The following is a 224,461-nucleotide window of genomic DNA, read 5'->3' as shown; positions in this document are numbered from 1 at the left end:
GCTGGACTTCCCCAGCCCGCTGGGCCTCGCCGCCGGGTTCGACAAGGACGCCGTCGCCTACGAGGCGCTCGGCGCGTTCGGGTTCGGCCACGTCGAGATCGGCACGGTGACGGGACGTCCGCAGCCGGGCAATCCGCAGCCGCGGCTGTTCCGGCTCGTCCCCGACCGGGCGGTCATCAACCGGATGGGCTTCAACAACGAGGGTTCGGAGGCCGCGGCGCGGCGGCTGCGCGGCCGGGGCGGCGGGACGATCGTCGGGGTCAACATCGGCAAGACGAAGGTCGTCCCGGAGGCCTCGGCGGCCGCCGACTATGTGGCGAGCGCCGAGCGGCTCGCACCGTACGCGGACTACCTCGTCGTCAACGTCAGCTCCCCCAACACCCCCGGCCTGCGGAACCTGCAGGCCGTGGAGCACCTGCGCCCGCTCCTGGCGGCGGTGCGCGAGGCCGCGGACCGCGCGTCCGCCCGCCGCGTCCCGCTGCTGGTCAAGATCGCCCCCGATCTGGCGGACGACGACATCGACGCGGTCGCCGGCCTCGCCCTAGACCTCGGCCTGGACGGCATCATCGCGACCAACACCACCGTCGGCCGGGACGCCCTGCTCAGCCCGCCCGCCGTGGTGAAGGAGACAGGCGGGCTGTCCGGCGCGCCGCTGAAGGAGCGTTCGCTGGACGTGCTGCACCGGCTGCGGTCCCGTACCGGCGGCCGGGTCGCGCTGATCTCGGTCGGCGGCGTGGAGACCGCCGACGACGTGTGGGAGCGCATCCGGGCGGGCGCCACCCTCGTCCAGGGCTACACCGGCATGATCTACGGCGGCCCCCTGTGGGCGCACCGCGTCAACCGCGCCCTGTCCCGCCGCCTCCGCGAAAGCACCTTCAGCACCCTCGACGAAGCCCGCCGCTGATCCCGCCTCGCGTTGACTTCCGGCGAATGCGCGGTCGCGTCACTGTAGGCCCCCGCCTGCGGTGATGAGGTTTACGCGTCCGTGCTTGCACGCCGATCAACCTCACGACGCGCGCGCAGCACGGTCGCCGGCCGCTCACCATTTCGCACCGCGACCGGCTATTCGCTCTGTGGGAAGTGCACGACGGTCGCCGCTGGCTGGCCGAACCACTCCTTTGCTGTCCGGGTCATCAGCAGTACCAGGATCAGAATCCCGCTCGGAAAACTCAGGACACCCAAGATCACCGCCAATGTCCTGGAACCTCGATAGCCCCGCCAAAGCCCCTGCGCCAACATTCCTGGGAGCAGCGCCGGCACGAGCAGCGCCAAGGCGATCCCCACCAGGTCCACCTGACGATCGATGATCGCGAAGACCACCATCCCGACCGCTCCGGCGATGAAGAGCACGGCGGGAATCGAGAAGATCACCACGACGGCTATCACGCTTGGCGGCGGCCTGCGCTTCCTGTCCGACGACATTGCGGCATAGTAACGTCGCGCCAGTGGGACCCCTCCCGGAACGAATAATGTAAGGCCGAACCGGCCGTTCAATGCCGGGCCGTTCCACCGGACTTGGCCGGCCGCAGCAACGCCGACCGCGCCGCCCCACGATTACGTCCGAAAATGCTCGGGCGATATCCGGTCTCTCGGATACCGACCCGGCAGAGTATCGATTCACCGCGGCATGTCGACCCGATGGCGGCGGCGTCAGGGCGACGCGCCGCAAGTCAACGAGGGTGGCGCAGGAAGAAGCCGTCGGCGATCAAGTCCGGTAGGACCCTGTCCGCTTGCGCGCGGGTCTCGGCGGGGTCCGTGCCGGTGAGTTGGGCGATCGCGTCCAGCAGCGGGTCGAGGGGCAGGGTGCCGTCGCAGACGCCCGCGAGGGCGGCCTCGACCGTCCCGACGCCGGCCGCGCGGCGGAGCCGGCCGGTCTGGCGCAGCACGATCCGCTCCGGGTCCTCGGCGCCGGGCGCACCGATCTGTTCCTGGACGAGACCGGGCGCGACCCCCAGAGTCTGTCCACAGGCTGTGGAAAACTCTGCGGCGTTGGCGAGGCCGTCCAGGACGTCGTCCACGTAGGCGCCGACGGGCTGCTCGACGGCGTGCCGCAGTTCCTCGATCCGGACGGCCGGCCGCTCGCCGCGCCGCAGTGTGATCCACCCGAATCCGATGCCGGTGACGCCCAGCCGCTCGAAGTGATCGAGCCACGCCTCGTACCGGGCCCGGTACTCCGGCGTCCCGGCCTCGCAGGAATCCCGCAGCCACAGCTCGGCGTACTCCGCCGGGTCCTGGACGTCCCGCTGGACGATCCACGCGTCGCACCCGTCCACCCATGAGCCGACGCGCTCCTCCCACGGGACACCGTCGATATGCAGCCAATTCGCCAGGAGCTGGCAGTACCCGCCGTCGTTCAGGTGCCGCGGAGCGTCCTCGACGAGACGCCGGCAGAAGTCGTCGCCCGGCAGGCCGGACTCCCGGTAGGTGAAGCGCCGGCCGCCGGACGGCGCGACGACGAACGGGGGATTGGACACGATCAGATCGAACCGGCGTCCCCGGACGGGCTCCAGCAGCGACCCCCGGAGAAGTTCGGCGCCGTTCAGGCCCGACAGCGCGAAGCTCATCTCGGCCAGTTCGAGGGCCCGCGGATTGACGTCCGTCGCGGTGATCCGCGCGGCGGGGGAACGCCCCGCCAGATGCACCGCCTGAACACCGCAGCCCGTTCCGAGATCGAGCACGTTGTCCACAGGCCTGTGGACAACCAGCCGGGCCAGGGCACCGGACGCGCCGCCCGCGCCCACCACGTGATCGGCCGCCGGGATAGGCCGAGCTGGGCTCGTCCGTCGAATGGCGGTGGGTGGGGGCTGGAGGACGGTGCCCCCCGACCCGGGCCGCACCGTGAGATCGGACACGACATATCCGGCAAGGCCTGGGCCCCGAGCAAGCCCGTCGCCGCTCACCGCCTCCAGCGGCTCGACGCGCAGCCGGGCCCGAAGCTCCCCGCCCGACACCTCGGCGAGGCCGGCGGCCACCAGATCGTCCGCCTTGATCGCCGCCGCGTCCACGGGCACCTGCAGCCAGAACAGCCGTGTCAGGATCTCCAGCGGGGACCCGCCGCCGGTCGCCCGCAGCGCCGGGGTGATCTCGTCCCGCGCCAGCGCCCCGCCCGCGACCGGCCCGAGCAGCTCCCGCACCCCGGCGACGGTGTAATCCGCCCCCAGCAGGACGTCACGGACACGAAGAAGTGGCCCCCGGAGATCAGACACTCCCCCATCCTGCCCCCGACGGGGGTGGGAAGGGCGCCCGCCCGGCAAGCCCGCGGCTATTTCAGGCCCGTGGTCACTTCAGGCCCGTGGTCACTTCAGGTACGTCTTGAGGCCCTCGGTCAGAGACTCCGCTATGCGCTGGCGGAAGGACGCGCTGGCGAGCTTGGCCGCGTCGTTCTTGTTCCGCATGTTGCCGCACTCGACGAAGACCTTGGGGACGCTCGACAGGTTCAGGCCCCCGAGGTCATTGCGCCGGTCACGGCCCTCCTCACCGAGATAGTTGGAGTAGGCCATGCCGGTGCCCTGGTGGTAGGCGTCGCGGAGGGCCTCGCCCAGCTTGCGGGAGCCGGGCACCATCCCGGCGTTCCCGCCGACCGCGATCGGCTCGATGATGTGGAAGCCATGCGCGGACGCGCGCGCGCCGTCGGCGTGGATCGACACGGCGGCGTCCGCCTTCAGCCGGTTGCCGACTTCGGCGCGTTCGGTGATGCACGGGCCGACGCCCTTGTCGTTCTTGCGCGTCAGCGTCACCTCGGCGCCCTCGGCCTGCAGGAGCTTCGCGAGCCGCTTGGAGACGTCCCAGGTGAACGCGTGCTCGGGGTAGCCGTCGTTGGACTCGGTGCCGGTCGTGTCGCACGCCTTGCTGCCGTTGCCGATCTTGACCTGCTTGTTGATCTCGTCCGGGTGGTCGGCGTTCCCGCCGTTGTGCCCGGGATCGATGACGATCACCTTGCCGTCCAGCGCGGACGCGTCGCCCTTGGCCGCAGCGGGCGACTTGCCCACCGCGGAGGGCCCGCCCGCCCTCGGCGGGATCGCGGTCTCGCCGCCGGCGGGCGTACCGGAGGATCCTCCGCACGCGGTGAGGGCGCCGAGGCACAGCGCGATACCGGCGGCCAGCGGGCCGCCTCGTTGGATTCGCACTGACCGATTCCTCCGTGATGAGTTCGTTACGACCCACACAGTCTGCACATCGATGGGGGTTCGTCAAACGAAGTCCGGGAAACCGGTCCCGCGTTCCGGGCCCGGAGGGGGCGGATCAGCCGAGCGGGTCCTCCTTGCCCAGCAACGCGGCGAGGGCGCGCGCCTCCTCCGCGTCCAGGCCCAGGACCACGCGGGGACGGCCCCACGGGTGGTCGATCGAATGGGCGACGTAGCTGGCGACGGACTCGGAGACCTCCTCGGCCAGGCCGCGCGCGTGCCGCCACTCCGTCCACGCGCGTTCCAATTCGCTTGCCGCGCGCTGCGCGCACGACACCAGTTCCGGATCACGCACGAGATCAACCCCCCTGATGGACATGACCCTTTCCCCGTGCCGCACGGCGGTGTCCCCGTCCGGGCGGCCTCCCCCGAGGCCGCCCGGACCCAGCCGCCGAACGGTGAGTCCCATTAACCCGCCGGAGAGGGGTCACGGGCTGGCGAATGCGGCAGGCTTGGCCAGCCCCTTACCCGGTGCACACCGGTTCGAGGAACGATCGACCGTCTCCGTACCCCGGACATAACCGGGCCCGGCGGGAAAAGCGAGATTGGTGGGAGCGATGAGAGGCGGGGGGACGTGGACGCGGCGGGCGGCTCAGGCGGCGGGGGCGGGACCCGTCGTCGAGCGGACCACCAGATGCGGGACGACCAGGTTCTGCCTGGCCGCACGGGACGGGTCGCCGATGCGCGCGGTCAGCAGTTCGGCGGCCACCCGGCCCATGTCCCGGCGCGGCTGGTCGACGCTGGTCAGCGAGATGTGCCGGATGGCGGCGAGATGCGTGTTGTCGTAGCCGACGATCGACAGCTCGTCCGGCACGCGCATCCCCAGCTCGTCGGCCGCCGACAGCGCACCGGTCGCGACGAGGTCGTTCGGTGCGAAGATCGCGGTGGGCCGGGGTTCGCGGCGCAGCAGCGCGTGGGCGGCCCGGTAGCCGCCGTCCTCGGTGAAGTCGCCCGGCTCGACGACGATCTCGCCGGGCAGCCCGTGCCGGCGCATCGCCCGCTCGTAACCGGCGCGGCGGTAGCGCGCGGTCGTCGAGCGCGCCCCCTCGATGTGGGCGATCCGGCGGTGGCCCAGCCCGACGAGGTGGTCGACGGCGAGGCTGGCGCCGAGTTCGTCGTCGTCGACCACGATGTCGACGCCGACGACGTCGCGTTCACCGACCACGACCACCGGGACGCTCGCCGCGGCCTCCTTGAGGGACTCGGGGACGACGCTGAGCAGCACGAGCCCGTCCACCCGCATCTCCAGGAACGCCTCCACGGCCTCGGCCTCGAACAGCGGGTCCCAGCGGCCGCTGCCGACGAGCATCCGCAGGCCGGCGCCGTGCAGGCTCTCCTGCAGCCCGTCGAGGAACTCGGCGAAGAAGGGATTGTGCAGGTCGGCGACGATGGCGCCGATCAGCCTGGTGCGTCCCTCGACCAGGCTTCTGGCCACGGCGTTCGGCCGGTAGCCGAGTTCGCGGGCGGCCTGCAGGACGGCCTGCCTGCGGCGCTCGCTCACATGCGGTGACCCCCGCATCACCAGGGAGACGAGCGATTTGGAGACGCCGGCGCGCTCGGCGACGTTGCGGATCGTCGGTTTCGGCGAGGGGACGGACCTCCCCTCGCCGCGCGCGGCGGGAGAGGGCTCGGTGCGCGGCCGGGGGACCGCACCCTCCTCCCGCCTGTTGTGCGGGGGATTTGCTTGCTCAGCTGACATGGCACTCCGTCCAGGGGGACCTGCAGGACCTGCCGCGGCGGCGCACCGCTGGGGGGTTCGGCGCGCCGGCCTCCGCTCGGGAGGAGATGCCATGATGCCGCGCCTTCCCCCTAAACCGCCGCAACAGTGAGTAACGGGCATCCGACAATGGTGGTTCGGGCCTGTGGTGTTCCGGATCACAGCCGTGTCGGAGGATGATCACGACCCGGTGAAAGCCCGGTTCATCCGCCGCCGGCGCGGCCTGCCGCCGCCCGGGCTCGGATACGCTGCCCAGGTGGTGGATCGTGCGGTGGCCGGTGGCAAGGCGCGGAGCCGGCAGGATGGCGGGCAGGGCGGCGGGCGAGGCCGTCGCAGGCTCAGCGTCGACGAACGGCGGGAGGAACTGATCGCGGCGGCGCTTCAGCTGTTCAGCACGCGCTCGCCGGAGGACATCTCGATCGACGATGTCGCCGCCGCCGCCGGAGCCTCACGCGCGCTCGTCTACCACTACTTCGGCGGCAAGTACGAGCTGTACATCGCCGCGCTCGGCAGCGCCGCCAAGCAGCTGTCGGTGCTGCTCGAACCGCCCACCGAGGGCAAGCCGCTGGAACGCCTGCGGATCTCGCTGCGGCGCTACTTCGACTTCGTGGAACGCCACGCGGCGGGCTACACGGCCCTGCTGCGCGGCGGGCCCGCCGACCGCTCGGGCGAGGTCGGCGAGATCGTCGACGGCATCCGCCGACTGCTGCTGGACCGGATCCTGCATTCCCTGGACGTCGAGACGCCGCAACCCATCCTGCGCATCACGCTGCGCTCCTGGATGGCGGCCGTGGAGACCGCCGGCCTGGACTGGCTGGAGAACCGCGACGTGACCCGTGCCGGGCTGGAAAGCCTGCTGGTCGACCACCTGGTCGTGATGCTCCACGCGGCCGGGCGCCACGACCCGGGCACCGCCAACCTCTTCGACCGCCTCTCCCAGGAGGAGATGAGCTCGTAGGCCCCGGACGTGTCATCGCGACGCGTCATCGCGGGAGGCGTGCCCTTGGACGCCCACTGGACGCTTTGTCCAAACGTGAACTAATTGTCCCCTTGCGCGGGCTGTGTCCTCATGTGGACAGAAGGTCTCATGTGTCCCAAATTACGCGCACGTCAGGACGGTGCCGTGCGTTGCCCTCGACATCGGGCGGCTCGGCACCCGGCGCCGAGGGCAACGCAGCGAACACGGTTATTCCGACCGCTGCTGCGGGATGCCCGCGAGCAGCGCCCGCACCTCCGCCTCGCGGTAGCGGCGGTGCCCCCCCAGTGTCCGGATGGACGTGAGCTTTCCCGCTTTCGCCCACCGTGTGACGGTCTTGGGGTCGACGCGGAACATCGTCGCCACCTCCGCCGGCGTCAGCAGGGGCTCGGCCTCTGGCGTACGTGCTGACATGTTTGCGGCCTCTCCTCCGTGGACCGATGACAGCGATCCTGCGATTGATCCTCGCGCGGTCACTGATGTCCCCTATGGCCCGAAAGAGCCACTATGACATCACAACGTGTAACCTTGCCACCACTCAGCGCAACAAGCAAGTTCCTGGCGGTAGTTGCGTGCAAACATCCCCGCGGATGCGGGGTGCCGTGCCTGTACGGTGGCGACTGAGTCACGCTGCGTGATTCTAGCGACACGTATAGTCGTATCGCGCGCGGATTCGGGAAATTTGTTTTAGTTCGCCGTCTCGAGGGCCCGGACGGGCCGCCATCGGGCGAGCAGCCGCTTGTACATCGCCACGGTCAACTCGACCTCCCCCCGCTCCATCCCGGTGAGGGCCACGGCCATCTCGGCCACCGACTCGTCCGCACGGAGCGTCCGGTCGTCCAGCAGATGGACGAGCCCTCCGTAGTCGAGTTCCACAAGCGCGCGCGGGTGGAAGCCGCCCAGCCATCGGCCGAGCGTCTCCAGCCGTCCCGCCGACAGGAGATAGACGTCGCCCGTCCCGTCGCCGAGATTCTCGCGCACCACGGGGAGCGCCGCCGACACCCGCTGGCGCGCCTCTCCCATGGAGGTGACGTAGACGAGGGTACGCGCGGGCGCGGCCGTCGCCGGGCCATGACCTCCGTGTTCCTCGGACGTGTCGTCCGGCTGGCGGTACCCCGTCCCCGGTGTGCCCAGCATCAGGCACCGCTCGCCCCGCGCGAACGGCACGAACCAGTCCAGCGGGACATGCCAGGTGCTCGTCAGGATGTGGGGACGCAGCGGCCGCCCCCCGCGCTTCCACTGCTCGAAGTCGCCCATCACCCGTTCCGACAGCGGCGGCGGGACGAACGCGGCCGCGACACCGGCGGCGTGCTCGTTCCTGAAGCGCTCGAAGGCCAGCCATGAGCGCAGCCGCGTCTCCCACGGGCACACGTAGATCATGTTCTCCACGCGCCGGACGTAGGCGTCCCTGCTCTCCTGCTCCGGCACGACGTCCGGCGGCGAGCCGGTCATCCTCAGCGTGGCGTCGCGGTGCTCGACCCCGAGCGCGTGGATCCGCCGAGGGCGCCGCCTGGAATCGGCGTAGACCGTCCACAGGGTCCGCGCGGGCTCCGGAAAGGCGGTCACCGGTTCATAAACCCGTAGGTACGCGGCGTACGGAAGCACGACCGCATCGTTACACGAGATTCGGCCGCGCGTGGCGGCATCCCGCGTCCTACGCTGATCTTAGAGACAGAGAGGAGGGCACTACCGTGCCTAATGTCTTCGGGGCGCCCCACAAGGGCACCGAACCCCGACACGAGCAGGTCGTCTTCTGCCAGGACGAGGCGAGCGGCCTGCGCGCCATCATCGCGATCTACTCGACCGCGCTCGGCCCGTCCCTGGGAGGTACACGCTTCTATCCCTACGGGTCCGAGGAGGACGCGCTCGCCGACGTGCTCAACCTGTCCCGGGGCATGGCGTACAAGAACGCCTTGGCCGGGCTGGACCTCGGCGGCGGCAAGGCCGTCATCATCGGCGACCCGTCCACCGACAAGTCCGAGGCGATGCTGAGGGCCTACGGACGGTTCGTCCAGTCACTGAACGGCCGCTACTACACGGCGTGCGACGTCGGCACGTACAGCGAGGACATGGACGTCGTGGCGCGCGAGTGCCGGTACGTCACCGGACGGACGGTCGCGCACGGCGGAGCCGGCGACTCGTCCATCCTCACGGCGTTCGGCGTGTTCCAGGGCATGCGCGCCGCGGCCGAGACCATGTGGGGCTCTCCCACGCTGAGGGGCAGGCGAGTCGGAGTCGAGGGCGTCGGAAAGGTCGGCCACCGCCTCGTGGAGCACCTGCGCGAGGACGGCGCCGACGTCCTGATCTGTGATGTGAACGAGGCCGCCATCGACCGGGTCCGGTCAAGGCACCCGGAGGTCGAGGTCCTCCCGGACGCCGACGCCATGGTCCGCATCCCCCTGGACGTGTACGCGCCGTGCGCACTCGGCGGATCCCTCACCGACGACACCGTGACCGTCCTGGAGGCGAAGGTGGTCTGCGGGGCCGCCAACAACCAGCTCTCCCACACCGGTGTCGAAAAACGCCTCGCCGACCGCGGTGTGCTGTACGCACCGGACTATGTCGTCAACTCCGGTGGCGTGATCCAGGTCGCGGACGAGATCGAAGGCTTCAACTTCGACCGCGCGAAAGCCCGCGCCACCGGCATCTACGACACCACCCGCAAGATCTTCGCGCTGGCCGCCGACGAGGGCGTCCCGCCTGCGGTCGCCGCCGACCGGCTCGCGGAGCGCCGGATGTCCGAAATCGGAAGACTGCGCGGAATCCTGCTCTGAGCCGGCCGCACCGGAACGGTCCGCCGTGCTGATTAGACCGTTGCCGGAGCCGCCGCGGGACACCGCTCGACCGTCCCACGGCGGCTTTGGCGCGTACCCGTGACCACGGGATACACTGTTGTCAGCAGCAACAGGGGCGCCGCCACGTACCGTCGATGTACCGAGCCGGGCGCAAAACGGGTACGGTTGTACCCGTGACTGACGCATGGCTCATCAGGCACCGGTTCGTGTGGTACACGCGCGCGTTGATGGGCCCACGAAAGCCCTGACCATCGAGGGGGTCGAGCCAATGGGTCGCGGCCGAGCCAAGGCCAAGCAGGTAAAGGTTGCCCGACAGCTCAAGTACAACAGCGGCAACACGGACCTCGACCGCCTGAAGAGCGAACTGGGAGTCGATGACTCCGGCGAGGACTCCTACGACGAGCTCGCCGAGAAGTACGCCGACTATGCCGATGATTACGGCACCGAGGACCGTAAGGACGGCACCTCCGGTTGATCGGCCGACAGGACGCCACCGCCCGCAGCACAGGGCGGTGGCGTTTGTCGTGACTTCTTGATGTTCGCCCTAGGTGCACGTCGTGGGGTGTGGTTCGTCATGGTCTCCGAAGGCCGTCGAGATTGCCCGCAGGGCACGTTCGGCGGCGCACGCTTCCCATGTGGCTCGTGAGGGCTGAGAGACGCTCAGCGTTCCTCTCAGCCCTCACCGGCGACGTTCGCGCCGCGTTCCGCGCGCGGGGCTTCTGAAACCGACCGCCGTCCCTCACGCAAGGGTCGCGGCACCGGTGCCTTCGGTGATCTCGCCCAGGTGCCAGGACGGCACGCCCCGGGAGGTCAGGAGGCGGAGGGCCTCATCAGCGCAGTCCGGGCTGACGACGGCCGCCATCCCGACGCCGAGGTTGAACGTCTTGTCCATCTCGCCCTGCGGAACGTCCCCGTGCGCCTGCAGGACACGGAACACCGCCGGTGTTTCCCAGGACGAGCGGTGCAGCACGGCGTCCGCCGTCGGAGGCAGCGAGCGAGCCAGGTTGGCGGGCAGCCCGCCCCCCGTTATGTGAGCGAAAGCACGTACCCCGCCGGCCTGCAACAGGGCCAGGCAGTGCTTGGCGTAGATGCGCGTCGGTGTGAGGAGTTCCTCACCCAGTGGACGGCCGAGTTCCGATGGCTGGGATTCGAGGGTCAGGTCCGTTGTGGCCAGGATGTGGCGGACGAGCGAGTACCCGTTCGAGTGGATACCGGACGACGCCATGGCGATGACGGCGTCCCCCGGGCGGACACGGTCGGGGCCGAGGACCTCGTCGGCCTCGACTACGCCCGTCCCCGCGCCGGCGAGGTCGAACTCGTCGGCTTCGAGGAGACCGGGGTGCTCGGCCGTCTCACCGCCGACGAGGGCGCAGCCGGCCAGAGCGCAGGCGTCCGCGATGCCGCCGACGATGTCGGCGATCCGCTCCGGGACGACCTTGCCGCAGGCGATGTAGTCCGTCATGAACAGCGGCTCGGCACCGCACACGGCCAGATCGTCGATGACCATGCCGACCAGGTCGTGACCGACCGTGTCGTAGACGCCGAGACGGCGCGCCAGATCGACCTTGGTACCGACACCGTCCGTGGACGTGGCGAGCAAGGGGCGCTTGTAGCGCAGGAGCGCCGAAGCGTCGAAAAGACCCGCGAACCCGCTGACGTCGTCGACCACTTCCGGACGCCGCGCCCGGGCCACCCGGGACTTCATCAGCTCGACGGCACGCTCACCCGCCGCGATGTCGACCCCGGCGGCCTCGTACGAGGCGCCCGACGGGACGGCCGACGAGGCGCCCGTGGGGCGTCCCGCCATCAGGTGACCTCCAGCAGGTGCTTGCCGCGGGCGCCCTCGTCCACCGGGATGGGGTAGACGCCGTCGAAGCACGCCCGGCACAGTTTGTCCTTGGCGATCTGGGAAGCGGAGATCAGTTCGTCCAGGGAGATGAAGCCCAGCGAGTCGGCGCCGATCGAGTCGCGGATCCCCTCGACCGACAGGTTCCCCGCGATCAGCTCGGCGCGGGTCGCGAAGTCGATGCCGTAGAAGCACGGCCAGGACACGGGCGGGCTGGAGATCCGCACGTGCACCTCGGCGGCGCCCGCGTCCCGCAGCATCCCCACGATGGCGCGCTGGGTGTTGCCGCGCACGATCGAGTCGTCCACCACGACCAGCCGCTTGCCCTCGATCGCCTCCCGCAGCGGGTTGAGCTTGAGCCGGATGCCGAGCTGGCGGATGGTCTGGGACGGCTGGATGAACGTCCGGCCGACGTAGGAGTTCTTCACCAGGCCCTGGCCGTACGGGATGCCGGACGCCTCGGCGTAGCCGATCGCGGCCGGGGTGCCCGACTCGGGGGTCGGGATGACCATGTCGGCCTCGACGGGATGCTCGCGGGCCAGCCGGCGCCCGACCTCGACGCGGGTGGCCTGGACGCTGCGTCCGGCGATCGAGGTGTCGGGCCGCGCCAGGTAGACGTACTCGAACAGGCAGCCCTTCGGACGCGCCTCGGCGAACCGCTCCGACCGGACGCCGTCGCCGTCGATCGCGACCAGTTCTCCCGGTTCGATCTCCCGGACGAAGCGGGCGCCGACGATGTCGAGGCCGGCGGACTCGGACGCCACCACCCAGCCGCGGTCCTCCAGGGCACCGAGGACGAGCGGCCGGACGCCCTCCGGGTCGCGGGCGGCGTACAGCGTCCCCTCGTCCATGAAGACCAGGGAGTACGCGCCGCGGGTGGCGGGCAGGATCTCCCGCGCCGCCGCCATCGGGCCGTCGCCGTGGGTGGCCAGCAAGGCCGTCAGCACCTCGGTGTCGGTCGTGGCCGTCAGCACGCCGGGAGCCAGCCGCGCGGCCAGCTCCGGCGTGTTGATCAGGTTGCCGTTGTGGGTGAGCGCCAGCCCGCCCGCGTCGCTGGACCGGAACGTGGGCTGCGCGTTCTCCCACGTGGGCGAGCCGGTCGTCGAGTAACGGCAGTGACCGACGGCGATGTGGCCGCGGAGGGTGTTCAACACCGACTCGTCGAAGACCTGGGCGACGAGGCCCATGTCCTTGAACACGACGATGCGTGATCCGTCGCTGACGGCGATGCCCGCCGACTCCTGCCCGCGGTGCTGGAGCGCGTACAGGCCGTAGTAGGTGAGCTTGCTCACTTCCGCCCTCGACGCCTGGTCCGCGGGGACCCAGACGCCGAAGACCCCGCAGGCATCCTGCGGGGGGCGGTCAGAGGAGTCGATGTCGTGGCTCAGACGTCCGTCACCGAGAGGCACATTGCCAGTCTAGATGCCCGATTCAGCTGCTCCGATCGGTGGCATGTACTTAACGGACCTTTACTCACCCGAACCACAGGCATCACTTACCTCGGGGGAGTCTGGTGACCGACACGTGGAGGAACGCATGACGCTGCCCGGGTACCAGACGTATGCGCCGCCCTCGCCGCCGAAGCGGAGCACCCTGGCGAGGGCCTCCCAGGTGCTCGGAATCGCCGGCCTGGTGGGCCTTGTGCTCTGTCTGGCGGGGATGATCCCGGCACTTGCCGGGCTGGTCCTGGGGGCGGTGTCCCTCGTGCGGCGCGACGCCGACCGGCGGCCCGCCGTCGTGGGCGTCGTCTGCTCGGCCCTCGCCCTCATCATCGGCGCCGGGATGCTTTTCTGGCTGCTGAGCAAGGCGGCCGAGTGCGGGGACGAGTCGCGGTACCCGGACGACTCGTCGCGGCGGGGCTGCGTCGAACGCGAGTTCCCCTTCGCCAAGGCCGGCACCACTCCCTAGGAGCCCTGCGCCGCTCTTCAAGGGCCCTGCCCACTGCTCGGGCTCTGCGCCAGTCTCTAAGGGCTCTGGTAGTCGGCGAGGGAGCGGACGGCCTCCTCGTCGAGCGCGGAGGCGTAGACGCGAAAATCGTCCATGAGCCCGCCGAATCCAGGCTTGGTGGGTTCGCTACCCAGGTAGATGGATCCGGCCGGTGTGACGACGGCGTGTTCCAGAGGGACGGTGACGTCCAGCCTGCCGTTGACGTATAGGGACATCCCGCCGGTGTCCACGACGAACGCGATGTGCGCCCACTCACCCACGGTCAGCCTGGCGCGGCTGTCGGCGTAGTCCGGCCCCTTGACGGTGAAGAGCTGGACCCGCAGCCGCATCGCGTCCGGGTACAACCACAGCCCGAGGCCCCGCGCGTCGTTCTCGGCGACCGGCTTGTAGACGAGACTGCGCCATTCTCCGGTCGGTTCCTCCGTGACTTGGACGAAGAACGTCACGCTGAACCCGAACACCTGGCTCAGGACGAGCTGAGGTGTGGCGGGAATCACGGCCCGGCCGCTCCCGTCGAGCGCCAGCGCCTCCCCGTCCCTGCCCGGGACGATCTCGGCGGTCTCGTTCAGCTCGGCGGCGGGTGCGGCACCGGCCGCGTCAGCCACCCGGCGGCCGTCCACGGTGTGGACGTCGAACGTCCAGTGTGCGATCAGCACGGGTTCACCTCCAGCATGGCGACGCATGCGAACCGGCCCTGCTCGCCACGGGTGCGCATGCCACGCCGCCTTCCAGGCCGTGCCCCGAACGGACGGTGGTGACCACGCTGGCAGCGCCCGGCGTTCTGGGCAAGACCCGAACTGGACGATCGGCCAGTAGCCCGGCTCAGCCGGGCTCCCGGACACTACTCGTCAGCAGGGTTCCGAACTCTCCTGGTCGACGGGCAGGCCGATGGGCAGTGGAAGATGACCGGACAGATCCGCGCGCGGGCCGCTGGCGCGGACCCGTCCGTCCGCGACGGCGTCGGCCCAGGCCAACCGGCCTGTGGCCAAGGCGACCCAGGCGGTGGCGTCCATCTCCACCACATTCGGTGGTGTACCCCGGGTATGGTGCGGGCCGTCGATGCACTGAACGGCGGCGTAAGGAGGGACGCGAACCTCCACAGAACGGCCGGGCGCCAGCTCGGCGAGCCGGTCGAGCAGGAACCGCACCGCTCCTTTGACGACCGGCCGGGACGGTTCGGCGTTCCCTGTCTCGATGCAGGCGAGGACGGTGTCCAGGGCCGCGCGACGAAGCGCGGCCGGTTCGTCCGCGCCGGTGTACGCCGGCAGGCCGAGCGCGGTGCGCTGCTCGTTCAGGACAGCGAGGGAAAGCGGTTGTCGCGGCATCGCCACCGACGTTACCGGGTCGTGGCCCACGGCCATTAGCCCTGCGGTGGCACCCGCGACACCGCGCAGACGGTAAAAAGGACCCGCCAGGCATGGGGGTGTGAAGGGAAGCGGGGAGACCAGGGACACGGTCCCCCCGAGGACACGGAGGTTCGTCAGATGCCCGAGGCGCTGCCCCTGCAGCCGGGTGACCCGCGAAGACTCGGCTCGTACGAGATCACGGGACGGCTCGGCGTCGGCGAGCAGGGCGCCGTCTTCGTCGGCAGGGACCCTGCGGGCGACCAGGTCGCCGTGAAGCTCCTTCATGTGCGGCTGAGCGGCGAGCCCGTCGCCAGGACGCGGTTCGCCGGCGCGTTCACCGCCGCGCGGAGGGTGTCCGGCTTCTGCACGGCGGCGATCCTGGACGCCGATGTGGAGGGCGACCGTCCCTTCGTGGTGAGCGAATGGGTGGACGGGCCGTCCCTCCAGCAGCTCGTCGACGAGGAGGGAGTGCGCGGCGGCGCGGTCGTCGAGCGTCTGGCGGTCGGTATGGCGATCGCCGTCGCGGCCGTCCACCGGGCGGGTGCCCTTCATCACAATCTGAAGCCGGGGAACGTCCTCCTGGGACGGGACGGCCCGAGGCTGAGCGACTTCGGTATCGCCCGCGCCCTGGAGGCGGTGAACGTGGTCTTCTCCGGGCACATCACCGAGGATCCCTCCTACAAGGCCCCGGAGCAGCTCAGCGGCAGGGGCATCGGGCCCGCCGCGGACGTGTTCGCCTGGGCGTCGACGATCCTGTTCGCCGCGACGGGCCGGGAGCCCTTCGGATCCGGTTCGCCGTCCGAGGTGATGCAGCGGATCGTCTACGACGAGGTCGACCTGACCGGGGTCCCCGACTCGCTGAGCGAAGTGATGGCGGACGCCTTCGTCAAGGACCCCGCCGACCGTCCGACGGCCAGGGAACTCCTCCAGCGGCTCCTGGACGGGACGAGCCCGCTGGCCGGCCGCATGCCGTCCTCGATGGTCGAGGAGGGCCGCGCTCTCGCCTCGGGTTCGGCCGCGCAGCCGCCCGAGCCCCGGGCCGTGCCACCGCCGCCGATGCCCCCCACGGGCGCGCAGCCGGGCCCCATGGCCTCCGACCCCGGCGTGGCGCCCCCGTTCACACCCGGTATGCCGGGCCCCGGCCCGAACGCTCCTGCCGGGCCTCCGCCGGGCGTCCCGTCGTCTCCCGCCGCGGAAACCGCTCCGTCGCCGTCTCTGCCCTTGCTGGGCAAGCTCGCGCGCGCACGCAGGCCGGAGCCCGAACCCGCGCCGCCCGCCGCCGACCTCGACCCGGCCGCCTTCGAAGAGACCACGACCTTCAACGCGTTCGAGCCGCGGCGCCCCGACCGGACGGAGCAGACCGCGAGGTTCGACGCGGTCGGCCCCGACCCGACCGCCACGTTCGACGCGATCGACCTGGAGCACCCGAACACCACGGAACCGTCCCCGCTCATCCCCGGCCTGGGAGATGGCCGCGACGGCGGCGGACGGGGTTCCTCGCCGCTGGCGTCCCTCGCCAAGATGCGGCGCCCCAGCAACCACGTGCTCGGGGTGGCGCTCTCTCTGTTCATAGGGGTCGGCGTGGGGATCGCCATCATCGCGCTGGTCCTGTGGCCCCAGCTCAAGGCCGACGAAGGGCCACCGCCCGACAGCGCGAACGCGTCGAACAACCGTCCGGTGACGACGATCCCGTCATCGTTCGGGGGGACGTGGACGGGGACGCTGGTCAACACCAACCGCAACGTGTCGTTCCCGGTGGAGGTCACGTTCGAGGTGGGCGGCACGACCGGACAGGCGATCTACCCGAGGGAGAAGTGCACCGGCACTCTCAGGCTGACGAGGGGAACGGAAAGCGCGCTGAAGATGTCCCTGGCCATCGGGAAGCCGTGCACGTCCGGGGTCGTTCAGATCACCCGGCAGCCGGACGGGACGCTGCAGTACACCTGGACCAGGCCCGGGACGAACCTCGCCTACGGAGGCAAGCTGAGCCGCAGCTGACCGGCGGAAACATCGGATCAGCACCCTAAATCCGATTAGGTCCGCTATGGTTTCCCGCGATCGAGATACCGATCATGTGGTCGGGTCGGCGGCCTGACCACACGGAAGACGGCGACGTGCCAGCAAGTGCAGACAATGAACCGACGACGACTCCACCCCGTACTCTGGAGTGCTCACGGCAGCAGGCGAACCGGCTTGTCCACAACGCCGAGCCGTAAGCCGTGTCCCGTAAGATGGCTCGGCTTCCGGCAACGGAACCGGCATCTCGCGCTTCGCGCCGTCTCACCCGCCTCAGGGGTTTAGCCTTGGCGAGGCGCAGACGGTTCTTTAATGTTCATTGACCTACGGCCGTGACGAGAGGAGAACACGTGGAGACCCCCGCCTCCACACGCAGGCGTAGTGGACGGCGTGCCGCCGTGGCTCTCGTGGTGTTCGCCACCGCGCTGCCTCTGCTCGGTACCGCCACACCGTCCGCCGGCGCCGCGGCACCCGCGTCCGTCCCGTACGACCCGGGCGACAGCGCCAAGTTCCGCAAGCTGAACCGGCAGATCGACCAGCTCGAGAAGGAGTACGGCGGCGACCTGGCCAAGCTCAAGGACGCCCAGTACGCCGCGAAGAAGGCGCACGACAAGTCGAAGGTCCTGGAGAAGGACCTCGTCGAGGCCCGCGGCGTCGTCGCCCAGCTCGCCGCGACCCAGTACATGATGAACGGCGAGGACCCCACGGTCACGTTCCTGGCCGCCGCGGACCCGAGCGAACTCCTCAGCAACGCCAGCCTGGTAAGCCACATCGCGCAGAACAAGGCCGCGAAGGTCGAGCAGATCCAGAAGCTCGTCAACGACCAGGTCAAGGCCCGCAAGAAGGCCGAAGAGAAGATGACGCAGCTCAAGGCGGAGATCAAGGATCTGAAGAGCCGCCAGGCCAAGATCAAGGCCCTGGTCAAGAGGTACAAGCCCGAGTCGCCGAGCATCGGCATGGGCGGCGTCACCCCCCGCATGCTCAAGGTCAAGAACACCATCGACCTGGAGTTCGGCCCGTTCCCCACCATCGGCTGCGTCCGCAGCACCGGCGACCCCCAGGACCACGGCACCGGCCACGCCTGCGACTTCATGGTGACGACCGGCGGCGTGATGGCCAGCGGCAGCGCGAGAGCCCAGGGCGACCAGGCCGCCCAGTACGCCATCTCCCACGCGAGCGCCCTGGGCATCAAGTACGTGATCTGGCGGCAGCGCATCTACGACATGCGCAGCCCCGGCTGGCGCATGATGTCGAACCGAGGCGGCAACACCGCAAACCACTACGACCACGTCCACATCTCGGTCTTCTAGCCGCATCCTGCTGACCAGGGCCGCAGCTCACGAAACCTCCCGAGAGGGCACATCCAGGGCACTCGTGCCCGGAATCGTTCCCCCAGGTGTCATCGATCGCCTTGCGTATCCGTTCCCGGCTGGACGGCATGAGATGGGTGTAGGTGCGGAGCGTGAAACAACGGCCGCGCCGGGCCGCGCGTCGTGCCACCGTCGCCCCGTCCGCCAGCCGCCGGCGGTCACGGGTCGCGCCGCCACCCGTCCTCAGGTTGTACGCGGCCGAGGTCCTCATTGCCTCCGGCGAGGGCCTCTGACTCTGGGAAGCCCTGACCGTACCCGTGACGGTCGCCGAGGGTTGATGGAGAAAGCCTGGTCCTCCCGGCAGGGTGGTTACTGCGGGAACCCTGCAAAGCCTGAACCCGGCGCGGCACACTCGCGGAACGGATGGCCCCGGTTGTGCAGGTGGGGCCGTCCGTTCGCAGGTCAGGGGGTAACCGGCGACCCCGAGCACCATGAGGGTCCCGTGCCACCAGGCATGTCGTGTCCCAGCATGAAGGGCGCCCCGCGTTGTGCTGGGCGCCCTTCGGTTGGACGGTCGTCAGTCGGCGTAGCTGGGGAGGGTGCGTTCGTGGGACTCGCGGAGTTCGTACAGCGGGATGCTGAACAGCTCCTGCTGGTCGCCCTCGGGGCCGCGGCCCGTCACGCTCAGGGAGTCGCCGCCCGCCACGCCGATCTGCGTGACGGGGACGCCCGCCGACTCGCACAGGGCCGCCAGGCGCGCCTCGGCGCCCGGCCGGACGGCGACCATGGCGCGGGCCACCGACTCGCTGAACAGTGACACGAACGGGTCGCCCGGCAGCGTGATCCGGGCACCGAGGCCGCCGCGCAGGCACGACTCCACCAGCGTCTGGGACAGGCCGCCGTCCGACAGGTCGTGGACGACGGTCACCAGCCCGTCGCGGACGGCGCTGACCAGCACGGACGCCAGTGCCGCCTCGGCCTTCAGGTCCACCAGCGGAGGCAGGCCGCCCAGGTGGCCGTAGACCACGTGGGCCCATTCCGAGCCGCCGAACTCCTCGCGGGTCTCCCCCAGCAGCGCGATCGTGGCGCCGTCGGTGGTGAGCGACATGTTCACGCGGCGGCGCACGTCGTCGTGGACGCCGAGGACGCCGATGACCGGGGTCGGGTTGATCGGCGTGGCGCCGGTCTGGTTGTAGAAGCTCACGTTGCCGCCCGTCACGGGGACGCCGAGGTACTGGCAGCCGTCCGCCAGGCCCTCGACCGCGCGGGCGAACTGCCACATGACGCCCGGATCCTCCGGGGAGCCGAAGTTGAGGCAGTTCGTGACGGCCAGCGGCCGCGCACCAGTGGCGGCGACGTTGCGGTACGCCTCCGACAGTGCGAGCTGCGCGCCCGCGTACGGGTCCAGACGGGTGTAACGGCCGTTCCCGTCGAGCGACAGGGCGATGCCCAGCCCGGACTCGTCGTCGATGCGCACCACGCCCGCGTTCTCCGGCATGGCCATGACGGTGTTGCCGAGGACGTAGCGGTCGTACTGGGAGGTCACCCACGTCTTGCCGGCGAGGTTCGGTGACCCGGCCAGCCACAGGACGGTACGGCGCAGTTCCTCGCCGTTGGACGGGCGGGTGAGGCGTCCCGGCGTGTCGGACTGCAGCGCCCCGAGGTCGTGCGGGGGCTGCAGCGGACGTTCGTACACCGGGCCCTCGTCGGCGGCGGTGACCGGGGGGAGGTCGACGATCGTCTCGCCCCGCCATGTCATGACCAGCCGGCGCGTGTCGGTGACCGTCCCGATGACGGTCGCCGGGATCTCCCAGCGGCCGCAGATCTCCATGAAGCGGTCGACCTTGTCGGGCGCCACCACCGCCATCATGCGCTCCTGCGACTCGCTCATGAGGATCTCCTCAGGGCTGAGCGTCTCGTCGCGGAGCGGGACGGCGTCGAGGTCGACGTGCATGCCGCCGGTGCCGGCGGCGGCCAGCTCCGTCGTCGCGCAGGACACGCCGGCGGCGCCGAGGTCCTGGATGCCGACCACGAGGTCCTCGTTGAACAGCTCCAGGCAGCACTCGATGAGCAGCTTCTCCATGAACGGGTCGCCCACCTGGACGGACGGCCGCTTCTGGTGCGACTCCTCGTCGAACGTCGCCGAGGCGAGGACGGACGCGCCGCCGATGCCGTCCGGCCCCGTCAGGGCGCCGAACAGGATCACCTTGTTGCCGGGGCCGGGGGCGACGGCGCGCTTGATGTCCTCGTGCTTCAGCACGCCGACGCACAGCGCGTTCACGAGCGGGTTCTGCTCGTAGCAGGCGTCGAAGACGGTCTCGCCGCCGATGTTGGGCAGGCCGAGCGAGTTGGCGTAGCCGCCCACGCCGGCCACCACGCCGGGCAGGACGCGCTGGGTGTCGGGGGCGTCGGCCGGGCCGAACCGGAGTGAGTCCATGACGGCGATCGGGCGGGCGCCCATCGACATGATGTCGCGGACGATGCCGCCGACACCGGTCGCGGCGCCCTGGTACGGCTCGACGTAGGACGGGTGGTTGTGCGACTCCACCTTGAAGGTGACCGCCCAGCCCTGGCCGACGTCCACGACACCGGCGTTCTCGCCCATGCCGACGAGCAGCTTGTCGGTCTTCGGGGCCTTCTCACCGAACTGGCGCAGGTGCACCTTGGAGCTCTTGTACGAGCAGTGCTCGCTCCACATCACCGAGTAGATCGCCAGCTCGGCCGAGGTGGGACGGCGGCCGAGGATGTCGCGGACGCGCCGGTACTCCTCGTCGTTCATCCCCAGTTCGGCGTACGGCTGCGGACGCTCGGGGGACGCGGCGGCGATCGCCACCGTGTCCGTACCGGGATAGACCGGGACGGGCGTCTCGATGGCGGGCTGCAGGCCCGTCGCGAGGCGCAGCGCGGGCTGGGGCCCGGTGCCCGGGCCGACGGCCGGTTGCGGCCCGGTTCGGGGGCCGACGGCGGGCTGCGGGCCGGTGCCGCGTCGCTCGCCGGGGGCGGGCGGCTGCGCGCCCGTGTTGAGGCCGATCATGGGCTGCGGCCCCGTCCCGGGGCCGACGGCGGGCAGGGGGCCCGTTCCCGGGCCGCCGATCGCAGGCTGCGGGCCCGTCCCGGGAGCGACCCTGGGCTGCGGGCCGGTGCCGGGGCCTACAGCGGGTTGCGGGCCGGTCGCGGGGCCCACGGCGGGTTGCGGACCGGTAGCGGGGCCTACAGCGGGCTGGGGGCCCGTTCCGGGGCGCACGGGCTGCTGTGGGCCGGTGTTCGGGCCGGGCGGAGGCTGTGAACCGGCGCCCGGCGTCGGCTGGGGCCCATGCCCGACCGCAGGCTGCGGGCCCGTACCGGGGCCCACCGCCGGCTGCGGGCCCGTTCCGGGGCCCACTGCAGGCTGGGGGCCTGTGCCCGGGCCGGGCGGAAACGAAGGGCCGAAGGGCGGCTGAGCGTCCACCGCAGGCTGCGGACCCGTACCCGAACCCACCGCAGGCTGCGGACCCGTACCCGAACCCACCGCAGGCTGCGGACCCGTACCCGAACCCACCGCAGGCTGCGGACCCGTACCGGGGCCTACCGCCGGCAGGGGGCCAGTGCCGGGGTTCGACGGCGGGGGCGGGGCGGTGTAGCCGTTCAGGTCGGGCGTGGTGAGCGTCGGGTCCGCCAGGGTGGACGCGGGGTCGCCGGCGGCGCGCTCCTCGGCCAGGGCGCGGGCGAACTCCTGGTCCGGCCCTTCGAAGGCCTCGACTTCCAGCGGTGCGCCCGGCTGAGCCGTCCTGAGCATGGCCCGGACGGTCGGGTCGACCTGGATGACCGGCTGCGGCTGGGCGGCCGATTCGGGCCCGGCGGCGGGCTTGGCCTTGTCGAGCATGGCCTCGAAGGCCTGCGTGACCGACGGGTCGACCGGCTGGAGCTCGGGGTCGTCGGCGTCGGACTTGAGCTCGCCGAGCCACTCCATCGAAGGCTCGTCCGAGGATTCCCGGGTGGCGCGCCCGGAGGCGTGTGGCGGTTGCTCGCTCATGCGTTGACCAGTCTCTTGACGATCGATGTGAAGAAGCCGAGCCCGTCGGTGGACGGGCCGGTCAGTGACTCCACGGCGTGCTCGGGGTGCGGCATGAGCCCGACCACGTTGCCGGCCTCGTTGCAGATCCCGGCGATGTCATCGAGGGAGCCGTTGGGATTCAGGTCGAGGTAGCGGGCGACGATCCGGCCGGTGTCGGCCAGTTCGATCAGCGTCTCCCGGTCGGCGGTGTACCGGCCGTCCCGGTTCTTGATCGGGATCACCAGTTCCTGGCCCTCCCGGTACTCGGTGGTCCAGGCGGTGTCGGCGTTCTCCACCAGCAGCCGCTGGTCACGGCAGACGAAGTGCAGGCCGGCGTTCGGCAGCAGCGCGCCCGGCAGCAGGTGCGACTCGCACAGCACCTGGAAGCCGTTGCAGATGCCGAGAACCGGCAGGCCCGCCTCGGCGGCGGCCACCAGTTCCGTCATCAGCGGCGCGAACCGGGCGATCGCCCCGGCACGCAGATAGTCCCCGTACGAGAACCCGCCGGGCAGGACGACGGCGTCGACCCCCCGCAGGTCGTGGTCGCCGTGCCAGAGGGCGACCGGCTCCGCGCCGGCCAGCCGCACGGCACGTGCGGCGTCCTTGTCGTCGAGAGAACCGGGGAAGGTGATGACCCCGACCCGGGCAGCATCCATCTCTTCTGTTCCTCCGAAATGTGGGGCGGCCGGGACGGGCGGTATCTCCTCCGCCGATCACCCCGCTGCGCGTCGTTTTCCCCCGCGCGCGCCTACCAATCTACCCGGCGCTGTGCATGAGTTTGCGGTCGAGGCGCCGGACGAGTGCCTCGTCCCGCCAGCTCAGCCGCTTCCGCAGGTGAACGATGGTGCCCCTGTCGGGCGAGGTGTCGATGTCCAGGTCGTCCACCAGTGCCCGCATGATCTTAATCCCGCGGCCGGACTCGCTCAAAACCCCCCGGTCCTCGGGGGCCGGGCGGGGCCCGCGGCCCCGGTCCATGATTTTGAGCACACAGACGGCCTCGTCCACGTGGCCTGTGACCTGGTACTCACCGGATGCGCGGGCGTGCTGGACGACGTTCGTGCACGCCTCGGAGGTGGCGACCAGCACGTCGTCGACGCAGTCCTCGGAAACGCCCAGCCCCCGGAGCGCGTCCCCGACCACCCGCCGGATCACCGGGATGCTGAGCGCCTCGCGCGGGAGCGAGAGCGAGAACCTCATATCCACCCGGACACCTCGTCCATGCCCCGGGCTTCCTGGCCGTTCCCCCGGTCCCCGGAGCGTGCTCGACGACTCGACGCAGCTAACACTTCCCCGGCGGAATCTTCCGTAATCGCTATACTCACGGGTCGTTCCGGGAAATCTCGTTCGGCGTCGTCAAAGGCTCAAGGCCCGTGGAATGCGCGCCACGACACGGGAACGCGCCAACTCCATCCAGCACCAGAACGGCATTCCATGCCATTCCCGGCTAGAGAACGCGGACCTCGTAGTTCTCGATTACGGGGTTGGCCAGCAGCGTCTCGGCGATCTTGCCGACCTGCTCCAGGGCGGCCTCGTCGGCCTCCCCCTCGATCTCCACCTCGAACCGTTTGCCCTGCCGGACGGCCACCACCCCGTCGTAGCCCATCTGCGGCAGCTTTCGGGCGATCGCCTGCCCTTGCGGGTCGAGGATCTCCGGCTTGAGCATGACGTCGACGACGACACGCGCCACGACCGCCCCCCTCACTGGTCTGCGCTTTTCCTTACGATCCTGAAGCGTACGGCACCATTGTCCATCACGGACCACCCGCACCCCCGGAGCCGCCGATGAACATCGAGGACCTCACTCCCGCGGAACGCCGCCTTTGGGAGGCCTTCCCGAAGGGCGAATCCATCGACCTGTCGTCCGGCGACCCCGCGTACGACGACATCGGGCAGGCCGACCGCTGGGGTCGCGAGCGGACGGTCCGCGCCGAGGTCCTCGTCGCGCTCCTCGTCGGCGCGGTGGAGCGCCGGCCGGGGCAGGTCGCCGCCGTCCGGCTCGCCGGCGCCCGCATCACCGGCTCGCTGAACCTCGGGCACGCGGAGGTCGGCGTCCCGCTGGCGCTCACGGCGTGCTCGTTCGACGAGGCGCCGCACCTGTACTGGGCGAGCATGAACAGCGTCCACCTGATGCGCTGCCGCCTGCCCGGCCTCATCGCGTCCGGTACCCGCGTCGACGGGCATCTGTGGCTGGAGGGCAGCCGCATCTCCGGGGGCCTGTGGCTGGACGGCGCGAACATCACCGGCATCCTCAACATGTCGGGCGTGCAGCTGACCAACCCGGGCGGGGACGCGCTGCTCGCCGACCGCCTCACCGTCGAGGCGAACGTCTACTGCGACCAGGGCTTCGCGGCCAACGGGGAGGTCCGGCTGCCCGGTGCCCGCGTCGGCGGCCAGCTGATCTTCCGGGGTGCGCGGCTGCACAACCCGACCGGCGCCGCCCTGTACGCCAGCCGCCTGGACGTGGCCGCGAACGTGTTCTGCGACGGCGGGTTCACCGCGGAGGGCGAGATCCGGCTCCGCGGCGCCCGCGTCGGCGGCTACCTGTCCTTCGTGGGCGCGCGGCTGTCGGCCCCTCAGCGCACCGCCCTGAACGCCGACGACCTGGGCGTGGAGACCGACGTCTACTGCTCGGACGGCTTCAGCGCCGTGGGCACCGTCAGCTTCGCCGGCGCCCGCATCACCGGCCAGCTCAGCCTGCGCGACGCCCATCTGCGGAACGAGGAGGGGACGGCGCTCAGCGTGCAGCGCATCCAGGCCGAGGAACTCCTCCTGCGCACCGCCGAGCCGATCAAGGGCACCGCCGACCTGTCCTACGCCCGCGTCAACCTGCTGCGCGACGACGCCGCGTCCTGGCCGGAGCGCCTCCAGCTGGACGGGCTGCAGTACGAGACGCTCGAACCGCCCCTCACGGCACGCGAGCGTCTCGACTGGCTGCACCGCGACACCGACGGCTACGCCCCGCAGCCCTACGAGCGCCTCGCCCAGACCTACCGGACCCTCGGCCTGGACTCCGACGGGCGTTCGGTCCTGCTCGCCAAGGCCCGGGACCGCCGCAAGACCCAGGGCGTCCCCCGCAAGATCGTCGGCTGGCTGCAGGACGGGCTGGTCGGCTACGGCTACCGCCCGTTCCGTGCGGCGAGCTGGCTGATCGGCCTCCTCGCCTTCGGGACGATCGTCTTCTCCCTCCACAAGCCCGCCATCCTGAACAGCGACGACCACCCCCATTTCAACGCGTTCTTCTACACGCTCGACCTGATCCTGCCCATCGGCACCCTCGGCCAGGAATCGGTGTTCGCCCCCGAAGGCATCTATCAGTGGATCGCCAACTTCATCGTCGCCGCAGGCCTGCTCCTCGGGCTGACGGTCGCCGCCGGAGCCACCCGGGCCCTCTCCCGCGAATGATCGGGTTCCGGCCGCCCCGTCGCGGAACGCGGAACGCGGTGGCGTGTATCACGTTTGGGTCAGGGGATGTGGCTTGGGGTAGGGACCTCGGTGGCGGACTTGCATCGCAAGGTGTGATGTCTGCCACGATGGCATAAGCGGCTTTTGTCCCTTACCGGGGCCCGAGGCCGTTGACATCGGCCGGATGCGCGGCGATCCCGCGCGGCGGCCCCGAACGAGGAGTGTCATCGATGACGATCGACTCCGTGCGCGGCGCCCCCGACACCCCCGACCTCGCCGGGCCAGAGCTCGTCCAGCTGCTCACCCCCGAGGGCGAGCGGGTCGAGCATCCCGACTACCCCCTGGACCTCAGCGCCGAGGAAGTACGCGATCTGTACCGCGATCTCGTGATCGTGCGCCGGATCGACCTGGAGGCCGTGGCGCTCACCCGGCAGGGCGAGCTCGGCATCTGGGCGTCGCTGCTGGGGCAGGAGGCGGCGCAGATCGGGTCAGGACGAGCGCTGTCCGAGCACGACATGGTCTTCCCGACGTACCGGGAGCACGGCGTGGCGTGGTGCCGGGAGGTGGAGCCGCTGAAGCTGCTCGGCCTGTTCCGGGGCGTCAGCCACGGCGGGTGGGATCCCGCCGAGCATGGTTTCCACCTCTACACCATCGTGATCGGCAGCCAGACGCTGCACGCGACCGGGTACGCGATGGGCATCCAGCGGGACGGCGTGCTGGGCACGTCGTCGGCGGGCGCGACGATCGCGTACTTCGGGGACGGGGCGACATCGCAGGGCGACGTGAACGAGTCGTTCGTTTTCGCCTCGGTGTTCAACGCACCCGTCGTGTTCTTCTGCCAGAACAACCAGTGGGCGATCTCGGAACCGCTTGAACGGCAGTCCAGGATCCCGCTCTACAAGAGGGCACAGGGATACGGGTTCCCGGGCATGCGGGTGGACGGCAACGACGTCTTCGCCTGCCTGGCCGTGACCAGGAAGGCCCTGGAGAACGCCAGGACGGGACAGGGCCCGACCCTCATCGAGGCGTACACGTACCGGATGGGCGCCCACACGACGACGGACGACCCCACGCGCTACCGGCTCAAGGCCGAAGAAGAGGCGTGGAAGCTCAAGGACCCGATCGAGCGCGTCAAGGCGTACCTGGTCCGGGGCGACCTGGCGGACGCGGGGTTCTTCGAGAAGGTCGACGACGAGGCCAAGCAGATGGCCAGGGAACTGCGGGAGGCGTGCCTGGCCCTGCCGGACCCGGAGCCCCTGTCGATGTTCGACCACGTGTACGCGGACCGGCATCCGATGATGACCGAGGAGCAGGAGCAGTTCGCCGCCTACCTGGCCTCGTTCGAGGAGGAGGCGAAGTGACCACCCTGACCCTCGGCAAAGCGATGAACGAGGGCCTGCGCAAGGCCATGGAGGACGACCCGAAGGTCCTCATGATGGGCGAGGACGTCGGCAAGCTCGGCGGGGTCTTCCGGATCACCGACGGGCTGCAGAAGGACTTCGGCGAGGAGCGGGTCATCGACACGCCGCTCGCCGAGTCGGGCATCGTCGGGACGGCGATCGGGCTGGCGCTGCGGGGCTACCGGCCCGTGTGCGAGATCCAGTTCGACGGGTTCGTGTTCCCGGCGGCCGACCAGATCATCACGCAGCTCGCGAAGATGCGGATGCGGTCGCTCGGCACGCTGTCGCTGCCCGTCGTCATCAGGATCCCGTGCGGCGGCGGCATCGGGGCGGTGGAGCACCACTCGGAGTCGCCCGAGGCGTACTTCACGCACACGGCCGGCCTGCGCGTGGTGGCCTGCTCGAACCCCGTGGACGCGTACTCGATGATCCAGCAGTCCATCGCGTCCCCCGACCCGGTGATCTTCTTCGAGCCGAAGCGGCGGTACTGGGAGAAGGCCGAGGTCGACACCGAGTCGACGGACTGGACGCCGCTGCACCGGGCGCAGGTCGTCCAGCCGGGCGAGCATGTGACCGTGCTGGCCTACGGGCCGTCGGTGAAGACGTGCCTGGAGGCGGCCGCCGCGGCCGCCGAGGAGGGACGGACGCTGGAGGTCATCGACCTGCGGTCGCTCAACCCGCTCGACATCGACACCGTCGTGGAGTCGGTCGACCGGACGGGACGCTGCGTCGTCGTCCACGAGGCGCCGGTGTTCAACGGGTTCGGCGCCGAACTGGCCGCGCGGATCACCGAGAAGTGCTTCTACCGGCTGGAGTCGCCGGTGCTGCGGGTCGGCGGGTTCTCCACGCCGTACCCGCCGTCCCGCATCGAGGACCACTACCTGCCCGACCTCGATCGCATCCTGGACGCGGTCGACCGGACCTTTGCGTGGTGACGCGGTGAGCCAGCCGAAGATCTTCAAGCTGCCGGACGTGGGCGAGGGCCTGACCGAGGCCGAGATCGTCAAGTGGCACGTCCAGCCCGGTGACACGGTCGAGATCAACCAGACCATCGTCGAGATCGAGACCGCGAAGGCGATCGTGGAGCTGCCCTGCCCGTTCGAGGGCGTGGTGACCGAACTGCTGGTCACCGAGGGCGAGACCGTCGACGTCGGCAAGCCGATCATCTCCGTGGACGCCGACGGTGAGGGCGGTGTGGCCACGCCGGTGTCCGAGCCCCCCGCGCAGGCGGCGGCGATCAAGGAGGAGGGCGTGCCGCGCGTCGAGGAGCCGGGCATGGTGTCCCCGGAGGAGCCTCCGAAGCGCCAGCCCGTCCTCGTCGGGTACGGGGTCAAGGAGGGCACGACCAAGCGCCGTCCGCGCAAGGAGACCAACGGGACGCCGCCCCCGGCGCCGCCCGCCCCCGCGCCGCCCGCCGCCCCCGCGCCGCGGCAGGCCCCGCCCCCTGGTCCACAGCCTGTGGACAACGGACTGCCGCTGGCCAAGCCGCCCGTCCGGAAGATGGCCAAGGACCTCGGCGTCGACCTCGCCACCGTCACCGGGTCGGGCCCGCAGGGGTCGATCACGCGCGACGACGTCCTCGCCGCCCAGTCCGCGACGCAGGCGCCGCAGGTGCCCGCCCAGGCGGGGCCGCGGGAGGAGCGGATGCCGGTCAAGGGCGTCCGCAAGGCGACGGCCGCCGCGATGTCCGGTTCGGCGTTCACCGCACCCCACGTCACCGAGTTCCTGCAGGTGGACGTGACACAGACGATGGACACCGTCAAGCGGCTCCGCGAACTGCCCGAGTTCGCCGACGTGAAGGTGTCGCCGCTGCTGCTGGTGGCGCGGGCGCTGCTCACGGCCGTGGCGCGGAACCCCGAGGTGAACTCCACGTGGGTGGACGGGCCGTCCGGCGCGGAGATCGTCGTCAAGCGGTACGTGAACCTCGGGATCGCGGCGGCCACCGACCGGGGCCTGATCGTCCCGAAGGTGAAGGAGGCGCAGGACCTCGACCTGCCCGGCCTGGCCCGCGCGATCAACGCCCTGACGGAGAAGGCGCGGGCGGGCAAGGCGTCCCCGGCCGACCTGTCCGACGGAACGATCACGATCACGAACGTGGGCGTGTTCGGGGTGGACACCGGGACCCCGATCCTCACGCCCGGTGAGGCCGCGATCCTCGCGTTCGGCCAGATCCGGGACATGCCGTGGGTGCACGAGGGCGAGCTGGCGATCAGGAAGGTCACCACGCTATCGCTGTCGTTCGACCACCGGATCGTGGACGGCGAACTGGGGTCGCGGGTGCTCCGTGACGTCGGCGACATGCTGGAGGACCCGATCCGCATGCTCGCCTGGACGTAGCTCAAAGAGCGACGGTCTCGTGGGGCCGGTGCCGTGCAGACGGCATCGGCCTCACGTGTCCTTCCTGGACGTTCAGGGGGCGGGCGGGTTGTTCTCTCCGTCGTAGGTCCGCTCGTCCCGCCTCTGCTGGAACCGCGGGCCGCGCGGCTGTGCACCGGTACGCGACATCATCAGCAGCTGGAGCGCGAACGACACGCCGCCGACGATGATCAGAATCACGCCGATGACGTGAATGTCCACCGGGTCCGTCATCGCGTCCGGGCTGATCGCGAACTTGAGGATCAGTCCGAGCGTGATCGTGAAAACACTGACGCCGACACCCATGCGATGACCTCCGCCAGACGATCCGTAGCCGTGCTCTTTAACTATCCGTTCGGATCGCCGGTCACACGTCGAACGGGCGGCAGGTCACCGGGACAGGCCGTCCCCGCCCGGGACGGGGTCGTCCCCGTCACCGGCCCGGCGGGCGTTCCAGGACGTGATCAGGCCGGCGAGCAGGCCCAGCGCGCCCCCGGCGATGAGGATCACGCCGAAGATATGCAGCATCCACGCGTCGGAGTTGGTCTCGGCGTCGACCGTGAACGTGAGGAGCGACCCGAACAGGAGGCAGAAGAGGGCGAGGAGAATGCTGGGAGCGGCACGCATGTGGTGGATCTCCTGCACTACGAGACTGGGACCTTGCCGACCTTTCCGAAAGGGCCACCGTCAAAGACGACGGACGTGATGTCGCCCGGTGGCGCTGGTACATAGACGAAGCCGCGGACCGGCTGGTTCACCCCTGTCCGGAAAACGGCGCGTCCCGGGTCGACGTAGGCGCCGGCGGAACCCGGCGTCCCGGGGCCGATCCGGACGGCGCGGTAGACGGTCTTGTCCCCCGGGACCTGGATGGAGAACGAGGTGAACACGCCTCCCGGGTAGTCCTTGTGCCCGTAGGAGGCGTCGGGCGGGGTCGTGCCGGGCCCTTCGTTCACGATGTCGAACACGGCGACGATGTAGGCGCCGTCCCGGTAGAACGGTTTGACGTCCAGGCGCCGTTTCGCCTCACCGAAGCGGCCGTAGCGGCTGGCGACCTTTTCGCCGTCGCCCTGGCGGAATCCGGCGGGCTCGGCAACGGTGCCACGGCCCGGGCTCACGGACGGGCTCGCTGAGCCCGGCGACGACTGCTTCACCTGGTAGGAGATTTCGACGCGGCGGTTGCGGGCACGTGCCTTGGCGTCGTCGGCACCGCCCTCCTTGGCGACCGGCTCCGCCTCGCCCTTCCCGCTCGCCGTGTAGGTGAAGCCGTCCCCCAGCCGGGCCTTCATCTCCTTCAGCACGGCCTCGGCGCGTTCCTTGGACAGCTTCAGGTTGTCGTCGTCGCCGCCTTTGCTATCGGTGTGCCCCTCGAACGTCAGCGGGCGCATGGCCTTCGCCTTGATCTCCTCCGCGGCCTCGTCCAGGACGGTCTTGGCCCGTCCGGACAGTTCGGCGGAGCCGGTGGCGAACAGCACGTCGGTGTGCAGGTTGACCGTCACCCGCGAGCCGCTGGACGCGACGTCCTTGATCTCGCCCTCGGTGATGTCGTACAGGTCGGCGGGGTTGCCGCGCCGCCGGGCCGCGGACGCGGCGGACGCGTCGCCGGCGCCGGTCACGGGAACGCCGGTGAACTCCCCGGCCGTCCCCGGCGTGATCACGGTGACCTTCTCGACGTCCTGCGCGACGGCCGGGTACTCGGCGGCCATCTCGCGGGTGGCGCCGGGCGCGAAGCCGTCTCCGCTCGTGGACCCGGTGGGCGTGTAGAGCAGGCGCCCGACCGGGTCGAGCAGAGTGATGGCGAACGTGACTGACTTCGTGGACGAGTCCAGAGACGTCACGCTGTAGCGCAGAACCGACTTGGTGCCCTGCCGCTCGACACCCTTGATCTCGACACGGGCGTGCAGCCCGTCCGCCCCACCGAACCAGCCCTCCTTGGCGAACGCACCCCCGGCATTCGCGGGCCGGGCGGCCCCGCCGGCCGCCGCCGTCGGCGGATCGACCGTCTCCGCCCCACCACCGCCACCGCAGCCGGTAAGGAGCAGCAACCCCGAAAGCGAGACGGCGAGGGGCAGGGCACGGCGCATCGATCATCCGTCGGGGGGAGAGACGGGCGGGGGACGGGGGCCAGAGTAGTCACCGCCGACGCACCCCGCCATATGCCCAGCAAAGGGCACCGGCGGTGCGTTGATCCGTCAGCGGACCCCGCCTGCGCGTCGGGTGCATCCGTTGGCAGCACAAGGGAATGCAGATCACCGGCGACTCCGCCGAGGTCCTCGCCCGGGACGCGGTCTGCCTGCTGGACGTCCCCACCCCAGCAGGCCTGACACCCCGCCAGATCGGAGCGCCACCCAGTGCAACCCTCCAACCGATCCCCTCGGTGAAGACAGCCGGGACGGAGCGAATCTGAAGATCTTGATTCCGTATAGGCTGCCGCGAACGCGGCATCCACCGCGCCCCACGCCAGCCGGGACCCTTGCCATGAACGACGACCATCGCGGCCTCGCGCCAACTCCTGAACGCGCAGCCGCGCTCATGCACGCCTCCCTGGCGGGCTTGTCGGTCGGTGACGCGTTCGGTGACCAGTTCTTCCTGCATGCCAACCGGCATCTCACCGCCGCGGACCTCCCTTCACCGCCGTGGGAGTGGAGCGACGACACCGAGATGGCCTGCTCAGTCGTCGCTTGCCTGCGCCGACACGGACGCATCGACCAGGACGTTCTTGCCGCCTCCTTCGCCGCACGCATGGACACCGGCCGCCGCTACGGCGCCGGGGCCCTGGAACTCCTCGAACGCATCCGTGACGGACACCCGTGGCGGGCCGCCTCGGTCGAGTCCTTCGGCGGCAATGGCTCCTTCGGCAACGGCGCCGCCATGCGTGTCACTCCCCTGGGCGCCTTCTACATCGGCGACCCAGCGCGCGCCGCCGCGGAGGCCACCCTCCAAGCCGAGATCACCCACGCCCATGCTGAAGGGATCGCGGGCGCGGTCGCTGTCGCCGTCGCCGCCTCCCTCGCCGCCACCGACACCGCCGAGAACCTGATCGAGGCAGCACTCGATCACGTCTCCGGAACCTACGTCCGACGAGGCCTGCAACGCGCCCGCAGCCTCAAGGAGGCGACACCCGAACAAGCGGCACAGGCCCTGGGCAACGGATCACGCATCACCGCCCAAGACACCGTGCCATTCGCGCTCTGGACAGCCACCCGTCACCTAGACGACTACCCGGTCGGCGTTCGGGCCTGTGTCGCGGCCGGCGGCGACATGGACACCACTGCCGCGATCGTCGGCGGCATCATCGCCGCCAACACCGGGATCGACGGCATCCCATCAGCGTGGCTTGACTCCCGCGAACCCCTCCCCGGATGGCTGGAGAACAGCCCCACAGCTTGACACCCCGGCTCAGATTCCACATACGCCGTGGCAGACGGTGTACTGGAAGTTCATCCGCTGTGGGGTGCCGTACGATGACCGACATGACGCGGACCGAGGTTCTGCGTGATCTGCTGGACAACGGCCGGGACTACGACACCCGGCGGCTGGAGGCGATCGCCGCCGAGCTCGGCCTGCCCGTGGCTGACGTGCTCGTGGTCGCGGGCCATCCGGTGCCGGGCCGCCTGCTGCCGCCGGACCGCGACAAGGACGTCATGCGCGCGTTCGCCTACCGCGTGACGTACTGCAACCACCCTCAACTGGCAGCCCTGCGCGAGTTCCTGCTCGCGATGCCGAATGAGGGCGCGGCACCCGAGCCTCGGCCGGCTCACGATCCGACGGACCCGGACCAGTTCCCGGCCGTTCTGCACGGTCTTATGCGTAACCGCGGCTTCGGGGTGCGGGAGTTCCCGTTCGTCGGTCTGTCGGTGAGCACTATCAGGGGCATGCTGGGCGGGAAATGGCACCGGCTCTCGCAACTGCAGGCGGTGGCCGGGCCGCTGAACTGGAGCACGGAGGATCTGGCCGCGCTCGCGGGCGAGCCGCTGCGACCGCTCGACTACGGTCGGATGTTCTGTCACCACGTCGGCGCGGTTTTCCTGGCCGCCGTCCCTCGCACAACCGAACAACTGGTGCGCGCCGCCCGTAAGGCGGACCGGTTGAGCGCACGCGAGGACCACGGTGCCTGGCAACCGGTCTCCGAAGGTATCAACGACTACCCGGACGCGTAGGCGTGCCCTTCTCAAACACGCGGTGAGCACCTCTGCAAAGCGCCGGAAGTCGCCGCGACTCACGTAGACCTTGAAACCATCCTGCTCCTTGTCCACCACTGCGGCTGCCGTACGCCACGACGCCACGTGCGAAATCTAGCTAAGACCCAGCTCGTCGTAAACACGGGTCCCAAAAGGTTACAAGCTCTTGAGAACGCTGGCGAAGTGCCGAAATTCCTCGCGACCGATGAGGAGCTTGGGGCCGTCGCGACCATTGCTATCACGGATAGCAATGGTCCTCTGAGTAGCCGCCAACTCGACGCAGGCATCACTTTGTTCACTATTGCGAGCTGACTTACGCCACCCTTCCGTGCTCGGATTCGTGTTGACCCTGCTCAGCACCAGCGTGGGAGGAGAACTCAGAGGCTCTTGAGGACGCTGGCGAAGTTTTGAAAATCACTGTGGTCGATGATCAGCTTAGCGCCATTAGGGTCCTTGCTGTCACGTATGGCCACCGCCTTAAAAAGCTCGGCGATTTCGACGCAGTTATCTCCTGACTCATTACTGCGGGACGATTTCCGCCAGTCTGCCTTGCTCAGCTCCATCTTTCTTCAATCACCCTTCTTATCAACGCTCGCGTGTCTCTAACGTTCAGCGCTTCGGCCTGCAGTGTGGCCATGGCTTCGTTGGCCAATGCCACGTGCGGCGGACTACTTGATGTCTCACCGCCGTACGCCTTGGCCGTGTACACCACTTGACGCTGATCCGGCAGTGTTGCGATGGTGAATGTTGCCCAGACGTTTCGAATGTAGCGGACTGGCGCCACCTGTAGATTAATATTGCCCATTTCAGACAGCTCAAGAAGGCGTTCGAGCTGCTCTATCATGACTGTCTTGCCGCCGACCTCCCGGTAGAGAACCGTCTCGTCCATAACCGCGGTGACACTAGGAGCGGGTGCCCGGTCCAGAATCTCCTGCCGTCTCATCCTGTTCTTGACGGCATCATCGTCGTTCAGAAGGACGCGAGCATAGCTCTCGTTCTGGAACAGTCCATATACCACCCTGTCCTCGTAGGAGCGGAGCATGCTGGCCGACTGCTCTGCCTTCGGGAAGTTGGCGAAGAATTCGGGGTACTTGTCGGACTTGATCGATTCTAGTAGCTCATCCCACGCTTCGACGAGAGTCGTGCCGGACTTGAGTGCCCGGTCGAGCCGCAGAGCCGTCTCCCGGCGGCAACGCGTCCGGCCGGCCTCGATCTGCGTGATGTAGCTGCGCGTCACGTTCACTAGGTCAGCGAGTCGCTGCTGGTTGAGTCCTGCGGCCTTGCGGAGACGCCGAACCTCGGCGCCGAAGCTCTGGAACTCAGGCTTGATCCTCTGCATCGACACGACACCTCCGGTCCGCGGTACTCCGTGCGGCACCATTTGTGAGTCTTTTGATACTCCTCGACTGCTGCCCCGGAATCCTACGCCGTCCTGTGACTTCATGGTGGTCGTCCGATAACACAGGGTGATAGCAGCGGGTTCTTCCGGTTTGGCGGGTTGGCCCGGTTCGCGATCAGCCTCCGTCCAGGCTGGAGGGGTTCACCGATGCCAGCGGTCATGCTCGCGCCTGAGGCGCCACCGCTCGTCCTCGATCCGTCCGACGAGGCGCCCGCGAAAGCGCGCCGCTACCTCACCGACCGTTTCCGCGAGCTCGGGCACGCCGACGACTTCATCGGCCGGCTCCTGGTTACCGAACTGGTTACCAACAGCTCCAAGCACGTCGGGGTCGGACACATCATCGTCCGCATCTTCCCGGACGCGCGCGAACCGCTCACCGTCATCGAAGTCTGGGACGAGAGCAGCACCCTCCCCATCGTCCAGAGCGAGGACGACGACGCCGAGAGCGGGCGCGGACTGCTGCTGATGGCGCAACTCGTCCACGACTGGGGCGTCCGGCCGCTCAACGAGGAAGGAAAGGTCGTTTGGGCACGATGCGCCCACTGAACGTCCAGGCGGGGCTCCACCTGCTGCGATGGCGCACCCGCCTGGGGCGCAGCACGGCGATCCGGAACCTCGACCTGCTCGCCGTCGCCGTCCAGGCCAGGAGCTATCGCTACGTGAAGCTCTACCAGGCCGACGAGTTTCCCACTCGTCCACCACTGCTCTGGGTGTTCGCATTCAGCCCTGACGACCACGTCCGCGTCGCGGTGAGCGTCCACGCCACACCTGGAGGCGGCTGGGCCTACTACGAGGCCGGACGCGGGAGGGGCCGCTACCTCTCCCCCTGCGGCGACAGCAAGCAGGCCGCCGACCAGGTCGACGCGCTTCTAAAGCACCGCATGTTCCCCTCCACCTGGTAACCCGTCACCAGAGAGCCATCACGATGCCCCACCCACCTGAGCCCTGGCACGCCCGACCGCCCGCCAGGCACTCCACGCCCACATCACCATCGGCCCCAAGTCCAATTACCCCACTGGAGCTGGACCTCGACATCGACCAGGCCCTGGACCAGCTACGCCGATCCTTCCCAAGGCTGTGCATCTGGCACGGCAAATGGAGCGGATCTTTCTGGGCGCTCCTGCCGAACCGTCTGGTCGAGGCCAAGTCCTCCGCCGACCTCGCCCGGCAACTCCGCGCCGCCGCCGACCTCCCGCTCGGGCGCCGCCCCGGCCCGTCCACTCGCAGCCCGGACGGCGCTTGGACCGCCCCAAGCGCACCCGCGCCACGCCACAGACGTCCCATCAAGACGGGTCACCGCCACCAGCGACGGCCTATCCGTCTTCTGGCCGCCTGCCGCCGCTTGACCAGAGTGTCCGCACGGCCGACCAGATCCGCTTGGTGAAGCAGAACCACCGACTAGGGGTTGAGGCCACCCCAGAGGGCGAGCTCTCAGTTGGGGAACGCGGTCGAGCCGTCATCGACGATCATGTTGCGGTGGTGGACATCGCGTGGCACAGGTGAAGGGACGGGGGGTGAGGCGGCGCCCCCGGAACCGAAACATCGCAGGTCGCCCCCGATACCGGGGGCGGAACCGGTTTCAGGGACAGGGAAAACCGACTGGTTTGGGCATTGACCGCCAACTGCCATCGGCACAGGGTTGTAATGAGCAAGTCCCAGCAAGCGCCTAGGTGGAGGGAAGGCCATGCGGCTACGGTTCCTCGGGACGGACTCCGACCAGGGAGGCTGCCCGGCGATGTACGCCACCGACCACGGCACCTACGTGGTTCAGGGGAAGGTCGTCACCGACCCGGCAGCCATCGGCGATGTCCGCGACCTCGCCGACGACGAGACGATCGTCGAGATCGAACCAGCGCTCGTCCGGCACCTGATCGAGCACTACAACGTCCATCACGCGGAGGGGTGACCGTGGCCGACCTGCTGACCGGCGACCAGTTCGGCGCGATGTTCCACACCGTCCGCCGTTCGGCGTTCCGGCTGGAGACCCGCGACCGCTACAACGTCCCCGCCGAGCAGCAGCGCATCCGGCGGTTCCTGGCCGGAGAACCGGACGAGGACTATCTCCTCGCCGCGCACCCGTGGGGACAGATGACGCGCGCAGCAGCCGCAGCGGGGTGCCCGTTCTCCCGGGTCCGCGTCGTGTCAGTGCCGCTCGGGGACTACTCCCGATACGCCCTGTGGTCCGCGCAGGGCAACCTACGGGCCGACGAGGAGATCCGGTACCTCGCCCGCGACCAGGCCGCCGCCCTCGACCTGCCGGTCCGGCCGCCGCATGACGCCTGGCTGCTCGACGACGACCGGGTCGCCGTCCTGCACTTCGATGACGAGGACCAGCTCCTCGGCGCCGAACTGCTCGACGACACGGCCACCGTCGAGGAACACCGGCGGTGGCGGGATACCGCATGGAAGGCATCGGCCAGCCGAGACGAGTTCCTGCGAAGCATCTGACCGCGTCCCATGTCCACGTCTCACCAGCAGGCACGCGAGGCGCTCGGCCTGCGGCTGCGCGAGCTGCGGAAGGACTCCCGCCTCGCGCAGCGCCGCCTCGCCGAACTGGCGAGCTGGCACGAGAGCAAGGTCTCGAAGATCGAGCACGGCAAGCAGACGCCCAGTGAGGACGACGTCCGGACGTGGTGCCGACTGGTCGGCGCGGAGGGCCACGTCCCGGACCTGATCGCGACCGTCCGCAACATCTCCAGCGCGTACATGGAGTGGCGGCGCGAGTGGCGGGCCGGCGCGGGGCGGCGACAGCAGACCATCGCCGCGCAGGAGGCCGAGACGACGCTGTTCCGGGTGTTCGAGCCGTTCGTCATTCCCGGCCTGCTCCAGACACGCGAGTACGCCGCGCAGCGGTTCCGCGACAACGTCGCCTTCCACGGCACCGGCGGCGACGTCGACACAGCCGTTCAGGCCCGCATGGACCGGCAGGACGTACTACGCCGCGGGGACCGTGACCGCCGCTTCCACATGGTGATGTGCGAGGTTGCGCTGACCGTCGGCCTCGCCGAGGACGGGATCATGATCGAGCAGCTTGAACGGCTCCTCACCCTGTCGATCCTGCCGAGGTTGAGCCTCGGCATCATCCCGACGCGGGCCCGGCACCGGCGCGCACCCCATCACGGGTTCTGGGTGTTCGATGACCGACTCGTCCTTGTCGACACGGCGGCGGCCGAGCTGACGATCACGCAGCCGCGGGAGATCGCGGTGTACGTCCAGGAGTTCGAGGTGCTGGCGGGATCGGCGGTCTACGGGCCGGCCGCGCGTGAGCTGATCTCGAACGCAATACGGACAGTACGAGCAAGCTAAAGCAAGTTCCTGGCCAAATCGACGTTCCCGCACTCAGTCTGGGGCTGCCACGAAAGTAGTTCGGCCCCCGGCCGGTGCGCGAACACCTGGCATCCGGGGCCTCACCGGAAAGCAGGGCGGCCCCGGATCAGCTGGCGCGCTTCCGGGGCCGCGTCGCCCATGAGGCGCGCCGCTGGAGGTGTCAGATGACCATCACCACCGACCGGGCAACCTGGGTCACCAAGAACCCGCGTGACCTCGTTCCGCTCGAGGTGTTCGGCCTCCTCGTCGAGGACGTCCGCCGCTACCACCACGTCACCCGCGGCTACGCCGAGCGGATGGTCGGGCAGGCCCTGGTGTTCCTGAAGGCGCAGGCGAACATCGTCCGCGCCCGCGCGGAGGGACGCCCCTGGGTGCGGATCGTCCCCACCGTCCCCGTCGACCCGGCGTGGCACGCGTTCATGCTCCGCTCCCAGGCGTACATCTCGTTCTGCGACGAGCACGCCGGCCGGTACATCCACCACGTGCCGTTCCAGGACGAGGCGATCCTGTCGGGCGACACGCTCGAAGTGACCATCCCGCAACTCCAGGCCACCGGGTACGAGGTCGACCTAGAGTTCTGGCACGGCGAGCGCAAGCCCTGCTGCCCGCCGGAGTGCGCCCCGCCGGAGGCCACCTGATGCCTCACCTGATCGCGCCCGACACGACCAGACGGCCTGGCCAGCCGGCACCCACGCCCACGCATTACCACGGCTACCAGTGGTCTGGCTCCGGGCAGGAGTGGGAGCGGCTCGGGAAGGTCGATTCCCTCGATCTGAACTCGCCGGACCGGCCACCGGACCGCACGGTGGAGTGGCTGGGCAAGTCGCCGGGGCTCCTGCAGTCCGTCCACACCGACCCAGCCGTCGCGTGTGACTGGCTGATCGGCCAATGGGAGAAGGCGTGCGAGAGGCCCATGTACCCGGTCCCGGACTGGGTGCGGGATGACGACCGCGCTGAGCGTGCGTTGGAGGGGATCGTCACGGGCCACTGGCCGTCGTACAGCCAGTGGGTCGCCGGCGGCATGAAGGTCTGCATGGCCATCGTCGGGACGGCTGACCGCTGCCACTGAGCACAACAAAGAACGCCGCCGCACCTCCCAGAACGGGAGAGCGAGGGCGTTCTGACGGGCCGTCAATCGGCCACAGCGTGGCCTGGATGCTTCCGGTCAGCGGGGACGGAGAGCTTTTTCGACGGTTCGGGTGTCGATGGGGGCGGAGAGGCTCCAGTGGTGGCGCGCGGCGTTGAGTTTGGCGGTCATCGTGGCGATGAGCTGGCGTTCGGGGTAGGGGTAAGGGCCGCCCTGGGCGAAGAGCTGGGAATAGCGGACTGCGTCCACGACCGCGGACTTGATGCGTTCGTGAGTGCGGTAGGCGGCGAGGTCCTCCTTCCAGCCGGCGACGTGCTCCGGAGGCATGGCGGTAGTCCATCGCGCGGTGAGGGCGGCCTCCTCGTCCGGGAGGTAGCCCATTTTGTGGAGGTGGACGGCCAGGTCGTAGACGGGGTCGCCCCAGAGGGCGAGTTCCCAGTCGAGGAACGTGGTCGAGCCGTCACCGACGATCATGTTGCGGCGGTGGACGTCGGCATGGACGCAGGTGAAGGGGCGAGGGGTGAGGCGGCGCCACAGGTCGTCCACGGGTGCGAGCGGGTCGGTGGGGATCGCCAGGGCGGAGAAGAGGTCGGCGTACTCGTCACGGAAGGTCTCGTAGACGCCCTGTGTCAGGTCGGACAGGCATCGCGCGAAGGCGGTCGTGTCCTCGTCGGCCGGCCAGGCGGCGGGAATGTCCGGGAGCCGTGGGACGTGGGTGAGCCGGACGAATAGTTGGACGACGTCGTCGATGACGTGAGCGGGGACGGGGACGCCGCGCGGCGCGACGTCATTGAGGACGTCGCCGGTGATGTACTCGTGCACCTGGAACGGCGGGTCGGCGGAGGTGTGGAGCAGCCGCGGGGCGTGGCGGACGTGCGGGGCGATGGCGGCGAGGACGAGGTCTTCACGCCATGGCCGCAGGTCCATCATGTCGGCGCCATGGATCGGTATGCGGACGATCACGGGGCCGTCGGCGGTGTCCACGCGGATGTTGTCGTTGTAGTAGCCGGCGGCGGTCTCGTCGTGGGCTCGTGCCCGCTCGTACAAGTCCCGCCAGTTCACGCGCCCTCCAGCATGGCCGACACGAGGTCGTTCGCCCGGATCTCCAAGGATGGCAGCAGCTGCGATGGACGGATCTGGGCGCGAGCCCGCTCGGTCACCTCGGTGAGGTGCCCGTCCGAGGCGCCGAGAGAGTCCAGGAGGAGACCTGCGACCATGATCAGAGTGGGGTAGACCTCGGCGCCGACGAGTTCGGCGATGGCCCATCGGGCCGATGCCGCCGCGCTTCCGGTGTCGCCGGTCCGGGCGTGCAGGAAGGCGCGGAACAGTTCGGCGCGGGCTCGTCCCGACCGGTAGCGCGCCCGTTCCAGGGCTTCGGCGGCGGTCTGGAACGATGTCGCGGCCGGGGCGTGCTGCCCGAGCCGGAGCTGGGCGATGGCGAGCGCGGTGAAGGCTTTACCGATCTCGTGGTGGGCACCCAACTCGGTCTGTGCCTCGATGGCCTCGGCGGCGCGTTCGAGGGCGCGCGTGGGGTCGGTCCAGGCCAGCTGTTCCGCCCGGTTGGTCTTGATGTTGGCCTGCTCGATGACGGCACCCGCTCGTTCATAGAGTTCGGACGCGGTTTCGAGGGCGAGGCCGGATGCGTCGAGGTCGAACGCGAATCGGTGTCCGAGGTGCTGGAGCCGAGCGACGTCGCCGCGCAGCACGAGGTCGTCGCCCGGGGCTTCGGCGAGGATCTGCTCGGCCGTGGACAGCGCGTCGTCGAAGCGGCCTTGGCACATGTCCAGGTCGGCCATGCAGAACCCGGCGCGGAGCCGTGCGGGCCCGGAATGCTGGTGCCAGATCCGGCTGAAGATGTGCTGGGCTTCGCTGGTGGCTCCGGCGATGCGGCGGCCGTGCGCGCCCGCCAGGGCCAAGCGTGCACCGGGTGCCTCGTGCAAAGACCAGTCGATGGACGGGGTGAGTCTGGTGGCGGCCTCCGCGTCACCGAGGAGGATGGCCGATTCGGCTTCCAGGCAACGGGCGGTCTGGGTGAGGTCGGCGTCCCCGGGACGTGTCTCCAGGTAGTTGCGCAGGTCTTGGGCGACGCCGTCGACGCCTTGCTTGCCGCCGTGCATCATGGCCCGGTCCGCGTAGGCCAGAACGTCCTCGCCGTGGAGGGTTCCGGTGCGCAGCCCGCAGAACGCCGCCTCCCGGACCGCGCGAACCCTGGTCGCGATGCCGTTCTCGGCTGACTCGTCTCGTGCGGCGCGGGCGTCCCAGACGTTCCGGAGCAGTGCCTGGACGTCCCGGACGATGTACTGCGACAGCCGCTGATGCAGTGCGGACCGCATGAGCTGGTGAAGGCGCCTGCCGTTGGCTCCGGCCGGGTAGACGAAGGAGTACGCGGTCAGTGACTCCCATGCCATCCGGTGCCGTGGGAGGTCGAACGCGTCCGCCACCGCCTGGAAGATCTCGAAGTCGAAGATCCGGGCGATGCTCAGCAGTTCGAGGGTGCGGATCTCGTCGGCGGCGACATGGGTCAGGAAACGCTGCAGGATCTCCTCGGACGAGACAGCCGCGGTCTCCCGCGCGGTCGTACGGGTGTCGACGGCCAGGTGAAGGTAGAAGGGGAGCCCTTGGCTGGCGACGGCGATCGCGTGCCGCACCCCGTCGTCGGTGATGCCGCCGCCGGCGAGGAGTTCCAGCCGGGCCTCCATCGGCAGCCCGTCCACGGGCTGGTGGCGGATCACGTCGCTCCAGCCGGGGTCGTACGATGCCCAGCCGAGGGGCTCACGGCTCCCGACCACGACCAAACCGTGGTCGAGCTGTGCGATCAGATCCCGGAGCCAGACATCCTGCGACGCCGCTCGTCCCGGCCGAGCGCCTGTCGGCACGAGCGCCTCGTAGGCGTCCACGAAGATGACGTGGGGACGGTCGGAGCCGTCGCGGAGATCCTCCGCGAACAGGTAGGTCACCGCGTCCGCCAGCTCGGCGTTGGTCAGGTCGTCCAGCTGGCTCAGAGTCTCATCGGCCTTGATCCGGTGCCGCTGCCTCCGCCCGGCCGTCGCCTTGCCGAGGAGGCGCAGCAACCCTACGCCGGTGCCGAACACCGGTACGCCCGCCGCACCGTCGACGATCTGCGAGAGGGCCTCGCTCTCGTCCACGAACGGCAGTTCCTTCGGCGACAGCCGCAGGTGCGGGTGCAGCCGCTGCCACAGCACGGCATAGGCGATGTCGAAGCGGTCGAACCGCACGCCCTGTCGTCCGAGTTCCACCCGCAAGACCGCGAGAGCGTCCTCCTGCTGCCGCATCGCCGGCACCTGAAGGTCGAGCGTCGCGGTTCGGTGCGTCCGGTCGCTGAGCCGCCCGAGTTCCTGTAAGAGCCTTGATTTGCCGATACCGCCGACCCCGACCACGTTGAACACGATAGGAGAGCCTCCTGGCGCCGCCAGCGTCTCGCCGAACGCGGCCATCAGTTGCTCACGGTCAACGAACGGCCGGTGCAGCGCGGCCACCCGCCGGAAACGAGGTTCGAGGGGCATGAGGCATCTCCCGAGAGCCGAGGGTGCTTCTCTCCGCCCGGCGGGGATCGGACGGCACCATGTTCCGAGGCGACGATAACGGCTCCCGGGACACAGTGGCCCCGACCAACGCCGCCGATCCCTACCGCGCTGAAGGCGGCGCCCACTGAAGCAGGTCTCGCCACCCGTGAGAACGGCAGCGGCCCCCGCCGGGTGGGTTGGCGGGGGCCGGGGGTGCCGGGTTAGGGCGGGGTCAGAATGCGTCTTCGGGGAGGTCCATCAGGTCCAGGGTGGTGGATTCGGTGATGGCGCGGTCGGCGGTCAGGCGGGGCAGGACGGTCTGGCAGAAGAACTGCGCGGCCGCGATCTTGCCGTTGTAGAACGCCTTGTCGGAGCCGGACACGTCGCCGCCGCCGAGCGCGGTGAGGGCGACCTCGGCCTGGCGTGCCAGCAGCCAGCCGACGATGAGGTCGCCGAGCGCCATCAGCAGGCGGGACGAGCTGAGCCCGATCTTGTAGAGCTCCTTGGGGTTCTCCATCGAGCCGAGCGCCCACCCGACCATCGGGTCGATGATGCCCTGAACGTCGTCCAGGGCCCGGCCGAGCAGCGCCCGCTCGTTCTTCAGCCGGCCGTTGCCGGCCTCGGACTCGGCGAACGCCCTGATCTCGCCGGTGAGCACCTTCAGCGCCTCGCCGTTGTCCCGGAGGATCTTGCGGAAGAACAGGTCCTGGCCCTGGATGGCGGTGGTGCCCTCGTACAGGGTGTCGATCTTGGAGTCGCGGATGTACTGCTCGATCGGGTAGTCCTGCAGGAAGCCGGACCCGCCGAGGGTCTGCAGCGACTCGGCCCCGAGCAGCGCGTACGCGCGTTCCGAGCCGAAGCCCTTCACGATCGGCAGGAGCAGGTCGTTGATCTTCTCGGCCTGCTCGTCCTTGCGGCCCTCGTGCTCGGCGATCTGCACGGCGTCCTGATAGGACGAGGTGAGCAGCACCAGCGCCCGCATGCCCTCGGCGTACGCCTTCTGCGTCATGAGGCTGCGCCGGACGTCCGGGTGGTGGGTGATCGTCACACGCGGGGCGGACTTGTCCGTCATCTGCGTCATGTCGGCACCCTGCACGCGCTCCTTGGCGTACTCCAGCGCGTTGAGGTAGCCGGTGGACAGGGTGGCGATGGCCTTGGTGCCGACCATCATCCGGGCGTACTCGATGACGAGGAACATCTGCCTGATGCCCTGGTGCACGTCGCCGACCAGGTAGCCGACCGCCGGGTGCTTCTCGCCGAAGGTCAGCTCGCAGGTCGTGGAGACCTTGAGGCCCATCTTCTTCTCGACGTTGGTCACGTACGCGCCGTTGCGCTCGCCCAGCTCGCCGCTGTCCAGGTCCACCATGTACTTGGGGACGAGGAACATCGACAGGCCCTTGGTGCCGGGACCGGCGCCCTCGGGGCGGGCCAGCACCAGGTGGAAGATGTTCTCCGACATGTCGTGCTCGGCCGAGGTGATGAAGCGCTTGACGCCCTCGATGTGCCAGGTGCCGTCCGGCTGCTGGACGGCCTTGGCGCGGCCGGCGCCGACGTCGGAGCCGGCGTCCGGCTCGGTCAGCACCATCGTGGCGCCCCACTGCCGCTCAAGGGCCAGCTCGGCGAACTTCTTCTGCTCCGGCGTGCCGATGTGCCAGAGGATCTGGGCGAAACCGGGGCCGGACGCGAACATGTAGACGGCAGGGTTCGCACCGAGGACCTGCTCGGCGACGGCCCAGGTCAGGGAGCGCGGTGCGCCGGTGCCGCCGAAGTTGGGGCCGAGGTCGAGGCGGTACCACTCGGCGTCCATCCACGCCTTGTAGGACTTCTTGAAGCTCTCCGGCATGGTCACGGCGCCGGTGGCCGGGTCGTACTCGGGCGGGTTGCGGTCGGCGTCCTCGAAGGACTCGGCCAGCGGGCCCTCGGCCAGCCGGTTCACCTCGTCCAGGACGCTGCGCGCGGTGTCTTCGTCCAGTTCGGCGTACGGGCCGCTGCCGAGGAGGTCCTGGCGCCTGAACACCTCGAAGAGGTTGAACTCCAGGTCCCGGAGGTTGCTCTTGTAGTGCCCCATTCGAGACTCCGTTTAGTCCTGCGGCGCCAGGCCGGCCCCGCGCGTCTACTGGCTGGTTTTACTGGCTAGTAACTCAACATCATGCTACCCGCTGGTAACCAGTGAGAACCACCCCAATCGGGAGAGGGAGGCCATATCGATACCACGGCCGGTCGTCCCGCGTGACTCCGCTCACACGGCGGCGAGGCGTTCGGGGGCCTCGCCTGGGCGCCCGTCCGGCACGGCACCCGCCGACGGGCGGCGGACCGCCGGTGGGAAGATCGGGCGAGCGAGAACACCGCTAGGCAAGGGAGGTGCGCATGAAACAGGGGGATGCCGAGGCCCCGAGACTGACCGTCATCGGCACCGGCTATCTCGGCGCCACGCACGCCATCTGCATGGCCGTGCTCGGCTTCGAGGTCCTCGGTGTCGACACCGACCCGGACAAGATCGCCCGGCTGGCGGCCGGCGAGGTCCCGATCTTCGAACCCGGCCTGCCGGAACTGCTCACCAAGGCCCTCGACTCCGGCCGCCTGCGCTTCACGACCTCCTACGCGGAGGCCGGCGAGTTCGGAGACGTCCACTTCCTGTGCGTCGGGACGCCGCAGCTCCCCGACTCCGACGCCGCCGACCTGTCCTACGTCGACGCCGCCGTCCGCTCCCTCGCCCCGCACCTGCGCCGCCGCGCCCTCGTCGTCGGCAAGTCCACCGTGCCCGTCGGGACGGCGCAGCGCCTCACCGGCGTCCTCCAGGAACTGGCCCCCGCAGGCACCGGCGCCGAACTGGCGTGGAACCCCGAGTTCCTCCGCGAGGGCTACGCCGTCGACGACACCATGCGTCCCAACCGGCTCGTGTTCGGTGTCGCCTCCGACTGGGCGGACGAGCGGCTGCGCGCCGCGTTCAAACCCGCCCTCGACATCGGCACCCCGGTGATCCGGACCGACCTCGCCACCGCCGAACTGGTCAAGGTCGCCGCCAACTCCTTCCTCGCCACCAAGATCTCCTACATCAACGCCATGGCCGAGGTCTGCGAGGCCGTCGGCGCCGACATCAAGGACCTCGCCGACTCCCTCGCCCTCGACGACCGGATCGGCGGCAAGTTCCTGCGCCCCGGCCTCGGCTTCGGCGGCGGCTGCCTCCCCAAGGACATCCGCGCGTTCGCGCACCGCGCCGAGGAGATCGGCGTCGGCCAGGCCGTGTCGTTCCTGCGCGAGGTGGACGACATCAACCGGCGCCGGCGCGCCCGCACCGTCGACCTCGTCCGCGAGGTGCTCGGCGGGACCGTCGCCGGCAAGCGGATCGCCGCGTGGGGCGCCGCGTTCAAGCCGAACTCCGACGACATCCGCGACGCCCCCGCGCTGGACGTGGCGCACACCCTGCACGGCCTCGGCGGGGACGTCCGCGTCCACGATCCGGCGGCGCTCGGCAACGCCCGCCGCGCCTTCCCCGAGCTGCGGTACGGCGACAGCGCGTTCGACGTGGCCGAGGACGCCGACGTCATCGTCCTGCTGACCGAATGGTCGGTCTTCCGGGAGGTGGAGCCGGAAGCGCTGGCCGAGGTCGTCCGCCACAAGCGCATCGTGGACGGCCGCCACGCCCTCGACGCGGCGCACTGGCGCTCGGCGGGCTGGGAGTACCGCGCGCTGGGACGCTCCTAGACGTTGCCTCATCGGGTGAGGCGGCGGCAGCCCCCGGCCGCCGCCTCACACGCTCAGGGGCAGGATGAGGGGGCGGGTTCTCCGGCGAATCGGGCGGCGGTCCAGGTGAGGATGTCGGGCATTGCTCCGTCGTCGATGCCGACGACCTGTCCGGGGTAGGTGTCGTGTCCCAGGCCGGGGTAGGTGCGGTAGTCCACGTGTGAGCCTGTCGTGCACATGTCGGCTGCCAGGCGGTCGGTGAGCCGGGTGGGGAGGACGACGTCGGCCTCGCCCTGGAGCAGCAGTACCGGCCCGCCGACCGGCCTGTGCCCGACGGAGTTGGCCGCGAGGTGGCGGGCGAAGCGCGGCTGGCGCAGGGCGCCGGGCTTGAGCAGTTCGTCGCCTCCCAGGCCGCCGTAGACGGTGCTGACGACGGGCAGGCAGTCGGTCCTGGTGAAGTTCAGGCGTGCGAGCGCCGGCGCCGCGAGAATTCTGCCGAGCGGCAGGCCCCGTTCGGACACCTTCGCGCCCGCGGCGACGAGCGCGATGAACCCGCCCAGGCCCGGCGCGGTGGTCATGTGCTGCAGCGCCGCCGGGAGGTCGGCGCCCGGGGAGGTGACCACCGAGCCCAGGTAGCCGGGCTCGGCGCGGACGCGGTGGCGTTCGGCGACGGCGAGCGCGGCGTGGCCGCCTTGGGAATGGCCCCATACCACCCAGCGTGGGGACAGTCCCGGTATGGCCTGGTGCGCCGACCGCATGGCGTTGATCACGTCGTTGGCCGCGGCGGTTCTGTTGAGGAACTCGTGGCGGCCGGTGGCGCCCAGCCCGGCGTAGTCGGGGGCCACCACGGCCCATCCCCGCTCCAGGAAGCGGGACATCTGATCGCCGTGGTAGAGGTCGCGCATCAGCGACGGGGCGCAGCTTGGTCCCGCTCCGCTGGTGCCGTGCGCGTCCACGACCACCGGCCAGCCGCCCTGGGGAGGCGTGCCGGGCGGGACGAGCACCACTCCCGAGGCCGCCACGTCACGTCCGCGGGAGGTGCGGGAGTGGTAGAGGATCCGCGTGGCGGGCAGCGGGCGGCCTTCGACGACGTAGTCGTCGGCGGGTTCGGTGCGGATCGGTGTCCCGGCCGGCCGGTGCGGCAGCGGGTCGGGCGCGTCGTAGAAACCGGTTCTGGGAAGCGCGTTGCGCGCCTCCAGCTTTCTGGCCTCCTGGCACGCCCGATCGCAGGACGCGGGCGCCGCGGCCGCCGGTACCGCGGCCGCCGGTACCGCGGTGGCCAGCAGCGCCGTGCCGAGGGCGGCGGCGGTGAGGGCCGCATGACGGGTCTTCATGATGGTCGCTCCTGACTGCCCGGCTCCCCGGGGGGTGGCCGGCCGCATGGCCGGCCGGTGTTCCAGGTGATCTCGGTGGTGCGGTCGCCGGCCCTGCCCGGACGCACGGATGCGGCCCAGGCGTCCCGGGACGCGGTCTCAGCCGGCGCCGCCGGTACCGAGCGTCGCGGCCACCTGCGTGATGCGCCGGGCCTGGTAGCGGGCGCCTGCCAGGACCTGTTCGCCGGGAGGGCCCTCGTCACCGAGGTGGGTCGTGCCGTAGGGGGTTCCGAGCTCGTGCTGGATGCCGTCGGTGTAACCGGGCGGGACGATCACTCCGCCCCAGTGGTAGAAGACGTTGTGCAGGGACAGCAGAGTGCTCTCGTGGCCGCCGTGGCGGGTGCCCGCCGAGCCGAACGCCCCGTAGACCTTGTCGGCCAGCAGACCCTTGTACCAAGCGCCGCCCGTGGAGTCGATGAACTGCTTGAGCTGACTGGCCATCGCGCCGTACCGGGTCGGGGTCCCCAGCAGCACCGCGTCCGCCCAGATCAGGTCGTCCACCATGGCTTCCTGGATGTCCTTGGTGCGCTCGGCGTGCTCGGCCCAGTCGGGATTGGCGGCGATGGCCGCGGCAGGGGCGAGCTCAGCGGCCCTGCGCAGCCGCACCTCCGCCCCGGCCTTCTGCGCACCCTCAGCCGCCGCAACGGCCAGGGAGTGCACATTCCCGGTAGCGCTGTAGTAAATGACCGCGACATTGGTCATGGGATGAGTTCCTTTCGTTGTGGTTGCACGATGGAGGTTGCGGGCTCTTTGGGAGCCCGGCACGGGGGCGCACCTTTGGTCAGTCGCCGCCGTGTCCGGGTGTGTCCAGTTGTGGTGTGCGGATGAGTGCGAGGACGCTGAGTGCCGCCAGAACGGCGGCCATGCCGATCGCCAGCCGCATCCCGGTGACGGTGTAGCCGGGCAGCGCCCAGAGCGTCGTCGCCAGCGCCGGGCCGAAGGCGATGCCGATCTGGCGGACCAAACTGGTCGATGCCCCGGTGGTGCCCAGCAGGTGCCGCGGCGAATTGTTCATGGCCATGGTCTGGTTCGGCCCGGCGAGCAGGCCGGCGCCCACCCCGATGACGGCCAGCCGCCAGATCAGGTCGGCCATGCCCCATGTCTGCGCCAGCGGGACCATCAGGAGCACCCCGAGCGTGACCAGCACGGCGCCCGCGCCGGTCACCCGGCGCGGGGTGTACCGGTCCGCGAGGGCGCCGCCGATCAGGCCGAAGGTCATCGTGGCGAGCGGGAACGCCAGCATGGTCAGTCCCACTTCGGCGGGCGTCGCACCGGCGGTGCGCTGAAGGTGGAACGGGACCAGGAACGCGATGGTCATGACCGCGGTCATCTCGGTCAGGAGCACCAGATGCGGGCCCCGCATGCCCGGTGCCCTCAGCAACTCCCGGACCGCGCCGCTGCTGGGGTGCCGATACCACAGCAGGGCGAACGGGAGGGCCAGCGGCGCCAGCGTCAGCCAGCCGGGTCCGTACTCGGCGGTGAAGGTCAGCGACAGCATCAATGCGATCGCGGTCATCGCCAGCAGTGCGATCTCCACCAGGAAACCCCGGCCCGGCACGCGCAGCGCCGAGCCGGACGGCAGCCGCGTGAGACCGATCGCGATCACGATCAGGCCGACGGGCACGTTCAGGTAGAAGATCCACTGCCAGCCTGCGTGCTCGACGAGCAGCCCGCCCAGGACCGGCCCGCTCACACCGCCCAGCGGCCCGAGCGTCATCACGATCCCCATGGCGCGCCCGCGCTGATCCGGCCGGGACGCCACCGTGGTCAGCACCGGGATCAGCGCGAACAGCACCGCGGCGAAGGCGCCTTGGAGCACCCGTGCCGCGATCAGCCAGCCGATGCTCGGCGCCAGCCCCACGGCCATGCTGGTGAGGACGAACCCGGACACGGCGAAGAGCAGCGCGTTCCGCTGGCCCACCCCGTCCAGCCACCGCCCGCTCGGCAGCGACAGTGCGATCATCGGAAGGACGTAGCCCAGGACGATCCACTGCGTCAGGCTGGTGCCGATGCCGAATTCGTTCTCGACCGTCGGCAGCGCGATGTTGACCGCGGTGGTGTCCACCTGTGCCATGAACACCGCGATGCCGGTGGCCGCGATGACGAGCCAGTCGGTTCGCTGCGGCACTCGTGCACCAGGTGACGGAGAGTGAGTCGTCGTCACGGCGTCGCGTCCGCGGTCGCCGTTCCGCCCAACTCCGTGGCGAACCCCGTGCGCCACGACGCATAGCGCAGCTCCCAGTCGAGAGCTTTCTTGGCGCGTGTGTTGTCCGCTCCGCGCAACTGCGACATGAACGCCACACCCCACGAACCGACCGCGAGCCTGGCGAGGACGGCGGGCGCGGTCTTGGGGCGGGGGGCGTCCATCATGTTGGCCAGGAACGGGAGCCACTCACTCATCTGGGCCGGTTCATCGTCGACCACATTCAGCACACCGGTCTCGTCACCGTCCAGGGCCGCGACGACGGCCGCCGCGACGTCGTAGGTGTGCGAGAACGAGAACGTCGCGGAGCCACCGCCCACCAGCGGCAGCTTCCCCGCTTTCACCTGACGGACGAAGGACCCGTCCGGCGCATAGATGGTCCCCGGGCCGTACAAATGGCCCAGCCTCAGGACCAGCCCGCCGACGTCCCGAGTGGACCGCTCAAGCTCCCGAAGGGCCGCAAGGACGGGGGCGAACGGTTTCGGCGGCCGGCGCCACAACGGCGCGTCCTCCACCGCGGGGCCGTCCCCATGGGGGTCGTAGGCGTAGGCGAGCCCTTGTGCGATCACCCGCTTGACGCCGCCGGCCGCGGCGAGCAGGTTTCGTGTGCCCTCGGTGCGGAGCCGGTTGGTCAGCGCGAACTGCTCGGCGAGCCGCTTCGGATCGATCTCAGCCGGGATCGCGGTCAGCATGTTCACCACCGCGTCCGGGGCCGCCTCGTCGACCGCCCGTTCCATCGATGCGCGGTCCAAGGCGTCACCGACGACGATCCGAGCACCCGCCAGATCGACACCGGCACCGGGAGCGTTCCTCGCCAAACCGGTGACGTCATGCCCGGCGGCGACCAGGGCAGGGAGGAGTTGGCTGCCTATCACCCCGGTGGCCCCCGCTACCAGAACGCGCATCATTGCTCCCAGCGATCAGCGGATTGGATTCGCCGTTAACGCTCGCAGCGCAGGCCGGCCGCCACCAGTGCCCGGCGCACCGACCGACCCGCCAGATGCACCGGCCCGCTATGCAGTCTGCACATGCGCGGCGCACCGCCGAGGGTGCGGGATCCTCCACCGGCACCGAACCCGGTGGCACGACCGGACCCCCGGGAAGCGCGGCCCCTTCGCTCGCGGCGGCATCGAGGACGCGGCGAACTTCGTCCGCGCCCGCCGGCGGCGATGCGGCGGCAGCGTTGTCCGCATTCGGCGGCGTGGCCGGTCACGGCCTTATAGTGAGCCGTGGGCGGCGCGCGTCGCCACAGAGGTCGCCTCACGCCGGCGCGGCGCGACGGCGGAGCAGCCGGAATCAGCGGTGAGCCGGAGCGGGGGGACACATGGTGATACTCCAACCGCGGTTCGCCGGGCTGGTCGCGTTCGGGGTCGTCTTCCTGCTGTTCGCGACCCGGACCGTCTATCACCTGGCAGCGCTCGATTTTCACGCGAAATGGTCTGCCGGCCTGGCGGCGTTCTGTGTCGCGACGATCGTCGTTCTGGCCACCACCCTGGTGCTGCTCATCGTGCGGCGCGGGAACGTGGCGTTGCTGCTGGGCATCCAGGCGGCGGCGGTGTTCACGCCCTACCTGGTGGTCGGCCAGGGCTGGGGCCGGGCCGGCACGGTGCTGTGTGCGAGCATCCTGCTGACAGCGCCACGGCGCGCCTCCTGGGTGCCGTTCACGGTGGTCGCCGTCGCTGACGCCGGACTCGCCGGGTACTTCCACCCGTCCCCCCTGATATTTGCGTCGTTCGTGTTCATCAACGTGGCCGGTGGATTCGCGATCTTCGCGGTGGTCCGGCTGGCTCATCTTGTGCAGCAGACGCATGAGGACGGGCAGCGCCTGGCCGACATCGAGGTCGAGGCAGAGCGGTTGCGTGCGGCCGACCGTCTCCGCGCCGACGTCGGCGCCCGGCTGTCGACCCTCATCGGTCAGACCCGCGAAGCGCTCGCGTCGCCCGCGCTCGACCATCGCCGCCTGACCCTCCTGGGTGGGCTCGCCCATCAGGCGGCCACCGATGCCCGGATGATCGCCGACATCCACCGCAAACTGGGCCTGGTCGGCTCAACGCCCACGCGACAGCCACCCGTCGGCGTCGAGCTTCGGTTCGCCAGGTGGGCGCATCTGCTGATCGTGGCCCGCTTCCTCGCCACCTCCCTCGTCAACCTGTTCTGGAACTGGCGCGTTCCCGAACACGCGGCCGTGGGGATCGCCGTCGTCCTCGCGGTGGTGGTACTGCAGCTCTATCTGGGCTCCCCCCGGGTGGGCTGCGGAGTGCCTCGCTGGTGGCCGATCGCCCTGGCGGCCCAGGTCGGCCTGCTCGTCGGCATCGCGCTGCTGGCCCCCGACACCGGGCGCGCAATCTCGATCTTCCTGCTACTCGCCAGCGGCACCATGCTCATCCGGATGCGAGCACCGTGGTCGTGGGCGGCGCTCGCGGTGACCGCCGTCGCCGGCTTCGCAATCATGCTGGACGCCGAAGGGGTCTGGGGCGCGGTGTACATGGCGATGGGCGTTCCGTACTGGGCCGCCATCATCTACGCGTTGCACAACCTGCCCGAGATCACCCGTCGTCTCCACGCCACACGCGACGAACTGACTCGAGTCGCCGTCATCACCGAGCGGCTCCGGCTCGCTCGTGACATCCACGACCTGCTCGGCTTCCATCTGTCCGTCATCAAGCTCAAGATCGAGCTCGCCCTCCGGACCGGGGAGGCCGCTCCGGCCGAGGCTCGCGGCCACCTCATCCAGGTGCAGCGCAGCGCCGAACAGGCGCTCGCCGAACTCCGCACAGTCGCCACCGCACTGGGCAACGTCACCTGCCGCGACGAACTCTCCGCCGCACGCGCCATCCTCGAAGCCGGTGGTGCCTCCGTCACCGTCAGGTACGACGCCGGCCGGCTCCCTCGCGACGTGGACAACCTGTTGGGCATCATCGTCCGTGAAGCGGCGACCAACATCATCCGGCACGCCAGGCCAGAGATCTGCACGTTCGAGATCACGGCTGCCGAGGGGGAAGTACGGGCGCGGATCACCAATGACGGCGCGGACCGCCCGCACCCGCAGACAGACCACCGCCCGGCCACCGGCCTGGCCAACCTCCGCGCGCGGACCGAAGCCCTCGGTGGACGTCTCACAGCCGTCACCGATCACGGCACGTTCACCCTCATCGCGTCGCTCACCATCGATGCCGCCCCGGTGCCGCCGACGGCGCCACCTGGAAATGCAAAGTGCACGGCCAACGATGCAGCGGTCACTGTGCGCGCGGCTGGTCGACTGCCAACGTAGGGAATGAGCAGTCAGCGGCCCATGCGGGCCGATTCAGCGAAAGCAGGGGGGACCACCATGGTCTTCGAACCCACCGCGATCCAGAAACTCAGCGTCCAAGACGTGCCCGAGTGGATGCAGGTCGGCGACCATCAGGCGTATGTCGGCTACATCGCGGATGAAGATGAGGGTTCCAACCTCGGGTTGGCCTATATCCGCTTCCGCAAAGGAGTGCGGTTCGACTTCCTGTGGGCGTACGACGAGATCGCCGTAGTGACCAGGGGAAGTCTGACGGTACGCGTGGGAGGCGAAGTCAAGACGGCGGGAGTCGGAGAGTCGCTCTATATGCCGGCCGGTGTGCGCGGTGCCTTCGACATCCGCGAGGACGTGGAGGCGTTCTGCGTGCACTATCCGACCGACGGCCTGGCCGGTCGCGAGTGGCTGGGGCCGGAACGTCTGCCCGCGGAGGAAGAGATCCGCGCCGTCTCCATCGACGAAGTCTGGGTCTGATGGCCATGCATGAGCGGGGTAAGCCCATCGCCGTGATGGTGGTGGTGGCGCTGCTGGGGATGTTGTTCGCGGGGTCGTTCCTGGGGGCCCTGCACAGCCCGGAGCCGCACGGGGTGCCCGTCGCGGTGGTCGGTCCGGAGAACGCGGTGGACCGGCTGGGCGCGATGATGGACGAGCGCAGGGACGGCGCGTTCGACCTCACCGCGTACGGCAGCGAGCAGGACGCGCGGGCGGCGCTGCTGGACCGGGACGTGGACGCGGTCTTCGTGCCCGGCCGGGGCGGGGCCTCCCTGGTCATCGCGGGCGCGAACGGGAAGATCGAGAACGCGGTGCTGACTCAGGCGTTCCAGGGGGTCGGGCAGGCCACCGGGCAGCCGGTCGCCGTCGAGGACGTGGTGCCGCTGCCGGCCGACGACGGCAACGGGGTGTCGTCGATCTTCTTCGTGATCACGACGGTCATCCCCGCGGTGATACTGGCGGTCATGCTCGCGTTCGCGGTGCCGGCGGCGGGCGCGGGGCAGCGGATCGGGCTGCTGGCCGCGGGGTCGGTCGTGCTGGGCGGAGTCAACGCCTGGGTCGCGGCGGGGCTGACCGGCGCGCTGGTCGGGGCGCCCTGGGCGCTGTGGGGCCTGGGCAGCCTGCTGGTGTTCGCGGTGAGCGCGTTCACGGCCGGGGCGCTGCGCGTGGGGGGCCCGCCCGCGGCGGGGCTGACCGTGCTGCTGTTGGTGCCGATCGGCGTCCCCGCCAGCGGCGGGCCGATCGGGCCGCTGTTCATCCCCGAGTGGTACGCGGCGCTGGGTGAGTGGCTGCCGGTGTCGGCCGCGATCAACGCGGTGCGCAATACCGTCTACTTCGACGGCAGCGCACTCGGCGGACCGCTGCTGGTCCTGTCGCTGTGGGTCGCGGCCGGGCTCGCGCTGGTCCTGGTGCCCAAGCGGACCCGCGCGGCCGCGGCGGAACCGGCCGCCCCGTGAACAACCGGCCGGGACGGGTCCACCGGGACGTCCGGTGGGCCCGTCGTGCACTCTTCTCCCATGAGACGAGGAGGTAAACGGTGTCGATGAAGTCGGGGGGCCCGGTGCGCCGGCGTCCGCAAGCTCCACGGCGGCCGGCTTGTCGCCTTCGAGTCCGCCTACGGTTTCCGCGGTTCCCCGGTGACGAGCGGGATGCGCAAGGCGTCCCACCACCTTCTCGACGCCGCCGACCTCCTCGCCGACGGCCACGACGTCACCTCCACCGCCCTCGAAGCCTTCAACGCCGCCCTCATCAGGTCCAGCCCGCTTCTTTCGCGATCCGGATGGCGTCCACCCGATTCCGCGCGCCGAGCTTGGTCACGGCCGTGGCCAGGTAGTTCCGCACCGTGCCGTATCCGAGGTGGAGCCGCACCGCGATCTCACGCGGATTCGAGCCTTCCGAGGTCAGCCTGAGCACATCGGCTTCGCGTTCGGTCAGCGGGTTGTCGGAGACGGCCAATGCGGCATACGCGAGCTGCGGGTCGATCACCCGGCCACCGGCCGCCACCGTCCGGATCGCCGCCACCAGATCCTGCGGCCGGGAGTCCTTCAATATGAAGCCCGCGACGTCCGCCCCGGCACTGCGACGCAAGTTCCCGGGCCGGCCGATTCCGGTGAGAATCAGCGTCCGGCACTCTGGGAGCAGGTCGCGCAGTTCGGCCGCGGCGTCCAGGCCGTCGCGCTCGGGCAGCTCGATGTCGATCACGGCGACATCGGGACGTTCCCGCAGGGCCGCCGGCACGATGGCATCGCCCGTCCCGACCGCTACGACCACCTCGATGTCGTCCTCATAGCCGATCAAGTCGATCAAGTCGATCAAGGCCTCACGGAGGATGCGGACGTCTTCGGCTATGAGGACCCGAATCACAGCATGCCCCCAGCGTCACCCAACCAAGTCTTTCCAGGTCACCCTATGACAAGGTAAGTTCGCGCGTAACGCTGGAGCCTTCCGGTACTTGCAGCGCGCGATTTCGTGTACTGGCTGGACTCGGGGCTGGAGCTGCTGGGCAGTCAGAGCGTCCAGGCCGTGACACTCGACCGGCTCGACGCTGAGCTGGAACAGGGGACCTTGTGACGCGGCGATCAGGGTTCGCCTGGCAGGAGGCGCTCGGGGCCGTCTGCCTGGTGTTCGTAGCGCGGATCATTTACTACCTGCAATCGCTCGACTACTATGCGAGGCTCTCTCGACCTGGCCGTCATCGGTGTCCTAGCGACCGTCGTCCTCGTCATCGCCTTGGCGTTCCTCATCATGCGGCGCGGGCACCCGGCCTTGCTCTTGTGCGTCCAGGCGACCGCGGTGTTCGCGCCCTACCTGGTGATCGGGCAGGGCTGGGGCATGGCCGGCATATTCCTCTGCGCCGGGATACTCCTGGTCCTGCCGCGACGCCTCGCGGGGGTGCTGTTCGCAGTCGTCGCCGTCGGGGACGCCGCCCTCTGCGGGTACTTCTCTGCGTCGGCCCTGATGTTCGTGTATGCCGTGTCCGTCAATGTGGCCAACGGATTCGCGATCTTCGCGATCGTCCGGCTGGCCCAGCTCGTACGGCAGACCCGCGAGGACGGACGGCGGCTCGCCGACGTCGAAGTCGAGGCAGAGCGGTTGCGCGCGGCCGACCGGCTCAGCATTGATGTCGGCAGCCGGTTGTCAGCCATCATCAGGCAATCACGCCAGGCGCTCACGGAGTCGACCTTCAGCCACGCCCACCTCACCGTCATCGGTGGATTGGCCTCCCAGGCAGCCAAAGACGCCCGGACCATCGCCCACATCCACCGCAACATCAGCCTGGACGGCTCGGTACCCACACGTCAGGCACCCGCCGGCGTTGGAGTTCGCTTTGCCGCGTGGGCGCATCTCCTGATCGTGGCCGACTTCGTCGCCACTTCAGCGGTCAACATGTTTTCGGACGAGCGCGTCCCGGAGCACCTGATCGTGGGGATCCTTGTCGTCCTCGCGGTAGCGGCGCTCCAGCTTCATCTCGGATCCCCCCGGCCGAGTGGCACCGCGGTTCGGTGGTGGCCGGTCATCCTCGCCGCCCAGATCAGTCTGATCGTCGGTGCCACGCTGATGTTCTTCCCGGACCGCTCGGTCTGGATATTCATTGCTCTGGCCGGAGGCGCCGCGTTCGTCCGGATGCCCGCACTGTGGTCGTGGTTCGCGGTGGCAGCCAACAGCGTCACCACTTTCGCGCTCTTCTCCTATTACGAGGGGCCCTGGACCGGGATCTACCTCGCTTCCGGCGTTCTGTACTGGGCTGCCATCATGTACGCGTTGCACAACCTGCCCGAGGTCACCCCCGAGACGAACTGACTCGAGTGGCCGTCGTCACCGAGCGGCTCCGGCTCGCTCGGGACATCCATGACCTGCTCGGCTTCCACCTGTCCGTCATCAAGCTCAAGATCGAGCTCGCCATCCGAACCAGCGCGGCCGATCCCGCCCAGGCCCACGATCACCTCATCCAGGCGCAGCACAGCGCCGAGCAGGCGCTCACCGAGGTCCGCACTTTCGCCACCGCACCGGACAACGTCACATGCCGCGACGAACTCTTCGCCGCCCGCGCCATCCTCGAGGCCGGCGGGGCCACCGTCACCGTCAGACACAACGCCGGCGACATCCCTCGCAGCGTGGACAGCCTGGTAGGGATCATCGTGCGGGAGGCGGCGACCAATATCATCCGGCATGCCAGGGCGGAGACCTGCACGTTCGACATCGCCGTCGTCCACGGTGAAGTGCGGGTGCGGATCACCAATGACGGCGCAGAGCGGCGGCCAAACCGGCCAGCAGATCAGTGTCCTCCCGCCGGCCTGGCCAACCTCCATGCCCGGATCGAGGCCCTCGGCGGGAGTCTCACGGCCGTCGCCGACCACGGCACGTTCACCCTCATGTCGTTGTTCACCGTCGACCCCACCGTGTCAGGTAACGGCGATGAGGTGAAAGTGCCGGCGGGCTCGAACCGGAATTCGTCTCGCAACTCGAAACGCCGTGCGCCCTGGCCGGCCTTGCGGAGGTGAGGAACACCCGGGGCGCCGGGGGCGTTCACGGTGGCGAGGGCCTGTGGTCCTCCCGGACGAGGTGCGCCGTACCCGGCAGGCGAAGACGACGCGTGAAGTAGCCGCCTCGCCTACCGGGAGCAGAACCATGGCCTGGATCCTCGTCATCATCGCCGGCCTCTTCGAAGTCGCGATGGCCCTGTGCCTGAAGGCCAGCAAGGGCTTCACCGAGCCGCTGCAGTCCGCCGGATTCCTCGTCTTCGCCGTGACCAGTTTCGGCCTGCTCAGCCTGGCCCTGAAGAACCTCGACGTCGGCACCGCCTACGCGGTCTGGGTCGGCATCGGGGCCGTCGGAACCGCCGCCCTGGGCATGCTGCTCATGGGCGACCAGGTCTCCGTCGCCAAGATCACCGCACTGGCTTTCATCATCATCGGGGTCATCGGCCTCAACCTGGCGGGCGCCGGCGGCCACTGAAACCGACGAATCCGGCGATTCGCAGGTCACGAACACGTTCGAGGAACGTAACCTCCCCTCACAGCGTCTATGGGGCGAGAGTGCCCGGACGCAATGGGACGAGAGCGCCCGGGAGTGCTCGAACACGGGAGGACGGACCTTGGTCTTCAAGAAGCTGCGGCAGGCGGTCGGCATCGGCGGCCCGTCGATCGAGACGATCCTGCACAACCCGGAAACCGCGCCGGGCGGCACCATCACGGGCGAAGTCACCATCATCGGCGGCCAGTACAACTCCGAGATCAAGTCGGTGAACCTCGCCCTGCGCACCCGGGTCGAGGTCGAGTCCGGCGACAACGAATACCTCTCCAACTTGGAGTACGCGAAGATGCCGGTCGCCGGCGGCTTCACCCTCCAGGAGGGCGCCCGGCACAGCGTCCCCTTCCAGTTCCCCATCCCATGGGAGGCGCCCCTCACCCACATGTACGGGCAGCCACTGCGCGGCACCACGGTGGGTGTCGCCACCGAACTGGAGGTCGCGGGGGCCATCGACCCGGGCGACCTCGACCCGATCGCCGTGCACCCGCTGCCCGCGCAGGAGCGCATCCTCTCGGCGTTCTCCAACCTCGGCTTCCAGTTCCGCAACGCCGACTGCGAGAAGGGCCGCATCTGGGGCGTGCACCAGGAGCTGCCGTTCTACCAGGAGATCGAGTTCTACCCTCCGGGGCAGTTCGCGCGCGGCATCAAGCAGCTTGAGGTGACGTTCGTGGCGTACCCGCAGTCCATGGAGGTCGTGCTGGAGCTCGACAAGCGCGGCGGCGCGTTCACCGAGGGGCGCGACGCGTTCAGCCGGTTCACCGTCGACTACGCGACCGTCGGCAACACCGACTGGGAGCAGCAGCTCGGCGGGTTCCTCCAGGACGCCGGGCGCCGCAGGGGCATCTTCTAGGCCTCTGCGAGACCGGCGGACGACCCGATCCCCTCCGCGATGTTGATCGCGGAGGGGATCTGCGCGTAGAAAGAGTTCCCGTGCCCCAGCCCCCCGGACTGAACGACGCGGAACGACGCCTCTGGGCCGCGTTCCCCACCGGCGACACCGTCGTGCTCGGCGACGACCGTCCCGCCGGCCCCCTGCCCGACCGGATCGTCCGCGCCGAGACCATCACCCGTCTGCTGCTCGGCGCGCAGGACCCGCGTCCCGGAGCCGTCGCGGCGGTGCGGCTGCGCGGCGCCTACATCATGGGGCAGATGGACATCTCGGGCGGCTCCGTCGAGTACGAGCTCCGGCTGGAGGACTGCCGCATCGTCGAGGAGCCCGACTTCTCCAACGCCGGGACGCGGGAGCTGCGGTTCGCCAGGTGCTGGATGCCGGGCTTCGACGGCGGCGGCCTGCGCGCGGACGGCTACCTCAGCCTGTCGGGGTCGCAGATCGACGGCGAGGTGCGGCTTCCGCGGGCGCAGCTCGCCGGGGGCCTGCGGATGAACGGGACGACGATCACCGCGTCCGACCCGGAGAAGTGGGCGCTGTTCAGCGGCGGCCTCGTCGTCGAGGTCGGCACCTTCATCCGGGACGCGCAGATCACCGGCGGGGTCCGCTTCGTCGGGGCCCGGATGAACGGCGGGCTGTTCATGGAGGGCACGACCCTCACCAATCCCGGCCGCCTCGCGCTCGACGCGATGAACATGGTCGTCGAGGACGCCGCCGAGTTCAGCCGCGGATTCACCGCGCTCGGCACCATCCGGCTGCGCAGCGGGCGCTTCAACGGCATCCTCTCCTTCTCCCGCGCGAGGCTCGACTCCGGCGACCCCGCACGGATGGCGCTGCACGCCAGCCACATCCAGGCGGACGAGCTGCTCCTGTGGCCCGAGGAGCGGATCAAGGGCCGGGTGTCGCTGTCGTACTCCCGGATCGACCTGCTCATGGACCATCCGTCCGTCTGGCCGGACGAGCTGTACCTGAACGGCATGACGTACGAGACGCTGCGCGGCGCCGAGTTCAAGGACCGCCTCAGCTGGGTGTCCCGCGACAAGGAGTTCCATCTCCAGCCGTACGAGCAGCTCGCCGCCTGGTACCACGGGATCGGCCACGACGACCTCGCCCGCAAGGTGCAGCTCGCCAAGCTCCGCGCGCGCCGCCGCAGGCTGAACCCGATCGGCAAGGCGTGGAACCACCTCCTGGACTGGACGGTCGGTTTCGGCTACCGGCCCTGGCTGGCGTTCGCGTGGTTCGCGTCGCTGCTCGCCATCGGGACGACGGTGTTCTCGATCGAGCATCCGCGTCCCGTCAAGCCGCGCGACGAGCTACCGGCGTTCCACGCGCTGATCTACACCCTGGACCTGCTGATCCCGCTCGACACGTTCGGGCAGCAGCTGTCCTACGACGCCGTGAACTGGTCCCGCTGGGTGGCGTACGGGCTCGTCACGACGGGCTGGGTGCTCGCCACCGCGCTCATCGCCGGGACGGCGCGGGTCCTGCGTCCCAGCACGGGCGCGCGTTGACCCTCCCGGCCCCCGACCCCTGAAACGCACCCCGAACACGAACCCCGAACCAACGGGCCGCCCCGGGCGTCCACCGAAGTAGGGGATCAACGAGAATGGAACCTCATGGGCACGTATCTGATCACGGGGGCGACCGGCGGCATCGGCACCGCGGTCGCCGAACTGCTGCGCGAGCGCGGGCACGACCTCGTCCTCGCCGGCCGCTCGCCCGACCGCCTCGACGGGCTGGCCAAGTCCCTGCGCGGCGGCGCGAACGCCGCCACCCAGGTCATCAACCCGGGCGCGGTCCCCTCACCGCCGCGGAGCGCGTCCATCAGCACGATCCCGCTGGACCTGACGGAGCCGCGGCGCATCGAGGCGTCCCTCGCGCCGGCCGGGGTCCCCGCGCGGCTGGACGGCGTCGTCCACGCCGCGGGCATGGTGCACCTGGCGCGGGTGGCGGACACGGAAGCGGACGAGTGGATCGAGCACCTGTCGGTCAACCTGGTGTCCGCGGCGGAGCTGACCCGGCTGCTTCTGCCCGCGCTGCGCGCCGCCAAGGGCCACGTCGTCTTCGTCAACTCGACGGCCGGTCTGCGCGCGAACCCGGAGTGGTCGGCGTACGCGGCGAGCAAGTTCGGCCTGCGTGCCCTGGCCGACTCCCTGCGCGCCGAAGAGCCGTCCTTGCGCGTCACGACCGTCTACCCGGGGCGGACGGCCACGGAGATGCAGCGGAGGGTGCGCGCCCAGGAAGGCCACCCCTACGCCGAGGACGACTTCGCGGCGCCCGCGACTGTGGCGCGGGTACTCGTGTCGGCACTGGAGACGTCCCGCGACGCGGTCGTCTCCGACGTCACCGTCCGGCCGAGCTGATTCAGCTCCGGCGCAGGAACCAGGCGCCCAGCACACCGCCGATCAGCCCGAACAGGTGGCCCTGCCACGAGATGCCGGGGTCGCCGGGGATGACGCCGAGCAGCATCGTCCCGTAGACGGCCACGACGGCGACGGCGATCCCGATGTCGATCAGCCGCCGCTCGAAGATCCCGCGTCCGACCAGGTAGCCGAAGAAGCCGAAGATCAGGATGCTGGATCCGAGCGTGTTGGCGGAACTGGTGAACCACACGCCGAGCCCGCCGACCACGATGATGATCAGGCTGACGGCCAGGAACTTGGCGATCCCCCGCGCCGCCGCGATGAATCCGAGGATCAGGAACGGGACGGTGTTCGCCATCAGGTGCCCGAACCCGCCGTGCATGAACGGCGCGGTGAAGATGTCCGGCAGGTCGTTCACGTCCCGCGGCTGGATGCCGAACCGGTCGAGCCATCCGCCCGCCGTGTAGTCGAACGCCTCCAGCACCCACATCACCGCGGTCACGGACCCGATCAGAACCGCCGAGGACAGCGCACGAGCGCCGAGCTTGGCGAGCCCGTCGGAGCGTTGCTGCTCGGGGACATAGCTCATGTGACTTCTCCCCTCCCTGAAGGGAGTGGCTTCATTCCCTCGCGAGTTTGAGTTTCCTGTTTCATCGGGCCGTGCCTCCCCGGAGTCCTCCGGGGCCGGTCTTACCGGCCCTCCGCAAGCGTTTCACCTGTCCGCCAGCCCGGCGGCCAGAATGTTCTTCGCCGCATTCACGTCCCGGTCGTGCAGAGTGCCGCATCGCGGGCACCTCCACGACCGCACGTTCAGCGGCACCATGTCGTTCATATGGCCACACCCCGGCGCAGAGCACAACTTCGAGGACGGAAACCATCGGTCCACCAGCAGCAGTTCCCGCCCGTACCAGCCGGACTTGTACTCCAGCATGCTCCGCAACTGCGACCACGACGCATCGCCGATCGCCCGCGCCAGGCAATGGTTGCCGAGCATGTTGCGCACACTCAGGTCCTCGATGGCCAGCGCTTGGTTCTCGCGTACCAGCCTCGTGGACAGCTTGTGCAGGTGATCGCGGCGCCGGTCGGCGATCCGGGCATGGATCCGCGCCACCCGCGCCCGGGCCTTGTCCCGATTCGCCGACCCCCTCACCTTGCGGGACACGTCCTTCTGGGCCTTGGCCAGCTTGCGCCGGTCGGCCCGTTCGTGCCGGGGGTTGGCCACCTTCTCCCCGGTGGACAACGTCACCAGATGGGTCAGCCCCGCATCGATCCCCACCACGGCCTCCGTGCCCGGCAACGCCGCGACCGTCTCCTCGACCAGCAGGGACACGAACCAGCGGCCCGCACCGTCCTGCGACACCGTCACCGTGGACGGCTCCGCGCCGGGTGGCAACGGACGGTGCCACACGACGCTCAGCGGTTCCGCAGTCTTGGCCAGCTTCAACGCCCCATCGCGGAAGGTGAAGGCGTTGTTCTGGAACGTCGCCGACCTGCGCGACTTGCGCTTGGACTTGAAGCGGGGATACCCGGCGCGCTTGGCGAAGAAGTTGGTGAAGGCGTTCTGCTGCGCGCGCAGGCACTGCTGGAGCGGGACGTTGGACACCTCGCACAGGAACGCCAACTCGGGATCCCGCTTCCAGGCGGTGAGCCACTTGGCCGTGTCCACGTACGAGGTGCTCTTTCCCTCGTCGGTGTACCGGCGGGTCCGCTCGGCCAGGGCCTTGTTCCAGACCAGGCGGACGCACCCGAACGTGCGGTTCAGCAGATCCGCCTGCTCGGTGGTCGGGTAGAAGCGGTACTTGTACGCCCGCCTGATCACCTGGGCCACGCTTAACACGATACTGCAAGATCGTGTTAAAAGTGCCGGTAATTGTCGGCCTACGCGCGCCCTGAAAGTCCGGGTTTGCGGCCTTAATAATCACGATCAGCCACCGTAAGTGTCGACGACCCTGCACAGTCAACGCGTGGGACGTCCGGAAGGTGCCCCTGGTCCCGGTTCCCGGCGTGGCCTCCGGCATATTGGACGGATGCGCGCTGCGATCTGTGAGGAACTCGGCTCCATCGCCGTCAGGGAGACCGAACCGCCCGTCCCGGGGCCCGGCCAGGTCCTCGTCACCGTGGAGGCCGCCGGGGTCAACTACGTGGACGCCCTCTTCGTCCAGGGGCGGTATCAGATCAAGCCGCCGCTGCCGTTCGTCCCGGGCAGTGAGGTCGCGGGGACTCTGCCGTCCGGTGAGCGCGTCCTCGCCATGTGCGGGCTGGGCGGGTTCGCGACGCACGTGGCCGTGCCCGCCGCCTCGGCCGTCCCGATCCCGGACGAGCTGGACTTTCCGCGCGCCGCGACGTTCACCCAGAGCTACAGCACGGCCCTGTTCGCCCTCCGCGACCGCGCCGCCCTTCAGCCGGGCGAGACGGTGCTCGTCCTCGGCGCCGGCGGCGGTGTGGGGCTGGCGGCGATCCAGGTCGCCACGGCTCTCGGCGCACGGGTCCTCGCGGCCGCCTCCACACCGGCCAAGCAGGAGGCGGCCCGCTCCGCCGGCGCCGAGTCCACGGTGAGCAGTGCCGAAGACGTCAAGTCGGCCGCCCGCGCCTGGTCGGACGGCGGAGTGGACGTGATCTACGATCCGGTCGGCGGCCCCCTGGCCGAACCCGCCCTGCGCGCACTTCGCGAACGGGGCCGCTACGTCGTGATCGGTTTCGCTTCGGGGGACATCCCGTCCCTCCCCCTGAACCAGGTGCTCCTGCGCAACCGCACGATCGTCGGTGTCGACTGGGGCGCCTGGTCGATGACCCACCCTCAAGAACAGCGCCGGCTGCTGGACGAGCTTCTCAGCATGGTCGCCAAGGGCGACCTCGCCCCCGTGGCTCCCCGTACCGAACCTCTGGCGTCGACGGCCCAGGTCGTGGACGACCTGCTGAACCGCCGCGTGGTGGGCAAGGTGGCCCTCCTCCCTTAGGCGGCGGACGCGTGCTCCGACTCGGACGCGTCCCCACGGACGACGATGATCGGCAGGGGGCGCCGCATGGGGGCATCGGCCGTCCGGCGCAGGTAGCGGCGCTCCTCCGGTGTCGTGCCGCCCCAGATGCCGTCGGGTTCGCCGACCCGCAGCGCCCACGCTAGGCATTCGGCCTTCACGGGGCAGTTCGCGCAGATCGCCTTGGCCGCGTCCTCCTGCGCCTGAAGCACCGGTGCCGAGTAGCCGATCGGGAAGAACAGGTCCGGGTCGGCACCGCGGCAGATGGCGTGGTCGCTCCAGTGTTCCTCGTGCTCGTTGTTGTGCATTGGCTTCTCCCTGCGCGGCGACGAGACCACCGGCAGACCGGCTCGGGGTGGTCTCCACTCAGCGTAGTACTACAACTCGTAGTACTACAAGACATTCGTGAACGTTGCAAATTACCGTCCGGCTAACCTGTGAGGTGTGCAGCGTGATCAAGAAGTGACCTTCCGCGAGGCGACGGTGGCCGATCTGCCCCAGATCGTCCGGCTACTCGCCGACGATCCCCTGGGAGCCACCCGCGAAACACCCGGGGACGAGATACCGGAGGCGTACTTCACGGCCTTCACCGCGATCGAGAAGGACCCCAACAACAGCCTGATCGTCGCGGAGGTCGGCGGCGAGATCGCCGGAACGCTGCAACTGACCTTCATCCCCGGCCTCACCTACACCGGCGCCGAACGCGCCCAGATCGAAGGCGTCCGCGTGGCCGCCGAGCAACGCGGCCTCGGCGTCGGCCAGGACTTGATCAACTGGGCCATCGACCAGGCCCGCACCCGGGGCTGCCGCGTCGTCCAGCTCACCACCGACCGCCAGCGCCCCGACGCCATCCGCTTCTACCAGAAGATCGGCTTCCGCCCCTCCCACATGGGCATGAAGTACCACCTCACCGGCTCCTGACGGCGCCCGTCTCGGCGGGGCGGTGACGCTCGGAAGGCCGCGGCGTCGGCACTGCCGCTTGACCGCCACCTGCCCGGCTGCGGCCGGTGGTCAGGCTTGGAGGATCGCCTGGACGACCCTCGGTGTGTCGGTGAGGTCGGGGAGGACGACTTCGGCGCCGGAGAGGCGCAGGTCCGGGGCGGAGGTCGCGCCGGTCGCCACGGCGACCACGTGTGCGCCGCCCTCGTGGCCCGCGCGTACGTCGTGGGGAGTGTCGCCGATCAGGACGGTGTTGGACGCGCCGAACTCCTCGCCGTACCGGCGGGCCGCGCGTTGCCGGGCGAGCTTCACCAGGGGCGGGCGCTCGATGCCGTCCATGCGTAGGCGCCCGCTTCCAGGTCGAAGAAGTCGATGAGGGCGAAAGCGGTGAGTTTGCAGACGGCGATCTGCTTCATGTTGCCCGTCAGGGCCGATTGGATCACGTCGGGACGGTCGGCCAGGGCTTTCAGTGCGGGGTTGGCACCCGGCAGCACGTAGCCTCTGTCGGTGAATTCGTCCTGGCGGGCGGCGAAGGATTCGGCGAGGGCCGATGTGAAGGCCGCCATCAGGTCGGGGGCGGGGTCGATGCCGTGGTGCCGGAGCGTGTCGATGGTGATGGCGCGGTCGGTGCGTCCGGCCATGGGGGCGATCTTCTCGGGTGGGTGCCCGATGAGACGGTGGAACACCATGGCGTAGATTTCGGCGCTCAGCCCGCCCGCGTTGATGAGGGTGTGGTCGATGTCCCAGAGCACCAGTGTTCGCACACGCGCATGCTAGGCGCAAAGGCTTGACCACAAGGTTTCTGTCGTTGTTCACCTGGGCGTGAAATGCTTGTCACCTGGGTGTGCGTCATTGCCGGGTCGTCTTGGAGGAGCAGAGCGTGGCCGAAAGGCATCTCGAGATCGAGCAGAAGTACGATGCCGCCGCCGACTTCGTCCTGCCGGAGCTGGACGGGTTGCCGGGCGTGGTGTCGGCGGGTGAGCCCGAGGTCCACGAGCTGCACGCCAGCTACTTCGATACCGCCGACCTGCGGCTGGCGGCGAACGGGATCACGCTGCGGCGCCGGCGGGGCGGACCGGACGCGGGGTGGCATCTGAAGATGCCGGCCGGGCCGGACAGCAGGCAGGAGCTGCGGGCTCCGCTGGGGCGCCCGCTGGTCGTGCCCGCGCGGCTGGCGGGGCTCGTCGCGGCGTACACGCGGGGGGAGGAGCTGCGTCCCGTCGCGACGCTGGAGACCCGCAGGACGGTGGTCCGGCTCCTCGGGGAGGACGGCGCCGAGCTGGTGGAGGTCGCCGACGACCTGGTGACGGGCCGGGGCGGCGGGGACGGCGCGGAACCCGAGCGGTGGCGGGAGATCGAGGTCGAGCTGAGGGACGGCACGGCCGAGCTGCTGAAGGCGGCGGGCAAGCGGCTGCGGAAGAGCGGTGCGCGGAAGGCGCAGTCGTCGTCCAAGCTGGGACGGCTGCTCGGCGAGGCGGTCCTGCCGTCGGAGGCCGCGGCGACGCGGACGGCGGCGAGGTCGCGGATCGCGGCGGCGACGTCCAACGGGAAGGGGCCGTCCATCACTACCGGGGAGGTCGTCCTGGCCTACCTCGCCGAGCAGGTCGAGGCCGTGGTGGCGTTCGATCCGAAGGCGCGGCTGGGCGAGGAGGACGCGGTCCACCGGATGCGGGTGGCGACGCGGCGGATGAGGAGCGCCCTGCGCAGCTACCGCACCGTCCTGGACGCGGAGCGGACCGCGCCGCTGGGGCCGGAGCTGCGGTGGCTGGCCGCCGTCCTCGGCGAGGTGCGCGACCTCGAGGTGCTGCGGATGCGTTTCGTCGAGGCGCCCGCGTTCCTGCTGGAGGACCTGGAGAGGCGGGAGCAGACCGCGTACCGGCGGATGAACGCGTCCCTCAAGGAGCCGAGGTACTTCGCGCTGCTCGACGAGCTCGACAGGCTGATCGCCGAACCGCCGCTGGCGGAGGGGGCGGACAAGAAGGCCCGCAAGGAGCTGCCCGGTTTCGTCACGCGGGCGTGGGACCGCATGGCCAAGGACTACGCGTCGATCAAGGGCGCGAAGGATCCCGATGTGGCGCGGCACGAGACCCGCAAGTCGGCCAAGCGGGCGCGGTACGCGGCCGAGCTTGCGGTGCCGGTGCTGGGTGTGGGCGCGAAGCGGGTGGTGAAGGACGCCAAGCGCATCCAGGAGGTCCTCGGCGGCTACCAGGACGGCGTGATCGCCATGGAGCATCTGGGTGCGGCCGCCAAGCGCACCAGGGTTCCGGAGGAGGCGTTCACCCTGGGCGTCCTGTACGGGCATGAACGGTGCCAGGCCGAGGGCGCGCGAGACCGCCTGTCGACTACCTGGTCGCAGACCCTCGGGCCGTCGTTCTAGCGGTGTGGCGTTCCAGGGCGGGCATCGAGCCGCCGGCGAGGTGCGCCACCCAGAACTCCGACTTGCGCAGGGTCGGGTCGTCGGGGACCTTCTCCCCCGTTTCCCTGCACAGGCCGGTGACGAGTTCGGAGACGACCTCGCCGTGGGTGCACACGATGGCCGGCGCGCCGTCCGCGACCAGGGACAGCAGCCTGTCCGTCGCCGTGCCCGGGCGGGTGTCGCCGACCGTGAACGCCGCGTCGGTGACGATGGACGTGCCGGTGAGACGCGCGTAGGGCAGGACGGTCTCCAGGCAGCGGGCCGTCGCGGAGCTGACCAGCCGTGCGGGGCCGTAGGCGTGCAGCAGGTCCGCGAGGCGTGCCGCCTCGGCGCGGCCCGCGGCGTCCAGCGGCCGCAGTTCGTCGGCGTCGCGCCAGTCGCGCTTCTCCCCGGCGGACGCGTGCCGCAGGATCACCAGCGGCGAGGTGTGCGGGGGGCCGCGCAGGAACTCGCGGAGCAGGTCGATGTCGTGCCGGTAGCTGAGCCTGGCCTCGGCTTCGGCGGCCGGCAGCCAGACCAGCTCGTCCACCTCGTCGTTGGGGGTAAACACGGCCGGGGCGGTGGGGCGGGCGGCCCAGTAGTCGACCCGCTTGGTGCGGTCGCCGACCGCATAGGTGCTGGTGGGCAGGCGGCGGCCGAGGCGGGGGACGATGCCGGTCTCCTCCTCGATCTCGCGGACGGCGGCCCGCAGCACGTGCTCGCCCTTGTCGACCTTGCCCTTGGGGAACGACCAGTCGTCGTAGCGGGGACGGTGGATCACCGCGAACTCGGGGCCGTCCCGCCACAGCAGCGCACCGGCGGCCCACACGACCTCGGTCTCCGGTGGGGTGACGGGTTCAGCCATCGACGGTCCTCCACCGACGGCTCCTGACCAGATGGGTCTGGATGTCCTGGAGCGTCTCGCCGGGATGAGGAGTGAGCCGCGTCCAGGTGCCGTCGCCGGCGAGCTCCCACGCGTCGGTGCCGCCGTCCATGGCCCGGTCGATGAGGGACAGCAGTTCGTCCCGCTGTGCCCGGTCGGTGACGGTGACGAGCGCCTCGACGCGGCGGTCGAGGTTGCGGTGCATGAGGTCGGCGCTGCCGATCCACACCTCGGGTTCGCCGCCGTTCTCGAACGCGAACACCCGGGAGTGCTCCAGGAACCGGCCGAGGACGCTGCGCACCCGGATCATGTCCGATAGTCCGGGCACGCCGGGACGCACCGCGCAGATGCCCCGGACCCAGACGTCCACCGGGACCCCGGCCTGCGACGCCCGGTACAGCGCGTCGATGATCACCTCGTCCACGAGGGAGTTGCACTTGATCCGGATCCGGGCGGCGTGCCCGGCCCGCCGGTTGTCGATCTCGTGCTCGATCCGCTGGACGAGCCCGGACCGCAGGCTGTTCGGCGCGACGAGCAGCCGGTGGTAGGAGTTCTGCCGCGAGTAGCCGGTGAGGTGGTTGAACAGGGCGCTGACGTCCTCGCCGACCTCGGGGTCGGCGGTGAGGAGCCCGAAGTCCTCGTAGAGGCGGGCGGTCTTCGGGTGGTAGTTGCCGGTGCCGATGTGGCAGTAGCGGCGCAGCTGTCCCTCGGCGTCCTGCCGGACGATCAGCGCGAGCTTGCAGTGGGTCTTCAGCCCGACGAACCCGTAGACGACGTGGCAGCCGGCCGTCTCCAGCTTGCGGGCCCAGGCGATGTTGGCGCGCTCGTCGAAGCGGGCCTTCAGCTCGACGACGACCACGACCTGCTTGCCGGCCTCGGCGGCGTTCATCAGCGCGTCCACGATCGGGGAGTCGCCGCTGGTCCGGTAGAGCGTCTGCTTGATCGCCAGGACGCGCGGGTCGGTCGCGGCGTCCTCGATCAGCCGCTGGACGGTCGTGGTGAACGAGTCGTAGGGGTGGTGGACGAGCACGTCCCGTTCACGGATGGCGCTGAAGATGCTCGCGTCCTCGGGCAGCGCCTCCTTGGACGGGACGAAAGGGGGGTACTTCAGGTCCGGGCGGTCGAGGTCGGCGATCGACGCGAGGCCGCCGAGGTCGAGGGGACCGACGACGCGGTAGATCTGGCCCTCGTCCACGGCCAGCTCGGAGGTCAGCAGGTCCAGGACCCCCTCGGAGATCGACTCCTCGACCTCCAGCCGGACGACCGGGCCGAACCGGCGGCGCAGCAGTTCGCGTTCGAGGGCCTGCAGGAGCCCCTCGCTGATGTCGTCGTCAATCTCCAGGTCCTGGTTGCGGGTGACGCGGAACGCGTGGTGCTCGACGACCTCCATCCCGCTGAACAGCTGGCCGAGGTGCGCGGCGATGACGTCCTCCAGCGGCGTGAACCGGTCGGAGGACGCCTCGATGAAGCGCGGCAGCAGCGGCGGGACCTTGACGCGGGCGAACAGCGTGGCGTCGGTCTCAGGGTCGCGGACGATCACCGCGAGGTTGAGCGACAGGCCCGAGATGTAGGGGAACGGGTGCGCGGAGTCGACGACGAGCGGGGTGAGGACGGGGTAGATCCGGTCGCGGAACAGCCGCCGCAGCCGCTCCCGCTCGGTCTCGGCCAGCTCGTCCCAGCGCAGGATGTCGATGCCCTCGTCGCCGAGCGCGGGGCGGATCCCGTCGCGGAAGCAGGCGGCGTGCCGCCGCATCAGCCCGTGCGCGACCTCGCCGGTGCGTTCGAGGACCTCGCGGGGCTGCCGGCCGCTGGCGGACTGGACGGCGAGCCCGGTCGCCATCCGGCGGGCGAGGCCGGCGACGCGGACCATGAAGAACTCGTCCAGGTTGCTGGAGAAGATCGACAGGAACCGGACCCGTTCGAGCAGCGGCAGGCCGGGGTCCTCGGCGAGTTCCAGGACACGCTGGTTGAATCTGAGCCAGCTCTCCTCCCGGTCGAGGAAGCGGTCGTCCGGGAGCGCTTCGGCGCGATGATGGGGGAGTTGTCCTGGATTGACGGTCATACCGGTTATTTTCCCTGAGCAAGATGAACGGGAGTCGAACTCGGACGTTTAGCCGAAGTATCAGACACTTCGATCATGCCCTGGGTTCCCGCTGATCACACTTTGTTCGCCCAGGGGAGCGCCCCCCTGAACCTGTGGCCTCGGCTGAGGTTCCGTCCGGGTGGGCGGGCGTGACTCGTCCAGGCTACGGGCCGGATTCGCCTGTTATCAGCCGGTGGCCGAGGCGGCGGGCCAGCTCGTCCACGAACGTCCCCGCCAGCGGCGGCCAGTTCCAGAACCGCAGGCCCAGCTCCGCGAACGCGCACGGCACCGGCCAGATCCACCCGTTGAGGCCCGTCCACGCCCCGCAGCGGGCACAGGCCAGCGAGCCGGGGCCGCCCTCCAGCCACTCCTCCACCTCCGGAAGGACGGCCTCGAACGGCAGCCACGCGCCGCAGTGCGGGCAGGTCACGCGGTCGTCCTCGCCGACCCTCCCGTAGAAGGCGCTCCGGCCGACATCGACCTCCAGGCCGTTCGGCCACACGTCCGGGAAAGCGCCGGGATCGCCCGCCACGATCGTCTGGGCGGACGGGCCGGGCGCGTACCCGCCGGGGACGTCGCCGAGCACGCAGTCGGTCCGCTCCGCGACCACGACCCCGGCGCCGACGAGCCAGCCGAGAACATCGCGGGCGAGGTCGGGTGCGTCTCCGGGGTGGGCGTCGACGTCCGCGACCCACCGGCTCCGCTCCCCCACAAACCCTCACACTACGCCGCACGGGGTGACCGCGGGGGAGCGAACCCGGGTGTCCGCACAAGGTGGCCGCAGGGGAGTACCGACCTGTCGGTCAGGAGAGACTTACGGCGACCGCAGGCGTGGGTACAACGATGACCGTGACCCCTCAGGAACCGTCCCCCACCACGGTGGTCTGGCCGCGATGCTCAGCCGTCAAGGAATGTACGGGACGTGCCGTCGCGCCATCGGGCGGCTGCCCCGCTCACCTGGGTCCACGCGAGTTCGAACGATTCCTGGGTTCGCTCCGGCCCGGCACCGAGGTCGACCTGCGCGGCGTCACCATCCCCTCCTGGCTGCTGGAGGCCGTCCTGGACGCCGTCACCGGCCCCGACGGGCGACCCCACCTCGGACGTACGCGCTTCGACGGGGCGGTGCTGCCGTCCGACGCGGCGCTGCGGGCCTTCTGCGTCGAACAGGACAGCTCGTTCGACGGTGCGTGCTTCCTCGGGGCCGCGTCCTTCTACGGCGCGCGGTTCTTCGGCAACACCTCGTTCCGTGACGTGCGGTTCGGACGCGACGTCTCCTTCCACCAAGCGCGTTTCCACCAGCACACCTCGTTCGAGGAGGCCGTCTTCGCGGGGGACGCGCTGTTCGGCGACGCGAACTGGCACGTCGACGCCTCGTTCAGGCGCGCGGTGTTCATGGGCGCGGCCTGCTTCGACGGCGCCAGGTTCGGCCGGGACGCGGCGATGCAGGCGGCGCGGTTCGGCGGGGCCGCGTCGTTCGAACGCGTCCAGGTGACGCGGCACACCAGGTTCGAACGGGCGAGGTTCCGCCACGGGATGCGGCTCGGGCCGCTCGTGGCGGGCGGCAGGATCGTCCTCGCGGACGCCACCGTGCACGGCGGGCTGCGCGTCCACGCGGCGGCGCGGCAGGTCACGGCCCAGGGCGCGACCGTCCACGGGGAGGCCGACTTCCGGCTGCGCCACGCCGAGCTGGACTTGGCGGACGCCCTCTTCGCGGGGACGGCGTCCGTGCGTTCGCTGCACCACCCCATCCAGGGGCTCACCGAGCCGCTGTGGACGGGCCCGGCGGGCGTACGGATCACGTCCCTGCGAGAGACCGACGCGGAACTCCTGCAGCTCACCGACGTCGACCTCAGCGAATGCGACTTCCCGGTGCCGCGCCGGCCGGAGTCCCTGCGCATCACCGGCGACCGCCCGCCCGCGACCGCCTCCGGCGAGCCGGGCCGGCGCCGCGGCACCGGACGGACGGTACGCGTCGTGGCCTGGCTCGCGGTCATCGCGGCGCTGCTGTTCTGCGGCGCGTCATTCCTGCGCTACGACCACGGCCGAGACGACCGTCCCGACAACCACTCCGACAACACGCAGACCGCGCACACGGGCGGCCCGAACACATAACCGGGATCACGCCAAAAGGGCAGCGCCCTTGTTTTGTCAGACCCTTGCGTAATGATTCCAGTTATGAGCAGAGACACCCACCCGGGGGTGCAGTGCCCGCACTGCCAATCGCATCTCGCGCTCGTCCCCGTGCCTGGAAACTCCGCCCCGACCACAGTCCCCGTCCTGCCCGTCGTACCCCTCGTCCTGAAGGAGGAATGGCAGCCGCCGCCCGTCGCGGAGGTCCTCGCGGTTTACGCCGGCCGCGCCAAGGACACCGTGACCGCGGCGCGCGGCGCCGCCAAGGTCAGGGAAAGCCTCAACCGCGCCAGGGCGACCGCCGCGCAGCGCAGGGCCGCCCAGAAAACCGCCCGCCGGACCCCCAAAAGCGCCTGATCACATCCCGGCCACTAACGCTCCCGCGGCCACCCGAAAGGGACGGCACCGGGTGGGCGCCGTCCCTTCCCATAAACGGGTCAGCGTGGGGCCGAGTCCGTCCATTCCGCGCTGACCGCGGTCGTGGAGCCGAGTTTCCATCCGGCGGGCGTCTCCGCCCCGGCCGCGGGCTCGAGCATGATGATCTCGTCGGCCAGCGCCGTACCGGTGGACAGGTCGATGATCGTCTGATGCCGTATCACGCCGCCGGGCGTCTTCTCGTCGACGGCGATGGCGTTCCCCGTCCCGCCCAGCGGGTCCGTGACCTCGCCGATGGACTTCACCGACGGGAGCCCGGCCAGCATCCGGAACCCGGCCGCCCGCACCTCCGGACGCACCGGCATGACCATCACCAGGCCGCCGGCCACCGGTAGAGCCACGCGTCGCCGACCATCGGCCGGTCCGACTAGGTGTCGCGCCCCTCGTACCACCGCATCAGCCGGGCCTTGAGCCGCTCCGGGTCGGACGGCAGCGACCGCAGGTCCTCGACGGTCACGTTCCGGCCGAGCCAGAACACCTCGCCGCCGTCCACCGGCGGTGAACTCTTGATCTCGACCGGACCGGGCTCGACCTCCGCCGTGAGTGGCTTGGTGATCGTGCTGCCCGGGGAGATCGGGACCCGGACCTCGAATCAGCCGGGCGATACCGCGCGCCGCCATACCTCCCGCCGTCCGCCGCACCGGCCGGAACTTAACTGATCTTGTACCATCATGTGAGGCATGGCGCGCACCGTGAAGCGGGCGTTCAAGTACCGCTTCTATCCCACCGGCGAGCAGGCAGCGGAGCTGTCTCGCACGTTCGGCTGCACGCGCCTGGCGTACAACCGGGCGCTGGCCGAACGCACCCGCGCCTGGTACACCGAACAGCGCCGCATGTCGTATGTCGACACCTCGGCGGCGCTGACCCAATGGAAGAAGACCGACGACCTGGCGTTCCTGAACGAGGTGTCGTCGGTCCCGCTGCAGCAGGCGCTGCGGCACCTGCAGGCCGCGTTCGCGGCGTTCTTCGACAAACGCGCCCGGTATCCGCGTTTCAAGTCGCGCAAGAAGTCGCGCGCCTGTGCCGAGTACACCCGGTCGGCGTTCACCTGGCGCGACGGTGAGCTGTACTTGGCGAAGATGAGCGGCCCGCTGGACATCGTGTGGTCGCGGCCCCTGCCCGAGGCCGCGGAGCCGTCCACCGTGACGGTGTCGCGCGACAGCGCCGGCCGGTGGTTCGTGTCGATCCTGTGCACCGACACCATCGCCCGCCTGGACCCCGTCGACAAGGCCGTCGGCGTCGACGTCGGAGTCACCTCGCTGGTGACCCTGTCGGCCGGTGAGAAGGTCGCCAACCCCCGGCACGAGCGCCGCGACCGGGAACGCCTCGCCCGCGCGCAGAAGGAGCTGGCCCGCAAGACCAAGGGGTCGGCCAACCGGGACAAGGCCAAACGGAAGGTCGCCCGGATCCACGCCCGGATCACCGACCGGCGCCGGGACTTCCTGCACAAACTCTCGACTCGGCTCGTCCACGAGAACCAAGTGGTCGTGATCGAGGATCTCAACGTCGCGGGCATGGTCGCCAACCACAATCTCGCCCGGGCGATTTCGGACGCGGCGTGGCGGCAACTGCGGACGATGCTGGAGTACAAGACCGACTGGTACGGCCGCGAACTCGTGGTGATCGACCGGTGGTTCCCCTCCTCCAGGACCTGCTCGCAGTGCGGGACCCTCGCCGGGAAGATGCCCCTCAACGTGAGGGAATGGGAATGCGGCGGGTGCGATGCCCGGCACGACCGGGACGTCAACGCCGCACGCAACATTGTGGCCGCCGGGCTGGCGGTGTCGGCCTGTGGAGCCGGTGTAAGACCTCAACGGGAGTCCTCCCAGACGGGGCAGTCGGTGACGAAGCAGGAAAACCAACCGGCGACGGTTGGAATCCCTCGCCTTTAGGGCGGGGGAGGAGGTCAAGACATCTCCTCACCGGAGGAAGGGGAGGAAGTCCGCGATGAGGGGGGCGATCTCGGGGAGCCGGTCCTCCAGGGCGAAGTGGCCGGTGTCGAGGACGTGGAGGTCGGCGTCCGGGAGGTCGCGCAGGTAGGCGCGGGCGCCTGGTTCGGGGAAGAACATGTCGTTCCGTCCCCACACGATGAGGGTGGGCGGGGTGTGCTCGCGCAGCCACGCCTGCCATTCCGGATAGCGCTCGACGTTCGAGTGGTAGTCGAAGGCGAGGTCGATCTGGGGTCTGGTCCGGCCCGGCAGGTCGAGGAAGTGCTGGTCGAGCGTCCAGCCGTCGGGGGCGACGAGTTCGGGGTCGCTCGTCCCGCCCTCGTACTGGCCGCGCGTGGACGGCAGTGTGAGCAGGTCACGGACCGTCTTCTCCGCGCCCTCCATCTCCGGGCGCAACGCGATGAACTCGCGGGCGCCTTCCGAGAGCCCCTCCTCGTAGGCGTTGCCGTTCTGGACGACCAGGCCCGCGATCCACTCCGGGTGCCGCAGGGCCAGCCGGAATCCCACCGGAGCTCCGAAGTCGAAGACGTACATGGCGAAGCGGCCGAGCCCGAGCCGCTGGACGAACCCCTCCATGACGTCGGCGAGCCCGTCGAAGGTGTAGGCGAACGCCCCGCCGGTGGACGCCGGTTCCGGGACGTCGCTGTGCCCGAATCCGGGGTAGTCGGGGGCGATCAGCCGGTAGCGGGTCCCGAGCACGTCGATCAGGCGCCGGAACTGGTGCGAGGCGGACGGGAAGCCGTGCAGGAGGAGCAGCACGGGAGCGTTGGGGGCGTCGGGCAGCGACTCGCGGTAGAAGACGCGGATCCCGTTGACGTCGATGTGGCGGTGAGCGGTGCGGGCGAGGACGGGGAACGTCATGTCACATGCCTCCATGGCAAGAAGATGCATTAGTCCTAACCCGTGGACACCTAATGTGTCAACATGTCGAGATACCATTAGCATCATGAGTGACCCCGTGCCGCTGACCGGTGAGCCGCCCGCGCTGGACCTGGTCAACACCCGTCCGGCGGGCGCCGACCTGATCTCCGGCCCGGACGCGCTCGCCGCCTGGCTGGCCCTCCAGGGCGACCGGGTACCGCAGCCGGAACCCGGAACGCTCACCGAAGACGACGTCGCGGCCGTCCACGCCGTCCGCGACCATGCCGCCGCCGCGATCGACCACGCGCGCAGGGGCGAGCGGCCACCCGCGGCATCCCTCGACGGCCTCAACGACGCGCAGTGGCGGGCACCGGCGATCCAGCAGCTGACCTGGGGCGGGACGGCCGCCACCGCGACCGCCCACCGCAGGGGACCGTACGGGGTCCGCCTCGCCGCGCACCTCGCCGAGGCGGCGGCCGCGCTCCTCGCCGACCCCGCGATCGGCCGGGTCCGCGCATGCGAGGCCGCCGATTGCACGATGCTCTTCCTGCCCGCGCACCCCCGCCGCCGCTGGTGCTCGGCGGCCCGCTGCGGAAATCGCGCGCGCGTCGCCCGCTACTACGAACGACACAAGTACGGTTGACCAGACGAAGGCTCCGTTTCGGGCGATACGGCGGCACTGGGGCGCCTCGCATGGGCGGAATACCTCTAACATTTGCTCGACGGCAAGCAACTACCCGCCTGACATGCTCATGGTCGTGCCAGGCCAAAGGAGCTGATCCATGACCGCGATGCACAGTCGCGGCGCTGAGCGGCTCCTCGGCGTGGCCGGCTCCCCCCACCTGCTTCTCGTCGAGGACGACCCGGGCGACGCGTTCCTGTTCGAGGAGCTGCTCGCCGAAGCGCAGCCCGGTGTGCGGATCACCGTGGCCACCACGCTCAGCGAGGCCCTCGACGCGCTGCGGCCCGACATGCAGTGCGTCATCGTCGACCTGTCACTCCCGGACGCGCGGGGCCTCGACGCGCTGCGCCGGATGCGCGCCCACGCGCCGTCCATCGCCGTCCTCGTGCTGACCGGCCTCGACGACGCCCACGTCGGCGTCGAGGCCGTCGCCGCCGGCGCGCAGGACTACCTGGTCAAGCAGGATGTGGACGGCGCGCTGCTCACCCGGGCGATCAGCTACGCGATCGAGCGCAAACGCGCCGACGAGTCCGAGCGGCAGCTGGTGGAGGCGCGGGCGCTGAGCCGGGAGAACGCCCGGCTGGAACGCGGGCTGCTGCCCGTCCCGATCCTCAGGGACACGACCCTGCGCCACCACACCCGGTACCGGCCCGGACGCGACCGGGCGCTGCTCGGCGGCGACTTCCACGACACCGTGGAGACCGAGGACGGCTCCGTCCACGTGGTCATCGGCGACGTCAGCGGGCACGGCGCGGACGAGGCGTCCCTCGGGGTGCGGCTCCGCATGGCGTGGCGCACGCTCGTCCTCGCCGGGCACACCGGACCGCGGCTCCTCGACACGCTCGACGCCGTCCTGGAGCACGAGCGGTGGGGCGAGGAGATCTTCACCACCGTGTGCATGCTGACCATCGCGCCGGACCGGCGCAGCGCAAGGCTGTACCGGGCAGGGCATCCGCGCCCCCTGTTCTTCGGCCCCGGCGGCGTGAAGGCCATCGCGGACGAGCCGCGCGGCCCCGCGCTCGGGCTGATCCCCGGCGCGGACTGGCCCGCGATCGACCTCGAACTCGGCGACTCGTGGGGGCTGCTGCTCTACACCGACGGGCTGATCGAGGGATACGCCGGCGACGACGGCGAGCACCTCGACCTGTCCGGCCTGGTGGAGCTGGCGGAGACCGCGCACGGGGACGGCCGGCGCGGCGACGTGCTCGTCGACGGGCTCATCGCCGAAGCCGAGCGGCTGAACGGGGACGTCCTGTCCGACGATCTGGCCGTGCTCCTGCTGAGCCGGGGCGACGGCTGATGACCGCGGACCACCCCGGACAGGACGAGCCGCCCCCGGGCGGGTCTCCCGCCGGAGGGTCTCCCACGGCCGAGCCGCCCGCGGGCGGGTCTCTCACGGGCGGGTCACTCGCGGGCGGTGCCGAGCCGCCGCCGGTGGTGGCGACCGGGCGGAAACTGAGGATCTCCGGGCCGGCCGTCGTGCTGCCGGCGGAGGACCTCCCCGAGGCGCACGGGATGAGCCGCATCCGGCTCGTCCAGATCTACCGGCTGGGCTCGGTCGTCCTCGGGCTGCTGCTGCTCATCGTCTTCGTGCAGGCCGGGACGGCGCTGTACGAGGACGGCCGGGCGCGGGAAGTCCTCATCAACCAGGTCGACCCGGCGGCGCTGGAGCAGTTCCGGCTCTCGTCCGCGCTCACCACCCAGGACGCGGCCATCCGCGACTACGCCCTGGACGGCGGGCAGAGCCGTCTCACCGAATATCGGGAGGCGGTCGAGCAGGAGCGGGCGTCCGCCGACAGGATGCGCCGGCTTCTGGCCGGGGTACCGGGCAACGGGGACGTCCTCCGCCTCCTGGACAAGGCCGTCGCCGACTCACGGGCATGGCGGACCGCGTTCGCCGACCGCATCGCGGCCGGGCCGGGCGGCGAGGGCCTCGACCGTGCCGAGAGCCGGCAGGCGCGGCGGCTGCTCAACCAGGCGCGCGGCGACATGTCCCCGCTGCAGGCCGGGATCACGCGGCTGCACGACCGGGCCGCCGACACGCTGCGTTCCCGCGCGAGAACGATGGTGTGGTCGATCGGCGCCGCGCTGATCCTGGTCGTGGTGGCCGCGATCGCGCTCGCCGTGCTGATCCGCCGGACCGTGCTGACCCCGATGTCCTCGCTGACCGGACGGGTCCGCGCGGTGGCCCAGGGCGACTTCGCGCATCCGCTGGACGTCCCCGGCCCCGCGGAGATCAACGAGCTCGCGGTGATCATCGACGCGATGCGCGACCGGATCATCGACGAGTGGCGGGCCACCGTCGACAAGACCCGGCAGCTCGACGAGCAGACCGAGGAGCTGCGCCGCTCCAACGCCGAGCTGGAGCAGTTCGCCTACGTCGCGAGCCACGACCTGCAGGAGCCGCTGCGCAAGGTGGCGAGCTTCTGCCAGATGATCGAACGCCGGTACGGCGACCAGCTGGACGAGCGGGGGCGGCAGTACATCGCGTTCGCCGTCGACGGCGCGAAGCGCATGCAGGCGCTGATCAACGACCTGCTGACCTTCTCCCGGGTCGGCCGGCTGTCGCGTCCGGAGGAATCGGTCGATCTCAACGAGGTCGTCCAGCACGCCCTGGACAACATCGAGGCCCTGCGGGAGGAGACCGGCGCCGAGGTGGACATCGGGGACCTGCCGCAGGTGCCCGGCGACCGCACCCAGTTGACGCAGCTCTTCCAGAACCTCCTCGGCAACGCGATCAAGTTCCGCCGCGAGGGCGTACCTCCACGCGTCACCATCGACGTCCGGCGGGCCGGGGACGAGTGGGAGTTCCGCTGCGCCGACAACGGCATCGGCATCGAGCCGCGCTACGCCGACCGGATCTTCCTGATCTTCCAGCGGCTCCATCCGCGCGACGCCTACGCCGGCACCGGCATCGGCCTGGCCCTCTGCAAGAAGATCGTCGAGTTCCACGGCGGCCGGATCTGGCTCGGCAACGGCGACGCCGACGGCACCGTCTTCCACTGGACGCTGCCGGTCGACGGCGCACAGACGCCCGTGAATCCGGGCGCGGGCGCGTCCGGATGACGCGGCCGCACCCTGATCACCAAGACGGCGAGCCCGCCAGAGACACAGAGTGAGGACACGCATATGACCGAAGGCCCGCATCCCATCGAGGTCCTGCTCGTCGAGGACGATCCCGGCGACGTCCTGCTGACCGTCGAGGCGTTCGAGCACAACAAGGTCAACAACACCCTGCACGTCGTCAACGACGGCGAGCAGGCGATGGCGTTCCTGCGCCAGGAGGGCGAGTACGCGGACGTCCCGCGTCCCGACCTGGTGCTCCTCGACCTCAACCTGCCCCGCAAGGATGGCCGGGAAGTGCTCCAGGAGATCAAGAACGACGACAACCTGCGCCGCATCCCCGTCGTCGTGCTCACCACGTCCGAGGCCGACGAGGACATCCTGCGCAGCTACAACCTGCACGCCAACGCCTACGTCACCAAGCCGGTCGACTTCGACCAGTTCATCTCCGTCGTCCGCCGGATCGACGACTTCTTCGTGACGGTGGTCAGGCTTCCGCGCTGACCCGTGGGCCGGCGCCGTTGTCACGCCCGCCGTCACGTCCCGCCCAGTCGATGCAGACGATCACCGCGTCGTCGTCCGGTTCGGTCCCCTCGTGGTAGGCGACGAAGTGCCGGACCATGGTGCGGACGGCCTCCGGCGGCGCCTGCATCCGGGTCGCGCGCAGGGCCTGGATCAGCGCGGACTCCCCGTACGGCTCGCCCGCCGGTGACAGGGCGGTGTGCACCCCGTCGCTGACGATGACCAGCCGGTCGCCCGGCTCGGCGGTGAACTCCTCCGTCGCGTACCGGGTGTCGCCGAACATCCCGAGCGGCATCTGCGCCTCGAACCCGATGCCGCCGGTGGCGGTTCCCCGCATGCGGAGGATCCTCGGTGAGCCCGCGTCGACCACACTGACCCGCCCGGTGGCGAGCTCGAAGTCCAGCAGAAGCGTGTCCACGTGCCGTTCGCCCCGGTGCCGCGCGAACACCGTCTGGTCGGCGAGGGCGGCCTGCTCGGTGATGCCGGCCCCGGACCGCCGCGCGTTGCGCAGCGCGCTGATCGCGAGGTGGGTGAGCGCCGCCGCGTCCGTCCCCGACCCCATTCCGTTGCTGACCGTCAGCGTGAGCCGCTCCCCGGACGCGGCCCAGTCGAAGTTGTCGCCCCACACCGCGTACGCGGGTTCGAGCTGCCCCGCGAAGTGGAACTCGGCGGTGTCGCAGGACAGGGCGGGCAGCAGGTCCCACTGCATCTCGGCCGCCACCGTCAGCCGCGTCCGACGCCGCAGGCGCCGGAACAGGTCCGTGCCCTGGCTCGCGATCTTCATGGCGCGGGCGAGGACGGCGGCGAATCCCCCCAGCCAGGGCGGGCCGCCGTCCGGGAGGCGGGCGCTCAGCACGCCGAGACGCTCGCCCTGCACGGTCAGCGGCAGGTGGACGAGGCGGCCGCCGTCCTCGTCCGGCCGTTCTTGGACGGTCCGCTGTGCGGCGAACGCCTGCCCCGAGGCGGTGTTGTCGACCGGGACGTCCTCGCGCCCCGGGACGGTCGGGACGAGGAACTCCTGCCGGTAGTCGATGAGCAGGACCTCGGCGTCGACCCCGTTCGCGTAGCGTCCGATGAGCCCGTTCGCGACATCGATCAGCTCGTGCGGGGCGGCCGCCCAGATGGCCTGCTCGATCGCCCGGAACTCTTTCTCCGCGGATTCGTCATGCATCGGATTCCTCACCGGGGTAGGAGCGGGAGCCGCCAGGGAACCTGGACGGCCCGTGCCGCCCCGGATGCCGTGGGCGACGTCGTGTGTAACAGTGGAAGGCATGGTTGCCACGCCGGGTGAGGGAGCCGCGGAGTCCGCGGCCGCGCTCGACGACGCGGCCTCCACCCTGATGAACGTATGGTCGCGTGCTCACAGTGCCCCCGATGTGCCCGTTCCGTCGACGCAGTTGCGCGCGCTGTTCGTGGTGGAGCGCGGGCCGGTCAACGTCAGCCGGCTGGCGGAGGAGCTGGGCGCGCTGGTGTCCTCGGCGAGCCGGCTCTGCGACCGGCTGGAGGCGTCCGGGCTGCTGACCCGCGACCACGGCCGGGACCGCCGCGAGGTCACGGTGCGGCTGAGCGCCGACGGGCAGGCGCTGCTCGACCGGCTCCGGCTGCGGCGGCGCGAGGAGCTGGCCCGGGTGCTGGCCTCGATGCCGGCGCCCGCGCGGGCGGCGCTGCTGTGGGGGCTCGGCGAGTTCCATGAGGCGGCCTCCAAGCCGGACGCGGACGGCGGTTCCTTTTCCATGCCCGCCTGATCCGCCGCGAAGAACCGCTTTGCCGGATAAGCCGAGACTCGGTAAAACTACCAGAAAATCGGAGAATATCGCCATTTCCATGAGCGACTCCGTGTCAATTTTTCGCCATTCTCGCTGCGGGCGCCTTCCGCGCCGCTAATATCGCGGCTCATGGCGACCAAAAACGCCCCGCGGCATTCCCGCCGCGCCGCCACCGACGGCCTCGTCGTGCACCCGACCAGGCCGGTGCCGGTGCACGACGGTCCGGACGGACGCCGCGTCGCCACCCTGCCCGCCGAGCAGCTGGGCGGCCCGACCTGGGTCCCCGTGGTGGAGACCTCGGGCGGCTGGCGGCGGGTCCTGCTGCCGAGCCGCCCCAACCGGGCGAGCGGCTGGATCTCCGGCACGGGGCTGCGGACCGCGCACACGCCCTACTCCGTCCGCGTCGACCTCGCCGAGCGGCGGCTCACGCTGCTCGAATCCGCGCGGAAGGTCGGCCGGTGGGAGGTCGCGATCGGCGGCGCGAAGACCCCGACACCGTCCGGGCGGACGTTCCTCATGGCCACGCTCGCCCGCAAGAAGACGTCGCCGAGCCCGATCGTCCTGCCGCTCGGCACCCACTCGGCCACCCTCGACACCTTCGGCGGCGGTCCCGGCACCGTCGCCCTGCACGGCTGGCCCGACGCCTCCGTGTTCGGCAAGGCCGTCACGCACGGCTGCGTCCGGGTGCCGGGGGACGCCCTGAAAGCACTGTCACGGGTCCCGCTCGGATCCCTGGTGTTCATCAACGGCTGACCGCCGGGCACGCCCCAGATCTCAAGAAAACGGAGAACCATCATGCGCTACGACCATGCCGTCGGACGGCTCACCACCGCCGGACTGCTCGCCACCTGGATGCTGGCCCCCGGCCTAGTCGCCGCCGCGACCCCGGCCGTCGCCGCGACCCCGGCCGCCGCCCCGCACGGCGCCGAAGGCTCGGCGTACGGGCTGACGGTCACCGGTCCGGTCGCCGTCCCGCCGGTGCCCGCCGTCTCCTCGACCACGGGCAAGGTCAGCAAGAGCCTGCTGCGCGAGGACCACACCGATCTCGTCAAGGCGTCCGCGCTGGACGTCAGCGCCTCCGCCGCCCGCGCCCGCTCGACCGTCGCGCGGGTCGCCGTCCCGGCCGCGAAGCTCATGGCCAGTGCCGTCGCCGCGAAGTGCGACGGCGGCCGGGGCTCGGCCCACCTCGCCCGCGCCGTCGTCGCCGGCAAGCGCCTGGACGCCTCGCCGCCGCCCAACACCACCGTCCCCGTCGACATCGAGGGTCTCGGACGCGCCTCGCTGGTCCTCAACAAGCAGCAGCGCATGGCCGACGGCCGGCTCGCCGTCACCGCGATGGAACTCCGGCTGCCGCTGCCGGGCAAGCCCGCGACGGTGCGGCTCGCGTCGGCCACCTGCGGCAGGGCCTCCGGCCCTGCCAAGCCCCCGTCCGAGGCGCCCGCCCCGACCCCGGTCGAGCACGACCTTCCGGTCACCGGCTGACGATCGTCCTCGGTCGCGGCGGCCCGGCGGGTACCTCCCTCCGGGCCGTCGCGGTCAGCTCGCCAGCGACTTCTCGAAATGCACGATCGCGCCCTCCCGGTGGACGCGATCGGCGATGTGCAGTTCCTCCGTGAACGCCCGTATGAGCTGAAGTCCCCGTCCGTGCTCGGCCAGCGGCGCGGTCAGCGCGCTCTCCCACCCGCCGGCCCCCTCGGCATCGGCCACCGCGGCGCGGGCGCCGTCCGCCGCGCCCCCGTCGATGACCTCCACGACGCATCTCACCCCGTCCATCCGCGCCCGGACCTCGTATTCCATTCCGTTCGCGGCGTGCTGGATGACGTTCGCGCACGCCTCACCCAGAGCGAGCGCGATATCGGCACGGATCTCGGAGGCGACCCCGAGCCCGCGGAGAGAGGCATCGAGCGTGTGCCGCACCAGCGGAGCGCTCTCGGCGTTCCTCGGCAGGGTCATTTCGAGAACGACCTCCATGCCAATCGCCTCCGTTCCTCTAGCAGCCAGATTTCCCGCTGATCTTCAGAAGAAACTCAAGCCACCAGAAAAACGCGGGCGGCCGGGCGCATTTCCGGGAAACTTCCGCGCCCGCCCGGCCCTACTCGTCGGCGCGCCCGGCGAGCCGACGCGCCGCGGCGATCTGCTCCCCGTCCAGCCCCTGCTAGCCGCCGCGCCGGTGCTGCTCGGCCTGGTCGCCGATCCACCGGCCGTGCGCCTATCGTCAAGCCCTTTGACGTCAAGGCTCCTTGACGTTTCACCGGCGATGTCGGTGGCCGGTCGGGCGTTGGTCAGGCTCGGAAGTCCGCTGCGGCGTCCATGGACTCGATGCCGTAGACGACCGAGCCGACCGGGGTGCCGCCGGCGGCCGCGTGCACCCGTGCCACGGCGTCGGCGCCGAACCCGCCGAACAGTTCGATCAGGCCGGCCTTCTCTTGCGCGGCGACCCGTTCCGCGGCCTCGATGCCGGGCACCGCGACCGTGATGAACCGGGCGCCGCCGCCATGGTCGCGGACGATCCGGTCCCGGTCCGGATCGGCGCCCGGCACCAGCACCATGAACAGGTCCGACTGGATCTCCCCGGCCAGGTACGCCAGGTGGTAGCGGGAGATCGCGGCCAGTGACTCGCCGCCGTAGCCGATCGCCCCGACCGGGGCCCGATCGCCGACCTCCGCGATCACCTTCGCCGTGCCGACCGGCCCGAACCCGCCGCACAGCTCGATCAGCCCGGCCCCCTCGCCGACCAGTCCGGCGACCACCGGCCCCGCCTCCTCCTCGTCCGGGACGGCGACCAGCGTCACCCGGCGCCCACCGCCCTCGAACACGATCCGGTCCTTGTCCGGGTCGGCGCCCATCTGCGGGTAGATCACGACTGACTGGAACATGGCGCTCACTCCTTGGATCTGTTCTGCCGTACATCGGCGACGCTACGGGGAGCCGCTGATGATCGGCTGACGGTCCGCTTACCATCGTGGCGTGCGATTCGGGGTACTGGGTTCTCTCGCCGTGTGGACCGACACGGGGCAGGAGGTCGCCGTGCCCGGCGTCAAGGTGCGCGCTCTGCTGGCCGACCTGCTGGTCCATCACGGGCACGCCGTGCCGGCGGAGACCCTGATCGAGGACCTCTGGGAGGGCGCTCCACCCGCGCACGCGACTGGAGCGCTCCAGTCGAAGGTGGCGCAGCTGAGGCGCGCCCTGGAGCAGGCCGAGCCCGGTGCTCGCGCGCTGGTGGAGACCGCGCCGCACGGATATCGCCTGCGGGCCGAGCCGTCCCGCGTGGACGCGGCGAACTTCGGTGAACTGGCCGCACGCGCGCGTTACGAGGAGGCCCTCGCCCTGTGGCGCGGCCCCGCCTTCGCCGAGTACGCCGAGGCGCCGTTCGCCCGGGCCGCCGCGGAACGGCTGGAGGAACAGCGCGTCACCGCGTTCGAGGGTCTCGTCGAACAGCGCGTCGAACGCGGCGAGCACCGGGAGCTGGCCGTTGAACTCCCGGCGATGCTGGCCGCCCATCCGCTCCGCGAACGGCTGCACGCCGCCCGGATCCGCGCCCTCTACCTGGACGGGCGGCAGGCCGAGGCGCTGGCGGCCTACCGCGAGATCCGGGACAGGCTCGCCGAGGAGCTGGGCATGGACCCGGGTCCGGAGCTGGCCGCGCTCCACCAGGCCGTCCTCCGCCAGGACCCGGAGTTGGCCGGGCCGGCGGCGCCTCCCGCGTCCGGCCTTCCGGTCCCGCTCACCGCGCTCGTCGGGCGGGACGAGGCGGTCGCCGAGGTCGGGGCGCTGCTGCGCGGGCACCGGCTGGTCACGTTGACGGGCCCGGCCGGGGTGGGCAAGACCCGGCTGGCGCTGGAGGTCGCGGGCGCCGCCGAGGAGGGCGCGTGGCTGGTCGAGCTGGCCGACGCCGACGCCGCCGGGACGGGCGAGGACGCCACCGGCCTGGCCGACCGCGTCGCCGCGGCGCTCGGTGTCCGCGGTGAGCTGGTCCAGGCGCTGCGCACCCGCCGGCTGCTGCTGGTCCTGGACACCGTCGAGCACCTCACCGTCCCGGTGTCCAGGCTGGTCGTGGCGCTGCTCGGGGGCGCACCGGGGGTGCGGATCCTGGCCACCGGGCGGGAGCCGCTGGGGGTGCCGGGGGAACGGATGTGGCCGGTGCCCCCGCTGGACGGCGGCGAGGCGGTCCGGCTCTTCCGCGAGCGGGTGCGGGACGCCGTGCCCGGCTTCTCCGCCCACGACGAGGAGATCGCGGCGGTGTGCCTCAGGCTCGACCGGCTGCCGCTGGCGATCGAACTGGCCGCCGCGCGGGTCCGGACCCTCGGCCTGCGGGAGGTGGCGGCCCGGCTCGACGACCGCTTCCGCCTGCTGGGGTCGGGCACGCGCACGCTGAGGGCCGCCTTCGACTGGAGCTGGGACCTGCTGGACGGCCGCGAACGTGCCGTGCTGCGCCGGCTGTCGGTCTGCGCGGGCGGGTTCGACCTGGCTTCGGCGGAGGCGGTCGCCGCGGGCGCGGGGGTGGCGCCCGCGGAGGTCGCGGGGACGGTCGCCGCCCTGGCCGACCGCTCCCTCCTCACGGTCGACGGCGACTCCCTCTCGGCCGGCGGCGCCGGGCCGCGGCGGTTCGGGCTGCTGGAGAGCGTCGCCGCGTACGCGCGCGAGCGGCTGGCCGAGGCGGGCGAGACCACCGAGTACACCGGGCGCCACGCCCGCCACTTCGCGCGGCTCGCCGAGGAGGCCGACCGGCATCTGCGCGGCCCCGGGCAGCGGGAGTGGCTGCGCCGCCTCGACGCCGAGACCGCGAACCTGCGTGCCGCGCTCGACCGGGCGCTGGAGCAGGGCGACGCGGAATTCGCGCTGCGGCTGTGCGCGTCGCTCGGCTGGTACTGGTTCCTGCGCGGCCGGTACCGCGAGGCGCACCGCTCGTTCGGCCGTGCCCTCGACGCCGGAGATCCCGGTGGCGGGCCGCGAACCGGTGCCCTGGTGTGGCGCGCGGCCCTGGAGGCGTGGGAACGCATGCCGGTCGAACCGGTGGAGCCCCCCGGCGACCTGTCACCACGCGAGCTCTGGCTCCTGGGATTCGCCCGGGCCGACGGGGGCGACCTCCCGCGGGCCATCGGCCTCGTGGACGACGCCCTGGAGGACTTCCGGCGGCTCGGCGACCGCTGGGGCGCGGCGGCCGCGCTCACCGTGCTCGGCTGGGAGTCACTGCGGCTCGGAAAGCTGGAGCACGCGCGCCGCGCAGGAGAGGAAGGGGTGACGCTCTTCCGCGAGGTGGGCGACCGCTGGGGCGAGTCGCGCGTCCTCCAGCTCCTGGGCGTCCTCGCGGAGGTGGACGGCGACTACGACAGGGCGGAACGGCTTCACCGGGAGGGTCTGGCCTCGGCCGAGGAACTGCAGCTCTGGCCGCTCGTGGTGGAGGAGATCTCCCAGCTCGGCAGGATCGCCGCGCTGGCCAGGGACTTCGACCGGGCCGACGCACTGTACGAGCGCGCGCTGCGGGTGGCGCGCGAACGATCGTTTCATCACGGGGTCGTCCACGCGCGCGTGGGCCTGGGGGCCTCGGCGCGCAGGCGGGGCCGGCTCGACACCGCTGAGGAGCATCTGCGCGCCGCCGAGGACGCCCACCGCGCGGACGGCTACCGTTCCGGCCTGGCCTATGTGCTCGCGGAGCTGGGCTTCGTCGCGGAGCTGCGCGGTGACGCCGCCCTGGCCCGCGCCCGCCACGAGGAGAGCCTGGTCCTGGCCCGCGACGCGGACGACCCGCGGGCGGTGGCGCTGGCGTCCGAAGGGCTCGCCGGTGCGGCGTCCCTGGAAGGGGACGCCGGCGAGGCCGCACGCCTGCTCGGCGAGGCGTCCGCGATCAGGCCGCTGCCGCCCGCCGAGCGCTTCGACGTCGACAGGATCGCGGCGGCGATAGACCGGACCCGCTCTTGACCTCGGCCGGTGGACGGGCAGACCGGGGCGGTGGTCAAATCGCTGCGTCCCCAGAACTACAACGAGGTCCTGTACGTCGGGCACTTCTTCCGCAAGGGCGTGCCCGTCCTCATGGACCTGACCGACCTCCCGGACGCCGAGGCCAAGCAGCTCGTCGACTTCGCCACCGGATGAGTGGGTACGCGGGGCGTCAGGTGGTGTGGTTGAGGATGAGGCCCGGGTGGGGCCAGTTCTCGATTTTGAGGAGCTGGCCGGTGCTTGAAGCTGTGACGTAAGCGGTGCGCATGTCGTCGCCGCCCCAGGTGATGTTGGTGATGCCCGGGTCGTTGTCGACGTTGATGTCGACGAACTGGAGCAGGCGGCCCTTGGGGCTGACGACGGAGATGCCCGCGTGGATCATGGACGCGACGCAGACGTTGCCGTGGCCGTCCACGCCCAGGGAGTCGAAGTTGGTGTAGTCGGGCGCGGTGTAGAGGAAGTTGCCGCCGCCGGAGCCGCCGAGGGACCGGCCGCCCTCGATCCGGCCGGGTCCGGTGACGTCCCACCACCAGACGCGGGCCGTGTAGGTCTCGCTGACGTACAGGCGGTGCCGTCGGGAGACAGGCCGATGCCGTTCGGGCCCTCCATGCCGCCGGCGATCATCTCGATGGACGAGCCGTCCGCCTTGGCGTAGAAGAGGCGGCCCTTGTCGCCGGTCACGCCGTCGCTCTTGCCGTAGTCGGTGAGGTAGATGCCGCCGTGCGCGTCGACGACCAGGTCGTTCGGGCCGCGCAGGCCGTCGGTGTAGAGGGTCTCGACGGAGCCGTCCGTCAGGTCGACGGCCTGGATGCTGCCCGTGGTGTAGTCGTCGGGGATGCCGCCCGCGAAGGCGAGGCCGCCGACCTCGAATCGGTTCAGGCCGCCGGAGTTGGCGATGTAGACGCGGCCGTCCGGGCCGAGCGCCGAGCCGTTGGGCCGCCTCCGGTCTCGGCGGCGACGGACGTGCCGCCGTCCGGCCCGACCCGGGTGAGGGTGCCCCGGTGCAGCTCGACGACGAGGACGTCCCCGTCCGGGAGGACGGTCGGGCCCTCGGGGAACATCAGCCCGTCGGCCAGCTTCGTGATCTTCAACTTTCTTCCCTTTCGCGGACGGTGCGGGCCGGCGGCCGCCGTGCCGGTGGACCGAGGACGGCGGCCGCCCCGAGACCCGAGATGAGGGCCCTGCGGGTGAGCCTCATGTCATCTTGTGGAGGATCCGGCGGGCTGTGCTCTGGATGTGGACTTCGTCCGGGCCGTCGTAGAGGCGGGCTTCACGGGCGTGGCGGTACATGCGGGACAGCGGCGTGTCGTCGGTGAGGCCCATGGCGCCGTGGACCTGGATGGCGCGGTCGACGACGTTGTGCAGCATCCGGGCGCCGACGACCTTGATCGCTCCGATCTCGATGCGTGCTTGATCGCCCGCGTCGATCTGCTCCGCGGCCTGCAGGGTCAGCAGCCGGGACGCCTGGATCTCGGTGTAGGAGTCGAAGACGTGCTGCTGCATGAGCTGCTTGGCCCCCAGCGGCTCGCCGAAGGCGACGCGCGTGCCGAGGCGGGCGCACATGAGCTCGAAGGCGCGCTGGGCCTGGCCGAGCCACCGCATGCAGTGGAAGATCCGGCCGGGGCCGAGGCGGTCCTGGGCGATGACGAAGCCGTGGCCGCGCGGGCCGAGCAGGTTCTCGGCGGGGACGCGCACGTCGTCGTAGGCGACCTCGTAGTGCCCGCCGTTGATGCCGAGGACGGGCGTCTCCCGGACGATGCGGTAACCGGGCGTGTCCGTCGGGACGACGATCATGCTGAAGGAGCGGTGCGGGGCCGTCCCCTCGGGTTCGGTGCGGCACATGACGGTGGTGTAGGCGGCGTCCGCCGCGCCCGTCGTGAACCACTTGCGGCCGCTGATGACCCAGTGGTCGCCGTCCAGGACGGCCTTCGTCTGCAGCCGGGTCGGGTCGGAGCCGGCGAAGTCGGGCTCGGTCATCGCGAAGCTGGGCCACACCTCGCCCGCGACCATCGGGGCCAGGTAGCGCTCACGCCAGCTCGGGCTCGCGTACTTGTGCAGCATGAGCGAGTCCTGGAGGGTGAACGTGCCCAGGGCCAGCTGGCCCCACTCGGAACGTCCCTGCACCTCGTTGACGTACACGTAGTCGAGGAAGGGCAGGCCCCCGCCGCCGAGTTCGGCGGGGTGGCCGAGCGCCCAGAGGCCGGCGTCCTTGGCCTCCCGCTGCAGTCGCCGGAGTTCCTCCCGGTCGCCGGCGTTGAGGGCGGGTTCGGCGGGCTCGACGCGTTCGGTCATGAAAGCGTGGACGGCGTCGCGGACGTCGCGGACCCGGTCCGGCACGGGGAACGGCATCAGCGGTCCCCGGTCAGGTCGGCGGAGATGTCGCGGTCGCCGTAGCCCTCGGGCGCCGCGACCTCGACGATGGGCTCGGGGCGGTCGGGGGCGAACAGGTGGTCGTAGAAGAAGAGGATCTGCTCGTCGGTGACCTCGGCGCGGGGTACCTCACGCAGTCGCGGCATGCTTCTCCCTGGTGGTGCGGTCGGCGGCGGTCTTTGGCTCGTGGGACACGTCGGAGTCACCGAACGTGCGCGTCCAGCAGGCGAATTCGAGGAGGATCCCGTCCGGGTCCTGGAAGTAGAACGACCGGACGAACACGCCCTCGTTCACGTCGCGGGAGACGCCGAACTCGCTGTCGTCGTGGTTGAGGATCGGGCTGACCTCGACGCCCTTGTCCTTCAGCCGGCGGCGGTAGTCCTCGAACCTGTCGGTGGGGACGTGGAAGGCGACGTGGTTCATCGACCCGACCGCGCTGATCAGTTCGCCCTCCTCGGGGCGGCCCTTCGGCGCGGAGATCCCGGGGACGCCGTCCGGCGCGTCCGGGAACCAGAAGAACGCCACGCAGTCGCCGCCGCCGCAGTCGAAGAAGAAGTGCTGGCCCATGCCGCCCGGCAGGTCGAGGGTCTTGATGAGCGGCATTCCGAGGACGCCGGAGTAGAAGTCGATGGTGCGTTTCATGTCGGACGACACCAGCGCCAGATGGTTGATGCCACCGAGTTCGAACTCGGTGTTCCCGCCGGTCATGAGGCCTCCTTGGACATCTTGCGAAGATCGCGTTTCAGGACCTTGCCCGCGACGCTGCGCGGGAGCGCCGGGGATGCTTGCGCGCCGCGTACTCGACGATGTCGCTGATCAACATGGCCGCACCGGCATCGCGCTCCTCAGAATTGACTTGACAGTCATATCAACTTACCCGGATGCTTGGATACTCTGCCTGCGGACATCGGATTGTCAACCCCGGAGAAAGGATCGACGGCCATGCGGAGCGGGGACGATCCAGGAGGTCAGCAGGCGCCGCTCACCGAACGCGGCGCCCGGACCCGGGAACGCGTCATCGCCGCCGCGCGCGAAGTGTTCGAGGAACGCGGCTTCCTGGAAACCCGCGTCGCGCACATCACCCGGCACGCCAAGGTGGCCTACGGCTCCTTCTACACCTACTTCCCGTCCAAGGAGGCGGTGTTCCTGGAGGTCGCCGACCGGCTCTTCGAGGACATGACCGACCACGACCTCGTCCCCGCCACCGGCCCGTCCCCCGCCGCGCGCGTCCGCCGCACCAACCGCGCCTACTACGAGGCGTACCGGCGCAACGCGAAGATGATGGCGATCATCGAGCAGGTCGCCACGTTCAACGAGGAGTTCCAGGAGATGCGCCGCAAGCACCGCGCCGTGTCCTGGGGCCGCTCCGCCAAGGCCATCGCACGCTGGCAGAAGGCCGGGATCGTCCCGTCCGACATCGACCCGGAGATGGCCGCCCGCGCGCTCACCGCGATGGTCGACCACTCGCTGTACCTGTGGCTCGTCCAGGGCGACGACGACTCCCACACCGAACGGCTCCTGGACACCCTCGACGCCCTCAGCGTCCGTGCCCTCGGCCTGCCGACCTGACCCTGCCGACTCTGCCGACCTAAAGGGAGACCCGTGGAACTCGCCGACCGTTTCATGGCCGCCATCACCTCCGGTGATGTCGACACGCTGCGTTCCCTCTACGCGCCGGGCGCGCTGATCTGGCGCAACGGGCCGGGCGAGGGCGGCGGCTCCGAGCAGAGCGTGGACGACAACCTGCGGACACTGCGCTGGCTTTCGCGCAACCTCGACGGGTTCCGCTACGAGGAGATCCGCCGCGACCCGCTGCCGGACGGCTACGTCCAGCGGCACGTCCTGCGCGGCACCCTCCCCGACCGGACGCCGGTCGAGATGGCCGCGTGCCTGTTCGTCACCGTCGCCGGCGGCCGCATCACGCGCGTCGAGGAGTACGCCGACACCCGGGCCGGCGACCCGCTCCGCGACCTCGCCGCCGCCCAGCGCGCGGCCCGCGCGTGAGCACCTCCGAGGCGGCGCTCACCGCCGCGCTCGCCGCCCGCCTCGGCGCGCCGGTGTCGGGCCTGCGCCGCCTGTCGGGCGGAGCCAGCCGCGAGACCTGGTCGTTCGACGCGGACGGCCGCCCGCTGATCCTGCGCCGCGACCCGCCCGCGTCCGCCGACCCCGACGCGATGGCCCGCGAGGCCGCCCTGCTGGCCTCCGCCGCGGACGCCGGCGTGCCCGTCCCCCGCCTGGTCGGCCACGGTCCCGACCTGCACGGCTCGCCCTACATGATCATGGAGCGGCTGTCCGGCGAGACGATCCCCCGCCGGCTGCTGCGGGACGAGCGCCTCGCGCCCGCCCGGGCTCGCCTCGCCCGCGACCTGGGCGGCATCCTGGCCCGCCTGCACACGATGTCCCCCGTTCCGGGCCTGCCCGGCGACGACCCGCTCATCGCCATCACCGCCTACTACGAGGAGTTCGACGAACCGCGCCCCGCCGTCGAACTCGCCCTGCGCTGGCTGCACGAGCACCGCCCGCCCGCGTCCGGTCGGCACACGGTCGTCCACGGCGACTTCCGCAACGGCAACCTGATGATCGGCCCGTCCGGCGTGACCGGCGTCCTCGACTGGGAACTCACCCACACCGGCGACCCGGCCGAGGACCTCGGCTGGCTGTGCGTGAAAGCGTGGCGCTTCGGCTCCCCCCACCCCGTCGGCGGTTTCGGCTCACGCGAAGACCTCCTGGACGGCTACGCCACCGCCGGCGGCACCCCGCCGACCCCCGAAGAACTCCACTGGTGGGAGGTCTACGGCACCCTCCGCTGGACGATCCTGTGCCGCCACCAGGCCGAGCGCTACCTCAGCGGCTCCGACCTCTCCATCGAGTACGCCGTCCTGGGCCGGAAGGTCTGCGAACAAGAACACGACCTCCTCCTGGCCTTGGGCCTGACCGAACCGACGTCCGTCCAAGACCCGCTGAAAACCGCACCCGCCCCGGACAACTCGCCCCATGACCGCCCTGACGCGTCCATCCTCATAGACGCCGTAGGCGCCTTCCTCATCGAGGCCGAGCAGCCCGACGACCGCCTTCGCTTCCACGCCCGCGTGGCCGCGTCCGCGCTCCGCATCGCCCGCCGTGAACTCCTCCTGGGCGAGAGCCACAAGGCCACCCACGACGACCGCCTCCGAAGGCTGGGCTGCCAAACCGACGCCGACCTGGCCACGGCCATCCGCGAAGCCACCCTGGAGGATCGAAGAGACGAGGTAGTGGCCGCAGTACGCGCCTCGATCATCGACAAGCTCACCGTGGCCAACCCCAGCCACCTCTCCCTACCCGGCTGACGAACCGCGGAAGGGTCACGCCGGTCTATGACTAGAAGGTCGAGTTCGGCCTACAGCGACGATCCCATCACTGGCGATAAAGGGTGCCTTTACTGAAAAAGCCGCCGTCCCAGGCGACGGCGTCGTCGCTCTTGAGCGTCAGGGTCTGTTTGCCGACGCCCTTGCACAGATCGGACGGGACGCTCTTGGTCATGCGCGTGGACACTTCGAGGACATTCGGACCCGCCGAGATCATCTTGCCCTTGCCCTCGCAATAGCCCTTGGGGCTGGTGGTCTTGGTGGTGACGATGTCCGTCCCCTTCGGGCCTTGCTTTATGACCATCCGCCGGGTCTGCTCGCCGCTGACCTCCCCCTCCCACGTTCCGATGAAGACCGCCGGCACCGGACCCGCCTCCGCCGATGCCGTCGCCGACTCCGCCGACTCCGCACCGGAACCGGCCGACGGACGCGGGGTCGAATCCGGCGTCTCCGTCGGCGCGGGAGCGGATGTCCGCGAGTTCTGGCCGGCCGCCCTGGCGCCCGCACCGTCGCCGCCGTCCGGCAGGAGCACCACGACCATCACCGCGAGCAGGACGGCACTGAGCGCGGCGACGGCGACGGCGAGCGGGACCGTGGCCGGGCGGCGGCCGGGCGCGCCCCCGCCGGCCGGCGGCCAGGTGGTGCCGGGGTGCGGCCGCCCGGGGACGCCGGGGCCGTACCCGGGCGGCATCGGGCGGAGTGGCGGCGGGGGCGAGGGCCGGGCCGGAGGCGGCGGGGCCGCGGGCGGCCGATCCGCGGGGGCGGCGAACCGCCTGGTCGGGGCGTCCCGCCGGGAATCGTCCTCGGGACGTTCGAGGTCGAGCAGTTCGACGGCACGCCGACCCACATGCTCGACGAGCTCGCCGGGCAGCCACGTCCCGGCCGCCTCTTCCGTCTCCGCGGCGGCGAGAATCTCCACCGGCGACGGACGTTCCCCAGGGTCTTTGGCCAGGCAGCGTTCGGCCAGCTCACGTAGCCGCCCGGTCATGCCGTCCAGCTCGGGCGGCTCATTGACCACCCGGAACAGCAGGGCCGGCACGCTTTCCTCGCCGGTCGCGAAGGGCTGTCGGCCGGTCGCCGCGTACACGAGCACGGCCCCGAGCGAGAAGACGTCGCCGGCCGGGGTCACGAGTTCGCCGCGTGCCTGCTCGGGCGATACGAACCCGGGCGTTCCGATGAACATCCCGGTGGCGGTCACCACGGTGCCGTCCGTGGCCCGGGCTATCCCGAAGTCGATGACGCGCGGGCCGTCCAGGGTCAGCAGGACGTTGGACGGCTTCAGGTCACGGTGGATCAGATCGGCGTCGTGCACCGCGCGCAGGGCCTGCGCCAGCCCGGCGGCCAGGGTCAGCACCGACCGCTCCGGAAGCGGGCCGTGCAACTCGCCGACGGCCTCCTGGAGAGTCGGGCCGGCCACGTAGCCGGTCGCCACCCATGGCGTGACCGACTCGGTGTCGGCGTCGAGCACCGGCGCCGTCCACCGGCCGCTGACCCGGCGGGCCGCCTCCACCTCCCGCTGGAAGCGGCGGCGGAAGTCCGGGTCACGGGCCAGCTCGGCGTGGACGAACTTCACCGCGACCATCCGGCCCGAGGCCGAGCGCCCCAGGAAGACGCTGCCCATGCCGCCGGCTCCGAGCCGGGCCAGAAGGTGGTAGTCACCGATCCGGCGCGGATCCTCGGGCTGCAGGGTCTCCATGTCCGGGCTCCCAGCGCACGACGAAAGGGGGGCAGCGCAACAGCGTACTAATCACCGCCGCGGTTCCCGGCGACCGCCGTCCTGGCGGCCGAATGCCGTGGGGGGACACGACGGCGGTCACCGGGCGGCGGGAACGGTGCCCTCCGGCCCGGCTTGACGGTGTTCGCATTGTTCGGACGGCGAACCAGAAGGCGGTTTGGTGCATCTATTCCTTTGACATCGTGTTCAACAGGAGGAGGGCACTTTGCTCCGTTCCGTCCCGGCTCTGGCCGTTCTCGTGGTCGCGGGTGCGCTGGCGCTCAGCGGATGCCAGAGCAACTCGTACTCGTGCAGGAATGGCGAGTGCCACGTGACCGTGACCGGCCCCGGCCAGACCCTTGAAATCAACGACGTCGACGTGACGGTCTCCGAAATCACCGACCGGGGAATGACGGTGTCGGCGGGCGGTTCGGCGCCGACCGAGATCCCCGTGGGTCAGAGCGCGGAAATCGGGGGCGTCCAGATCAGCGTCACATCCGCGGACGGACAGAAGGTCAAGTTCGACATGAGGTGACGACCCGGCGTGCTTCGGCGGCGGCCAGGGGAGGGCCGCCGCCGGTCACGGCGGCGACCTTTGCCCTTCTTTTCCGCCCATGGGGCGTTCTACCGCGGGAACGATCATCCCGATCCTCCCCTGACCAGGCGATCTCTGGCGTGTGAGGGGTTTGTGAGCGGGGGGCGGCAGCCTCGGGGGCATGAGTTACGCGTTTCAGGCCGATGGCCTGGTCAAACGATTCGGGAAGACGACCGCGCTGGCCGGGGTGGAGCTGGCCGCGCGGCCGGGGACGGTCCTCGGCGTCCTCGGGCCCAATGGTGCCGGGAAGACGACCGCGGTCCGGGTGCTGGCGACGCTGCTGCGGCCCGATGCGGGAAGGGCCGAGGTGTGCGGGCTGGACGTGGTCCGGGACGCGGCCAAGGTGCGGGAGCTGATCGGGCTGACGGGGCAGTACGCGTCGGTGGACGAGGACCTCACCGCAATGGAGAACCTCGTCCTCATCGGGCGGCTGCTCGACATGCGCAAGGCGGAGGCGCAGGCCCGGGCGGCGGATCTGCTGGAGCGGTTCGAGCTGACCGGGGACGCCGGGCGCCGGGTCTCCACCTACTCCGGCGGGATGCGGCGCCGGCTCGACCTGGCCGCGAGCATGATCGGGCGGCCCGCCGTGATCTTCCTGGACGAGCCGACGACCGGCCTCGACCCGGGCAAGCGGGAGGAGGCGTGGCGGCTGATCCGGTCGATGACGGACGGCGGCGGAACCGTCCTGCTGACCACGCAGTACCTGGAGGAGGCGGACGCGCTCGCCGACGAGATCACCGTCATCGACCGGGGGACCGTCATCGCGGCCGGCACGCCCGCCGAGCTGAAGCGGATCGCCGGCAGCCAGACGATCACCGTGCGGCCGCGTGATCCGAAACGGCTCGTCGAGGTCGCCGCGATCCTGAACGCGGTGTCGGGGCGGGATGCCGAGGCACTGCGCCGGGACGTGATCAGCGTGCCGGTCAGCGGTGATGGGGAGCATGCGTTCGCCGAGGCCGTCCGGCGTCTGGACGCCGCGGGAATCGGCGTCACCGAGCTGTCGCTCCGGCTGCCCAGCCTGGACGAGGTGTTCTTCACCCTGACCGGCCACCACACCGAGGAAGAGGAGGCGGCGGCATGAGCGACATCGTTCTCGAATCCGGTTCGGCCGTGCGTGACGAGGCCCGTCCGAGGCGCCGTCATCGGCTGGTGCGGCACAGCTTGCTGCTCGCGGGACGCAGCCTCACCAAGACCAGGCGCAACCCGGGGCTGCTCCTCGACGCACTGTTCATGCCGATCATCTTCCTGCTGCTGTTCGTGTATCTGTTCGGCGGCGCGGTCTCCGGGTCCACACAGGAGTACCTGCGGTACATCTTCCCCGGCGTGCTGGTGATGACCTTGCTCCTGGTGGGGATGCTGTCCACCGGGCTCAGCATCAACACCGACGTCAAGAAGGGCGTGTTCGACCGGTTCCGCAGCCTGCCGATCGGACGTTCCGTGCCGCTCGTCGGCAACGTGCTGGGCGACCTGATCCGCTACGTCGTCGCGGCGGCGGTGCTGTTCGCCACGGGGTACCTGCTGGGTTTCCGGGTGGAGACCGATCCGCTGTCGGCGGTGGCGGCGGCCGCACTGGCGACGGCACTGGGCTTCTCGCTCGGCTGGATCAACGTCCTCATCGGGGTCCTGATCAAGGAGGAGGTCATCGTTCAGACGGTGGCGTTCCTCGGGATCTTCCCGCTGGCGTTCGGCACGAACATGGCCGTCCCGGCGGACACGATGCCGGGATGGCTGCAGGCGTGGGTGGACGTCAACCCGGTCAGCCACGCCGTGGACGCGTCGCGGGGACTGCTGACCGGCGGCCCGGTCGCCGATCCGGCGACGATGACGCTGCTGTGGTCGGCGGGGTTCCTCGTCGTGTTCTGCCCCCTGGCCGTGTACGCCTACCGGCGCCGGAGCTGATCGTCCAGCAGGGCGAGCGCGCCGGTGATGCCCAGCCGTCCGCCACGGGCATGGGCGGCCAGGTAGGCGTGCTCGCCCAGCGCCCGGCGCAGAAGCCGGGTGACGAGTATGACGTCGGGGTTGTGCGCGTCGGTTGCGCCGCGCAGGGCGGACGCGGCACCGAGGATCTCCGCCGCGGTGTCCGGGTCGCCGGCGGCCCGCAGCCGCGCGACGGCGTAGCCGGTGACGGCGGCGATCGGCATGTCCGGGCCGTCCGTGGCGAGGGTGAGCGCCCTGCGCAAGTGCCGCCGCGCCGCGTCCGGGTCGTCGCGGTCGATCGCCATCTGGCCGCGCGCCGCCTCAAGCAGCGAACGGTACTGCGAGTAGGACGGGACGCGGTCCAGTTCCTGTTCGGCGGCCGCGTAGTGCTCAAGCGCCTCGTTCACGGAACCGGTGTGGCGGGCGAGGTCGCCCAGGGCGAGCCGCACCGACACCAGGTGGCGGGACGGGGTACCGGCCCCCGGGGCGATCATCGCGGCGAGTTCGTCCCGCGCCCGCTGCACATCGCCCGAGCGGGCGCGGGCCACCGCGAGCATGACGCGCTGCATGACGGCGCCATCGTCCTGGCCCAATTCGCGCAGCAGCCCGATCGACTCCTCCAGCCCGGCGACGGCGTCGGCGAACTCCCCTTGGACGGTCTGCCCATCGGCCATGAAGACGAGCGCGAGCGACAGGCCGGCCCGGTCCCCGGCTTCGCGGAATCCGGACTGGGCGACGGCGATGTCCGCGTAGGCGGCGTCCATCTCGCCCCCGTTGCCGTTGAGCATCGCCCGCATCAGATGCAGCGTCGCCCTCGTCCACGGGTCACGCTCGGGCAGCCGGCGATCGATCGCCGCCACCCCGCGCGCCGTGTCGTCGGTGAGCAGCGCGATGGACGGCTCGATCAACGCGGCGAGGGGATGCGCCGAGTCCCGGGCCTTCTCGCCGATGAACGGGTCGTCCCGCGCGTCGCCGCCGGACATGACGGTGTTGAACAGGTAACCGCCCAGCGCGATCGCCTCGGCGTCGTCCGGGACGGGTTCGCGGCGCGGCACCTCCAGCGCGAGCCGCAGCCTGCGGGCCGCCTCGGCGTGATCGCCCAGGATCATCCAGAACGTGGCCAGCGCCGCCCCGAGCCGGACGGCCGAGCCGCCATCGCCCGTCTCCGCGGCGTGGTGCAGCGAGGCGAGGAGGTTGTCGCGCTCCGCCGTGAGGCGGAAGAACCACTCCGCCTGCTCGGGGCGTCGCAGATGCGGCTCGGCCCGTTCGGCGAGTTCCAGGAAGCACGCGAGGTGCGCGGCGCGGACCTCGTCGGTCTCCCCGGCCTCGGCCAGGCGTTCCCGCCCGTACTCGCGGATGGTCTCCAGCATGCGGAACCGCGGCTCGGCGCCTTCGACGACCTGGAGCAGCGACCGGTCGACCAGGGAGTCCAGGACGTCGAGGGCGTCGGGATGGCCGGTCACCCGCGCGGCGCTCTCCGGGGTGATCGTGCCGGGGAACACCGACAGCCGGTCGGCGAACCGGCGCTCCTCGTCGTCCAGCAGGTTCCAGCTCCACGCGACGACGGCGCGCAGCGTCCGGTGCCGGGACAGCGCGACGCGGTTTCCGCCGGTCAGCAGGCGGAACCGGTCGTCGATGCGGGCGGCCAGCTGGGCCGGCGACATCGAGCGGATCCGCGCCGCCGCCAGTTCGATCGCCAGCGGCAGGCCGTCCAGGCGGCGGCAGATCTCACCGATCGTCCCGGCGTTGTCCCCGGTGACCGTGAACCCCGGCCGGACGGCCTCGGCGCGCTGGGCGAACAGCCTGACCGCCGAGGACGCCGTGCCGGGCTCGCCCTCTTCGGGCACGTCGAGCGGCGCCACCGGGCACAGCGCCTCACCGGCGACACCGAGGCGTTCCCGGCTCGTCGCGAGGACGCGCAGGCTGGGGCAGGTGCCGAGGAGGTCGTCCGTCAGCCGGGCCGCCGCCTCCACGACGTGCTCGCAGTTGTCCAGGACGATCAGCGTGTCGTCGGCCGACAGCGCCTCGACCAGTCTGGTCCCGTCCCGCAGCCCTAGCACGTCCGCGACCGCCCGGGGCACCTCGGCGGGGTCGGCGACCGGCGCCAGCTCCACCAGCCAGACCCCGCCCGGGAACCGCCCCGACAGCTCCGCCCCGACCGTGGTCGCCAGCCGCGTCTTGCCCGCGCCACCGGCCCCGACCAGGGTCACGAGCCGGCCCTCCCAGAGCCGCCGCGCGACCCATGCGCGTTCGTCCTCCCGACCGACGAAACTCGTCGGCGGCACCCGCAAGTTCCCGCGCACCCGCTCCCGGGGGACGGCCCGCAGGACGGCCAGGTAGGCGTCCTGCAGCTCGCGTCCCGGATCGGCGCCCAGCTCCTCGGCCAGGACACCCCTGAACTCCTCGAACACCGCGAGCGCCTCCGCGGACCGCCCGGCCCGGTTCAGCGCCTCGACCAGCAGGGCGCGCACCCGCTCACGCAACGGATGCCGCGCCGCCAGCTCCTCCAGCTCCGCCACCAGCGGCCCCGGGTCGGCGCCGACGGCAAGCTCGGCGGACATCCGGTCCTCCGTCGCCGACACCCGCAGCGCCTCCAGCCGGACGGCCGCCGCATCCGCGAACGGCATGCCCGCCGCATCCGCCAGGGCGTCCCCACGCCACAGCTCCAGTGCCTCCCGCAGCCACGAGGCCGCAAGCTTCGCGTCCCCGCCGCGAAGCGCTCTGCCACCGTCCTTGGCCAGCCGCTCGAACTCCAACGCATCGACGGCCTCGACGTCCAAGGCGTAACCGCCGGGCACCGACCGCAGCCGTCCCGCGGGCAGGCACCGCCGCAGCCGCGAAACGAGCGCCTGCAACGCATGCACCCGGTCCCCCGGCCCACCGTCCGGCCACAACGCCTCAACGAGCGCGTCGACGGTGACCGTCCGCCCGCCCTCCAGCGCCAGCCTGATCACCAGCACCCGCAGCCGGGCCCCGCCGACCGCGACGTCCTTCCCCCGGTCCGTCACCACCAACGGCCCAAGGACCTCAACCCGCATGGATACATACTGCACCGCGTCCCGCCCTCACCCGCGTCGGCCGCCCTCTCCGGCTCCCGCTCAAGGGGTTGTCCAGGTCCGGGCGACCCGCCGGCCGAGGCGGTAGGCTTGCCGAGACTCTGAAGGTGCTGTAGAGCAGTTCTCCCAAGCGCCGCGCGACCTGGACGTCAGATCGGATACTTACGCAAGATCCGGTCGATCTCACGGTCGTCGCCGAGGTCGAGGTAGGTGTTGAGCAGGGTGGTCACCGCGTTCCGGTAATCCTCCTGGTAGGCCGGGTTGACCTGAGCGGCGTCGCGGTAAAGCTGGATGGCGGCCTCGTAGTTGCCCAGGGCGCGCCTCTTCTTGCCGTCCCCCATCAGAATGGCCGCGATCGCCAGGGTGACGTTGGCCTGCTCAGCGATGAAGATCTCCGGCTCCCGCTTGGACAGGCGGCGGAACAGCCACGCGGCTTCCTCCAGCCGCTTGCGGGCGTCCTTGAGGCGGTTCACCTGCATCAGGCTCAATCCGAGGGTTCTGTAGTTCTCCGCGATGAGGACGCGCGCCTCCGGATCCCGCCGCTCCATCCGCTGCAGGCCGGTGCGCGCCTGCTCCGCCTGATCGATCGCTGCCCGGTGGTCGCCGAGCTTGTGCAGTGCCATCGCGTGCAGCCGGGACGCCTGGGCCTCGATGTCCTCGGCCGCGTCCGCGTCGTCCCGAGCCAGCCGTCGGCCCAGGTCGCGGATCTCCTCGATCGGCTCGAGCGCCTCCCGGGCGCCGTCGTCGCGCTTGAGCCGGTGCTCGGCCAGATCGATGAGCGAGACCGCGAAAGTGAACAGGGACTGCGGGTCGGTCCCGGTGACGAGCTCACGGAACAGGCGCACCGCCGTCGCGTACGCCTCCTCGGCTTCAGCCTGGTGCTCGGTCAGGCCAAGGTGGACGCCGCGGAGTTTCCAGGCGGTCGCGAGCTGGACCTGGTATCTCGCCGGCGCCTCAGCGGCCAGCGGCTCCAGCGCCTCCACCAGTTCCTTGGACGCCGCCAGCGCCTCGGATATCGAAGGCGGGTTCTCCGCACGCTCCTGCAGGGCCCTCAGGCGTTCCTCGTCCTGCACGGCACTCCCCTTGACGGAGTAATGAAGCCCATCCCGCCTTGCGATCGCGTCCCCTCTGGGGCCGAGCCGATCACATACTCGGGACGGATAAACCGATGTTATCCAGGCACGAAAACACGCATTGTCAACGCGGAGAAACCCTGGGTGCCATCCGACCGGTGCCACCTCCGATGACGTTGCGGCGGACGGCGGCCGCGGTCTGGCCGAACCCGGCCTTGAGTGCGCGACCGCGGTGCGAGATGACACGGCTTGACCTGGGGCCCATCGGCGTGACCCTGGATGTGCGCGAAGACGGCGGGCACCTCGACGACGCGGTCACGCTGGAGAAGCTCGGCTACTCGGCGATCTGGATCGCCGGCGGCCAGCTGGCGACTCTGGACCCGCTCAGGGACGTCGTCCGGGCGACCGAGACGATCCCGTCGGCAGCGCGATCATTCCCGCCTCGGGGCTACCCGCAGAACCTGCGCCGGATGGGCCCGTCCAGATGGACTGTCAGGCTTCCTCGGGGTCGCGGCCAACGGCGTGGCGGCCGCCGTCCACGGGGAGGACGGCGCCGTTGACGAAGCTCGCCTCGTCCGAGAGCAGGTAGGCGACGGCGGCGGCCACCTCGTCCGGGCGGCCTACTCTGCCGACCGGGTGGAGCAGGCGCATCTCGTTCTCGATGCGTGCGGCCTCGGCGGGGTCTTGGCGGCCGAGGAGGTTCTCGTAGCGTTCCGTCGTGATCGAGCCGAGCGCGACGGCGTTCGTCCGGATGCCGTGCGGGCCGTGGTCGACGGCCAGGGCGCGGGTGAGGGCCTCCGTCGCCGCCTTCGCCGTCGCGTACGGCAGGGAGCCGCGCACCGGGCGCTGCGCCTGGTGAGACGAGACGTTCACGATGGCGCCGCCCGTCCCCGCGTCCAGGAAGCGGCGGACGGCGGTCACGCAGCCGACCACGGCGGGGTTGAAGTTCAGCGCGATCAGGTTGAGAAGTTCGGTCGCGGACGGGTTCTCCACGTCGCGGAAGACGGCGGCGTTGTTGACCCAGCCCGTGAGCGTCCCCGCCTCTTGTGCCAGGTCGGCGGCCCGGTCCACAGTGCTCTGGTCGGCGGCGTTGCCCACGGCCGAAGTCACGTCCGGCCGGTCCTGCGTCCATTCGAGCGCCGCCGGGTCGAGTTCGATGACGACGACCTTGCCGCCGCCGGACAGCAGGCGTTCGACGATGGCGCGGCCGACGCCTCGCCCACCGCCTGTCACAACGTAGGACTTGTTCACGGCTCCCCTTCCCTCCGTGCGGCTCACCGATCCTTCCGTGTCGCCGCGCCTTTGTGTCAGTCTGTCAGCGTGATCATGGTGCGGCGGGTGTGGCTGATCCGGCACGGGCAGAGCGAGTCGAACGCCGGGTTGCCGACGAACGGGCCGGGGGCCTCCCCGCTGACCGCGTGTGGACGGGAGCAGGCGGCCAGTATGGCCGCGGCGTTCACCGAGCCGCCCGCCCTCATGGTCAGCTCGCCGTTCGTCCGTGCCCGTCAGACCGCTCAGCCGACCCGCGAGCGGTTCCCCGAGGTGCCGTACGAGGAGTGGCCCGTCCAGGAATTCACCTTTCTGGGCGAGTTGCATGCACTGCAGACCACGGGGATGCAGCGGCGGCCCTTCGCCGAGGATTACTGGGAACGCGTCGACCCCGATTACGTCAACGGTGGTGAAGGCGAGTCCTTCCGTGCGCTCATCACGCGGGCCCGCGCTTTCCTGGACCGCCTCGCCGACCGTCCCGAGGACGGCCTGATCGCGGTGTTCTCGCACGGCATCTTCATGAAGGCCGTGATGTGGTCGCTGCTCACCGGGGTCACCGATCCCGACGCGGCGGCGATGCGCGGCTTCCGCCGGTTCAGTGGCGCGTGCGACGTCCCCAACTGCACCGTCGTCGAGCTTTGGCGTCCGAGCGGGCAGCACGGGTTCCGCGTCGTCGGCGGCGGCACGACGCATCTCGCGAATGCGTCCACCGCCCAAGCCACTTCACCCGCGCACCTGGACTAGGTGTCCTGACCCGCGTGGGTAGACTCGGGTTCGCGGACGGTTCATCCGGGCCTGTGAGGGTTCGGGTGTCGTAAGAGGGAACCCGGTGCGAATCCGGGACTGCCCCGCAGCGGTGAGCGGGAACGACCGCCGTCATCACGCACTGGGTCACGCGGCCTGGGAAGCGACGGCCAGTAGGACGCCTCGGAAAGAGGCGGTGCCCGTGAGTCCGAAGACCTGCCTCCGCCCGCGCGCCGGCCGGCGCGCGGTGGTCTGCGGCCTCGCGGGAAGGTCTGCGGCGCGGTTCCGCGAGACCGTGCGCATGTCCTCCCCCGGGTCGCCCGTGGCACAGCGAGGGAAGCCGCCATGAACACGACGATCCTCGGATATCCCCGTATCGGGGCGCGCCGGGAGCTGAAGTTCGCCACCGAGGACTACTGGGCGGGACGCGCCGACGCCGACGCGCTCGCGAAGACCGGTGCCGAACTGCGCGCGACGGTCTGGAACGAGCTGCGCGACGCCGGCCTGGACGCCGTCCCGTCGAACACGTTCTCGTTCTACGACCAGGTCCTCGACACGAGTGTGCTGGTCGACGCCATCCCGGACCGGTACCGGCATCTGACCGGGTTCGACCGGTACTTCGCGATGGCGCGCGGCGTCCAGGACGTTCCGCCGCTTGAGATGACCAAGTGGTTCGACACGAACTACCACTACATCGTCCCGGAGCTGGGGCCCGACACCAGGTTCCGGCTGGCGGAGGGTGCCGGGGCCAAGCCGCTGGCCGAGTACCGGGAGGCCAAGGCGCTCGGCGTCGAGACGCGGCCGGTCCTCGTCGGGCCGCTCACCTACCTGCTGCTGGCCAAGCCCGCGGCGGGCGCGCCGGAGGGGTTCCGGCCGCTCGACCTGCTCGACGGGCTCGTCGACGTGTACGCCGAGGTGCTGGAGCGGCTGGCCGGGGCGGGGGCGGAGTGGGTGCAGCTGGACGAGCCCGCCCTGGTCGCGGACCGGAGCGAGGCGGAGATCGACGCGCTGGCGCGGGCGTACGCGCGGCTGGGGCGGCTGACCGGCAGGCCGCGCCTGATGGTCGCCACCTACTTCGGGACGATCGGGGCGGATGCGCTGCGCACCCTGGCCCGCAGCCGCGTCGAGGCGATCGGCCTGGACTTCGCCGCCGGGCCCGGGAACGTCGACGTCCTCGCCTCGGTCGGCGGGCTGCCGCGCAAGACGCTCGTGGCGGGCGTGGTGGACGGCCGCAACGTGTGGCGCGCCGACGAACGGCGGGCCAGGGCCACCTGCGCGTCGCTGCTCGGGCTCGTCGACCAGGTGGTGGTGGGCACGTCCTGCTCGCTGCTGCACGTCCCGATCGACCTGGACGCCGAGACGTCGCTGGACCCGGCCGTCCGGGGACGGCTCGCGTTCGCCCGGCAGAAGGTCGCCGAGGTCGTCGCGCTCGGCCGGGCTCTGCACGAGGACGTCCCGGCCCCGGCCGGCGCGGCGGCACCGGCCGCGGGAGTCGACCGGGCCGTCCGCGAACGGCTCGGGTCGATCGGCGACACGCGCCGCGGTGACCGCGCCGCCCGGTTCGCCGCCCAGCGGGACGCGCTGGGCCTGCCGGAACTGGCCACGACGACGATCGGCTCCTTCCCGCAGACCCCCGAGATCCGCCGGGCCCGCGCCGACCGCCGCGCCGGGCGCATCACCGGCGACGCCTACGAGCGGGCGATGAAGGACGAGATCGCCCGCGTCATCGCGCTCCAGGAGGACCTCGGGCTGGACGTCCTCGTGCACGGCGAACCCGAGCGCAACGACATGGTGCAGTACTTCGCCGAGCAGCTCGACGGGTACGCGGCGACCGAGCACGGGTGGGTGCAGTCGTACGGGTCCCGGTACGTCCGGCCGCCGATCCTGCACAGCGACGTCGCGCGTCCCCGGCCGATGACGGTGGAGTGGGCGACGTACGCGCAGTCGCTGACGAGCCGGCCGGTCAAGGGGATGCTGACCGGTCCGGTCACCATGCTCGCCTGGTCGTTCGTCCGGGACGACCAGCCGCTCGCCGACACCGCCCGGCAGGTCGCGCTCGCCCTCCGCGACGAGATCGCCGACCTGGAGGCGGCGGGCATCCGGATCATCCAGGTCGACGAGCCCGCGCTGCGTGAACTGCTGCCGCTGCGGGAGGCCGGCCGTCCCGCGTACCTGGACTGGGCCGTCGGCGCGTTCCGCCTCGCCACCTCGGGCGTCGCCGACACCACCCAGGTTCACACGCACATGTGCTACTCGGAGTTCGGCGAGATCATCGGGGCGATCGGGGCGCTGGACGCCGACGTCACCAGCGTCGAGGCGGCCCGCTCGCACATGGAGCTGGTCGGCGACCTGCGCGCCGCCGGGTACGAGAACGGCATCGGGCCCGGCGTGTGGGACATTCACTCACCGCGCGTCCCCGACGCCGCGGAGATGGAGGAGAACCTGCGGCGCGCGCTGCGGGCCGTCGAGCCGGGACGGCTGTGGGTGAACCCCGACTGCGGGCTGAAGACCCGCGGCTATCCGGAGACGGAGGCGTCCCTGCGGAATCTGGTCGCGGCGGCGCGGCGCGTCCGGGAGGACGTGACCGCCTGACACCGGGTCCCACGTGGTCTGACCGTCCCCCCCCCGTACGGTCAGACCATGTGGACGTCGTCCAGCGCTTCGCAGATTTGGACGACCTGCTCGCACACCTCGGTGATGTCGGTGACCGGGAGCCCTCCGGTCTCGCCGGAAAGGGCGCGCCAGCGGAACATCGCGTCCTCGCACCACACCGCCAGGTCGCCGTGGCCGGACAGCACGCGGACGCCGAGTTCGTCCTTGGGGGTGAAGCGGTCGATGCCGCGCTGGACGAGCAGCGAGTGGAGGACCTTCATGGCCTGTCCCTCGTCGACGGGCCGGCCTTTCCGGCGGCCCCGGGAGATGCGGGTGCGCGGGATCGGCAGGGCGAACCAGGTGGCCTTGCCGCGGACGGGCGGTGAGCTCAGCCGGGACCGGGTCGGATGGTGCCCCCACCGGCCCTTGGCGAGGATGTCGATGATCTCCAGGCCGCGGCCGTGGTCGAGCATCTCGCCGGGGCGGTCCGGGTGAGCCGCTCGGCCACCGGCGCGCCACTCCCTGAGCGTGTCGAACGCCTTGACGACCAGCTCGTCGTGGCCGCGTCCGTCGCCGCGCTGGTAGACCCAGAGTTCGGCGCCGGGGGATCTGTCGCGGGACGTGGCGTGCTGCAGGACGTTGGTGGCGAGTTCGCTGACCATGAGGGTGATGTCGTCGACGTCCTGGACGGACAGCCCGAGCGCGGGCAGCAGGCCCGCGACGTGGGCCCGTGCCATGCCGGCGATCGACTCGTCGCCGGGCAGGGGGAGGGCGGCGCAGCCGCCGTTCTCCAGCCTCCAGGGAACCCCGCACACCGTCGCGGTCTTCGTCATGACGCCCACCCTCAGAGCTCGCGGAGTCATTCATGATTCAGACAATCGCGACATGAACCTCCGTGGTTCGCGACTCGCTATGTGTGAATCACAGATCCAAGCTTCGCACAATCAGGCTGGTAAGGCCCGGCACACCACAAAGGTCGTTCATGCACAGTTGAGACGTTCACCGAATGCCCCAGAAGGCGTACAAATCACATCTCATCGCCGTGATCTGAACGTGTACCGGCGGAGGCGGGACCGGCCGGCACCGGCGCTGTAGCGTTGACGGCGCCTGAGAGAGGGCCGCACACATGAAGATCCCCCAGGGGTGCAGCCCTGGGGGATCCGTGTGCGGCCCGATCAGCGGTCGTACCGGCCCGCCCGCACATCGTCGAGGAACGATGCGAACGTGGACCGGGCGACGACGTGCGCCCCGGCCTCTGGTGTCCTGCTGTCGCGCAGCCCGGTGGCCGTCTCGAGGTCGGCGACCTCGACACAGCCCCCGTTGCTGCTCGCGCTGGCGGTGGCTTTGAACCACCGTGCCTGAGAGAGGTCCATGTCGGTCTACTCCAGCGTCGTGATCAGTTTCTCCAGGTGTTCCGCGGTGTCGGCGGTGCTCAGCGCCGCCTCGCGGATCTGTTCGAAGATGCGGTCATGTGCCTCCACTTTGCCGGGGTCGTCGATCTGGTCGATGGCGGCGTCGTTCTCCAGGAAGACCATGGGCGGCTCGTCGCGGGGGAACCGGAAGATGTTGACCAGCGTCGACATGCCCGGGTGCAGGCCGTCCGACAGGCGCAGCAGCCTCAGCTCGACGTTCTGCCGGCCGGCCATGGCCAGCAGGTGACGGAGCTGGGCGCGGCGGTCCCCCGCGTCGCCCCACTCGTACATCAGGGACGCCTCGGTGACGATCGCGACCAGCCGCGGCGCCGTCCCGTCGTCGCGGTCCAGAACCTGCTGCCGCCGCAGCCGTGCCCGCAGCGACCGCTCCCGCCACTCGGGCGGCTTCGACCCTGACGTCAGAAGCGCCTGCATGTACGGCAAGGTCTGCAGCAACCCCGGCAGCACCAGCGGCATGACCACCCGGATGTCCGACGCGTCGCCCTCGAAACCGGGGAACTCGTTGTCGAACACTTCCGGGTAGTCGCGCCACCAGGCCCGCTGCCGCGCGCGCGTCGCCAGCTCCTCGAGCTCGTCGAGATCGCTGCCGCCGTAGATGCGCGCCAGGTCGCGGATGTCGCTGAGCTCGGGCCGCACCCAGGTGTTGGCCTCGAAACGCCCGACCTTGCCCCGACCCCAGTTCAACCGGTCGCAGACCTGGTTGGCCGTGTATCCCGCCTCGACGCGCAACTCCCTCAAGCGGCGTGCCAGCCCCCGCTTGGCGACGGTGGCCCCGTACGCGTCGCTCACAGGCGCCACCTCCCTTGACATACGGCCGGCATCATCCTACGCCTTCCGAATTTGTGAATCACAGATTTGGCGGCGAGGAAGCGGCTTGATCGAACTCGCCGTTCTTCACGCCGTCCAGGAAACAGGCCCACTCGTGCTCGTCGAACACCGAGATGAGGTCGCCGGACGTGCGCAAAAGGGTCCACTCGCCGACGAAAGCGACCTCAATGCCGCCTTCGTCACTCTGAGAGCGCTTCCAGTCCAGAGTGTCCGGGTCGACGCCCAGTTCCTCCACGGACGGCTTCTTCATTCTGTCTTCCTCGCAACAGCGCAGTAGCCCCACCGCGACCCATCACTGTCGGCGGCGTCGGGGTCCTCGGCGCCCCACACGCCGACGTAGGTGAGGTCCGCCTCCGCCCCGTCGTACGGAGGGACGATCTCCAGGCCGGTGAAGAAGCGCTCGATCTCCGAGCGGGTCCGCGGATGGGCGTTGGCCGAGGCGCGGGAGTACACCTCCCGGAGATTGCCGACCGCCTGGTCGACCTGCCGGTCACTCGTGAGGGAGGACAGGGCCAGGTAGCTGCCGGGCGCCAGCCGGTCCATGTACCGCCGGATGAGGCCCCACGGGTCGTCCTCGTCCGGCACGAAGTGGGTCAGCGCCACCGCCAGCAGCGCGACCGGCTCCGCGAAATCGATCGTCGCCAGGGTGTCCCCGTGCCCGAGCAGACCCTCCGGGTCGCGGAAGTCCGCCGTGATGAACGCCGTCCCGGACGAGCCCGCCAGCAGCTCGTTCGCGTGCATCTTGACCAGCGGATCGTTGTCGGCGTACAGGATCCGGGCGTCGGGCGCGACCGCCTGCGCCGCGTCGTGGGTGTTGTTCATCGTCGGCAGCCCGGCACCGATGTCGATGAACTGCCGGACGCCCCGCTCGGCGATCCACCGCACCGAACGCTGCAGGAATCCGCGGTTCGCCCAGGCCGCGTCCTCGAGTTCGGGCATCTGCGCGCGCACCGCCTCCGCGGCCTTGCGGTCGACCTCGTAGTTGGCCGTACCGCCGAGGATGTAGTCGTACATCCGGGCCGGACTGGGGACCGTGATGTCCACCCCGGGTGGAGCCTGTTCGATGTCGCTCACCGTTTCGCCTCCGTCGCCGCGACTTGTGATGCACGAATTATGAAACATGTCCGGCCGCCCGGCGATGGCCATCGCCCGGTCCGGCCGCCCCGGCGATGGTTCGACATCCCGGCCGGGGGCATGACCGGGGCTATCGCATCGGCCGGAGGGAGGAACGACCATGAAGACCGCGCCGGAACTCGCGCTGAGGCAGCTCACGATGCAGTTCATCGGCAACGCGACGACGCTGCTGCGCTGCGGGCCGTTCACGCTGCTGACCGACCCCAACTTCCTGCACCGGGGGCAGCGGGCCTACCTCGGGCACGGGCTGACCTCGAAGCGGCTGACCGACCCCGCGCTGAGCATCGACGACCTGCCGCACCTGGACGCCGTCGTCCTGTCCCACCTGCACGGCGACCACTGGGACCGGGTGGCCCGCGCGAAGCTCGACCGGGGACTGCCGATCATCACCACACCGCACGCGTCCCGCCGCCTGCAGGGCCGCAACCGGTTCCGCCACACGGTCGGCCTGCGCACCTGGGAGTCGCACACCCTCGTCAAGGACGGGGCGCTGCTGCGCATCACCTCCATGCCCGGCCGGCACGCGCCCGGCCCCGCCAAGATGCTCCTCCCCCCGGTCATGGGCAGCATCCTGGAGTTCGGTCCCGCCACGGGCGACGTCCAGTTCAGCCTCTACATCACCGGTGACACCCTGATGTTCGACGGAATCCAGCAGATCGCCCGCCGCAACCGCGATATCGACCTGGCCGTCCTCCACCTGGGAGGCACCAAGCTGCCGGGCGGGCTCATCGTCACCATGGACGCCGCGCAGGGCGCCGACCTGCTGGAGACGATCCGTCCCGCGAACGCCGTCCCGATCCACTACGACGACTACACCGTGTTCAGCTCGTCCCTGGACGACTTCCGCCGCGAACTCGACCGCCGCGGCCTGGCCGGAGACGTCACCTACGTCGACCGCGGCCAGACCCACACGTTCACCCATGCCCGTGGTTGACGAGTGCCCCGCCCATGGTGACCTCGCTCGGGTCGCGAGCGGTCTTCCATCAGGCGGGCCGATGCTGCGGCCATGCGCGAATCGACCCAGATCCTGATCATCGGCGGCGGGCCCGCCGGATCCACCGCGGCCGCCCTGCTGGCCCGCGAGGGCTTCGAGGTGACCCTGCTGGAACGCGACACCTTCCCCCGCTACCACATCGGCGAATCCATCCTGCCGTCCTGCCGCCCGATCTTCGAGCTGACCGGGGTCTGGGACAAGGTGCAGGCGCACGGCTTCCAGTCCAAGGGCGGCGCCTACTTCCAGTGGGGCCCCGAGGAGTGGGAGGTCAACTTCTCCGACCAGGGCTCCGACAACGTCAACGCCTGGCAGGTCGTCCGCAGCCAGTTCGACCAGATCCTGCTCGACCACGCGCGCGAGCTGGGCGTCGAGGTCTTCGAGGGCGTGGGCGTCCGCGAGATCGAGTTCGACGGTGACCGGGCGGTCGCCGCGCAGTGGCAGGAGGCCGGGCGGCCCGAGGTCCGCGGGCGCATCGCGTTCGGGCACGTCATCGACTGCTCGGGGCGCGGCGGCGTGCTGGCGACCCGCCACCTGAAGAACCGCCGGTTCCACGGCGTGTTCCGCAACGTCGCGACCTGGGCGTACTGGAAGAGCGCCAAGCCGCTCGGCAAGGGACCGGAAGGCGCGATCGCCATCCTGTCGCTGCCGAACGGGTGGATCTGGGGCATCCCCCTGCACGACGGGACCCTGAGCGTCGGCCTGGTCACCGGGCGGGACCTGTTCAACGACAGCCGCGCCCGGCTGGGCGGCGACATCCAGGCGGTCTACGACGAGGCGCTCGCCCAGTGCCCCGCCATCCAGGACATGCTCGACGGCGCCGAGCAGGTGACCGGGATGAAGACCGAGCAGGACTACTCGTACGTGTCCGACGCCTTCGCCGGCCCCGGGTACCTGCTGTCGGGCGACTCCGCGGCGTTCCTGGACCCGCTGCTGTCGTCCGGCGTCCACCTCGCCACCTACAGCGCCATGCTCGGCGCGGCGTCCGTGGCCAGCGTGCTGCGCGGCGAGGTCGCCGAGGAGGACGCGTGGCGGTTCTACGAGACCGTGTACCGGCACGCCTACGAGCGGCTCCTCCTGCTCGTCTCGGTGTTCTACGAGAGCTACCGGGGCAAGGAGTACCACTTCTACAACGCCCAGCGGCTGACGTCCGACGAGCGCGACCACCTGCACCTTCAGGACGCCTTCGACCGCATCATCACCGGCATCGCCGACATGGACGACGCCGAGAACGCCTACAAGGCCGTCCGGGAGCACCTGCAGGGAGCCGACAGCGGCGACCCGAACCCGCTGAACAACCTCAACCGGGTGCACGAGATCAAGGCGTCGCCGTTCGACCCGGCCAACGCCGTCGGCGGCCTGTACCTGGTGACCAGCCCGCGGCTCGGGCTGGGGCACAGTGACGCCGCGAAGGCGAGCTGACCGGGAACGGGAGCGGCGCACCACGCGGGGGGCGTGGTGCGCCGTTTCGCGTCCGGCCGGGAGAGCGGCGGCCCGGACGGGCGCCGGTTCAGGTGAGGGACGCCGCCGCCTGGGCCAGGCCGCGGACCGTCCCGGCCCGGTCGGCCAGCGGCGGGAGCGCCGCGAAAACCCCCGTCAGTCCGGCCGCTTCGAGGCGGCCGAGATGCTCGGCCACCTGGGCGGCGTCGCCGGTGATGCCGGTCATGCCGAGCGCGAGGTCGACGAGCCCGAGCTCTTCGAGGAGCACGGCGTTCTTCCCGCCGACGGTGTGGTCCCAGACGTCGTAGCGCCGCTCCATCTCCTCCACCGCGCCGAGCAGCTCGGGCGGGACGGACTTGCGCATGTGCGGCGACTTCAGCCGGAGCGCTACGTCGGAGGCCAGCGCGGCGCCGATCTCGGCGTTGGCCTCGGCCCGGGTCCGCTTGACGGAGATGAAGCTGAAGCCCCAGACCTGGACGGCGTCCGGGTCGCGTCCGGCCTTCTCCGCCGCCTCCCGGACCGCCGCGACCTTCCGCGCCACCCGCTCCTCCGACATCCCGACGGTGGTGACGACCCCGTCGGTCAGCTCGCCGCCCAGGCGCAGGCTCGCCGGGTAGTCGGCGGCAACGAAGATCGGCATGGGGCGGACGCGGGTCAGGGCCTCGGTGGTGTACCCGTCGACGTGCGCCGACCCGCCGTTCAGGACGTCCCGCACGGCCGTGACGTAGTCGCGCAGCTCGGCCGGCGTCGCCACCGGGGAGCGCCCGACGACGCGCCGGACGCTGCCGCCGTTGCCGAGGGCCAGCATCATCCGCCCGCCGGTCAGCTCGTCGAGGCTGGAGACGGCGGTGGCGGTGGCGACGGGATGCCGCAGGAACGGCGTGGTGACCATCGGCGTCAGCGTCGCGTTCCGGCTCTCCTGCGCGGCGACGGTGAGCGAGACGTACAGCTCCCAGGCGCGGGCGGGGGTGTCCCCGACCCCGATGACGTCATAGTCGAGGGCGTCGGCCAGCCGCACCAGATCCCGGAATTCGGTGAGATCGTCCGCCCATTCGATGATCGCTCCCAGTTTCAAGAATCAGCCCTCCCGGAAATAGCCGCACAGCGCCCGATGACCTAAAGATAGATATGGCGGATAGTGCGCGCAATAAGGCTCAAGGCGTCGTCGAGCCGTTCTCGACCGGTACCTCACAGAGCGGGCGGAACTCCCTCACCGGCGGCGGGTTCAATTTCCATTGAGGCTCGACCGGCACCCCATCCTTTTTCCGGACGATGGTGGCCACAGCCAGCCCGTGCACGAGCGCAAGGAGAGTTCGAATGGACATCGGAGTCTGCCTGCCGACGACCGTCCCCGGTGCCGACGGCGCGCAGCTGATCGAGTTCGCGCGCCGCGCGGAACGGCTCGGATTCCACAGCCTGACGGTGGTCGACCGTGTGGTCTACGACAACTACGACCCCATCGTGACCCTGTCCGCGGCCGCGGCGGTCACCGAGCGGATCAGGCTGACGACGGCGATCCTGCTCGCCGCGTCCCGGCCGAGCACCGTGGAGCTGGCCAAGCAGCTCGCCAGCCTGGACCGGTTGTCCGGCGGCCGGCTGGTCGTCGGCGTGTCCTCCGGGATGCGCGAGGACGACTACACCGCCACCGGCACCGACCACGCGAGCCGCGGCCGCCGGCTCGACGCGATGATCGAGGAGCTCCGGGAGGTGTGGCGGGGCGAGGGCCCGGTGCCCGGCGTCGGCCCCCGCCCGGTGAACGGCGACATCCCCATCTGGGTCGGCGGTCACTCGCCGGCGGGGCTGCGACGCGCGGCCCGGTACGGGATCGGGTGGATCTCCCCCGGCGGCCCGCCGCAGAAGTACCCGGAGATCGTCAACCGGGTCAAGGAGCTGTGGGCCGAGGAGAAGCGCGACGGGTCTCCGCGGATGGGCGCCAACTGCTACGTGGCGCTCGGCCCCGGCGGCAAGGAGGCGGCCACCGAGCACATGATGAAGTACTACTCCTACATGGGCGAGATGGCCGCGCACCTCGCCAAGGGCGCCATCTCGGAAGAGTCGACGCTCCGGGACGTCGTCGACGGCTACGCGGCCAACGGCTGCGACGAGCTGCTGCTCCTGTCCGTCACCGCCGATCCCGATCACCTGGATCGGATCGCCAGCGTCGTGTTCCGCTGAGCGGGGTGGACCCGATGGAACCATCCCCGCGCACGATCATCATCGGCGGCGGCATCGGCGGCCTCGCCCTCGCGCAGGGCCTCCGGCAGGCCGGTTTCGGCGACGTCGTCGTGCATGAGCGCGACCGGTCGCCGGTGGGACGGATGCAGGGGTACCGCCTGCGGATCAGTCCCGAAGGGGAGCGGGCGCTCCGCGCGTGCCTGCCCCGCCGCGCGCAGGACCTGCTCGTGGCGACGTCCAATGCCCGCAGGCAGGAGGGCCTGGTCGCCTACGACGAGCAGCTCGTCAAGGCGTGGGCCCCCGAGTTCAGCGACCCGCGCGGCGACGACCCGGACAAGGTGGACGCCGTCGACCGGGTCACCCTGCGCCGCGTCCTGCTCGCGGGCCTCGGCGACGCGGTGCGCTGGGGCAGCCGGTTCACGCACTACGAGGAGGTGGACGGCAAGGTCGTGGCGCACTTCGCCGGCGGCCACCGCGACACCGGCGACCTGCTCATCGCCGCGGACGGCGCGAACTCGCAGGTGCGGGCGCAGCTGCGCCCGGACGACCGGCACCACGACCTCGGCGTGCGGGCGATCCTGACCCGGACGCCGAGGGCGACGGCGATCGGCGCCGGCATCCCGGACGTCCTGCGCGACCAGTTCGTCAACGTGACCGCCCCGGACGGGGTCCGGCTCGCGTGGATGCCGATGGTGTTCCGCACCCCGCCGCGGGAGGCGGCCGCGCGGCTGTGGCCGGGCCTGGAGTTCGACGACACCGGCGACTACTACATGTCGGTGTTCAGCGTCCACCAGGACCACCTGGGGCTCACCGACGACGCGTTCTTCGCGATGAGCGGCGCGGAGCTGTGCCGGCTGGTGCTCGACAAGACCGCCGGCTGGCATCCGGACCTGCGGAACGTCTTCGCCCACGCCCAGCCGGAGGAGACCTACCCGCTCGCGCTGCGGGCCACGATGCCCGTCGAGGCGTGGCCGGCCGGGCCCGTGATCCCGCTCGGGGACGCGGCGCACACGATGCCGCCGACCGGCGGGGTGGGCGCCAACACCGCGCTGCGCGACGCGGCGGGGCTCTGCCGCGCGCTCACCGCCGCTTTCCGGGGCGAACGGTCCCTGGTGGACGCGGTGACCGCCTATCAGCGGGAAATGGTCGGATACGCGACGGAGGCGATCGACATGTCGCTGCGGATCGCCAAATGGTCGATGAAGAAGATCGACGTCAACGAGACCGAACATTCCACCACACCGGCGCAATGACGTACTGACGCAATGAGCGGAAGACGCAATGAGCAGAACGAGGAGAACGCAGTGACGACCACCGCCCCGGACACCGGTACCCCATCCGGAATTCTGCAACTCGCCAATGCCTTCTGCGATGCGAAGGCAGTACTGACCGCGGTCGAACTCGGCCTGTTCACGACGCTGCACGACAAGCCGGCCGGGCAGGAGGAGATCCGGGGGGCCCTCGGGCTGCACGGCCGGGGTCTCGCCGACTGGCTCGACCTTCTCGTAGAGCTGGACCTGCTCACCAAGAAGGACGGCCGCTACCACAACCGGCCCGGAGCGGACCGCTACCTGGTGCGCGGCCAGGAGTCCTACATCGGCGGGTTCATCGAACGTTCCAACCGCAACCTGTATCCGGCGTGGGGGCGCCTGTCGGAGGCGCTGCGCACCGGCGAGTCGCAGACGGGCAGCAGCTTCGAGGCCGTCGTCCAGAACCCGAAGATCCTCGGCCAGTTCATCCACTCGATGGACGCGTTCACGCGCGTGCTGGGCCCGCAGCTGATCTCCGCCTACGACGGCTGGTCCGGCTACGGGTCGGTGCTGGACGTCGGCGGCTGCCGGGGCGCGCTGACGGCGCAGATCGTCAAGGCGCACCCGCATCTGTCCGGCAAGGTGTTCGACCTGCCGCAGATGGAGCCGTTCTTCGACGAGCTGGTGGCCGAGAAGAGCCTCGCCGGCCGGGTGTCGTTCCACGGCGGCGACTTCTTCGCCGACCCGCTCCCCTCCGCGGACATCGTCGTCCTCGGGCACGTCCTGCACGACTGGGACCGCGACCAGCGCGGCCTCCTCGTGCGCAAGGCGTACGACAGCGTCAACCCCGGCGGGGTGCTGCTGGTCTACGACCGCATCCTCGACCGCGCGTCCAGCCGGGCCGCGAACCTGCTGGTCAGCCTGGACATGCTGCTGGTCACCGACGGCGGCTCGGAGTACGAGGTCAGTGAGCTGCGCGAGCACGCGGAGGGCGCCGGGTTCACCGATGTCACCGCCCAGGACCTCGGCGAGGACGACACCCTGGTGATCGCCCGGAAGGCGCGCTGATGGGACGGCCGGCGTTCCTGGTGCTCGGATCGACCGGCGGGGTGGGGCGGCACGTCGTGGCCGGGCTCACCGCCGCCGGCGAACGGGTCCGCGCGTTCACCCGCGATCCCGCACGCGCCCGGTTCGAAGGGCCCGTCGAGGTCTTCGGCGGAGACCTCAAGGACTCCGGCGCCGTGCTGGACGCCCTCCGGGACGTGGACGGCGTGTTCATGGCCACGAGCCCGGACGCGCTGGAGCACGAGCTGATCGTCGCCGAGGCGGTGCGCGAACGCGGCATCGGCCGGGTCGTGAAGCTGTCGTCGGTGGCGGCCAACCCGCCCGTCTCGGACTCCTACGGGCGGGCGCACGCGGCGTCCGAGGAGGCGTTCGCCGAGTCGGGCGCGGAGCTGACCGCGCTGCGCCCGGCCGGGTTCGCGACGAACGTCCTGCAGTGGCGCCGGTCGATCGCGTCGCAGGGCAAGGTGTTCCAGCCGTACGGCGACGTCGCCCGGGCCGTCATCGACCCGGCGGACGTGGCGGCGTGCGCGGTCGCGTGCCTGACCGGCGGCGGCCACGGCGGGCGGTCCTACCAGCTCACCGGGCCGGAGGCGCTGACGGCGCCGGAGCTGACGGCGCGGCTGGGCACGGCGCTCGGACGGCGGCTGGAGTTCGTCGGCGTGGACCCGGCACAGGCCAGGGAGGGGATGACCCGCGCCGGGATGCCGCCGGACCTGGTGGACGGGCTGCTGGCCTCCATGGCGGAGCCGGGCCCGCTGCGCGGCGGCGTCCCGCAGCCGGACGCGGAACGCCTCCTCGGCCGGCCGCCCGCGACGTTCGACACGTGGCTGGCCCGACACCTGGACGAGTTCCGCGACCAGACCCCATAGCACGGCCGGAGTTCAGCGGGCCCCTCGGAGACGACCACCCGAGGGGCCCGCCGCCTTTGCGGGAGTTCACCCTGCGCGGATCAGACGACCCTGCGCGGGGATCGGGCGACCCTGCGCGGATCAGACGGTGGCGCCCGGCCTGGCCGCCCGGATCACTTTGCGGAGACCTGGTGCGGTGGCCGTCGGCGTCCCGTCCGCCTCGAAGTCCTTGCGGCGCTCTCGAGCCCGCACCGCCAGCTCGGAGTCGCCGAGGACGGCGTCGGCGGGGCCGACGAGGTTGACGCGGCGGTTGAACGCGCGGCCGAGTTCGACGTCGAGCAGCACGCCGCTCGCCACCCCCTCCGCGATGAGCCGCTGACGCTCCATCTCCGCCCGGTCGTGCTCCGGTACGTCCTGGCCGGTGATGCGGTAGATGCGGGCGCGGTCCATGGCGGCCGACTCGCGGTAGACGGCGTCGGCCTCGCGTCCGACCGCGTCCTCGTACGCGACGGCCATGGCGGCCGGGTCGCCGCCGTGGCGCCCGATGCAGGCGGCGGCGGTGAAGGCGTAGGTCAGCGCCATCGCCGCGCCCCAGCCGTAGGCGGGGTTGGTGGTGCACAGGGAGTCGCCGACGGGCAGCAGGCCGAGGACGGCGGGCTCGCCGTCCTCCACGTAGCGCCTGCGGACGTTGTGGTGCCCGCCCATGATCTGTACCCCGTCGAGCGGTACGCCGTTGGACGGGTCGACCCAGGGCGCCACGTCCGGGATCGCGCACGCGGCGGCCTCGAAGGCCCACGTGTTGCGCAGCAGCCGCAGGTCCTCGTCGGCGGGAGGCCCCTCGAAGCAGATCGCGAACGTGTCGTTGTCGCCGGGGAAGCCGATGTAGGAGATGCCGTCGGCCTCGCCGCGCAGCGTGGCGACGGCCGTCTTGGGCAGGTCGCAGCCGGGTGTGAAGCGGTAGTAGCGGCTGAAGTAGACGGTCTGGCAGTCCTGGACGTCCGCGCCGACGCGCACGCCCTCGGCGGCGAGCCAGCGGGGCATGGGCGTGCGCTGGCCCCCGCAGTCGAGCACGACGTCGGCGGGCAGCTCACCCCCGCCGGCCAGCCGGACGCCCGTCACGCGCGGCGGCTCGCCCGGCGTCCGCAGGAAGGACAGCCCGGTCGCGACGGCCGGGCACTCGAAGGTGACGCCCGCCTCGGCCTCGGCGGTGCGCCGCAGGGCGAGTTCGAAGGCGGCGCGCCGCGCCCACAGGTTGGCGAAGTCGTCGTCGGACGGCCGCCACAGTTCCTCGGGGATGAGCCGCTTGAAGAGGTTGATCACCTCGATGCCGCCGGCGCGGAGCCGGTCCAGGACGTCGGGCGCGTGCTCGGCGAGCAGGTTGCGGGTACGGGCGGAGAAGCCGTGCGGCAGCCGGAACTGGGGGACGCCGCGACGCCGCCACTCCATGAAGGGGTCCCGGTCGTCCGGCGGGGCCGGGTCGCGCTCGACCACCGTCGCGGGCAGGCCGCGCCGGGCCAGCGCGATCGCCGCCGCGAGCCCGGCGACGCCACCGCCGAGGATGACGATCCGGGGGTGGTCCAGGGTGTCGTCCGTGGTCGCCCGGGCTTGCGTCACGGCAGGTTCTCCTCGTGCTGGGCAGGGCGCCGGCGGGCAGGGACGGCGGGGCAGGGACGGCGCACCCCCGGATCGTCGCCGGGGAACGTCCACGCCCGGTGGAGGAGCGCTCGAACCGCGCTCGCCGGGGGCCGAGTGCGCCTCAAGCCGCCCATGCCAGCCTCGCCGTGGGAAGGGATGGAGGTCGATCATGGACGAGACCGTTCCGGTGCTCATCGTCGGCGGCGGCTACGCCGGCCTGGCGTCCGCGCTGTTCCTGGCGCACCACGGGGTGCGTTCGATTCTGGTGGACCGCCATCCGGACGTGTCGGTGCAGGGCCGCGCGCGCGGGATCAACCAGCGGACGATGGAGATCTACCGGCCGCTCGGCGTCGAGCCGCGCATCCGGGAGGCGGGCCGGCCGTTCGACGGGGAGTCGGGCGTCGTCCGGTGCGAGTCGCTGGCGGGCGAGTGGACCTGGCTGCTCGGCGAGGAGGCGCGGACGTCGCTGCCCGGCCTGACCGCGTGCGAGTTCGAGATGGCCGACCAGCGCACCGTGGAGCCGATCCTCATCGAGGCCGCGCGCGCGAAGGGCGCCGACATCCGGTTCGGAACAAGGTGCCTCACGGTCAACGCCGACCCTGACGGCGTCACCGTCGAGATCGGGGACCGCGACGGCGGGCGGCGGCGCGTCATCCGCGCCGGTCACGTCATCGCGGCGGACGGCTTCCGCGGCCGGACCGGGCCGTCGGCGGGCATCGTCCGGGAGGGGCCGGGCGTCACGCAGAGCTGGGTGACCTTCGTCGTCCGGGCCGACCTGTCGGACATCGTCACCAAGCGGGCGATGTTCTGGATCGTGGTCAACCCCGAGATCGGCGGCTTCGGGTCGTTCCTGTCGACCGCCGTCCCCGGCCAGTGGGCGATCAGCTTCACCTACGACCCGGGGAAGGAGTCGCCGGACGACTTCACCGGCGACCGCTGCCGCAAGGCGGCCCGCGCGGTCATCGGCGCGGACGTGCCGCTGGACATCGTGGACATCGCCTGCTGGGAGGAGGCGGTGGGGGTCGCCGACCGGTTCCGCGCCGGGCGGGTGTTCGTCGCGGGCGACAGCGCGCACGTGTGGCCGCCCGCGGGCGCGATGGGCGCGAACGCCGCCGTGCAGGACGCCCACAACCTGGCCTGGAAGCTCGCCGCCGTCATCGGCGGCTGGGCGTCGGACGGGCTGCTGGACACCTACGAGGCCGAACGGCGGCCCGCCGCGCTGGCGCTCGCGGACATCACCGTCCGCCGCCAGCAGGCCAGGTTCGGCGACGAGCCGGACGGCGACGACGTGGACGACGTCCTGTGCACGTTCGGGCAGCGCTACGACTCCGCGGCCGTCATCGGCGCCGCACACGTCCCTGGGCACGACGCCGTGTACGGCGGCGGGCTGGAGCAGGGCGCGGCGCCCGGCACGCGCGCACCGCACCTGTGGCTCGACGTGTTCACCGAGGGCGCGGACGGCGAGCGGATCACCGTCCACGACCTGTTCCATGACGCGTTCGTGCTGCTCACCGGCGAGGACGGCACGGCGTGGACGGAGGCGGCGGACAAGATCGCGGCACATTCCGGGATCCCGCTGCGGGCGTACCGGATCGGGCCGGCCAACGGCGGACCGGAGACCGCCGCCGAGCTGTCCGATGCCGAGGACGTCTTCGAGGCCCGCTACGGGCTCGGCCGCGCCGGCGCCGTCCTCGTCCGCCCCGACGGGTACGTGGCCTGGCGGTGCCCGTCGGCGGCCGGTGACCCGCACGCGCTGCTCGCCGGGGCCCTGCACCGGATCCTGCGCCCGTCCGCACGTCCCGCACCGGCCTGAAGGGGAGTTCCGCCCCGGCCCACCGCCGCGGGGGCTCGGCGTGGGCCAGGGGCGGAACCGGCTAGCTTCCGGCGGCCGCCGCCGTCTGCGGCGACGTCACCGGTGCGTCCCAGTCGATGAGGTAGCGCTGCTCGGGACCGAGCGTCTTCTCCGGGTTGAGGAACGTCTTCATCATGATGGGCATCATCAGCTTCATCATCGCCTTGGCGAACGTGCCCATCGTCTTGCTGTTGTTGGTCTTGTTGCCGCGGTCGATGACCTTCTCGACCCGTTCGCGGCGCAGCCGCTCGTACGCGGCGAAGGCGCTCTGCGGGTCGGGGAGGTCGCGCAGGCAGCGGGCGAGCTGCACGGCGCTCTCGATGGCCTGGGAGGCGCCCTGGCCGGAGCTGGAGGACGGCGCGTGCGCGGAGTCGCCGACCAGGACCATCCGCCCCCGGTGCCAGGTCGGCACCTTCGGCATGTTCTCCAGCGAGCCGAGGACGACCAGGTCGCCGGCCTCGGTGTGCGCGAGGATGTCGCCGCAGGGCTTGTCGTCGGCGTACAGCTCGCGCAGCCGCGCGAGCCAGTCGGCCCTGGACGTCCTGCGCGCCTCCGCCGACGACAGCGGCCGGTCGTGGGGCAGGTTCGCGAACCAGGCGGTGCGGTCGTCGGGCTGCACCCAGTAGCCGAAGAAGCCGCGCTTGCCGAAGACGAAGTACGACGACTCGCGGTCGGACGGCACGGCGATGTCGGCGGCCGCGCCGAAGTTCAGCAGCCGGGTCGTGTCGGGCTCGGGCGCCTTCGGGTCGATCAGCCTGCGGACGGTCGACCGGATGCCGTCGGCGCCGACGAGCACGTCCGCGGTCGCGGTGGTGCCGTCGTCGAACCGGGCGGTGACGGCGTCCGGCGACTCCTCGACGTCGACGAGCCGCTTGCCGTACTCGACGCGGATGCCCTGCCCCTCCGCGGTCTCGTGCAGGACGCGGCACAGCGTGTCCCGCCACAGCCCGCGGCTCGGCGGCAGGCCCTCCAGCCCGGGGAACTCGCCGATCTTCTCGCCGTGCCCGTCGTACATCTGCCCGCGGGTCAGCGGCTGGCCGATGCCGAGCGCGGCCTCGTACGCACCGATGATCTTCAGCGCGTTGAGCCCGTTCGGCGCGATCGTGAGCGTGACGCCGACGCCTTCGGCGGTGCTCGCGTACGCCTCGTAAACGGTCGCCTCTATGCCGGCCTTCTTGAGCGCCATCGCGGTGGCCGGCCCGGCGATCCCTCCGCCGATGACCAGTGCCGTCCTTGCTGCAGTCATGTTCGGCTCCCAAACAGTTCTTTCCATGTGCGGATGTAGTCCGGGTGCTCCATCGCCTCGATCAGCTCGGACACGAAACGGCACTCGGCGTCCAGCATGGTGACCCGGTACTGCTCCTCCACCAGGAACACCCACGTGACGCCCTCGGCGGTGGCGGCGTTCATCCGGCCGCGGATCTCGTCGATCTCGGCGGTGAGGGCGGTCAGCCGCCTGCCGAGCAGCCCGACGGTCTCGTCCGGGGACAGGACGCTCAGCAGCGACAGCGCGACCCCGAAGTGCGGGTACTCGTGCCGCGGCTGCGCGACCAGCTCGCTGAGCCAGTCGTGGAGTTCGGCGCGTCCCTCCCGGGTGAGCGCGTAGACGGTGCGTTCCGGGCGCTGGGTGTCGCGGACGGTCTCCTGCTCGACGATGAAGCCCGCCTTGGCGAGCTGCTTCACCACCATGTAGAGCGAGCCCCGGTTGTAGTTGATGCTGCGGTCCTGCTCGGTCTCCTTCAGCCGCCGGCCGAGCTCGTACGGGTGCATCGGCTCCAGCATCAGCCAGGCGAGCACGGCCAGGGCCAGCGGGTTCCCCACCTTGCGCCGTTTCTCCACCGGGAGCCTCCTCACCTCTAGCCAGCTCTAATTATCCAACCATAAATAGTCAGTGTCAACTATGACAGGAGGGCATCCACCTCTGGACGCGCCAAGGCCCCCGACCTGCACGGCCGGGGGCCTGGACGAGGGGGATCAGCCGTTCACCAGGTGACCGGGACCTCACTGAAGCCCTCCATGAACCCGCCGAGCCCGCGCGGCAGCTCCTCCGCGGGGACGGCCAGCCGGACGTCCGGGAACCTGCGCAGCAGCGTCTCCGTCGCCACCTGAAGCTCCATCCGGGCCAGCGCCGCACCCACGCAGTAGTGGATGCCCGCCCCGAACGTCATGTGATGGTTCTCCTTGCGCCGGATGTCGATCGTGAACGGGTCCTTGAACACCGACCCGTCGGTGTTGGCGCCCTCCTCCGACAGCAGGACGCTGCTCCCCTCCTTGATCACCGAGCCGTCGGACAGCTCGATGTCGGTCAGCGCGTACCGCAGCGTGCCGATCGACGACCCCATGATCTGCGTGCGCAGCAGCTCCTCCACCGCCGACTCGACCAGCGACGGATCCGCCTTCACCTCCTCGAACAGGTCGCGCCTGTGCAGCAGCACCGCCGTACCGGTGCCGATCTGGCTGGCCGTGGTGACATAGCCGGCGATGAGCAGGCTCTGCGTCCAGTGGTGCAGCTCGTAGTCCGACAGCCGGTTGTCGTCCTCGTCCCGGATCTTGATCAGGCTGCCGATGAGGTCGTCGCCCGGGTCGGCCCGCTTGGCGACGATGAGGTCCGCCAGGTACGACCACAGGCCCTTGCGGCACTCCTCGACCTCCTCCGGCGGCAGCTTGCTCACCGAGAGGAAGCCGTCCACCAGCCCGCGGAACTTGTCCCGGTCCTCCGGCGGCACGCCCAGCAGCTTGCAGATCACCAGGATCGGCAGCGGGAAGGCCAGCGCCTCGTTCAGGTCGGCCGGCTTCGGCCCGGCCTCCATCGCGTCCAGCAGCTCGTCGGTGACCGACTGCGCGAACGGGCGCAGCCGCTCGATCCGGCGCGCGGTGAACGCCCGGGTGACGAGCCCGCGCATCGCGGTGTGGTGCGGCGGGTCACCGTCGATCTTGGGGTCGACGAACAGGTCGTTGTCCTTGGACACCCGCGCCATGCCCGGACGGGCGATGTTCTTGCTCAGCCGGGAATCGGCGAACAGGCTCCGGACGTCCTTGTAGCGCGTCACCATCACCGCGGTGTCGCCGCTCGGGAGCCGCACATCGACCTGGGCTCTCTCGTGCAGGCCGCGCAACCGTCCGGGGACCTCCATCACCGGGGTCCATTCGAAGGGATAGGGAATCGGGGTGTTCGAACTCATCTGGTCGGCGACCTTTCTCGTCGGCTGCCCGCGACCGCTGCCATGACCGGCGTGACCGGGCCGGTCCCGCCCGTTCACACCGGCCAGGACGGTCGTCGCAGGCAGCATTCGGCGAACGCCCATTCGTAGCGGACGCTGATGGAGAACTGCTCGATGATCAGTTGGCGCTGCCGGGCCGAGCAGCCGTCGCCGGCCCGGTCGACCATGTCCAGGAACGCCTGGACCGCGTACCCGTAGGACTCGCCCGGGTGATAGACCTCGATCCACGGCGCGTACCGCGAACCGGGCTCGACGCCGCGTTTCAGCCCGTCGGAGACCTCGGCGTTGAACCACACCATGGGGAGCAGCGCCCCGAGGCCGTCATGGAACGACCGCGCGCTCGCGGCCGCGAAGAACGACGCGTGCGCGTGGGTCGCCGGGTCGGCCGGGGTCTGCTCGCCCAGCTTCGGCAGGTCCAGGTCGCCCGCCAGGCCCGTGTAGGCCTCGCGCAGCCGGCCGGCGGCCTCCAGCGTCCCGACGACCGACTGGCCGAGCAGGCACGCGTCCAGGTCGTCGGGCGCCAGCGCGGCGCACCGCGCCAGTGCCCGCGCGTAGGCGGGCAGCAGGTGCCCGGTGTCCTGCTGGACGAAATGGGCCAGTGACTCACCCGGCAGGGAACCGTCCCGGAGACCGGACCAGAACGGATGGTCCTGGACCCTCCGCAGTACGGGGTCCCTGATCTCCCTGAGTTCGTCGTGAAGCATCCGTCTCCCCCATCGCAAGGCACGGCTCGGGCTCCGACGCGGACGGTACGGGCCGGCGCTCGAAATCTCCTGGAACGCGTCCCGAGGTCCCTGGAACGCGTCCCGAGCCGCCTTCGAGCCCGCCGATGGATGTTGCCTGCATGGATCTCGGATTGACGGACAGGCGGGTGCTCATCACCGGCGGCACCCGGGGCATCGGGCGGGCGACCGCGCACGCGTTCGCCGCCGAGGGCGCACGGGTCGCCCTCACCTTCCACAGCTCCGACACGGCCGCGAAGGACCTGGCGGAGGAGCTGGGCGGCGACGGGCGGGCGCGCGCCCTGCGCTGCGACCTCGCCGACCCGGACTCCATCCGGCGGGCCGTCCGGGCCGTCGAGGACGGCTGGGGCGGCGTCGACGTCGTCGTGGCCAACGCGCAGACCTGGGTGTGGGTCGATCCCGAGAACGTCCCGCCGTACCAGGAACAGCCCATGGACCACTGGCTCGGCCTCTTCCGGGAGAACGTCGAGGGCCATATGTGGACGGTGCGTGAAGCCCTGGGCGGCATGCGGGAGCGCGGCTGGGGCCGGATCGCCCTGCTGTCCTCCATCACCGCGCAGTACGGGAACCCCGGCTCGGAGTTCTACAGCGCGGCCAAGGCCGCCCTGCACGGGTTCGCGCGGTCGCTGATGTGGACGCGCGACGGTGTCCTGGCCAACGTGGTGGCGCCCGGGGCCACGCTGACCGAGAGCCTCGACGCGGTGGACCCCGTCCTTCTGGAGAAGGCGACGGAGGAGACCCCGAGCGGCCGCCTCAGCACGGCGGACGACGTCGCGCGCCTGATCGTCTTCCTCTGCTCCGAGGCGAACGGCAACGTCAACGGCGAGGTCGTCCACACCGCCGGCGGCCGCTGAACGAACCCCGTCCGCTTGCGGCGTGTCGCCCTTTTGGCAGCCTCTATAAGGGCGACACGCCGCGGGTGAACGGTTAGCGGCGCCACTCCACCAGTTCTTCGTTGGGCCTGCGCGTCGCTGCGCCTGGCGGGACGGGCGTCTTCACGGTGTCGTCCAGGTGGCCTACCGTGATGATGCCCGCCAGCGAGACGTCATCGGGCAGGTTGACCACGTCGGCCAGGGCTTGCAGCTCGTCGGTGTAGACGGAGCTGACCATCCCGGTCGCCAGGCCCTCGTTGAGCGCCGCGAGTTGCAGCAGCATGAACAGCGCGCCGCAGTCGAACCACCAGAACGGCACCGGCCACGGAATCTCGGAGTATCCCTCCCGGATGTCCCCGGCCGCGTTGTAGCGCTCGTGGTACGAGTCCTCACGCGTGCACACGTAGAGGTGAACGGGCGCCGAGGCGATCCACCGCGGGAACCCGAGTTCCACGTAGCGGGCCTCGGCGATGTCGGCGGCCTCCTGCCGCAGCTTCGGGTCGGTGACGACCACGACCCGGTGCCCCTGGCTGAACCCCGCGCTGGGAGCCCGCCGCAGTCCCTCCAGGATCCGCAGGATCGCCTCATCGGAAACGGGCTCGTCGGTGTAGCTGCGCTCCATCCGGCGCCGGCGCAGGACGTCCGAGAAATCCATGCCGATCTCCTTCTCTCAGATGGCCAGTTCTCAGATGGCCAGTTCGACGCCGTAGGTTTCGAGCCACGTGTTGAACTCCAGCGCCATCTCGATGTTCATCCTGCTGACCCACTCGTGGGCGATGCTCGACGGTTCGTCGATCGTGCGGCGCATCGCGGCCGTGTCCAGGAACGGCAGCGCGGGCGACGACGGGTCGTCGAGCACGTCCCGCAGCTCCTCGTGGAGCATCGCCGCGTAGGCCGGGTCCTGGGTGACCGGCCACGGGCTCTTCGTCCGCTGCAGCACCGACTTCGGGATCAGGTCGGAGACGGCCGCCCGCAGGATGCTCTTCTCCCGGCCGTCGAACGTCTTGAACGCCCACGGCGTGTTGTACATGTACTCGACGAGCCGGTGGTCGGCGTACGGCACCCGCAGCTCCAGGCCGTGCGCCATGGAGAGCCGGTCACCGCGGTCGAGCAGCATCGGCAGCCACCAGGTGAGGGTGACGTAGGCGACGTCGCGCATCCGGCGTTCCTCGTCGCTCTCGCCCTCCTGGTGCGGTGCCTCGGCCACCGCCTCATGGAAGTGGTCGGCGTAGTAGACGCCGAGTTCCAGCTTGTCCATGAGCCCGCTGTCGAACAGGCCGCGGCCCTGGCCCTTGGGGGAGCCCGGCTGCCGCGGCTCGTTCGCCGTCCACGGGAACGTCCCGGCGCTCAGCAGCTCGGGGTCGTGCATCCAGTTGTAGCCGCCGAAGATCTCGTCGGCGACCTCACCGGCGAGCGCCACCGTGGAATGCGTCTTGATCCTTCGCGACGTGAGGTAGTTCGACGTGTCCATGTCGCCGAGCGTCGTCGGCATGTCCTGCGCCAGCAGCACCTGCCGGCGCGTCTCCCGGTCCATCAGGTCCCGGGTGCCCAGCACGATCGGGACGTGGTCGGTGCCCAGATGCCGGGAGACCTCGGCCGCGTACGGCTCGTCGGGTGAGAAGCGGACGTCGTCCGGCTGGAACTTCTTGGCGTACTCGTCGAACGTGGTCACGAACGTCCGGACCCGCTCGCCCTCAAGCTGCCAGCGCCATTTCGCCGCGACGGCGGTCAGGGCGCTGGAGTCCACGCCGCCCGAAAGGGCCGTGCACAGCGGGACGTCCGCGACGAGTTCGCGGAGCACGATGTCCTCCAGCAGCGACCGGACATGCCGGACGGTCCCGTCGACGTCCTCGGCGTGCGGACGCGCCTCCAGCCGCCAGTACGTCGTGTCGGTCACCCCGTCGCGTCCCACGGTCAGCAGGTGGCCGGGACGCAGCTCCGCCATGTCGCGGAACACCGACTGGCCCGGCCTCTTGGCCGTGGCGAACAGCTCCCGGAGCCCGTCGGTGTCGACGACCGGGCGGACCAGCCGGTTCGCGAGCAGCGCCTTCGGCTCGGAACCGAACAGGACGCCGTCCGGCCGCACCGAGTAGAACAGCGGCTTGACGCCCAGCCGGTCGCGGACCAGCACCAGCTCCTCGCGGCGCACGTCCCAGATGGCGAACGCGAAGATGCCCTCCAGCCGCTCGGCGAAGCCGGTGCCCCACTCCAGGTAGGCGCGGAGCACCACCTCGGTGTCGCTGCGGGTGCGGAACCGCTGCCCGCGCGCCTCCAGCTCGCTGCGCAGCTGCTTGAAGTTGTAGACCTCGCCGTTGTAGACGATCACGGCGAGGGGGCGGCCGTCCTCCTCGACGGTCAGCGGCTGCGCGCCGCCGGCCAGGTCGATGATGGACGTCCGGGTGTGCCCGAGGGCGGCGTGCCCTCTGATCCACACGCCCCGCGCGTCCACGCCCCGCTTCGCGAGTGTCTCGGTCATGGCCCGCAGGGCCGGTGCCTCCCCGGCGAGATCACGCCCGAAGTCCACCCAACCGACGATGCCGCACATCCACGTCTCCCTCTCAGTTGTTCCGGCCGCGGGCCCGCGGCGGGCCTACTCGATGTGGATCGACCGGGTCGGGCAGCCGCGAGCCGCGGTCCGGACCGCCTGGTGCAGAACGTCGGGCGGGTCCGCGTCCAGGAGCTCGACGGTGCCGTCCTCGTCCTGGTCGAAGACCTCGGGGACGCGGTAGACGCACAGGCTCGCCACCGCGCACGTCTCCTTGGTCACGCTCACACGCACCGCACATCACCGTCCCGGATCGTCACCGCCGCGTGGGTCCTCCTGGAACTGTGCGGGCGGGGGGTCGCACGGGGCTCGAGGATCGGTACAGGCCCGCGTGGGGGCGTACGCGCGTCTCGACCGAGGCTCCATTCCGGTGCGGCACGGTCACCGGGACGTGTCGGCGACGGAAGGACGTCCGGTGACTGTGCGCACGGCCCCAGACATCGGTTCTGTGCAGGGGATCCTGCGCCTCGGCAACGCCTACTGCGAGGCGCAGGCGCTGCTGACGGCGGTGGAGCTCGGCCTTTTCACCGCGTTGCACAAAGCGCCGGGCACCGAGCGGGACATCCGTGACCGCCTGGCCCTCGACGGGCGCGGCCTGCGCGACTTCCTCGCGCTCCTGACCGGGCTCGGCCTGCTGGAGGAGGAGGGCGGCCGCTACCGCAACGCCGAGGGCGCCGGCCGTCACCTGGTGAGCGGCATGCCCGGGTACGTCGGCGGGTCCCTGCTGGGCGCCAAGGCGAACCTGTACCCGCTGTGGAACGGGCTGACCGAGACGCTGCGCACCGGGAGGCCGCGGGCGGAGGCCGGCGGCTTCGACGCGATGCTCGACGACCCCGTGGAGCTGCGGCGCTACGTCCGGATGATGGAGGGCGCGCTGCGGCCGCTCGTCCCGGAGCTGCTGAAGGCGGTCGACTGGCCGGCGCACCGGTCCGTCCTTGACGTCGGCGGCTGCGCGGGCGACCTGGTGGGACGTCTCGTCGCCGACCATCCGGCGCTGACCGGCCACGTGTTCGACCTTCCCCAGATGGAGGCCCCGTTCGACGAGCGGATGGCCACGCTGGGGCTGTCCGGCAGGACGGTGTTCCACGCCGGTGACTTCTTCCGCGACCCGCTCCCCCGCGCGGACGTGCTGGTCTTCGGGCACGTCCTGCACAACTGGTCGCCGGGGCGGCGGGAGATCCTGATGCGCAAGGCGTTCGAGGCCGTCAATCCCGGCGGCGTGCTTCTGGTGCACGACCGGATGCTCACCGAAGGCGGCGCGGACGTGGACGGGCTGGTCGCGAGCCTCATCATGGCCCTGGTCACCGAGGAGGGGGCGGAGTACGGCGTGGGCGAGCTGACCGCGCTGGCGGAGGCGGCCGGGTTCACGTCGATGTCCTGCCGCCCGCTCGCCGAGAACGAGACGCTGGTGCTCTGCCAGAAGGGCTGAGCGCCGCCTCACCGCGGGGGCGGGTCAGCCGCGCCGGAAGACGGCCACGGCCAGGCCCGCGAAGACGACCATGATGACGGCGCACCAGGCCAGCGCCCGCGGCACGAAGTAGCCGGCGTCGTGCCCGAGGACGTGGACGGCGTGGTCTCCCAGCGTCAGGGCCCGGACCGCGTCGGCCATCCAGGTCATCGGCTGGTTCTCGGCGAACGCGCGGAGCCAGCCCGGCATGGTGTCGACGGGCACGTACGCGCTCGACCCGAACGTCACCGGGAAGACCAGCAGGGACAGGCCCTGCGCGGCCTGCCCGTTCCGGGCCAGCAGCCCCAGCGTGATGAAGACCCAGCTGAACGCGAGCCCGAACACCAGGCACAGGCCGAACGCCGCCAGCGCGGCCAGGGCCGTGCCGTGCGGGCGGAACCCGATCCCGAATCCGACGAGGGCCGCGATCGCGAGGCTCCACGCGAGCACGGCGGTGTCGGCGAGCACCCGCCCGGTCAGCACCGCCGCGGACGGCGACGGCAGCGAGCGCAGCCGGTCGACGAACCCGGTGTGCAGGTCCTCGGCCATCACGACGGCGGTCCCGATGAGCGTGAACGGCACCCCGGCGGCGATGAAGCCGGGGACGGCGAAGTCGACGTAGTCCAGGCCCTTGTAGGTGCCGAACGCCCCGCCGAACACATAGCGGAACGTCACCAGGAACCCGACCAGCTGCACCGTCCCGACGATGACGAGCTGGGGGGTGCGCAGGAAGGTCAGCACGGCTCGTTTCGCGACGAGGAACGTGCCCATCGGCAGGCCGGCGCCCCGGCCCCCGGCGGTCGCGCTGACGGTCAAGGTCGTCTCCTCAGACATCGGTGGCGGCTTCGGCCGGGGTCTCGGCGGCGGCTTCGGCGGGGGACGTCTTTCCGGTCAGGGCGAGGAACACCTCGTCGAGGCTCGGCCCGCGCACCCCGATGTCGGCGACCGTCACCCCGGTCGCCTCCGCCGCGCGCAACCCGTCGACCAGCGCGTGAACGGCCCCGCCGTCGCCGACGCCCGCGCCGACCCGGCGAACGGCCGCGTCGATCTGCGGTTCGTGGCCCGCCCGCGCGAGCACCTCGGCGACCGCGGCGAGGTCCGCCTCGTCGCGCACGTGGACCTCCAGCACGTTGCCGCCCACCCGGCGTTTCAGCTCGGCGGGCGACCCCGCCGCCACCGCGCGGCCATGGTCGATGATCACGATGTGCCCGGCGAGCCGCTCGGCCTCGTCCAGGTACTGGGTGGTGAGCAGCACGTCGGTGCCGCGCTCGACCAGCCCGTCGATGGCGTCCCACAGGTCCAGGCGCGCCCGCGGGTCGAGGCCGGTCGTCGGCTCGTCGAGCAGCAGCAGCCGCGGCGCGCTCACCATGCTGGCGCCGAGGTCGAGCTTGCGCCGCATCCCGCCCGAGTACGTCCGGACGAGCCGGCCCGCCACGTCCGTCAGCCCGAAGTTCTCCAGGACGGCCGTCGCGGCGGCCCGGGCCGCACGGGCGGGCTGCCCGTACAGGCGCGCGACCAGCTCCAGGTTCTCGCGGCCGGTCATGGCGGGCTCCACCGACGCGAACTGCCCGGCGAGCCCGATGGCCCGGCGCACCGCCCGCGGGTCGCGGCGCACGTCGTGCCCGGCGACCCGCAGCACGCCCGCGTCCGGCTTCACCAGCGTCGCCACGGACCGGACGAACGTCGTCTTCCCGGCCCCGTTCGGCCCGAGGACCGCCACGACCTGGCGGGGCATGACGTCGAGGTCGAGCCCGTCCAACGCCGTCGTCCTGCCGAAACGCTTCACCAGGCCACGCGCCTCGATGGTCGGTTCGGTCATCGCCGCCTCCCTCCGCACACCCGGGGGCAGTCGATCACCGCGGGCTTGAGCGGCACTGGAGCCGACGGCGAGCGGCCGGTGGTGCGGTGGGACGATGCGCGTCATCTTCGCCACCTGGGCGTGGCCGTCACATCTGTACGCAATGGTTCCGCTCGCGTGGGCCTGCCGGGCCGCGGGGCACGAGGTGCTGGTCGCGAGCCCGCCGGAACTGACCGGCACGATCGCGCGCACCGGGCTGCCCGCCGCGCCGGTCGGCCGCGACGTCGACGCGGTGGCCGTCTTCCGCGACATCGTGCACCCGCCGGAGGGGCGGCCGGGCAAGGGCGGCGGCGGCCCGCGCGTCCTCGGGCTGCTGACCGAACTGGCCGAAGCCATGACCGACGACCTGGTGAAGCTCGCCGAGGGCTGGCGCGCCGACCTGATCGTGTTCGAGCCCACGGCGTTCGCCGGGCCCCTGGCCGCCGCCGCGGTCGGCGTCCCCGCGGTCCGGCACCTGTACGGGACCGACCTGCTGAGCGGGGCGGGCCGGTTCCTCCCGGACGTGCTGGCCCCGATGTGCGAGAAGCTCGGGCTGGACGGCGTCGAACCGTTCGGCGCCGCGACCGTGGACCCGTGCCCGGCCGGGCTGCAGGTCCCCACCGGCTCCCGGCGGCTGCCGATGCGCTACGTCCCCTACAACGGTGCGGGGACGCTCCCGCCGCCGAGCCCGCGCCCCGCCGCCCGCCGCCCGCGCGTGTGCGTCACCTGGGGCACCACCTACAGCAGGCTCGACCCCCGGATGTTCCTCGCCGGGGACGCCGTCCGGGCCATCGCCGGCCTGCCGGTGGACGTGATCGTGGCGGTCGCCCCCGGGCAGCGCGACCTCCTCGGCACGCTGCCGCCGGAGGCGCAGGTCGTCGAGTCCGCGCCGCTGCACCTGCTGCTGCCGAGGTGCGACGCCGTCATCGCGCAGGGCGGCGCCGGGACGATCCTCACGGCGCTGGACAACGGGCTGCCGCAGGTCCACGTCCCGCGCCTGCCCGACCATGTGCGGCACGCCGCCCGGATCGCCGAGACGGGCGCCGGGGTGGTGCTCCCCGCGCCGGGGGTGGACACCGCCGCGATCCGCGACGGGCTCACCGCCGTCCTGGACGACCCCGCACACCGGGACGCCGCGCGGGCGCTCCGGGACGAGATGCGCGAGCAGCCGCCGCCCGCGCGGGTCGTCGCCGAACTCGCGCACATCGGCGTGGGCGCCACGGCCGGCCGGTGACGACCGGGACGGCGCACGCATGACACGGCGCATCCGCACGCCACGGCGTCGAGCCGTTCGCGAGCCGCCTTCGATCTCGCGTGCACAGGCTCGGTGCGGGCCGTCCCGGCCGCACGCAGACAACGGACACGACGGGAGCACACGGTGGGTTCCTCCCCGGAATTCGAGCACGAGTCCTTCGCGCGGCGGCACCGCGGAGGGATGCTGCTGGAAAGGCACGGCCTCGACCTCTATCCGCACCCGTTCCTGGGCTTCACCCTCTCCCCGGGCCACCGCTCGGACGCCATCAACATCGACGGCGAGGGGTTCCGGCTGTCGGACTCCCCGTCGGGCACGGTCGACTGCGCCGGCTGGCTCGCCGGGGGCGGCGGCGGCATCGTGCTCGGGAACTCGGTGGCGCTCGGCCTCGGCGCGACCGCGGACCGCTTCACCCCCGCCTCGCACCTGGCGGACCTGACCGGGATCCGCTGGCTCAACCTCGGCCTGTGCGCGGCGATCTCGCTGCAGGAGGTCATCGCCGCCGCGCCTTTCCTGCACGCCGCGTCCGACGTCGCGATCATCGGCGGCGGCACCGACCTCGTCAACCAGCTGGGGTCGCTGACCCCGGACGGCGCCTACGGGACGATCTCCTACGAGCGGACGTTCGACGACCTGATCCGCGTCCCGGTGTTCGACCTCGCCGCGCTCGCCGCCGGCAAACCCGTCCCCGACCTGGACGAACGGCGCCTCGCCCAGCGCGCGACCCGGCCGTGGGACCTCGCCGAGGCACAGGCACGGATGGAGGACACGGCGCGCCGCAGGCTCCGCGACCTCGCGCTGCTCGCGCGGGCCGCCGCGCCGGGCACCCGGATCGTCCTGTGCCTGCAGCCCCTCGCCACCCCCCGCACCCGCGACCTCACGGCCGGGGAGCGGGAGCGCTTCGACTTCGACGCCCCCGTCTTCGGCATCCTGCACAGCACCCTGGAGAAGTGCTGGGACGCCTACGCCGCCCTGCTCGCGGAGGGCTGCTCCGAGCTGGGGGTGTCGTTCCTCAACATGTCCGCCGACCGGTTCGAGGGGGACGCCTTCGCCGACATCGTGCACCCGCACGACGACGGCAACCGGCAGGCGGCTCGGATGATCCGGCGGACGCTCGACGAAGCACCCCTCCCAACCCTCTGAGCTCCTCCCAACCTTTGCGAAAGGCGCATGCGATGTCCCAGGCGGCGACCACCCGGTCCGAGCAGATCCAGCAGTTGCGCGACATCCTGACCGACGTCCTGGAGGTCGAGCCGGACGAGCTGACGGAGACCAGTCACTTCGTGAACGACCACGGCGCCGACTCGCTGATGGCCATCGACATCATCTCCAGCATCGAGCGCGACATGGGCGTCCACCTGCCCAACGAGGTGCTGCCGGAACTGACCACGCTGGCGGCCGTGCTGGAGGTCCTGGAGCGCTACAGCGGAGCGTCCGATGAGTGAACGCGTGGTGGTGACCGGGCTCGGCGCCGTCAGCAGCCTCGGGACCGGGGCACACGTGTTCGCACGGGCCGTCCGCGAGGGACGCAGCGGCGTGTCGCCCATCCGGAGCTTCGACACCACCGGTTTCCCGTACACCTACGCGGGGGAGGTCGGCGACTTCGAGCCGGAGCGGATCCTGCACCGGCTGGACACCGGCGGGTGGGGACGCAGCGCCCTGTTCGCCGCGTCGGCCGCGCGGCTGGCCGTCGAGGACTCCGGCATCGACCCCGACCGCATCTCCGCGGAGGTCACCGGCTCGGCGATGGGCACCACGTTCGGCGAGTCCGCCGTCATCGAGGCGCTCACCGGCCAGTCGGTCGAGGGCGGCATGAAGGCGCTCGACCCGGCGCTCGTCCCGCAGGCCCCGGCCGGGCGGATCGCCGCCGCGGTCAACGCCGAACTGGCGCTCACCGGCGAGGCCCACACCATCGCGACGGCCTGCTCGGCGAGCAACTACGCCCTCGGCTACGCCTACGACATGATCCGCACCGGCGAGGCCGCGTTCATGCTCGCGGGCGGCGCGGACTCGGTGAACCGGTGGTCGCACGCCGGCTTCTACCGGCTCGGCGCCCTCGCCGAGTCGGTGTGCCGCCCGTTCGACGCCGGCCGCACGGGGATCCTCACCGCCGAGGGCGGCGTCGCGCTGTTCCTGGAGACGCTCGGCGGGGCGGTGGCGCGCGGCGCCCGCGTCTACGCCGAGGTGCTCGGCTACGGCGTCAACTGCGACGCCAAGCACCCCGTCGCACCCGACCCGACGAGCATCGCGGCGTGCGTCCGGGCGGCGCATCAGGACGCCGGCGTGCGCCCGGCGGACATCGACTACATCTGCGCGCACGGCACCGGAACCCCCACCAACGACGCCACCGAGGTCGCGGCGATGCGGACCGTGTTCGGCGACGCGCTGCCGCCGATCAGCTCGATCAAGTCCATGATCGGGCACACCATGGGCGCGGCCAGCGGGTTCGGCGCGCTGATCTGCTGTATGGCGCTGCACGAGGGGTTCCTGCCGCCCACCGCCAACGTGACCGAACCCGATCCGGCGCTTGGGGACGGGCTGGACTGCGTGCCGGGCACCGGCCGCGCCGCGTCCCCGCGGATCGTGCAGAACAACGGGTTCGCGTTCGGCGGCAACAACGCGATCACCGTGCTGGGGCGAGTGGCATGACGCCCGCACCCGCGGCTACAACGGCACCGGCGACCACGACCGTCGCGCCGCTCGTCATCACCGGCTGCGGAGTGGTCTCCCCCGCGGGCCACGGCCTGACGCCGCTCACCTCGGCGGGCGGGCCGCATGCCGCCGACCTCGACGCGATCGGCGGGGACTTCCCGCCGGTGGCGCTGGCCGCGGCACCGGACCTGCGGGTGGCGGAGTCCCTCGGCACGAAGGGGATCCGGTCGCTGGACCGGACCACCCTGCTCGCCCTGGTGGCCGCGCACAACGCCCTCGCGGGACTCGGCGCGCCCCTCGCCGACGCCGAACGCGCGCGGACCGGCGTCGTGATCGGCAGCAGCACCGGCAGCGTCCGCAGTTCCAGCGAGTTCTCCCGGGAGACGCTCGTGCGGGACAAGCCGTACCTGGTGCGCGCCAACCGGTTCCCCAGCGCGGTCATGAACTTCTGCGCCGGCCAGCTCGCGATCTGGAACTCCCTGCGCGGGGTGAACGCCACGATCGCGGACGGCCGCGTGTCGGGGCTGGCCGCCGTCCGCTACGCCCGCAACGCGATCGCGCGGGGCCGGGTCGACCGTGCCCTGGTCGGCGCGGCGGAGGAGCTGTGCGCGGAGTCCGCCTGGGCCTGGCACCACTCCGGCGCGCTCGCGCCGGGCGCGGCGGTCGGTGAGGGCGCGGCCGTGTTCGTCGTCGAAACACCCGGCGCCGCCGCGGCGGCAGGGCGGACGCCGCTGGCCGAGCTGCTCGCCTGCGAGGTCGGGACCCCCGGTTCCGGGGGGATGCGCACCTCACTGGCGGGGTGCGTCGACCGCGCGCTGCGGCGCAGCGGCGTGCCCGCCTCCGACGTCGGCGTCGTCTCGCTGGGCGCGACGGGCATCCGGGGGCTGCGGGCCGCCGAGGAGGACGCCGTCCGGACCGTCCTGGGCGGGCCGCCGCCGCACAGGATCCGGCCCGCGGCGCGGCTGGGCGAGAGCTACAGCGCGAGCGGCGCCCTGCAGATCGCCGCGCTCCTCGCGGCCTGGCATGCCCCGGACGCCGCGGACGCCGTGGACGCCGCCGAGGGTCCGGCGGCCGTCGTGACCTCGCTCGGGGACGACGGCCATGCCGGATGCCTCGTGATGCGCCGCCCCCAGCCCGCTTCAACCGGCCATTGAGCCCGCCGGGTCACGCTTCAGACGTGACTGCGCCAACTGCGGTATGGACCCGCTGCCCCCAGTGCTCAGAACTGATCTACGGCGGCCGCTACGAACGCATCCTGCGGACATGCCCGGGATGCGGCCGCCACGACCGGCTCACCGCCGAGCAACGCGTCGAGCAGCTCCTGGACGAGGGCTCGGCCGAGCCGCTGGCGCCCCCGCGGGTGCCGGACGACCCGCTCGGCTTCACCGACTCCCGCCCCTACGTTGAGCGGCTCCGCGAGGCCCGCGCGGAGACCGGCATGACCGACGCCGTCCTCTGCGTCACCGGGGAGGTCATCGGGCGTCCCGTGGTCGCGGCGGTCATGGACTTCCGGTTCATGGGCGGCAGCCTCGGCGGCGGTGTCGGGGAGGCCATCACCCGCGCGGCGGAGACCGCGCTGAGGCTGCGCCGGCCCCTCATCATCGTCACCGCGTCGGGCGGCGCCCGGATGCAGGAGGGCGCCCTCGCGCTGATGCAGATGGCGAAGACCAGCCAGGCGCTCGCCGAGCTGGACGAGGCAGGCATCCTCACCATCTCGCTCATCAGCGACCCGACGTACGGGGGCGTGGCCGCGTCCTACGCGACGCTGGGGGACGTCATCCTGGCCGAGCCCGGCGCGCGCGTCGGCTTCGCCGGCCCCCGGGTCATCCGGCAGACGATCCAGGCCGACCTGCCCGAGGGATTCCAGACGGCCGAGTTCCTGCTGGCCCGCGGGCTGGTGGACGCGGTCGTCCCGCGCACCGCGCTCCGGACGACGATCGCCGACCTGCTCGAATCCCAGCATCCGGTGCGTGCGCGCAAGCAGGCCCCGGCCGCCGCCGAGCCGCCGGCCACGGCCACGGCCAGAACACTGCTCATCCGCGACCCGGCGCTGCTTCCCGACCTCGACCCCGAACAGGTGATCAAGGCCGCGCGGCACGAGGACCGCCCGAACACCCTCGAATACGCGAACCAGCTGCTGGACGGCTTCCAGGAACTGCGCGGCGACCGGCTCACCGGCGACTGCCCGGCCGTCGTGGGCGGCGTCGGGCGGCTCGGCGACCGCCAGGTCGTCCTGATCGGGCACCAGAAGGGCCGCGACACCGCCGAGCGCGTGCGGCGCAACTTCGGCATGGCGCTGCCGGAGGGATACCGCAAGGCCGCGCGGCTCATGCGGCTGGCGGTCAAGCTCGGGCTGCCGATCCTCACCCTGGTCGACACGCCGGGCGCGCATCCCGGCATCGGCGCGGAGGAGCGCGGGCAGGCGTGGGCGATCGCGGAGAACATCCGGCTCATGTCCGGGCTGCCCGTCCCGGTCATCGCGGCGATCACCGGTGAGGGCGGCAGCGGCGGCGCGCTCGCGCTCGCCGTCGCCGACCGGGTGCTGGCCTGCGCCGGCGCCATGTACTCGGTGATCAGCCCGGAGGGCTGCGCGGCGATCCTGTGGAAGGACCAGTCCGCCGCGCCCCGGGCCGCCGCCGCCCTGCAGATCGGCGCCCGCGACCTGCTCGGCAACGGCATCGTCGACGCCGTCGTCCCGGAGCCGGACGGCGGCGCCCACCACGACCCCTCCCAGGCCGCCGAGCTGCTGCGCGCCGCGCTCGGCGAGGCGCTCGCGGAGGTCTCCGGTCTCCCGCCCGCGGAGCTGGTGGCGCGGCGCCGCCGCCGTTTCCGCCGGTACTAGCAGCCCACCGCAACCAGGAAGCCACCGCCACCAGGAAGCCGCCGTCCGCCGCGCCAGCCCGCGCGGTCAACGAGAGGAAGCCCGTTGTTCTCGACCATCCTGATCGCCAACCGAGGTGAGATCGCGCTCCGTGTCGCCCGCACCTGCCGCGACATGGGCATCCGAACGGTCGCGGTGTGCTCCGACAGCGACCGCGGCTCGGCGGTGACGCGCTTCGCCGACGAGTGCGTCCGCATCGGCCCCGCCGCCGCGCGGCACAGCTACCTCAACGCCGCCGCGATCGTCACGGCGGCGCTGCAGACCGGCGCCGACGCCATCCACCCCGGGTACGGGTTCCTGTCGGAGGACCCCGACTTCGCCGAGATCTGTGAGGCGGAGGGGCTGACGTTCATCGGGCCGTCGGCCGAGCTGCTCGGCCGGCTCGGCGACAAGGCGCGGGCCCGGGAGATCGCCAAGGCGGCCGGGCTGCCGGTGCTGCCGGGCAGCCCCGAGTCGCTGACGACGCTGGAACAGGCCCGCGTCATCGCCGCCGAGGTCGGCTACCCGCTGATCCTGAAGGCCACCGCGGGTGGCGGCGGGCGGGGCATGACCGTCGTCCGGAACCCCCGCGAGCTGCCCCGCGCGTGGGCGCAGGCACGCGCGAGCGCCCAGGCCGTCTTCGGGGACCCGCGCCTCTACCTGGAGCGGTACCTCGAACACGCCCGCCACATCGAGGTCCAGGTGCTCGGGGACGGGCGCGGCGGCGTCGTCCACCTCGGCGAGCGGGACTGCTCGGTGCAGCGACGCCGGCAGAAGCTCATCGAGGAGACGCCGGCGCCCGGCCTGCCCCGCGAGCTCGCCGACCGCGTCTGCGCCGCCGCGGTGCGCGCCGCCGAGCAGGTCAGCTACCCGGGGGCCGGGACCTACGAGTTCCTCGTCGACGACGACGGCGGCTTCACGTTCATGGAGGTCAACTGCCGTATCCAGGTCGAGCACCCGGTCACCGAGCTGGTCACCGGCGTCGACCTGGTCCGCGAGCAGCTGCGGGTCGCGGCCGGGTACGGGCTGTCGGTCACCCAGGACGACATCGCGCCGCGGGGCGTGTCGATCGAATGCCGCGTCAACGCCGAGGACCCGCGCCGCGGTTTCATGCCGACGCCCGGCGTCGTCGACGAGTTCCAGCCGCCCGCAGGCCCGTTCGTCCGGGTGGACACCCACGGTCACCCCGGCTTCCGCGTGACGGCCGACTACGACCCGCTGCTGGCCAAGGTCGCGGTCTGGGCCCCCGACCGGCGGCAGGCCATCGAGCGGGCCGGGCGGGCGCTGGAGGAGTTCCGCGTCTCCGGGCGGGGTGTCCGGACGACGTGCGAGTTCCTCGGTGAGGTGCTGGACGATGCCACCTTCCGCGCGGCCAAGCACACCACGAGCCTGGTCGACGAGATGGGCGTCGCCGAGCTGCGCCAGGCAGGTTGAGGCCGAGGCACGGCACGGGAAAGGGCCGGTGGTGGCCTCCCTTGGGGGCCACCACCGGCCCTCGGCGTCACCGCCCGCTAACGCGCGCAGCGTCCCTGGTGGACGCCGATGTTCGGCGGCGAGGGGATCCGGTGACCGAACAGGCCGCGGCCGCCGTCGCCGGCGATGTCGACGCCCGCGCCGATGGCCGGGGAGCCGCAGCGCAGGCGGTAACCCCACGGTCCCGAGCCCGGGTCGGTGAACCTCGGGTCCTCGGTGATCGCGTTCTGGTCGCCCGCCGGGACCTCCGTCACGTTCCGGTAGATGTTGTGGTCGTAGATCCCGACGTCGTCCACGATCGACGCGCCGGCGTCACGGCCGGAGAACACGTTGTTGGTGAACTCGATCGGCGTGTGCGGGAGGCTGCGGACCAGCCGCCCCGCGCGCTCGCTGTGGATGACGTTGTTGTAGAACTCGACGTTCTCGATCGGGTTGTCGCAGCCGTTGGACACGACGGGGATGGTGAACGTCCCGATCGCCAGGTCCAGGTCGTTCTCGCTGACGTTGTAGCGGATCTTCGCGCCGTCGCCGGACGTCCCGGCGAATGCGCAGAACAGGATGAACGGGCCGTCGTTGTCGTGGCTGTAGTTGTACTGGTAGACGAGGTCGCGGTTGCCGGCGTCGACGCTGTACGCGAACGACGGCGGGTTGCTCGAACCGCCCGTCACCTCGTTGTACTGGACGACGGGGCGGTCGGAGTTGAACGCCAGGATCCCCGCGTGGGCCTGGGTCCCGCGAAGGCCGAAGCCGTCGACCTTGTTGTGGGACGTCACGGAGTCGACGCCGTTGGACACCAGGATCCCGTCGCCGCCGGTGTCCGTGATCCGGTTCCAGGTGACGCGGACGTTCTTCATCGGCACCCAGTGGTTGGTGCCGCCCGGGTACAGGTCGCGCTTCACCCACTGCGACACGGTGCCGATCCCGACGTTGTCGATGTCGCTGATCTGGTTGCGGGTGACGCGGATCCCGTCGAAGCCGGTGGGCTTCTCGGACCCGGCGGCCTTGAACACGATGCCGCCGCTGTTCTCCTTCTCCGCCTGGAGGCAGTCGCAGCCCGGAATGTCGTGGATCTTGACGTTGTCGACCACGTAGTGCTCGCCGGTGCCGTAGTCGTCCAGCAGCACGTAGATGCCGATGCGGGGGGCGCCGTCGTCGGGGCCGGGGTTGGTGATCTCCAGTTCGCGGATCTCCCAGCCCTGGACGTCGTGCAGGAACACGGCCGCGCGGGCGCCGCCGCCGTTGATCACCGGGCGGGCGCCGTGGCCGTAGGCGTCCAGGCTGATCGGTGAACGCGCCGTCCCGGAGCCCTTCGGTTCCAGTGTCCCGTTACAGGTGGAGCCGCGGCGCAGGGAGACGGAGTCGCCGGGCTCGAACGTGACGGTGTTGACCTTGGCGAGGGTCTTCCACGCCTCGCCGGGGCTCGTGCCCGGCGCGCCGTCGTCGCCGGAGCCGCAGTCGACGAAGTACCGCGTCCCGTCGTTCCACCAGCGGTGGTGCTGCTGGGCGGCGGCCGTTCCCGTCAGGGCGAACGTCGCGCCGAGGACGGTCGCCATGACGACGGCGGCGGCCCGGCGCGTCCGGCGGATTCTGCTTCGGATCTTCTCGCGAGCGGGGTGTGAGGCTCTGCCCATCAATCTTCTCCGTGCCGGTGGTCCGGCTGCGGCCTCGTGCGCGGGACCGCGGGGAGACCGCCCGCCGGGGATCGGATGCTGACGGTGCGAGTGTGGAACCGCCGGCTCGAAGATCACTCGAATCGCGAGACGAATGGGCGGCGCTATGTCGGCCACTCCCGGAGCCGCCATGCCGAATCGGCGAACGCCAGCTCCAGCCGGGCACCGAAAAGGAACCGCTGGACGAGCAGCCGCCGCTCGCCCGGCGTGGCACCCGCGGCCACCTCGTCGATCATGTCGAGGTAGCCGTCCACGTACTCCTGCAGGTAGTCGCCGTCGGGAAGGTACCGCGCGATCCACGCTCCGTAGCGGGAGCCGGGGTCGTGACGTTCCCGGAGGTCGTCGGAGACCAGGAGGTGGAACCAGGTCATCGGCAGCAGCCCGCCGATCCCGCCGGCGAACGGGCCGGCGGGCGCGGCGAGCATGAACGAGGTGTAGGCGTGCACGTCCGGGGCGGGTCCCGAGGCGGCGGCCGGGCGGCCGAGCGACGCCGCGAGCTTGCCCAGCTCCTCGTCCAGGCGCGACAGCGACCCGAAGGTGGCACTGGCCGCCGAGGCGAGCAGCGCCCCGTGCGCGTCGTCGTCGGCGACGGCCGCGCACCCCGCCAGTGCCCGCGCGTACGCGGGCACGACGTGGTGCGCGTCCTGTTCGGCGAAGTACCACAGCGCCGCCGGTGGCAGCGTGCCGCACCGCAGCCCCTCCCAGAACGGGTGCCCGGTGATCCGGGCCACCACGGGCCGGGAGACGGCCGCCAGTTCCCCGCGCATCATCGGCTCGCGGTCACCGCGCCGCCGCGCCGGCGCCGACACCGGCCGACCGGCCCGGCACGTCGGCGTCGGCCATCTGGCCGAGCACGTCCGCGAGGACCATCTCGGGCTCCGGCAGGCGGCCGGCGCCGCGCCAGGCGACGAACGCGTCCGGCCTGACCAGGACCGCTCCGCGGGGCGACACCCCGAACGCCGCCGCCCAGTCCCGGTCCACGGCGGTGTAGTCGCCGCCGTCACCGATCTGGACCGCCCGCAGCGGGACACCGGTGCGCCCGGCGATCCGGACCGCCGCCTCGTGCCACGCGCCGCCGTCCGGTCCGGTCAGCAGCACGAACGAGTCCCAGAACAGGTCGACCGTGGAGATCTGCTTCCCGTCGCGTTCGAGCCAGACGTGCGGTGCCCGCGTCCCCGGCTCCCCGGTCAGCGTGAGCGGCTGCGTGAGCACCGGGCCGCGCTCCGCCGCCGCGACGGCCCGGGAGCCGTAGCGGTAGCCGAGCGTGATGACGATGTCGTCCACCATCTGCGCGCGGACCTCGTCGTCGGCGTACCCGTGCCGGATGCGGTTGCGGACCATCGCCTGCTCGGCCATGGCGCCGCCGACCGCGTGCCGCTCCTCGTGGTAGGTGTCCAGCAGCGCGTCGCCCGCCCAGCCGCCCAGCCGGGCCGCCAGCTTCCACGCGAGGTTGTGCGCGTCGTGGATGCCGGTGTTCGCGCCGAACCCGCCGGCCGGCGGGTGGACGTGCGCGGCGTCGCCGGCCAGGAACACCCGGCCGTCCCGGAACCGCTCCGCGACGAGCTGCGCGCCCTCCCACGGCACCTTCGCCATGATCTCGACGTCCATCGCGGGGAGCCCGGACGCCGCCCGGACGATCTCCACGCAGCGCTCGTCGGTGAAGTCCTCGGGCGTCTCGCCCTTCTCCGGGTGGTAGACGGGCGCGGCCAGCCACGGGTCGCAGCCGTGCAGCCGGGACAGCCCCGTCATCGACCCTCCCGCGGTGGCGTAGCAGAGGATGAACGGACGGTCCGCCAGCGCCGCCTCCAGCTCCGGCGCCCGGAAGTAGATGCTGAGCGCGTTGAACACGGTGCCGCGGCCGGACCGCTCGATCCCGAGGACCTGCCGGACCGTGCTGCCCGCGCCGTCCGCGCCGATCAGGTAGCGGGCCCGGACGGTGCGGACCGCACCGGTCGCGGTGTCCTCCACCTGGGCGGTGACGCCGTCAGCGTCCTGTTCGAGGGTCCGCAGCCGGACGCCGAAGCGGATCTCGGCGCCGAACTCCCGGGCCTTGCCCGCCAGCACCACCTCGTAGCGGTCCTGGCCGCAGCCCATGACCCGCTCGGGGCTGATGTCCGGGCCGTCCAGGGACGGGGCCTCCACGACCTCGGCGTCCGCGATCTCGGAGTAGGTGTTGACGCGCAGGATGCCGCCCTCGAAGAAGACGTGCGAGTCGCCGATCTCCAGCGCCCGCACCTCCTCGCCCATCCCGGCGGCGCGGAAGATCTCCATGGTGCGGGCCTGCAGGCCCGGCGCACGCGGCAGCACGGAGGTGTCGGCGCGCTTCTCCACCAGCAGCGTCCGCACGCCGTACCGGCCGAGGAACGCCGCCGCCGACAGCCCCACGGGCCCGGCGCCGACGATAAGAACGGGAACCTCGTCGTCGTAGTCACTCACCGTTGGCGTCCCAGACGTAGAAGGGTTCGGCCATCGCGTCCCGGGGCTCTTTCCAGTTCGGGTCGTACGGCCGGATGTGATGCGACAGCCGTTCGTTGATCTCGCCGTAGAGCGGGTGGCTGCGCGCCTTGTAGAGGTTGGGCGCGATGTCCTCGTCCGCCTCGACGAGATGGAAGTACAGGTCGTGGAAACGGAAGAGCGTGCGTCGTGACACGCCGATCATCCGGGGCAGGTCGCTGGCGTCGGAATCCGCGAAGATCCGCGCCACGTCGCCCGCCTCGGCCGGATCCATGTGCGCGACGATCAATGTCCGGTGCACGCCGGCCTCCTCTCGTGGTCGTCGCCATGGTCGGGCGCGGCCCTCCGGTCCCGGTCGAACCCGGCTCGAATCCGGAGGCACGCGGTGGAAGCGGGCCTCCAGCCCGGCGCGAGCGTCCCGGGGCATCGTCGGCGGCGACGTCGCCAGAGGCGCCATCGGCGTCGCCAGAGGCGCCATGTCCCCGCGCGAGGAGGGAAAGCCGTGGATCTCGGATTGGCCGGAAAACGCGTCCTGATCACCGGCGGCACCCGCGGTATCGGCCGGGAGACCGCGGTCTCCTTCGCCCGGTCCGGGGCCGCCGTCGTGGTCTGCCACCGCACCACCGGCGAGGCCGCGGAGAGCCTCGCCCGCGAGCTGAAGGCACTGGGCGGCGACCACCGGGTCGTCCAGGCCGACGTCACCGACCCGGACGGTGTCGCCGCGCTGGCGGACGCCTGCCGGGACGCGCTCGGCGGACTGGACGTCGTGGTGAACAACGTCGGCATCGACGCGCGGTCGCCGCTGGAGGAGCTGACCGCCGCGGAGTGGAGCCGCGTCCTGGAGACCAACCTGACGAGCTGCTTCACGGTGACGCAGGCGGCGCTGCCGCTGCTCGCCGACGGCGCCTCGATCATCAACGTCGGGGCCGTCGCCGGATTCCGCGGCCGGCCGGAGAGCTCCCACTACGGCGCGTCCAAGACGGCGCTCACCGGGCTGACCCGCTCGCTGGCCAAGGAGATCGGGCATCGCGGCATCCGCGTCAACGTGGTCGCGCCCGGCGTGATCGTGACCGAGCCCGGCGGCGGGCCGCCGCCCCCGGTCGCCGACATCATCCGCGGCATGACGGCGCTCGGCGAACTCGGCTCGAACGCCGACGTCGCCGGCGCGGTGCTGTTCCTGGCGAGCGACATGTCCCGGTACATCACCGGCGCCACCCTCAACGTGGACGGCGGTATCTGATGGACATCGGGATCGGGCTGCCGACGATGATCCCCGGCACCCCCGGGAGCGCTCTGCTCGGCTGGGCGCGCCGGGCCGAAGACCTCGGGTTCTCCTCGCTGGGCACCCTCGACCGGCTGATGTACGACGGTTACGAGCCGCTGACCACGCTCGCCGCCGCGGCGGGCGCCACCAGCCGCATCAGGCTGGCCACGACCATCCTGATCGCCGCCTACCGCGGCGACCGGGCGCTGCTGATCAAGCAGCTCGCGAGCGTGGACCGGCTGTCGGGCGGGCGGCTCACGATCGGCGTCGCGGCCGGCGGGCGCGCCGACGACTACGACGCCTGCGGGACGCCCTACGCCGGGCGGGGACGCCGGCTCGACGCGCTCCTCGGCGAGCTGCGCGGCTTCTGCGACGGGACGGGCGACGGCCCGGTGCCCGGCCCCGTCCCGGCGGGCGGCTGCCCGCCGCTGCTGGTCGGCGGCCATTCCGACGCGGCCATGGAACGCGCCGCCGCCTACGGCGACGGCTGGATCGCGGGCGGCAGCTCCGCCGCCGGCTACGGGGAGCTGGCGGGCCGCGCCCGCAAGGCGTGGGCGTCGGCCGGGCGGACCGGCGAACCGCGGCTCGTCGCCATCGCCTACGTGGCCCTGGGCGCCGGGGCGCGTGAGCGGGCCGAGCGCTACCTGGTCGACTACTACTCCTTCATCGGCTGGAAGGCCGAGATGGCGGTGCGGAGCGTGATCACCGACGAGGGGCGGCTCCGCGAGTTCGTCGACGGGTACCGGGACGTGGGCTGCGACGAGCTGATCCTGTTCCCGTGCGTCGAGGAGCCCGCGCAGGCGGACGTGATCGCCCGCGCCCTCCGGATGTGACCGCGCCCCGGATGTGACCGGCCCCCGGGTTCATGTGTTCTTCAGGAGCCCGGCGTCTACCGACAGGTCGGCGCCGGTGACGCTCGGGACCCGCCCGGACGCCAGCAGCACCACCAGTGCCGCGATCTCCGACGGCTCCACCATCGCCCCGGTGGTCAGCCCGGCCCGGCCGGGCACCGCCGCGACGAACTCCTCCGGCGACATCCCCGACTTCTCGACGATCTCCGGCTTGGTCCAGATCCTCGTCCGGACCGGGCCTGGCGAGATCGTGTTCACGCGCACCCCCCGCGGCGAGAACTCCAGCGACAGCGACTTGCCGAGATTGGACAGCGCGGCCTTCGCCGCCGCGTAGTGCGCGAGCTGCGGGTCCGCCGCGCGCGAGTTCGCCGACCCGATGTTGACGAGCGTCCCGCCACGCTCGACCAGGCTCGGCAGCGCCGCACGGCTGGCCCGCACCGTGCTGAAGAGGTTCAGCTCGAACGACCGCCGCCACACGTCGTCGTCGATGTCGAGGAAGCTCGCCGCCCAGCTGACGCCCCCGCCGACGTTGTTGACGAGGACGTCCAGGCCGCCGAACTCCTCGATCGCCGCCTCCACCAGCAGCCGCGGGCCGTCCTCCGTGGCGAGGTCGACCTCCATCGTGTGCTTGGTGACCGCGCGCAGCTCCGGCCCGACGGTGCGCGCCCCGCCGAACACCTCGGCGCCCGCGTCGGCCAGCGCCCCGGCGACGGCCAGGCCGATCCCCTGGCCCGCGCCCGTGACCACGGCCTTCTTGCCGGCCAGTTCCAGTTCCATGCCGTCTCCTGTTCCCGCGCCCCCGGGCTCAGCCGGGGCCGCGCTTGTCGGTGAGGAATCCTCCGGTCGGTCCGTCCGCCGGGAGCGTCGCCGCGTCGGCGATGAACGGGGCCACGTCCTCGGGCATCCGCCGCTGGCCCGGCATCATCCGGGTCCGGACCCGTCCCGGGTTCACCGCGTTCACCAGCACGCCCGTCCCCTCGGTCTGCGCGGCCAGCAGCGAGGCGAGCCCGTTGAGCGCGCTCTTGGAGATGGAGTAGCCCGGGGCGCCGCCGAACAGCCGGCCGCCGAACTCCGCCGTGGTACCGCTGGAGATGATCACCACGCGGCCCCAGCCGCGCTCGACCATGCCGGGCACGAACGCCTGCGCGACACGCCACGTCCCGAGCAGGTTCACCCTCAGCGTCTCGTCGACGAGGTCCACCGGAACCGACAGCGGGTCGGTGCCCGCGTCCAGGAGGACGCCGGCGTTGCACACGAGCACGTCGACCGGTCCGGCGTCGGCGGCGACGCGCTTGGGCGCGTCCGGGTCGGTGACGTCCAGCCCGTGGCCCGCGACGTCCGGACCGAGCCGCGCGGCCGTCTCGCGGGCATCGCCGGCGGTCCGCGCGGTCACGACCAGGCGCAGGCCGCGGCGGTGCAGTTCGGCGGCGACGGCGCGGCCGATGCCGCGGCCGGCGCCGGTGATCAGGGCGGTGCGCGGCCCGCCGGCCGCGTGCGCGTCATCCATCCGCGCATCGTCGCCGGGCCGCCTCGATCCCCGCTGGAGGGCCGCTCGCGGACGCCCCTCGACGCCGCCGGGACGGGTTCGCGGCCGGTGCTCCAGCCGCCCTCGACCCGGACTACAGACGCTCGATCGCAGAGTCGGTGACATGGCGGAGCGGCACGCGCTCCTAGATCCCCAGCGGAGACACGATGCACCATCACACTCTCGCGGCGTCGGGAACCGACCCGAACCTGGAACTCACCCTCAAGGTCCTCCCGGCCGTGATCGTCATCCTCATCGTCTCGGCCCTGTGCGGGCGCCTCGCGAACCGGCTCTGGCAGCCGCGCGTGCTGGGTGAGATGGTCGCCGGCGTCCTGCTCGGCCCGACCCTGTTCGGCTGGCTCTTCCCCGACGTCCAGGCCAGGATCTTCCCGCCCGAGGTGACACCCGTCCTGTACGTGCTGAGCACCATCGGGCTCACCCTGTACATGTTCCTCGTCGGCGCAGGCATGGAGCACGGCGGCTCGGGACCGCGGCAGCCCGCCCACCAGCCGGCGGTGGTGGCGATCGCGGGAATCCTGCCCTCGATGGTCCTCGGCATGGCCGCGGGGCTGCTGCTGTGGAGCTCGCTGTCCGATCCCGGCATCGGCCGGTGGTTCTTCGCCGCCTTCCTCGGCGGCGCGCTGTCGATCACCGCCTTCCCGATGCTGGCGCGCATCCTCTACGAGCGCGGGCTGGAGAACTCGCCGCTGGGCAGGCTGTCGCTGATGGCGGGGGGCGTCGACGACGCGGTGGCCTGGTGCGTCCTGGCGGTCCTGACCGCGATCCACGTCGACTCCGGCCCCGGCGGCGCGGCCCGCACGATCGGGCTGGCGGTCCTGTTCGTGGTGCTGATGCTGACCGTCGCGTCGCGGTTGCTGCGCGCCCTCGGGCGGCATGTGCTGCGGTCCGGGCAGATCAGCAACGGCGCCATGTACCTGGTGATCCTCGTCCCGCTCACCGCGGGCTGGTTCACCGACTGGATCGGCATCTACTCGGTGTTCGGCGGGTTCATCGCGGGGCTGGCCATGCCGCGCGACGCCGCCTTCCGGCGGATGCTGCACGGCCGGATGATGGACGTGGTCTCCACCCTCCTGCTGCCGATCTTCTTCGCCTTCTCCGGGCTCAACACCCGGCTGGACGGCCTCGGCGGCGGCGCGATGCTGCTGGCGTTCGTGGCGATCCTGCTGGCCGGGTTCGCCGGCAAGTACTTCGGCTGCTCACTGGCCATGCGGTCGCTCGGTTTCGGCTGGCGTGAGTCCACCGCGGTCGGCGCCCTGATGAACGCCCGCGGGCTGATGATCCTGATCTTCATCAACATCGGGCTGGCGCAGGGAATGATCGGCCAGCGGGTGTTCGCGATGCTGGTGCTGGTGGCCGTGCTCACCACGGCGGCGGCGATGCCGCTCTACAAGGCGTCGATGCCGGACCGGCTGGAGCGGGCCCAGCGGACCGAGCCGTCCGGGGACAAGGAACTCGCGACCGCGGCCTGACGGCCGGGCGACCCGGGGCCGGCACGCGCACGCGCCGGTCCCGGATCACGCGGTCACACCTGCCGCTGGTAGACGCGAAGCGCCAGCGTCGACAGCCAGAAGCCGACGAGCGCGACCACCAGCAGCCCGAACCCCCGGTCGAGGACGTGGCCCCAGGCGACGTCGTCGCGGATCGACTGCCGTCCGACCTGGACGAGCCAGTTCACCGGGTTCACGGTGGCGATGGTGCTCATCCAGCCCGGCATCTCGTGCCGCGGGACGAAGATCTCCGAGAGGAACACCAGCGGCAGCACCATGAGCTGGGCGATGCCGACCACCGCCTGGTGGCTGCGGGTGAGCAGACCCAGCACGTTCGACATCGAGGCGAACGCGACGGTGCTGAGGGTGATGCAGCCGAAGAACGTCAGCAGGATGGGGGCGCCGCCGGGGAACCGCGCCCCGAGGCACACCCCGATGACCAGGATGAGGGCGCTCTGGGCGAGCACCACGATGGCCTGCTGGGCCAGCCGCCCGGCGATCAGCGCCCAGCGCTGGACGGGGGTCACCAGGAACCGGTTGAGCATGCCCTGGTCCATCTCGACCACGAAGACCATCCCGCTCCAACCGCTGGCGAACACGGCCGTCAGCGCGACGATCCCGGGGGTCAGGAAGATGATGTAGGAGCCGTCGGTGATCCGGGTCTCCATGATCGGCGCCATCAGCTGACCGAACAGCAGCAGCCAGACCACGGGCTGGATGAGGGCGGCCAGGACGTAGGACGGCTGGCGGACGGTGTTGCGCAGATCGCGGACGGTCATGTGATAGAGCTGCACGGCGCTCTCGTTCATCGGCTCGGCGCCTCCTGGGCGCTGCGGAGCAGGCGGCCGGCATGGCGGAGGTAGACGTCTCCGATCGTGGGGGCCGACAGGGTCAGCGACACCACCCGGACGCCCGCCGACTCCAGCGCCGCCACCAGGTACGGGGCGCTGACGGCGCCGCGCTCGACCCTGGCGCTGAGGCCGCAGCCCGCGACCACGATGTTGCCCACCCCCTCGACGCCCGCCAACGCTTTGCGCACCTTGCCCTCGCCCGGCGGTTCCACCAGCTCCACCCGCAGCGCGTCCCCGCCCGCCTCGCGTTTGAGCTGGCCCGGCGACCCCATCGCAACGATCTTGCCCCGGTCGAGGATGGCGAGCGTGCTGGCGAGCTCGTCGACCTCTTCCAGATAGTGGGTGGACAGCACGACCGTGATGCCGACGGCGGCCATGCCGAAGATCTCGGCCCACAGGTCGGTGCGCGTCTCCGGATCGAGCCCGGTCGTGGGTTCGTCCAGGAACAGCACGTGCGGCTCGTGGACCAGGCCCAGGGCGACGTCGAGCCGGCGGCGCATGCCGCCGGAGTAGGTCCGGGCCGGACGGTCGGCGAGGTCCGCCAGGGCGAACCGTTCGAGGAGGGAGTCCACCCGGTTCCGCAGGACCCGCCCGTTCAGCCCGTACAGCCGGCCCTGCAGGGTGAGGGCCTCCCTGCTGGTGGCGCATGGATCGACGCCGCTCTGCTGGGTGACGCAGCCGATTCTCCGGCGGGCCTGGGCCGGTTCCCGGACGACGTCCACGCCGGCGACCCGGACGCCGCCGGATCCTGGCCGGGTCAGCGTCGTGAGGATCTTGATGATGGTGGACTTGCCCGCGCCGCTGGGCCCGAGCAGGCCGAACACCGTGCCATTCCTGACCGAGAACGAGATCCCGTCCACGGCGCGGACGCCGTTGGAGTAGGTCTTGGTGAGGTCCTTGACCTCAATGGCCGTGCCGTTAATGGCCGTGCTGTCAAGGGTCGTGCTGTCAAAGGTCATCAGCGCACTCCCACAGAGGTGATCGTCCGGCGATCGTGGCCGGGGAGGCGATCGGCGACCCAGGGGAGCATCGCCGTTCTCTCGCTCGCCCCCGCCGGCACCGTCAAAACTTCATTGCCCCGCGCGGCGCCCGCCGGCCGCCGGGACCGATTGTCAGTGCATGCTCTCCTCCTCGGTGAACCCGCGGTCGGCGGTGACCTCGGCGTGCCAGCGCCGCCAGGCGTCGAGGTCCTCGTAGGCGCCGCCCTGGAACTCGGTGATGAGCGCGCGCACCCAGCACTGCTCGGCGCGCAGGAGCGCCTCGTGGTATTCGGTCTCGATCATGAACAGCCGGCGCAGCCCGGACTCGCGCATCCGCTCCATGAACCCCCTGACCTCGGCGAGCCGGCCGTCCAGCGCCTTGATCCGCTCTTCGAGCAGGCGGATCACCTCCTCTGGCAGCAGCACCGGCAGCAGCGACAGCCCGGACTCGAACTCCGGATACTCCTTGGCGGGGGTGCGCAGGATCTCGCTGAGCCAGTCCTTCAGCTCCGTCCGGCCGGACACGGTCAGCGCGTACACGGTGCGTTCCGGGCGGCGCCCCTCCCGGAAGGTGTCCACAGGCTCGATGAAACCGGCGCGGGCCAGCGCGTCGACAACGGTGTACAGCGATCCGTAATTCATCCGGACGCTCTGCTCCTTGCCGCGCGTCTTGAGCATCCCGGCCAGTTCGTACGGGTGCATGGACCGCTCGAAAAGTGCTGCGAGCACCGCTAATGCCAGCGGATTTGAGACTTTTCGCTTCACCACTGAAAACTCCCCGTGAACAGATACTCCAGCACGAGTATACGGAGCCGGAGATTCAAATACCAGATGACAACCTGTCAAGGTCATGTTTGATTTTCTCAGGGCGCCAGAAATGGGTCAGCACCATCGTCCGCGGACAATGGCGCTGAGCTGCGAATATGTAAACGGCGCCCGGCGGCACGGTGAAATGTGCGGGGCGGGCGAACCGGCGGTCACATGATCAGGACGACGGCCGCGGCGAGGTTGACGGCCAGTGCCGACAGGGCCAGCGCCGAACGCACCGCGTTCCACCGCCGCCAGCGGCTGCGCCGCTCCGGCCAGTCGGCCGGCAGCGACGCCGGGTCCTGCGCCGCCACCCAGTGGTTGATCGGCACGTTCTTGGTGATCGACACCGTGATCACCGACGCCATCACCAGTCCCGCCGCGCCGCCGAGCAGCCGCAGCGCCGTCCCCGGCCCGGCCGCCGCCAGCGCCAGGTCCGCCAGCACCGTCAGCAGGATGGTGATCGGCATGAACGGGTCGTAGCGGGTCGCCAGGAACCCGTGGGCGTGCACGTACTGCTCGCCGGGCAGCGCCAGCAGCAGCGGGACGCCCCCCAGCACGGTCGCGCTGAACACCCCCACCGCGATCGCGTTGCCCATCAACGCGATCAGCATCAGGATCTCCGACATCCGCGCCTCCTTCCGTCCGTCCGCGCTGCCGTCCAGCCGCACACCGCCCCTCAGGGGACCGCGCGCACCACCAGCGCCGAGTTGAACCCGCCGTATCCCCGCGCGACGACCAGGGCGCACCGCACCGGCGCCGGGCGGGGCCGCCCGATCACCAGATCCAGACCGCCCGCGCCCTCCCGGACGCCCACCGTCGGCGGGATCACCGCGTCGCGGACCGACAGCAGCGCCGACACGGTGTCCAGCGCCGCGCCGCCCGCGTACAGGCGTCCGGTCATCGTCTTCGGCGCGGTGACCGGCACGGCCCCCGGACCGAAGACGCCGTTCAGCGCGTCCGCCTCGATCCGGTCCAGTTCCGGCACGCCCATCGCGTCGGCGAACACGACGTCCACGTCACCGGGCTCGGCGCCCGCGTCGGCGAGCGCGTTCTCGATCGCCCGCCGCAGTGACGGCGGGCGGCTCGAACCGGGCGGCGGGTCGAACGTGACGCCGTACCCGGCGATCTCGCCGTAGACGCGCGGGGCGCCCCGCCGGGCCGCATGCCCGGCGTCCTCGACGATCAGCAGCGCGCCGCCCTCGCCCGGCAGGTACCCGCAGGCGTCCGGGTCGAAGGGCAGGTAGGCCCGCGCCGGGTCGGTCCGGACGCTGAGCCGCCCCGAACTGAGCTGCGCGACCAGCCCGTACGGGCACAGCGAGGCGTCGGCGCCGCCGCTGACCGCGACCCGGGTGCCGTCGCGCAGCAGCCGGCGCGCGTGCGCGAGCGCGTCCAGCCCGCCCGCCTGCTCGGTGGCGATCACGCCGCACGGGCCGCGCATGCCGTGCCGGATGGAGATCTGGCCCGTGGTCGCCGCGTAGAACCACGCGATCGACTGGTAGGCGCCGACGAAACCCGGCCCCCGCCCCCACAGGTTCACCATCTCCCGCTGCCCGAACTCGGTGCCGCCGGACGAGGCGGCGGTGACCACCGCCATCTCGTACTCGGGCAGGTCCGCCGGGTCGACCTCGGCGTCGGCGAGCGCGAGCCGCGCCGCCGCCAGGCCCATGTGGGTCCAGTGGTCGGTCTGCGGGATCGCGCGGCTCGGCACGTGGTCCGCCGCCGTGAACCCGCGGACCTCGCCGGCCAGCCGCACCGGGTAGGACGACGGGTCGAACCGGGTGATCGGCCCGAGGCCCCGGCGTCCCTCCAGCGTCGCGGCCCAGTAGTCGTCCGTCCCGAGCCCCAGCGGCGTGATGACGCCGAGGCCCGTGACGACCGGCGCGGCCACGCGCGTCCCCGGACGTTCCCCCACCCGGTCGGGCGCGGTCACGGGGCCTCCCCCGGCCGCGCCAGCAGCATCGCGGTCTGGAAACCGCCGAAGCCGCTGCCGACGCTGAGCACGACGTCGGTGCGGTGGTCGCGCGCCGCGAGCGGCACGTAGTCCAGGTCGCAGTCCGGATCGGGGGTGTGCAGGTTGGCGGTCGGCGGCACCACGTCGTGCTCGATCGCCAGCGCGCTCGCGGCGACCTCGATGGAGCCGATCGCGCCCAGCGAATGCCCGACCATCGACTTGATCGAGCTGACCGGCACCTCGTAGGCGCGGTGCCCGAGGCTCCGCTTGAACGCGGCGGTCTCGTGGCGGTCGTTCTGCTTGGTGCCCGACCCGTGGGCGTTGATGTAGTCGATGTCGTCCGGTCCGAGCCCCGACTGCCGCATGGCGACGCTGATGGCCTCGGCCATCTCGCGGCCGTCCGGCTTGAGGCCGGTCATGTGGAAGGCGTTGCTCCGGCTCGCGAACCCGGCGATCTCGGCATAGACGTGGGCGCCCCGGGCACGCGCGGCGGACAGTTCCTCCAGCACGAAGACCGCCGAGCCCTCCCCGAGCACGAAGCCGTCCCGGTCCCGGTCGAACGGCCGGGACGCGTGCTCGGCGTCGGCGTTGTTGGGCGTGGTCGCCTTGATCGCGTCGAAGCAGCCGGAGGTGATCGGGGAGATCGGCGCGTCCGTCGCCCCGGCGATCATGACGTCGGCGGCGCCCTCCCGGATGAGCTGCGCGCCGTGCGCGACGGCGTCCAGCCCGGACGTGCAGCCGGTGGAGATCAGCGACACCGGCCCCTCGGCGGCGGCGCGCCAGGCGACCTCCACCGCCAGCGTGCTCGGCACCATGTATCCGTACAGCTGCGGGACGCCGTACTCGTGGTCGACCTCCCACTGCCGTCCGCCGTCGCTGAGGACGATGTACTCCTGTTCGAGCCCCATCGTGCAGCCGACCGCGCTGCCGAGGCTGACCCCCACCCGCTCCGGCCGCAGCGCGCCCTTCTCCAGCCCGCTGTCGGCGATGGCCTCGTCGGCGGCCACCGACCCGAGCTGCGCGGCGCGGTCCATCCGCCGGATCTCCTGCGGCGTGAGTCCCTGCGCCGCCGGGTCGAAGTCGCATTCGGCGGCCACCCGCGACCGGAACCCGGTCGGGTCGAACAGCGAGATCGTGCGGGTCGCGGTCCGGCCGGCGGTCAGCAGGCCCCAGAAGGCCTTCGCGCCGATCCCGCCCGGGGCCACCACGCCGATCCCGGTGATGACCGCCCTGCGTTCGCTCCTCACGGTCAGCCGACCTTCGGCGCCGACTCGGCGGGGTGCGGCAGCGGCTCGGTGTCGACGTGGCCGAGATCGGGCCGCGGCGCCAGCGGGCTCAGGTGGAACACGACGAACGCCTGCTCGGCGCCGTCGTTCTCCAGCCGGTGCCGGTCGTTGATGGCGACCATCAGGGAGTCGCCGGGGCCGAGCCGGACGGTCTCGTCCTCGACCCTCATCAGCAGCGAGCCGCGGACGACGTACAGGAACTCCTCGGAGTACGGGTGCCGGTGCTCGGAGACGAACTCACCGGGCTCCAGGGTCAGCTCTCCCATGAATCCGGACGTGGACTTGACGGTCTTGGGGCTCAGCAGCACCCGGATGTCCCCACCGCGGCGGCGGTTGGGCACGACATCAGCGGCGGTGACCTTCTGAGCTCGCGGTGTGGACACGAAACGGCTCCTTAACCAGACGGTCCCGTGACGGGATCACCGCACCAACGGTGACGGGCGTCGCTTGACCGGCGATGCAGAAGCGCTGGAAGCGCCGTCCTGAACGGGGGCCGAGCGACGCCGGGGGACGCTGCGCGGCCCAAGCGGTCTTCGAGCGGCCGGCCGGAGACTGCACCGGACGGACCGGACGGACCGGAACGGGAGGGCCATGCGAAACCCTGACTCGCGGACACCCGACCCCGTCCTCCCGCGGCGGCTCCGCGCGGCGTTCGGCAGATTCGCCACGGGCGTCGCCGTCGTGACCGCCGCGAGCCCGGACGGGACCCCCGTCGGGATGACGGTGAACTCGTTCACCTCGGTGTCCCTCGATCCCCCGCTGGTCCTGTTCTGCGTCGGCCGCGGGTCCCGCCTGCACCCGGTGTTCGCCGGGGCGGAGACGTTCGCGGTGAACGTCCTGCGCGAGGGGCAGCTCGCGCTCTGCCGGCGCTTCGCCAGCCCCGGCTTCGACCGCTTCGACACCATCGAGCCGCGGGCGGGCAGCACCGGCGTCCCGCTGCTGCCGAGCGCGCTGGCCGTCTTCGAGTGCGTCGAGCCGCAGACCGTCCCCGCCGGCGACCACGACGTCATCATCGGCCGGGTCGCGGCGCTGGAGACCGCCCCGGACGACCACGCCGAGCCGCTGGTGTTCTTCGGCGGCGGCTACCGCTTCCTCAGCACCGAATTCCAATGGTGGTCCGCCTGGCACTCCTAGCCCGCGGACGCAGACAAGGAGAACACGATGACGAGTCCCGTCCAGGCGCCGCCCTTCGCACCCGCGAAGGTGTACGCGCTCAGCACCGCGTTCTGGCAGACGAAACTGATCATGACGGCGGGGGAGCTGGAGATCTTCGCTCGGCTCGCCGAAGGCCCCGCCACCGTGGAGGGGCTCGCCGAGAAGCTGTCCCTGCACTCGCCCGTGCTCCACGACTTCCTGGACGCCCTGGTCGCGCTGGGCCTGCTCGAAAGGGAGGGGGACCGGTACGCCAACAGCCCCGAGGCCGACTACTACCTCGTCCCGGGCAAGCGCTACTACATGGGCCACTACCTCACCTTCGTCGACAAGTTCATGCGCCCGACGTGGGACGGGCTCGGCGAGGTGCTGCGGACGGGCAAGCCGCCGGAGCCGCAGGCGCCGCCGCAGGAGGCCGCGCCCGGCAAGGAGGGCTCCGAGTTCTTCGAGCACACCTACGCGAACGTGGACCTCCAGCGCATGTTCATGGAGGCGCAGGACTCCCTCAGCAGCGAGGTCGCCTGGGAGCTGAGCCGGCGGATCGACTGGAGCGGCTGGACGCGGCTCGTCGACCTCGGCGGCGCCCGCGGCAACACCGCCGGGATCCTGCTGCAGGCCCACCCGCACCTCACCGCGACCGTGTTCGACATGCCGCCGATCGAGCCGCTGTTCCACGAGCACATGCAGCGCCTCGGCGTCCAGGACCGGGCGAGCTACCAGGGCGGGGACTGGTTCGAGAACCCGCTCCCCGAGGGCGACGTGCTGCTGTGCGGCCACGCGCTGCACAACTGGACCGCCGAGCAGCGCAAGACCGTGATCGGCAAGGCGTACGAGGCGGTCCGGCCCGGCGGCGTGTTCATGGTCCACGACCTGATGATCGACGAGGACCGCAGCCGGCTGAACCCGCTGATGCTGAGCCTGGCGATGACCCTCAGCGTCGGAGGGTCCGGCTACAAGGCCGGGGAGTGCGCCGGCTGGATGGGCGAGGCCGGCTTCACCGGCGTCGAGACCGTCCCGCTGCAGGACTACGACGGCCACACGGTCGTCATCGGGCACAAGCCGGGGTAGAAACCGGAGCAGAACCGCTCGATCCGGTTCCGCCGACAGGGGCGGGACCGGATCGAGTGCGTTCGGGGTGACTCTGGTGCGGTCAGGCGCGGAGCTGCTCGACCATGGCCCATTCGTCGAAGACGTTCAGGTCGTCGACGACGAGGCCGTCGCGCACCGTCCAGATCTGGACGCCGGACGCGGCCACCGTCCGTCCCGTCGGCGGGATGCCCCGGTACTCGCCCACGTGCTCGCCCCGGGCCGTGAAGTGGGTGACGACGAGGTCCCCTTCGGCCACCTGGACGTCGACGGTGATCGTAAGGCCGGCGAACGCCGAGCGGATCCGGCGGATGCTGTGCCGGGGCCCGTCCGGGCCGACGCGCCGCCCGCGCAGCGTGAAGTCCGCCGCGAAGACGCTGGAGGCGAGGTCGAGATCGCCCCGGCACCAGCCCCGCTCCAGCCAGCGCCGGGCGAGCGCCTTGTTCGCCTCCTGGACGTCCACGGCGGTGTCCGCGGTACCGGTCATCGCGAGCCCACGCCCGGCGGCGGCCCCACCTGCTCCAGCCCCTCGACGTGGTACCGCGCCGCCAGCTCGATCATGTCGGGCGGCGACGGCGGCCCGCCGTCCGCCATGAGTTCGCTCAGCCCCTCGAAGAAGCCCTCCACTCCCCCCGGTGTGGCGACGACGAGGAGCTTGCTCGGCCCGTCGGAGATGTTGCGGAACTTGTGCGGCACGCCGCGCGGCCCGTACACCAGCCGCCCGGCCGGCGCCTCGTACTCCTCGTCGCCGAGGACGATCGAGTAGCGGCCCTCGATGACGTAGAACGCCTCGTCCTCGGCCTCGTGGATGTGCAGCGGCGGGCCCCCGCCGGGGGAGGTGGTCACCTCGAAGAACGAGTAGAGGCCGCCGGTGTCCTCGGCGCGGAGCAGGAACCGTCCCTCCTCGCCCAGCCAGCGGACCGGCGCCACCTCGTCGCGCGCGACGACTTTTCCGGGGGTGTGGGTCATTACCCCGCCTCCATTCAAAGAATCCTTTCCCGTAATCGTCGGACGCTCGCCGGAATTAGTCAACAGCAAATTCTTCCAGCTATTCACCAGTCATTCTCTAGCCGCCCGCGAGACAATTGTCGCGCCGACCGTGAGGAGCTGGAAATGCCGAACAGCGTCATGACCGACATCGACATCGACGCCCCGCCGGAGCGCGTGTGGGAGGTGCTGACCGACCTCGCCGCCTATCCCCGGTGGAATCCGTTCATCGTCCGTGCGGAAGGCACGCCGGCCCCGGGCGCGCGGCTCAAGCTGCGCATCAAGTCGTCGGCCGGGTGGAGCGCCACCAACAAGGCCAGGGTCCTGGACGCCGTCCCCGGTGTGGTGCTGCGCTGGTCGGCCCGCCTCATTCCCATTCCGGGCCTGGCCGCCGGACGCCACGAATTCGCGCTCAGCGCCACGGAGACCGGCACCCGCCTCCGCCACTCCGAGCAGTTCTCCGGCGCGCTCGTCCCGCTGATCGGCAAGCTGCTCGTCAAGACCGAGCGCGACTTCCGGCTCCTGAACGAGGCCCTGAAGAAGGAGAGCGAGAACGCCTGACCCCGTTCTCCCATCAGTGCGGGATTCCGCCGATCAGATCACGCGCGCCTTTGCGCAGCAGGTCACCCGCCACGTACGCGCCCAGATCCTCGCCCTTGTCCGGCTCCGACCACTCGTGCGAGTGCACGAACTTGGACCCGTCACGGGTGAAGACCATCCCGCGCAAGGTCAGTTGCCCGTCCCGCTCCAGCCGCGCATGACCCGCGATCGGGCTGTTGCAGTGTCCTTGGAGCCCGTGCAACATCGTGCGCTCCGCGCTCACGCACCGCCGCGTGTCCCGGTGATCCAACAGTCGCACCAATTCCACGATGTCGGAATCGGCACGACGGCAATCCACCGCCAACACCCCCGCCCCCACCGCCGGGATGATGTCGAGCGCCTGACCCGCCCGATCAACGCCCAGCCGCTCCAGGCTCGCCCGCGCCAACACGATCGCGTCGAACTCCTCTCCCGAGTCCAACCGCCCAAGCCGGGAGTTGACGTTGCCGCGCAGGTACTCCACCCGCAGATCCGACCGGATCTGCCCGAGCTGCGCTCGCCGCCGCACCGCCGACGTCCCCACCCGAGCGCCCGGCGGCAGATCCGCCATGCACTGCACCTTGCTCGCCATCGGGAACAGCATCACGTCGGACGTGTCATCACGCTGCACGTAGGCGGCGAATACCAGCCCATCGGGGCGCGGGACATCACCGGGCACGTCCTTGAGGCAGTGCACCGCCACATCCACCCGGCCCGTCAACAACGCCCGGTCGATCTCCCGCATGAACGCGCCCTTGCCGCCCAGCTCACCCAAGTGGCCCCGGTGCCGATCCCCTGCCGTCTGAATCCCGATCACCTCGACGCGGACGTCGGCCAGCTCTTCCAGCCGCGCCGCCACGCTGCGCGCCTGCACCATCGCCAGCGGAGACGTCCGCGTGCCCAGCCGCAGCGCCCCACCCCCGCCCGACCACGAGAACACCGGCTCCACCACACCCGAGCCGGCCGGAACCAGATCCGTCACCGTCGACACACCACCCGCACCGCCGGACACTCCCTCACGCCGCACCCTCACCCTCCGTTCACTCGCAGGTGACCCACCATCTCGTCGTCTCCGCAGGGCATCACGGTCAAGCCCACTCCCGGCGCGGAAACATGCGGTCCTTCAGCAGCAGGTCCAGGGCTTCGGCCGCCGCCTTCACATCCCCGCACGGCGAGACGAACCCCGCGCGCCCGTTGCCTGCCTCGAAGTAGCCCCACGCCTCGCCCGGCAGCGCCCGCACCGTCACCACGGCCCCGATGTCGTCGGCCGCCCCGCTGGCGTACACCCACAGCAGCGGCACCGGGAACCGGAACTCCCGCTTGTCGTACAACCCGACGCACCGCCAGCCCAGCGGCATCAGCGCGACCCGCAGGACCTCCAGTTTCCGCACCGCCGGGTCATGGCCCCGCAACGTCCGAGCCTCCAGGACGAGCCGCCATCGGCCGACCGCCTGAACCAGACCCCGCGCCACCGCACACGCCCCTTTCGCTCCTGATCCGCTCGCTTCTGCCCCGATTCGCCGCCCGTCATGGCGGACGCCAATCACGTCACCTGGCAACGCGCCCACACCGTTTTCCCGTGTGGCTCGGTCCGGTACACGCCGCATTCGGCGGCCAGTGTCTCCACGATCGGCAGCCCCCGGCCGCTCAGTCCCTCCGCGTCGTGCTTGCGTGCCGGCATGCCATCGCAGGAGTCCCACACCTCCAGCAGCACTCCGCGCGCCTCACGCGTGAACCGCACGCGGATCTCTCGCTCGGAGGGCGCGTGCTGGACCGCGTTCGTCACCAGCTCACTGGCGATCAAGGTCACGTCGTCGCGCAGCACCGCCAGCCCCCACGACGCCAGGCGCAGCTCCACCATCGTCCGGACCTGCCCCGGAGCCGTCCGCGCCGCGAGAAGCCCCATGTCCAACCTGCTCGCCGTGCTGATGCAGGCCCCCACCGTGTAGCCGCTCATCACGACCACCGGGCCAGTTGCCGCAGGACCAGCACGGCCCGCTCCGCCGCCGCGCCCTCGTGCCCTACCTCGCCGAGCACATGGCCGCGCTCACCACCCCAGCGGAACCGCCGACCATCACACGCGATCACCTGTTCACTACGCGCACCCAGCGACGCCAAGAGCGTTCCCCCGTGCACCTCCGCCCGGAGACCTCGTTGCGCAAGCTGCGCCGCCAGCTCCTCCAGCGGTTTGCCCGTAACATCTGCCATGGGCCGGAACCACCTTCCGGTCAAGGGCTCGGCCAGCGGGGCAATCGCTGCGTCCGAGCCCGTCCTGTCGTGGAGCATTGAGGATGCGCGCCCTCGTATGGACGCCTGAACACCGTTCCCAGGACGTCTAGGACGTTTTCGAGTTACCGTTGAGAACGTCCCGTCCGTCCCGGCAAAGGGGTTGTAAGCGTGACGAACGACGCGCTACGACAGGCCATGACCAGTGCGAGACTGACGGAGCAGGAACTCGCCGAAGCATGCCGAGTGGACGTTAAGACCGTGGCCCGGTGGGTAGCCGAGGAAGGTCGCACACCGCACCCGCGTCACCGCTGGGCAGCCTCGGACGCCTTGGGAGTTGATGAGGGCATGTTGTGGCCTGATGCCATCCGCAAGAACGTGAAGACTGGGCCCGACCGCGAAGTCATCGCGGTGTATCCCTACCGGTCTGCCTGCCCCAAATCCGTTTGGCGTCGCCTCATAGGCGAGGCGAACAAGGAACTGACCTTCGCCGGCTACACGAACTACTTCCTGTGGCTGGAGATCCCCAACCTTCGAACCATCCTCCGCCGTAAGGCCGAACGCGGCTGTCGAGTCCGGTTCTTGATCGGAGACCCCGACAGCGAAGTCACACGACGCCGCGAGGAACTCGAATCCGTGCCGCTCACCGTAGGCACCCGGATCAAGATCACACTTGACGAACTGTCCAAGATCGTGAGTGTGCCGGGCATCGAAGCGCGCTTTGGCGATGATCACATCGCCATAAGCGTCTTCATCTTCGATGACGAAATGCTCGTGACCCCACACCTTGCGCATCTCGTGGGGCACGACTCCCCGCTGCTGCACATACAACGCCAGCAGGAAGACGGGCTATACGACCGATTCGCCTACCATGCCGCCGAGCTTTGGAATGGCGGACGTGCCATCGCAGAACTTGCCACCCGGTAGCAGCACTTGCCTGGATCGCCACGGCAACGCAACGGCCGTAGCCGCGGCGCGGTACAAATCCTTGGCTGAGCATGCGACGCGTGGGTGGACGCGCCGAAGTCTCCCGCGCGCGGTCGCATGGTGACGCGGTTTCACCATCGCCGCCCGTCCACCGAATGACTCCCTGGAGATTCTGCCCGACACGAGGAGATGAGCACGTGGGGTCAGCGCGGTACAAGGACATCGCCGACGACTTGCTACGGCGCATTGACGCAGGTGAGTGGCAGTCGGGCGAGACCCTGCCGCCGATGGAGAAGCTTGCGGAACACTACGAGGCCAGCCGCAACGCCGTAGCCCGCGCAGTAGGCAAGCTGGCGAAGCAAGGTCGTTTGGTCTCAGTGCCTCGCCGGGGGACCGTGGTCCGACCCAAGCACCGCAAGACCGTGATGCGGACCGACCTCGTGAAGCGGAACACCAGGCATCAGAGAGACGGGAAGGACATCGCTGGTGGTTACAGCTTCCCCGCCGCCATGGGCAACGAACTCTGGACCCATCACATCAAGCCGGACGTCCGCAAGGCTCCGATTGATGACGCCCGCCTCGCCCACATGTTGAACGTCCCGGTCGGGGAGACGATCTTGAGGCGTCTGCGTGTAACCGGCCCCGAAGGCGAACCCGCGTTCCAGATCTCCACCACGTGGATACATCCACGCATCACCACCGAGATCCCCGACGTCGAAGACCCTTACGGCACAGGCCCCGGAGCCTGGATCGATGCCATCGAGGCATCAGGGCACGGTCCGCTGGAGTGGCTTGAACGTCGCCGCGTGCGGATGCCGACCCCCGACGAAGCCAAGCTGTTGCTCATACCCGCCGAACTCCCCGTCTGGGAGATCGTCCGAATCAGCTACAGCGCCAAAGACGAGAACGCCGTAGACGTCACACAGGTCATCATCCCCGGTGACCGCATGGAGGAAGTCTCTCGATTGCGTCGCGACGAATCGGCACAGTGGCCTCACCGCTCCGACGGACCGGACGGACCACGAGTCGCACCCACCGCTTAACGCGACTGAGCCGTACGCGCGGGTGGCGGATGCGCCGAGGTCTTCCGCGCGCAGCCAGGAACCGGCCGCTCCCGGAGGGTGGGGCGGCCGGTTCCTTGTGGTGGGTCAGGAGATCTTCTTGCGGCGGATGGCCGCTCTGCCGATGGCCTCCAGGGTGCCGGAGGCCAGTTCCTTGGCGGCCGGCGGGCCGTCCTTGATGGCCCACGTCATGAAGCGGGCGAGGTCCATGGTCGTCGGGTGCAGATCGTGGTTGTCCGGGTCCTTGTAGCCGAAGGCCGCCGGCGGGAGGTCCGAGTCGAGGACCATGCGCAGGATCTTGTGCGCGGCGTCGTCGGCGCTGACCTCGCCGACCTCGAACTTCGCGACCGTCTCCACCATGGTGTCCCACATGGCCTTCGTCTCCGGCTCGTCCGGCCACCAGAACCCCGTGTTGGGGGCGTCCTCCAGGTCCTTGTAGACCTGCTCGTCACCGCTGAGGTTGTAGCGGAGCTGCGCCCGGGTGAGGCGCATGGCCCCGTAGTTGGAGCTGAAGCCCCAGATCCTGAATATCGCGTCCCACAGCTTGAAATGCGGGAACGCCAGCAGCGAGGTGTCGCACAGCTCGTCGTTGTAGGTCAGCAGGCCCTGCTGGAGCCGCTCCACGTACTCGTAGCGCTCCTCGGAGAAGTCGTCGTCCTTGAGCGAGTCGAGAATGCGCCACGCGACCGCGTCAATGAGCTCGACGGTATTGGACATGCCGCGCGAGAACAGCGGGTCGATGAACCCGGCGGCATGCGACATCATGCACCAGCGGTGCCCGACCGTCTTCTTCGACGAGTACTGCACCCGGCCCGTGGATACCCATTCGCGAACGCGGCGCGCACCCCGGAACTGGCGTTTCACGGCCGGGAACTTGTCGACGAACGAGTAGAACTCCTCCTCCGCCGTCATGTCGGCGGGCTTCGGATGCACCCGGGTGTCGAGGACGAGGCCGACGCTGCACAGCGGGTTGGTGGACTTCTTGCGGTTGTCGAACGGGATGATCCAGAAGAACCCGCGGTCGAACGTGTGGTGCAGCGTGCCCTGGTGCCACGGCAGCGGAGGCCGCTGCGCCTTCGGCCAGTCCACCATGTGGTCGAACGCCGGGACGTCCACCATGTGGGTGAACAGCGACCGCGTGCTGGTCTTGAACCGGCAGGGGTCGTCGCGCAGGTCGAGCTTGTCGGCGACCGGGGAGCGGAAGCCGCTGCCGTCCACCAGGTAGCGGGCGCGGATGACCTCGCCGTTCTGCCCGGTGACGGTCACGGCGTCGTCGGCGAAGTCGATGTCGGCCACCCGCCAGTTCTGGCGGGGCACGCACCCGTACTTGACCGCGACGTGGAACATGTAGGAGTCGCTGTCCTGCCGGAAGATGTGCGTGGCCTTGTAGAGGGCCTTCGGCACGCCGGCCAGGATCGTCTCGTCCGGGTCGGGTTCCTCGCCCGGCCGGTGCGACACGAACGCGAAGTGCCGCTTCAGGCCGAACGTCGTGCCGATCTTCTTGTCGACCTCGTTGATGCTCTCCAGCGTCGTGATCTCCGGCACGCCGTAGCGGGCGGCGAGCATCTGCAGCCGGACGAGGAAGTGCGGGATCGTCGACTCGCCCACGGCGAACCGCGGATGCGTCACGCCGTCGACCAGGACGACGTTCGCGCCGTTCCTCGCCAGGATGGCGCCGAGCATGGAACCCGACATCCCCGATCCGATGATCAAGACGTCGCAGTCGGTTTGCTTGTCCATCTGCCCTCGCTTCTCTAGGTGCGGGCGGACTTCACACCAGCGCCGTCCCGCCGTCCACGAGGAGGTAGGCACCGGTCATGTACTCGGCGGAGTCGGCCGCCAGGAACGCGATCACCTCGGCGACGTCCTCGGGCACGCCGTTGCGCCGGATCGCGGCGCGTTGCGCGTTGGCGCGCAGGGCGGGCTCGGGGAGCCCGTCGGCGACGCGGGTGAGGATGAGGCCCGGCGCCACCCCGTTGACGCGGACGCCGTGCTGGCCGACCTCCTGCGCCAGCGACTTGACCGCCGCCTCCACCGTCGCCTTGGCCATGGACAGCCCCAGGAACCCGGGCGCGGGGGTGCGCGAGAGCGCGGCGCCGACGGCGACGACGGAGCCGCGCCCGCGTTCCACCATCGCGGGCAGCACCGCGGCGACCGGGTTCAGCATCGCGTGCATCTGGCGCCGCACCGTCCGGTCGACGACGTCCATCGGGGTGGCGGTGAAGGGCGCGAAGCCGACGTCCTCGGCGTAGAGCCCGGTCGCGTTCGTCACCAGGACGTCGATGGGCCCGAGTTCGTTCCGGGTCCGTTCCACCATCGCCCGGACCTGGTCGCCGTCGGTCACGTCGGCCTGGACGGCCAGCGCCCGGCCCCCCGCCGCCCTGATCGACTCGGCCATCTCCTTGGCCGGGGTCTCACCCCGCAGGTAGTTCACCGTGACCGCCGCCCCGCGGGAGGCGAGCATCCAGGCGGTCGCGGCGCCGATGCCGCTGCTCGCCCCGGTCACCAGCGCGACCTTTCCGTGGAAGGACGGCGCCTGCGGCTTCACCGGAAGCATGTCCATGGTCACGATCCCTTCGTCTCGGGGACGCCCGAAGCGTCGTAGGAGACCCCGGTGAGCTTCTCCGAGACCTGCCACAGCCGCCGGCCGAGATCGGGGTCCTCGGCCCGGTCGGGCGTCTTGACCCTGCCGACGGGGCCGCGGATCTGGACCCGTCCCTGGGGGGCGTAGCTCTCGCCGGGGACGACCCCGGCCGCGCAGGCCGCGTACAGCGACGGCCACGCGCCCTGCTCGGTCGGCTTGGCGACCAGCGCCGTGGTGAACCGGTACCAGAGCTCCTGGATCCGGTTGTTCGCCATCCGGGGTCCGACGTAGAGGACGTCGGTCGCCGCGTACCCGGGGTGCGCCGCGACTCCGGCGAGCCCCCGGCCGGCGTAGCGGCGCGACAATTCCTTGGCGAACACGAGGTTGGCCATCTTGGCCTGCGTGTAGGCGGCGGACTTGTTGTACTTCCGCTCACCCTGCAGATTGTCAAAGTCGATCTTGCCCCAGTAGTTGACGCCGAAGGTGGTGAGGTTCACCACCCGGCCACCGGGACGCGCCAGCAATACGGGGAGCAGCAGGCCGGTCAGTGCGAAGTGCCCCAGATAGTTGGTGGCGAACTGCAGCTCGAAACCGTCCGGCGTGAGCGTGAACGGGGTGGCCATCACGCCGGCATTGTTGATGAGAATGTCGAGACAGGGCCGGTCGGCGGTGTATCCGGCGGCGAACTCGCGCACCGACTCCAGGTTCGCCACGTCCAGCGGCCGGTACTCGGCGGCCGCGCCCGGGACCAGGCGCCGCAGTTCCGCCAGCGCCCGCTCCGCGCGTCCCTCGTCGCGGCAGGCCAGCGTGACCTCCGCACCGTGCCGCGCCAGTTCCAGCGCTGTGTGAAAGCCCAGGCCGGCGTTCGCTCCGGTCACCACCGCCGTCCGGCCGGAAAGGTCGGGCAACTCGTCCGGTGTCCACTTCGGCATCGTCGATCCTCTCCGGGCCCGCCGCTGCGCCCTCGGGCCACCCGGCCAGTGTGACGGGTGCCGATAAAACGGCGGCTAAGCACAGGAAAGGCGACGCCTCCCATCTTGACAGCACAATTACGGCTGGTTAGCCTCGAAAACGAATGATGCGATTCCACGTCCCGGAAGGTGTTTTACCATGCCCGAAAAGAGCCAGCAGGAAAGGAATAAGAAAATCCTTGTCCGCTCGCTGGACATTCTCCGCGGAAAGGCCGACCCGGAGATGGCCAAGAACCTTTACACGGCGGACTACGACGACCACAGCGGCGCCCCGCAGCGCGGCCCGGACCGGGTCCTGGCGGTGGGCGAGGCGGCGCGCAAGGCCTTCCCCGACCTCGACTACGACATCGAGGAGATCATCGCCGAGGGTGACATCGTCGCCTGGCGGATGGTGATGAAGGGGACGCACGAGGGCCCGCTGCCGGGGTCCGGGCTGCCCGGCACCGGCAAGCGGGTCAGCGTCCGGCAGCAGCACATGGTCCGCTTCGAGGGCGAGCGGATCGCCGAGCACTGGGCGATCCGGGACGACCTCGGGATGATGCAGCAGCTGGGCGTCATCCCCGCCCCCGGCGGCCCGCCGCCCGGCGGGCCGGGCGGGCCGAAGCCGCCGGGAGCGAGGTAGCGGCCGGAGGCGGCGGTCACCGGCCGCCGCCTTCCAGCCAGCGCGGCCGCTTCGCGTAGCGGGGCAGCCACACCTTCGCGTAGAGCAGCCGCACCGGCGGCGGGACGCGGCGCAGCACGGCGGCGCGGTCGGCCGGAAGCGCGTCGCCGAGCAGCCAGGGGAAGAACTCCGGCGCCGACTTCAGCGCCGCGAGCCCGTTGCCGCGCATGTCGGCGAGGCACTTCTCCCACGCCGCCGCCGGCATCGCCGCCCGCACCAGCGGCAGCGCGTCCCGCTCCTCGTGGTCGAGGTGCCCGCCGACCTCGCCGGCGAACGCGTGCGCGGCCTTCGCCAGTGCGTCGCCGTCCCCGCCGGACGGCCTCGCGAGCGCGGCGTCCACATCGGCGATCAGCGGGTCGATGCGGGCGTGCTCGTCCTCCATCGCCGACAGCACGGCCAGGTCGTCGGGACGGTCCCGCAGTCCGGCGCGCATCCGCGGCCACATGTGCCGGTCCTCGCCGTCGTGGTGGCTGCCCAGCATGGCCTTCAGCGTCCCCCAGCCGAGGAGCACCGCCTCGTGGCCGCGCGCGTCGCCCGGCCGGAGCCTCTCGGCCGCGCGGGCCAGGTGGTCCAGGTCGCGCCGGAGCGCGTTGTGCGTGGCCTGCATCAGGGCCATGTCGTAGTCGGCGGGCATTTCGGTCCCCCTCAGTACTGGCAGTTGCTGATCAGCGTGTGCGCCGCGGCCAGATAACGGTCGTCCGGGCTGAGCGCGTGCTCGCGCAGGCACGCCTCCGTGAGCTTGATGGCGTGCTCCTCGCCGAGTTCGACCGCGTCGGCGGCCAGCACGCGGCCCGGCGGAGGGCGGTACCCCTCGGCCGCCGCGGGACCCGCGCCGGGCATCGAGGGGACCGCCTTCCACACCGCGGTGGCCACCGTGGCGACGGCCCGGTAGGAGCTCACCGCCAGGTCGTCCGGCAGGATCGGCAGCACCAGCCGCAGTGCGGCGGGCGCCGTGACCGCGTGCACTTGCGGGACGGGCGGGTGCGGCGCGAGCCGGGCGTACGTGCCGGCGTGCAGGGCGGTGAGCTCGCTCAGCGCGGCCGGGACCTCCGCCGCCGTGGTCACCGCGGGCCCCTCGGCCCGCAGCTTCCGCGGCACCGGTGTGTGCCGCGCCGCCCAGTACGCCATCCCGCGCGCGAGCTCGTTGAGCTGCAGTTCGCTCGGCTCCGGGACGGTGCTCAGCGTCCTCACCGCGTGCGCGGTGCGGATCAGGCCGTGGGTGAACGCCGACAGCGCCCCCTCCATCAGGGACGGCCACCAGCTCACCAGCACCTCGCGCCAGGGACGCTCGCTGAGCCGCCACTCGAAGTACTGGACCCAGTCGGCGACCCTTCGGTAGTCGCCGAGCGCCGCCCGGCGCGCCTCCACCGGGTCCTCCGGCAGCAGCCCGCCCGCGGCGGGCGGCACGTGGTGGCCGCGCCGCCGGCCGTTGGTCTCGATCCAGCGCGGGATGACGTCGTGGCAGCCGAGGACCGCCAGCGTCTCGGCGACCATGGGCGCGTGGACGGCGAAGTCCGGGCCGAACTCGAATCCCGTCTCCCAGAGCCGGTCGAGCGCGTCGTCGACGGAGTCGGCATAGCGGCCGACGCCGAAGTCCGCGCCGGAGCCGGAGTCGGAGCCGGCGTGGCGGTTCGCGCCGGAATCGGCGCAGCGGTCGATGCCGGGCCTCAATCTGTTCTCCTTCCCTCCGCCAGGACCATCGCCCCGTACATCTGGAACCCGCCCTGGGTGTCGCGCAGGGCGGCCTCCTCGCGCATGGACCGCGCGCGGTCCGCCGGGACGACGCCGAGTTCGCCGGCGCGGCGCAGCGCGTCCATCAGGCCGGTGAGCCCGTCGGCCTCCGCGACGGTCCGCAGCACCACGGGCATGACGGTGACGCGGACGTCCCGCAGCCCGACCGCGCCCAGCAGGCCGTGCAGGCGCCGACCGATCCACGGGTTGCGGATGTTGTTGAACCACCAGGTGAGGACGGTGCGCGCCGCCTCCCGGTCGGTCAGGTCGGGTGCCCACATGCCGTGGTCGGGGTCGGCGATGAGGACGCGCCCGCCCGGCTTGACGACGCGCAGCATCTCCCGGACGGCGCCCGCCGGGTCGTCCAGGTGCTGGACCATCCGCTCCGACCGGACGACGTCGAAGTCGCCGTCGGGGAACGGCAGCGAGTACGCGTCGGCGACGTGGAACAGGGCGTCCACGCCAGTGACCCGGCTCCGGCGCACGGCGCCCGAGACGGCCTCCTCCTGCACGTCGACGCCGACGGCCACGCCGCCGGGGCCGACCCGCCTGGCGATTTCCAGGACGTCGGTCCCGTTGCCGCATCCGATGTCCAGCACCCGGTCGCCGGGCCCGCACGCGAGCCGGCGCAGGATCGCGGCCTTGACGGCCTCCAGTGAGCCGGCCGCGTCGTCCAGGTACTCCTCGGCCGGCCGGCCGAGCAGCGTCGTGGTGTTGCCCGGCTCACCGCCGTTGTTCGCCTCGGTCATGGTCGTCAAGCCCCCTTCTCCGGCTGGAGCTCCCGCTCCGGCACCGGACCCGGCGCGCTTCGCCGGGTCAGGCCGCTCGGCCACCAGACGCGGTCACCGATGTCGTAGGTGAGCGCGGGAACCAGCAGCGAGCGGACGATCAAGGTGTCGATCAGCACCCCGAACGCGATCACGAATCCCTGCTCGGCGAAGCCGACGACGGGCAGGGTCACCAGGACGCTGAACGTGGCCGCCAGCACGATGCCGGCCGAGGTGATCACACCGCCGGTGCTGGTCAGGGCCTTGAGGGTGCCTTCGCGTGTGCCGTGCGTCCGGGTCTCCTCGCGGACGCGGCTGGTGAGGAAGATGTTGTAGTCGACCCCGAGCGCCACCAGGAACACGAAGCAGAGCAGGGGGAGCTGCGCGTCCTGGCCGGACCAGTCGAAGCCGTACTCGAACACGAGCGTCGAGATGCCGAGCGTCGCGCCGAACGACAGCGCCACGGTCAGGATGAGCAGGACCGACAGCGTGATCGCGCGCAGCAGGCAGAACAGCACCAGGAGGATGACCACCAGGACGAGCGGGATCACCAGCCACGCGTCCCGCACGTTGGTGTTGAGCTGGTCGAGCCCGATCGCGGCGGGCCCGCCGACCTGCGCGTCGGCGCCCGTGACCGCGTGCACCCGGTCGCGGAGCGTCTCGACGGCCTGCCGTTCCTCGCCGGTGCCGGGCTCGGCCTGCAGCGTGACCGTCAGCTGCACCTTCCCGTCGACGCGTCCGACCTCCTCGGCCGCGCCGGCGCCGGCCGCGAGCACCGCCGCCTTCACCTCCTCCGCCCGGTCCACGTTGGCGATCACCGTCGCGGGGTTGCTGTTCCCGGCGGGGAAGTGCGCCGAGATGAGGCTCTCCCCGCGCTCGGACTCGGAGGTCGTGGTGAACATCGTCTGCTGCGGGACGTTGAAGGCGAGCAGCCCCAGCATCCCCGTCGCGAGCGCGACGGAGGTCAGCGTCCAGACGCGGCGCGGCCGGGCCGAGACGAGGGCGGCCGCGCGGGTCCAGATGCCGAGGACGCGCTTGGTGTCGCCGAGGTGCGGGACCTTGGGCCAGAACAGCCAGCGGCCCAGGATGACCAGCAGCGCGGGCAGCAGCGTCAGCATGGCGAGCACGGCGGAGACGACCGCGATGATCCCGACGGGCGCGAGCGCGAGGGTGGCGTTCAGGTCGGCGACCCCCAGGCACAGCAGACCGAGGCCGACCGTCCCGCCGGAGGCGACGATGGTCCCGGACGTGCGGCGCAGCGTCACGGCCATCGCCTGGTGCCGATCCTCGTGCCGGGCGAGTTCCTCCCGGTACCGGGCGATCAGCAGCAGGGCGTAGTCGGTGCCCGCGCCGTAGATGAGGATGCTCAGCACACCGGTCGACATCGAGTTGATGACCAGGTCGGTGTTCTTGATCAGGCCGTAGGTGAACGCGCTGCCGAGCTGGTTGGCGACCGCGACCGACACGAGCGGCACCAGGAACAGGAACGGGCTGCGGTAGATGACCAGCAGGAGGACGGCGACCACGACGACCGGGATGACGACGAGCGTGAACTCCATGTCCCTGAAGATCAGGAACTGGTCGGCGTCGCGTCCGGCGGGTCCGGTCACCTTGATGTCGAGACCGGCGGCCGGTTCGCCCAGCTGCTCGCGCATGGCGTCGACCGAGTCGAGGATGTAGGCGCCCTCCTGCTTGTTCTCCGGCGCCACCAGCGGGATCTGGTAGAACAGCGCCTCACCGTCGCGGGCGGTGGCGGGCTGCTCCGGCTTGACCTCCGGGGTGTACTCCCGCATCAGCGCCTGCTGGTCGGCGGCGGCGCGCTGCTTGTCCGCCTCGGTCAGCCCGCCGTCCCGCTCGTACACGACGATGGCCGGGTTGACCCGGCCCTGCGGGAACTTCTGCTGGGCTTCGAGGACGGCGGTGGACTCGGCGCTCTTGGGCAGGTAGCCGAGCCGGTCGTTGTTGACGGCGTCGAACAGCTGCCCGGCGAACGGCGCCGCGGCCATCAGGATGATGATCCAGGCCACCAGCACGAGCCATTTGGCCCGCCGGCCCGCTGGAAACGCCAGATATCGAGACATCCCTACCTCCGAAGACGACGTCGAGCGATCATATACATGGCTATTATTGTCATGACTATCATCCGAAGGGAAGGGCCCTGAGGCCGAAACGAGACCCCCGGGCCGCAAGAGGCCGGGCCGGTACGGCACCCGTCCCGGCTCCGGTTCAGTGACCGCTCAGCCCCAGACCAGCGCCGCGCCGAGGATGGCCACACCGAATCCCGCCAGCGCGAAGAGCGTCCGCACACGGTTGGCCGCCGCCCACCTCGCCCGGACGCCCTGCCAGCCCTCAGGCGGAGCCTCGGCGTCCCAGCGGTCCACGACGCGGTTGAACCGGACGTTCCACCGCTCCGACACCACCGCGACCCCGACGATGCACAGCCCGGCGAGCGCGATCGCGACCCGCGGCCACAGCCCGCCGGCCACGATCACCAGCAGCGCGCAGACCGCCAGCGCGACCTTGTTCACCCTCGGCATCAGCGGGTCGAAACGCCGGTCCAGCAGCCGGTGCACCTGCACATAGCGCTCACCAGGCAGCGCGCCCACCGCCGGGACGATCGCCACCTCCACCGCGAACAGCACCCCGGCCAGCGTCCCCGACAGCAGCAGGAACACCGCGAGGAGCACGTCGACGGCCATCAGAACCGCACGTCCATCATCTGCTGGTAGCTCTGCTTGCGGCCCACCCTGTCGAAGAAGGCGCGCATGAACAGGTCACGGCCCGCGCACACCGGACGGCTGCGCCAGCGCCCCATCGCGCCGATCGTCCACGCGGTCTGCACCATGCCGCTCACCCGCTCGTGGCGCAGGTCCTCGTAGGCGGCCACCGCGTCGGGCACGTCGTCGTGCTCGGACAGCATCCGGACCAGGCCGACCGCGTCCTCGATGGCCTGCCCGGCGCCCTGGCTCAGGTTCAGCGTCATCGGGTGCGCGGCGTCGCCCACCAGCACCACCCGGCCGCTGCCCCATCCGCCGCAGCGGTCCGGCGGGCGGTCGAAGATGCCGATCGGGAGGATCGCCTCCTCCGTCGTGGACGCGATGATGCCCGGGACGGGGTCCGGCCAGTCGCGGTACGCCTCCATCATCACCTCACGCCGGCTCTTCACCAGCATGTCGAACGAGGCGCCGACGCTGTCGGCGGTGATGGCGTCCCAGTAGACCTCGTCCTCGTTCAGCCGCATGTACAGGAAGCGCAGCCCTCCCCGGCCCCAGAGGTTGAAGAACGTCCCTGTCGGCACGACGTCCTCGCCGGGCAGCCGGGTGATCGCCTGCCAGGCCGTGTAGCCGGCGTACCGCAGCGGCAGGTCGTGTCCCTTGCGGAGGTCGTCGCGGACGGTGGAGCGGACGCCGTCCGCGCCGATCAGCACGTCGGCGCGCAGCTCGGCGCCGTCGTCGAGGCGGACCGTGACACCGTCGCCGTCCTGGGAGAACCCGGCGCAGCGGGTCCCCAGCCGGACGCAGTCGCCCGCCGCCTCCATCAGCACCGTGTTGAGCGCCGACCGCCGCAGCCCGAGGGCGGGCGCACCATGCCGCCCGGCCTCGGACGCGACGTCCCAGCGGGCGAGCCGCCGGTTCCGGTCGGAACGGAACTCGTGGTGGACGATCTCGACCCCGGCCTCGGCGACCGGCTCGTCGAGCTTCAGCTCGCGCAGGGCGAGCAGCGCGTTGTGCCAGAGCATGAACCCGCCGCCGGTCAGTAGCCGGTCCGGGGTCGAGCGGCGTTCGAGGACGACGGTGTCGATCCCCGCACGGCGCAGCGCGATCGCGGTCGTCAGACCACCGATCCCCGCGCCGGCGACGATCGCGTTCCGCACGGCGGCCATGCCGGTCCCTCCCTGTTCGGTGTGGGGTCTCTCGGAGACCCGCGATCACAGACTGTCGAGCCGCGCGCGGACCTCGTAGATGCGCCGCTCCACGCCGCCGTCCCCCCAGTACGGGAGCATCGGCGCCGCCATCTCCAGGTGCTCGGGCGCGTCCTCCCACGCCCGGAACTTCTCCTCGCTCTCCCATTCCGCGAGCAGGATGTAGCTGTCGCCGTCGCGGAGCAGCTCGTCGTCGAGATGGCCCGGCGTGCCGCGCACGGTCGCGGTCACCGTGCGGTACGCCTCCTCGAACCTCTCCCTGTCCTCCGCACGCGGGGTCGCTCTGACCAGGACCCGTACGGTCATCGCCGTCGCCTTCCTCTCCGATCGCAAAGACTCGCCGGCCGACCGCCCGCGCTCATGCGCGAGCGATGATCTCCAGTACCTGCTTGCTCGCCGACTCGCGGAGCGGCTCGAACGCGGCGGACATCGCACGCCGTCCCGCGCTCCGCTCGAACGCCCGCAGGGCGTCGCGGCTCTCCCAGTCGCCGGTGATGACGTACAGCCGACGCTGCTCGGCGTCGCACATCATGGCCTGGCCGAGGCTGCCCTGGACGGGGTCGGCCATCGCGTTTCTCCAGACCTCCTCGAAGGTGCTCTCGCAGCCCTCGCGCACCATCATCGTGAGCACGGCGCGGATCATGGTTCTCCCTTCTCCGGCGGGACAACGCCGTCGAAACGACCCGTGTGGATCGGTTGGCGGAGGATCGGCGCCCCGGTCATCGGTCCCACGCGCCCCACTGCGGCAAGGCGCGCCCGTCCGCGGCGAGGATCGCCTGGTGCAGCGACTGCAGATCGGGACCGGGCTCGACCCCGAGTTCGGTGACGAAGTCGCGGCGAAGCTCGCGGAACACCTGGAGCGCGTCCCCGCGCCGTCCCGCCTCGCTCAGCGCGACCATCAGCTGATAGTGGATCCGCTCGCGAAGCGGATGGTCCGCCGCGAGGGCGCGCAGCTCGGAGACGACGTCGGCGTTCCCGCCGAGCCGGGCCTCCAGCTCCAGACGCCGCTCGATCGCGGTGACGCGGGACTCGTCCAGGCGGGCCGCGACCCCCTCCAGCAGCGGAGACGACCGGACATCGGCCAGTGCCGGACCCCGCCACAGGGCGGTTGCGCTCCGGTAGTGCCGCAGCGCGTCCGCGAGCTCACCGGCCTCCCGCGCGGCCCGGCCGAGATCGCACAGCCGGCGGAACCGGGCGAGGTCGAGGTCGTCGTCGTCGATCTCCAGCCGGTAGCCCGGCGCCCGCGTCACGATCGCCGGGCGCGCGCCGGGGGCGGCGGCCAGGCCCGCGAGGACCTGGCGCAGCTGCGTCATGTAGACGCGCAACGCCTTGAGCGCCGTCCGCGGCGGCTGGTCGCCCCACAGCTCGGCTATGAGCGCGTCCGTCGAGACGACGGTGCCGCGGCGCGCCAGCAGGATCGCCAGCAGAGCCCTCGGCTTGTGCGCGCGCGGCGTCCGGACGCGCTGCCCTTCGTAGATCTCCAGCGGGCCCAGCACCACGAACCGCGGCCCCGCCGTGACCAGCGGACCTCGTGCCGGCGCACCCACGTCGCCGTCCGCGGGGAAGACGGCGGGTGGTTCGGTGATGGCGGCTGAGGTTCTCATCGTTTCCGCCCCTGATTCGCTGGTGCCCGCCCGGCTCAGTGCCCGGCCGGATGGGTTTCGACGGAGAGCTCCGAGACGCAGCGCATCAGGGCGTTGCGGAAGTTCTCCTGGAACTCCTCGGGCGACGACGCCGCCTTCCGGTCCGTGAGGTAGGGCGCCAGCTTCTCCTCCAGATTGTGGACGCCCTGCTGGCGGGCCATGTGCCGGGCGATCGCGATGAAGTCGCCCTCGTAATGGATGATGCGCACCATGAACTCGTCCTTGACGAAGACCGCGGTGCCGAGCAGCCGGCCGACGTCCTGGCCCTTGTCATCGCGCATGTCGGGGGTGTCCACTCGCTGGAACCCCTCGAAGATCTCCGCCAGCGCGTCTTCGCTGCCCACCTTGACCCGGTAGCGGATCGCTGCGTACGGCATCGGAACCTCCAATGTCCGAGGTGATCTGTTGGCCTTCATCGCACACGCGCCCGCTTGAGGCTCGCTGGACGGGCGGGCACGTCCCGGCGGGGTCAGCCGCGGCCGACGTGCTCGGCCAGGACGGCCAGGTCCCGGTCGCCGTCGCCGCGCTCGACGGCCCGCGCGACGATCTCCAGGACGCGTTCGGCGAGCGGAAGGTCCGCCCCGGCACCGTCCGCCAGCTCGATCGCGTACCGCAGGTCCTTGGCCATGAGGCTGCTGCGGAACGCCGCGGGGGTGTAGCGGCGCTCCCGCATGATGGCGGCGCGGAACGTCATCACCATCGAGCTGACCCCGCTGCCGCCGATGCATTCCAGGATCTCGTCGCGGTCCAGCCCGCCGCTCTCGCCGAGCGACACCGCCTCGGCCAGCGCCGCGATCTCGGCACCGATCAGCACGTTGAGCACCAGCTTCATCGTCGCCGCCGCGCCCGCGCCGCCGAAGTAGCGCACCTCCCGGCCGAGGTCGGAAAGGACGTCGCGCACCGCGTCCACGTCCGCCCGGTCGCCCGCGGCCATCACCCGCATCTCGCCGGACCGGGCCTGCAGCGGGTTGCCGAGCACGCACGCCTCGACCCTGCGCGCCCCCAGGTCGGCGAGCCGCCCGGCGGCCTCCCGGGCGAAGGCGGGGGTGACGGTGGAGGTGTCGATGACCGGGGTTCCCGGGGCCAGCCCGTGGACCGCGTCCCCGAACAGCACCTTCTCGACCGCGGCCTCGTCGGCGAGGCTGACGATCACCACGTCCGCGTCCCGCGCCGCGTCGGCCGCCGTCCGCGCCGCCCGGGCCCCGGCTTCGACCACCGGCGCCGCCTTCTCCGGCGTGCGGTTGTAGACGCGGACCGAGCGGCCGGTCTCCACCAGCCGCGTCGCCATCCCGGCGCCCATCACCCCCAGCCCGATGAACGCGACCTCACGGTTCTTCCCCGTCTTTCCGCCAGTGGTCGTCGGCGCAGTGGTCGTCGGCGCAGTGGTCGTCGGTTCGGTGCTCATCGGCTCTGTGCTCATCAGCTCGCTCCTCGGGGTTCAGGCCACGACGGCCAGGGCGTTCAGCAGCAGGGCCGCGATCGCCAGCCCGGTGCGCAGCAGATGCCACCGGCGCCACTCCGCGCGGGGGTCCCGCCAGTCCGCCGGCAGGGGCGCGTCCGGGTCGAGCCCCTTGACCTGCCGGTTCAGCGGCACGTTCAGCAGGTGCGACACCCCGGAGACGGCGACCAGCAGCGCAGCGGCGCAGCCGAACAGCACCCGGGACCGGTCCCCGCCCGCGACCACCGCGAGCGTGACGCACGTCAGCGCGGACGTGAGGACGATCGCGGGCATCGTCGGGTCCCAGTTGCGGCCGAGCAGCTGGTGGAAGCGCACGTACAGCGGCGGCGACACCGCCGCCATCGCCGGCACCACGCTGATGGCGACGGCCAGCAGCACGCCCGCGGTGAGCCCGCTCCCGGTGAGGCCCACGACGATCAGCGCGTTCTCGAGCACGGCTTCCTCCGATTCGGCTCGCCCACCGCGGACCCGGGCGGCGTCCGCACCTACGAGCACCCTCCGCCGGTGTGCTCGACGCGTGATCGAGGGCGGCTGGGCGGGCCGTGCGGAACGTCGAGGCGAGATCGGACGGACGTCGAGGCCCGGCTGGAACGGCCGTCGGGACCGGACCGGAACGGCGGGCCGGGGACGGGCCAGAACGCCCGCCGGGACCGGGACCGGACCCGGGCGGCCGTCGGGGACGGGTCCGGGCAGCCGTCGAGGCCGGGCGCCGTGTCGCGCCCGGCCTCGATGGACCGCCGTCAGGAGCCCAGCCTCCACGGCGGAAACCCGAACCGGGTCCCGGACGCGGTCGCCTCATGGGTCAGCACCACGTCGCCGGCCGGGTCGAGGAACTGCGCCGTCCCGCTCTCCTCCAGCCGCGTGGCGGAGGTGACGGTCCCGGTCATCGCGACCACGACCATCCCGCCGATCTGACCGTCGGCGATCACGTAGTGCCGGTACTCGATCTCGAACGTCCGCGCGCCGGTGGCCCGCCAGGTGCCGAACCCGGTGACCTTGGACGCGTCGGTGCCGGACACCATGCCGTCCTGCCCGAAGGAGAACATCCCCTTCTCCGGCGGGCGGTCCGACCCCGTGACGATGACCTCCGTCAGCCACGTCCCCGTCAGCGGGTGCGCGTGCCGGGTCTGCGCGTTCGCGCGGTCCGGAGCGACCGCGGAGGCCAGCAGCGCGGTCGCCCCGGCCGCGGGCAGCCAGCGGCCGCCCTTGCGCAGCATCTCCCTGCGGTCGACGTTCCCCGCCTCAGCCGCGTTCTCTGTCATGGCTTCTCCTCGGCTACGGCCGCACCGGCTCGGCGGTGGTCGCCTGGCCGGTCATCTCGAAGACGACCTGCATCGTCACCATGGACGCCGAGGCCCGGAACGGATGCAGCTTCGTGCGGTGCTCCAGATGCTGCGCACTGCGCTCGAACTCGCGGAACCCCGGCTCGTCGACCCAGTCGCTGACGACGAAGTAGGCGTTGTCGTCCCCGTCCTCCCGCGACAGCCACTGCCGGATGTTCGCGGGATGCTCGGTGATCGCGTGGCCGACCCGGTGCCAGGTGTCCTCGAACTCCCGCTCCATGCCCGGGTGAATGCTCATCCGGAGCATGACGCGGAAGATGCCCGCCTCGTCCCGCATCTCAGATACCTCCGTCGACATTGATCGTCTCGCCGGTGATGAAGGCGCCCAGGTCGCTGGCCAGGAACAGCACCGGTCCCGCGACGTCGCCCGGCACCCCGAGCCGGCCGACCGAGGTGAGCCGCTCGTACCGCTCGCGGATCTCCGGCGTCACCTCCTCCTCCGTCTCGACGGGTCCCGGCGCGACGAGGTTGACCCGGTACCCCTTCGGGCCGAGCTCCTTGGACAGCGAACGGGTCAGCCCGATCAGGCCCGCCTTGGACGCGGTGTAGTGGGACCGCAGCGGGATCCCGACCGTGGCCACCTTGGAGCCGATGTTGATGATCGAGGCGCCCGGCGACAGGATCGGCAGCGCCTTCTGCACGACGAGGAACGTTCCGGTGAGGTTGACGTCGAGCACCCGGCGCCATTCGGCGGTCTCCAGCTCGCCGAACGGGATGTGGCTGATGCTGCCGGCGTTGTTGACGATCACGTCGATGGTGCCGAGGTGCTCGCGGCACACCGTCATCAGCCGGTCGATGTCGCCTTCGTCGCCGACGTCGGCCTTGACCACCCGGTGGTCGCCGTCCGTCTCGCTCAGCTCCTTGACCAGGCTGTCCACCAGGGGCCCGTCGGTCCGGTGACAGGTGACGACGGTGGCGCCGGCCCGCGCGAACGCCAGCACGATGCCGCGGCCGATGCCCCGGGTGCCGCCGGTCACCAGCACCCGCCGGCCCGAGTGGTCGAGGCGCACACCGCCCTCGGCCCGCGCCGCCGCCTCCTCCACGATCCGCTTGATCCGCCGCATCTGGACCGCGGTGTTGCGGTTGAGGCGCGCGGTCATGCCCTCGTCGTCCAGCGGGGCGCCGGCCTTCATCGTGAAGTCCTGCTGCCAGCGCATCCGCACGCCGCCGTCGACGTGCTCGTACTCCCAGAACAGGTTCATGTACTCGAACACGCCGGTCTCCACCCGGTGGGACCGGACGGTCCGCGTCTGCGGGTCGGGCGTCCGCTCCGACACCCAGCTCCAGACGGTGCCGTTCTCGTCGGGGTGGAGCGAGAGGCGGAACCGGATCTTGTCCCCGTCCCGCTCCACGATCTCTGCGGCGGCGTACTCGCTGAACAGGCCGGGCCAGGACTCGATGTCGTTGGTCATGTCCCAGACCAGGTCCATCGGCGCGTTGATGACGATCTCGTTGTCGGTGTGTCCAGCCATGCTGGTGTCCCTCCATGGACGTGGTCGTGGTCGCTCGAATGCTGCCGACCCGGCCTAGAACCCCCCTGGTGGACCGCTGGTGTCCCGGTCCGCGCTCGCCGGTCGCCGGTGCCCGGTCGCCCGTCCCGGTCAGATGATCTCCGCCTGCGCCATCATCCCCATCGACGCGTGGTCGATCAGATGGCAGTGGTAGAGGTAGCGGCCCAGGTAGCGGTCGTAGCGCACCTTGATGCGGACGGTGCTGCCGTGACCGATGAAGACGGTGTCCTTCGGCCCGGTCTCGTGGGGCGCCACCGCCTGCCCGTCGCGGTCCAGCACCTCGAAGTGCGTGCCGTGCAGGTGCATGTTGTGCGGCACGGACGGTCCGGCGCCCTTGTTGTGCACGCGCCAGATCTCGGTGTCGCCGCGCCGGATCCTCATGTCGACGCGTTTCATGTCGAAGGTCTTGCCGTCCATGAGCCAGTCCCCCGTCTGCGGGTCGAAGCCGAAGTGCACGTCCCGTGTCACCTGGGCCTCCCCGAGGTCGGGCGCGTTCACCGGCGACTCCGGGATCCGGCTGGGGTCCCAGACCCGCCGCCCGACGTCGAACCGCATGAGGTTGCGCGTCGCGTCGTCCGCTCCGAACTCGTTGACCAGCACGATCCGGGTTCCGGGGTCGTGGGCGCCGAAGTCGACGACGACGTCGGCCCGCTCGCCCGGCGACAGCATGACGTTCTTGACCGGACGCGGCGCCGGCAGCAGCCCGCCGTCGGACGCCACGACGGTCATCTCCGTGCCCGTGCTCAGCCCCAGGGAGAAGAACCGCAGGTTGGAGGTGTTGATGAGGCGCAGCCGGTACTTGCGCGCGGCCACCTCGAAGTACGGCTGCGGACGTCCGTTGACCAGGACCGTGTTGCGGTATTGGAAGTCGTCCATCTCGAAGACGATCTGGCCCGCGTCGTCGAACCGGACGTCGCGCAGGGTGATCGGGACGTCGTGGTGCCCCATGGGCAGCCCGAGGCGCAGCTCCGCCGGGTCGGTGATGATGTACGTCCCCGACAGGCCGCGGAAGATCATCTCGGCCGACATGTGGTGCGTGTGGTCGTGGTACCAGAGGGTCGCCGCGGGCTGCTCGTTCAGGTACTCGTAGTCGCGGAACGCGCCGGGCTCGATCACGTCCGAGGGGTAGCCGTCGCTGCTCACCGCCGTGTGCCCGCCGTGGAGGTGGACGATGGTGGGCATGTCCAGGGCGTTCGTCTGCCGGACCACGACCCGGCGGCCCTTCAGCGCGTGGATGACCGGGCCGGGGAACAGGCCGTCATAGCCCATGATCTTCGTCTTGACGCCGGGCAGGATCGCGGCCTCGGCCTCCCGGACGGTCATCCGGTAGTAGTCCGTCGTCCACGTGCGCCGCACCGGCCTCGCCCGGCGCGGCAGCGCCAGCGGCACCGAGAACGCCTCCGGCGCCGTCGTCTCGCGGAGCCGGCGCAGGGAGGCCGTTCCGAGGCCTCCCGGCACGGCCAGTCCCGTGACACCGACCGCGCCCAGTTTCAGCGCGTCCCGTCGCTTCAGCATGCCGTCCAATGAGCGGCCCTCCCGGATGGTTCTCGATCGGATCGGGCACACCGTGCCCCGGCCCGCTTGAGGACGGCTGGTGTCCTCGGCCACCCGGGAGACCGCCCAGGTCGCACGGGCTCAATACGCGGCGACCACCTCGTACACGCCGAACGTCGCCGCCGGTCCCGCACCGGCGTTCTGCAGGGGGCGGAGCGGGGCCGTCGTGTCGCGGTGGGAGGCCGTCCTCTCCCACTCGCGGAACGCCGCCGCGTCGCGCCATTCGCTCATCACCGCGAAGGAACCCGGGTCGGCCAGCGACCGCAGCAGGACGTTGCCCAGCAGCCCGGGCGTCCCCTCGAGATCGCGGCTGATGGTGTGGTAGGCGTCCTCCACGGCCCGCGCGTCGCCGCCCGGCGCGCTCGCATAGACCAGGACGTGCACCCGGCCGAGAGCGTCGCCGGCCCGGCGCTCACGCGGCGAGGCGTGGACCGACATAGCCGACGACCGCGTCGGGGGTGGGGAGCTCGGCGACGGTCTCGTCGGGGATGGCGACCAGGAACTCCTGCTGGATCCGTGCCGCCATCTCCAGGACGGCCAGCGAGTCGTAGCCCATCTCCTCGAAGCTGATGGTGCCGATGTCGTCCTCCAGGCTGACGGAGTCCGGCTCGCCCGCGCAGTCCCGCAGGATCCTTCTGATGTCATCCACCGTGAATCTGGACACTGTCCTCACCTTTCCGGAGCCGATGCGGCCACTGTCGCGGTGAGGACTTGAACTCCGCTGGATCCGGCTTGGAGGCGGGGCCGGATACAGCTCGAGTCCGCTCGGCGGGTGCCCGCCCGGCTACCCGGCGCCCTGGCCGGCCAGCCCGTTGGCGTGATGGGGCCGCGGCTCCCCGTTTCGCTGGAGCCGCCGGCGCAGCTGCTGCTCGTAGCCGTCGTCGCGGGGCGGTTCGTGGCCGTCCCCCCGTTGCGGCTCGCCGGCCTCGAGCGCGGGGACCTCGCCCGCTCGCGGACCGGGCAGCGACCGCCCGAGGGGGATACCCTCGGTGTGGGCCTGCGCGCGCATCGGCTCCAGGAAGTCCTGGTCGAGGCGTTCGCGGGCGTAGAGGCGGATCAGCTCGTGCATCCGGTAGCGGATCTCGCCGGCGCTGGCGTCTGCCACCGACAGCAGGTTGCAGCTCGCCAGCCGGACGAGCTTGGCCTCCACCAGATCGGTTCCGGAGCCGACCAGCCGGGCGGCGACGTCGGCGGTGAACTCGGTGGGCGGCAGCAGGCTGACCAGCCGGAAGATGCTGCGGTCCTGCGGCTCCAGGCGCAGGTAGCTGGCCGCGTAGCGGGATCGGACGTCCAGGTCGGCGAAGGCGAGCAGGTCCAGCCGCCCGGCGTCCGGCTCCAGCCGCTTCACCAGCTTGCCGATCGGCCAGTTGCGGGTGGCCGCCAGCCGGGAGCCGAGGCTGCGCATCGCGACCGGCAGCCGGCCGCACAGCGCGGCGGCCCGCTCGGCGAAGCGCCGCTCGGCGCCCGCGTACCGCCGACCGCTCGCGGACTCGATCAGCTCGACCGCCTCGTCCTCGGGCATCTCCTCCAGCAGCACGTGCCGCACCCCCGGCAGGCTGTACAGGCCCCACCGGCTGGTGACGAGCACCGAACTGCCCGGCGACGCCGGCATCAGCGGCGCGACCTGCGGAACCGATGAGGCGTCGTCGAGCACCACGAGGATCCGCCGGCCCATCGTCCAGGTGCGGAACAGGTTGGAGCGCTCCTCCAGGCCCTCCGGCATCTCCCGGGCCGGCACCCCGACCGCGCGGAGGAAGCCCTCCAGGATCGGGAGCGGGTCGGCGGGATGTTCGGCGGTGCCGCGGAGGTCGGCGTACAGCTGGCCGTCGGGGAACTCGGCGCGGATCGCGTGGCCCGTGCGCAGCGCCAGCGTGGTCTTCCCGGCGCCGGGCATGCCGGAGACGCACACCGTCCGGCCGGCCGTGCCCTCCCTGCCCGCGGCGAGCAGGCCGGTGCAGACGCTCTCCACCACGTCCGCCCTGCCGATGAAGTCCGGGATGTCGGAGGGGAGCTGCGCCGGTGACGGCAGCGGGCCCGACGACACCGCCACCATCGCGGACGGTCCGGAAAGCGTCCTGTCCTCCGGCTCGTCCGCCTCCTCGGAGTTGAGCAGGGTCAGGTGCAACCGCTGCACGGTCGCCGAGGGCTCCATGCCGAGTTCGTCGACGAGCATCCGGCGCAACCCCTGATACACCTCAAGCGCCTCATAGCGGCGCCCGGACCTGTCGAGCGCGACCATCAGATGACCGTGGAAGCGTTCGTTCAGCGGCTGCTCGGACACCAGCATCTTCAGCTCGCTCACGAGCTGCTGGTGCCGGCCCAGTTCGAGGTCGGCGGTGATGCGCTGTTCCAGGACGCGCAGACGCTCCTCTTCGAGACGGGTCACATGGGCGGAGAGGATGTCCCCGACGGAGACGTCGGCGAGCGCCGGACCGCGCCACACGGTCAGGGCCTCCGACAGCAGGGCCGAAGCGCTCGCCGCGTCCCCCTCCTCGAGCGCCGCTCGTCCCTCCTGAGCCAGGCGCTCGAACCGGAGCAGGTCGCCCAGCTCGGCGGGAACGTCGAGCAGGTACCCGGAGATCCTCGTGTGGAGCTCGGCCGAGGGGCAGTGCTCCAGCACGTCCTTCCGCAGCTTGTATATGTACGTCTGGAGGGTCGTCATCGCGCTGTTCGGCGGCTCCTCCCCCCACAGCTCGTCGATCAGTTCCCCCACCTGGACGAGCTTTCCGGACCGCACCAGCAGGAACGCGAGCACTTGCCGCACCTTGGGCGCGGTCGGAGTTATCTCCACCCCGCCACTGGCCACCCACATTGGGCCGAGAATCCGAAAATGCATGCGCCATTCACCTCCTGATCCCGTTCATCATGGACACCCTCTAACCCTGGAACGATCAACACGCAAGGATTGTCAGCGCGATCAGTGAATCAGGCAATAAGTCACCGCCTAGACGACTGGCCATAGATATCTCACTCAGAAAAGGAGTGGAGCACCCTTGCTTTCAAGACGATCACTCCATAGGCTTATCAGTCCGCGTCGCACATCATGCGACTAGGCGGCTACTCTGCGCGTTCCCCGAATCGCCGGCCCTGGTCGCCGCCTGCCTCAATGACCGCCACACCATGCACAGCGGCGCCTTGGGCGGCACTCGAAGATTACTCGCGCAGCGACCGGGCGGCGCCACCGGCAGCGCAATAGCTGGCACCAGATATATTTCAGTCCGCTACCCGGGGCACGACCTTGCCCGTAAGCCCTGGCGATCATTGACAACTGAACCCCCAGCGTGATTCATCGACCGTTCGATCGTAGTTAACAATGCACCGGGTTTGGCTGGCCGGATCTGGACCGACCATGACGAACTTCAGTAAACCCAGCGCTTTCGGCAACTAATGCTAATCGGTCATGACGAAATGTTCCGGCGGCGAAATGTTGTCCGAAACGCCGCTGGCCGGTCAGTTCACCGACACCCGGCGGATCGCGCCCGCGCGGCGGCGCGGGCGGCGGCGCCCGCGCCGGCGGTCCAGCGGCCCTCGACCGGCCGGAGAGCGCCGCGGGCGACGCTCGGACGCAGGATCGAGGGCGGAGGGCCGGCATGCGCAAGAAGAGCCGCGCGATCGCGGTGCTGCGACGAGTCATGAGTCACCTCTTCGTCGGCCTGATGTACTGCGGGACGCACGCCTGGCCGACCGCCGAGCTGATAGCCGCGGTGCGGTCGGCGTCCGCCGAGTCCACCGCCAGGGCGACACGGCACGCGCGGCGCGGGGAGCCGCTGCGGGCGTCCCCGGAGAGGGTCACGCCCTTCAACGATCTGCCCGACACGGAGCGCCTCCTCCTCCTTGAGCTCGAGCAGCAGCTCAAGCGGGAGAAGGAGGAGTAGGAGCCCGCATCCTGCCGAAGCGAACCACCGCCACCCTCAGGCAGTAATCTCTAAAGTAGAGTTACTCATATTTAGTGTTCCTCTACAAGGGAGGTAAGCGAGGTGATGGCTCGCCCCGGGTACGAGGACCTGCGCATCGAGATCATCCGGCACAGCCTGTGGAGCGTGCTGCTCTACCAGGCCCTCGCCGACCGGCTGGGACTGTCCCTGAAGGACGCGCTGGGCGGCGCAGCGCTGGCGCTCGACGGCCCTCGCACCCCCGGCGGCCTCGCGCGGCTGCTGAGCGTCACGACCGGCGGCGCGGTCACCGGCGTCGCCGACCGCCTGGAGGAGGCCGGTCTGGCCCGCCGCACCCGGGATCCCGATGACGGGCGCCGCGTCATCCTCGAACCCGTCCCGGAGACCCTGGCCGTGCTCCTCGCCCACCTCGACCGGGCCGCCGTCCTCGCGGCGCGCACGGACGACCTGTCCGACGACGAGCTCTCGTTCCTCGTCGGCTGGCTACAGGAGCAGAACGCGGCCGCCACCCACGACCTGACCGGCTGAGAACCGGCGCCGAGCACCGGCTGAGGCCGGCCGAGCAACCGGCTGGGCACCGGCGGCGCGGCGGCGGCTCAGGGCAGCAGGGCGGGGCGGGAGCGCGCCGGGCGGCGCAGCAGCCACTCAAAGAAGCTCCTGCGCGGCCCGCGCACGATGACGTTCCCGTGCCGGACGCTGCCCGTGACGCCGACACGGATCCGGACCGGGACACCGGCCGCGCCGCGGGCCCGGTACGGCCGCACGTTGCCGCTGCGGACCGTCACGCTTCCGATGTCGACTTCGACCTCGGGCGGCACGATGAGCCGCACATTGCCGTGGCTGACCGTGACCTCGACGTCCAGGACCGGATGGGCGAGCGTGGCCCGGGTGAAGTCGATGACCACGTTCCCGCTGTGCGCCTCGACCTCCAGGCGGCGCGGGACGACCCAGTTCCCGGCCCGCTCGATGTTGCCCTGGCGGGCCTCCAGCCGGAGCAGCCCGGGGGCGTCCGGGGCGGCGGGCTCCGGGAGATCACGCAGAAGCGCCCGCAGCTCGCCGTGCGTGCGGGCCGTCAGCGCCGCCTCCAGCCGCTCGTCGAGGTCCTCCGCGGTCAGGCGGCCGTCGCCCGCCGCGTCCCTGAGCCGCTCGACGACGTGGTCGCGGTCCTCGTGGGACGCGCGCAGCTCGGCATGACCCGGCTCCAGACCCTCGCTCATACCCCGAACCCTAATCCTTGAAGTCTCGGAACGCGAGATTCTTCCGGATTGGAGCACCGGGTCCCGCCTCAGTCGGGCGGCGCGAGCACGAACAGCGGCTGGCCGTACTCGACCGGCGCGGCGTCGTCCACCAGGACCTCGACGACACGGCCCGCCTGCTCGGCCGTCACCGCGTTCATCAGCTTCATGGCCTCGACGATCGCGACCTGCTGTCCCGCCTCCACCTTGTCGCCGACCTCGACGAAGGCCCCGGCGCCGGGCGACGGGGCGCGGTAGAACGTCCCCACAAGCGGGGCGTCCACCACGAAGGTGCCGTCCTCGCGTTCCGGTGCGGGTTCCTCGGCCCGCACGCCCGTCTCCGCCGGTTCTCCGCCGCCGGCCGTGCCCGCCGGCTCGCGTCCGGCGGCCGGCGCCTCCGGCCACTCCACCTCGACGCTCGTCTCGCCCACCCGCAGGCGCACGCTCTTCAGCGGCCCGCGCGTCGCGCCGATGAGCTCGGCCGCCCGCCGACACAGGTCGTCAAGGACGGTCTGTTCTTCGTTCATCGGCACCCGGCCCTCCCGCTCGTCACATCGTCGAGCGTGGCCGAGCCGGCTCAATCCCCGCTGGAGTACGGCTGAAGGTCGGGCGCCGCCGCACCCTTCAACGAGTCGGCGTGCTCAAGCAGCGCCTGCAGCCGGCGCCTCAGCTCAAGGTTCTCCGGGCTGTCGGCGCCACCGAGGGGTTCGAGGTAGCGGTCCTCGAGTTCGCGCACGACGGCGAGCGCGGACCTGACCGTCTCGACGCCCTTGTCCGTGAGCGTCACCTGGACGGCACGGGGATCGGCCGGGTTGTCCTTGCGTTCCACCAGGCCGCTGCCCTCGACCTGGCGGGCGAGCCGGGAGACGTACATGGGCTCCAGCCCGCTGTAGTCGGCGAGCTGCCGCTGGCTCGGCCGTACACCGCTCTGCTCCATGCTGTAGAGCGACGCGACCACGGCGTACTGCGCGTGCGTCAACCCCAGCGGCCCGAGCACGCGGTCCATGGCCACCCGCCAGCGCAGCGAAACGTGCCACAGCAGGTAGCCGCTGCTCGGGGGACGGTCGGACTGCTTCGCCATGCGAACAGTGTACTTGTTTACTATTCGTCCCCACCGCCGCGCGCCCGGCTCGCCCTGCTCCCGGTTCAGATCTCCAGGACGACCTTGCCGGGGACGCCGTCGCGCTTGGCCTCGAACGCCTCCCGGGCCTCGGCCAGGGGATGGACGGCGCCGACGTGCGGCCTGAGCCGTCCCGCCTCGGCCCGCTCGGCGAGTCCCCGGAGCTGCTCCCGGTCGGGCTCGACGATGAAGAAGACCGCCCGTCCCCCCTCCGGCCGCACCGGCGGCGGCGCCGTGATCGAGACGAGCGCGCCACCCGGCTTGATCTTCCGCGCGGAACGGGCCAGCAGGTCACCACCGACCGTGTCGAAGATCAGGTCGACCGGACCGACGGCGTCGTCGAACCGCTGCCGCTCCAGGTCGACGAAGGACTGCGCGCCCATCTCCGCCGCGAGATCGGCGACCCGTCCCCGCCCGGTGGCGATGACGTGCGCCCCCGCCTCACGGGCCAGCTGGACCGCGAGCGTGCCGGTCCCGCCGCCCGCCCCGTGAATGACGACACTCTGGCCGGACTCCAGGCCACCGTGCACGAAGAGCCCCTGCCAGGCGGTCAGGCCCGCGACCGGCAACGCGGCCGCCCGGGTGTAGGTCAGCGTTCGCGGGATCCTCGCGAGGTTGCGCGCCTCGACCGCCACATACTCCGCCGCCGCACCATCGCGATGCCAGTCGGTGAGGCCGAAGACCCGGTCCCCGACGGCCAGACCGGTCGTGCCGTACGTGACTTCCGTCACCACACCGGCCACCTCATGGGCGGGGATGGACGGCGTCCGGTCCCGCCCGGCCCGGTCGACCCACGTGCCGGGCCACTCCAGTTCGTCCGGGACGAACCCGGCCGCGTGCACCCGCACGACCACATCGCCGGTCGCAGCCCGCGGCAGCGGTACGTCCTCCAGAACAAGGCCGTCGCTACCGCCGGGCTCATGGATGCGCACTGCTCTCATGGTCATTGCCTTCCTGCTCAGAGCCTTTCCCGCCAGGGAGACGACGTACCCCGTGTCCGTGTGACAGCGCAGCCGAGGAATCGTCCGACATGGGTGGTACACATCGGGTATGGCCGTTGAGGAGTTCCTGACGATCGTGCTCGGGCTGCCGGAGGTGACCCAGAACGACCGGCACCCGAAGCTGACCGGCTTCCGGGTACGCGACAAGGGCTTCTGCTACCTCGACGAGGCCGAAGGGACCCTCATGCTCAAGGCCACCCGCGAAGAACAGGCCGCCCTCGTCGCCGAGAACCCCGAAGTCTTCGCCCCCTCCTGGGCGGGCGGCCGCTTCGCCTGGGTCGAGATCGACCTCGCCAGGGTCGATCCGGAAGAGCTGGCCGAACTCGTCACCGAAGCCTGGCGCCTGTCGGCCCCCAAACGCCTCGCCGACACGATCAACACCCCCTGAAACAACGGCTGCCGGGCTCCTACCGTCCCTGAACAGGCAAGGTGAGCGTCTCGGGAAGCCCTGACCGCGGGAGCACCCCGCTGTCGAGGAAACGGGTGACGGCGAGGATGCGGCCGGGCCCCGGAGTGAGGACGATCAGCCCGGCCGGGTACGCGACCGGCTCGGAGACGTCGGGGAGATAGCAGCCGAACGCGGGCTGCGTGTTGACCCGGGTCGGCACCAGACGGAACCGGCGGCCGCCCCGCCAGTTCGCCCCGGCCCGCAGGAAGGCCGCTATCGCCGCCGGGCCGTGGTACTCGTGCGGCGCCGGCGGCATCGCGAGCCACGCGTCGTCGGTGAGCAGCGCGACGACACCGTCGATGTCGTCCGCCGTGAAGGCTTCGGCGAAACGCCGGACGAGGTCGCGCTCCTGAGCCGAGCCGGGCCGCGGAGACGCCGAGCCGCGGCGCTGACCGAGCCCCGCACGGGCACGCTGCAGGAAACCCTTGACCGCGATCTCCGTGGTGTCCAGCATCTGCGCGACCTCGGCGGTGGAGTAGCCGAGCACGTCCCGCAGCACCAGCGTCGCCGTCTGGCGCGGCGGCAACCGCTGGAGCGCGGCGACGAACGCCAGTTCCACCGCCTCCCTGCTCTGATACCTCGCCTCCGGCCCGGGACCGCTGTCGGACACCTGGTCGAGTAGCGCGTCCGGGTACGGCTGGAGCCACGTCACGTCACCGCGGCGGGTGGGTTCGGGCGGCTCGAACGGCGGAACCGGCTCAAGGGGGACGCGTCGCTTCGCGTCGCGGATCGCGTTGAGGCACCGGTTGGTCGCGATCCGGTACAGCCAGGCCCGCAGCGACGCCCGTCCTTCGAAACCGTCCAGACCGCGCCAGGCCGCCAGCAGCGTCTCCTGCAGCACGTCCTCGGCGTCGGTCAGCGAGCCGAGCATCCGGTAGCAGTGCAGCCGCAGCTCGCCCCGGTACGGGCCGGTCAGCTCACCGAACGCCTCCGCGTCCCCGGCCCGCGCACGGGCGAGTGTGGCCTCGGTCACGTTCGCGTCCTTCACCGTTCCGTTCGAGCCGACAGCGGTGTCTCAACACATGCGTACCACGCGACAGGCCTTCACCCACGAGAGGAACACCGATGAACAGCCCCGCCCTGAAGACAGCGCTGGCGTACCACGAGGCGTGGACCGGCAAGGACTTCGAACGAGCCATGACCTACATCGCCGACGACATCGTCTGCGACGCCCCGGCGGGACGAATCGAGGGCGCCGACGCGTACCGCGCGTTCATGGGCCCGTTCGTGGGGATGCTCGTCCGCGCGGAAATAATCGCGGCCTTCGGCGACGACGACACCGCCGTGCTCATGTACGACACCGAGACGGTCCCGGTGAAACGAGCGCCGGGCGCCGAATGCGTCACCGTCGAGAACGGCAAGATCACCTACAGCCGGTTCATCTTCGACCGCGCCCCCTTCGAGGCCGCCCGCCGAGCAGCAACCTGACCCACCTGGGACGGCCGCACTCGCCGCACCGGCGGCGATCCCGCCGCGGAAATCACCGGACCGGACACCGACCACTGCGCGATCTGGTCGCCACCACGTTCACCAACGCGGTCGGCACCGCACTACGCTGGCGGGCCATGTACGAGACCGCCAAGATGGCCGGGTTTTATGGTGCCCACGGTGTGTGGAGCGTCTCCGGCGGGGAGACGCTGGTTCCAATGCTCGCCTATGGGCATCCGGACGGCGGCCAACACATGGACCGCCTGGTTTTCGACGACATCGCCGACGGCGCGAAAGCAGGCCAGGACGCTTTGGAGACGGGCCGTCCCGACTGGGTTCGCGCGGTGCTCATCATCGACGCCTACCTTCACCTCGATTCGGGGAAAACCGATGCGTTGATCGTCGACGCCGTCGAATATCTCCCGGCGCGGCGGTCGTTGAAGATGGCCATCCCCTACAGGCCACAATCGTCCCCACAGGGATTCGCCGTGTACCGGCCCAAATTCCTCGAGGTCACGGGCGTCGGTGAGCCGGACCATGCCGCGTTGGCCGATTCCTTCTTCTCCGGAGTCGACTCCCACGAGAAAGCGGCGGCCGTATGGAACGCACACCTCCTCGATGAATCCGCCTGAGAGGTCACCGGCGAACCATCGCGGGCGCGGCCCAGCCGACGATTCTGGCGCGCCGCGAAGGTAACCCACCGGGGAGAGGCGCGGGTGCCGTTCAGGACGGTGCACGTTGGCTCGCGGCTGCCACGTCCCACAGCCGCACGGTGTGGTCTCGACTCGCGGAGGCCAGTGTCTTGCCGTCAGGGCTGAACGCCACCGCGTTGACGGCGCCCGTATGACCGGTAAGGGACTGCCCGAGGGAAGGCCGGCCGGAGGCTACAGGGTGTGGTTCCTGCCCGGCTGCGCGTCCCGGTCGGGGAAGTAGCCGATGGGGGCGGCCACGGCGAGAACGGCGACACCCGCGCCGACGATGAGGGCGCGGCGGGAAGCACGCGGGGACGGCGTGATGACAACGGGGTCCGCCAGGTCCGGTGCGGTGGTGTCGGGCGGCGGGGCGGCGGGTGCCGAGTCGGCCAGCGCGGTGAGGGTGGCGGCTACGCCCTTGGCGGTGGGACGTTGCCCGGGATCATGACGCAGCAGGTCGCGCAGTACCGGAGCCAGAAGCCGAGCCCGCCGCGTGGGGGCGGGTCTGCCCTGGGAGATGGCCAGAAGCAGCGCCGCAAGGCTGGTGCCGGTGAACGCGGACGGCCTTCGACGGCGGCGTACAAGGTGGCGCCCAGGGCCCAGACGTCGGTGGCGGACGTGGCCTCGCGGTCGTTGACCTGCTCTGGGGCGAGGTATGCAGGAGTGCCCAGCAGGGCGCCGCTGGCGGTGAGGGTGGTCTCGTCGGGGACGGCGGCGAGCCCGAAGTCGCCGACCACGACCCGCCGGCCCTCCAGCAGGATGTTGGCGGGCTGATGTCGCGGTGCACGATCTGCGCCTCGTGCGCGGCGGCCAGCGCCTCGGCGATCTGCGCACCGATCCGGGCGGCCTCCATCTCCTCCAGCGGCCCGTCGTCGCTGATGACGGCGGCCAGGGAGCGGCCCCGCACCGGCTCCATGACGATCCAGGGCAGGCCGTCATCATCGTGGAACTGGTCATAGACGGTGACGATGCCGGGGTGCTTGAGCATCCCGATCGACCGTGCCTCCCGCTCCATGCGCGCCACCAGGTGCTCGCGCACTCCGGCTTCCAGGCTCATGGGGAGCTTGAGCTGCTTGAGCGCCACGTCCCGGCGCATCCGCTCATCGTGCGCGCGCCAGACGGCGCCCATCCCGCCCTCGCCCAGCAACTCCACCAGCCGGTACCGGCCGATCACGATACTTCCCGCGTCCCGCGCCACAGCCGCACATTAACCACGCCGACGCGGGTCCGATAGCGCCACCCGGCCAATTGTGATCAGCAAGTCACCGAAGGGCACAGAGGGGCGGACGGGGGACGCCGCCCCTCCGCCGGTCTTCACGAGCGGTCGATCACTGCGTAGACGACCTTGCCGGCAGTCGCTCGTCCCCCGGCACAGGCGGCCCGCCGCACACCAACGCCCCGACGGCTACGAGCCTGCACCGATCCACTGGCCCATGTCTCCTGAACGTCGACAAGGGGCTATGCCGCCTGGCGGCCGCAGGGGCGGTGTTATGAAGCAGGCGTTCGGGTGGGCAGGCGGCGCCTCATCCGGTGGGCACGGTCCTCGACCACGTCGGCGGGGGCGGCCGCCGGGGGGACGCGAACCTCGATGCGTCCGCCCTGGATCCGGGTCTCGTAGCAGGGTTGCGGGGTACTGGCCGGGCCGCGCACGATGCCGCCGTCGGCGAACCGGAACGTGCTGCCGTGCCACGGGCAGGTGACGCAGCCGTCATCGAACGTTCCCCCGCCCAGCGGGCCGCCCATGTGGCTGCAGGTGGCGGCCAGGGCGTGGACCTTCCCGTCCGTCCGGTGGAGCAGGACCCGCACGCCGTCCGCGTCGGCCGTGCGGTGCTCGCCCTCGGCCAGTTCCGCCGCCGCCAGCACCGGCGTCCACTCGTCGGGGCCCCTCTGCCACGCGGTGCGGTTGACGTTGACGCCCTTGACGAAGGTCAGGTGACCGCCGAGGTAGGCGCTGACCACCATCACACCGAGCCCGGCGAACCCCAGGGCCTTGCCCTTGCGGCGGTCACCGCGGGAACGCGCGGCGAGGGACGCCGCGTACAGCGTCAGCGCCGCGGTGTTGGCGGTGGCGTGGACCAGCCCCACCCGCCGCTCCGACCCCAGCGTGTCGGACCAGTCGTTCATTCCGGTGACGGCGGTGGGCACGGCGGCGACCACCCCGGTCGTCACCAGCAGGTCGGCGGCCGGTTCGCCCTCGCGCCCTCCGACGGCGTCCAGCAGCCCGGCCATGGTCCATGCGCCGATCGGCACATCGGTGAGCATCGGATGCAGCGGATGCCCCAGATTGGTCCCGCTGAACAGATTCCGGACGCGCCGCGGCCGAACCACCCGTTTGACCATCGAACTGACCGGCTTGGCGATCCGGTCCAGGGTCTCCGCCTTCTCCACCCGGCGCACCGCCCTGTGCGGCATGCTCATAACGCCTCCCCAAGGCACGACTTCACTCGTCCGCTCCCTATCCCCCGAAGACCCACCGAAACCGCCCACCCGCCGCATCACCCTGCCGCCGCCCGCTCCGTCCCCACCGCGGCGGGCCATAGATCCGTCGTGCGGCGAAGCCGGGGGCCAGACCGGTCAGGAATCGAGAAGCGTCGGCCACGGGCCGCGCCTAGCGTCATCTTCATGACTTCCATCGAATCCATCACCCTTGAGGCGTCCGACCTCGACGCCGCCGACAGGTTCTACAACGCCGCCTTCGGTTTGAGCACCGGGGTGCGCCTGCGCGCCTCGGAGGCACCGACGTCCGGCTTCCGCGGGTTCACGATGTCGCTCACCGTGTCCCGGCCCGCCACCGTCAACGGCCTCATCGACGCCGCCCTCGACGCGGGCGCCACGACCCTGAAGCCCGCCGCGAAGTCGTTCTGGGGGTACGGCGGGGTCGTCCAAGCCCCGGACGGGGCCATCTGGAAGATCGCTACCTCGGCGAAGAAGGACACCGGCCCGGCCACCCGGGAGATCGACGACATCGTGCTCCTGCTGGGGGTCGCGGACGTGGCCGAGAGCAAGCGGTTCTACGTCGACCGCGGCCTCGCCGTGGCGAAAAGCTTCGGCCGCAAGTACGTCGAGTTCGCCACTCCGTCGAGTCCCGTGAAGCTGGCGCTCTACGGGCGCAAGGCCCTCGCCAAGGACGCCGGCGTCCCGCCCGACGGCACCGGATCGCACCGGCTCATGATCGGCACCGACGCCGGGCCCTTCACCGACCCGGACGGGTTCGCGTGGGAGACCACCTCGGAGACCGCGTCGCTTTGAGCCGGTCGGCGCGCAGCCTGGCGTGCCCGCACCGGTTTCTGCCGATTGCGGAGTTCGGCATCGCCGCCGTCGCTTCGGCAGGAAACCCAACTGCTCGCGGTCACCGAAGAACGGAGTTATCTCATGTGTCATCCCTCGTGGGGCCGCGCCCTCACCGCGGCCCAGCGCCGAAGCGACCTCGCGCGGCTGCGCCGCGTCCGCGACCGGATCGACCGGGAGTACGCGCAGCCGCTGGACGTGGAGGCCCTCGCCCGCGGCGTGAACATGTCGGCCGGGCACCTCAGCCGCCGGTTCCGCCTGGCCTACGGCGAATCGCCCTACGCCTACCTGATGACGCGGCGGATCGAGCGCGCGATGGCGCTGCTGCGCCGCGGCGACCTCATGGTCACCGACGTCTGCTTCACGGTCGGCTGCTCGTCGCTGGGAACGTTCAGCACGCGCTTCACCGAGCTGGTCGGTGTGCCGCCCAGCGTCTACCGGCGCCAGGCGGCGGGAGCGGCGGCGGGAATGCCGCCGTGCGTGGCGAAACGGGTGACCCGACCGGTCAGGAATCGAGAAGCGCCGATTGCCGAGCCGCAGCTAGCGTGAACATCATGGACCTCAGCATTCACACGACCGCCCTTCCGCACGACGACCCCGAAGCCTCCCTGGCCTTCTACCGCGACACCCTCGGCTTCGAAGTCCGCAGCGACGTCGGAAGCGGCACGATGCGCTGGATCACCGTCGGCCCCGCCGGACAGCCCGGCACGTCGATCCTCCTGGCGCCACCCGCCGCGGACCCCGGCATCACCGACGACGAGCGCCGCACCATCGCCGAGATGATGGCCAAGGGCACCTACGGCTGGATCCTGCTGGCCACCCGCGACCTCGACGACACCTTCGAGAAAGTCCAGGCCGGCGACGCCGAAGTCGTCCAGGAGCCGACCGAGCAGCCCTACGGCGTTCGCGACTGCGCCTTCCGCGACCCCGCGGGCAACCTGATCCGCATCCAGGAACTGCGCTGAGGCGTCCGGCAAGACGAGTTCTCTTGAATAAGGCGGCCGTTGACGCGCGGCCGCCAAGGCCCGGTCACGGTGCGAGTGGGCCCCTCGCACCGCCCCCGCGAACGCTGCTCTGGACGAACGGGCGCGTCCGTCCTGGCTAGCCGTCCAGGAGCGAGTCCGGCGGTGCGCCGGAGTGCAAGCGGGGGTCGGCGCAGACCGGACCCCAGCCCGGCAGCCCCAACGGAGCCCGCCGGACTGCCGGACTGCCGGGGCTCAGTTGCCCACGCCGAGGCCGGGCATGAACGCCGGCGGGTACCGGTCGCCGCGCGCCGCGCCCGGCGGCACCGCCTTCTCGATCTCGGCGAGGTCGTCCGCCGTCAGGTTCAGCTCCATCGCGGGCAGCGCCTCGGCCAGCCGCTCGCGGGTGCGAGCGCCGACCAGCGGCACGATGTCCTCGCCCTGTGCGGCCACCCAGGCGATGGCCAGCTGGGCGACGGTGCACCCCTTCGCCTCGGCGACCCGGCGCAGCGCCTCCACGAGAGCGAGGTTGTGTTCCACGTTCCCGCTCGAGAACCGCGGGCTGAAGCCGCGGCCGTCGCCGGGGCCGCCGGTGTGGCCGGCGGACCAGTGCCCGGAGATGAGGCCGCGGCTGAGGACCCCGTACGCGGTCAGGCCGATGCCGAGTTCCCGCAGCGTGGGCAGGACCTCCGCCTCCACCGCCCGGGAGATCAGCGAGTACTCGATCTGCAGATCGGCGACCGGGTGCACGGCGTGCGCGCGGCGGATCGTCGCCGCATCGACCTCCGAAAGGCCGAGGTGCCGCACGTGCCCGGCGTCGATCAGCTCCTTGATCGCGCCGACCGTCTCCTCGATCGGTACAGCCGGGTCCAGCCGGGCGGGACGGTAGACGTCGATGTGGTCGGTGCCCAGCCGGGTCAGCGAATAGGCCAGGAAGTTCTTCACCGCCTCGGGACGGCCGTCGGTCCCGCCGAACTCGTGGCCCGGTCCCCGCAGCATGCCGAACTTGACGCTCAGCTGGTAGCCGTCCCGGTCCCGGCCGGGCAGCGCCTCGGCGAGCAGCAGCTCGTTATGGCCCATGGCGTAGAAGTCGCCAGTGTCGATCAGCGTGACGCCGGCGTCCAGCGCGGCGTGCACGGTGGCGATGCTCTCCGCGCGGTCCGCCGCGCCGTATGCGCCCGACATGCCCATCGCACCCAGGCCCAGCGCGGATACGGCCGGGCCGGTCTCGCCCAGGGTTCGTGTCTGCATCGCGTTTCTCCTTCGTCGTCGCTCTGTCACCCACCTTGCGCCCAGGCCGCGACGTGCGGGAGCGGAGCGTTCATCGTGGGAGAGCCGCTCCCTGGATAACCTCGCCCGCCGCGAGGGACCATGGGGCCATGCACCGTGACGAGCTCGCCGACTTCCTGCGCCGCCGCCGCGAGGCGATCCGCCCGGCCGAGGTGGGCCTCACCGACGGCCCCCGCCGCCGCACCACCGGGCTGCGCCGCGAAGAGGTGGCGATGCTCGCCGGCATGTCGGTGGATTACGTCGTCCGCCTCGAACAGGGCCGCAGCAGCCGGCCCTCGACCCAGCTGCTCGGGGCGCTGGCCCGGGCGTTGCGCCTGTCCGACGACGAGCGCGCCCACCTGTTCCACCTGTCCGGCCACCGGCCCCCGCCCGCCGACGGGCTGGCCCGCATGGCCCGGGCCGGTCTGCTGCGCATGCTCGACCTGCTCGGCGACACACCGGCCCTGGTGCTGTCCGACCTGGGCGAGGTCCTCGCCCAGAACCGGGCGGCCGTCCTGCTGATGGGCGACCACACCGGCTTCTCCGGCGACCGGCGCTACATCGTGCACCGCTGGTTCACCGACCCCGCCGCCCGCGCCGTTCACCCGCCCGAGGAGCAGGAGCACCAGGCCCGCCAGCTCGTGGCCGACCTGCGCGCGGCCGCCGGCCGCCGGTCCGGCGACCCCGTGGTCGCCGGACTCGTCGACCGGTTGCAGGCCGCGAGCGCCGACTTCCGCCGGCTCTGGGCCGAACACGAGGTCGCGGTCCGGCGCGCCGACCGCAAGACCTTGATGCACCCGCGGATGGGCCGACTGCTGATGGACTGCGAAACCCTGGTCACTCCGGACCAGGGTCAGCAGCTGCTGGTCCTCACCCCCGCGGACGACGAGGCCCGCGAGCGGCTGGAGCTACTGCGGGTACTGGGCATCGAGGAGTTCCCCACGGGGACGACGAGCACCCAGGCACGGTAAAGCGGCCACCCCTGCCCTCGGGGAGGCACCACGCACGGTCACGACTGAATCCAGGAGACGATCATGAACGATGATTCGAAGAACAACGACGCCTCTGCGCTGCCGCCGGTCGTCGACCGGGACACCTGGCAGGCCGACGTAGATGCGCTGCGGGTTCGGGAGAAGGCCCATACCCGCGAAGGTGACGCGATCGCGGCGGCCCGCCGGCGCCTACCCATGGTGGAGGTGGATGCCGGCCTTGAGCTGATCGGACCGAACGGGCCGGTGACCCTGCTGGACGCGTTCGAAGGACGTCGACAGCTCATCGCCTACTACTTCATGTGGTGGCCCGGCCGGCCCGCGCCCGAGCAGTGCGAGGGCTGCACGTTGTTCCTCAGCCAGGTCGGCGCGCTGTCCTACCTGCACTCCCGTGACATCACCTACGCCGTGTTCAGCCAGGGCCGCAACACCGCGTTCGGCCCGGCCGATGCCCAGGTGTCCTACGACGAAAGCGTCCGCTATCGCGACTTCATGGGCTGGGACATGCCGTGGTACTCGGCACAGCCCTCCCTTGACGCGCTCCTCGTCGGTCGCGAGCTCGGCCTGATGCACCTGGTGTGCTACGTGCGGGAGGGCGACCGCGTCTTCGAGACCTACTGGACGTCGCGCCGCGGCGTGGAGGCGATGGACTACAGCTACGCGCTCATGGACCTCACCGTGTACGGGCGCCAGGAGCCGTGGGAGGACTCGCCCTCCGGCTGGCCGCAACCGCAGGTTGACAGGGAGTCGGCACACATGCGGACCAACGGACGCCCCACCGCCCAGTGGCCGCGAATCCACGCCGGACACTCCGACGACCTCGGAACCGCGGAGACAGGAACAGCACCCATGCCTCACAACTGTCACTAATGCCGCATAAGAGAATCTTTGCCCCGTGGTGATGTGACGCGCCGGCCGGAGGCTGGGCCGGGCGGCGTGGTGTCGCCAGGCTGTGCGGGTGGCAGAACGAGTACGCGTTCGCGGGATCGATGACGACGAGGGCCGGCGCCTGCTGCGGATCGTCCGCAGAGGCACGGGGTCGGTGGTGACTTGGCGGCGGGCGCAGATGGTGCTGCTGTCCGCGCAGGGCATGTCCGTGGTGCCCGTCGAGGGTCCGAGCATGAGGCCGAGGTGCTGGCCGCCGCCGACCGGCACCGGACGAGCACGCAGATCGCGAACCGGCTGCACATCTCGGTCCGGACTGTCGAGAGCCACGGGCGCGAGCTGGCGATCCTCGCGTCCGGGCGGGGCGGGCCGAGTGAGCGGGGACTCGGTGTGCTCCCGAGCAAGGGCCCGGCCCCATGGGGACTCGCAGCCGATCAATTCACAGGCCGGATGCGGATCACGGCGCCCTCGTCACCGATGCCGGCGACCTCCAGGCTCACCATGTTGACGACTGCCTTCTCGCCCGCATGACAGGTCAGATCCATGTGGGCCGAGGTGTTCGCCCCTGGCCCGGTAAAGGTGGAAGAACACCCACCGTCGCTGGAGAACTCCGCCCCGGTCAGCGGTGCGACCATCCTGACCGTCCGGTCGCTGATCGCGGTGACCTCGATCGGGCCGAGCCCGGATCCGCCCAGCAGCGGAATCGTGACCGGGCCGGTCACCCGGATCTCGCAGGTGCCGTCCGCACACGCCCGGCGATTCTCACCATCCGCTGGAACAGGCGGTGACGGTGTAGGCGAAGCAGTAGGGGTCGTGGGAGTACTGGCGGCCGTCGGCGAAGTCGACGCGGCGGCACTGTCAAGGTCCGGCTCGCTCGACGAACACGACGCGAGCACAAGGACCACGGCCGCGAAAAGCAGAAGCGGGACGAGCGGACGGAACTGGGCGACTGTCTGCGAGCGGGTCATCGGAACATTCAACTCGGGCCGCCCAGGGACCGGTCCCAACGTCCACGCATTGCCATCCCGTCCACACACCATCGGAGGCCCGAACGTCGCGAGCGGAGAACGGCGAGGGTTGACGGCCTCGCCTTCCTACCTACCAGCCCGAGACGCCTGGCAACCGGTGCCTCGACGTCGGCCGACGAGCGCCTTCTTGGGGTCACCGCACTCCCTGGTCTGGGCGGTCTCTTGAGGATCACCAGACCAGGGGTCTCGACAAGACGATCAGATGCGGGTCCACCGTTGGTTGGCGGCACCGTTGCACGTCCAGATCTGGACGTAGACACCGTTGGCCGTGGAGTTGCTGGGTACGTCCAGGCATTTGTTCGCGCCGAGGGCGGTGATGCTTCCGTCGGAGTTGACGCGCCACTTCTGGTTGTTCTGGCCGTTGCAGTCCCAAATGATCACGCTGGTTCCGTCGGCGGTGCCGTTGTTGTTCACGTCGAGGCACTTGCTTCCGTAGACCCGCAGTTCACCGGCCGCCGTGGAGGTCCACTGCTGGTTGCTCTGACCGTGGCAGTCCCAGATCTCCACCCGCGTTCCGTTGGCCTGGGAAGCTCCGGTGACGTCGAGGCATCTCCCCGACCCTGCGCCCTGGAACTGGGACACGGGGTCGGGTGTTCCGCCGCTGACCCGGAACACGACGGTGCCGTGGGAGGGCACGCTCGCCGAGATGGCCCCGGTGGTCGAGGTGACGGCGTTCGTCCAGGCCTCACGGAGGCTGAAGGAGTCGCCGGACAGACCGATCGCCGAGGTGGTGGTGCTGATCGTCGTCGTGCTGCCTCCCTGGTTGAACAGCGCGACCGCGATGTCGCCGTTGCTCAGCCGTTTGGCCAGGACGCGGCGGGTGCCGTCGTTGCTGATCTGGGTCGCTTGGAGGCCGAGCGGGTCCTGGTTGATGGCGATCAGATTCTGGTTCTTCATGATCGTGGCGGTCGCGGCGTCCATGTTCCTCACGTCGTTCCCCGCGATCAGCGGCGCGGCCATGATGGCCCACAGGGCGAAGTGGCTGCGCATCTCGGTGTCGGTCATGCCGCCCCGGCCGACCACCATCATGTCGGGGTCGTTGAACTGCCCCGGCTTGGCGTAGCCCGACAGGGGCGCGTTGACATTGACGATGTTCTGGATGCCCATCGGGTAGCCGTTGGTCTGACCGGAGTCCCAGACGTTGGTGATGTCCTCGGTCGTGCGCCAGATGTTGGCGACGTCACCCCAGTTCCGCTGCGGGCCGGTCTTCTCATGGATGCTGTTGGGGTTGATGCTGTAGAGGATCGGCCGTCCGGTGGCCGCCAGGGCGTCGCGCATCTTCGCGAAGGTGCGTACCTGGTCGTCGATGGTGCCGGTGGGAGAGCACCAGTCGTACTTGAGATAGTCGACGCCCCAGGCGGCGAACTGCCGGGCGTCCTGGACCTCGTGGTCGAGACTGCCGGTGGCGCCCGGATAGGAGCCGAAGTACTGGGCGCAGGTACGGTCCAGGGGCGCTTGGTAGAGACCGAACTTCAGACCCCTGGCGTGAAGGTAGTCGCCGAGCGCCTTCATGCCGCTCGGGAATCTCGATGGATTGGCCCGCAGGTTGCCGGCCGGGTCGCGGTTGGGATCGAACCAGCAGTCGTCGACGACGACGTACTCATATCCGAGGTCGCGCATGCCGGAGCTGACGAGCGCGTCGGCGGTCTGCCGGATCAGCGTCTCGTTGATGTCGCAGCCGAACGTGTTCCAGGTGTTCCACCCCATCGGCGGGGTGCGGCCCACGCCGTTGTCCAGCGCTTGAGCCTGGGTGGCTGGGCTGAGCGCCACGGCCAGGGCCACCATGGTCAGCAGCGCGCGGATTCGTTTCCTGCTCATAGAGATCGCTCCGCAGTGATTCGAAGGCCGGGTCCATGGGGTGGGCTGGCTACCCCGAGGATCGGGTGCCCAGGGCTGAGACGACCGTCGTGGCCGCGCTGCGGTTGGCGACAAGCCGAGGGTCGTCCTGTCTGCGGTGACCTGGGCGGGCTCGGCCTTCCGCCGACCGAGCCCGCCACGCCGGCTCCACACCGGAGCCGGACCGTGTCACGTCGTTAGCGCTGCAGTGTCAGCAGACCCGGCCGGTAGGGCAGGAGGCCGTAGTCGCCGCCGGAGTCGGGGCTGCGCCCCTGGTAGAGCAATTGCAGATCGCAGGGATCGACGGTAAAGGTCTGATCGGCGTTGGCGCGGATCAGTTCGCCATGGCTGATGTCGTTGGTCCAGGTGGCGCCGCTGTTGGCCTTGCCGGCGAAGGGGTTGCTCTCGGTCGCGGCCTGCGGTGTCCACGAACCGTTCAGACTGGTGGACGTGAACGAGCGGAAGTAACGCCCCTGCGAGCCGATCGCCTCGACGATCATGAGGTAGCGGTTCTGGTCCTGGAGCTTGTAGACCTGAACGCCTTCGAACAGGTTGTTGGTCGTATCGCTCATGATCACTGTCGAGGTCGCGCCGAAACTGCCCGGGAAGTTCCCGATCGGCATACTGGCCCGGTAGATCTTGCCGTTGTCACCGGCGAAGAAAAGGTACATGTCCGTGCTGTCGCCGATGAGCGTCTGGTCGATGGGTCCTGTTCCGGAGCCGGTGATGCTTCCGGAGAAGAGCACCTGCTCTGATGACCAGCCATTCGGGTTGGTGGGGTCGCTCGACGTCCGGTAGGAGAAGGCGGTCCCACCCCACTGGTAGGCGAGCACCCAGATACTCTTCGGCGCGAAGTAGAAGAGCGTGGGTGCGACGGTGGAATTCGACATCGTGTTCTGGCTGGCCGAGGCCATCTCCGACCAGTTGTTGAACAGGCCGAAGTTCATCGAACCCCATCTCGTCCCCGTGTCGTGCGTCGTCGCATAGACGAGATGCCTGCCGTTGTAGGGGGCGACGGTGAAGTCCTTGAGCGAGACCCACCCCGGCTTGGGCTGCGCCAGCGGGCCCGTTGATGTCCAGCGGTATGTCGACGGAAGATCGCACGTCGGAGCGGGGTCGCCGCCGCCGACTGGGACGAGCTGCCACTGCTGGTTGTTCCCGCCCCAGTCGTCGTACTGGACGATGTTCGCGCCGTCGGCGGTGGAGGCGCCCTGTACTTCGAGGGCCTTGTTGCTGTGGCGCGAGATGAACCTGACGTGGCCTCCCGGGCTGTCATCCAGCCGCCACTGCTGGTTGGTGCCGTTCAGGTCGGACCACTGGACGATCGAGCCGCCGTTGGCGGTGGAGAAGTTGTAGACGTCCAGCACCTTGCCGGAGTGGCGGGACTTGATGCGGTAGTAGCCGCCGCCGGAGTCGACGAACTGCCACTGCTGCTGGTTCTGATCGTTCCTGGTCCACTGGGTGATGCGGGCGCCGTCGTTGGTCGCCAGGTTGTAGACGTCCAGGGCCTTGCCGCTGTTGCGGTTGACCAGGACGTACCACTTGTTCACATCCACTGCCGCGGCCTGAGCGGTCTGTACGTTCGTCACGGACAGGAGCACCGACAGCAGGAGCGATGCCAGCACTGCACCGGTCCTCAACATGAACTCTTCCCTTCGTCAACGTGAGTGTTAGCGCTAACATTTCCGGCCGGGCGGGACCTTCTCTCCATTGGGGGATCGGGGGGTGGTGGTGGCCGGAGTAAATACGAGGCAGAGCTATATCGTCAAGGACCCCGGACCTTCGAAAAGTTTCGAGCGCAAACCGGCTGGTAGTTCACGCACACAACCCGGCGGCCGGATCTTCGCAATGAAACATTATGAAAATGTTGACGGGAACTGCGAGTGCTCGCACACTGAGTCCGCGACGCCCCGGTGGTGTGTGCGTTTCCCGTGATGGAGCGCGGCGTCTGTTGCACGGCTGTGTCCGTGCTTTCCGAACCTCGCCTCATTCATGGAGGAACAGAAGTGCGTACGAACGCCATGCCCAGGCCCCGGGCCCGCAGGCGGGCCCTCCTTGCAGGCGCCGTCGGGGTGCTCAGCGCGGCCGCCGCTCTGGTGGCACCGTCACCGGCAGCCGCCGCGGAGAGCACACTGGGCGCCGCGGCGGCGCAGAACGGCCGCTACTTCGGCACCGCCATCGCCTCGGGCAGACTGAACGACTCGGTGTACACCACGATCGCGAACCGCGAGTTCAACTCGGTGACCGCCGAGAACGAAATGAAGATCGACGCCACCGAACCCCAGCGAGGCCAGTTCGACTTCACCGCCGCCGACCGCGTCTACAACTGGGCGGTCCAGAACGGCAAGGAGGTACGCGGCCACACCCTGGCCTGGCACTCCCAGCAGCCCGGCTGGATGCAGAGCCTCAGCGGCGGCGCACTGCGCCAGGCGATGATCGACCACATCAACGGCGTCATGGCCCACTACAGGGGCAAGATCGTCCAGTGGGACGTCGTGAACGAGGCCTTCGCAGACGGCAACTCGGGAGGCCGCCGCGACTCCAACCTGCAGCGCACCGGCAACGACTGGATCGAGGTCGCCTTCCGCACCGCGCGCGCCGCCGACCCGGCCGCCAAGCTCTGCTACAACGACTACAACATCGAAAACTGGAACTGGGCCAAGACCCAGGGCGTGTACGCCATGGTCCGCGACTTCAAGCAGCGCGGCGTGCCCATCGACTGCGTCGGCTTCCAGTCCCACTTCAACAGCGGCAGCCCCTACAACAGCAACTTCCGCACCACCCTGGAGAGCTTCGCCGCCCTCGGCGTTGACGTGGCCATCACCGAACTGGACATCCAGGGCGCCTCCCCCACGACGTACGCCAACGTGACCAACGACTGCCTGGCCGTCCCGCGCTGCCTCGGCATCACCGTCTGGGGTGTGCGCGACACCGACTCCTGGCGCTCGGAGCAGACGCCGCTGCTGTTCGACGGCAACGGCAACAAGAAGGCCGCCTACACCTCGGTCCTCAACGCCCTCAACGGCGGCACCTCGCCGAATCCTCCCGACGGCGGAACGATCAAGGGCGTCGGCTCGGGCCGCTGCCTGGACGTGCCCAACGCCAGCACCACCGACGGCACCCAGCTCCAGCTGTGGGACTGCCACGACGGCACCAACCAGCAGTGGACCCACACCGCCGCGGGCGAACTCAGGGTCTACGGCGACAAGTGCCTGGACGCCGCCGGCACCGGCAACGGCGCCAAAGTCCAGATCTACGGCTGCTGGGGCGGCGACAACCAGAAATGGCAGCTCAACTCCGACGGATCCATCGTCGGCGTCCAGTCCGGCCTCTGCCTGGACGCCGCCGGAACCGCCAACAGCACCCCGATCCAGCTCTACTCCTGCTGGAACGGCAGCAACCAGCGCTGGACCCGCACCTGACCCGCCACAAGCGAAAGGGTGAATCGATGAAGACCCACGGTCCGGCTTCCCCCGCCCCTCCGCGCAAGCATCGCCGGCGGTCCCGGTTCGCCGCCGCGGTGGCGGCGGCCCTCGCTGCAGGCATGCTCGTCGCGGTGAACCCGGCGCCGGCCGAGGCGGCGACGGTGGACACCGATGCCTGGTACGTCCTGGTCAATCGCAACAGCGGCAAGGCGCTCGACGTCTCTGGCGCCTCAACCGGCGACGGAGCGCGAGTCAGCCAATGGACGCGCCACGACGGAGCCAACCAGCAGTGGCAGTTCCTGGACTCCGGCGGCGGCTTCTACCGGTTGAAAGCCCGGCATTCCGGCAAGGTGCTCGACGTGGCCGGCGCCTCGACGGCCGACGGTGCCGCGATCCAGCAGTGGTCCGACCACAACGGGGCCAACCAGCAGTTCCGCCTGGCCGACTCCGACGGGGGCCACGTCCGGCTGATCAGCCGCAGCAGCGGCAAGGCCGTGGAGGTCCAAGGCGCCTCCACGGCCGACGGCGGCAACGTCGTCCAGTACGCCGACTGGGGCGGCGCCAACCAGCAATGGAAGATGGTCGAGCTGTCGTCCGGCGGTGACGGCGGATGCGGCAGCGCCCCGACGCTCACAAGCGGTACGCACACGATCCAGAGCGGCGGCAAGAGCCGCAGCTTCATCCTCAGAGTCCCCCTCAACTACGACAACAGCCACCCCTACCGGCTGATCTTCGCGTTCCACTGGCGGGGCGGAACCGCCGGCGACGTCGCCTCGGGTGGAACGAGCGGGAGCGCCTGGTCCTACTACGGCCAACAGGAACAGTCGAACAACAGCGCGATCCTCGTCGCCCCCCAGGGCCTCGGCAACGGCTGGGCCAATTCAGGCGGTGAGGACGTCACCTTCGTCGACGACATGATCCGGCAAATCGAGAGCGGCCTCTGCGTCAACACGACACAGCGCTTCGCCACCGGTTTCAGCTGGGGCGGCGGTATGAGCTACGCACTCGCCTGCGCCCGGGCCAACGCCTTCAGGGCCGTCGCGGTCATCTCCGGCGCCCAGATCAGCGGGTGCAGCGGCGGCACCCAGCCCGTCGCCTACTTCGGAATCCACGGCATCAGCGACTCCGTCCTCAACATCGCGCAAGGACGGTCGCTGCGAGACAAGTTCGTCGCCAACAACGGCTGCACAGCCCAGAGCCCGCGCGAACCCGCACCGGGCAGCCGGACGCACATCACCACCCTCTACTCCGGCTGCCGCGCCGGGTACCCGGTCCAATGGGCCGCGTTCGACGGAGGCCACATACCCGGTCCGGTCGACGGCTCCCCCAACGAGAGCGGCATCGCCACCTGGACCAAGGGTGAGATCTGGAGGTTCTTCGCACAGTTCCAATGACACGCCCGCATCACGGAGTGGAGCCAGGAACGCCCTGGCTCCACTCCGTCGTCCATCTCCAAGAACGGCTACTGGCGCAGATACGCCATCTCTAAAGCTGCGAAGAGGGCGCCCACGCTCCCGGGGCACCAGGGCCGCCGGTTCGAGACCATCATGCTCGGCGCGATCACCCAGATCCTGATGGCCGACGGCGTGCACTTCACGGTGCAGCCGCAGACCGATGAGCGGGCCTGGCTCCTGGCCCACACGATGCCGGCCCGCCGTCGGGTGCGTCAGGCCCCGCCCCGATGGCCAGGCGTCAGCCCATGTGGTCCAGGCGGACTTCGCCGTAGGGCCGTACGTGCGACCAGAACAGCGGGGTGAGGCCGCGCCGGTCGGGGGCAGGTCGGTCCAGTCGGGCTCGGCCAGGACGTCTTGGAGCATGAGGGTGTTGACGTACACCAGCGAGGCCCGCAGGGGTCATCCACGGCCGCGCGCATCGAGCGTTCCCGTCACCGCGAGGCGCTGACGAACGCATCGATGTCGTAGACCTCGCGGGCTTCGCCGACGAGCGCGTGTCGTGCTTGGTGATCGGTTGGATTTTCACCGCCAGTGGACTGCACTAGCGCCGAGAACGACGGCGCGGGATGTCTTGCGCGAGCTCCACGATGAAGCCGTCGGGGTCAGCGACATGCAGCGTCCGGTGTCCCCACGGCCGGTCTGCGGGGCCGCTGAGGATCGTGGCCCCCAGTTCCCTGAGCCGGTGGGCCTCGGCGTCAACATCCTCGACCATGAAGACGACTTCGGCCGCCGGGCCGGGCGTGGTCCGGCTGTTAGTCAGCCAGTCGGCGCGACGCTGCTCGTACAGCGCGAACCTGGTGACCTCGGTGGCGAACTCCGCATAGCCCGCGTCCTCGAACTTGAACGTGAGCCCCACCACGTCCCGATAGAAGGCGATCGAGGCGGCAAGGTCGCGGACATACAGGATCACATAGCCAAGACTGGGCGCCATGCCGACCTAGGTTCCCACGGACGGCGGCTATACGACCTGAAACGGCCGACAGTCACGCTCAGCGAAAAATGCACTCTTCTGCTGGTGTCGCTGCAGCGTCGTCGACCCTCGGCCGCCACGTCGCGCTGCTGAGCACTCATCACCATCGCGCGTTTGCTCACGTATCTGAGCTGGGTCGTTCGGGTTCATTGCGGCTCGTCAGCCAACGGCCAGGGCGACGTGGTCCACAGGCTCGTCCGCACGCGCCTGCGGAGTCCACGTCGACCTTGCGGACGGCTGAGGAATACTGCCTCGCATGGCGATTTGAAGAGCATCATCCGGCCCGCCGCGCTGGCGCAAGGTCAGCACCTGGGACACCGTCCGCGAGGAGGGTCGCTGGGTCTGCGCCGCCTGTCGGACAGCCGTGCGCTCGTACCAGTACCGCTTCTACCCGGCGGAGTCTCCGCACTATGAACGGTGTATCGGGTTCTCGTGGTGCTCCGGCTGCCGGATCTACACCGGCGCGATGGTCCATGTGCCACGCAGCAGACCGCTCCCCGACATGTTGGCGTCCCTTCCGCCCGAACAGCGGGAGCAGCTGAAGGGCAGCGAAGTCCGGCTGATCGAATACCTGGACAGCCGCACCGAAGACACGAGGTAGGGCCAGACTGCCCGAGCCATCGCCATACTGAAGCTCTGTATGTCGAGCATCCGAAGGCATTATCGAGATGGGCCACGTCCCGGGGCGCTGTCGGGAGCGCCGCGCACCAAGAGGAAAACAGATCAGGTCGCGCGGATGAGCGCCCCGGCTCGCGGGGTCTGGGGCGGTGGAGCCCCCCAAAGTCACGCACGCTACGCCATAGAGCCCCTGAAGCGATTCATTGCGAAGCACACGAGCAGAGTCCATCCCGTCCAAGAAGGCCCTTTCGCGTGGCGGATTAATGCGTTATCTTTAATCCTGGGGTGCCGGGAAGACTGGTCGGCGAGATGGTGAGGTCTCGTTACCAGGAGGTCGGATGACTACCCGGAGCCAATTCCTTACGGTACGTCTTTCGACGTGCGCTTCTATTATGCCTCTCGGGCTTCGTGCCATCGTGCACAGTTCTGCATTTCCAGATAGCTGACCACGCCCCAGGTTCGGGTGCGCCCGCTCTCTCGTTGCGCGCTACCCCTGCTCTTCCATCTTCAGATAAGTGCCTGTCCTGCACGTTCACCCGGAAGGTCCACACGTGAGGCTGCCCTTCGCCGCCCTGGCCATCGCGACCACCGCCCTGACGCCGATGCTCCTGTTCGCCACCCCTTCGCTAGCAACCGACACGGCCGGCTCCTCGCCCACCCGCATCGCAGTCACGGACGACCCGACCAAACCGGTGGACGAGATGACCGACGACGAGGTCCGGATCGCCATCATGCGCATCATCGCCGACCCGGACACGGGCAGGGCGGTCAACACCGCCGCGCAGGAGGCCATGGACGGGACCATCGAAGACCAGCGCACCTTTCTGAAGACCGGCCTCGCGGTGGCCCAAGCCGAAGACGACCGCGTCGCCATCGCCCGAATCCTCTTCATTGCTCGACAGAACAACTACAAGGCGGTCATCAGGGAGGCCAACAAGGCCCTCGACAACGGCTCACCGGCCGTCCTGCGCGCCTTCCTGGAGACCGGCCATCGCCTCGCCCAGGCCGAGGACGACCGCGTCGCCATCGCCCGCATGCTCGCCGACCCGACCATCAGTGCGGCACTCCGCGAAGCAGCGATCCAAGCCCTCGACGATGGCTCTCCCGAAGCATTGCGGTACTTCCTGGAGCAAGGCCAGTACGAGGTGGACGACTAAAGTCCAGGCGGCGCCCCAGCCTTGCTTGGGCTGGGGCGCGTATGGGTCATACGTGGGTCATGTCTACGCGGTGAAGGAGATCTCGCCCTTCATAGGGTCGGGTGCCCAGCCTCTGGACTGCGCGATGAGGAACTCTTCCTGTACTACAGGAACCACAAAGGCCACGTCTGCGAGCGACCACGGCTCATCGCGGCCGTTCGGCGCCGCACGACATCGGTGCCTGAGCCGGTCGGCCGAAGCAGGTCGGCCGGAGAGGCCGCATGCCCGGTCCGGCCGAACCGGCGGCGGAGCGGAGCGTCGCGTGTTCGTTTGCGGGCGCTGCGCGTCAGGGTGCTGACTGGCCTCTCACGTTGAGCAGAACTCGCATGGTTTCGGCTGGGGTTGCGCAACGGAAGCCGGTGTCGTCGTCGAGCATGTCTGCTGAGGCGTCGTTAAACGTGGATGGGGCGCAGCGGAGGAAGGGGCTCGTGAACGCGCTCCCTTCAGCTCGTGGCGGCCGGGCTCGGTCTCGGTCGAGCACCAGTCCCAGGTGTTGTCGCACATGTCGTAGACGCCGTACGGGCTGACGCCACTTGCGTAGCAGGTTCAACAACTGACCCGGTGGAAGCCGGTCGTTGAGGCGCTCAGCGTCCCGAACCTGCACTTCCATGACCTGCGGCACACGGGCAACACGCTCGCGGCCGACATGGATGTCTCGCTGCGCAACCTGATGGCGCGCATGGGCCATGACAACGAGCGGGCCGCGCTGCGGTATCAGCACCGTTCCAACAGCGCTGACCGGGCTATCGCGGACGGGCTCAACGCGCTCGTCCAGGCCGACCAGAAGCGGGACGGCGACGGGCGGCGGGGTCACTGGTGCCGTGGGCGTAGTTGCACGCTAATTGCACGGCGCTGATCGGGTGATGAAACGATCAAGGCCCAGGTTTGGAGGATCATGCCTCTGACCTGGGCCTATGTGGGAATCTCCCCGTTGGCGACCGTACGCGACCATGATCGCCCGCTCCGACGGGCATGTAACGGGCACGGCTGGGAGTGAAGCCAGATGCGGGATCCACCGGGCCCCAGCGTATACACGGTTGCCATGCCTCAAGCCAAGAGTTGCGCGCCGGTTGCTTGTCGGCCAGAGGGTTTTCAGGACGGTCGTGCCTGTGAGTACTCGTTCGGCCCGTGCCTGACACACAACCCACTGGGCGGGGCCTTAGCATCCCAGGATGGCCATGAACCCGAAATGCACGCATTGTGGAACAAGTGACCTAGACCGGGGCTTTACAACCGAAACCCCCTACACCTCAAGCTACATCAGCCAACCCGACCAGGCTCGTTGGTACAAGGGCAACGTGGATTATACCGGCATGTTCTCCCGTCGGGTCAAAGTGAAAGGGAAGGAGTCACTGCCGATGGCCGCTTACCGTTGTCGTCAATGCGGCCATGTGGAATTTTTTGCTAGGTAGGGGCTTGGGTCAGTTTCTACACGAACCGTCCCGGCGACTGGGTCGCGACGCTGCGAGACCCGGCCGCCGGCGTCGATGCGACGGTGATCCGTTCGGATTCGGCGGCGCTGCGTGAGGCGCTCGAACAGGAGCGGCAGCGTGCGGGCCGTCCGAGCATCAAAAGGGCCTGGTGATGGTGGTCTGGTCTCCCCCACCGCCATCACCGGACGGGGCCGTCCCCCACGATGGGGCGGCCTCGGGGGAGGCTGAGGTGGCGCGGCGGATGCTTGTCCTTTTAATCCGGAGGCTGTGGGGTCGATTCCCACCTGACCCGCCACTCCTGACCAGGGAAACGCGAGATTGCCCCCGTTTGCCTCCCGCCAGTTTCGTCCGAGTTTGTCCTCCCGTCTGCTTCTCTCCGGTAGAGAAGACGACCAACACGAACTGCGGTACGCGACGGGTCGCCGTCTCGCCGAAGAAGCGGTCATTGACCTCAAGGTCGACCTCGGCCATCTCCGGCATCCATGGCTGGTCGCGCAGCAGCTGAGGGCAACGAGCGCTGCCCTCCTCCACGAGCTTGGCGATCAGGTCATGCTCGGACGCTTTGAGGAAAGCTGTGGCGGATCTCCTCCCGAATCGGCCGGACGGCCTCGACCCCGTGCTAGCCGCCGTGCGGGCCACGCTGGCCGACCTGCTTCCCGACCGGCCGGGCTGAGCAAGGCTGCCCGTCCCAGAACCGACGCCGGACTCAGCCCGTTACCGCGAATTCCTGTACCAGCCCTCTCGAGGGCCGACGGGCACCAGCACGTCAACGCTGCCCGTCGCGGCGTCCCTCGAGGGGCCAACTCGGCGCCGGGGTGGAGGTTCCGGTCGCGGTTCAAGGCGTGCTTGCTTCCCAGCCACCGCCGATACGAACTCGTTCGCTGGGTGGGTTGGTTCCTTCGTCAGCACCGAGTTGGGCGAGGCGGGACAGGATCTTGCCGTGGAGGTCAGTGGGAGCGAAATCTCCGCCGCCGGCCTGGCCGACCATGGTTTGGAGCGCCTGGTGCAGGCCGTATTCGCGCAGGCAGTTGGGGCACTCACCGAGATGGTCGCGAACTTCGGCCATAGCCACGTCATCGAGTTCGCCGTCGAGATACAGATCCGCCTTCGTCAAGAAGTTGGCGCAGTCCCGCATGGTCGGCGTGGTCTCGTGGACAGGTTCGGCCGTTGACGGGGTGGCCGGCTCTAGGAGTTGACGGCGTGCAGCCCAGACAACGGCCTCGATTGGGGTGCGCACTTCCAGCTGCTCGCAGATGTCTCGAAGTCGCCGGCGAAGGTCTCTGGCCGAACCGCCCAGTCGCCGTGCGGCTTGGTCTGCGGTGATCCCCTGGGCGATCAAAGACAGCAACTGGGTCTGCTGCGGCGACAGTTCGGTTTCCGGTGAGTGTGCGGTTATGAGCCGCATCCAGCCGGTAGCCTCCGAGTTCTTCGCACGGATCTGTACGCGTTCATAGCCGCTTGAGGCATCGTCGGTGTTGCGGATGGCCGACAGCGACGTTTCCTTCGGCTGGGCCTGGATGCGCGCGTAGCGGCCGGGGTCGACGAATCCGGGCGGGGACGTGATCAACGTGTCGTAGACGAAGTCGGAAGCGACGAAGGCCAGGTCGGCGCCCGTCTCGGCGACCCGCTTCTTCACCGCGGGCGCGTCCACCATCCGGCATGCCGTGCTGACCGAGATGCCGGACACCCCATTAGGGCCGCCCTGGATGGGCCCCACGTGCAGCGCGGCCCGAAGCCGCATCCGGGTGGCCTCGGCGGCGCGCCGGTTGTGGCGGTGCAGCGCCGCCGGCAGGTGCGCGAGCATCGGATCGATGACGGCCTCGGTCGGCGTGGTCGGCGGGACGACGATGAGGGCGCCGTCGCCGCGGTCCTCCTGGTAGAAGTCGGCGAGGGCGAGGCCGGACGCGGCGAACGCCTCCTCCAGCAGCCGGTACATGGCCTCCCGGACGTACCGGCGGTCGGCGTCGGTCCGCGACGGCGAACTGAACCCGGTGATGTCGGTGATCAGGACCGTGCAGTCGCCCCCCGACCAGTCGGGCAGGGCACCCCCCGCCGGCAAGCCTGCGACAGAAGCGTTCTCTTGGCCGCTCAAGCATATAAGCTCGTCGGGCGCGGAACGGTCTTCACCCAATGGCCCGACCCCATGCTCGGTGAGAGGTCCTTTGCTGGGCGGCCGCTCGTCAGCGGCCGCGGAAGCCGAGCCCAGAACCTGCCGCAGGCGGTCCTCGATTTGATCCGGGGTCAGGTAATCGGTGGCTCGATCGACCAGGTCCAGTACATCCCCCAGCAGTTGCCCCGTCGCCTCTTCCAGGTCATCGTGCATGCCGCCGCCGATGACCAGAGGCATCTCAGACCCGGGGAAGTTCACCTGCAGATCGTGCTGGTCACAGTCGTCGGTATCGTAGCATTTGCGCTCGTTCACTTGGCCTCCTCCTTTCCCGGTTCCGGCAGGACGTGATCAGACGAGCTGACTTGTGGCGGGCTCGCCCACAAGGCGGCCGGGGGGTGAGCCGCCGTTGTGGTCGGCGGGGTGCGACGTGGAGCGATCAAGGCAAGGCGATCCTTGAGGCGGTTGCGGGCATGGCGTAGGTGGGAGCGGACATTGGGCTCGTTCTTGCCCAGCAGTTCGGCGATCTGCTTCGTCGACAATCCCTCGAATATGCAGCGCACGATCTGGCGCTGGCCGGGCGGCAACTCGGCCAGTACCTGCTCGATCCAGTTCAGGTCGACCCACTGGGCCATCAGATCCTGGTCCGTCTCCTCGTCGAGACGCATCATCTGATGCAGTTCAATCGCCCGTTGCTGAAGGTTGCGGTCTCTGGTGCGGGCCTTGATGAAGTGGTTGCGGGCCGCCACGCGGACCCATGCCGACGGAGAGCGGATCGTGGCCCAGTTCCGGTAGGCGTCCTCGAAGGCCCGCTGCGTGGCGTCCTCGGCTTCCTCCCGACTCCCGTCCAGAAGAATGATCATTCCAACAGCACCGCGATAGTGCTGCCGGAAGAACACGGTGAACTGCTCCTCGGGGTCCTCGGCAGGTACCGGTCCACCTGCGACAGACGATCGTTTGGCTTCGGCCATCGGCAGTCCTCCATCGCCACTGTCCTCCAACGCCTGGACTCACACTCGGGACCTAGGTCCGCGAATGAGCCCAGGCGTGAAATCACGACCGAGATTTTCTTCGGCGGCGCCAGGATCAACGGCGTCGTGCGACCACGGCGGTCACGAGCAGCGCGATGACCGCGGCGCTCATCGTTATCACCACCGACCCGGTGACGCCGTACGCGCCGACCACCGAAAGCAGCACGTTGGTGAATACGAGCTGCAGCTCCCCTCCGTCCCGCCCCCGCCCTCCCGTTCCGGCAGGACCACCTGGACGTTCCCTGGAAGTGCCTCCACTCCCGCCGGTGGAGACATCCACCGGAGAGGCAGTCGGAGAACCAATCGGATCTACCGGCTCATCGTTCTGTGACGACGGCACGACCGCCATCGGGGCAGCAGCCTCTTCATACGGTGCATCATTCAGATGAGCAGAGCCCATGAGTGGATTCCTCCCGAAGGAACGCGGTGACATTTAGACATCACTGAGGTCCCCGTCGATGAACTGGCGTGAAAATGCCAGCTCAGGGCCGGGAGAGCAGCTGTTTCTCCGCTTCAACCGGCCGATCACTAGACCTGTGAGAGTCAGGTCTAGTGATCGGTTCGGGCCGCGGCTCACTCGACGGTCGGCGGTGTGGGAGGGCGGTGGGGGGGCTCCAGCCTGGCGGGTGCGTATTTGTGCCAGGGTGTGCCCGCCCACGAGTCGCGGTCTTCGGTGCAGGTCAGCTCGTTGGGCCGCCGTCCCGACGTGGCCGCCGGTGGTGGTCAGTCCGTAGCCGTTGGGCAGGGACAGGTGTCCGGGGCGCAACGGTCGGTCGGCTCGACCGTCACCTCGGTGGCGGCCCGGCGGGTGGTGAGGTGGGCGCAGTCTCCAGCGGCCAAGCCGAGACGCGCGGCGTCGTCGTCGTTCATGCGCAGGGTTCCGGTCGGATCGCGGCGGCGCCAGGCGGGGTCGCGGATGATGGGATTGGCGGTGAAGGCTCGGCGTTCGCCCGCCGACAGCACAAACGCCCATTCGGGATCGGAGCGGGGGCGTGCGCCGGGGTAGGGCAGCGTCGCCAACGGCCCATGACCAGCCAAGCCCGCGTCCTCCCAAGCCCGCGTCTCGGCCTGCTGGGTGGCACCCTTACCCAGGAACTCGCCCGGCTGCTGCTCGACGAAGCCGTTGACGACCACGTCCCCTTCCCCAGCACACCCTGGCCGCGATGCTCGGCGTCCAACGCCCTTCCCTCAACAAGGTCCTCAAAGACCTCGAACGCGACAGCCTCATCGCCGTCCGCTACGCAGTCAAGCCGCGTGGCCTCTCCCGGGGACCGGCTGAGACACGCACGGTCCGCGAGCCGAGCACGGTACCCGGCCGCTCCGGCGACACCGCCGTCGCGGGTGCCGTCCGCCCGCTCGGGGCCCGCCGCCGTGGCCGTGACCTAGACCACCTGGACCAGACGGCATTCAAATCGACTGCGAGGCATGTGGCGCCTCGTTCCCTCGCGACGCCGCGGTGAGCTGCGCCACCTGCGGCGGCACCGATCTGGTCCAGCGGCCCCGGGCCCTCACCCAGTTCTCGCGAGGTACCCAGCTGTCCATCACCAGCTGGAACCAGGCGCTGCTCTGCAGCTCCTGCGACGCCGCCATGGTGGCCCGCTCCAGCGAGGGCAAACCCATCCCGCCGCACTTCCAGCCGGCCGCCGCCTTCAAACGCGACCCCCGAATCACCGGACGACACCCAGATCATTCCCCGCTGACCAAGGCCGTGATCGCGGCATCCGTGGGTGCGGTCGGTGGTCAGCGCTCGACGCTGTCGTGGCCCCGGCGCGCCGGCTGGAACGACGGTGTCGCCGAACGGTGCGACGACCCGGCCGGGCTTCAGCGGCCGAACAGCTTCCGGGTCCTTCCGGGAGAGTAGAAGACGGTTTCGCCGGTCGCGTCCTGGACACCGTCGTTGTCGGTGACCACCCAGACGCGGCCGCTTCCGTCGACGGCCAGGCCCTCGACCTTCTCCTGGACGTGGCCGCCGAAGCCCCGCAGGTCCGGCAGCAGGTCACGGACGAGCCGCTTGCGCAGCACCGGAAGGGTTCCCGCGGCGGGCGTCCTGGAAGGCAGCGGCACGGAGTAGATCTTCTTGTGCGCCGCGGCCGGGCCGCCGGCCTTGTCCCGCTCGACCACCGCGAGCCGGTCGCCCACCACGATCAGTTCCGACAGCCCGTTCCAGTTGCTGGACGAGGCCGACGGCTCCAGCCTGTAGCCGAACCAGGCCCACGCGCCGGTGGCGGCGCTGTAACGGCCCAGCCGGACCACGTCGGCCGGATCGCCCGGCAGCGGCCGCTGCATCGTCACCCAGACCTGCTCGGCGGAGGCGGTCCCGGTCACCGCGATTCCCTCAAGACCCTGCTTGCCCACCCGTGCGGCGAGGTCGTCCGGCAGCGGGATCTCCCGTTGGGCGGCGCCCCGCTCGTCCAGCCGGACGAGCAGGTTCCGCCGGTAAAGGGTGCCGGTCTTGCCGGCGTCGCCCTCGGACGCCATCCAGAACCCGCCGCGGGGCCGGGCGATGACGCCCTCGGCGTCGTAGCCGGCCGGTACGCCGCCCTTGGTGACGGTCACGGCCCCGGTGATCGTGGCCGGGCGGCCCTTGGTGTCGATCCGGTAGATCCGGGTGGGGGTGTAGACCGAGTCCGACACCGCGTACAGCCCGTGCCGATCGCCGGGCACCGGCGACAGGCCCGACAGCGCACCCCAGCCGATCGGCTCCCTGGCTACGAGCCCGGGCACGCCGGGCTTGCCCAGCCGGAAGATCTGAACGCCCGCCCGCAGTCCGGCCTCGGCGTCGTCCTCCTCGCTGGAGACGACGAGGAGGCCCCGCGACGGCACCGGCAGCAGCCCCTCCGGCCCGGCGTTGGCCGGCAGGAACTGCACGAACCTCGGCCAGGACGGCCGGGAGACGTCGTAGACGGCGACGAAGTTGGCCCGCTCGGAGGCGACGAAGGCGTACCGGCGGCCCCGGTAGGTCGCAACGGCCAGCCCTTCCGGCTCGGTGCCCTTCTTGCCCGCGCGGTCGTCGTTGTGATGGCCGTAACGGACGGCGAGGTGTTCGAAGGCGCTGCCCGCGTCCCACAGGACTTCGCCGGTGTCGCTGAAGACGGTCCAGCCTCGGCTGCCGCCCTTCCAGTCGCCCTCGTTCGCGGTGGCCAGGGTGCGGTCGTCGATCCAGGCGACGGCGTCGGGCTCACGCGGAACGTCCCTGATGGACCCGGTGAGGTTCACCGAACCGTCGTCGTCGGTGTCGATGCCGGTGACGGTCACCGTGCCCGCCGAGAAGACCCGCTCGACCTTTCCGGTGCGCAGAGCGACGACGGCGACGCCGTTGTTCTCCTGCAGCGTCACGGCGACCTTGCCCGCGTCGTTGATCGTGACGTACTCGGGCTCGGGGTCGGCCGGGGTGTCCAGCCCGGCCCGGACGAACGCCGGCAGCGCGCTGCCGTCCGCCGCCGTGAAGGGCACCTTGCGCAGCCCCCAGCCCGCCGGGTCGGCGCCGTCGAGGTCGAGGATCTGCAGGAACCCGGCGGGGGCCTGCGGCAGGCCCCCGTCGCCCGCGTCCTCGTCCCGCTCGTTCTCGATGGCGAGCGCCGCGTGACGCCCGTCCTCGCTGAGCGCGATCGAGTCGGGCTGCCCGCCCAATTCCAGGCTGCGCACCCGGGTACGGTCGGCGAGCCGGATCACGTCCAGACGGCCGGACGGGTCGCTGTAGCTCTCGCTGGTGTCGATGACGGCCAGCACATACGGCCCGGCCACGGTGACGGAAGTGGGCTCCTGTCCCTCAGCCAGCTGGAGTGTTCCGAGCCCCCGCGGCCTGTCCGGGTCGGAGATGTCCAGAAACCCCAGCCTCGCGGCCGCCGCGTCGGTGTAGACCAGCGTCCGCCCGTCCCGGCTGACCGCACTGATCTCGGCCACGGTCTCGTCCTCGGCTGGCGTCCCGGCAGGACGGTTCTCGAAGACCGGGTAGGTGGCCGTCCGCTCGAACAGCCGCCTCGGGCCCGCCTCCGCCGAGGGCGCGGCGACCGATCCGGCCAGCCCGATCGTGATGGCGGTGGTGGCCAGACTCACCTGTCCGACGCGTGACCTCATCCAGACTCCCCGTCCGTTCGCCGACGATGCAGAAGCAACCTGGCAGCGCACGGCGTCCTGACGGCGAACCCCGGGCATACCTCCGGTGAAGATCGCAGGTGACAGCCACCGGTGACCGGCACAGGCCACATCACCCCGCAGCGCGGATCCCGACGACGTAACCGCAAGTCGTGACCGCAAGTCCTGTCGGCGTTCCGCGAGAGATTCCCCCATGCGAGGGACCTGCCTCCCCTGCCGTGGGGAGGAGGGATCGCGCCCGCAGGGCGAAGGTTGGCGGAGCAGGCACACCAGGAATCCCGAGGAGGGGCCGATGTCCGATGGAGCGATCCGCAAAGCCGCTGGCAAGCCCGGAAAACCGCGTCGCCGCGCTTTCGCCGCCGGTGCGTTGCTGGCGGCACTGACGACCACCGCGTCGAGCACCGCCGCATGGGCCGCGCCCGCGGACCGTACCGAACCTGAAGGTCCCTCGATCTCCGGCTGGGGACACATCTATTTCGGCGACGAACAGGACCGCGAGTTCGCGTTCAAGGCCTCGGGGTTGGCCGTGGAGGGACACCCGCCCTCAAGGGTGCCCGGTACCACGGGCACGTTCTCCGTCGCCCATTACAGCGACAAGAGCCACAAGAACGGCGTCAGATTCTGGGGGCATGTCGACTGCCTCGTCGTCGGCGGCCGGACCGCAACGTTCACCGGCGTGATCGATGGAGCCGTCGCCTTCGGCGCCGGCCAGCCCGACATCTCCGGGCTGAAGGGCGTCCGCCGCGGATTCTCCGTCCACGATTCGGGCAAGGGCCGTCCCGACCGGCTGGGTTTCTCCTGGTTCATGGACCCGGGCGACACGACCTCGTCAGCACGGTGCCAGGGCCCGGCACCGTTCGCCTACGTCGACAAGGGCGATTACCGAACCACCGAATGGCTCCCGCCGAACGTCATCCCCAGTGCGCCGCCCCACCGAGGTTCGCCGTGATGCGTGACACGCCCAGCGGGATCTGCGGTGTGCGGGCGGGTCTCCCCCAATGAATGAAGGGGATACGTACCCACCGACCTGATCGACGGCTCCGTCACCCTCGCCCACCCGGTCGGTCCAGGGGCCGACCGGTCCGAGGACGTTCACGGTGGCCGGCGGTGCGAGCCTGCTCGTGGCCACCGTTGTCCTGGCCCGCCTCCGCCGAGGCGCCCCGCCGAGCCAGGAACCCGCACGGCCCCCTTATGCGTCCGGTCCTCACGTACCCCGTCGGCGGGGGTGCCGGGTCAGGTTTCCTCGGGAGCGGAGGCGCATCAGTAGCACGGCGCCCAGCACCACGGCCAGACCGCCGGTGGTGAAGACGATCAGCCAGCCGGCCGGCATGCCCAGGAACCGGACGACCTCCCGTTTGTAGACGACCTGCCGGTAGGGCTCGTTGTCCGTCGCGGTGAAGCGGTAGTCGTCGACGATCTGCTCGGGATCGATCCCGCCGTCGATGAGTTCGGTCATGAACAGGCCCTCCCCGAGGAATGTCCGCAGTTCCGGGGAGTCGACCTGCCCGGGCGTCACCTCCCCGGCGAAGGCCAGCCGCATCCGCGCGCCGGTAGTCTGCCGCACCCGATGCTCGCCCAGCACGAACAGGTGCAGCCGTTGCGTGTTCTCGGCGAGGCGGGACAGCCGCATCGGATACACGAGCTCGTCCGAGGCGAACGAGACACGCAGCGGGTCGAGCTCGCCGGTGAGGGTCCCGGAACCGGCTCGCAGCTTCACCGCGACGTACTTCCATCCCTGCTCGACGTAGGGACCGAGTGCCTTCTCCAGGTCGGAACTCAGCCGGTAGCCGTTGCGGGCCAGCCAGCCGGCCAGCGCGTCCGGATCGTCGGCGTCGAGCGTCGCCACGCGGAACGGCCCGAGGTCGCGTTCACCGAGCACCTCGACGGCCCCGCCGCGTCCGCCCGGCCCGGCTTCGTCGCCGGCGCCGTCGCCGAAGCCAAGGTCGGGGAACCAGATCCGCCGGGTGACCACGCGCGGCTCGGTGAGCGCGTCGAGCTCCTCGAACCAGCCGCGCTCGCCGAGCCGTACCGCGGCCTCAGACGGCGTGGGCAGCAGCCAGGCCGCGTCCTTCTCCGACGACTCGGCCGACAACCGCATCACGATCTCCTCGGTGCGCGCCCCCGCGTCATAACGGACGATCGACGTCTCCGCAGAGATCGTGACCGAGCTGTCGGAGATCATCGCACCGCAGCCGCACGCCCACGCCGGCTGCGCCACCGAGGCCGCCGACGAGGCGAGCAACAGCCCCAGTACGGTCACCACACGCGTAAATGTCTGCAACCCCGACACTCCTGGATCGTCGTCCCGAAGGGGTTTGACAGTCGACACCGCCGCCTGGTTCCGCTCGGAACGCCAACGCAGCCTGCGTCTCAGGTCGGCCGAAGGTTCGGCGCACGCGTCCCGGAACACCTCGACGAACGCCCGCCGCAGTCGATCGTCCCGGCCATCGGCGCGCTGCGCGACCGCGCTGGCACGTACCGCAGCCGGGTGATCGAGGGGCACCACGGCTATGGTCGGTCGGAGGTCGAGTCCACCCTCGAAACCGTCCGCGCCGAAGGCGGGCAGAACCGGTGCCACCGATGGACGTATCCGACCTCTGGCGGATGGCGCTCTGTGCGGACTCCCAGGGCGCCGACTTCTCGCTCTGGACGCCCGGACGGCTGGAGGACCGTGCACCGCGCAGGTCCTGGCCGAGGTGCCGGAGTTCCGCAGCGCCCAGGACATCCACGGCGAGCTGCGACGCCGCGGTGAGCGCACCGGGCTCGCAACGGTCTACCGCCATCTCCAGGCCCTCCGGCAGGACGGCACGATCGACGCCATCCAGGACCAGAGCGGTGAGACAGTGGACGGACTGGCCGTGGGAGCACTCTGTGCGAACGCTGCGGACAGGGCATGCGGAGCGGCCAGATCTGCCGGAGTTCCTCCTCACTGAGGCCTTCCAAGATCACCGGGGCGGGTGTCGGCAGCGTGCAGCGCCTGTCCGCGTGCGTGCGGTCGTGAACGATGTACGGGCAGCGACCCGGCCCCTGATAGCCGTGGCCACGCGGGTTCACCTCAACGACCGCATCGCACCATTGGCAGCGGCACCGCCACTCCCAATGCACCGATAGGTCCAAGGGTTCTAGGCCGTGTCCGGTGGATCTCGGCTTCCGCTGAGGTCGATCTCGAGGCTGTGGGTTGATGGTGTGCCGTGGTGCGACGGCATGAGTTGACCGATGCGGCGTGGCGGCTGATCGAGCCGCTTTTGCCCGCGCAGCCCGCCCGGGGTGGCCGATGGGCCGATCACCGGACGGTGCTGAACGGAATTCTGTGGAAGCCGGCCACGGGAGTCCCGTGGCGGGACCTGCCCGAGCGGTACGGGAACTGGAAGACCGTTTATGAGCGGTACCGGCGGTGGGCCGCCGACGGCACCTTGACCGCATCCTGAGGCACGTGCAGGTCCACGACGACTCCATCGGCCGCCTCGACTGGACCGTCAGCGTCGATTCCACCATCGTGCGCGCTCACCAGCACGCCGCCGGCGCCCGCAAAAGGGGGAACCGGGCGGGACGAACCGGACACCGGCCGCACGGCAGGCGCTCGGGCGGTCCCGGGGCGGGCTGACCACCAAGGTCCACCTGGCCGTCGACGGGCGCGGCCTGCCGCTGTCGATCGTGGTCACCGCGGGCAACGTCAACGACTGCACCGCCTTCCCGCACGTCCTGGCGGGGATTCGGGTGCACTCGTCCACGCGGGCGGCACAGGTCTACCTGCACGCGCGGCGGGAGCGTGACCGGGAGATCGCCTCGTCGCTCGGCAAGATGGCCAAGCGGGAACTCAAGAAGATCAAGAAGGCCCAGAAGGGGCGCAAGCCAGAGGGATCGGGCACGTAGCGGGCACGGTGGCTGATGAACAGAACAGGCCCAGAGTCAGTGGTACGCCACTGGCCTGGGCCTTCGTCAGTGGAGCGGGTGACGGGAATCGAACCCGCGCTGTCAGCTTGGGAAGCTGAAGTTCTACCATTGAACTACACCCGCGTGGGCGGGCCGGTGGGGCCGCCATGCTGTGGATACTGTACCGGATCGTTGGTGCGGCTTGGGTGGGATAGTTTTTCTGGCGTGCTGCTCTCCGATCGCGACATCAGGGCCGAGCTCGAGTCTGGGCGGGTGAAGATCGACCCGTATGAGCCGGGGATGGTCCAGCCGTCCAGTGTGGACGTGCGGCTGGACCGGTGGTTCCGGGTGTTCGAGAACCACAAGTATCCGCACATCGATCCGGCTGTGGAGCAGCCGGATCTGACCCGGATGGTGGAGGTGGACGCCGAGGAGGCGTTCGTGCTGCATCCCGGGGAGTTCGTGCTGGCGTCTACGTACGAGGTGTTCGGGTTGCCGGACGATCTGGCGGCGAGGCTGGAGGGGAAGAGCTCCCTGGGGCGGCTGGGGTTGCTGACGCACTCGACGGCGGGGTGGATCGATCCGGGGTTCGCCGGGCATGTGACGCTGGAGCTGTCGAACGTGGCGACGCTGCCGATCAAGCTGTGGCCGGGGATGAAGATCGGGCAGATGTGCCTTTTCCGGACGAGTTCGCCGGCGGAGTACCCCTACGGGGCGAAGCGGTACGGGTCGCGGTACCAGGATCAGCGGGGACCGACGCCGTCGCGGTCGTACCTGAACTTCCACCGAACGAAGGTGTAGAACGTGCTCGATTCGTGACCCCAACGTGACGAAACGCACCAAAAGATGAAACATGTTCTCTGAACGGGTAGTTTCGGGCGACGCACTGGTTTGGCGTCTGGTTGACGATCTCATTGCATGAGGTCGTCACGTCCGGGCGCCTGGACGGATAAGGCGACCCGTTTCCGCGCCTCCCCCGGCCGTGGGAACCCGAAAGGAGATCGTGTCAGTACTCCGCGCGGAAAGCGTCACCAAACTCTTCGGCCGTAAGTCGGCCGAGGCACAACGGAAACTCAAGGCGGGCGCCGATCTGAAGGCGATCCGCGACCTCGGGGTCACACCGGCGGTGGTGGACGCCTCGTTCGAAGTCCGCGAGGGTGAGATCTTCGTGGTCATGGGCCTGTCGGGGTCCGGGAAGTCCACCCTCATCCGGATGCTGAACGGACTGCTCGGGGTCACCTCCGGGAGCGTCGAGATCGACGGCGAGGACATCGCGAAGATGCCGCCGAAGGCCCTGCGGGCGCTGCGGCAGAACAAGGTCAGCATGGTCTTCCAGCACTTCGCGCTCTTCCCTCACCGGACGGTTCTGGCGAATGCCGCCTACGGGCTCGAGGTCCGCGGCGTCCCGAAGGACGAACGAGAGAAGAAGGCTCGAGAGTTCCTGAGGCTGGTGGGCCTGGAAGGCTGGGAGGACAAGGTTCCCCGTCAGTTGTCGGGCGGCATGCAGCAGCGTGTGGGGCTCGCCCGCGCGCTCGCTGCGGAAACCGACATCATCCTGATGGACGAGGCGTTCAGCGCGCTGGACCCGCTGATCCGCCGGGAGGTCCAGGACCTGCTGCTGGATCTGCAAGGACAGTTCGGCAAGACGATCGTGTTCATCACCCACGATCTGAACGAGGCCATGCGCATCGGGGACCGCATCGCGGTGATGCGGGAGGGCCGGATCGTGCAGATCGGGACGGCCGAGGAGATCCTCACCGACCCGGCCAACGACTATGTCGCGCAGTTCGTGGCGGACGTGGACCGTACCAGGGTGCTGACGGCGTCCTCGGTCATGGAGAAACCGCTGGTCACGGTACTGTCGACGACGGGTCCGCGGACGGCGCTGCGCACGATGCGCGAGCACCAGACGTCGGCGGCGTTCGTGATCGGGCGGGACCGGAAGCTGATCGGCCGGGTCCGCGCCACGGTGATCGCGGACGCGGTGCAGGACAACGTCCAGAAGCTCGACGGGCTGATCGACCCGGAGGACCCGGAGCCCGTGGCGCCCGACACCCCCGTCGCGGACCTGTTCGTCCGGTGCGCCGAGAGCGACCTGCCGGTGCCGGTCGCGGACGAGGACGGGACGCTGATCGGCGTGATCCCACGGGTGACGCTGTTGACGGCACTCGGCGCGATCAACTCGAATGTGGACGAGGTCGTCGACGAGGAAGAGCCGGAACTGGCGCTGACGAAGGAGGGCAGTGGCGTTGACGACTGACGTGCGCGCGATCGAGCTGCCCCGGGCGCCGGTCGGCGAATGGTTCGACAGCCTGGTGAGCTGGTGCACCGACAACCTGGGGTGGCTGTTCGACGGGATCGG

223 protein-coding genes, 1 tRNA gene, 5 pseudogenes and 2 riboswitches (1 of these 231 running past the window's edge) are annotated in these 224,461 nt (G+C 70.7%); of the genes and pseudogenes, 100 read left to right on the top strand and 129 right to left on the bottom strand.

The window, feature by feature from the left end; genetic code table 11:
- Positions 1-904: the 3' portion of a quinone-dependent dihydroorotate dehydrogenase gene (locus tag ACTWPP_RS24390; RefSeq protein WP_443106655.1), read on the top strand. Its footprint begins 167 nt before the window's first position; the window shows 904 of its 1,071 coding nt (coding positions 168-1,071); its start codon lies off the left edge, out of view; it ends in the stop codon at positions 902-904.
- Between the two features lie 158 nt (positions 905-1,062).
- Here ACTWPP_RS24390 and ACTWPP_RS24385 read toward each other — a convergent pair whose 3' ends face one another.
- The 5 genes from ACTWPP_RS24385 to ACTWPP_RS24365 all read right to left on the bottom strand — a co-directional run bounded on the left by ACTWPP_RS24385 (position 1,063) and on the right by ACTWPP_RS24365 (position 5,883).
- Positions 1,063-1,422 carry a hypothetical protein gene (locus tag ACTWPP_RS24385; protein ID WP_443106654.1) on the bottom strand — a complete coding sequence of 120 codons (360 nt, stop codon included), beginning with the start codon at positions 1,420-1,422 and terminating at the stop codon, positions 1,063-1,065.
- 248 nt (positions 1,423-1,670) lie between these two features.
- On the bottom strand, positions 1,671-3,206 hold the full coding sequence (locus ACTWPP_RS24380; protein WP_443106653.1) for a DUF7059 domain-containing protein: 1,536 nt from the start codon (positions 3,204-3,206) through the stop codon (positions 1,671-1,673).
- Positions 3,207-3,296: 90 nt separating this feature from the next.
- A complete protein-coding gene (locus ACTWPP_RS24375; protein WP_443106652.1) occupies positions 3,297-4,127 on the bottom strand; it encodes an N-acetylmuramoyl-L-alanine amidase in 831 nt (276 codons plus the stop codon).
- A gap of 115 nt (positions 4,128-4,242) precedes the next feature.
- Positions 4,243-4,503, bottom strand: a complete 261-nt coding sequence (locus ACTWPP_RS24370; protein WP_443106651.1) for a hypothetical protein — start codon at positions 4,501-4,503, stop codon at positions 4,243-4,245.
- A 273-nt stretch (positions 4,504-4,776) separates the two neighbouring features.
- Positions 4,777-5,883 carry a LacI family DNA-binding transcriptional regulator gene (locus ACTWPP_RS24365; protein WP_443106650.1) on the bottom strand — a complete coding sequence of 369 codons (1,107 nt, stop codon included), beginning with the start codon at positions 5,881-5,883 and terminating at the stop codon, positions 4,777-4,779.
- Positions 5,884-6,157: 274 nt separating this feature from the next.
- On the opposite strand from ACTWPP_RS24365, the gene ACTWPP_RS24360 reads away from it, so the two are divergent.
- Positions 6,158-6,859 (top strand): TetR/AcrR family transcriptional regulator, encoded by a 702-nt coding sequence (locus ACTWPP_RS24360; protein WP_443106649.1) that lies wholly within the window; start codon positions 6,158-6,160, stop codon positions 6,857-6,859.
- Between the two features lie 228 nt (positions 6,860-7,087).
- On the opposite strand, the gene bldC is transcribed toward ACTWPP_RS24360, so the two are convergent.
- On the bottom strand, positions 7,088-7,291 hold the full coding sequence (gene bldC / locus ACTWPP_RS24355; protein ID WP_012850682.1) for a developmental transcriptional regulator BldC: 204 nt from the start codon (positions 7,289-7,291) through the stop codon (positions 7,088-7,090).
- Between the two features lie 273 nt (positions 7,292-7,564).
- Positions 7,565-8,443, bottom strand: a complete 879-nt coding sequence (locus ACTWPP_RS24350) for a hypothetical protein (RefSeq protein WP_443106648.1) — start codon at positions 8,441-8,443, stop codon at positions 7,565-7,567.
- Positions 8,444-8,568: 125 nt separating this feature from the next.
- Between ACTWPP_RS24350 and ACTWPP_RS24345 the strand changes: the two genes are divergently transcribed.
- A complete protein-coding gene (locus ACTWPP_RS24345; RefSeq protein ID WP_443106647.1) occupies positions 8,569-9,651 on the top strand; it encodes a Glu/Leu/Phe/Val family dehydrogenase in 1,083 nt (360 codons plus the stop codon).
- A 289-nt stretch (positions 9,652-9,940) separates the two neighbouring features.
- Positions 9,941-10,147 (top strand): DUF3073 domain-containing protein, encoded by a 207-nt coding sequence (locus tag ACTWPP_RS24340; RefSeq protein ID WP_358469704.1) that lies wholly within the window; start codon positions 9,941-9,943, stop codon positions 10,145-10,147.
- A 264-nt stretch (positions 10,148-10,411) separates the two neighbouring features.
- Here ACTWPP_RS24340 and purM read toward each other — a convergent pair whose 3' ends face one another.
- The gene (gene purM, locus ACTWPP_RS24335; RefSeq protein ID WP_443106646.1) at positions 10,412-11,479 is read right to left on the bottom strand and encodes a phosphoribosylformylglycinamidine cyclo-ligase; all 1,068 of its coding nucleotides are present in this window, start codon (positions 11,477-11,479) and stop codon (positions 10,412-10,414) included.
- Entirely contained in the window at positions 11,479-12,927 is a 1,449-nt protein-coding gene (gene purF / locus ACTWPP_RS24330; RefSeq protein WP_443106645.1) for an amidophosphoribosyltransferase, read from the bottom strand. Before purF ends, purM begins: the two co-directional genes overlap by 1 nt.
- 127 nt (positions 12,928-13,054) lie before the next feature.
- Between purF and ACTWPP_RS24325 the strand changes: the two genes are divergently transcribed.
- Positions 13,055-13,426, top strand: coding sequence for a hypothetical protein (locus ACTWPP_RS24325; RefSeq protein ID WP_443106644.1), 372 nt, complete (start codon positions 13,055-13,057; stop codon positions 13,424-13,426).
- A gap of 56 nt (positions 13,427-13,482) precedes the next feature.
- Here ACTWPP_RS24325 and ACTWPP_RS24320 read toward each other — a convergent pair whose 3' ends face one another.
- Both ACTWPP_RS24320 and ACTWPP_RS24315 read right to left on the bottom strand, forming a co-directional pair.
- Positions 13,483-14,121: a LamG domain-containing protein gene (locus ACTWPP_RS24320; RefSeq protein ID WP_443106643.1), complete on the bottom strand. Its 639-nt coding sequence runs from the start codon at positions 14,119-14,121 to the stop codon at positions 13,483-13,485.
- Positions 14,122-14,313: 192 nt separating this feature from the next.
- Positions 14,314-14,790: a sterol carrier family protein gene (locus ACTWPP_RS24315; RefSeq protein ID WP_443106642.1), complete on the bottom strand. Its 477-nt coding sequence runs from the start codon at positions 14,788-14,790 to the stop codon at positions 14,314-14,316.
- Positions 14,791-14,949: 159 nt separating this feature from the next.
- On the opposite strand from ACTWPP_RS24315, the gene ACTWPP_RS24310 reads away from it, so the two are divergent.
- Both ACTWPP_RS24310 and ACTWPP_RS24305 read left to right on the top strand, forming a co-directional pair.
- A complete protein-coding gene (locus tag ACTWPP_RS24310; RefSeq protein WP_443106641.1) occupies positions 14,950-16,809 on the top strand; it encodes a serine/threonine protein kinase in 1,860 nt (619 codons plus the stop codon).
- Between the two features lie 368 nt (positions 16,810-17,177).
- Complete coding sequence (locus ACTWPP_RS24305) at positions 17,178-18,137, top strand: coiled-coil domain-containing protein (RefSeq protein WP_443106640.1); 960 nt, start codon at positions 17,178-17,180, stop codon at positions 18,135-18,137.
- Between the two features lie 577 nt (positions 18,138-18,714).
- Here the strand turns inward: ACTWPP_RS24305 and purL are convergent.
- From purL to purS, 4 genes are all read right to left on the bottom strand, one after another.
- Positions 18,715-22,149, bottom strand: a complete 3,435-nt coding sequence (gene purL, locus ACTWPP_RS24300) for a phosphoribosylformylglycinamidine synthase subunit PurL (RefSeq protein WP_443106639.1) — start codon at positions 22,147-22,149, stop codon at positions 18,715-18,717.
- Positions 22,146-22,826 (bottom strand): phosphoribosylformylglycinamidine synthase subunit PurQ, encoded by a 681-nt coding sequence (purQ, locus tag ACTWPP_RS24295; RefSeq protein WP_443106638.1) that lies wholly within the window; start codon positions 22,824-22,826, stop codon positions 22,146-22,148. The genes purL and purQ overlap by 4 nt, the downstream gene beginning before the upstream one ends.
- A 100-nt stretch (positions 22,827-22,926) precedes the next feature.
- Positions 22,927-23,367 (bottom strand): ATP-binding protein, encoded by a 441-nt coding sequence (locus tag ACTWPP_RS24290; protein ID WP_443106637.1) that lies wholly within the window; start codon positions 23,365-23,367, stop codon positions 22,927-22,929.
- A gap of 247 nt (positions 23,368-23,614) precedes the next feature.
- Positions 23,615-23,857, bottom strand: coding sequence for a phosphoribosylformylglycinamidine synthase subunit PurS (gene purS, locus ACTWPP_RS24285; protein ID WP_443106636.1), 243 nt, complete (start codon positions 23,855-23,857; stop codon positions 23,615-23,617).
- A gap of 95 nt (positions 23,858-23,952) precedes the next feature.
- On the opposite strand from purS, the gene ACTWPP_RS24280 reads away from it, so the two are divergent.
- The 4 genes from ACTWPP_RS24280 (at position 23,953) to ACTWPP_RS24265 (ending at position 29,309) form a co-directional block, all read left to right on the top strand.
- Positions 23,953-25,572 carry a hypothetical protein gene (locus ACTWPP_RS24280; RefSeq protein ID WP_443106635.1) on the top strand — a complete coding sequence of 540 codons (1,620 nt, stop codon included), beginning with the start codon at positions 23,953-23,955 and terminating at the stop codon, positions 25,570-25,572.
- Positions 25,573-25,802: 230 nt separating this feature from the next.
- Complete coding sequence (gene pdhA / locus ACTWPP_RS24275; RefSeq protein WP_443106634.1) at positions 25,803-26,933, top strand: pyruvate dehydrogenase (acetyl-transferring) E1 component subunit alpha; 1,131 nt, start codon at positions 25,803-25,805, stop codon at positions 26,931-26,933.
- The gene (locus ACTWPP_RS24270; protein ID WP_443106633.1) at positions 26,930-27,907 is read left to right on the top strand and encodes an alpha-ketoacid dehydrogenase subunit beta; all 978 of its coding nucleotides are present in this window, start codon (positions 26,930-26,932) and stop codon (positions 27,905-27,907) included. The genes pdhA and ACTWPP_RS24270 overlap by 4 nt, the downstream gene beginning before the upstream one ends.
- Positions 27,908-27,911: 4 nt before the next feature.
- Positions 27,912-29,309 carry a dihydrolipoamide acetyltransferase family protein gene (locus ACTWPP_RS24265; RefSeq protein ID WP_443106632.1) on the top strand — a complete coding sequence of 466 codons (1,398 nt, stop codon included), beginning with the start codon at positions 27,912-27,914 and terminating at the stop codon, positions 29,307-29,309.
- Between the two features lie 72 nt (positions 29,310-29,381).
- On the opposite strand, the gene ACTWPP_RS24260 is transcribed toward ACTWPP_RS24265, so the two are convergent.
- The 3 genes from ACTWPP_RS24260 to ACTWPP_RS24250 form a co-directional block, all read right to left on the bottom strand.
- A complete protein-coding gene (locus ACTWPP_RS24260; protein WP_443106631.1) occupies positions 29,382-29,633 on the bottom strand; it encodes a DUF6458 family protein in 252 nt (83 codons plus the stop codon).
- 84 nt (positions 29,634-29,717) lie between these two features.
- Entirely contained in the window at positions 29,718-29,954 is a 237-nt protein-coding gene (locus ACTWPP_RS24255; RefSeq protein ID WP_443106630.1) for a hypothetical protein, read from the bottom strand.
- Between the two features lie 17 nt (positions 29,955-29,971).
- A complete protein-coding gene (locus ACTWPP_RS24250) occupies positions 29,972-31,408 on the bottom strand; it encodes an OmpA family protein (protein ID WP_443106629.1) in 1,437 nt (478 codons plus the stop codon).
- 394 nt (positions 31,409-31,802) lie between these two features.
- Here ACTWPP_RS24250 and ACTWPP_RS24245 point away from each other — a divergent pair, with 394 nt between their 5' ends.
- Both ACTWPP_RS24245 and ACTWPP_RS24240 read left to right on the top strand, forming a co-directional pair.
- Positions 31,803-32,714, top strand: coding sequence for an ADP-ribosylglycohydrolase family protein (locus ACTWPP_RS24245; protein ID WP_443106628.1), 912 nt, complete (start codon positions 31,803-31,805; stop codon positions 32,712-32,714).
- Between the two features lie 74 nt (positions 32,715-32,788).
- A complete protein-coding gene (locus ACTWPP_RS24240; protein WP_443106627.1) occupies positions 32,789-33,484 on the top strand; it encodes a hypothetical protein in 696 nt (231 codons plus the stop codon).
- 177 nt (positions 33,485-33,661) lie between these two features.
- On the opposite strand, the gene ACTWPP_RS24235 is transcribed toward ACTWPP_RS24240, so the two are convergent.
- Genes ACTWPP_RS24235 through ACTWPP_RS24225 form a run of 3 tightly spaced genes read right to left on the bottom strand, consistent with a single transcriptional unit; the run spans position 33,662 to position 34,844 of the window.
- Positions 33,662-33,865, bottom strand: a complete 204-nt coding sequence (locus ACTWPP_RS24235) for a DUF397 domain-containing protein (RefSeq protein WP_443106626.1) — start codon at positions 33,863-33,865, stop codon at positions 33,662-33,664.
- 17 nt (positions 33,866-33,882) lie between these two features.
- Entirely contained in the window at positions 33,883-34,068 is a 186-nt protein-coding gene (locus ACTWPP_RS24230; RefSeq protein WP_443106625.1) for a DUF397 domain-containing protein, read from the bottom strand.
- Positions 34,059-34,844 (bottom strand): helix-turn-helix domain-containing protein, encoded by a 786-nt coding sequence (locus ACTWPP_RS24225; protein WP_443106624.1) that lies wholly within the window; start codon positions 34,842-34,844, stop codon positions 34,059-34,061. Before ACTWPP_RS24225 ends, ACTWPP_RS24230 begins: the two co-directional genes overlap by 10 nt.
- Before the next feature lie 207 nt (positions 34,845-35,051).
- On the opposite strand from ACTWPP_RS24225, the gene ACTWPP_RS24220 reads away from it, so the two are divergent.
- From ACTWPP_RS24220 to ACTWPP_RS24190, 7 genes are all read left to right on the top strand, one after another.
- The gene (locus tag ACTWPP_RS24220; RefSeq protein WP_443106623.1) at positions 35,052-35,450 is read left to right on the top strand and encodes an ATP-binding protein; all 399 of its coding nucleotides are present in this window, start codon (positions 35,052-35,054) and stop codon (positions 35,448-35,450) included.
- Complete coding sequence (locus ACTWPP_RS24215) at positions 35,438-35,806, top strand: hypothetical protein (RefSeq protein ID WP_443106622.1); 369 nt, start codon at positions 35,438-35,440, stop codon at positions 35,804-35,806. The genes ACTWPP_RS24220 and ACTWPP_RS24215 overlap by 13 nt, the downstream gene beginning before the upstream one ends.
- A 782-nt stretch (positions 35,807-36,588) precedes the next feature.
- Positions 36,589-36,810 carry a hypothetical protein gene (locus ACTWPP_RS24210; protein ID WP_443106621.1) on the top strand — a complete coding sequence of 74 codons (222 nt, stop codon included), beginning with the start codon at positions 36,589-36,591 and terminating at the stop codon, positions 36,808-36,810.
- A gap of 2 nt (positions 36,811-36,812) precedes the next feature.
- Positions 36,813-37,352, top strand: coding sequence for a DUF6879 family protein (locus ACTWPP_RS24205; RefSeq protein ID WP_443106620.1), 540 nt, complete (start codon positions 36,813-36,815; stop codon positions 37,350-37,352).
- Between the two features lie 9 nt (positions 37,353-37,361).
- The gene (locus ACTWPP_RS24200; RefSeq protein ID WP_443106619.1) at positions 37,362-38,210 is read left to right on the top strand and encodes a helix-turn-helix domain-containing protein; all 849 of its coding nucleotides are present in this window, start codon (positions 37,362-37,364) and stop codon (positions 38,208-38,210) included.
- Positions 38,211-38,395: 185 nt separating this feature from the next.
- Complete coding sequence (locus tag ACTWPP_RS24195) at positions 38,396-38,869, top strand: hypothetical protein (protein WP_443106618.1); 474 nt, start codon at positions 38,396-38,398, stop codon at positions 38,867-38,869.
- Positions 38,869-39,300: a hypothetical protein gene (locus ACTWPP_RS24190; RefSeq protein ID WP_443106617.1), complete on the top strand. Its 432-nt coding sequence runs from the start codon at positions 38,869-38,871 to the stop codon at positions 39,298-39,300. Before ACTWPP_RS24195 ends, ACTWPP_RS24190 begins: the two co-directional genes overlap by 1 nt.
- Positions 39,301-39,396: 96 nt before the next feature.
- On the opposite strand, the gene ACTWPP_RS24185 is transcribed toward ACTWPP_RS24190, so the two are convergent.
- The 3 genes from ACTWPP_RS24185 to ACTWPP_RS24175 form a co-directional block, all read right to left on the bottom strand.
- Positions 39,397-40,380, bottom strand: coding sequence for a phosphotransferase family protein (locus ACTWPP_RS24185; protein WP_443106616.1), 984 nt, complete (start codon positions 40,378-40,380; stop codon positions 39,397-39,399).
- Entirely contained in the window at positions 40,377-42,842 is a 2,466-nt protein-coding gene (locus ACTWPP_RS24180) for a hypothetical protein (RefSeq protein WP_443106615.1), read from the bottom strand. Before ACTWPP_RS24180 ends, ACTWPP_RS24185 begins: the two co-directional genes overlap by 4 nt.
- Before the next feature lie 232 nt (positions 42,843-43,074).
- Complete coding sequence (locus tag ACTWPP_RS24175) at positions 43,075-44,910, bottom strand: acyl-CoA dehydrogenase (protein WP_443106614.1); 1,836 nt, start codon at positions 44,908-44,910, stop codon at positions 43,075-43,077.
- 299 nt (positions 44,911-45,209) lie between these two features.
- Between ACTWPP_RS24175 and ACTWPP_RS24170 the strand changes: the two genes are divergently transcribed.
- The gene (locus tag ACTWPP_RS24170; protein ID WP_443106613.1) at positions 45,210-46,547 is read left to right on the top strand and encodes a UDP-glucose dehydrogenase family protein; all 1,338 of its coding nucleotides are present in this window, start codon (positions 45,210-45,212) and stop codon (positions 46,545-46,547) included.
- 53 nt (positions 46,548-46,600) lie between these two features.
- Here ACTWPP_RS24170 and ACTWPP_RS24165 read toward each other — a convergent pair whose 3' ends face one another.
- From ACTWPP_RS24165 to ACTWPP_RS24150, 4 genes are all read right to left on the bottom strand, one after another.
- The gene (locus ACTWPP_RS24165) at positions 46,601-47,860 is read right to left on the bottom strand and encodes an alpha/beta fold hydrolase (protein ID WP_443106612.1); all 1,260 of its coding nucleotides are present in this window, start codon (positions 47,858-47,860) and stop codon (positions 46,601-46,603) included.
- A gap of 138 nt (positions 47,861-47,998) precedes the next feature.
- Positions 47,999-48,601 (bottom strand): NAD(P)H:quinone oxidoreductase, encoded by a 603-nt coding sequence (wrbA, locus tag ACTWPP_RS24160; protein WP_443106611.1) that lies wholly within the window; start codon positions 48,599-48,601, stop codon positions 47,999-48,001.
- Between the two features lie 79 nt (positions 48,602-48,680).
- A complete protein-coding gene (locus ACTWPP_RS24155) occupies positions 48,681-50,027 on the bottom strand; it encodes an MFS transporter (protein ID WP_443106610.1) in 1,347 nt (448 codons plus the stop codon).
- 32 nt (positions 50,028-50,059) lie between these two features.
- Positions 50,060-51,007, bottom strand: coding sequence for an NAD-dependent epimerase/dehydratase family protein (locus tag ACTWPP_RS24150; RefSeq protein WP_443106609.1), 948 nt, complete (start codon positions 51,005-51,007; stop codon positions 50,060-50,062).
- Positions 51,008-51,630: 623 nt separating this feature from the next.
- Between ACTWPP_RS24150 and ACTWPP_RS24145 the strand changes: the two genes are divergently transcribed.
- From ACTWPP_RS24145 to ACTWPP_RS24135, 3 genes are read left to right on the top strand one after another with little or no spacing between them, the layout of a single operon-like run.
- Positions 51,631-53,373 carry a sensor histidine kinase gene (locus ACTWPP_RS24145; RefSeq protein WP_443106608.1) on the top strand — a complete coding sequence of 581 codons (1,743 nt, stop codon included), beginning with the start codon at positions 51,631-51,633 and terminating at the stop codon, positions 53,371-53,373.
- 57 nt (positions 53,374-53,430) lie between these two features.
- Positions 53,431-53,862, top strand: a complete 432-nt coding sequence (locus tag ACTWPP_RS24140) for a cupin domain-containing protein (RefSeq protein WP_443106607.1) — start codon at positions 53,431-53,433, stop codon at positions 53,860-53,862.
- Positions 53,862-54,836, top strand: a complete 975-nt coding sequence (locus ACTWPP_RS24135) for a hypothetical protein (RefSeq protein ID WP_443106606.1) — start codon at positions 53,862-53,864, stop codon at positions 54,834-54,836. Before ACTWPP_RS24140 ends, ACTWPP_RS24135 begins: the two co-directional genes overlap by 1 nt.
- 292 nt (positions 54,837-55,128) lie before the next feature.
- On the opposite strand, the gene ACTWPP_RS24130 is transcribed toward ACTWPP_RS24135, so the two are convergent.
- Positions 55,129-55,743, bottom strand: coding sequence for a response regulator transcription factor (locus ACTWPP_RS24130; protein ID WP_443106605.1), 615 nt, complete (start codon positions 55,741-55,743; stop codon positions 55,129-55,131).
- A gap of 366 nt (positions 55,744-56,109) precedes the next feature.
- On the opposite strand from ACTWPP_RS24130, the gene ACTWPP_RS24125 reads away from it, so the two are divergent.
- From ACTWPP_RS24125 to ACTWPP_RS24100, 6 genes are all read left to right on the top strand, one after another.
- Positions 56,110-57,180, top strand: a complete 1,071-nt coding sequence (locus ACTWPP_RS24125; RefSeq protein WP_443106604.1) for a hypothetical protein — start codon at positions 56,110-56,112, stop codon at positions 57,178-57,180.
- A gap of 5 nt (positions 57,181-57,185) precedes the next feature.
- A complete protein-coding gene (locus tag ACTWPP_RS24120; protein ID WP_443106603.1) occupies positions 57,186-57,881 on the top strand; it encodes a sensor histidine kinase in 696 nt (231 codons plus the stop codon).
- Between the two features lie 32 nt (positions 57,882-57,913).
- Positions 57,914-57,976, top strand: a riboswitch (guanidine-III (ykkC-III) riboswitch).
- A gap of 32 nt (positions 57,977-58,008) precedes the next feature.
- Entirely contained in the window at positions 58,009-58,335 is a 327-nt protein-coding gene (locus ACTWPP_RS24115) for a DMT family transporter (RefSeq protein ID WP_443106602.1), read from the top strand.
- Between the two features lie 139 nt (positions 58,336-58,474).
- On the top strand, positions 58,475-59,260 hold the full coding sequence (locus ACTWPP_RS24110; protein ID WP_443106601.1) for a sporulation protein: 786 nt from the start codon (positions 58,475-58,477) through the stop codon (positions 59,258-59,260).
- Between the two features lie 80 nt (positions 59,261-59,340).
- Entirely contained in the window at positions 59,341-60,810 is a 1,470-nt protein-coding gene (locus ACTWPP_RS24105; RefSeq protein ID WP_443106600.1) for a hypothetical protein, read from the top strand.
- Between the two features lie 105 nt (positions 60,811-60,915).
- Positions 60,916-61,662, top strand: coding sequence for an SDR family oxidoreductase (locus ACTWPP_RS24100; protein WP_443106599.1), 747 nt, complete (start codon positions 60,916-60,918; stop codon positions 61,660-61,662).
- 1 nt (position 61,663) lies between these two features.
- Here the strand turns inward: ACTWPP_RS24100 and ACTWPP_RS24095 are convergent, their stop codons facing one another.
- A complete protein-coding gene (locus ACTWPP_RS24095; protein WP_443106598.1) occupies positions 61,664-62,251 on the bottom strand; it encodes a rhomboid family intramembrane serine protease in 588 nt (195 codons plus the stop codon).
- Between the two features lie 123 nt (positions 62,252-62,374).
- On the bottom strand, positions 62,375-63,490 hold the full coding sequence (locus ACTWPP_RS24090) for an RNA-guided endonuclease InsQ/TnpB family protein (RefSeq protein WP_443106597.1): 1,116 nt from the start codon (positions 63,488-63,490) through the stop codon (positions 62,375-62,377).
- A 199-nt stretch (positions 63,491-63,689) separates the two neighbouring features.
- On the opposite strand from ACTWPP_RS24090, the gene ACTWPP_RS24085 reads away from it, so the two are divergent.
- Positions 63,690-64,619: an NADPH:quinone oxidoreductase family protein gene (locus ACTWPP_RS24085; RefSeq protein ID WP_443106596.1), complete on the top strand. Its 930-nt coding sequence runs from the start codon at positions 63,690-63,692 to the stop codon at positions 64,617-64,619.
- Here the strand turns inward: ACTWPP_RS24085 and ACTWPP_RS24080 are convergent.
- Complete coding sequence (locus ACTWPP_RS24080) at positions 64,616-64,945, bottom strand: WhiB family transcriptional regulator (protein ID WP_443106595.1); 330 nt, start codon at positions 64,943-64,945, stop codon at positions 64,616-64,618. The two genes, ACTWPP_RS24085 and ACTWPP_RS24080, sit on opposite strands and share 4 nt — an antisense overlap.
- Positions 64,946-65,099: 154 nt before the next feature.
- Between ACTWPP_RS24080 and ACTWPP_RS24075 the strand changes: the two genes are divergently transcribed.
- Positions 65,100-65,558, top strand: coding sequence for a GNAT family N-acetyltransferase (locus tag ACTWPP_RS24075; protein WP_443106700.1), 459 nt, complete (start codon positions 65,100-65,102; stop codon positions 65,556-65,558).
- 90 nt (positions 65,559-65,648) lie between these two features.
- Here ACTWPP_RS24075 and ACTWPP_RS24070 read toward each other — a convergent pair whose 3' ends face one another.
- Both ACTWPP_RS24070 and ACTWPP_RS24065 read right to left on the bottom strand, forming a co-directional pair.
- Positions 65,649-65,915: an HAD hydrolase-like protein gene (locus tag ACTWPP_RS24070; RefSeq protein WP_443106594.1), complete on the bottom strand. Its 267-nt coding sequence runs from the start codon at positions 65,913-65,915 to the stop codon at positions 65,649-65,651.
- On the bottom strand, positions 65,885-66,340 hold the full coding sequence (locus ACTWPP_RS24065; RefSeq protein WP_443106593.1) for an HAD family hydrolase: 456 nt from the start codon (positions 66,338-66,340) through the stop codon (positions 65,885-65,887). The genes ACTWPP_RS24070 and ACTWPP_RS24065 overlap by 31 nt, the downstream gene beginning before the upstream one ends.
- A 116-nt stretch (positions 66,341-66,456) precedes the next feature.
- Between ACTWPP_RS24065 and ACTWPP_RS24060 the strand changes: the two genes are divergently transcribed.
- A complete protein-coding gene (locus tag ACTWPP_RS24060; protein ID WP_443106592.1) occupies positions 66,457-67,953 on the top strand; it encodes a CYTH and CHAD domain-containing protein in 1,497 nt (498 codons plus the stop codon).
- On the opposite strand, the gene ACTWPP_RS24055 is transcribed toward ACTWPP_RS24060, so the two are convergent.
- The 3 genes from ACTWPP_RS24055 to ACTWPP_RS24045 form a co-directional block, all read right to left on the bottom strand.
- On the bottom strand, positions 67,919-68,836 hold the full coding sequence (locus tag ACTWPP_RS24055; RefSeq protein WP_443106591.1) for an NUDIX hydrolase: 918 nt from the start codon (positions 68,834-68,836) through the stop codon (positions 67,919-67,921). The genes ACTWPP_RS24060 and ACTWPP_RS24055 overlap by 35 nt on opposite strands.
- A complete protein-coding gene (locus ACTWPP_RS24050) occupies positions 68,829-70,916 on the bottom strand; it encodes an RNA degradosome polyphosphate kinase (protein WP_443106590.1) in 2,088 nt (695 codons plus the stop codon). The genes ACTWPP_RS24055 and ACTWPP_RS24050 overlap by 8 nt, the downstream gene beginning before the upstream one ends.
- A gap of 184 nt (positions 70,917-71,100) precedes the next feature.
- Positions 71,101-71,649, bottom strand: coding sequence for a hypothetical protein (locus ACTWPP_RS24045; RefSeq protein WP_443106589.1), 549 nt, complete (start codon positions 71,647-71,649; stop codon positions 71,101-71,103).
- Between the two features lie 137 nt (positions 71,650-71,786).
- On the opposite strand from ACTWPP_RS24045, the gene ACTWPP_RS24040 reads away from it, so the two are divergent.
- Positions 71,787-73,049 (top strand): pentapeptide repeat-containing protein, encoded by a 1,263-nt coding sequence (locus ACTWPP_RS24040; RefSeq protein ID WP_443106588.1) that lies wholly within the window; start codon positions 71,787-71,789, stop codon positions 73,047-73,049.
- A 63-nt stretch (positions 73,050-73,112) separates the two neighbouring features.
- Positions 73,113-73,424: a hypothetical protein gene (locus ACTWPP_RS24035; protein WP_443106587.1), complete on the top strand. Its 312-nt coding sequence runs from the start codon at positions 73,113-73,115 to the stop codon at positions 73,422-73,424.
- Positions 73,425-73,504: 80 nt separating this feature from the next.
- On the opposite strand, the gene ACTWPP_RS24030 is transcribed toward ACTWPP_RS24035, so the two are convergent.
- Both ACTWPP_RS24030 and ACTWPP_RS24025 read right to left on the bottom strand, forming a co-directional pair.
- The gene (locus tag ACTWPP_RS24030; protein WP_443106586.1) at positions 73,505-73,843 is read right to left on the bottom strand and encodes a hypothetical protein; all 339 of its coding nucleotides are present in this window, start codon (positions 73,841-73,843) and stop codon (positions 73,505-73,507) included.
- Positions 73,844-73,869: 26 nt separating this feature from the next.
- Positions 73,870-73,995, bottom strand: a complete 126-nt coding sequence (locus ACTWPP_RS24025; protein ID WP_443106585.1) for a hypothetical protein — start codon at positions 73,993-73,995, stop codon at positions 73,870-73,872.
- A gap of 187 nt (positions 73,996-74,182) precedes the next feature.
- On the opposite strand from ACTWPP_RS24025, the gene ACTWPP_RS24020 reads away from it, so the two are divergent.
- Positions 74,183-75,394: an RNA-guided endonuclease InsQ/TnpB family protein gene (locus ACTWPP_RS24020; RefSeq protein ID WP_443106584.1), complete on the top strand. Its 1,212-nt coding sequence runs from the start codon at positions 74,183-74,185 to the stop codon at positions 75,392-75,394.
- A gap of 27 nt (positions 75,395-75,421) precedes the next feature.
- Here the strand turns inward: ACTWPP_RS24020 and ACTWPP_RS24015 are convergent, their stop codons facing one another.
- Positions 75,422-76,312: an alpha/beta fold hydrolase gene (locus ACTWPP_RS24015; RefSeq protein ID WP_443106583.1), complete on the bottom strand. Its 891-nt coding sequence runs from the start codon at positions 76,310-76,312 to the stop codon at positions 75,422-75,424.
- An 85-nt stretch (positions 76,313-76,397) separates the two neighbouring features.
- Between ACTWPP_RS24015 and ACTWPP_RS24010 the strand changes: the two genes are divergently transcribed.
- From ACTWPP_RS24010 to ACTWPP_RS23995, 4 genes are all read left to right on the top strand, one after another.
- Positions 76,398-76,955, top strand: a complete 558-nt coding sequence (locus tag ACTWPP_RS24010) for a CGNR zinc finger domain-containing protein (protein WP_443106582.1) — start codon at positions 76,398-76,400, stop codon at positions 76,953-76,955.
- Between the two features lie 139 nt (positions 76,956-77,094).
- Entirely contained in the window at positions 77,095-78,294 is a 1,200-nt protein-coding gene (locus ACTWPP_RS24005) for a PP2C family protein-serine/threonine phosphatase (protein WP_443106581.1), read from the top strand.
- On the top strand, positions 78,294-80,060 hold the full coding sequence (locus ACTWPP_RS24000) for a sensor histidine kinase (RefSeq protein WP_443106580.1): 1,767 nt from the start codon (positions 78,294-78,296) through the stop codon (positions 80,058-80,060). Before ACTWPP_RS24005 ends, ACTWPP_RS24000 begins: the two co-directional genes overlap by 1 nt.
- A 63-nt stretch (positions 80,061-80,123) precedes the next feature.
- Positions 80,124-80,561, top strand: a complete 438-nt coding sequence (locus tag ACTWPP_RS23995) for a response regulator (RefSeq protein ID WP_443106579.1) — start codon at positions 80,124-80,126, stop codon at positions 80,559-80,561.
- Here ACTWPP_RS23995 and ACTWPP_RS23990 read toward each other — a convergent pair.
- The gene (locus ACTWPP_RS23990; protein ID WP_443106578.1) at positions 80,545-81,750 is read right to left on the bottom strand and encodes a PP2C family protein-serine/threonine phosphatase; all 1,206 of its coding nucleotides are present in this window, start codon (positions 81,748-81,750) and stop codon (positions 80,545-80,547) included. The two genes, ACTWPP_RS23995 and ACTWPP_RS23990, sit on opposite strands and share 17 nt — an antisense overlap.
- Positions 81,751-81,850: 100 nt before the next feature.
- Here ACTWPP_RS23990 and ACTWPP_RS23985 point away from each other — a divergent pair, with 100 nt between their 5' ends.
- From ACTWPP_RS23985 to ACTWPP_RS23975, 3 genes are all read left to right on the top strand, one after another.
- Complete coding sequence (locus ACTWPP_RS23985) at positions 81,851-82,324, top strand: MarR family winged helix-turn-helix transcriptional regulator (RefSeq protein ID WP_443106577.1); 474 nt, start codon at positions 81,851-81,853, stop codon at positions 82,322-82,324.
- A 150-nt stretch (positions 82,325-82,474) separates the two neighbouring features.
- The gene (locus tag ACTWPP_RS23980; RefSeq protein ID WP_443106576.1) at positions 82,475-83,098 is read left to right on the top strand and encodes a L,D-transpeptidase; all 624 of its coding nucleotides are present in this window, start codon (positions 82,475-82,477) and stop codon (positions 83,096-83,098) included.
- 42 nt (positions 83,099-83,140) lie between these two features.
- Positions 83,141-83,827 (top strand): choice-of-anchor P family protein, encoded by a 687-nt coding sequence (locus ACTWPP_RS23975; protein WP_443106575.1) that lies wholly within the window; start codon positions 83,141-83,143, stop codon positions 83,825-83,827.
- Positions 83,828-83,881: 54 nt separating this feature from the next.
- On the opposite strand, the gene ACTWPP_RS23970 is transcribed toward ACTWPP_RS23975, so the two are convergent.
- Positions 83,882-84,316, bottom strand: a complete 435-nt coding sequence (locus ACTWPP_RS23970; RefSeq protein ID WP_443106574.1) for an ATP-binding protein — start codon at positions 84,314-84,316, stop codon at positions 83,882-83,884.
- Positions 84,317-84,627: 311 nt separating this feature from the next.
- Positions 84,628-85,221, bottom strand: a complete 594-nt coding sequence (locus ACTWPP_RS23965) for a DUF6506 family protein (RefSeq protein WP_443106573.1) — start codon at positions 85,219-85,221, stop codon at positions 84,628-84,630.
- A gap of 91 nt (positions 85,222-85,312) precedes the next feature.
- Between ACTWPP_RS23965 and ACTWPP_RS23960 the strand changes: the two genes are divergently transcribed.
- Both ACTWPP_RS23960 and sepF read left to right on the top strand, forming a co-directional pair.
- Positions 85,313-88,264, top strand: coding sequence for a BTAD domain-containing putative transcriptional regulator (locus ACTWPP_RS23960; protein ID WP_443106572.1), 2,952 nt, complete (start codon positions 85,313-85,315; stop codon positions 88,262-88,264).
- Positions 88,265-88,273: 9 nt separating this feature from the next.
- Complete coding sequence (sepF, locus tag ACTWPP_RS23955; RefSeq protein ID WP_443106571.1) at positions 88,274-88,438, top strand: cell division protein SepF; 165 nt, start codon at positions 88,274-88,276, stop codon at positions 88,436-88,438.
- A gap of 16 nt (positions 88,439-88,454) precedes the next feature.
- Here the strand turns inward: sepF and ACTWPP_RS23950 are convergent.
- The 5 genes and pseudogenes from ACTWPP_RS23950 to ACTWPP_RS23930 all read right to left on the bottom strand — a co-directional run bounded on the left by ACTWPP_RS23950 (position 88,455) and on the right by ACTWPP_RS23930 (position 91,360).
- Positions 88,455-89,179: pseudogene (locus tag ACTWPP_RS23950) on the bottom strand (SMP-30/gluconolactonase/LRE family protein).
- Positions 89,158-89,373 carry a hypothetical protein gene (locus ACTWPP_RS23945; RefSeq protein WP_443106570.1) on the bottom strand — a complete coding sequence of 72 codons (216 nt, stop codon included), beginning with the start codon at positions 89,371-89,373 and terminating at the stop codon, positions 89,158-89,160. The pseudogene ACTWPP_RS23950 and the gene ACTWPP_RS23945 overlap by 22 nt, the downstream one beginning before the upstream one ends.
- 103 nt (positions 89,374-89,476) lie before the next feature.
- A complete protein-coding gene (locus ACTWPP_RS23940; RefSeq protein WP_443106569.1) occupies positions 89,477-90,631 on the bottom strand; it encodes an acyl-CoA dehydrogenase family protein in 1,155 nt (384 codons plus the stop codon).
- A complete protein-coding gene (locus tag ACTWPP_RS23935) occupies positions 90,631-90,798 on the bottom strand; it encodes a hypothetical protein (protein ID WP_443106568.1) in 168 nt (55 codons plus the stop codon). The genes ACTWPP_RS23940 and ACTWPP_RS23935 overlap by 1 nt, the downstream gene beginning before the upstream one ends.
- Positions 90,782-91,360 (bottom strand): VOC family protein, encoded by a 579-nt coding sequence (locus tag ACTWPP_RS23930; RefSeq protein WP_443106567.1) that lies wholly within the window; start codon positions 91,358-91,360, stop codon positions 90,782-90,784. Before ACTWPP_RS23930 ends, ACTWPP_RS23935 begins: the two co-directional genes overlap by 17 nt.
- A gap of 234 nt (positions 91,361-91,594) precedes the next feature.
- On the opposite strand from ACTWPP_RS23930, the gene ACTWPP_RS23925 reads away from it, so the two are divergent.
- From ACTWPP_RS23925 to ACTWPP_RS23915, 3 genes are read left to right on the top strand one after another with little or no spacing between them, the layout of a single operon-like run.
- The gene (locus ACTWPP_RS23925) at positions 91,595-92,221 is read left to right on the top strand and encodes a TetR/AcrR family transcriptional regulator (RefSeq protein ID WP_443106566.1); all 627 of its coding nucleotides are present in this window, start codon (positions 91,595-91,597) and stop codon (positions 92,219-92,221) included.
- Positions 92,222-92,254: 33 nt separating this feature from the next.
- Positions 92,255-92,656, top strand: coding sequence for a nuclear transport factor 2 family protein (locus ACTWPP_RS23920; RefSeq protein WP_443106565.1), 402 nt, complete (start codon positions 92,255-92,257; stop codon positions 92,654-92,656).
- Positions 92,653-93,978: a phosphotransferase family protein gene (locus tag ACTWPP_RS23915; RefSeq protein ID WP_443106564.1), complete on the top strand. Its 1,326-nt coding sequence runs from the start codon at positions 92,653-92,655 to the stop codon at positions 93,976-93,978. The genes ACTWPP_RS23920 and ACTWPP_RS23915 overlap by 4 nt, the downstream gene beginning before the upstream one ends.
- Before the next feature lie 67 nt (positions 93,979-94,045).
- On the opposite strand, the gene ACTWPP_RS23910 is transcribed toward ACTWPP_RS23915, so the two are convergent.
- The gene (locus tag ACTWPP_RS23910) at positions 94,046-95,692 is read right to left on the bottom strand and encodes a serine/threonine-protein kinase (protein ID WP_443106563.1); all 1,647 of its coding nucleotides are present in this window, start codon (positions 95,690-95,692) and stop codon (positions 94,046-94,048) included.
- A 349-nt stretch (positions 95,693-96,041) separates the two neighbouring features.
- Here ACTWPP_RS23910 and ACTWPP_RS23905 point away from each other — a divergent pair, with 349 nt between their 5' ends.
- From ACTWPP_RS23905 to ACTWPP_RS23895, 3 genes are all read left to right on the top strand, one after another.
- Positions 96,042-96,245, top strand: a complete 204-nt coding sequence (locus tag ACTWPP_RS23905) for a hypothetical protein (RefSeq protein WP_443106562.1) — start codon at positions 96,042-96,044, stop codon at positions 96,243-96,245.
- Between the two features lie 181 nt (positions 96,246-96,426).
- On the top strand, positions 96,427-97,386 hold the full coding sequence (locus tag ACTWPP_RS23900; protein WP_443106561.1) for an ATP-binding cassette domain-containing protein: 960 nt from the start codon (positions 96,427-96,429) through the stop codon (positions 97,384-97,386).
- Complete coding sequence (locus ACTWPP_RS23895; RefSeq protein WP_443106560.1) at positions 97,383-98,204, top strand: ABC transporter permease; 822 nt, start codon at positions 97,383-97,385, stop codon at positions 98,202-98,204. The genes ACTWPP_RS23900 and ACTWPP_RS23895 overlap by 4 nt, the downstream gene beginning before the upstream one ends.
- Here the strand turns inward: ACTWPP_RS23895 and ACTWPP_RS23890 are convergent.
- The 3 genes from ACTWPP_RS23890 to ACTWPP_RS23880 all read right to left on the bottom strand — a co-directional run bounded on the left by ACTWPP_RS23890 (position 98,186) and on the right by ACTWPP_RS23880 (position 103,602).
- On the bottom strand, positions 98,186-101,260 hold the full coding sequence (locus ACTWPP_RS23890; protein ID WP_443106559.1) for a BTAD domain-containing putative transcriptional regulator: 3,075 nt from the start codon (positions 101,258-101,260) through the stop codon (positions 98,186-98,188). The two genes, ACTWPP_RS23895 and ACTWPP_RS23890, sit on opposite strands and share 19 nt — an antisense overlap.
- Before the next feature lie 167 nt (positions 101,261-101,427).
- Complete coding sequence (locus ACTWPP_RS23885) at positions 101,428-102,351, bottom strand: hypothetical protein (protein ID WP_443106558.1); 924 nt, start codon at positions 102,349-102,351, stop codon at positions 101,428-101,430.
- A 492-nt stretch (positions 102,352-102,843) separates the two neighbouring features.
- Positions 102,844-103,602, bottom strand: coding sequence for an SDR family NAD(P)-dependent oxidoreductase (locus tag ACTWPP_RS23880; RefSeq protein WP_443106557.1), 759 nt, complete (start codon positions 103,600-103,602; stop codon positions 102,844-102,846).
- Positions 103,603-103,677: 75 nt separating this feature from the next.
- Between ACTWPP_RS23880 and ACTWPP_RS23875 the strand changes: the two genes are divergently transcribed.
- Positions 103,678-104,364, top strand: coding sequence for a histidine phosphatase family protein (locus ACTWPP_RS23875; protein WP_443106699.1), 687 nt, complete (start codon positions 103,678-103,680; stop codon positions 104,362-104,364).
- 40 nt (positions 104,365-104,404) lie between these two features.
- Positions 104,405-104,602, top strand: a riboswitch (cobalamin riboswitch).
- A 107-nt stretch (positions 104,603-104,709) separates the two neighbouring features.
- Entirely contained in the window at positions 104,710-106,956 is a 2,247-nt protein-coding gene (gene metE / locus ACTWPP_RS23870) for a 5-methyltetrahydropteroyltriglutamate--homocysteine S-methyltransferase (RefSeq protein ID WP_443106556.1), read from the top strand.
- A 41-nt stretch (positions 106,957-106,997) separates the two neighbouring features.
- Here the strand turns inward: metE and ACTWPP_RS23865 are convergent, their stop codons facing one another.
- The 5 genes from ACTWPP_RS23865 to ACTWPP_RS23845 all read right to left on the bottom strand — a co-directional run bounded on the left by ACTWPP_RS23865 (position 106,998) and on the right by ACTWPP_RS23845 (position 110,291).
- Positions 106,998-107,789, bottom strand: coding sequence for an ATP-binding protein (locus tag ACTWPP_RS23865; protein ID WP_443106555.1), 792 nt, complete (start codon positions 107,787-107,789; stop codon positions 106,998-107,000).
- Between the two features lie 342 nt (positions 107,790-108,131).
- Complete coding sequence (locus ACTWPP_RS23860; RefSeq protein WP_392911778.1) at positions 108,132-108,329, bottom strand: DUF397 domain-containing protein; 198 nt, start codon at positions 108,327-108,329, stop codon at positions 108,132-108,134.
- A 6-nt stretch (positions 108,330-108,335) separates the two neighbouring features.
- Positions 108,336-109,178 (bottom strand): helix-turn-helix domain-containing protein, encoded by an 843-nt coding sequence (locus ACTWPP_RS23855; protein WP_443106554.1) that lies wholly within the window; start codon positions 109,176-109,178, stop codon positions 108,336-108,338.
- A 58-nt stretch (positions 109,179-109,236) separates the two neighbouring features.
- Positions 109,237-109,467 carry a hypothetical protein gene (locus tag ACTWPP_RS23850; RefSeq protein ID WP_443106553.1) on the bottom strand — a complete coding sequence of 77 codons (231 nt, stop codon included), beginning with the start codon at positions 109,465-109,467 and terminating at the stop codon, positions 109,237-109,239.
- The gene (locus ACTWPP_RS23845) at positions 109,464-110,291 is read right to left on the bottom strand and encodes an SAM-dependent methyltransferase (RefSeq protein WP_443106552.1); all 828 of its coding nucleotides are present in this window, start codon (positions 110,289-110,291) and stop codon (positions 109,464-109,466) included. Before ACTWPP_RS23845 ends, ACTWPP_RS23850 begins: the two co-directional genes overlap by 4 nt.
- Positions 110,292-110,451: 160 nt before the next feature.
- On the opposite strand from ACTWPP_RS23845, the gene ACTWPP_RS23840 reads away from it, so the two are divergent.
- Positions 110,452-111,285 carry an MBL fold metallo-hydrolase gene (locus tag ACTWPP_RS23840; protein ID WP_443106551.1) on the top strand — a complete coding sequence of 278 codons (834 nt, stop codon included), beginning with the start codon at positions 110,452-110,454 and terminating at the stop codon, positions 111,283-111,285.
- A gap of 72 nt (positions 111,286-111,357) precedes the next feature.
- Positions 111,358-112,764: an NAD(P)/FAD-dependent oxidoreductase gene (locus ACTWPP_RS23835; RefSeq protein ID WP_443106550.1), complete on the top strand. Its 1,407-nt coding sequence runs from the start codon at positions 111,358-111,360 to the stop codon at positions 112,762-112,764.
- Between the two features lie 88 nt (positions 112,765-112,852).
- Here ACTWPP_RS23835 and ACTWPP_RS23830 read toward each other — a convergent pair whose 3' ends face one another.
- Positions 112,853-113,857, bottom strand: a complete 1,005-nt coding sequence (locus ACTWPP_RS23830; protein WP_443106549.1) for an LLM class flavin-dependent oxidoreductase — start codon at positions 113,855-113,857, stop codon at positions 112,853-112,855.
- A gap of 242 nt (positions 113,858-114,099) precedes the next feature.
- On the opposite strand from ACTWPP_RS23830, the gene ACTWPP_RS23825 reads away from it, so the two are divergent.
- From ACTWPP_RS23825 to ACTWPP_RS23810, 4 genes are read left to right on the top strand one after another with little or no spacing between them, the layout of a single operon-like run.
- Positions 114,100-114,957 carry an LLM class flavin-dependent oxidoreductase gene (locus ACTWPP_RS23825; protein WP_443106548.1) on the top strand — a complete coding sequence of 286 codons (858 nt, stop codon included), beginning with the start codon at positions 114,100-114,102 and terminating at the stop codon, positions 114,955-114,957.
- Positions 114,958-114,971: 14 nt separating this feature from the next.
- A complete protein-coding gene (locus ACTWPP_RS23820; protein WP_443106547.1) occupies positions 114,972-116,210 on the top strand; it encodes an FAD-dependent oxidoreductase in 1,239 nt (412 codons plus the stop codon).
- A gap of 51 nt (positions 116,211-116,261) precedes the next feature.
- Positions 116,262-117,275: a methyltransferase gene (locus tag ACTWPP_RS23815; protein ID WP_443106546.1), complete on the top strand. Its 1,014-nt coding sequence runs from the start codon at positions 116,262-116,264 to the stop codon at positions 117,273-117,275.
- On the top strand, positions 117,275-118,141 hold the full coding sequence (locus ACTWPP_RS23810) for an NAD(P)H-binding protein (protein WP_443106545.1): 867 nt from the start codon (positions 117,275-117,277) through the stop codon (positions 118,139-118,141). Before ACTWPP_RS23815 ends, ACTWPP_RS23810 begins: the two co-directional genes overlap by 1 nt.
- Positions 118,142-118,261: 120 nt before the next feature.
- Here ACTWPP_RS23810 and ACTWPP_RS23805 read toward each other — a convergent pair whose 3' ends face one another.
- Complete coding sequence (locus ACTWPP_RS23805; RefSeq protein ID WP_443106544.1) at positions 118,262-119,734, bottom strand: NAD(P)/FAD-dependent oxidoreductase; 1,473 nt, start codon at positions 119,732-119,734, stop codon at positions 118,262-118,264.
- Between the two features lie 190 nt (positions 119,735-119,924).
- On the opposite strand from ACTWPP_RS23805, the gene ACTWPP_RS23800 reads away from it, so the two are divergent.
- A complete protein-coding gene (locus ACTWPP_RS23800) occupies positions 119,925-121,568 on the top strand; it encodes an FAD-dependent monooxygenase (protein ID WP_443106543.1) in 1,644 nt (547 codons plus the stop codon).
- Between the two features lie 61 nt (positions 121,569-121,629).
- On the opposite strand, the gene ACTWPP_RS23795 is transcribed toward ACTWPP_RS23800, so the two are convergent.
- The 4 genes from ACTWPP_RS23795 to ACTWPP_RS23780 form a co-directional block, all read right to left on the bottom strand.
- On the bottom strand, positions 121,630-122,853 hold the full coding sequence (locus tag ACTWPP_RS23795; RefSeq protein ID WP_443106542.1) for an FAD-dependent monooxygenase: 1,224 nt from the start codon (positions 122,851-122,853) through the stop codon (positions 121,630-121,632).
- Positions 122,850-123,446, bottom strand: a complete 597-nt coding sequence (locus ACTWPP_RS23790) for a PadR family transcriptional regulator (RefSeq protein ID WP_443106541.1) — start codon at positions 123,444-123,446, stop codon at positions 122,850-122,852. Before ACTWPP_RS23790 ends, ACTWPP_RS23795 begins: the two co-directional genes overlap by 4 nt.
- Positions 123,447-123,589: 143 nt before the next feature.
- Positions 123,590-124,789, bottom strand: a complete 1,200-nt coding sequence (locus tag ACTWPP_RS23785; RefSeq protein WP_443106540.1) for a cytochrome P450 — start codon at positions 124,787-124,789, stop codon at positions 123,590-123,592.
- A 74-nt stretch (positions 124,790-124,863) separates the two neighbouring features.
- Complete coding sequence (locus tag ACTWPP_RS23780) at positions 124,864-125,532, bottom strand: TenA family protein (RefSeq protein WP_443106538.1); 669 nt, start codon at positions 125,530-125,532, stop codon at positions 124,864-124,866.
- A gap of 140 nt (positions 125,533-125,672) precedes the next feature.
- Between ACTWPP_RS23780 and ACTWPP_RS23775 the strand changes: the two genes are divergently transcribed.
- Positions 125,673-126,425, top strand: coding sequence for an SDR family NAD(P)-dependent oxidoreductase (locus tag ACTWPP_RS23775; RefSeq protein ID WP_443106537.1), 753 nt, complete (start codon positions 125,673-125,675; stop codon positions 126,423-126,425).
- Positions 126,426-126,498: 73 nt separating this feature from the next.
- Here the strand turns inward: ACTWPP_RS23775 and ACTWPP_RS23770 are convergent, their stop codons facing one another.
- From ACTWPP_RS23770 to ACTWPP_RS23760, 3 genes are read right to left on the bottom strand one after another with little or no spacing between them, the layout of a single operon-like run.
- Positions 126,499-127,098: a nitroreductase family protein gene (locus tag ACTWPP_RS23770; protein WP_443106536.1), complete on the bottom strand. Its 600-nt coding sequence runs from the start codon at positions 127,096-127,098 to the stop codon at positions 126,499-126,501.
- 30 nt (positions 127,099-127,128) lie between these two features.
- Positions 127,129-128,988 carry an asparagine synthase (glutamine-hydrolyzing) gene (asnB, locus tag ACTWPP_RS23765; protein ID WP_443106535.1) on the bottom strand — a complete coding sequence of 620 codons (1,860 nt, stop codon included), beginning with the start codon at positions 128,986-128,988 and terminating at the stop codon, positions 127,129-127,131.
- Positions 128,989-129,033: 45 nt separating this feature from the next.
- Positions 129,034-129,216 carry a ferredoxin gene (locus ACTWPP_RS23760; RefSeq protein ID WP_443106534.1) on the bottom strand — a complete coding sequence of 61 codons (183 nt, stop codon included), beginning with the start codon at positions 129,214-129,216 and terminating at the stop codon, positions 129,034-129,036.
- A gap of 187 nt (positions 129,217-129,403) precedes the next feature.
- Between ACTWPP_RS23760 and ACTWPP_RS23755 the strand changes: the two genes are divergently transcribed.
- The gene (locus ACTWPP_RS23755; protein WP_443106533.1) at positions 129,404-130,417 is read left to right on the top strand and encodes a methyltransferase; all 1,014 of its coding nucleotides are present in this window, start codon (positions 129,404-129,406) and stop codon (positions 130,415-130,417) included.
- A gap of 24 nt (positions 130,418-130,441) precedes the next feature.
- On the opposite strand, the gene ACTWPP_RS23750 is transcribed toward ACTWPP_RS23755, so the two are convergent.
- On the bottom strand, positions 130,442-131,251 hold the full coding sequence (locus ACTWPP_RS23750; protein ID WP_358461055.1) for an ABC transporter permease: 810 nt from the start codon (positions 131,249-131,251) through the stop codon (positions 130,442-130,444).
- Between the two features lie 10 nt (positions 131,252-131,261).
- Positions 131,262-132,254, bottom strand: coding sequence for an ATP-binding cassette domain-containing protein (locus ACTWPP_RS23745; RefSeq protein ID WP_443106532.1), 993 nt, complete (start codon positions 132,252-132,254; stop codon positions 131,262-131,264).
- A 94-nt stretch (positions 132,255-132,348) separates the two neighbouring features.
- Here ACTWPP_RS23745 and ACTWPP_RS23740 point away from each other — a divergent pair, with 94 nt between their 5' ends.
- From ACTWPP_RS23740 to ACTWPP_RS23710, 7 genes are all read left to right on the top strand, one after another.
- Positions 132,349-133,506, top strand: coding sequence for a nucleotide disphospho-sugar-binding domain-containing protein (locus ACTWPP_RS23740; protein WP_443106531.1), 1,158 nt, complete (start codon positions 132,349-132,351; stop codon positions 133,504-133,506).
- Positions 133,507-133,650: 144 nt separating this feature from the next.
- Complete coding sequence (locus ACTWPP_RS23735) at positions 133,651-134,667, top strand: hypothetical protein (RefSeq protein ID WP_443106530.1); 1,017 nt, start codon at positions 133,651-133,653, stop codon at positions 134,665-134,667.
- A 32-nt stretch (positions 134,668-134,699) separates the two neighbouring features.
- Positions 134,700-134,969, top strand: coding sequence for an acyl carrier protein (locus ACTWPP_RS23730; protein WP_443106529.1), 270 nt, complete (start codon positions 134,700-134,702; stop codon positions 134,967-134,969).
- Complete coding sequence (locus ACTWPP_RS23725) at positions 134,962-136,173, top strand: beta-ketoacyl-[acyl-carrier-protein] synthase family protein (RefSeq protein WP_443106528.1); 1,212 nt, start codon at positions 134,962-134,964, stop codon at positions 136,171-136,173. Before ACTWPP_RS23730 ends, ACTWPP_RS23725 begins: the two co-directional genes overlap by 8 nt.
- Positions 136,170-137,330, top strand: coding sequence for a beta-ketoacyl synthase N-terminal-like domain-containing protein (locus ACTWPP_RS23720; RefSeq protein ID WP_443106527.1), 1,161 nt, complete (start codon positions 136,170-136,172; stop codon positions 137,328-137,330). Before ACTWPP_RS23725 ends, ACTWPP_RS23720 begins: the two co-directional genes overlap by 4 nt.
- 23 nt (positions 137,331-137,353) lie before the next feature.
- Positions 137,354-139,018, top strand: coding sequence for an acetyl-CoA carboxylase carboxyltransferase subunit alpha (locus ACTWPP_RS23715; protein ID WP_443106526.1), 1,665 nt, complete (start codon positions 137,354-137,356; stop codon positions 139,016-139,018).
- An 84-nt stretch (positions 139,019-139,102) separates the two neighbouring features.
- On the top strand, positions 139,103-140,470 hold the full coding sequence (locus ACTWPP_RS23710) for an acetyl-CoA carboxylase biotin carboxylase subunit (protein ID WP_443106525.1): 1,368 nt from the start codon (positions 139,103-139,105) through the stop codon (positions 140,468-140,470).
- A gap of 77 nt (positions 140,471-140,547) precedes the next feature.
- Here the strand turns inward: ACTWPP_RS23710 and ACTWPP_RS23705 are convergent, their stop codons facing one another.
- From ACTWPP_RS23705 to ACTWPP_RS23690, 4 genes are all read right to left on the bottom strand, one after another.
- Complete coding sequence (locus ACTWPP_RS23705) at positions 140,548-142,140, bottom strand: right-handed parallel beta-helix repeat-containing protein (protein WP_443106524.1); 1,593 nt, start codon at positions 142,138-142,140, stop codon at positions 140,548-140,550.
- 143 nt (positions 142,141-142,283) lie between these two features.
- Positions 142,284-142,988 (bottom strand): TenA family protein, encoded by a 705-nt coding sequence (locus tag ACTWPP_RS23700; protein ID WP_443106523.1) that lies wholly within the window; start codon positions 142,986-142,988, stop codon positions 142,284-142,286.
- Positions 142,960-144,615: an FAD-dependent monooxygenase gene (locus tag ACTWPP_RS23695; RefSeq protein WP_443106522.1), complete on the bottom strand. Its 1,656-nt coding sequence runs from the start codon at positions 144,613-144,615 to the stop codon at positions 142,960-142,962. Before ACTWPP_RS23695 ends, ACTWPP_RS23700 begins: the two co-directional genes overlap by 29 nt.
- Positions 144,608-144,934 carry a TcmI family type II polyketide cyclase gene (locus tag ACTWPP_RS23690; RefSeq protein WP_358461019.1) on the bottom strand — a complete coding sequence of 109 codons (327 nt, stop codon included), beginning with the start codon at positions 144,932-144,934 and terminating at the stop codon, positions 144,608-144,610. The genes ACTWPP_RS23695 and ACTWPP_RS23690 overlap by 8 nt, the downstream gene beginning before the upstream one ends.
- Before the next feature lie 201 nt (positions 144,935-145,135).
- On the opposite strand from ACTWPP_RS23690, the gene ACTWPP_RS23685 reads away from it, so the two are divergent.
- Positions 145,136-145,873, top strand: a complete 738-nt coding sequence (locus ACTWPP_RS23685) for an SDR family NAD(P)-dependent oxidoreductase (protein WP_443106521.1) — start codon at positions 145,136-145,138, stop codon at positions 145,871-145,873.
- On the top strand, positions 145,873-146,730 hold the full coding sequence (locus tag ACTWPP_RS23680) for an LLM class flavin-dependent oxidoreductase (protein ID WP_443106520.1): 858 nt from the start codon (positions 145,873-145,875) through the stop codon (positions 146,728-146,730). The genes ACTWPP_RS23685 and ACTWPP_RS23680 overlap by 1 nt, the downstream gene beginning before the upstream one ends.
- Positions 146,731-146,760: 30 nt before the next feature.
- On the opposite strand, the gene ACTWPP_RS23675 is transcribed toward ACTWPP_RS23680, so the two are convergent.
- Together ACTWPP_RS23675 and ACTWPP_RS23670 are read right to left on the bottom strand one after the other, a co-directional pair.
- Positions 146,761-147,525 carry an SDR family NAD(P)-dependent oxidoreductase gene (locus ACTWPP_RS23675; protein WP_443106519.1) on the bottom strand — a complete coding sequence of 255 codons (765 nt, stop codon included), beginning with the start codon at positions 147,523-147,525 and terminating at the stop codon, positions 146,761-146,763.
- Positions 147,526-147,553: 28 nt separating this feature from the next.
- Positions 147,554-148,255, bottom strand: a complete 702-nt coding sequence (locus ACTWPP_RS23670; RefSeq protein ID WP_443106518.1) for an SDR family NAD(P)-dependent oxidoreductase — start codon at positions 148,253-148,255, stop codon at positions 147,554-147,556.
- A gap of 185 nt (positions 148,256-148,440) precedes the next feature.
- Between ACTWPP_RS23670 and ACTWPP_RS23665 the strand changes: the two genes are divergently transcribed.
- Entirely contained in the window at positions 148,441-149,763 is a 1,323-nt protein-coding gene (locus tag ACTWPP_RS23665) for a cation:proton antiporter (protein WP_443106517.1), read from the top strand.
- A 53-nt stretch (positions 149,764-149,816) separates the two neighbouring features.
- Here ACTWPP_RS23665 and ACTWPP_RS23660 read toward each other — a convergent pair whose 3' ends face one another.
- From ACTWPP_RS23660 to ACTWPP_RS23630, 7 genes are all read right to left on the bottom strand, one after another.
- Complete coding sequence (locus ACTWPP_RS23660; protein ID WP_443106516.1) at positions 149,817-150,590, bottom strand: ABC transporter permease; 774 nt, start codon at positions 150,588-150,590, stop codon at positions 149,817-149,819.
- On the bottom strand, positions 150,587-151,591 hold the full coding sequence (locus ACTWPP_RS23655) for an ATP-binding cassette domain-containing protein (protein ID WP_443106515.1): 1,005 nt from the start codon (positions 151,589-151,591) through the stop codon (positions 150,587-150,589). The genes ACTWPP_RS23660 and ACTWPP_RS23655 overlap by 4 nt, the downstream gene beginning before the upstream one ends.
- A 153-nt stretch (positions 151,592-151,744) precedes the next feature.
- Positions 151,745-152,341 (bottom strand): PadR family transcriptional regulator, encoded by a 597-nt coding sequence (locus ACTWPP_RS23650; protein ID WP_443106514.1) that lies wholly within the window; start codon positions 152,339-152,341, stop codon positions 151,745-151,747.
- 248 nt (positions 152,342-152,589) lie between these two features.
- A complete protein-coding gene (locus ACTWPP_RS23645; RefSeq protein ID WP_443106513.1) occupies positions 152,590-153,048 on the bottom strand; it encodes an anthrone oxygenase family protein in 459 nt (152 codons plus the stop codon).
- A 50-nt stretch (positions 153,049-153,098) separates the two neighbouring features.
- Positions 153,099-154,352 carry a ketosynthase chain-length factor gene (locus tag ACTWPP_RS23640; RefSeq protein WP_443106512.1) on the bottom strand — a complete coding sequence of 418 codons (1,254 nt, stop codon included), beginning with the start codon at positions 154,350-154,352 and terminating at the stop codon, positions 153,099-153,101.
- Positions 154,349-155,626 (bottom strand): beta-ketoacyl-[acyl-carrier-protein] synthase family protein, encoded by a 1,278-nt coding sequence (locus ACTWPP_RS23635; RefSeq protein ID WP_443106698.1) that lies wholly within the window; start codon positions 155,624-155,626, stop codon positions 154,349-154,351. Before ACTWPP_RS23635 ends, ACTWPP_RS23640 begins: the two co-directional genes overlap by 4 nt.
- Positions 155,623-156,042 (bottom strand): cupin domain-containing protein, encoded by a 420-nt coding sequence (locus tag ACTWPP_RS23630; RefSeq protein ID WP_358460987.1) that lies wholly within the window; start codon positions 156,040-156,042, stop codon positions 155,623-155,625. Before ACTWPP_RS23630 ends, ACTWPP_RS23635 begins: the two co-directional genes overlap by 4 nt.
- Positions 156,043-156,250: 208 nt before the next feature.
- On the opposite strand from ACTWPP_RS23630, the gene ACTWPP_RS23625 reads away from it, so the two are divergent.
- Positions 156,251-156,793: a flavin reductase family protein gene (locus tag ACTWPP_RS23625; protein ID WP_443106511.1), complete on the top strand. Its 543-nt coding sequence runs from the start codon at positions 156,251-156,253 to the stop codon at positions 156,791-156,793.
- 27 nt (positions 156,794-156,820) lie between these two features.
- Positions 156,821-157,879: a methyltransferase gene (locus ACTWPP_RS23620; protein ID WP_443106510.1), complete on the top strand. Its 1,059-nt coding sequence runs from the start codon at positions 156,821-156,823 to the stop codon at positions 157,877-157,879.
- An 82-nt stretch (positions 157,880-157,961) separates the two neighbouring features.
- Here ACTWPP_RS23620 and ACTWPP_RS23615 read toward each other — a convergent pair whose 3' ends face one another.
- Both ACTWPP_RS23615 and ACTWPP_RS23610 read right to left on the bottom strand, forming a co-directional pair.
- Positions 157,962-158,384, bottom strand: a complete 423-nt coding sequence (locus tag ACTWPP_RS23615) for an ester cyclase (protein ID WP_443106509.1) — start codon at positions 158,382-158,384, stop codon at positions 157,962-157,964.
- Positions 158,381-158,866 (bottom strand): cupin domain-containing protein, encoded by a 486-nt coding sequence (locus ACTWPP_RS23610; protein ID WP_443106508.1) that lies wholly within the window; start codon positions 158,864-158,866, stop codon positions 158,381-158,383. Before ACTWPP_RS23610 ends, ACTWPP_RS23615 begins: the two co-directional genes overlap by 4 nt.
- A gap of 144 nt (positions 158,867-159,010) precedes the next feature.
- Between ACTWPP_RS23610 and ACTWPP_RS23605 the strand changes: the two genes are divergently transcribed.
- Positions 159,011-159,445: an SRPBCC family protein gene (locus tag ACTWPP_RS23605; protein WP_443106507.1), complete on the top strand. Its 435-nt coding sequence runs from the start codon at positions 159,011-159,013 to the stop codon at positions 159,443-159,445.
- 13 nt (positions 159,446-159,458) lie between these two features.
- Here ACTWPP_RS23605 and hemC read toward each other — a convergent pair whose 3' ends face one another.
- The 4 genes from hemC to ACTWPP_RS23585 form a co-directional block, all read right to left on the bottom strand.
- Positions 159,459-160,454, bottom strand: a complete 996-nt coding sequence (gene hemC / locus ACTWPP_RS23600; protein ID WP_443106506.1) for a hydroxymethylbilane synthase — start codon at positions 160,452-160,454, stop codon at positions 159,459-159,461.
- 97 nt (positions 160,455-160,551) lie between these two features.
- Complete coding sequence (locus ACTWPP_RS23595; RefSeq protein ID WP_443106505.1) at positions 160,552-160,935, bottom strand: hypothetical protein; 384 nt, start codon at positions 160,933-160,935, stop codon at positions 160,552-160,554.
- Between the two features lie 71 nt (positions 160,936-161,006).
- Positions 161,007-161,420: an ATP-binding protein gene (locus ACTWPP_RS23590; RefSeq protein WP_443106504.1), complete on the bottom strand. Its 414-nt coding sequence runs from the start codon at positions 161,418-161,420 to the stop codon at positions 161,007-161,009.
- A complete protein-coding gene (locus ACTWPP_RS23585; protein WP_443106503.1) occupies positions 161,420-161,671 on the bottom strand; it encodes a hypothetical protein in 252 nt (83 codons plus the stop codon). The genes ACTWPP_RS23590 and ACTWPP_RS23585 overlap by 1 nt, the downstream gene beginning before the upstream one ends.
- Positions 161,672-161,860: 189 nt before the next feature.
- On the opposite strand from ACTWPP_RS23585, the gene ACTWPP_RS23580 reads away from it, so the two are divergent.
- Entirely contained in the window at positions 161,861-162,616 is a 756-nt protein-coding gene (locus ACTWPP_RS23580) for an XRE family transcriptional regulator (RefSeq protein ID WP_443106502.1), read from the top strand.
- Between the two features lie 197 nt (positions 162,617-162,813).
- A complete protein-coding gene (locus ACTWPP_RS23575; RefSeq protein ID WP_443106501.1) occupies positions 162,814-163,659 on the top strand; it encodes a GntR family transcriptional regulator in 846 nt (281 codons plus the stop codon).
- 105 nt (positions 163,660-163,764) lie between these two features.
- On the opposite strand, the gene ACTWPP_RS23570 is transcribed toward ACTWPP_RS23575, so the two are convergent.
- From ACTWPP_RS23570 to ACTWPP_RS23560, 3 genes are read right to left on the bottom strand one after another with little or no spacing between them, the layout of a single operon-like run.
- On the bottom strand, positions 163,765-165,417 hold the full coding sequence (locus ACTWPP_RS23570; RefSeq protein ID WP_443106500.1) for an NAD(P)/FAD-dependent oxidoreductase: 1,653 nt from the start codon (positions 165,415-165,417) through the stop codon (positions 163,765-163,767).
- A gap of 31 nt (positions 165,418-165,448) precedes the next feature.
- Positions 165,449-166,240, bottom strand: coding sequence for an SDR family NAD(P)-dependent oxidoreductase (locus ACTWPP_RS23565; RefSeq protein WP_443106499.1), 792 nt, complete (start codon positions 166,238-166,240; stop codon positions 165,449-165,451).
- 2 nt (positions 166,241-166,242) lie between these two features.
- The gene (locus ACTWPP_RS23560) at positions 166,243-167,193 is read right to left on the bottom strand and encodes an oxidoreductase (RefSeq protein WP_443106498.1); all 951 of its coding nucleotides are present in this window, start codon (positions 167,191-167,193) and stop codon (positions 166,243-166,245) included.
- Between the two features lie 178 nt (positions 167,194-167,371).
- On the opposite strand from ACTWPP_RS23560, the gene ACTWPP_RS23555 reads away from it, so the two are divergent.
- Complete coding sequence (locus ACTWPP_RS23555) at positions 167,372-167,854, top strand: ester cyclase (protein ID WP_443106497.1); 483 nt, start codon at positions 167,372-167,374, stop codon at positions 167,852-167,854.
- Between the two features lie 16 nt (positions 167,855-167,870).
- On the opposite strand, the gene ACTWPP_RS23550 is transcribed toward ACTWPP_RS23555, so the two are convergent.
- From ACTWPP_RS23550 to ACTWPP_RS23460, 19 genes are all read right to left on the bottom strand, one after another.
- Positions 167,871-168,527: a hemerythrin domain-containing protein gene (locus tag ACTWPP_RS23550; RefSeq protein ID WP_443106496.1), complete on the bottom strand. Its 657-nt coding sequence runs from the start codon at positions 168,525-168,527 to the stop codon at positions 167,871-167,873.
- An 11-nt stretch (positions 168,528-168,538) separates the two neighbouring features.
- Positions 168,539-169,564 carry a hypothetical protein gene (locus tag ACTWPP_RS23545; protein WP_443106495.1) on the bottom strand — a complete coding sequence of 342 codons (1,026 nt, stop codon included), beginning with the start codon at positions 169,562-169,564 and terminating at the stop codon, positions 168,539-168,541.
- Positions 169,561-170,373 carry a methyltransferase domain-containing protein gene (locus ACTWPP_RS23540; protein ID WP_443106697.1) on the bottom strand — a complete coding sequence of 271 codons (813 nt, stop codon included), beginning with the start codon at positions 170,371-170,373 and terminating at the stop codon, positions 169,561-169,563. The genes ACTWPP_RS23545 and ACTWPP_RS23540 overlap by 4 nt, the downstream gene beginning before the upstream one ends.
- Before the next feature lie 5 nt (positions 170,374-170,378).
- Positions 170,379-172,472: an MMPL family transporter gene (locus ACTWPP_RS23535; protein ID WP_443106494.1), complete on the bottom strand. Its 2,094-nt coding sequence runs from the start codon at positions 172,470-172,472 to the stop codon at positions 170,379-170,381.
- 156 nt (positions 172,473-172,628) lie between these two features.
- On the bottom strand, positions 172,629-173,090 hold the full coding sequence (locus ACTWPP_RS23530; protein WP_443106493.1) for an anthrone oxygenase family protein: 462 nt from the start codon (positions 173,088-173,090) through the stop codon (positions 172,629-172,631).
- A complete protein-coding gene (locus tag ACTWPP_RS23525; protein WP_443106492.1) occupies positions 173,090-174,274 on the bottom strand; it encodes an FAD-dependent monooxygenase in 1,185 nt (394 codons plus the stop codon). The genes ACTWPP_RS23530 and ACTWPP_RS23525 overlap by 1 nt, the downstream gene beginning before the upstream one ends.
- Positions 174,275-174,319: 45 nt before the next feature.
- A complete protein-coding gene (locus tag ACTWPP_RS23520) occupies positions 174,320-174,619 on the bottom strand; it encodes an antibiotic biosynthesis monooxygenase family protein (protein ID WP_443106491.1) in 300 nt (99 codons plus the stop codon).
- Positions 174,620-174,671: 52 nt separating this feature from the next.
- Positions 174,672-174,956, bottom strand: coding sequence for an antibiotic biosynthesis monooxygenase family protein (locus tag ACTWPP_RS23515; RefSeq protein ID WP_443106490.1), 285 nt, complete (start codon positions 174,954-174,956; stop codon positions 174,672-174,674).
- 76 nt (positions 174,957-175,032) lie between these two features.
- Complete coding sequence (locus ACTWPP_RS23510) at positions 175,033-175,917, bottom strand: AfsR/SARP family transcriptional regulator (protein ID WP_443106489.1); 885 nt, start codon at positions 175,915-175,917, stop codon at positions 175,033-175,035.
- Positions 175,918-175,952: 35 nt separating this feature from the next.
- The gene (locus ACTWPP_RS23505) at positions 175,953-176,333 is read right to left on the bottom strand and encodes a SchA/CurD-like domain-containing protein (protein ID WP_443106488.1); all 381 of its coding nucleotides are present in this window, start codon (positions 176,331-176,333) and stop codon (positions 175,953-175,955) included.
- 92 nt (positions 176,334-176,425) lie between these two features.
- Positions 176,426-177,376 carry an NAD(P)-dependent oxidoreductase gene (locus ACTWPP_RS23500; RefSeq protein ID WP_443106487.1) on the bottom strand — a complete coding sequence of 317 codons (951 nt, stop codon included), beginning with the start codon at positions 177,374-177,376 and terminating at the stop codon, positions 176,426-176,428.
- Between the two features lie 18 nt (positions 177,377-177,394).
- The gene (locus tag ACTWPP_RS23495; protein ID WP_443106486.1) at positions 177,395-177,850 is read right to left on the bottom strand and encodes an anthrone oxygenase family protein; all 456 of its coding nucleotides are present in this window, start codon (positions 177,848-177,850) and stop codon (positions 177,395-177,397) included.
- A 305-nt stretch (positions 177,851-178,155) separates the two neighbouring features.
- The gene (locus ACTWPP_RS23490; RefSeq protein ID WP_443106485.1) at positions 178,156-178,677 is read right to left on the bottom strand and encodes a hypothetical protein; all 522 of its coding nucleotides are present in this window, start codon (positions 178,675-178,677) and stop codon (positions 178,156-178,158) included.
- A 13-nt stretch (positions 178,678-178,690) separates the two neighbouring features.
- Positions 178,691-179,035: an antibiotic biosynthesis monooxygenase family protein gene (locus ACTWPP_RS23485; protein ID WP_443106484.1), complete on the bottom strand. Its 345-nt coding sequence runs from the start codon at positions 179,033-179,035 to the stop codon at positions 178,691-178,693.
- 1 nt (position 179,036) lies between these two features.
- Positions 179,037-180,230, bottom strand: a complete 1,194-nt coding sequence (locus ACTWPP_RS23480; RefSeq protein WP_443106483.1) for an SDR family oxidoreductase — start codon at positions 180,228-180,230, stop codon at positions 179,037-179,039.
- A gap of 129 nt (positions 180,231-180,359) precedes the next feature.
- Entirely contained in the window at positions 180,360-181,784 is a 1,425-nt protein-coding gene (locus ACTWPP_RS23475) for a multicopper oxidase family protein (protein ID WP_443106482.1), read from the bottom strand.
- Positions 181,785-181,904: 120 nt separating this feature from the next.
- Positions 181,905-182,261, bottom strand: a complete 357-nt coding sequence (locus tag ACTWPP_RS23470; protein ID WP_443106481.1) for an antibiotic biosynthesis monooxygenase family protein — start codon at positions 182,259-182,261, stop codon at positions 181,905-181,907.
- Positions 182,236-182,487 carry an acyl carrier protein gene (locus ACTWPP_RS23465; protein ID WP_443106480.1) on the bottom strand — a complete coding sequence of 84 codons (252 nt, stop codon included), beginning with the start codon at positions 182,485-182,487 and terminating at the stop codon, positions 182,236-182,238. The genes ACTWPP_RS23470 and ACTWPP_RS23465 overlap by 26 nt, the downstream gene beginning before the upstream one ends.
- 120 nt (positions 182,488-182,607) lie before the next feature.
- Entirely contained in the window at positions 182,608-184,635 is a 2,028-nt protein-coding gene (locus ACTWPP_RS23460; RefSeq protein ID WP_443106479.1) for a BTAD domain-containing putative transcriptional regulator, read from the bottom strand.
- A gap of 778 nt (positions 184,636-185,413) precedes the next feature.
- Between ACTWPP_RS23460 and ACTWPP_RS23455 the strand changes: the two genes are divergently transcribed.
- Positions 185,414-185,698: a hypothetical protein gene (locus ACTWPP_RS23455; RefSeq protein WP_443106478.1), complete on the top strand. Its 285-nt coding sequence runs from the start codon at positions 185,414-185,416 to the stop codon at positions 185,696-185,698.
- Between the two features lie 105 nt (positions 185,699-185,803).
- On the top strand, positions 185,804-186,244 hold the full coding sequence (locus ACTWPP_RS23450; RefSeq protein WP_443106477.1) for a MarR family winged helix-turn-helix transcriptional regulator: 441 nt from the start codon (positions 185,804-185,806) through the stop codon (positions 186,242-186,244).
- Between the two features lie 68 nt (positions 186,245-186,312).
- On the opposite strand, the gene ACTWPP_RS23445 is transcribed toward ACTWPP_RS23450, so the two are convergent.
- The 4 genes from ACTWPP_RS23445 to ACTWPP_RS23430 all read right to left on the bottom strand — a co-directional run bounded on the left by ACTWPP_RS23445 (position 186,313) and on the right by ACTWPP_RS23430 (position 189,012).
- Complete coding sequence (locus tag ACTWPP_RS23445; protein ID WP_443106476.1) at positions 186,313-186,933, bottom strand: DUF1707 domain-containing protein; 621 nt, start codon at positions 186,931-186,933, stop codon at positions 186,313-186,315.
- A 68-nt stretch (positions 186,934-187,001) separates the two neighbouring features.
- The gene (gene accB / locus ACTWPP_RS23440) at positions 187,002-187,478 is read right to left on the bottom strand and encodes an acetyl-CoA carboxylase biotin carboxyl carrier protein (RefSeq protein ID WP_443106475.1); all 477 of its coding nucleotides are present in this window, start codon (positions 187,476-187,478) and stop codon (positions 187,002-187,004) included.
- A 50-nt stretch (positions 187,479-187,528) separates the two neighbouring features.
- Positions 187,529-188,032 carry a MarR family winged helix-turn-helix transcriptional regulator gene (locus ACTWPP_RS23435; protein ID WP_443106474.1) on the bottom strand — a complete coding sequence of 168 codons (504 nt, stop codon included), beginning with the start codon at positions 188,030-188,032 and terminating at the stop codon, positions 187,529-187,531.
- A 65-nt stretch (positions 188,033-188,097) separates the two neighbouring features.
- Positions 188,098-189,012, bottom strand: a complete 915-nt coding sequence (locus tag ACTWPP_RS23430; protein WP_443106696.1) for an NADP-dependent oxidoreductase — start codon at positions 189,010-189,012, stop codon at positions 188,098-188,100.
- A gap of 109 nt (positions 189,013-189,121) precedes the next feature.
- On the opposite strand from ACTWPP_RS23430, the gene ACTWPP_RS23425 reads away from it, so the two are divergent.
- Entirely contained in the window at positions 189,122-189,460 is a 339-nt protein-coding gene (locus ACTWPP_RS23425; protein WP_443106473.1) for an MmcQ/YjbR family DNA-binding protein, read from the top strand.
- 19 nt (positions 189,461-189,479) lie between these two features.
- On the opposite strand, the gene ACTWPP_RS23420 is transcribed toward ACTWPP_RS23425, so the two are convergent.
- Positions 189,480-190,493, bottom strand: a complete 1,014-nt coding sequence (locus tag ACTWPP_RS23420) for a sigma-70 family RNA polymerase sigma factor (RefSeq protein WP_443106472.1) — start codon at positions 190,491-190,493, stop codon at positions 189,480-189,482.
- Positions 190,494-190,585: 92 nt separating this feature from the next.
- Between ACTWPP_RS23420 and ACTWPP_RS23415 the strand changes: the two genes are divergently transcribed.
- Complete coding sequence (locus ACTWPP_RS23415) at positions 190,586-190,948, top strand: nuclear transport factor 2 family protein (protein WP_443106471.1); 363 nt, start codon at positions 190,586-190,588, stop codon at positions 190,946-190,948.
- A gap of 137 nt (positions 190,949-191,085) precedes the next feature.
- Positions 191,086-191,580, top strand: coding sequence for a hypothetical protein (locus ACTWPP_RS23410; RefSeq protein ID WP_443106470.1), 495 nt, complete (start codon positions 191,086-191,088; stop codon positions 191,578-191,580).
- 91 nt (positions 191,581-191,671) lie between these two features.
- Here the strand turns inward: ACTWPP_RS23410 and ACTWPP_RS23405 are convergent.
- From ACTWPP_RS23405 to ACTWPP_RS23395, 3 genes and pseudogenes are all read right to left on the bottom strand, one after another.
- A pseudogene (locus ACTWPP_RS23405) lies at positions 191,672-191,797 on the bottom strand (WD40 repeat domain-containing protein); the annotation flags it as partial.
- Positions 191,798-192,050: 253 nt separating this feature from the next.
- Positions 192,051-192,769: pseudogene (locus tag ACTWPP_RS23400) on the bottom strand (serine/threonine-protein kinase).
- 359 nt (positions 192,770-193,128) lie between these two features.
- Positions 193,129-194,058 carry a Rieske 2Fe-2S domain-containing protein gene (locus ACTWPP_RS23395; protein ID WP_443106469.1) on the bottom strand — a complete coding sequence of 310 codons (930 nt, stop codon included), beginning with the start codon at positions 194,056-194,058 and terminating at the stop codon, positions 193,129-193,131.
- Between the two features lie 204 nt (positions 194,059-194,262).
- On the opposite strand from ACTWPP_RS23395, the gene ACTWPP_RS23390 reads away from it, so the two are divergent.
- From ACTWPP_RS23390 to ACTWPP_RS23380, 3 genes are all read left to right on the top strand, one after another.
- Positions 194,263-194,889, top strand: a complete 627-nt coding sequence (locus tag ACTWPP_RS23390; protein WP_443106468.1) for a glyoxalase — start codon at positions 194,263-194,265, stop codon at positions 194,887-194,889.
- Positions 194,890-195,012: 123 nt separating this feature from the next.
- Entirely contained in the window at positions 195,013-195,477 is a 465-nt protein-coding gene (locus ACTWPP_RS23385; RefSeq protein WP_443106467.1) for a helix-turn-helix transcriptional regulator, read from the top strand.
- Positions 195,478-195,482: 5 nt separating this feature from the next.
- Complete coding sequence (locus tag ACTWPP_RS23380) at positions 195,483-195,893, top strand: VOC family protein (protein ID WP_443106466.1); 411 nt, start codon at positions 195,483-195,485, stop codon at positions 195,891-195,893.
- A gap of 252 nt (positions 195,894-196,145) precedes the next feature.
- Here the strand turns inward: ACTWPP_RS23380 and ACTWPP_RS23375 are convergent, their stop codons facing one another.
- Positions 196,146-197,141, bottom strand: coding sequence for an aldo/keto reductase (locus tag ACTWPP_RS23375; RefSeq protein WP_443106465.1), 996 nt, complete (start codon positions 197,139-197,141; stop codon positions 196,146-196,148).
- Positions 197,142-197,269: 128 nt separating this feature from the next.
- Between ACTWPP_RS23375 and ACTWPP_RS23370 the strand changes: the two genes are divergently transcribed.
- Together ACTWPP_RS23370 and ACTWPP_RS23365 are read left to right on the top strand one after the other, a co-directional pair.
- Positions 197,270-198,130, top strand: a complete 861-nt coding sequence (locus tag ACTWPP_RS23370) for a helix-turn-helix transcriptional regulator (RefSeq protein WP_443106464.1) — start codon at positions 197,270-197,272, stop codon at positions 198,128-198,130.
- A gap of 63 nt (positions 198,131-198,193) precedes the next feature.
- A complete protein-coding gene (locus ACTWPP_RS23365; RefSeq protein ID WP_443106463.1) occupies positions 198,194-199,018 on the top strand; it encodes a DUF899 family protein in 825 nt (274 codons plus the stop codon).
- Between the two features lie 449 nt (positions 199,019-199,467).
- Here ACTWPP_RS23365 and ACTWPP_RS23360 read toward each other — a convergent pair whose 3' ends face one another.
- The 3 genes from ACTWPP_RS23360 to ACTWPP_RS23350 all read right to left on the bottom strand — a co-directional run bounded on the left by ACTWPP_RS23360 (position 199,468) and on the right by ACTWPP_RS23350 (position 203,522).
- Complete coding sequence (locus ACTWPP_RS23360; protein ID WP_443106462.1) at positions 199,468-199,755, bottom strand: hypothetical protein; 288 nt, start codon at positions 199,753-199,755, stop codon at positions 199,468-199,470.
- 504 nt (positions 199,756-200,259) lie between these two features.
- A complete protein-coding gene (locus ACTWPP_RS23355; protein WP_443106461.1) occupies positions 200,260-201,879 on the bottom strand; it encodes a glycoside hydrolase family 27 protein in 1,620 nt (539 codons plus the stop codon).
- 215 nt (positions 201,880-202,094) lie between these two features.
- A complete protein-coding gene (locus ACTWPP_RS23350) occupies positions 202,095-203,522 on the bottom strand; it encodes a non-reducing end alpha-L-arabinofuranosidase family hydrolase (RefSeq protein WP_443106460.1) in 1,428 nt (475 codons plus the stop codon).
- Positions 203,523-203,903: 381 nt separating this feature from the next.
- On the opposite strand from ACTWPP_RS23350, the gene ACTWPP_RS23345 reads away from it, so the two are divergent.
- Positions 203,904-205,319 (top strand): endo-1,4-beta-xylanase, encoded by a 1,416-nt coding sequence (locus ACTWPP_RS23345; protein WP_443106459.1) that lies wholly within the window; start codon positions 203,904-203,906, stop codon positions 205,317-205,319.
- Between the two features lie 26 nt (positions 205,320-205,345).
- Complete coding sequence (locus ACTWPP_RS23340) at positions 205,346-206,716, top strand: RICIN domain-containing protein (RefSeq protein ID WP_443106458.1); 1,371 nt, start codon at positions 205,346-205,348, stop codon at positions 206,714-206,716.
- A 601-nt stretch (positions 206,717-207,317) separates the two neighbouring features.
- Here the strand turns inward: ACTWPP_RS23340 and ACTWPP_RS23335 are convergent.
- Positions 207,318-207,707, bottom strand: a complete 390-nt coding sequence (locus ACTWPP_RS23335; RefSeq protein WP_443106457.1) for a VOC family protein — start codon at positions 207,705-207,707, stop codon at positions 207,318-207,320.
- A 505-nt stretch (positions 207,708-208,212) separates the two neighbouring features.
- On the opposite strand from ACTWPP_RS23335, the gene ACTWPP_RS23330 reads away from it, so the two are divergent.
- The 3 genes from ACTWPP_RS23330 (at position 208,213) to ACTWPP_RS23320 (ending at position 210,416) form a co-directional block, all read left to right on the top strand.
- Positions 208,213-208,347: a hypothetical protein gene (locus ACTWPP_RS23330; protein ID WP_443106456.1), complete on the top strand. Its 135-nt coding sequence runs from the start codon at positions 208,213-208,215 to the stop codon at positions 208,345-208,347.
- 568 nt (positions 208,348-208,915) lie between these two features.
- A complete protein-coding gene (locus ACTWPP_RS23325) occupies positions 208,916-209,521 on the top strand; it encodes an ALF repeat-containing protein (RefSeq protein ID WP_443106455.1) in 606 nt (201 codons plus the stop codon).
- 685 nt (positions 209,522-210,206) lie between these two features.
- Complete coding sequence (locus tag ACTWPP_RS23320; RefSeq protein WP_443106454.1) at positions 210,207-210,416, top strand: hypothetical protein; 210 nt, start codon at positions 210,207-210,209, stop codon at positions 210,414-210,416.
- A gap of 1,412 nt (positions 210,417-211,828) precedes the next feature.
- On the opposite strand, the gene rsrA is transcribed toward ACTWPP_RS23320, so the two are convergent.
- From rsrA to ACTWPP_RS23300, 4 genes and pseudogenes are all read right to left on the bottom strand, one after another.
- On the bottom strand, positions 211,829-212,128 hold the full coding sequence (gene rsrA, locus ACTWPP_RS23315) for a mycothiol system anti-sigma-R factor (RefSeq protein ID WP_443106695.1): 300 nt from the start codon (positions 212,126-212,128) through the stop codon (positions 211,829-211,831).
- A gap of 51 nt (positions 212,129-212,179) precedes the next feature.
- Positions 212,180-212,398, bottom strand: a pseudogene (locus ACTWPP_RS23310) (hypothetical protein); the annotation flags it as partial.
- Between the two features lie 1,013 nt (positions 212,399-213,411).
- Positions 213,412-214,071 (bottom strand): RNA polymerase sigma factor, encoded by a 660-nt coding sequence (locus tag ACTWPP_RS23305; protein ID WP_443106453.1) that lies wholly within the window; start codon positions 214,069-214,071, stop codon positions 213,412-213,414.
- A gap of 783 nt (positions 214,072-214,854) precedes the next feature.
- Entirely contained in the window at positions 214,855-215,265 is a 411-nt protein-coding gene (locus ACTWPP_RS23300) for a molybdopterin dinucleotide binding domain-containing protein (protein ID WP_443106452.1), read from the bottom strand.
- A gap of 29 nt (positions 215,266-215,294) precedes the next feature.
- On the opposite strand from ACTWPP_RS23300, the gene ACTWPP_RS23295 reads away from it, so the two are divergent.
- Together ACTWPP_RS23295 and ACTWPP_RS23290 are read left to right on the top strand one after the other, a co-directional pair.
- Positions 215,295-215,591 carry a hypothetical protein gene (locus ACTWPP_RS23295; RefSeq protein ID WP_443106451.1) on the top strand — a complete coding sequence of 99 codons (297 nt, stop codon included), beginning with the start codon at positions 215,295-215,297 and terminating at the stop codon, positions 215,589-215,591.
- Positions 215,588-215,992 (top strand): hypothetical protein, encoded by a 405-nt coding sequence (locus ACTWPP_RS23290; RefSeq protein ID WP_443106450.1) that lies wholly within the window; start codon positions 215,588-215,590, stop codon positions 215,990-215,992. Before ACTWPP_RS23295 ends, ACTWPP_RS23290 begins: the two co-directional genes overlap by 4 nt.
- Here the strand turns inward: ACTWPP_RS23290 and ACTWPP_RS23285 are convergent.
- A complete protein-coding gene (locus tag ACTWPP_RS23285; protein WP_443106449.1) occupies positions 215,953-218,208 on the bottom strand; it encodes an esterase-like activity of phytase family protein in 2,256 nt (751 codons plus the stop codon). The two genes, ACTWPP_RS23290 and ACTWPP_RS23285, sit on opposite strands and share 40 nt — an antisense overlap.
- Positions 218,209-218,518: 310 nt before the next feature.
- On the opposite strand from ACTWPP_RS23285, the gene ACTWPP_RS23280 reads away from it, so the two are divergent.
- A complete protein-coding gene (locus ACTWPP_RS23280) occupies positions 218,519-219,175 on the top strand; it encodes a hypothetical protein (protein ID WP_443106448.1) in 657 nt (218 codons plus the stop codon).
- A gap of 255 nt (positions 219,176-219,430) precedes the next feature.
- On the opposite strand, the gene ACTWPP_RS23275 is transcribed toward ACTWPP_RS23280, so the two are convergent.
- Positions 219,431-220,489, bottom strand: coding sequence for a DUF2330 domain-containing protein (locus ACTWPP_RS23275; protein ID WP_443106447.1), 1,059 nt, complete (start codon positions 220,487-220,489; stop codon positions 219,431-219,433).
- Positions 220,490-220,736: 247 nt separating this feature from the next.
- Here ACTWPP_RS23275 and ACTWPP_RS23270 point away from each other — a divergent pair, with 247 nt between their 5' ends.
- Together ACTWPP_RS23270 and ACTWPP_RS23265 are read left to right on the top strand one after the other, a co-directional pair.
- Positions 220,737-221,159 (top strand): transcriptional repressor, encoded by a 423-nt coding sequence (locus ACTWPP_RS23270; protein WP_443106446.1) that lies wholly within the window; start codon positions 220,737-220,739, stop codon positions 221,157-221,159.
- Positions 221,160-221,417: 258 nt separating this feature from the next.
- A pseudogene (locus tag ACTWPP_RS23265) lies at positions 221,418-221,946 on the top strand (IS5 family transposase); the annotation flags it as partial.
- A gap of 223 nt (positions 221,947-222,169) precedes the next feature.
- Here the strand turns inward: ACTWPP_RS23265 and ACTWPP_RS23260 are convergent.
- Positions 222,170-222,243: transfer RNA gene (locus ACTWPP_RS23260), tRNA-Gly, on the bottom strand.
- Positions 222,244-222,324: 81 nt separating this feature from the next.
- On the opposite strand from ACTWPP_RS23260, the gene dcd reads away from it, so the two are divergent.
- Positions 222,325-222,900, top strand: coding sequence for a dCTP deaminase (gene dcd, locus ACTWPP_RS23255; RefSeq protein WP_443106445.1), 576 nt, complete (start codon positions 222,325-222,327; stop codon positions 222,898-222,900).
- 202 nt (positions 222,901-223,102) lie between these two features.
- A complete protein-coding gene (locus tag ACTWPP_RS23250; RefSeq protein WP_443106444.1) occupies positions 223,103-224,359 on the top strand; it encodes a quaternary amine ABC transporter ATP-binding protein in 1,257 nt (418 codons plus the stop codon).
- Positions 224,360-224,461 lie beyond the last annotated feature (102 nt).

Origin of the sequence: Actinomadura sp. 3N407 (assembly GCF_052245875.1) — a bacterium.
Classification (GTDB): domain Bacteria; phylum Actinomycetota; class Actinomycetes; order Streptosporangiales; family Streptosporangiaceae; genus Spirillospora.
The sequence above is the reverse complement of the archived record's forward strand: the minus strand, read 5'-3'. Positions and strand labels throughout refer to the sequence as shown.

Coding starts and splice junctions, on each gene's coding strand:
- ACTWPP_RS24385 (WP_443106654.1), bottom strand. CDS start 1,422: ATGTCGTCGGACAGGAAGCGCAGGCCGCCGCCAAGCGTGATAGCCGTC.
- ACTWPP_RS24370 (WP_443106651.1), bottom strand. CDS start 4,503: ATGTCCATCAGGGGGGTTGATCTCGTGCGTGATCCGGAACTGGTGTCG.
- ACTWPP_RS24365 (WP_443106650.1), bottom strand. CDS start 5,883: ATGTCAGCTGAGCAAGCAAATCCCCCGCACAACAGGCGGGAGGAGGGT.
- bldC (WP_012850682.1), bottom strand. CDS start 7,291: ATGTCAGCACGTACGCCAGAGGCCGAGCCCCTGCTGACGCCGGCGGAG.
- ACTWPP_RS24340 (WP_358469704.1), top strand. CDS start 9,941: ATGGGTCGCGGCCGAGCCAAGGCCAAGCAGGTAAAGGTTGCCCGACAG.
- purM (WP_443106646.1), bottom strand. CDS start 11,479: ATGGCGGGACGCCCCACGGGCGCCTCGTCGGCCGTCCCGTCGGGCGCC.
- ACTWPP_RS24325 (WP_443106644.1), top strand. CDS start 13,055: ATGACGCTGCCCGGGTACCAGACGTATGCGCCGCCCTCGCCGCCGAAG.
- ACTWPP_RS24315 (WP_443106642.1), bottom strand. CDS start 14,790: ATGCCGCGACAACCGCTTTCCCTCGCTGTCCTGAACGAGCAGCGCACC.
- ACTWPP_RS24310 (WP_443106641.1), top strand. CDS start 14,950: ATGCCCGAGGCGCTGCCCCTGCAGCCGGGTGACCCGCGAAGACTCGGC.
- purL (WP_443106639.1), bottom strand. CDS start 22,149: ATGAGCGAGCAACCGCCACACGCCTCCGGGCGCGCCACCCGGGAATCC.
- purQ (WP_443106638.1), bottom strand. CDS start 22,826: ATGGATGCTGCCCGGGTCGGGGTCATCACCTTCCCCGGTTCTCTCGAC.
- ACTWPP_RS24290 (WP_443106637.1), bottom strand. CDS start 23,367: ATGAGGTTCTCGCTCTCGCTCCCGCGCGAGGCGCTCAGCATCCCGGTG.
- ACTWPP_RS24280 (WP_443106635.1), top strand. CDS start 23,953: ATGAACATCGAGGACCTCACTCCCGCGGAACGCCGCCTTTGGGAGGCC.
- pdhA (WP_443106634.1), top strand. CDS start 25,803: ATGACGATCGACTCCGTGCGCGGCGCCCCCGACACCCCCGACCTCGCC.
- ACTWPP_RS24260 (WP_443106631.1), bottom strand. CDS start 29,633: ATGGGTGTCGGCGTCAGTGTTTTCACGATCACGCTCGGACTGATCCTC.
- ACTWPP_RS24255 (WP_443106630.1), bottom strand. CDS start 29,954: ATGCGTGCCGCTCCCAGCATTCTCCTCGCCCTCTTCTGCCTCCTGTTC.
- ACTWPP_RS24250 (WP_443106629.1), bottom strand. CDS start 31,408: ATGCGCCGTGCCCTGCCCCTCGCCGTCTCGCTTTCGGGGTTGCTGCTC.
- ACTWPP_RS24245 (WP_443106628.1), top strand. CDS start 31,803: ATGAACGACGACCATCGCGGCCTCGCGCCAACTCCTGAACGCGCAGCC.
- ACTWPP_RS24240 (WP_443106627.1), top strand. CDS start 32,789: ATGACCGACATGACGCGGACCGAGGTTCTGCGTGATCTGCTGGACAAC.
- ACTWPP_RS24230 (WP_443106625.1), bottom strand. CDS start 34,068: ATGGAGCTGAGCAAGGCAGACTGGCGGAAATCGTCCCGCAGTAATGAG.
- ACTWPP_RS24225 (WP_443106624.1), bottom strand. CDS start 34,844: ATGCAGAGGATCAAGCCTGAGTTCCAGAGCTTCGGCGCCGAGGTTCGG.
- ACTWPP_RS24220 (WP_443106623.1), top strand. CDS start 35,052: ATGCCAGCGGTCATGCTCGCGCCTGAGGCGCCACCGCTCGTCCTCGAT.
- ACTWPP_RS24215 (WP_443106622.1), top strand. CDS start 35,438: ATGCGCCCACTGAACGTCCAGGCGGGGCTCCACCTGCTGCGATGGCGC.
- ACTWPP_RS24210 (WP_443106621.1), top strand. CDS start 36,589: ATGCGGCTACGGTTCCTCGGGACGGACTCCGACCAGGGAGGCTGCCCG.
- ACTWPP_RS24200 (WP_443106619.1), top strand. CDS start 37,362: ATGTCCACGTCTCACCAGCAGGCACGCGAGGCGCTCGGCCTGCGGCTG.
- ACTWPP_RS24195 (WP_443106618.1), top strand. CDS start 38,396: ATGACCATCACCACCGACCGGGCAACCTGGGTCACCAAGAACCCGCGT.
- ACTWPP_RS24190 (WP_443106617.1), top strand. CDS start 38,869: ATGCCTCACCTGATCGCGCCCGACACGACCAGACGGCCTGGCCAGCCG.
- ACTWPP_RS24180 (WP_443106615.1), bottom strand. CDS start 42,842: ATGCCCCTCGAACCTCGTTTCCGGCGGGTGGCCGCGCTGCACCGGCCG.
- ACTWPP_RS24175 (WP_443106614.1), bottom strand. CDS start 44,910: ATGGGGCACTACAAGAGCAACCTCCGGGACCTGGAGTTCAACCTCTTC.
- ACTWPP_RS24170 (WP_443106613.1), top strand. CDS start 45,210: ATGAAACAGGGGGATGCCGAGGCCCCGAGACTGACCGTCATCGGCACC.
- ACTWPP_RS24165 (WP_443106612.1), bottom strand. CDS start 47,860: ATGAAGACCCGTCATGCGGCCCTCACCGCCGCCGCCCTCGGCACGGCG.
- wrbA (WP_443106611.1), bottom strand. CDS start 48,601: ATGACCAATGTCGCGGTCATTTACTACAGCGCTACCGGGAATGTGCAC.
- ACTWPP_RS24150 (WP_443106609.1), bottom strand. CDS start 51,007: ATGCGCGTTCTGGTAGCGGGGGCCACCGGGGTGATAGGCAGCCAACTC.
- ACTWPP_RS24140 (WP_443106607.1), top strand. CDS start 53,431: ATGGTCTTCGAACCCACCGCGATCCAGAAACTCAGCGTCCAAGACGTG.
- ACTWPP_RS24135 (WP_443106606.1), top strand. CDS start 53,862: ATGGCCATGCATGAGCGGGGTAAGCCCATCGCCGTGATGGTGGTGGTG.
- ACTWPP_RS24115 (WP_443106602.1), top strand. CDS start 58,009: ATGGCCTGGATCCTCGTCATCATCGCCGGCCTCTTCGAAGTCGCGATG.
- ACTWPP_RS24100 (WP_443106599.1), top strand. CDS start 60,916: ATGGGCACGTATCTGATCACGGGGGCGACCGGCGGCATCGGCACCGCG.
- ACTWPP_RS24095 (WP_443106598.1), bottom strand. CDS start 62,251: ATGAGCTATGTCCCCGAGCAGCAACGCTCCGACGGGCTCGCCAAGCTC.
- ACTWPP_RS24085 (WP_443106596.1), top strand. CDS start 63,690: ATGCGCGCTGCGATCTGTGAGGAACTCGGCTCCATCGCCGTCAGGGAG.
- ACTWPP_RS24080 (WP_443106595.1), bottom strand. CDS start 64,945: ATGCACAACAACGAGCACGAGGAACACTGGAGCGACCACGCCATCTGC.
- ACTWPP_RS24070 (WP_443106594.1), bottom strand. CDS start 65,915: ATGGACGGCATCGAGCGCCCGCCCCTGGTGAAGCTCGCCCGGCAACGC.
- ACTWPP_RS24055 (WP_443106591.1), bottom strand. CDS start 68,836: ATGGCTGAACCCGTCACCCCACCGGAGACCGAGGTCGTGTGGGCCGCC.
- ACTWPP_RS24050 (WP_443106590.1), bottom strand. CDS start 70,916: ATGACCGTCAATCCAGGACAACTCCCCCATCATCGCGCCGAAGCGCTC.
- ACTWPP_RS24035 (WP_443106587.1), top strand. CDS start 73,113: ATGAGCAGAGACACCCACCCGGGGGTGCAGTGCCCGCACTGCCAATCG.
- ACTWPP_RS24020 (WP_443106584.1), top strand. CDS start 74,183: ATGGCGCGCACCGTGAAGCGGGCGTTCAAGTACCGCTTCTATCCCACC.
- ACTWPP_RS24015 (WP_443106583.1), bottom strand. CDS start 76,312: ATGACGTTCCCCGTCCTCGCCCGCACCGCTCACCGCCACATCGACGTC.
- ACTWPP_RS24010 (WP_443106582.1), top strand. CDS start 76,398: ATGAGTGACCCCGTGCCGCTGACCGGTGAGCCGCCCGCGCTGGACCTG.
- ACTWPP_RS24005 (WP_443106581.1), top strand. CDS start 77,095: ATGACCGCGATGCACAGTCGCGGCGCTGAGCGGCTCCTCGGCGTGGCC.
- ACTWPP_RS24000 (WP_443106580.1), top strand. CDS start 78,294: ATGACCGCGGACCACCCCGGACAGGACGAGCCGCCCCCGGGCGGGTCT.
- ACTWPP_RS23995 (WP_443106579.1), top strand. CDS start 80,124: ATGACCGAAGGCCCGCATCCCATCGAGGTCCTGCTCGTCGAGGACGAT.
- ACTWPP_RS23990 (WP_443106578.1), bottom strand. CDS start 81,750: ATGCATGACGAATCCGCGGAGAAAGAGTTCCGGGCGATCGAGCAGGCC.
- ACTWPP_RS23985 (WP_443106577.1), top strand. CDS start 81,851: ATGGTTGCCACGCCGGGTGAGGGAGCCGCGGAGTCCGCGGCCGCGCTC.
- ACTWPP_RS23980 (WP_443106576.1), top strand. CDS start 82,475: ATGGCGACCAAAAACGCCCCGCGGCATTCCCGCCGCGCCGCCACCGAC.
- ACTWPP_RS23975 (WP_443106575.1), top strand. CDS start 83,141: ATGCGCTACGACCATGCCGTCGGACGGCTCACCACCGCCGGACTGCTC.
- ACTWPP_RS23970 (WP_443106574.1), bottom strand. CDS start 84,316: ATGGAGGTCGTTCTCGAAATGACCCTGCCGAGGAACGCCGAGAGCGCT.
- ACTWPP_RS23965 (WP_443106573.1), bottom strand. CDS start 85,221: ATGTTCCAGTCAGTCGTGATCTACCCGCAGATGGGCGCCGACCCGGAC.
- ACTWPP_RS23940 (WP_443106569.1), bottom strand. CDS start 90,631: ATGCCGTTCCCCGTGCCGGACCGGGTCCGCGACGTCCGCGACGCCGTC.
- ACTWPP_RS23935 (WP_443106568.1), bottom strand. CDS start 90,798: ATGCCGCGACTGCGTGAGGTACCCCGCGCCGAGGTCACCGACGAGCAG.
- ACTWPP_RS23930 (WP_443106567.1), bottom strand. CDS start 91,360: ATGACCGGCGGGAACACCGAGTTCGAACTCGGTGGCATCAACCATCTG.
- ACTWPP_RS23925 (WP_443106566.1), top strand. CDS start 91,595: ATGCGGAGCGGGGACGATCCAGGAGGTCAGCAGGCGCCGCTCACCGAA.
- ACTWPP_RS23910 (WP_443106563.1), bottom strand. CDS start 95,692: ATGGAGACCCTGCAGCCCGAGGATCCGCGCCGGATCGGTGACTACCAC.
- ACTWPP_RS23900 (WP_443106561.1), top strand. CDS start 96,427: ATGAGTTACGCGTTTCAGGCCGATGGCCTGGTCAAACGATTCGGGAAG.
- ACTWPP_RS23895 (WP_443106560.1), top strand. CDS start 97,383: ATGAGCGACATCGTTCTCGAATCCGGTTCGGCCGTGCGTGACGAGGCC.
- ACTWPP_RS23890 (WP_443106559.1), bottom strand. CDS start 101,260: ATGCGGGTTGAGGTCCTTGGGCCGTTGGTGGTGACGGACCGGGGGAAG.
- ACTWPP_RS23875 (WP_443106699.1), top strand. CDS start 103,678: ATGGTGCGGCGGGTGTGGCTGATCCGGCACGGGCAGAGCGAGTCGAAC.
- metE (WP_443106556.1), top strand. CDS start 104,710: ATGAACACGACGATCCTCGGATATCCCCGTATCGGGGCGCGCCGGGAG.
- ACTWPP_RS23865 (WP_443106555.1), bottom strand. CDS start 107,789: ATGACGAAGACCGCGACGGTGTGCGGGGTTCCCTGGAGGCTGGAGAAC.
- ACTWPP_RS23860 (WP_392911778.1), bottom strand. CDS start 108,329: ATGGACCTCTCTCAGGCACGGTGGTTCAAAGCCACCGCCAGCGCGAGC.
- ACTWPP_RS23850 (WP_443106553.1), bottom strand. CDS start 109,467: ATGAAGAAGCCGTCCGTGGAGGAACTGGGCGTCGACCCGGACACTCTG.
- ACTWPP_RS23840 (WP_443106551.1), top strand. CDS start 110,452: ATGAAGACCGCGCCGGAACTCGCGCTGAGGCAGCTCACGATGCAGTTC.
- ACTWPP_RS23835 (WP_443106550.1), top strand. CDS start 111,358: ATGCGCGAATCGACCCAGATCCTGATCATCGGCGGCGGGCCCGCCGGA.
- ACTWPP_RS23825 (WP_443106548.1), top strand. CDS start 114,100: ATGGACATCGGAGTCTGCCTGCCGACGACCGTCCCCGGTGCCGACGGC.
- ACTWPP_RS23820 (WP_443106547.1), top strand. CDS start 114,972: ATGGAACCATCCCCGCGCACGATCATCATCGGCGGCGGCATCGGCGGC.
- ACTWPP_RS23810 (WP_443106545.1), top strand. CDS start 117,275: ATGGGACGGCCGGCGTTCCTGGTGCTCGGATCGACCGGCGGGGTGGGG.
- ACTWPP_RS23800 (WP_443106543.1), top strand. CDS start 119,925: ATGGACGAGACCGTTCCGGTGCTCATCGTCGGCGGCGGCTACGCCGGC.
- ACTWPP_RS23795 (WP_443106542.1), bottom strand. CDS start 122,853: ATGACTGCAGCAAGGACGGCACTGGTCATCGGCGGAGGGATCGCCGGG.
- ACTWPP_RS23785 (WP_443106540.1), bottom strand. CDS start 124,789: ATGAGTTCGAACACCCCGATTCCCTATCCCTTCGAATGGACCCCGGTG.
- ACTWPP_RS23780 (WP_443106538.1), bottom strand. CDS start 125,532: ATGCTTCACGACGAACTCAGGGAGATCAGGGACCCCGTACTGCGGAGG.
- ACTWPP_RS23775 (WP_443106537.1), top strand. CDS start 125,673: ATGGATCTCGGATTGACGGACAGGCGGGTGCTCATCACCGGCGGCACC.
- ACTWPP_RS23770 (WP_443106536.1), bottom strand. CDS start 127,098: ATGGATTTCTCGGACGTCCTGCGCCGGCGCCGGATGGAGCGCAGCTAC.
- asnB (WP_443106535.1), bottom strand. CDS start 128,988: ATGTGCGGCATCGTCGGTTGGGTGGACTTCGGGCGTGATCTCGCCGGG.
- ACTWPP_RS23745 (WP_443106532.1), bottom strand. CDS start 132,254: ATGACCGAACCGACCATCGAGGCGCGTGGCCTGGTGAAGCGTTTCGGC.
- ACTWPP_RS23740 (WP_443106531.1), top strand. CDS start 132,349: ATGCGCGTCATCTTCGCCACCTGGGCGTGGCCGTCACATCTGTACGCA.
- ACTWPP_RS23730 (WP_443106529.1), top strand. CDS start 134,700: ATGTCCCAGGCGGCGACCACCCGGTCCGAGCAGATCCAGCAGTTGCGC.
- ACTWPP_RS23725 (WP_443106528.1), top strand. CDS start 134,962: ATGAGTGAACGCGTGGTGGTGACCGGGCTCGGCGCCGTCAGCAGCCTC.
- ACTWPP_RS23720 (WP_443106527.1), top strand. CDS start 136,170: ATGACGCCCGCACCCGCGGCTACAACGGCACCGGCGACCACGACCGTC.
- ACTWPP_RS23705 (WP_443106524.1), bottom strand. CDS start 142,140: ATGGGCAGAGCCTCACACCCCGCTCGCGAGAAGATCCGAAGCAGAATC.
- ACTWPP_RS23680 (WP_443106520.1), top strand. CDS start 145,873: ATGGACATCGGGATCGGGCTGCCGACGATGATCCCCGGCACCCCCGGG.
- ACTWPP_RS23675 (WP_443106519.1), bottom strand. CDS start 147,525: ATGGAACTGGAACTGGCCGGCAAGAAGGCCGTGGTCACGGGCGCGGGC.
- ACTWPP_RS23670 (WP_443106518.1), bottom strand. CDS start 148,255: ATGGATGACGCGCACGCGGCCGGCGGGCCGCGCACCGCCCTGATCACC.
- ACTWPP_RS23665 (WP_443106517.1), top strand. CDS start 148,441: ATGCACCATCACACTCTCGCGGCGTCGGGAACCGACCCGAACCTGGAA.
- ACTWPP_RS23660 (WP_443106516.1), bottom strand. CDS start 150,590: ATGAACGAGAGCGCCGTGCAGCTCTATCACATGACCGTCCGCGATCTG.
- ACTWPP_RS23655 (WP_443106515.1), bottom strand. CDS start 151,591: ATGACCTTTGACAGCACGACCCTTGACAGCACGGCCATTAACGGCACG.
- ACTWPP_RS23645 (WP_443106513.1), bottom strand. CDS start 153,048: ATGTCGGAGATCCTGATGCTGATCGCGTTGATGGGCAACGCGATCGCG.
- ACTWPP_RS23625 (WP_443106511.1), top strand. CDS start 156,251: ATGCGAAACCCTGACTCGCGGACACCCGACCCCGTCCTCCCGCGGCGG.
- ACTWPP_RS23620 (WP_443106510.1), top strand. CDS start 156,821: ATGACGAGTCCCGTCCAGGCGCCGCCCTTCGCACCCGCGAAGGTGTAC.
- ACTWPP_RS23615 (WP_443106509.1), bottom strand. CDS start 158,384: ATGACCGGTACCGCGGACACCGCCGTGGACGTCCAGGAGGCGAACAAG.
- ACTWPP_RS23610 (WP_443106508.1), bottom strand. CDS start 158,866: ATGACCCACACCCCCGGAAAAGTCGTCGCGCGCGACGAGGTGGCGCCG.
- ACTWPP_RS23605 (WP_443106507.1), top strand. CDS start 159,011: ATGCCGAACAGCGTCATGACCGACATCGACATCGACGCCCCGCCGGAG.
- ACTWPP_RS23590 (WP_443106504.1), bottom strand. CDS start 161,420: ATGAGCGGCTACACGGTGGGGGCCTGCATCAGCACGGCGAGCAGGTTG.
- ACTWPP_RS23585 (WP_443106503.1), bottom strand. CDS start 161,671: ATGGCAGATGTTACGGGCAAACCGCTGGAGGAGCTGGCGGCGCAGCTT.
- ACTWPP_RS23570 (WP_443106500.1), bottom strand. CDS start 165,417: ATGGACAAGCAAACCGACTGCGACGTCTTGATCATCGGATCGGGGATG.
- ACTWPP_RS23565 (WP_443106499.1), bottom strand. CDS start 166,240: ATGGACATGCTTCCGGTGAAGCCGCAGGCGCCGTCCTTCCACGGAAAG.
- ACTWPP_RS23560 (WP_443106498.1), bottom strand. CDS start 167,193: ATGCCGAAGTGGACACCGGACGAGTTGCCCGACCTTTCCGGCCGGACG.
- ACTWPP_RS23555 (WP_443106497.1), top strand. CDS start 167,372: ATGCCCGAAAAGAGCCAGCAGGAAAGGAATAAGAAAATCCTTGTCCGC.
- ACTWPP_RS23550 (WP_443106496.1), bottom strand. CDS start 168,527: ATGCCCGCCGACTACGACATGGCCCTGATGCAGGCCACGCACAACGCG.
- ACTWPP_RS23540 (WP_443106697.1), bottom strand. CDS start 170,373: ATGACCGAGGCGAACAACGGCGGTGAGCCGGGCAACACCACGACGCTG.
- ACTWPP_RS23535 (WP_443106494.1), bottom strand. CDS start 172,472: ATGTCTCGATATCTGGCGTTTCCAGCGGGCCGGCGGGCCAAATGGCTC.
- ACTWPP_RS23530 (WP_443106493.1), bottom strand. CDS start 173,090: ATGGCCGTCGACGTGCTCCTCGCGGTGTTCCTGCTGCTGTCGGGGACG.
- ACTWPP_RS23525 (WP_443106492.1), bottom strand. CDS start 174,274: ATGGCCGCCGTGCGGAACGCGATCGTCGCCGGCGCGGGGATCGGTGGT.
- ACTWPP_RS23520 (WP_443106491.1), bottom strand. CDS start 174,619: ATGACCGTACGGGTCCTGGTCAGAGCGACCCCGCGTGCGGAGGACAGG.
- ACTWPP_RS23515 (WP_443106490.1), bottom strand. CDS start 174,956: ATGATCCGCGCCGTGCTCACGATGATGGTGCGCGAGGGCTGCGAGAGC.
- ACTWPP_RS23510 (WP_443106489.1), bottom strand. CDS start 175,917: ATGAGAACCTCAGCCGCCATCACCGAACCACCCGCCGTCTTCCCCGCG.
- ACTWPP_RS23505 (WP_443106488.1), bottom strand. CDS start 176,333: ATGCCGTACGCAGCGATCCGCTACCGGGTCAAGGTGGGCAGCGAAGAC.
- ACTWPP_RS23500 (WP_443106487.1), bottom strand. CDS start 177,376: ATGAGCACAGAGCCGATGAGCACCGAACCGACGACCACTGCGCCGACG.
- ACTWPP_RS23490 (WP_443106485.1), bottom strand. CDS start 178,677: ATGACAGAGAACGCGGCTGAGGCGGGGAACGTCGACCGCAGGGAGATG.
- ACTWPP_RS23485 (WP_443106484.1), bottom strand. CDS start 179,035: ATGCGGGACGAGGCGGGCATCTTCCGCGTCATGCTCCGGATGAGCATT.
- ACTWPP_RS23480 (WP_443106483.1), bottom strand. CDS start 180,230: ATGGCTGGACACACCGACAACGAGATCGTCATCAACGCGCCGATGGAC.
- ACTWPP_RS23475 (WP_443106482.1), bottom strand. CDS start 181,784: ATGCTGAAGCGACGGGACGCGCTGAAACTGGGCGCGGTCGGTGTCACG.
- ACTWPP_RS23470 (WP_443106481.1), bottom strand. CDS start 182,261: ATGTCGGTCCACGCCTCGCCGCGTGAGCGCCGGGCCGGCGACGCTCTC.
- ACTWPP_RS23460 (WP_443106479.1), bottom strand. CDS start 184,635: ATGTGGGTGGCCAGTGGCGGGGTGGAGATAACTCCGACCGCGCCCAAG.
- ACTWPP_RS23455 (WP_443106478.1), top strand. CDS start 185,414: ATGCGCAAGAAGAGCCGCGCGATCGCGGTGCTGCGACGAGTCATGAGT.
- ACTWPP_RS23450 (WP_443106477.1), top strand. CDS start 185,804: ATGGCTCGCCCCGGGTACGAGGACCTGCGCATCGAGATCATCCGGCAC.
- ACTWPP_RS23445 (WP_443106476.1), bottom strand. CDS start 186,933: ATGAGCGAGGGTCTGGAGCCGGGTCATGCCGAGCTGCGCGCGTCCCAC.
- accB (WP_443106475.1), bottom strand. CDS start 187,478: ATGAACGAAGAACAGACCGTCCTTGACGACCTGTGTCGGCGGGCGGCC.
- ACTWPP_RS23435 (WP_443106474.1), bottom strand. CDS start 188,032: ATGGCGAAGCAGTCCGACCGTCCCCCGAGCAGCGGCTACCTGCTGTGG.
- ACTWPP_RS23430 (WP_443106696.1), bottom strand. CDS start 189,012: ATGAGAGCAGTGCGCATCCATGAGCCCGGCGGTAGCGACGGCCTTGTT.
- ACTWPP_RS23425 (WP_443106473.1), top strand. CDS start 189,122: ATGGCCGTTGAGGAGTTCCTGACGATCGTGCTCGGGCTGCCGGAGGTG.
- ACTWPP_RS23415 (WP_443106471.1), top strand. CDS start 190,586: ATGAACAGCCCCGCCCTGAAGACAGCGCTGGCGTACCACGAGGCGTGG.
- ACTWPP_RS23410 (WP_443106470.1), top strand. CDS start 191,086: ATGTACGAGACCGCCAAGATGGCCGGGTTTTATGGTGCCCACGGTGTG.
- ACTWPP_RS23395 (WP_443106469.1), bottom strand. CDS start 194,058: ATGAGCATGCCGCACAGGGCGGTGCGCCGGGTGGAGAAGGCGGAGACC.
- ACTWPP_RS23390 (WP_443106468.1), top strand. CDS start 194,263: ATGACTTCCATCGAATCCATCACCCTTGAGGCGTCCGACCTCGACGCC.
- ACTWPP_RS23385 (WP_443106467.1), top strand. CDS start 195,013: ATGTGTCATCCCTCGTGGGGCCGCGCCCTCACCGCGGCCCAGCGCCGA.
- ACTWPP_RS23380 (WP_443106466.1), top strand. CDS start 195,483: ATGGACCTCAGCATTCACACGACCGCCCTTCCGCACGACGACCCCGAA.
- ACTWPP_RS23375 (WP_443106465.1), bottom strand. CDS start 197,141: ATGCAGACACGAACCCTGGGCGAGACCGGCCCGGCCGTATCCGCGCTG.
- ACTWPP_RS23370 (WP_443106464.1), top strand. CDS start 197,270: ATGCACCGTGACGAGCTCGCCGACTTCCTGCGCCGCCGCCGCGAGGCG.
- ACTWPP_RS23365 (WP_443106463.1), top strand. CDS start 198,194: ATGAACGATGATTCGAAGAACAACGACGCCTCTGCGCTGCCGCCGGTC.
- ACTWPP_RS23355 (WP_443106461.1), bottom strand. CDS start 201,879: ATGAGCAGGAAACGAATCCGCGCGCTGCTGACCATGGTGGCCCTGGCC.
- ACTWPP_RS23340 (WP_443106458.1), top strand. CDS start 205,346: ATGAAGACCCACGGTCCGGCTTCCCCCGCCCCTCCGCGCAAGCATCGC.
- ACTWPP_RS23335 (WP_443106457.1), bottom strand. CDS start 207,707: ATGGCGCCCAGTCTTGGCTATGTGATCCTGTATGTCCGCGACCTTGCC.
- ACTWPP_RS23330 (WP_443106456.1), top strand. CDS start 208,213: ATGGTCCATGTGCCACGCAGCAGACCGCTCCCCGACATGTTGGCGTCC.
- ACTWPP_RS23320 (WP_443106454.1), top strand. CDS start 210,207: ATGGATGTCTCGCTGCGCAACCTGATGGCGCGCATGGGCCATGACAAC.
- rsrA (WP_443106695.1), bottom strand. CDS start 212,128: ATGCGGGACTGCGCCAACTTCTTGACGAAGGCGGATCTGTATCTCGAC.
- ACTWPP_RS23305 (WP_443106453.1), bottom strand. CDS start 214,071: ATGGCCGAAGCCAAACGATCGTCTGTCGCAGGTGGACCGGTACCTGCC.
- ACTWPP_RS23295 (WP_443106451.1), top strand. CDS start 215,295: ATGCTCGGCGTCCAACGCCCTTCCCTCAACAAGGTCCTCAAAGACCTC.
- ACTWPP_RS23285 (WP_443106449.1), bottom strand. CDS start 218,208: ATGAGGTCACGCGTCGGACAGGTGAGTCTGGCCACCACCGCCATCACG.
- ACTWPP_RS23280 (WP_443106448.1), top strand. CDS start 218,519: ATGTCCGATGGAGCGATCCGCAAAGCCGCTGGCAAGCCCGGAAAACCG.
- ACTWPP_RS23270 (WP_443106446.1), top strand. CDS start 220,737: ATGGTCGGTCGGAGGTCGAGTCCACCCTCGAAACCGTCCGCGCCGAAG.